Source organism: Komagataeibacter xylinus, from assembly GCF_031081985.1.
In the GTDB taxonomy this organism is placed as follows: domain Bacteria; phylum Pseudomonadota; class Alphaproteobacteria; order Acetobacterales; family Acetobacteraceae; genus Komagataeibacter; species Komagataeibacter xylinus_E.
On the sequence record NZ_JARWSK010000002.1, the window covers coordinates 338,012 to 511,886 of the forward strand.

General features: G+C 63.1%; 161 protein-coding genes, 4 tRNA genes, 1 pseudogene and 2 riboswitches (1 of these 168 only partly in view). Of the genes and pseudogenes, 86 read left to right on the forward strand and 80 right to left on the reverse strand.

Annotation, left to right across the window (positions count from 1 at the left end; genetic code table 11):
- The 4 genes in view from QEG70_RS05370 to mnmE are tightly spaced (at most 12 nt apart) and all read right to left on the reverse strand, a layout consistent with a single transcriptional unit that may run on beyond the window.
- Nucleotides 1–115, reverse strand: partial view of a ParA family protein gene (locus tag QEG70_RS05370; protein WP_308719716.1) — the beginning only. 713 nt of this gene lie to the left of the window's left edge; 115 of the gene's 828 nt are visible here — the first part of the coding sequence; the start codon lies at nucleotides 113–115; its stop codon lies off the left edge, out of view.
- Complete coding sequence (rsmG, locus tag QEG70_RS05375; protein WP_308719717.1) at nucleotides 108–734, reverse strand: 16S rRNA (guanine(527)-N(7))-methyltransferase RsmG; 627 nt, start codon at nucleotides 732–734, stop codon at nucleotides 108–110. The genes QEG70_RS05370 and rsmG overlap by 8 nt, the downstream gene beginning before the upstream one ends.
- A complete protein-coding gene (gene mnmG, locus QEG70_RS05380) occupies nucleotides 734–2,605 on the reverse strand; it encodes a tRNA uridine-5-carboxymethylaminomethyl(34) synthesis enzyme MnmG (protein WP_308719718.1) in 1,872 nt (623 codons plus the stop codon). Before mnmG ends, rsmG begins: the two co-directional genes overlap by 1 nt.
- Nucleotides 2,606–2,617: 12 nt before the next feature.
- Entirely contained in the window at nucleotides 2,618–3,925 is a 1,308-nt protein-coding gene (mnmE, locus tag QEG70_RS05385; RefSeq protein ID WP_308719719.1) for a tRNA uridine-5-carboxymethylaminomethyl(34) synthesis GTPase MnmE, read from the reverse strand.
- 99 nt (nucleotides 3,926–4,024) lie between these two features.
- Between mnmE and QEG70_RS05390 the strand changes: the two genes are divergently transcribed.
- Both QEG70_RS05390 and QEG70_RS05395 read left to right on the forward strand, forming a co-directional pair.
- Nucleotides 4,025–4,477, forward strand: a complete 453-nt coding sequence (locus tag QEG70_RS05390) for a methylated-DNA--[protein]-cysteine S-methyltransferase (RefSeq protein WP_308719866.1) — start codon at nucleotides 4,025–4,027, stop codon at nucleotides 4,475–4,477.
- A 30-nt stretch (nucleotides 4,478–4,507) separates the two neighbouring features.
- Nucleotides 4,508–5,479, forward strand: a complete 972-nt coding sequence (locus QEG70_RS05395; protein WP_308719720.1) for a quinone oxidoreductase family protein — start codon at nucleotides 4,508–4,510, stop codon at nucleotides 5,477–5,479.
- Between the two features lie 141 nt (nucleotides 5,480–5,620).
- On the opposite strand, the gene rho is transcribed toward QEG70_RS05395, so the two are convergent.
- On the reverse strand, nucleotides 5,621–6,931 hold the full coding sequence (gene rho / locus QEG70_RS05400; protein ID WP_061275141.1) for a transcription termination factor Rho: 1,311 nt from the start codon (nucleotides 6,929–6,931) through the stop codon (nucleotides 5,621–5,623).
- Nucleotides 6,932–7,275: 344 nt separating this feature from the next.
- Between rho and QEG70_RS05405 the strand changes: the two genes are divergently transcribed.
- The 3 genes from QEG70_RS05405 (at nucleotide 7,276) to QEG70_RS05415 (ending at nucleotide 10,779) form a co-directional block, all read left to right on the forward strand.
- Nucleotides 7,276–8,058 (forward strand): glycosyltransferase family 2 protein, encoded by a 783-nt coding sequence (locus QEG70_RS05405; RefSeq protein WP_308719867.1) that lies wholly within the window; start codon nucleotides 7,276–7,278, stop codon nucleotides 8,056–8,058.
- Between the two features lie 352 nt (nucleotides 8,059–8,410).
- Nucleotides 8,411–10,162 (forward strand): Hint domain-containing protein, encoded by a 1,752-nt coding sequence (locus tag QEG70_RS05410; RefSeq protein ID WP_308719721.1) that lies wholly within the window; start codon nucleotides 8,411–8,413, stop codon nucleotides 10,160–10,162.
- Nucleotides 10,163–10,209: 47 nt separating this feature from the next.
- The gene (locus tag QEG70_RS05415; RefSeq protein ID WP_308719722.1) at nucleotides 10,210–10,779 is read left to right on the forward strand and encodes a helix-turn-helix domain-containing protein; all 570 of its coding nucleotides are present in this window, start codon (nucleotides 10,210–10,212) and stop codon (nucleotides 10,777–10,779) included.
- Nucleotides 10,780–10,916: 137 nt separating this feature from the next.
- On the opposite strand, the gene QEG70_RS05420 is transcribed toward QEG70_RS05415, so the two are convergent.
- Both QEG70_RS05420 and QEG70_RS05425 read right to left on the reverse strand, forming a co-directional pair.
- The gene (locus QEG70_RS05420) at nucleotides 10,917–12,128 is read right to left on the reverse strand and encodes an outer membrane beta-barrel protein (RefSeq protein WP_308719868.1); all 1,212 of its coding nucleotides are present in this window, start codon (nucleotides 12,126–12,128) and stop codon (nucleotides 10,917–10,919) included.
- A gap of 255 nt (nucleotides 12,129–12,383) precedes the next feature.
- Nucleotides 12,384–13,352: a magnesium transporter CorA family protein gene (locus QEG70_RS05425; RefSeq protein WP_308719723.1), complete on the reverse strand. Its 969-nt coding sequence runs from the start codon at nucleotides 13,350–13,352 to the stop codon at nucleotides 12,384–12,386.
- A gap of 198 nt (nucleotides 13,353–13,550) precedes the next feature.
- On the opposite strand from QEG70_RS05425, the gene trpB reads away from it, so the two are divergent.
- From trpB to QEG70_RS05445, 4 genes are all read left to right on the forward strand, one after another.
- Nucleotides 13,551–14,780 (forward strand): tryptophan synthase subunit beta, encoded by a 1,230-nt coding sequence (trpB, locus tag QEG70_RS05430; RefSeq protein WP_308719724.1) that lies wholly within the window; start codon nucleotides 13,551–13,553, stop codon nucleotides 14,778–14,780.
- A complete protein-coding gene (trpA, locus tag QEG70_RS05435; RefSeq protein WP_308719725.1) occupies nucleotides 14,777–15,613 on the forward strand; it encodes a tryptophan synthase subunit alpha in 837 nt (278 codons plus the stop codon). The genes trpB and trpA overlap by 4 nt, the downstream gene beginning before the upstream one ends.
- Before the next feature lie 217 nt (nucleotides 15,614–15,830).
- On the forward strand, nucleotides 15,831–16,697 hold the full coding sequence (gene accD, locus QEG70_RS05440; protein WP_308719726.1) for an acetyl-CoA carboxylase, carboxyltransferase subunit beta: 867 nt from the start codon (nucleotides 15,831–15,833) through the stop codon (nucleotides 16,695–16,697).
- Nucleotides 16,698–16,715: 18 nt separating this feature from the next.
- The gene (locus QEG70_RS05445; protein WP_308719727.1) at nucleotides 16,716–18,038 is read left to right on the forward strand and encodes a bifunctional folylpolyglutamate synthase/dihydrofolate synthase; all 1,323 of its coding nucleotides are present in this window, start codon (nucleotides 16,716–16,718) and stop codon (nucleotides 18,036–18,038) included.
- 62 nt (nucleotides 18,039–18,100) lie between these two features.
- Here QEG70_RS05445 and QEG70_RS05450 read toward each other — a convergent pair whose 3' ends face one another.
- From QEG70_RS05450 to QEG70_RS05470, 5 genes are all read right to left on the reverse strand, one after another.
- Nucleotides 18,101–19,516 (reverse strand): sugar porter family MFS transporter, encoded by a 1,416-nt coding sequence (locus QEG70_RS05450; protein WP_308719728.1) that lies wholly within the window; start codon nucleotides 19,514–19,516, stop codon nucleotides 18,101–18,103.
- 44 nt (nucleotides 19,517–19,560) lie between these two features.
- Nucleotides 19,561–20,079 carry a hypothetical protein gene (locus tag QEG70_RS05455; RefSeq protein ID WP_308719729.1) on the reverse strand — a complete coding sequence of 173 codons (519 nt, stop codon included), beginning with the start codon at nucleotides 20,077–20,079 and terminating at the stop codon, nucleotides 19,561–19,563.
- Nucleotides 20,080–20,167: 88 nt separating this feature from the next.
- Nucleotides 20,168–20,665 (reverse strand): transcriptional repressor, encoded by a 498-nt coding sequence (locus QEG70_RS05460; RefSeq protein WP_374762550.1) that lies wholly within the window; start codon nucleotides 20,663–20,665, stop codon nucleotides 20,168–20,170.
- 63 nt (nucleotides 20,666–20,728) lie between these two features.
- Nucleotides 20,729–20,860, reverse strand: coding sequence for a hypothetical protein (locus QEG70_RS05465; RefSeq protein ID WP_308719730.1), 132 nt, complete (start codon nucleotides 20,858–20,860; stop codon nucleotides 20,729–20,731).
- 196 nt (nucleotides 20,861–21,056) lie between these two features.
- Nucleotides 21,057–21,542 carry a flavin reductase gene (locus QEG70_RS05470; RefSeq protein WP_308719731.1) on the reverse strand — a complete coding sequence of 162 codons (486 nt, stop codon included), beginning with the start codon at nucleotides 21,540–21,542 and terminating at the stop codon, nucleotides 21,057–21,059.
- Nucleotides 21,543–21,668: 126 nt separating this feature from the next.
- On the opposite strand from QEG70_RS05470, the gene QEG70_RS05475 reads away from it, so the two are divergent.
- The 3 genes from QEG70_RS05475 (at nucleotide 21,669) to QEG70_RS05485 (ending at nucleotide 25,728) form a co-directional block, all read left to right on the forward strand.
- Nucleotides 21,669–22,730, forward strand: coding sequence for an enoyl-CoA hydratase/isomerase family protein (locus tag QEG70_RS05475; RefSeq protein WP_308719732.1), 1,062 nt, complete (start codon nucleotides 21,669–21,671; stop codon nucleotides 22,728–22,730).
- 25 nt (nucleotides 22,731–22,755) lie between these two features.
- Nucleotides 22,756–24,186 carry a protein adenylyltransferase SelO family protein gene (locus tag QEG70_RS05480; protein ID WP_308719733.1) on the forward strand — a complete coding sequence of 477 codons (1,431 nt, stop codon included), beginning with the start codon at nucleotides 22,756–22,758 and terminating at the stop codon, nucleotides 24,184–24,186.
- 63 nt (nucleotides 24,187–24,249) lie between these two features.
- Nucleotides 24,250–25,728 (forward strand): sugar porter family MFS transporter, encoded by a 1,479-nt coding sequence (locus QEG70_RS05485; protein WP_308719734.1) that lies wholly within the window; start codon nucleotides 24,250–24,252, stop codon nucleotides 25,726–25,728.
- Between the two features lie 79 nt (nucleotides 25,729–25,807).
- Here QEG70_RS05485 and QEG70_RS05490 read toward each other — a convergent pair whose 3' ends face one another.
- Nucleotides 25,808–27,787, reverse strand: a complete 1,980-nt coding sequence (locus QEG70_RS05490) for a S9 family peptidase (RefSeq protein ID WP_308719735.1) — start codon at nucleotides 27,785–27,787, stop codon at nucleotides 25,808–25,810.
- 96 nt (nucleotides 27,788–27,883) lie between these two features.
- Between QEG70_RS05490 and QEG70_RS05495 the strand changes: the two genes are divergently transcribed.
- Nucleotides 27,884–28,552: a DedA family protein gene (locus QEG70_RS05495; RefSeq protein WP_308719736.1), complete on the forward strand. Its 669-nt coding sequence runs from the start codon at nucleotides 27,884–27,886 to the stop codon at nucleotides 28,550–28,552.
- The gene (locus QEG70_RS05500) at nucleotides 28,549–29,490 is read left to right on the forward strand and encodes an SDR family oxidoreductase (RefSeq protein WP_308719737.1); all 942 of its coding nucleotides are present in this window, start codon (nucleotides 28,549–28,551) and stop codon (nucleotides 29,488–29,490) included. The genes QEG70_RS05495 and QEG70_RS05500 overlap by 4 nt, the downstream gene beginning before the upstream one ends.
- Here the strand turns inward: QEG70_RS05500 and trmB are convergent, their stop codons facing one another.
- The 6 genes from trmB to QEG70_RS05530 all read right to left on the reverse strand — a co-directional run bounded on the left by trmB (nucleotide 29,491) and on the right by QEG70_RS05530 (nucleotide 36,803).
- Nucleotides 29,491–30,198, reverse strand: coding sequence for a tRNA (guanine(46)-N(7))-methyltransferase TrmB (trmB, locus tag QEG70_RS05505; RefSeq protein WP_308719738.1), 708 nt, complete (start codon nucleotides 30,196–30,198; stop codon nucleotides 29,491–29,493).
- A 161-nt stretch (nucleotides 30,199–30,359) separates the two neighbouring features.
- Nucleotides 30,360–31,547 (reverse strand): methionine adenosyltransferase, encoded by a 1,188-nt coding sequence (metK, locus tag QEG70_RS05510; RefSeq protein ID WP_130730815.1) that lies wholly within the window; start codon nucleotides 31,545–31,547, stop codon nucleotides 30,360–30,362.
- Nucleotides 31,548–31,812: 265 nt separating this feature from the next.
- The gene (gene dapB, locus QEG70_RS05515) at nucleotides 31,813–32,601 is read right to left on the reverse strand and encodes a 4-hydroxy-tetrahydrodipicolinate reductase (RefSeq protein ID WP_308719739.1); all 789 of its coding nucleotides are present in this window, start codon (nucleotides 32,599–32,601) and stop codon (nucleotides 31,813–31,815) included.
- Between the two features lie 183 nt (nucleotides 32,602–32,784).
- Nucleotides 32,785–33,912 (reverse strand): molecular chaperone DnaJ, encoded by a 1,128-nt coding sequence (dnaJ, locus tag QEG70_RS05520; protein WP_308719740.1) that lies wholly within the window; start codon nucleotides 33,910–33,912, stop codon nucleotides 32,785–32,787.
- Between the two features lie 189 nt (nucleotides 33,913–34,101).
- Entirely contained in the window at nucleotides 34,102–36,009 is a 1,908-nt protein-coding gene (gene dnaK / locus QEG70_RS05525; protein ID WP_308719741.1) for a molecular chaperone DnaK, read from the reverse strand.
- Nucleotides 36,010–36,194: 185 nt separating this feature from the next.
- The gene (locus QEG70_RS05530; protein ID WP_308719742.1) at nucleotides 36,195–36,803 is read right to left on the reverse strand and encodes a nucleotide exchange factor GrpE; all 609 of its coding nucleotides are present in this window, start codon (nucleotides 36,801–36,803) and stop codon (nucleotides 36,195–36,197) included.
- A gap of 244 nt (nucleotides 36,804–37,047) precedes the next feature.
- Between QEG70_RS05530 and QEG70_RS05535 the strand changes: the two genes are divergently transcribed.
- Both QEG70_RS05535 and QEG70_RS05540 read left to right on the forward strand, forming a co-directional pair.
- Nucleotides 37,048–37,758, forward strand: a complete 711-nt coding sequence (locus QEG70_RS05535; RefSeq protein ID WP_061275238.1) for a response regulator transcription factor — start codon at nucleotides 37,048–37,050, stop codon at nucleotides 37,756–37,758.
- A 110-nt stretch (nucleotides 37,759–37,868) separates the two neighbouring features.
- On the forward strand, nucleotides 37,869–39,542 hold the full coding sequence (locus QEG70_RS05540) for a stimulus-sensing domain-containing protein (RefSeq protein WP_308719870.1): 1,674 nt from the start codon (nucleotides 37,869–37,871) through the stop codon (nucleotides 39,540–39,542).
- On the opposite strand, the gene pqqE is transcribed toward QEG70_RS05540, so the two are convergent.
- The 5 genes from pqqE to pqqA are packed head-to-tail and all read right to left on the reverse strand — an operon-like array spanning nucleotide 39,523 to nucleotide 42,701.
- Complete coding sequence (pqqE, locus tag QEG70_RS05545) at nucleotides 39,523–40,629, reverse strand: pyrroloquinoline quinone biosynthesis protein PqqE (RefSeq protein ID WP_308719743.1); 1,107 nt, start codon at nucleotides 40,627–40,629, stop codon at nucleotides 39,523–39,525. The two genes, QEG70_RS05540 and pqqE, sit on opposite strands and share 20 nt — an antisense overlap.
- On the reverse strand, nucleotides 40,626–40,907 hold the full coding sequence (gene pqqD, locus QEG70_RS05550; protein ID WP_308719744.1) for a pyrroloquinoline quinone biosynthesis peptide chaperone PqqD: 282 nt from the start codon (nucleotides 40,905–40,907) through the stop codon (nucleotides 40,626–40,628). The genes pqqE and pqqD overlap by 4 nt, the downstream gene beginning before the upstream one ends.
- Nucleotides 40,904–41,641: a pyrroloquinoline-quinone synthase PqqC gene (gene pqqC / locus QEG70_RS05555; protein WP_308719745.1), complete on the reverse strand. Its 738-nt coding sequence runs from the start codon at nucleotides 41,639–41,641 to the stop codon at nucleotides 40,904–40,906. Before pqqC ends, pqqD begins: the two co-directional genes overlap by 4 nt.
- Nucleotides 41,638–42,561, reverse strand: coding sequence for a pyrroloquinoline quinone biosynthesis protein PqqB (pqqB, locus tag QEG70_RS05560; protein ID WP_308719746.1), 924 nt, complete (start codon nucleotides 42,559–42,561; stop codon nucleotides 41,638–41,640). Before pqqB ends, pqqC begins: the two co-directional genes overlap by 4 nt.
- 59 nt (nucleotides 42,562–42,620) lie before the next feature.
- On the reverse strand, nucleotides 42,621–42,701 hold the full coding sequence (pqqA, locus tag QEG70_RS05565) for a pyrroloquinoline quinone precursor peptide PqqA (protein ID WP_010508617.1): 81 nt from the start codon (nucleotides 42,699–42,701) through the stop codon (nucleotides 42,621–42,623).
- 274 nt (nucleotides 42,702–42,975) lie between these two features.
- Between pqqA and QEG70_RS05570 the strand changes: the two genes are divergently transcribed.
- Nucleotides 42,976–44,253: an AI-2E family transporter gene (locus QEG70_RS05570; RefSeq protein ID WP_374762551.1), complete on the forward strand. Its 1,278-nt coding sequence runs from the start codon at nucleotides 42,976–42,978 to the stop codon at nucleotides 44,251–44,253.
- Nucleotides 44,254–44,298: 45 nt separating this feature from the next.
- Here the strand turns inward: QEG70_RS05570 and QEG70_RS05575 are convergent, their stop codons facing one another.
- Nucleotides 44,299–45,069: a Crp/Fnr family transcriptional regulator gene (locus tag QEG70_RS05575; RefSeq protein ID WP_308719747.1), complete on the reverse strand. Its 771-nt coding sequence runs from the start codon at nucleotides 45,067–45,069 to the stop codon at nucleotides 44,299–44,301.
- Nucleotides 45,070–45,278: 209 nt separating this feature from the next.
- Between QEG70_RS05575 and QEG70_RS05580 the strand changes: the two genes are divergently transcribed.
- The 7 genes from QEG70_RS05580 to QEG70_RS05610 all read left to right on the forward strand — a co-directional run bounded on the left by QEG70_RS05580 (nucleotide 45,279) and on the right by QEG70_RS05610 (nucleotide 52,314).
- Entirely contained in the window at nucleotides 45,279–45,764 is a 486-nt protein-coding gene (locus QEG70_RS05580) for a hypothetical protein (protein ID WP_308719748.1), read from the forward strand.
- A gap of 121 nt (nucleotides 45,765–45,885) precedes the next feature.
- On the forward strand, nucleotides 45,886–46,686 hold the full coding sequence (locus QEG70_RS05585; RefSeq protein WP_308719749.1) for an OmpW/AlkL family protein: 801 nt from the start codon (nucleotides 45,886–45,888) through the stop codon (nucleotides 46,684–46,686).
- Between the two features lie 4 nt (nucleotides 46,687–46,690).
- The gene (hemN, locus tag QEG70_RS05590; protein WP_308719750.1) at nucleotides 46,691–48,055 is read left to right on the forward strand and encodes an oxygen-independent coproporphyrinogen III oxidase; all 1,365 of its coding nucleotides are present in this window, start codon (nucleotides 46,691–46,693) and stop codon (nucleotides 48,053–48,055) included.
- Between the two features lie 66 nt (nucleotides 48,056–48,121).
- Entirely contained in the window at nucleotides 48,122–48,763 is a 642-nt protein-coding gene (locus QEG70_RS05595; RefSeq protein WP_308719751.1) for a 2OG-Fe(II) oxygenase, read from the forward strand.
- A 148-nt stretch (nucleotides 48,764–48,911) separates the two neighbouring features.
- Nucleotides 48,912–50,552, forward strand: coding sequence for an electron transfer flavoprotein-ubiquinone oxidoreductase (locus QEG70_RS05600; protein ID WP_308719752.1), 1,641 nt, complete (start codon nucleotides 48,912–48,914; stop codon nucleotides 50,550–50,552).
- 71 nt (nucleotides 50,553–50,623) lie between these two features.
- On the forward strand, nucleotides 50,624–51,373 hold the full coding sequence (locus QEG70_RS05605) for an electron transfer flavoprotein subunit beta/FixA family protein (RefSeq protein WP_308719753.1): 750 nt from the start codon (nucleotides 50,624–50,626) through the stop codon (nucleotides 51,371–51,373).
- A 2-nt stretch (nucleotides 51,374–51,375) separates the two neighbouring features.
- The gene (locus tag QEG70_RS05610; RefSeq protein WP_308719754.1) at nucleotides 51,376–52,314 is read left to right on the forward strand and encodes an electron transfer flavoprotein subunit alpha/FixB family protein; all 939 of its coding nucleotides are present in this window, start codon (nucleotides 51,376–51,378) and stop codon (nucleotides 52,312–52,314) included.
- 74 nt (nucleotides 52,315–52,388) lie between these two features.
- On the opposite strand, the gene QEG70_RS05615 is transcribed toward QEG70_RS05610, so the two are convergent.
- Nucleotides 52,389–52,592, reverse strand: a complete 204-nt coding sequence (locus QEG70_RS05615; protein WP_308719755.1) for a hypothetical protein — start codon at nucleotides 52,590–52,592, stop codon at nucleotides 52,389–52,391.
- Between the two features lie 208 nt (nucleotides 52,593–52,800).
- Nucleotides 52,801–53,436: a hypothetical protein gene (locus tag QEG70_RS05620; protein ID WP_308719756.1), complete on the reverse strand. Its 636-nt coding sequence runs from the start codon at nucleotides 53,434–53,436 to the stop codon at nucleotides 52,801–52,803.
- Between the two features lie 531 nt (nucleotides 53,437–53,967).
- On the opposite strand from QEG70_RS05620, the gene QEG70_RS05625 reads away from it, so the two are divergent.
- Entirely contained in the window at nucleotides 53,968–55,404 is a 1,437-nt protein-coding gene (locus QEG70_RS05625; RefSeq protein WP_308719757.1) for an MATE family efflux transporter, read from the forward strand.
- Nucleotides 55,405–55,430: 26 nt separating this feature from the next.
- On the opposite strand, the gene QEG70_RS05630 is transcribed toward QEG70_RS05625, so the two are convergent.
- The 3 genes from QEG70_RS05630 to QEG70_RS05640 form a co-directional block, all read right to left on the reverse strand.
- Nucleotides 55,431–56,060 carry a dTDP-4-dehydrorhamnose 3,5-epimerase family protein gene (locus QEG70_RS05630; protein ID WP_308719758.1) on the reverse strand — a complete coding sequence of 210 codons (630 nt, stop codon included), beginning with the start codon at nucleotides 56,058–56,060 and terminating at the stop codon, nucleotides 55,431–55,433.
- Nucleotides 56,061–56,375: 315 nt separating this feature from the next.
- Nucleotides 56,376–56,451: transfer RNA gene (locus QEG70_RS05635), tRNA-Ala, on the reverse strand.
- A 97-nt stretch (nucleotides 56,452–56,548) separates the two neighbouring features.
- Entirely contained in the window at nucleotides 56,549–57,148 is a 600-nt protein-coding gene (locus tag QEG70_RS05640) for a Maf family protein (RefSeq protein ID WP_374762552.1), read from the reverse strand.
- Between the two features lie 452 nt (nucleotides 57,149–57,600).
- Here QEG70_RS05640 and hemE point away from each other — a divergent pair, with 452 nt between their 5' ends.
- The 3 genes from hemE to hemJ are packed head-to-tail and all read left to right on the forward strand — an operon-like array spanning nucleotide 57,601 to nucleotide 59,821.
- A complete protein-coding gene (hemE, locus tag QEG70_RS05645; RefSeq protein WP_308719760.1) occupies nucleotides 57,601–58,662 on the forward strand; it encodes a uroporphyrinogen decarboxylase in 1,062 nt (353 codons plus the stop codon).
- Between the two features lie 3 nt (nucleotides 58,663–58,665).
- A complete protein-coding gene (locus QEG70_RS05650) occupies nucleotides 58,666–59,379 on the forward strand; it encodes an HAD family hydrolase (RefSeq protein ID WP_308719761.1) in 714 nt (237 codons plus the stop codon).
- Nucleotides 59,372–59,821 (forward strand): protoporphyrinogen oxidase HemJ, encoded by a 450-nt coding sequence (hemJ, locus tag QEG70_RS05655; RefSeq protein WP_308719762.1) that lies wholly within the window; start codon nucleotides 59,372–59,374, stop codon nucleotides 59,819–59,821. Before QEG70_RS05650 ends, hemJ begins: the two co-directional genes overlap by 8 nt.
- 30 nt (nucleotides 59,822–59,851) lie before the next feature.
- On the opposite strand, the gene QEG70_RS05660 is transcribed toward hemJ, so the two are convergent.
- Together QEG70_RS05660 and QEG70_RS05665 are read right to left on the reverse strand one after the other, a co-directional pair.
- Nucleotides 59,852–60,289, reverse strand: a complete 438-nt coding sequence (locus QEG70_RS05660; RefSeq protein ID WP_308719763.1) for a YjjA family protein — start codon at nucleotides 60,287–60,289, stop codon at nucleotides 59,852–59,854.
- A 92-nt stretch (nucleotides 60,290–60,381) separates the two neighbouring features.
- Nucleotides 60,382–60,702, reverse strand: a complete 321-nt coding sequence (locus tag QEG70_RS05665; protein ID WP_308719764.1) for a YggT family protein — start codon at nucleotides 60,700–60,702, stop codon at nucleotides 60,382–60,384.
- Between the two features lie 145 nt (nucleotides 60,703–60,847).
- Here QEG70_RS05665 and QEG70_RS05670 point away from each other — a divergent pair.
- A tRNA-Ala gene (locus QEG70_RS05670) sits at nucleotides 60,848–60,923 on the forward strand.
- A gap of 53 nt (nucleotides 60,924–60,976) precedes the next feature.
- Here the strand turns inward: QEG70_RS05670 and QEG70_RS05675 are convergent.
- Nucleotides 60,977–61,348 (reverse strand): RidA family protein, encoded by a 372-nt coding sequence (locus QEG70_RS05675; protein WP_308719765.1) that lies wholly within the window; start codon nucleotides 61,346–61,348, stop codon nucleotides 60,977–60,979.
- A 71-nt stretch (nucleotides 61,349–61,419) separates the two neighbouring features.
- Between QEG70_RS05675 and QEG70_RS05680 the strand changes: the two genes are divergently transcribed.
- The 16 genes from QEG70_RS05680 to QEG70_RS05755 all read left to right on the forward strand — a co-directional run bounded on the left by QEG70_RS05680 (nucleotide 61,420) and on the right by QEG70_RS05755 (nucleotide 75,515).
- Entirely contained in the window at nucleotides 61,420–61,863 is a 444-nt protein-coding gene (locus QEG70_RS05680) for an HPr kinase/phosphorylase (RefSeq protein WP_308719766.1), read from the forward strand.
- Nucleotides 61,864–61,997: 134 nt separating this feature from the next.
- Nucleotides 61,998–62,969 carry an RNase adapter RapZ gene (rapZ, locus tag QEG70_RS05685; protein ID WP_308719872.1) on the forward strand — a complete coding sequence of 324 codons (972 nt, stop codon included), beginning with the start codon at nucleotides 61,998–62,000 and terminating at the stop codon, nucleotides 62,967–62,969.
- On the forward strand, nucleotides 62,966–63,427 hold the full coding sequence (locus QEG70_RS05690; protein WP_308719767.1) for a PTS sugar transporter subunit IIA: 462 nt from the start codon (nucleotides 62,966–62,968) through the stop codon (nucleotides 63,425–63,427). Before rapZ ends, QEG70_RS05690 begins: the two co-directional genes overlap by 4 nt.
- Nucleotides 63,417–63,716 (forward strand): HPr family phosphocarrier protein, encoded by a 300-nt coding sequence (locus QEG70_RS05695; protein ID WP_308719768.1) that lies wholly within the window; start codon nucleotides 63,417–63,419, stop codon nucleotides 63,714–63,716. Before QEG70_RS05690 ends, QEG70_RS05695 begins: the two co-directional genes overlap by 11 nt.
- Nucleotides 63,703–65,541, forward strand: coding sequence for a phosphoenolpyruvate--protein phosphotransferase (ptsP, locus tag QEG70_RS05700; protein WP_308719769.1), 1,839 nt, complete (start codon nucleotides 63,703–63,705; stop codon nucleotides 65,539–65,541). The genes QEG70_RS05695 and ptsP overlap by 14 nt, the downstream gene beginning before the upstream one ends.
- Entirely contained in the window at nucleotides 65,534–66,910 is a 1,377-nt protein-coding gene (locus QEG70_RS05705) for an anthranilate synthase component I family protein (RefSeq protein ID WP_308719770.1), read from the forward strand. The genes ptsP and QEG70_RS05705 overlap by 8 nt, the downstream gene beginning before the upstream one ends.
- A complete protein-coding gene (locus QEG70_RS05710; RefSeq protein WP_308719771.1) occupies nucleotides 66,907–67,716 on the forward strand; it encodes an aminotransferase class IV in 810 nt (269 codons plus the stop codon). Before QEG70_RS05705 ends, QEG70_RS05710 begins: the two co-directional genes overlap by 4 nt.
- A 225-nt stretch (nucleotides 67,717–67,941) precedes the next feature.
- Nucleotides 67,942–69,522 (forward strand): bifunctional phosphoribosylaminoimidazolecarboxamide formyltransferase/IMP cyclohydrolase, encoded by a 1,581-nt coding sequence (gene purH / locus QEG70_RS05715; protein ID WP_308719772.1) that lies wholly within the window; start codon nucleotides 67,942–67,944, stop codon nucleotides 69,520–69,522.
- 96 nt (nucleotides 69,523–69,618) lie between these two features.
- The gene (locus tag QEG70_RS05720; protein WP_308719773.1) at nucleotides 69,619–70,386 is read left to right on the forward strand and encodes a hypothetical protein; all 768 of its coding nucleotides are present in this window, start codon (nucleotides 69,619–69,621) and stop codon (nucleotides 70,384–70,386) included.
- A gap of 124 nt (nucleotides 70,387–70,510) precedes the next feature.
- Nucleotides 70,511–70,852, forward strand: coding sequence for an AtpZ/AtpI family protein (locus tag QEG70_RS05725; RefSeq protein ID WP_159261452.1), 342 nt, complete (start codon nucleotides 70,511–70,513; stop codon nucleotides 70,850–70,852).
- Nucleotides 70,853–70,864: 12 nt separating this feature from the next.
- Entirely contained in the window at nucleotides 70,865–71,614 is a 750-nt protein-coding gene (locus tag QEG70_RS05730; protein WP_061275560.1) for a F0F1 ATP synthase subunit A, read from the forward strand.
- A 60-nt stretch (nucleotides 71,615–71,674) separates the two neighbouring features.
- Nucleotides 71,675–71,899, forward strand: a complete 225-nt coding sequence (locus QEG70_RS05735) for an ATP synthase subunit C family protein (RefSeq protein WP_003616715.1) — start codon at nucleotides 71,675–71,677, stop codon at nucleotides 71,897–71,899.
- A gap of 16 nt (nucleotides 71,900–71,915) precedes the next feature.
- Entirely contained in the window at nucleotides 71,916–72,530 is a 615-nt protein-coding gene (locus QEG70_RS05740; protein ID WP_308719774.1) for a F0F1 ATP synthase subunit B family protein, read from the forward strand.
- A gap of 30 nt (nucleotides 72,531–72,560) precedes the next feature.
- Nucleotides 72,561–73,055 carry a F0F1 ATP synthase subunit B family protein gene (locus tag QEG70_RS05745; protein ID WP_308719775.1) on the forward strand — a complete coding sequence of 165 codons (495 nt, stop codon included), beginning with the start codon at nucleotides 72,561–72,563 and terminating at the stop codon, nucleotides 73,053–73,055.
- 21 nt (nucleotides 73,056–73,076) lie between these two features.
- Entirely contained in the window at nucleotides 73,077–73,832 is a 756-nt protein-coding gene (locus tag QEG70_RS05750) for a glycosyltransferase (RefSeq protein WP_308719776.1), read from the forward strand.
- A 12-nt stretch (nucleotides 73,833–73,844) separates the two neighbouring features.
- Nucleotides 73,845–75,515 (forward strand): ArnT family glycosyltransferase, encoded by a 1,671-nt coding sequence (locus QEG70_RS05755; RefSeq protein ID WP_308719777.1) that lies wholly within the window; start codon nucleotides 73,845–73,847, stop codon nucleotides 75,513–75,515.
- Nucleotides 75,516–75,661: 146 nt separating this feature from the next.
- On the opposite strand, the gene QEG70_RS05760 is transcribed toward QEG70_RS05755, so the two are convergent.
- A complete protein-coding gene (locus QEG70_RS05760; RefSeq protein WP_308719778.1) occupies nucleotides 75,662–77,446 on the reverse strand; it encodes a porin family protein in 1,785 nt (594 codons plus the stop codon).
- 480 nt (nucleotides 77,447–77,926) lie between these two features.
- Complete coding sequence (locus tag QEG70_RS05765; protein WP_308719779.1) at nucleotides 77,927–78,166, reverse strand: hypothetical protein; 240 nt, start codon at nucleotides 78,164–78,166, stop codon at nucleotides 77,927–77,929.
- 169 nt (nucleotides 78,167–78,335) lie between these two features.
- Between QEG70_RS05765 and QEG70_RS05770 the strand changes: the two genes are divergently transcribed.
- Nucleotides 78,336–78,845, forward strand: coding sequence for a DUF2721 domain-containing protein (locus QEG70_RS05770; protein WP_374762553.1), 510 nt, complete (start codon nucleotides 78,336–78,338; stop codon nucleotides 78,843–78,845).
- 91 nt (nucleotides 78,846–78,936) lie between these two features.
- On the opposite strand, the gene QEG70_RS05775 is transcribed toward QEG70_RS05770, so the two are convergent.
- The 7 genes from QEG70_RS05775 to QEG70_RS05805 all read right to left on the reverse strand — a co-directional run bounded on the left by QEG70_RS05775 (nucleotide 78,937) and on the right by QEG70_RS05805 (nucleotide 86,468).
- A complete protein-coding gene (locus QEG70_RS05775) occupies nucleotides 78,937–79,875 on the reverse strand; it encodes an ABC transporter substrate-binding protein (RefSeq protein WP_308719780.1) in 939 nt (312 codons plus the stop codon).
- 101 nt (nucleotides 79,876–79,976) lie between these two features.
- Nucleotides 79,977–80,073, reverse strand: a riboswitch (TPP riboswitch).
- A gap of 54 nt (nucleotides 80,074–80,127) precedes the next feature.
- The gene (locus QEG70_RS05780) at nucleotides 80,128–81,339 is read right to left on the reverse strand and encodes a cytochrome b (RefSeq protein WP_308719781.1); all 1,212 of its coding nucleotides are present in this window, start codon (nucleotides 81,337–81,339) and stop codon (nucleotides 80,128–80,130) included.
- A gap of 116 nt (nucleotides 81,340–81,455) precedes the next feature.
- Nucleotides 81,456–81,842, reverse strand: a complete 387-nt coding sequence (locus QEG70_RS05785; RefSeq protein WP_308719782.1) for a hypothetical protein — start codon at nucleotides 81,840–81,842, stop codon at nucleotides 81,456–81,458.
- Between the two features lie 163 nt (nucleotides 81,843–82,005).
- A tRNA-Arg gene (locus QEG70_RS05790) sits at nucleotides 82,006–82,082 on the reverse strand.
- 91 nt (nucleotides 82,083–82,173) lie between these two features.
- Nucleotides 82,174–82,347 carry a hypothetical protein gene (locus tag QEG70_RS05795; RefSeq protein ID WP_308719783.1) on the reverse strand — a complete coding sequence of 58 codons (174 nt, stop codon included), beginning with the start codon at nucleotides 82,345–82,347 and terminating at the stop codon, nucleotides 82,174–82,176.
- Nucleotides 82,295–85,588 (reverse strand): efflux RND transporter permease subunit, encoded by a 3,294-nt coding sequence (locus QEG70_RS05800; RefSeq protein ID WP_308719784.1) that lies wholly within the window; start codon nucleotides 85,586–85,588, stop codon nucleotides 82,295–82,297. Before QEG70_RS05800 ends, QEG70_RS05795 begins: the two co-directional genes overlap by 53 nt.
- Nucleotides 85,589–85,637: 49 nt before the next feature.
- Nucleotides 85,638–86,468: an SDR family NAD(P)-dependent oxidoreductase gene (locus tag QEG70_RS05805; RefSeq protein WP_308719785.1), complete on the reverse strand. Its 831-nt coding sequence runs from the start codon at nucleotides 86,466–86,468 to the stop codon at nucleotides 85,638–85,640.
- 93 nt (nucleotides 86,469–86,561) lie between these two features.
- Between QEG70_RS05805 and gmk the strand changes: the two genes are divergently transcribed.
- The 7 genes from gmk (at nucleotide 86,562) to QEG70_RS05840 (ending at nucleotide 92,876) form a co-directional block, all read left to right on the forward strand.
- Complete coding sequence (gmk, locus tag QEG70_RS05810) at nucleotides 86,562–87,224, forward strand: guanylate kinase (RefSeq protein WP_308719786.1); 663 nt, start codon at nucleotides 86,562–86,564, stop codon at nucleotides 87,222–87,224.
- A 228-nt stretch (nucleotides 87,225–87,452) separates the two neighbouring features.
- The gene (locus QEG70_RS05815; protein ID WP_308719787.1) at nucleotides 87,453–88,691 is read left to right on the forward strand and encodes a multidrug effflux MFS transporter; all 1,239 of its coding nucleotides are present in this window, start codon (nucleotides 87,453–87,455) and stop codon (nucleotides 88,689–88,691) included.
- Nucleotides 88,692–88,812: 121 nt separating this feature from the next.
- On the forward strand, nucleotides 88,813–89,598 hold the full coding sequence (locus QEG70_RS05820) for an MlaE family ABC transporter permease (RefSeq protein WP_061275567.1): 786 nt from the start codon (nucleotides 88,813–88,815) through the stop codon (nucleotides 89,596–89,598).
- A complete protein-coding gene (locus tag QEG70_RS05825; RefSeq protein WP_308719788.1) occupies nucleotides 89,595–90,389 on the forward strand; it encodes an ABC transporter ATP-binding protein in 795 nt (264 codons plus the stop codon). Before QEG70_RS05820 ends, QEG70_RS05825 begins: the two co-directional genes overlap by 4 nt.
- A 161-nt stretch (nucleotides 90,390–90,550) precedes the next feature.
- Nucleotides 90,551–91,957 carry a DNA repair protein RadA gene (gene radA, locus QEG70_RS05830; protein ID WP_308719789.1) on the forward strand — a complete coding sequence of 469 codons (1,407 nt, stop codon included), beginning with the start codon at nucleotides 90,551–90,553 and terminating at the stop codon, nucleotides 91,955–91,957.
- Nucleotides 91,954–92,580 carry an IMPACT family protein gene (locus QEG70_RS05835; protein WP_308719790.1) on the forward strand — a complete coding sequence of 209 codons (627 nt, stop codon included), beginning with the start codon at nucleotides 91,954–91,956 and terminating at the stop codon, nucleotides 92,578–92,580. Before radA ends, QEG70_RS05835 begins: the two co-directional genes overlap by 4 nt.
- Before the next feature lie 59 nt (nucleotides 92,581–92,639).
- Entirely contained in the window at nucleotides 92,640–92,876 is a 237-nt protein-coding gene (locus QEG70_RS05840) for a DUF3297 family protein (RefSeq protein WP_061275528.1), read from the forward strand.
- 144 nt (nucleotides 92,877–93,020) lie between these two features.
- Here QEG70_RS05840 and QEG70_RS05845 read toward each other — a convergent pair whose 3' ends face one another.
- From QEG70_RS05845 to QEG70_RS05875, 7 genes are all read right to left on the reverse strand, one after another.
- On the reverse strand, nucleotides 93,021–95,615 hold the full coding sequence (locus tag QEG70_RS05845) for an MMPL family transporter (RefSeq protein WP_308719791.1): 2,595 nt from the start codon (nucleotides 95,613–95,615) through the stop codon (nucleotides 93,021–93,023).
- Nucleotides 95,616–95,948: 333 nt separating this feature from the next.
- A complete protein-coding gene (locus tag QEG70_RS05850) occupies nucleotides 95,949–96,953 on the reverse strand; it encodes a lysylphosphatidylglycerol synthase domain-containing protein (protein WP_308719792.1) in 1,005 nt (334 codons plus the stop codon).
- Between the two features lie 72 nt (nucleotides 96,954–97,025).
- The gene (gene ribH, locus QEG70_RS05855) at nucleotides 97,026–97,511 is read right to left on the reverse strand and encodes a 6,7-dimethyl-8-ribityllumazine synthase (protein WP_061275522.1); all 486 of its coding nucleotides are present in this window, start codon (nucleotides 97,509–97,511) and stop codon (nucleotides 97,026–97,028) included.
- A gap of 119 nt (nucleotides 97,512–97,630) precedes the next feature.
- On the reverse strand, nucleotides 97,631–98,881 hold the full coding sequence (gene ribB, locus QEG70_RS05860; RefSeq protein WP_308719874.1) for a 3,4-dihydroxy-2-butanone-4-phosphate synthase: 1,251 nt from the start codon (nucleotides 98,879–98,881) through the stop codon (nucleotides 97,631–97,633).
- Nucleotides 98,881–99,498, reverse strand: coding sequence for a riboflavin synthase (locus QEG70_RS05865; RefSeq protein WP_308719793.1), 618 nt, complete (start codon nucleotides 99,496–99,498; stop codon nucleotides 98,881–98,883). The genes ribB and QEG70_RS05865 overlap by 1 nt, the downstream gene beginning before the upstream one ends.
- 9 nt (nucleotides 99,499–99,507) lie before the next feature.
- Nucleotides 99,508–100,506 carry a bifunctional diaminohydroxyphosphoribosylaminopyrimidine deaminase/5-amino-6-(5-phosphoribosylamino)uracil reductase RibD gene (ribD, locus tag QEG70_RS05870; protein WP_308719875.1) on the reverse strand — a complete coding sequence of 333 codons (999 nt, stop codon included), beginning with the start codon at nucleotides 100,504–100,506 and terminating at the stop codon, nucleotides 99,508–99,510.
- Nucleotides 100,507–100,641: 135 nt separating this feature from the next.
- Nucleotides 100,642–100,801: riboswitch (FMN riboswitch) on the reverse strand.
- A gap of 91 nt (nucleotides 100,802–100,892) precedes the next feature.
- The gene (locus tag QEG70_RS05875; protein WP_308719794.1) at nucleotides 100,893–101,789 is read right to left on the reverse strand and encodes an MIP/aquaporin family protein; all 897 of its coding nucleotides are present in this window, start codon (nucleotides 101,787–101,789) and stop codon (nucleotides 100,893–100,895) included.
- Between the two features lie 291 nt (nucleotides 101,790–102,080).
- Between QEG70_RS05875 and QEG70_RS05880 the strand changes: the two genes are divergently transcribed.
- Nucleotides 102,081–103,868 carry a hypothetical protein gene (locus QEG70_RS05880; protein ID WP_308719795.1) on the forward strand — a complete coding sequence of 596 codons (1,788 nt, stop codon included), beginning with the start codon at nucleotides 102,081–102,083 and terminating at the stop codon, nucleotides 103,866–103,868.
- Here the strand turns inward: QEG70_RS05880 and QEG70_RS05885 are convergent.
- Nucleotides 103,840–104,397, reverse strand: a complete 558-nt coding sequence (locus QEG70_RS05885; protein ID WP_308719796.1) for a hypothetical protein — start codon at nucleotides 104,395–104,397, stop codon at nucleotides 103,840–103,842. The two genes, QEG70_RS05880 and QEG70_RS05885, sit on opposite strands and share 29 nt — an antisense overlap.
- Before the next feature lie 268 nt (nucleotides 104,398–104,665).
- Here QEG70_RS05885 and QEG70_RS05890 point away from each other — a divergent pair, with 268 nt between their 5' ends.
- Nucleotides 104,666–104,893 (forward strand): DUF3126 family protein, encoded by a 228-nt coding sequence (locus QEG70_RS05890; RefSeq protein WP_110568538.1) that lies wholly within the window; start codon nucleotides 104,666–104,668, stop codon nucleotides 104,891–104,893.
- A 97-nt stretch (nucleotides 104,894–104,990) separates the two neighbouring features.
- On the opposite strand, the gene QEG70_RS05895 is transcribed toward QEG70_RS05890, so the two are convergent.
- Nucleotides 104,991–105,617 carry a DUF2939 domain-containing protein gene (locus tag QEG70_RS05895; protein WP_308719797.1) on the reverse strand — a complete coding sequence of 209 codons (627 nt, stop codon included), beginning with the start codon at nucleotides 105,615–105,617 and terminating at the stop codon, nucleotides 104,991–104,993.
- A 197-nt stretch (nucleotides 105,618–105,814) separates the two neighbouring features.
- Here QEG70_RS05895 and QEG70_RS05900 point away from each other — a divergent pair, with 197 nt between their 5' ends.
- The 4 genes from QEG70_RS05900 to pyk are packed head-to-tail and all read left to right on the forward strand — an operon-like array spanning nucleotide 105,815 to nucleotide 109,489.
- Nucleotides 105,815–106,639, forward strand: a complete 825-nt coding sequence (locus tag QEG70_RS05900) for a HesA/MoeB/ThiF family protein (protein WP_308719798.1) — start codon at nucleotides 105,815–105,817, stop codon at nucleotides 106,637–106,639.
- On the forward strand, nucleotides 106,636–107,022 hold the full coding sequence (locus tag QEG70_RS05905) for a DsrE family protein (protein ID WP_308719799.1): 387 nt from the start codon (nucleotides 106,636–106,638) through the stop codon (nucleotides 107,020–107,022). Before QEG70_RS05900 ends, QEG70_RS05905 begins: the two co-directional genes overlap by 4 nt.
- A gap of 15 nt (nucleotides 107,023–107,037) precedes the next feature.
- Nucleotides 107,038–108,021 carry an SH3 domain-containing protein gene (locus QEG70_RS05910; RefSeq protein ID WP_308719800.1) on the forward strand — a complete coding sequence of 328 codons (984 nt, stop codon included), beginning with the start codon at nucleotides 107,038–107,040 and terminating at the stop codon, nucleotides 108,019–108,021.
- 28 nt (nucleotides 108,022–108,049) lie between these two features.
- Nucleotides 108,050–109,489 carry a pyruvate kinase gene (pyk, locus tag QEG70_RS05915; protein ID WP_308719801.1) on the forward strand — a complete coding sequence of 480 codons (1,440 nt, stop codon included), beginning with the start codon at nucleotides 108,050–108,052 and terminating at the stop codon, nucleotides 109,487–109,489.
- Nucleotides 109,490–109,595: 106 nt separating this feature from the next.
- On the opposite strand, the gene QEG70_RS05920 is transcribed toward pyk, so the two are convergent.
- Together QEG70_RS05920 and QEG70_RS05925 are read right to left on the reverse strand one after the other, a co-directional pair.
- Nucleotides 109,596–110,498 carry a prephenate dehydrogenase/arogenate dehydrogenase family protein gene (locus QEG70_RS05920; RefSeq protein ID WP_308719802.1) on the reverse strand — a complete coding sequence of 301 codons (903 nt, stop codon included), beginning with the start codon at nucleotides 110,496–110,498 and terminating at the stop codon, nucleotides 109,596–109,598.
- Between the two features lie 44 nt (nucleotides 110,499–110,542).
- Nucleotides 110,543–111,610, reverse strand: coding sequence for a lysylphosphatidylglycerol synthase domain-containing protein (locus QEG70_RS05925; protein ID WP_308719803.1), 1,068 nt, complete (start codon nucleotides 111,608–111,610; stop codon nucleotides 110,543–110,545).
- Between the two features lie 192 nt (nucleotides 111,611–111,802).
- Between QEG70_RS05925 and hpnA the strand changes: the two genes are divergently transcribed.
- From hpnA to QEG70_RS05970, 9 genes are all read left to right on the forward strand, one after another.
- Complete coding sequence (gene hpnA / locus QEG70_RS05930; RefSeq protein ID WP_078525480.1) at nucleotides 111,803–112,798, forward strand: hopanoid-associated sugar epimerase; 996 nt, start codon at nucleotides 111,803–111,805, stop codon at nucleotides 112,796–112,798.
- Between the two features lie 10 nt (nucleotides 112,799–112,808).
- On the forward strand, nucleotides 112,809–114,041 hold the full coding sequence (locus QEG70_RS05935; RefSeq protein WP_308719804.1) for a glycosyltransferase: 1,233 nt from the start codon (nucleotides 112,809–112,811) through the stop codon (nucleotides 114,039–114,041).
- Nucleotides 114,038–114,901 (forward strand): squalene synthase HpnC, encoded by an 864-nt coding sequence (gene hpnC, locus QEG70_RS05940; protein ID WP_308719805.1) that lies wholly within the window; start codon nucleotides 114,038–114,040, stop codon nucleotides 114,899–114,901. Before QEG70_RS05935 ends, hpnC begins: the two co-directional genes overlap by 4 nt.
- Before the next feature lie 85 nt (nucleotides 114,902–114,986).
- Nucleotides 114,987–115,868 (forward strand): presqualene diphosphate synthase HpnD, encoded by an 882-nt coding sequence (gene hpnD, locus QEG70_RS05945; protein WP_308719806.1) that lies wholly within the window; start codon nucleotides 114,987–114,989, stop codon nucleotides 115,866–115,868.
- A gap of 4 nt (nucleotides 115,869–115,872) precedes the next feature.
- The gene (gene hpnE, locus QEG70_RS05950; RefSeq protein WP_308719807.1) at nucleotides 115,873–117,186 is read left to right on the forward strand and encodes a hydroxysqualene dehydroxylase HpnE; all 1,314 of its coding nucleotides are present in this window, start codon (nucleotides 115,873–115,875) and stop codon (nucleotides 117,184–117,186) included.
- A gap of 267 nt (nucleotides 117,187–117,453) precedes the next feature.
- On the forward strand, nucleotides 117,454–118,134 hold the full coding sequence (locus tag QEG70_RS05955) for a phosphorylase family protein (protein WP_308719808.1): 681 nt from the start codon (nucleotides 117,454–117,456) through the stop codon (nucleotides 118,132–118,134).
- Between the two features lie 26 nt (nucleotides 118,135–118,160).
- Nucleotides 118,161–118,367 carry a hypothetical protein gene (locus tag QEG70_RS05960; protein ID WP_308719809.1) on the forward strand — a complete coding sequence of 69 codons (207 nt, stop codon included), beginning with the start codon at nucleotides 118,161–118,163 and terminating at the stop codon, nucleotides 118,365–118,367.
- A gap of 92 nt (nucleotides 118,368–118,459) precedes the next feature.
- Nucleotides 118,460–119,674, forward strand: coding sequence for an acetate/propionate family kinase (locus QEG70_RS05965; protein ID WP_308719810.1), 1,215 nt, complete (start codon nucleotides 118,460–118,462; stop codon nucleotides 119,672–119,674).
- A gap of 38 nt (nucleotides 119,675–119,712) precedes the next feature.
- A complete protein-coding gene (locus tag QEG70_RS05970) occupies nucleotides 119,713–122,082 on the forward strand; it encodes a phosphoketolase family protein (protein WP_308719811.1) in 2,370 nt (789 codons plus the stop codon).
- 176 nt (nucleotides 122,083–122,258) lie between these two features.
- Here the strand turns inward: QEG70_RS05970 and QEG70_RS05975 are convergent, their stop codons facing one another.
- The 4 genes from QEG70_RS05975 to QEG70_RS05990 form a co-directional block, all read right to left on the reverse strand.
- Nucleotides 122,259–123,002 carry an amino acid ABC transporter ATP-binding protein gene (locus QEG70_RS05975; protein WP_308719812.1) on the reverse strand — a complete coding sequence of 248 codons (744 nt, stop codon included), beginning with the start codon at nucleotides 123,000–123,002 and terminating at the stop codon, nucleotides 122,259–122,261.
- The gene (locus QEG70_RS05980; protein WP_308719813.1) at nucleotides 122,992–124,560 is read right to left on the reverse strand and encodes an ABC transporter substrate-binding protein/permease; all 1,569 of its coding nucleotides are present in this window, start codon (nucleotides 124,558–124,560) and stop codon (nucleotides 122,992–122,994) included. Before QEG70_RS05980 ends, QEG70_RS05975 begins: the two co-directional genes overlap by 11 nt.
- Before the next feature lie 50 nt (nucleotides 124,561–124,610).
- A complete protein-coding gene (locus QEG70_RS05985) occupies nucleotides 124,611–125,591 on the reverse strand; it encodes a LysR family transcriptional regulator (protein WP_308719814.1) in 981 nt (326 codons plus the stop codon).
- A 375-nt stretch (nucleotides 125,592–125,966) separates the two neighbouring features.
- Entirely contained in the window at nucleotides 125,967–126,158 is a 192-nt protein-coding gene (locus QEG70_RS05990) for a hypothetical protein (protein ID WP_308719815.1), read from the reverse strand.
- Between QEG70_RS05990 and QEG70_RS05995 the strand changes: the two genes are divergently transcribed.
- The 3 genes from QEG70_RS05995 to QEG70_RS06005 all read left to right on the forward strand — a co-directional run bounded on the left by QEG70_RS05995 (nucleotide 126,157) and on the right by QEG70_RS06005 (nucleotide 131,116).
- Nucleotides 126,157–126,915 (forward strand): class II aldolase/adducin family protein, encoded by a 759-nt coding sequence (locus QEG70_RS05995; RefSeq protein ID WP_308719816.1) that lies wholly within the window; start codon nucleotides 126,157–126,159, stop codon nucleotides 126,913–126,915. The genes QEG70_RS05990 and QEG70_RS05995 overlap by 2 nt on opposite strands.
- Before the next feature lie 254 nt (nucleotides 126,916–127,169).
- Nucleotides 127,170–128,576 (forward strand): 3' terminal RNA ribose 2'-O-methyltransferase Hen1, encoded by a 1,407-nt coding sequence (locus tag QEG70_RS06000; protein WP_308719817.1) that lies wholly within the window; start codon nucleotides 127,170–127,172, stop codon nucleotides 128,574–128,576.
- A complete protein-coding gene (locus QEG70_RS06005) occupies nucleotides 128,573–131,116 on the forward strand; it encodes a polynucleotide kinase-phosphatase (RefSeq protein WP_308719818.1) in 2,544 nt (847 codons plus the stop codon). Before QEG70_RS06000 ends, QEG70_RS06005 begins: the two co-directional genes overlap by 4 nt.
- Before the next feature lie 15 nt (nucleotides 131,117–131,131).
- On the opposite strand, the gene pglX is transcribed toward QEG70_RS06005, so the two are convergent.
- Nucleotides 131,132–134,512 (reverse strand): BREX-1 system adenine-specific DNA-methyltransferase PglX, encoded by a 3,381-nt coding sequence (gene pglX / locus QEG70_RS06010; RefSeq protein WP_308719819.1) that lies wholly within the window; start codon nucleotides 134,510–134,512, stop codon nucleotides 131,132–131,134.
- A gap of 128 nt (nucleotides 134,513–134,640) precedes the next feature.
- A complete protein-coding gene (locus QEG70_RS06015) occupies nucleotides 134,641–135,687 on the reverse strand; it encodes a PDDEXK-like family protein (RefSeq protein WP_308719820.1) in 1,047 nt (348 codons plus the stop codon).
- 437 nt (nucleotides 135,688–136,124) lie between these two features.
- Here QEG70_RS06015 and QEG70_RS06020 point away from each other — a divergent pair, with 437 nt between their 5' ends.
- Nucleotides 136,125–137,228: a Fic family protein gene (locus tag QEG70_RS06020; RefSeq protein WP_308719821.1), complete on the forward strand. Its 1,104-nt coding sequence runs from the start codon at nucleotides 136,125–136,127 to the stop codon at nucleotides 137,226–137,228.
- A gap of 189 nt (nucleotides 137,229–137,417) precedes the next feature.
- On the opposite strand, the gene QEG70_RS06025 is transcribed toward QEG70_RS06020, so the two are convergent.
- The 9 genes and pseudogenes from QEG70_RS06025 to mobC all read right to left on the reverse strand — a co-directional run bounded on the left by QEG70_RS06025 (nucleotide 137,418) and on the right by mobC (nucleotide 148,997).
- On the reverse strand, nucleotides 137,418–139,484 hold the full coding sequence (locus QEG70_RS06025; protein ID WP_308719822.1) for an AIPR family protein: 2,067 nt from the start codon (nucleotides 139,482–139,484) through the stop codon (nucleotides 137,418–137,420).
- A pseudogene (locus tag QEG70_RS06030) lies at nucleotides 139,485–140,462 on the reverse strand (PD-(D/E)XK motif protein).
- Nucleotides 140,449–143,136: a Z1 domain-containing protein gene (locus QEG70_RS06035; protein ID WP_308719823.1), complete on the reverse strand. Its 2,688-nt coding sequence runs from the start codon at nucleotides 143,134–143,136 to the stop codon at nucleotides 140,449–140,451. The pseudogene QEG70_RS06030 and the gene QEG70_RS06035 overlap by 14 nt, the downstream one beginning before the upstream one ends.
- On the reverse strand, nucleotides 143,133–144,608 hold the full coding sequence (locus QEG70_RS06040) for an ATP-binding protein (protein ID WP_308719824.1): 1,476 nt from the start codon (nucleotides 144,606–144,608) through the stop codon (nucleotides 143,133–143,135). The genes QEG70_RS06035 and QEG70_RS06040 overlap by 4 nt, the downstream gene beginning before the upstream one ends.
- Entirely contained in the window at nucleotides 144,608–145,027 is a 420-nt protein-coding gene (locus tag QEG70_RS06045) for a very short patch repair endonuclease (protein ID WP_308719825.1), read from the reverse strand. The genes QEG70_RS06040 and QEG70_RS06045 overlap by 1 nt, the downstream gene beginning before the upstream one ends.
- Nucleotides 145,027–146,649 (reverse strand): DNA cytosine methyltransferase, encoded by a 1,623-nt coding sequence (locus QEG70_RS06050; protein WP_308719826.1) that lies wholly within the window; start codon nucleotides 146,647–146,649, stop codon nucleotides 145,027–145,029. The genes QEG70_RS06045 and QEG70_RS06050 overlap by 1 nt, the downstream gene beginning before the upstream one ends.
- Nucleotides 146,650–146,859: 210 nt before the next feature.
- Nucleotides 146,860–147,393 carry a hypothetical protein gene (locus QEG70_RS06055; protein ID WP_308719827.1) on the reverse strand — a complete coding sequence of 178 codons (534 nt, stop codon included), beginning with the start codon at nucleotides 147,391–147,393 and terminating at the stop codon, nucleotides 146,860–146,862.
- Between the two features lie 162 nt (nucleotides 147,394–147,555).
- On the reverse strand, nucleotides 147,556–148,767 hold the full coding sequence (locus QEG70_RS06060; protein WP_308719828.1) for a hypothetical protein: 1,212 nt from the start codon (nucleotides 148,765–148,767) through the stop codon (nucleotides 147,556–147,558).
- A gap of 32 nt (nucleotides 148,768–148,799) precedes the next feature.
- Nucleotides 148,800–148,997: a plasmid mobilization relaxosome protein MobC gene (gene mobC, locus QEG70_RS16985; protein ID WP_374762555.1), complete on the reverse strand. Its 198-nt coding sequence runs from the start codon at nucleotides 148,995–148,997 to the stop codon at nucleotides 148,800–148,802.
- Here mobC and QEG70_RS06065 point away from each other — a divergent pair.
- Nucleotides 148,920–149,153 carry a hypothetical protein gene (locus QEG70_RS06065; RefSeq protein WP_308719829.1) on the forward strand — a complete coding sequence of 78 codons (234 nt, stop codon included), beginning with the start codon at nucleotides 148,920–148,922 and terminating at the stop codon, nucleotides 149,151–149,153. The two genes, mobC and QEG70_RS06065, sit on opposite strands and share 78 nt — an antisense overlap.
- A gap of 242 nt (nucleotides 149,154–149,395) precedes the next feature.
- On the opposite strand, the gene QEG70_RS06070 is transcribed toward QEG70_RS06065, so the two are convergent.
- From QEG70_RS06070 to QEG70_RS06110, 9 genes are all read right to left on the reverse strand, one after another.
- The gene (locus QEG70_RS06070; RefSeq protein ID WP_308719830.1) at nucleotides 149,396–149,719 is read right to left on the reverse strand and encodes a hypothetical protein; all 324 of its coding nucleotides are present in this window, start codon (nucleotides 149,717–149,719) and stop codon (nucleotides 149,396–149,398) included.
- Entirely contained in the window at nucleotides 149,719–151,281 is a 1,563-nt protein-coding gene (locus QEG70_RS06075) for a site-specific integrase (RefSeq protein ID WP_308719831.1), read from the reverse strand. Before QEG70_RS06075 ends, QEG70_RS06070 begins: the two co-directional genes overlap by 1 nt.
- A 105-nt stretch (nucleotides 151,282–151,386) precedes the next feature.
- Nucleotides 151,387–151,474 (reverse strand) — tRNA-Leu (locus tag QEG70_RS06080).
- Between the two features lie 277 nt (nucleotides 151,475–151,751).
- Nucleotides 151,752–153,278 (reverse strand): efflux transporter outer membrane subunit, encoded by a 1,527-nt coding sequence (locus QEG70_RS06085; RefSeq protein ID WP_308719832.1) that lies wholly within the window; start codon nucleotides 153,276–153,278, stop codon nucleotides 151,752–151,754.
- 15 nt (nucleotides 153,279–153,293) lie between these two features.
- Nucleotides 153,294–154,205, reverse strand: coding sequence for an HlyD family secretion protein (locus QEG70_RS06090; RefSeq protein WP_078525441.1), 912 nt, complete (start codon nucleotides 154,203–154,205; stop codon nucleotides 153,294–153,296).
- 27 nt (nucleotides 154,206–154,232) lie between these two features.
- Nucleotides 154,233–154,427 carry a DUF1656 domain-containing protein gene (locus QEG70_RS06095; RefSeq protein WP_010510087.1) on the reverse strand — a complete coding sequence of 65 codons (195 nt, stop codon included), beginning with the start codon at nucleotides 154,425–154,427 and terminating at the stop codon, nucleotides 154,233–154,235.
- Nucleotides 154,428–154,614: 187 nt separating this feature from the next.
- Nucleotides 154,615–155,094, reverse strand: coding sequence for a MarR family winged helix-turn-helix transcriptional regulator (locus QEG70_RS06100; RefSeq protein WP_308719833.1), 480 nt, complete (start codon nucleotides 155,092–155,094; stop codon nucleotides 154,615–154,617).
- Between the two features lie 181 nt (nucleotides 155,095–155,275).
- Nucleotides 155,276–155,710 carry a hypothetical protein gene (locus QEG70_RS06105; protein WP_308719834.1) on the reverse strand — a complete coding sequence of 145 codons (435 nt, stop codon included), beginning with the start codon at nucleotides 155,708–155,710 and terminating at the stop codon, nucleotides 155,276–155,278.
- A 40-nt stretch (nucleotides 155,711–155,750) separates the two neighbouring features.
- Nucleotides 155,751–156,011 carry a hypothetical protein gene (locus QEG70_RS06110; protein ID WP_308719835.1) on the reverse strand — a complete coding sequence of 87 codons (261 nt, stop codon included), beginning with the start codon at nucleotides 156,009–156,011 and terminating at the stop codon, nucleotides 155,751–155,753.
- Between the two features lie 101 nt (nucleotides 156,012–156,112).
- Here QEG70_RS06110 and QEG70_RS06115 point away from each other — a divergent pair, with 101 nt between their 5' ends.
- From QEG70_RS06115 to QEG70_RS06135, 5 genes are read left to right on the forward strand one after another with little or no spacing between them, the layout of a single operon-like run.
- Nucleotides 156,113–157,225 (forward strand): ABC transporter ATP-binding protein, encoded by a 1,113-nt coding sequence (locus QEG70_RS06115; RefSeq protein WP_308719836.1) that lies wholly within the window; start codon nucleotides 156,113–156,115, stop codon nucleotides 157,223–157,225.
- 44 nt (nucleotides 157,226–157,269) lie between these two features.
- Nucleotides 157,270–158,301 carry an extracellular solute-binding protein gene (locus QEG70_RS06120; RefSeq protein WP_308719837.1) on the forward strand — a complete coding sequence of 344 codons (1,032 nt, stop codon included), beginning with the start codon at nucleotides 157,270–157,272 and terminating at the stop codon, nucleotides 158,299–158,301.
- The gene (locus QEG70_RS06125) at nucleotides 158,280–158,765 is read left to right on the forward strand and encodes a hypothetical protein (RefSeq protein WP_308719838.1); all 486 of its coding nucleotides are present in this window, start codon (nucleotides 158,280–158,282) and stop codon (nucleotides 158,763–158,765) included. Before QEG70_RS06120 ends, QEG70_RS06125 begins: the two co-directional genes overlap by 22 nt.
- A 36-nt stretch (nucleotides 158,766–158,801) precedes the next feature.
- Nucleotides 158,802–159,290 (forward strand): YcgN family cysteine cluster protein, encoded by a 489-nt coding sequence (locus QEG70_RS06130; RefSeq protein WP_172159231.1) that lies wholly within the window; start codon nucleotides 158,802–158,804, stop codon nucleotides 159,288–159,290.
- A complete protein-coding gene (locus QEG70_RS06135; protein ID WP_308719839.1) occupies nucleotides 159,290–160,009 on the forward strand; it encodes a M48 family metallopeptidase in 720 nt (239 codons plus the stop codon). The genes QEG70_RS06130 and QEG70_RS06135 overlap by 1 nt, the downstream gene beginning before the upstream one ends.
- A 97-nt stretch (nucleotides 160,010–160,106) precedes the next feature.
- Here QEG70_RS06135 and QEG70_RS06140 read toward each other — a convergent pair whose 3' ends face one another.
- Both QEG70_RS06140 and QEG70_RS06145 read right to left on the reverse strand, forming a co-directional pair.
- On the reverse strand, nucleotides 160,107–160,910 hold the full coding sequence (locus QEG70_RS06140; RefSeq protein WP_308719840.1) for an NAD kinase: 804 nt from the start codon (nucleotides 160,908–160,910) through the stop codon (nucleotides 160,107–160,109).
- On the reverse strand, nucleotides 160,907–161,758 hold the full coding sequence (locus tag QEG70_RS06145) for a carbon-nitrogen hydrolase family protein (protein WP_308719841.1): 852 nt from the start codon (nucleotides 161,756–161,758) through the stop codon (nucleotides 160,907–160,909). Before QEG70_RS06145 ends, QEG70_RS06140 begins: the two co-directional genes overlap by 4 nt.
- 156 nt (nucleotides 161,759–161,914) lie before the next feature.
- Between QEG70_RS06145 and QEG70_RS06150 the strand changes: the two genes are divergently transcribed.
- Nucleotides 161,915–162,874 carry a cation diffusion facilitator family transporter gene (locus QEG70_RS06150; protein ID WP_172158975.1) on the forward strand — a complete coding sequence of 320 codons (960 nt, stop codon included), beginning with the start codon at nucleotides 161,915–161,917 and terminating at the stop codon, nucleotides 162,872–162,874.
- On the opposite strand, the gene serB is transcribed toward QEG70_RS06150, so the two are convergent.
- Complete coding sequence (gene serB, locus QEG70_RS06155; protein ID WP_308719842.1) at nucleotides 162,864–163,754, reverse strand: phosphoserine phosphatase SerB; 891 nt, start codon at nucleotides 163,752–163,754, stop codon at nucleotides 162,864–162,866. The genes QEG70_RS06150 and serB overlap by 11 nt on opposite strands.
- Before the next feature lie 32 nt (nucleotides 163,755–163,786).
- Here serB and miaA point away from each other — a divergent pair, with 32 nt between their 5' ends.
- From miaA to clpB, 7 genes are all read left to right on the forward strand, one after another.
- Entirely contained in the window at nucleotides 163,787–164,791 is a 1,005-nt protein-coding gene (gene miaA / locus QEG70_RS06160; RefSeq protein ID WP_308719843.1) for a tRNA (adenosine(37)-N6)-dimethylallyltransferase MiaA, read from the forward strand.
- Between the two features lie 72 nt (nucleotides 164,792–164,863).
- Nucleotides 164,864–166,684, forward strand: a complete 1,821-nt coding sequence (ilvB, locus tag QEG70_RS06165; RefSeq protein ID WP_308719844.1) for a biosynthetic-type acetolactate synthase large subunit — start codon at nucleotides 164,864–164,866, stop codon at nucleotides 166,682–166,684.
- Between the two features lie 101 nt (nucleotides 166,685–166,785).
- Nucleotides 166,786–167,301 carry an acetolactate synthase small subunit gene (gene ilvN, locus QEG70_RS06170; RefSeq protein ID WP_308719845.1) on the forward strand — a complete coding sequence of 172 codons (516 nt, stop codon included), beginning with the start codon at nucleotides 166,786–166,788 and terminating at the stop codon, nucleotides 167,299–167,301.
- A gap of 51 nt (nucleotides 167,302–167,352) precedes the next feature.
- Entirely contained in the window at nucleotides 167,353–168,372 is a 1,020-nt protein-coding gene (gene ilvC, locus QEG70_RS06175) for a ketol-acid reductoisomerase (protein ID WP_010515698.1), read from the forward strand.
- A gap of 152 nt (nucleotides 168,373–168,524) precedes the next feature.
- Nucleotides 168,525–169,241, forward strand: a complete 717-nt coding sequence (locus tag QEG70_RS06180) for a fumarylacetoacetate hydrolase family protein (RefSeq protein ID WP_308719876.1) — start codon at nucleotides 168,525–168,527, stop codon at nucleotides 169,239–169,241.
- A gap of 170 nt (nucleotides 169,242–169,411) precedes the next feature.
- Nucleotides 169,412–170,485: an aldo/keto reductase gene (locus QEG70_RS06185; protein ID WP_308719846.1), complete on the forward strand. Its 1,074-nt coding sequence runs from the start codon at nucleotides 169,412–169,414 to the stop codon at nucleotides 170,483–170,485.
- A 418-nt stretch (nucleotides 170,486–170,903) separates the two neighbouring features.
- A complete protein-coding gene (clpB, locus tag QEG70_RS06190) occupies nucleotides 170,904–173,507 on the forward strand; it encodes an ATP-dependent chaperone ClpB (RefSeq protein ID WP_308719847.1) in 2,604 nt (867 codons plus the stop codon).
- Nucleotides 173,508–173,875: the final 368 nt, after the last annotated feature.

The following is a 173,875-nucleotide window of genomic DNA, read 5'->3' on the forward strand; positions in this document are numbered from 1 at the left end:
TCGCCAGCGCTGCCGCCACGTTGATGGCGGTGGTTGTCTTGCCCACGCCGCCCTTCTGGTTGGCCAGCGCGATAATGCGGGGGGAAGACGCGGACCGGCTTCCCGTATCATTCATTGTTATGGTCTCTGACACGCCTGATATCGCTCAATTCTAGAATCACACCATCCGTATTGGTACGGCTTGGAATCCGGGTTGTCGCCATGTGCCAATCGGCACGGGCCATCGTCAATTCTTCCTCTGCGTTGCGTCCTTTCAGAAACAGGCAGACACCATCGGGCCGCAGGAAACGCGTGCCCCAGGCCAGCAGGCGCGACAGGGGCGCGAGTGCCCGTGCCGTCACGACCTGCGCAGGCGGCACATCGGCCGCTTCCAGCCGCTGCGCGCAGACCCGTACCTTCACCCCTGCCACCCGCGCGGCCTCACGCAGGAAGGCGGCCTTGCGCTGGTCGGATTCCACCAGCGTCACGTTCGCATCGGTTGCACACGCAATAACCAGGCCGGGAAAGCCGCCGCCAGAACCCATATCAACCAGATCCACGCCGCCAGGTGGGATCAGGCTGGCAAGTTGCAGGCTGTCACCGATATGGCGTGACCACAGATGCGGCAGGTCATGCGGGGAGACAAGGTTGATGCGCGCATTCCAGCGCAGCAGCAGGTCGGCATAGCACTCCAGCCGTTCGCGTGTTTCACGTGAAACATCGGCCAGCACCGCCACGGAATCACCCTGCGCCATCAGGCCGCGACCTGGCGCTGGCGAATATGCGCGAGCAACGCCACAAGGGCCGAAGGCGTCATGCCCGGAATGCGCTGCGCCGCGCCAAAGGTTACGGGTCGCACGCGGGCAAGGCGCTCCTGCATCTCGCTGCTCAGGCCGCCCACCTGCGCGTAATCGAGGTCAGGCGGCAGGGCGATGCGGCCTTCGGTGGCAAGCTGGCGGATTTCGCGATCCTGCCGGGCAATATAGCCGCTATAGCGGGCCTCGGTCGCCAGATGCCGGGCCACGCGGGGCGGCAGTTCGGCAAACCACGGGGCGATGGTGGCAATCATGCCGGGCGCTGCGTCAGTGGCCAGCACATCAAGCAGCGAGCGCGCACGCCCGTCTGCCGAGACACTGATCCCGGCCTTGCGCAGGAGTTCCGGCGCATAGGTTTCCTGCCCGGCCCGACGGGCGGCTATATCAATGGCGGCCTGATCCGCCTTGAGCCGCGCGGCGCGGGCACTCCCGACACACCCCCATTCCATGCCGCGCGGCGTAAGCCGCAGGTCAGCATTATCAGCCCGCAGCGTCAGCCTGTATTCCGCGCGTGACGTAAACATGCGGTATGGCTCGGACACGCCCTGCGTGGTCAGGTCATCAATCATGACCCCAATATAGGCATCGCCACGCTCCAGCGTTACCCCCGCCTCACCTGCTGCGTGCCGGGCGGCGTTGATGCCCGCGATCAGGCCCTGCGCCCCGGCCTCTTCATAACCCGTCGTGCCATTGACCTGGCCTGCAAGAAACAGGCCGGGCAGGCTTTTGAGTTCCAGCGTAGGAGCGAGTTCGCGCGGGTCGACATAGTCATACTCAACGGCGTAGCCCGGCCGCACGATGCGGCAGTTTTCAAGCCCCGGAATGCTTTGCAGCATTTCAAGCTGCACATGGGCAGGCAGGCTGGTGGAGATGCCATTGGGGTAGACCAGCCCGCCATCGGGGTTGCCGGGCAGGCCTTCGGGTTCGAGGAATATCTGGTGCGAGTCCTTTTGCGCGAACCGCACCACCTTGTCCTCGATGGAGGGGCAGTAACGTGGCCCCCGCCCCGAGATCGCGCCACCATACAGCGCCGAGAGGTGCAGGTTCTCGCGAATGATCTCATGCGTGCGCGGCGTGGTGGCCGTGATGCGACATGAGACCATGGGGTTTGTGATGCCGTCCGTCATGCGGCTGAAGGGTTCGGGTTCGACGTCACCCCGGTCTTCGGGCAGGCTGTCCCAGTCGATGCTGTCGCGCGCGATGCGGGCGGGCGTTCCGGTCTTGAGGCGCCCCATGCGCAGGCCGAGCGCGGCGAGACGTTCGCCCAGCGCATTGGCAGGCCGGTCCCCTACCCTGCCCGCCGGTTCGCTGTCATGCCCAACATGGATGGTGCCGCGCAGGAAGGTGCCGGTAGCCAGCACGACGGCACCGGCGGAAAAGACCCGGCCATCCTCACACACCACGCCGCCCACGCGCCCCTGCGCATCGAGCTGCACGTCGCCCGCAGCGCCCTCCACAATCTCCAGCCCTGCGGTCTGGTCGAGTAGATCCTGTATGGCCTGCCGGTACAGCGTGCGGTCCGCCTGCGCGCGCGGGCCATGCACAGCAGGCCCCTTGGAGCGATTGAGCAGCTTGAAGTGGATGCCCGCCCGGTCGGCGGCAATGCCCATCAGCCCGTCCAGCGCATCGATCTCACGCACCAGATGACCCTTGCCAATGCCGCCGATCGCCGGGTTGCACGACATGATGCCCACCGTATCGCGCCGGTGCGTGAGCAGCAGGGTGCGGGCACCCGTGCGCGCTGCAGCAGCAGCGGCTTCGCACCCCGCATGGCCGCCCCCGACCACAATCACATCATAGGCCCGATCCATCACCCCTTGCTCCTACTTGCCAATACAGAACTGGCCAAACACGGTATCCAGCAGCGCTTCCACATCCACCGCCCCGGTCAGGCGGCCAAGCGCGCGCATGGCCAGCCGCATTTCCTCACCCCGCATTTCCGGCCACGCCAGCGAGAGCGCACACCCGATATGGTGCGCCGTCTCCTCGATCGCGGCGCGATGGCGCGCGCGGGTCAGCGGGGCATTGGCCCGGCCCGCTGTCAGGTCACGGGCTTTTGTGGCCAGCACTGTCCGTAGCACATCCATGCCCGCATGGGTGAGAACACTGATGCCAATTGCCCCTTCAGGTGCCGGGTGCTGGTCGATCTTGTTACAGACCAGCAGGCCACCTTCTTCCAGCCGGGCTGGAAGGGTGCTGCCGGTAAAGACCTGTACCACGCAATCCGCCTGTTTCACGTGAAACAATGAGCGCCGCACGCCCTCGGCTTCAATCTCATCCTCTGTTTCGCGCAATCCGGCGGTATCGACAAGCGTTACGGGCACGTCACCCAGCACGATACGGATCTCGATCGCATCGCGCGTGGTACCGGCACGGGCGGATACAATCGCCGCATCCCGCCCCGCCAGCGCATTGAGCAGACTGGACTTGCCCACATTCGGCTCGCCCACAATGGCGAAGACCAGCCCACGACGCAGCCGTTCCGCCCCTGCCCCGTCGCGCAGGTAGTCTGTCATGGTGGTGTGCAGCGCCGTCAGGCCATCGATCAGGCCCTGCTCCACTTCAGGCGGCAGTTCTTCATCAGGGAAGTCGATCAGCGCTTCCTGATGGGCGAGCAGCGTGCGCAGCCTGTCGGCCCATTGCTGGTACAGGCGGCTCTGCGCGCCATCAACCTGGGCGAGCGCCTGCTGCCGCTGGGCCTCGGTCTCGGCATCGATCAGGTCGGCAATGCCTTCCGCCTGCATGAGGTCGATACGCCCGTTGCCAAAGGCCCGGCGGCTGAACTCGCCCGGCTCGGCGGGGCGCGCGCCAAGGGCTACGAGCGCATCAGCCACGGCATTGATCACGGCGGGGCCAGCATGCAGGTGCAGTTCCGCGCTATCCTCGCCCGTGTAGCTGTCTGGTCCGGGGAACCACAGCACCAGCGCGCGATCAAGCAGCACGGGCGTGGCGCCCTGCCGGTTCCACAACCCGCGCAGAGAGGCCCGGCGGGGTGCCGGCAGGCGACCGCAGAGGCTTTCAAGCATCCGGCCACTCCCCTTCCCGCTCAACCGCATGACAGCGATTGCCGCACGCGACAGGCCGCTGGCCAGCGCGAAAATGACCGGGGGCGAACCATCATTTTCCTGCATTCTTGCCTCCATCAGGTCATCATCATTTTGCCGGTGCCGCGAACGGCGTTATCGTTCACCTCTTTGTCCTGATCAAGGTGACTCATGCCACAACTTTCAATGCATTCGCCACTGGCCCCCCTGACCGTCTCTGCCGAGGACGGGAAGATCGTGGCGCTTGACTGGGGCTGGGGCCGCGACCAGGAAGAAACACCCCTGCTGAATAAAGCCCGCTCCTGGCTGGAAGCCTATTTTGATGGTGAGGTCGCGCTGTGCGATCTGCCACTCGCCCCCTATGGCACACCAGAGCAGCAGGCGGCGTGGCAGTTCATGCTAGGCATTCCCGTAGGCCAGCAGGTTAACTGGCGCGATGCCGCCCACCGGGCAGGCGTATCACCCGAGACCATTCTCAGCGCCTGCGCCGAGAACCCCATCCCCATTTTCATTCCCTGCCACCGCATCGATTTTGCCGATTGCCCGGATTATGACCCCGAAAGCTACCCCGGCGATGAAGGCGCGCGCGACCGGCAGTTCCTGCTTGACCTTGAAACCCTGTCCGCCACCCCGCTTTGACCCCCACATAGCTGAACGGGAGCCACGATCATGAATACCGTCATCCGCGTGCATGACTATGGGGAGCCTGATGTGCTCCGCGTGGAAACGCTGCCTGTCCCGACACCCGGCCCCGGCGAGGTCGTGCTGCGGCAGGAGGCGATTGGTGTCAATTTCATTGATACCTATTTCCGCAGCGGGCTGTACAAATTCCCCTCCCTGCCCGCCATCCCCGGCATGGAGGGGGCTGGCACCATCACGGCGGTGGGTGAAGGCGTAACGGGGCTGGAGGTCGGCATGCGGGTGGCCTACCCCGCAACGCCGGGTGGATACGCCACCCTGCGCACCATCGCGGCAGACCGGGTCGTAGTGCTGCCACCCGATATCACGACCCAGACAGCCGCCGCCATGATGCTGCGCGGGCTGAGCGTGCACATGCTGCTGCGCGAGGTGTACCGCGTGCAGCCGGGCGATGATATTCTGGTCTATGCGGCGGCAGGCGGCGTGGGGCTGCTCATGTGCCAGTGGGCGCGGCATCTGGGCGCGCGCGTGATTGGCGTGGTTTCCACCCCGGAAAAAGCCACACTGGCAAAGGCCAATGGCGCGGCGGATGTCATCATCGGCACCGACAATGTCGTCGAACAGGTCCGCACCCTGACCGAAGGCCGCATGCTGCCCGTGGTGTATGACAGTCTCGGCAAGGCTACGTTCGAGGCCAGCCTGTCCTGCCTCCGGCCACGGGGGCTGATGGTCAGCTACGGCAATGCCACAGGTGCCGTGACGGGGGTGGATGTCGGCACGCTGGCCAGCCACGGCAGCCTGTACCTCACCCGCCCCCTGCTCATGACCTATATTGCCCAGCGCCCAGCCCTTGAGCATGCGGCGCGTGAACTGTTTGCCCTTGTCGAGAAAGGCGTGCTGACGCCGCGCATCGGCCAGTCCTTTGCGCTCAAGGATGCCGCACAGGCGCATATCGCGCTGGAATCGCGCAAGACCACCGGCAGCACCATCCTGCTGCCCTGATAAAAGTTTTTGGGCGCTGGTTTTTTTCAAAAAGGCGGCGTTTCTTTCGAAGCTTTTTGAAAAAAGCTTCACCAAAAATTTCCAATGAAAAAACCCCGGCCTTTCGGCCGGGGTTTTGCTCTGGCACCTGCTGTAATGCGATCAGGTATTCATCGCATCGAAGAAGTCGTGGTTGGTCTTGCTGTATTTCAGCTTGTCGAGCAGGAAGTCCATCGCATCCATCGTGCCCATCGGCGCAAGGATACGGCGCAGCACCCACATCTTGGCCAGATCGGCACGATCAACCAGCAGTTCTTCCTTGCGCGTACCACTCTTGGTGATGTCGATCGCGGGGAAGGTGCGCTTGTCGGCCAGCTTGCGGTCAAGGATCAGTTCCGAGTTGCCGGTGCCCTTGAACTCTTCAAAGATGACCTCGTCCATGCGGCTGCCGGTATCGATCAGGGCGGTGGCGATGATGGTCAGCGATCCCCCTTCCTCAATGTTACGGGCCGCACCGAAGAAGCGCTTGGGGCGCTGGAGCGCATTGGCGTCCACGCCACCGGTCAGCACCTTGCCCGATGAGGGCACGACCGTGTTGTAGGCACGGGCCAGGCGCGTGATGGAATCCAGCAGGATCACCACGTCGCGCTTGTGCTCGACAAGGCGCTTGGCCTTCTCGAGCACCATTTCGGTCACCTGCACATGGCGGGTGGCGGGCTCGTCAAAGGTGGAGGATACCACTTCGCCGCGCACGGAGCGCGCCATGTCGGTCACTTCCTCGGGTCGCTCGTCAATCAGAAGCACGATGAGGAAGACTTCGGGGTGGTTGGCGGAAATGGAAGAGGCGATACTCTGCAGCATCACAGTCTTGCCGGTGCGCGGCGGGGCCACGATCAGCGCGCGCTGCCCCATGCCGATGGGCGAGACAAGGTCGATCACGCGGGAGGTGAAATCGCGGTTCGGGGTCTTGCCCTTCCCCTTGCCGGTGGGCACTGGCGCTTCAGCGCCGCCCACGGCCGAGTTCTCGACTTCCATCTTCAGCCGCCGCTCGGGGTAGAGCGGGGTCAGGTTGTCAAAGTTGATGCGCTGGCGCACCGCCTCGGGCGGCTCGAAATTGATGGCGTTGACCTTGAGCAGCGCAAAATACCGCTCGCCATCGCGCGGGGCGCGGATCTGGCCTTCCACCGTATCACCAGTGCGCAGGCCAAAGCGGCGGACCTGGCTGGGGGAGATGTAGATATCATCCGGCCCCGGCAGGTAATTGGCCTCGGGCGAGCGGAGGAAGCCAAATCCATCGGACAGGATTTCAAGCGTGCCGTCCCCATAGATGGCTTGGTCATTATCGGCCAGCGTCTTGAGGATCGTGAACATCAGCTCCTGCTTGCGAAGAGATGATGCGTTTTCAATATTCAGACTTTCAGCATAAGCCAGAAGGTCTGCTGGAGTTTTGGCCTTGAGTTCGGCGAGTTGCATGCAGGATGTGCCTATAAGTGGGCAGTTCACGGAGGGAAAGAAAAGTCAGCCATCAGAGGGAAAAGGCATGCCGGAACCGGCGCCTGACCATTGTTTTTATCAAACTGTCGATGCTGCTTAACTGATAAGGCAGGAATCCTGACCGCGCAGAAAGCACCCTGTCAGAATTGGCTCAACTATAGGCATTCATGCCCTTTCCGTCAAGCTTTTGCATCACTGCGCCATGAACCGTAGCCCGCGCACTACCGGGCGATGTATGAATTGTTAAGCTTTGATCCGTACAATCCCTCTCCTTTCGGCCTCTTCAGGAGAGACGGATGTCGTTTCGCGCCGCGATCATCACCATGGTTTACAATGAAAATTATTTTCTACCGTTATGGTGTGCGTATTATGGTCGGCAGGTCGGGATGGAAAATCTCTATGTCATCGATCATGGCAGCACCGATGGCTCGACCGATGCCCTGCCGTGCAACAGGCTGCGTATTCCGCGCGACTGTTTTGATGACGGACAGCGGGCTGGCATGATCAGCCGACTGCATGAGTCCCTTCTCTCGTTTTTTGATGTTGTAATCTATGTGGACTGCGATGAATTTCTGGTCCCGCGCACCGACCTGTTTCCATCACTACCGGATTATCTGGAAAAGCGCCGCAATCACACCGTAATCCGTGCCGTGGGCGTTGATGTCTTTCCCGAACGGCCGAACATGCCTGCCATCATCCCCTCCCTGCCGCTACTTGAGCAGCGTTCGTTCGGGTTCATCAACCCGTGGGAATCCAAACCCGTCATATCCTATGTTCCGGTTTCATGGGCACCGGGATTTCATGAATGCGACCAGCCTTCCTATCTCGATCTCGATCTATGGCTGTTTCATATGAAAAACATGGACCTTGATGTCAGCCTCAGGCGACTTGCCCTGACGCGCGCCCTCAACTGGAGCAGGGCATCCGTGCAGAACGGCCAGGGAGCCCATCAACGCTGTAGCGATGAAGAGCTGATCAACAAATTCCATCATCTGATGAATAGTAAAAGGAATATAGATCTGGATTCCCTGCCGATAAACGAAATTCTTTCCAAAGGCCGCACAAGCGATATCTGCAGGATACCGGAACAGTTCATTTCATTTTAAAAAGCCTGCTGCCCGTTCAGGACAATGACCACAGCAGGAATGACCCGGAACGGCAACAGGGCGCGCAACGCGCGACCGGCGTGAAACCCTTACAGCCCCAACAGGGCTGTCACATTAATAGAAGTGTTTGATGACGCCTTTTTGAAAAAAGGCAGCACCCCAAAATTTCTATTGTTTCCTATAAAGAATTTGTTTTCAAACAGTCACTAAGCCCAAATTTCCATATAAATGTTCATACAGTGCTTACAAAAAGAAAGCATAATTATATTTTTAAGTAAATATTATTCATTGGCGCATATTCTGCAAATTCAAAAAGAAAATATTCCGGCCATCCAGATTCAGGAGCACGAATATGTCCGATGTTCTCGGCGTTTATTATGGAACAGGCAACACCGTAACCAAAAGCGGCTCATATACACTGGACCCAGGGGGCCTGCTCGGCATTCTTTCACCTGCGGACATCACCGTCTCCTCGCCAGACGGCAAACCCGTCGATGCGACAATCGACCTCGCGGGCCTGCTTGACCTGCCCGTCACCGCCGCTGCCACTTTTACCGTCACCGCTGAAAAGAATACGGTCGTGACGGTCAGCGCGGGCGCCGTAAACGCGCTAACCACAACCACCCTTGATGCAAACGGGGGCACGGTAGCGCTGGCTGGCGGCCTGCTGAACGCGGCAAGCGGGGTGACAATCAACCTGACAAATGGCGGCACGTTCAACGGGTCTGGCATCATTTCCGCCCTGACGGGCGCTACCATCAACTTTGGCAGCGGCGGCGGCACGCTCAACCTTGCCGGTTCCGACACGGGGCTTGCGCTGCTGTCGGGCGCATCCATCAATAACTTCGGCAGTGGTGATTCCATTATCGTGGAGAATGATGGCACCCCCGCAACGGTAACCGGCGTCAGCTATGATGGCCTGCTTGGCACATCCACCCTCACCTTCTCCAATGGTGATACGCTGGCGCTACAGGGCCAGTATCAGGACACCGACCCGCAGGCCGCCGGTTACGTCTCCACCGTGGCCGATGCGGATGGGGAAGGCACGGTGCTGGTGTGCTTCCTCGCCGGCTCCATGATCCGCACCCCGGACGCTGACATTGCCGTTGAAGACCTGTGCGCGGGCGACACCATCATCGCCATGGTGAATGACACACCCCAGCCCCGTACCATTACATGGGCAGGCAGGGCGCATGCCATGGTTCGCCCTGAATTGCCCGATGATGAAGCGGGTTACCCGGTCCGTATCCTCAAGGATGCCATAAGCGCGGGCGTGCCCTACAAGGACATGCTGATTACGGCGGAGCATTGCCTGTATTTCGAGGGCCGGTTCGTGCCCGCGCGCATGCTCGTCAATAACACGTCCATCTTCTATGATCGCGCGATCACGTCCTACGATTACTACCACATTGAAACGCAGGAACACGCGGTCATCATCGCTGATGGCATGCTGACCGAAAGCTATCTCGATACCGGCAACCGCCGCGCCTTCGTGCAGAAAGACAATGTCGTTTTACTGAGTGGCAGCCGCAACCTGACATGGGCACACGCCGCCGCACCGCTTGACGTATCACCGGGTTTTGTCGAGCCCCTATTCCGCCAGATCGCGGCCCGTGCGGCGGCTTCAGGGCATGCGCCCCAGACACAAGCCGCCACCATGACGGACGAGGCCGACCTGCACCTGCTGACACAAACCGGCGCCATCATCCACAAGATGCGCGAGGCAAACGGATTTGCCTTTTTCATGATCCCGCCGGGGGTGGAGAGCGTGCGCATCATGTCGCGCACCAGCCGCCCATCGGACACGATCGGCCCCTATATCGACGACCGCCGCCAGCTTGGCGTTCTGATCAGGGACATCAAACTGTTTGAAGGCAGCGTGGCCCGTCCCATTACCACCCATCTTGCCAATGAAGCACCCGAAGGCTGGCATGATGGCTGGTACGCGCCAGAAAATGTTCCCTGCCGCTGGACGGACGGGCAGGCCAGCATGTCTCTCGGCACCCGGCACCCCACGCTCATGGGGCTGCTCTGCCTCGAAATCCTTGCAGGCGGCCCCTATGCCATCAGTTCCGCCCCCCAGCCACAGGCCCTGACAGCGTGAAAGAGGATCCCTGCGCCCCTGAACGGGCGCAGGGACCGACCGGTCACATGAATGCACTCTTTACCCTCAAAGCCGGACAGGTCTGGACCGGCGCGCCGCCCCGCCGCGAAATACGTGGCATTGATGAAGTGGGGGAGACGCAGGTCTCGTTTCACAAACAGACCTCAAGGCGCCGTTTCCTGACCTATCAGACCACCACGATCATGGGATTTCGTAAATGGATCCAGCAAAGTCAGGCCGTGTCCAATGATGGGCTGAGTGCTGCGAGCATGCATGGGTTCTCCCCATCGCGTGAAATCGGGCAGCGGATCCAGCTCCTGCGCAAGGCGGCAGGGCTGAGCCAGCAGGATCTGGCCAACATGCTCGGCGTCTCGCGCACCGCCGTCGGGTTCTGGGAAACGGGGCGCCCCAACAGGATCAGCAGGCATGTGCCCCGTATCGCGAAGATTTTTGGTATCAGCGAGGAAGTCTTCCTCAATGGGCAGAATAGCGAAAAAACCCAGATGTCCATTACAAAGGACGAAGAAAACATCATCAACCTCTACAGGGCCCTTTCAATAGATGACAGGCTCCAGGCCATGAAACGCATGGAAATGCTGTACAGGAGGCAAAAATAGTCTTCATGCCGCACGGCAAGAGACTGTTTGAAAATTTGGCTCAGAAAATACGAAGCTTTTTTCCAAAAGCTTCGGAGAACGCCGCCTTTTTGCAAAAAGGCGGCACCCAAAAACGTATATTCTTTCCAGGTCCGGACTTAAAACCCGATAACCGCATCACCACCAAAGGTGAACATGCCGTTATTACGGCCACCATTGAACGGCGTGGTGCTGTTGAGGGCGCGGTCAAAACGGATTTCCGGGCGGATCTGGAACACGCGCACATGATGGCCGAGGTTCGGGCGGTAGCTCATGTTCAGCGTCATTTCGCCATAGGTCGTGCCGTGGCTTGAAGACGACGGACCGGTCATGACCATGCCGCCCGTTCCGGCAATGGCTTCCATATAGGAGTTGTTGCCTATGAAGGTGGCCACCATGGAGTTGTTGTTATCGCGGTAGATTTCGCCGCGGTAGTTGAAGGTCAGGCTGTCATTGACCTTGTAGCTCAAAAAGCTGACAAAACTTTCCGCATCCGCCCCGGCAAACTGCCCCCGGGCTCCGATGCCGCGCACACCTTCATCATGCAGGTAATTGAACTCGGCCGTCAGGGTCAGGCGGTCATTGACCTGATAGGTGGCGTTGATGTCGTTCCAGAAGCGGTTGGTGTGGTCAGCCTCGTAATGGCCAATCAGCTGCCACGAATTCTCCGGTCCCACGCGGCTCAGTTCCACAATCCGCAGCTTGCCATGGGCAAGGTTGTTCAGGTTGAAGCCGAAATAGCCCGCAGGTGCGCTGTTGTTGTCCGATTTGCCAAACGTTGTCTGGTTGCCGGTATCAATGCCGAAAGTCACATCGACCATGGGGGTGACATGCCAGTTGAACATCGCCCCCACATGCTGGAACGGCACGGAATATTCAGATGTATAGGCCAGCGTGTAGAACGCGCGGGAGGCGGGATCGAGTCCTTCCACCCCCATCGGGGCCTGCAGGATGCCCGCCTGCATGTCCAGCCCGCCCTTGGTGACCCAGGGCAGATGTACATCCATATGCGCCTGGGCGGGAATAAGCTGGTAGCGGTCGTTCCACTCCCGGTCACTGACACCGACCAGATGGTAGTAACGGGCATCGGAGCCATACATGGCCTCAAGCGTGAAACCGACCTGGTATTTGTTCACGCTGGAATCAATTGCCTTGTTCAGGGTAAATTCCAACTGGTTGAGCTGCACCTGGTTGGCATGGTCGGCAAAGAAATCACCGAAGTTGTAGCCGGGCTGGGGGCGGGCAGGATTGGCCATGATGCCGCCTTCGATCTGTCCGGTCAGGGTAATGTCGCTCAGCCAGTGCGCAAAACCCGTATCGTGCTTCTTCATCCCCGAGAAGATCTGGACCTGCGCATGGGCACCTGTCGACACGCCAGTCAAAACAGTGGCGATCACCAGAAAACAACCAACCCTGTGGTTCAGTTTCATACGGTTTTCTCCCTTCCCGGCATGACAGACACGGGCAGGAGCCGCTGCGCCTGATAAATCATAAAATTTGTTTTATGCCAATTATTATCCTTCTAAAACCTTGATTCGACTGCCTAATATCAGAGATGCAATTATTTTAAACCGGGTTCGTCATATTTACTGCTTGCCCAGCCAGCCACGCCGCCAGAACCAGAGCAGCGGCAACACCACCGTGGCAGCCATGAGAATCAGGGAATACCAGTAGCCGTATTTCCAGTTGAGTTCGGGAATATCATGGAAATTCATGCCATAGATACCCGCCACCAGCGTGGGCGCGACACCAATGAAGCTGACCACGGTCAGGATCTTCATGCCGTTATTCTGCTCGATACTGATAAAGCCCAGCGTTGCATCCAGCAGGAACTGCACCTTGTTGGCGGTCTGTGACACGAAATCGTTGAGCGAGCGGATATCACGCCCCACCGTGCCCAGCCGCGCCTGCAGCCGCTCGCTCAGGTCATGGCGCTTGCTCTCGCCCAGAAAGATCGAGATCCGCTCAAGCCCAAGCAGGCTGTCGCGCACGGAGGAACTCAGGTCGCCCGACCGCCCCACCCGGCGCAGCATGTTGCGCAGCAGGTTGGCCGCCTGCGCCTGGCTCGGGGTCTCGGACTGAAAGACATCCTTGGACATGCCATCAAGCGACTGGCCCAGGTGCTCCAGAATATCGGCCAGCCGGTCCACAATGGCCTCGAGCAGCATGATCCCCGCCTCGTTGGCGCTGAGCGGCGTGTCCTGCCCCGCCACCTGCCGCGCCACCACGTCAAACGCGCTGAAGCCGGTATAGCGGATGGTCAGGATCCGCTCATGCATGAGTACGAAACCGACAGGAGAGACGAAAAAGTCATCCGGTGTCTTGCGCACCAGCGGCGTGGAGAGATAGACGGCATCCCCTTCCATGAACAGGCGCGATGAACTCTCGATCTCGTCAAGCTGGGCGCGGGTGGGAATGCGCAGGCCCGTAATCCGGGCGGCCAGGGCCTCCTCATCAGTCGTGGGGTCAAGCAGGTCCAGCCATGCCGCACCTGTCGCATCCGCCGCCGTAGTCACGGTGCGGGCCGGTGCGCCGGGATGATGCGCTAGAAACATGGGCTGTCTTTCGTTGGTTCCTGTCGTTGTTCATCCATCATGCCCGAACAAACATGTCAAATCGTGACACGGCGCTACCGGCCTGCGGGGGCTGGTATTTTATCGCCATCCAGTCCAGAACCGCATGACACGGCAGCCCGGGACGGCTGCATGACCAAACCCCTGAGCCACGCACCTATTTCTTGCGGAGTAGAGAAGTTGAGCGCAACAGACACACAGGCAGGCGCCAACAGCCTGCGCAGCGGGCCGGACGGACGCGGCCGTTTTGGCATTTTCGGGGGCCGTTTCGTGGCCGAGACCCTGATGCCGCTCCTGCTGGAACTGGACGCCGCCTACAGGACCGCCCAGGCCGACCCCGAATTCCACCGCGAACTGGATTACTACCTCAAGGATTACGTTGGCCGTCCCAGCCCGCTGTGGCTTGCCCGCCGCATGACCGCGCAGCTTGGTGGCGCAAAGATCTACATGAAGCGCGAGGAGCTGAACCACACCGGCTCGCACAAGCTCAACAACGTCATGGGCCAGATCCTGCTTGCCCGCCGCATGGGCCGCACGCGCATCGTGGCCGAGACAGGGGCGGGCCAGCATGGTGTTGCCACCGCCACCGTGTGCGCGCTGTTCGGCATGAAATGCGCCATCTACATGGGGGCTACCGATGTCGAACGGCAGAAGCCCAACGTGTTCCGTATGCGGCTGCTCGGCGCCGAGGTGGTTCCCGTCACGGCGGGCGCGGGCACGCTCAAGGATGCCATGAACGAGGCCATGCGCGACTGGGTGACCAACGTGCATGACACCTACTTCCTGGTGGGCACCGTGGCAGGCCCGCACCCCTACCCGCAGATGGTGCGTGACTTCCAGTCCGTCATCGGCGTGGAAACCAGGGAGCAGATCATGGCCGCCGAAGGCCGCCTGCCTGACGCCATCGTGGCGGCCATTGGCGGCGGGTCGAACGCCATGGGCATTTTCCACCCCTTCCTCGATGACCCCGAGGTCAGGCTGATCGGCGTCGAGGCCGCAGGCTGCGGGCTGGATAGCGGGCGCACCGCCGCCTCCATCGAGCGTGGCAAACCCGGCGTGCTGCACGGCAACCGCACCTACCTGCTGCAGGATGATGACGGGCAGATCACCGAGGCGCATTCCATCAGCGCAGGGCTGGACTATCCCGGCGTCGGCCCCGAGCACTCATGGCTCAGCGACATCGGCCGCGCGGAATATGTGGGCGCCACCGACCAGGAGGCGCTTGACGCCTTCCAGCTCTGCACCCGCACCGAGGGCATCATCCCCGCGCTGGAAAGTGCGCATGCCATCGCCTACGCCGCCAAGCTCGCGCCCAGCATGGCGAAAGACCAGATCATCGTGGTCAACATCTCCGGCCGGGGGGACAAGGACATCTTCACCGTTGCCGAACACCTGGGAGTGAAACTGTGAGCCGCATCGCCCGCCGCTTCGCCACCCTGCGCACGCAGGGCCGTGGCGCCCTGATCCCTTATGTCGAGGCCTGCGACCCCGATTATGACACGTCGCTCGCCATCCTGCGCGGCATGCCCGCCGCCGGTGCCGACCTGATCGAGGTGGGCGTGCCCTTCTCCGACCCGTCTGCCGATGGCCCGACCATCCAGAAGGCCGCGCTGCGCGGGCTGAAGGGCGGCTCGACCATGAAGCGCGTGCTGGAGATGGTGCGTGCCTTCCGCGCAGGCGATGACGAGACGCCCATCATCCTGATGGGCTACACCAACCCCATCGAGGCCTACGGGCCGGAACGCTTCTGCATGGATGCGAAAGCAGCCGGCGTGGACGGGCTGATCGTGGTCGACATGCCACCCGAGGAAGCCGACCTGCTGGCAGGCCCGGCAGCAGCCAGCGGGCTGGACATCATCCGCCTCGTCGCCCCCACCACGCCTGATGACCGCCTGCCCGTCGTGTTCAATGGCGCGTCGGGCTTTGTGTATTACGTCAGCATCACGGGCGTAACCGGCACACGCACGGCCAGCACCGATGAACTGGCCGCTGCCCTGCCGCGCCTGCGCAAGGCGACCGACCTGCCGATTGCCATCGGCTTTGGCATCCGCACGCCAGAACTCGCAGCCAATGCCGTAAGCGTGGCCGATGCCGCCGTGGTGGCCTCCGCCCTGCTCAACACGCTTGAGGGCACGCTGGATGCGGATGGAAAAGCCACAGCGAAAACCGCGCCCGCCGTGCTCGAGCAGTTGCGTGGGCTGGCTGACGCCGTGCATGCCGTGAGCAAAACTGCCTCAAAATAATTCATTGATAAGAAACAGAAGTTCTTGGGTGCCGCCTTTTTTCAAAAAGGCGGCGTTCTCTCGAAGCTTTTTGAAAAAAGCTTCACCAAAAACTTTTTATGGTTTGCGGGCCATTTCACCGGCGATTTTCCACAACGGTGCCTGCAATGACAATCTGGCCCAATCGTTCATCTGCCTGTATGGAACAGGCCTCCAGAAAGCTTAAGGGAGAGGCAACATGAGCTGGCTGACCGAATATGTGCGCCCCAAGATCCGCGGCCTGCTCAAGCGGGAAGTGCCGGACAATTTGTGGACCAACTGCGAATCATGCGAGCAGATGATCCTGACCAAGGACCTGCGCAAGGCACTGAACGTGTGCCCGCATTGCGGCCACCACATGCGCGCAAGCGTGCCCGAGCGGCTGGAATGGACGTTCGATAACGGGGAATACACCCGCATCGAACTGCCCAAGGTGCCGGTTGACCCGCTCTCCTTCCGTGACCGCAAGCGCTATACCGACCGGCTGAAGGATGAACGCGCCAAGTCCCACCTTGAGGAATCGATGGCCGTGGCCCATGGCCAGATCGGCGGCCATAACGCGGTGGTGGCCGTGATGGCGTTCGAGTTCATTGCAGGCACCATGGGGGCAGCACTTGGCGAGGCTTTCCTGGCAGCCGCCCGCCTGGCCATCCTGCAGCAGTCACCGCTGATCGTGTTCACCGCATCAGGTGGCGCGCGCATGCAGGAGGGCATGATCAGCCTGATGCAGATGCCGCGCACCACGGTGGCCGTGCAGATGCTCAAGGAAGCGGGCCTGCCCTACTTCGTGGTGCTGACCAACCCGACCACGGGTGGCGTATCGGCCTCGTTTGCCATGCTGGGCGATGTGCAGATTGCCGAGCCCAATGCGCTGATCGGCTTCGCGGGCCAGCGCGTGATCGAGGATACGGTGCGCGAGAAGCTGCCCGAAGGCTTCCAGCGCGCGGAATACCTGCTTGAACATGGCATGCTCGACATGGTGGTCAAGCGCGGCGACCTGCGCGAGGTGCTTGGCCGCCTGACAGCGCAGCTCAACTACCGCCACATCGCCCCCCGCGCCGCCTGAAGCCACGGAACCCCGCACATGAAAGCGCCTGCCCTCGGGCCGGAATTCGTGGGCCGCACAGGACAGATACTGGAACGGCTGAACCGGCTGTATCCGGCCCTGATCGACCTGTCGCTCACCCGGCTGGAAACGCTGCTTGCCCGCCTTGGCCACCCCGAGCGCCACATGCCGCCTGTCGTGCATGTGGCGGGCACCAACGGCAAGGGCAGCACCTGCGCCTTCATGCGCGCCGTGGCCGAGGCGGCAGGCTGGCGCGTGCATGTGCTCACCTCGCCCCACCTCGTGCATGTGACCGAGCGCTTCCGCATTGCGGGCCAGATCGTGAGCGAGCACGAACTCGCCGCCGTGCTTGAAGAGATCGAGCAGGTCAACGCAGGCGCGCCCATTACCGTGTTCGAGGTGCTGACGGCGGCAGGCTTCATGCTCAGCGCCCGCCACCCGGCGGATCTGACGATTGTGGAAGTAGGGCTGGGCGGCCGGTTTGACGCCACCAACGTGATCCAGCGCCCGGCCGCCTGCGCCATTACCGCCATCTCGATGGACCACGAAGCCTTCCTCGGCGATACGCTGGCTGCCATTGCGGGCGAGAAGGCTGGCATCATCAAGCACGGCGTACCGGTCGCCACCGGTCGCCAGCCTGCCGAGGTGATGGCGGTCATTGCCCGCACTGCACACGCTCAGGCCGCACCGCTGTGGCGGCGCGACCATGAATGGTTCATCGACCCCGTGGCAGACGGCACTGGCCTGCGCTACCGCGACGCCCACGGCACGCTGGACCTGCCCCCACCCGGCCTGCGCGGCGCCCACCAGATCGACAATGCGGGGCTGGCCATCGCCACCCTGCGGGCCAGTGGCCTGCCCATGCCTGCCAGCGGCTGGGCGGGCATTGCGCAGGCCCGCTGGCCTGCGCGCATGCAGCGCCTGTCGGGCCATCTGGCGGCGTTGCTGCCTTCGGGGTGGGAACTTTGGCTTGATGGCGGCCACAACCCCGGCGCGGGCCACGTGCTGGCGCAGGTGATGGACGAATGGGCGGACCGGCCCACCCATCTGGTCATTGGCATGAAGCAGACCAAGGATGCCACAGGCTTCCTTGCCCCGCTGCTGCCGCGTGCCGCTTCCATCCAGGCCGTGGCGGAGGAAGGCCAGCACTTGGCCCAGCCCGTGGCCGAGATCGTGGCCGCATCAGGCGGCCGCGCCATGGCAGGCCCGACCCTGCACGCCGCCCTGCGCCATCTTGCGGCCAAGGCTGGCCCTGATGCTCCTCCTACCCGCGTCATCATATGCGGCAGCCTGTACCTGGCCGGTGTTGCGCTCCAGCACGATGGCTGGCAACCGGACTGAAAACGGATAAAGCTTCAAGAAAAACGCCGCCTTTTTGAAAAAAGGCGGCGCCCGGAAACTTTCTATTTTTCCTCCGGCAGCGGAGCGCCCTGCCCGATTTCGCGCAGCGGCAGGCCCGCCATCAGGCGCTGCTCGATCTTTTCAAGCGACATGTCCCGCGTCTCGGGAATGAAGCGCCATGTGACCAGCACAAAGAACAGGTTGAAGCCCGCAAACAGCCAGAAGGTCGGGCCATTGCCCATCCACTGCAACAGCGACAGGAAGCTCGCGCCCACGATCATGTTGGCGATCCAGTTGGTGAGCGTGGAGATGGAAATGCCAAGGTCACGCCCCTGCAGCGGCTGCACCTCCGAGCACAGCACCCAGATCAGCGGACCCGCCGACATGGCGAAGCCGGAAATATAGATCAGCAGCATGAACACCGCGATGATCTGCTCCGACTGGTCCAGATGCGGGCGGTTGAGCATGAAGCCAAGGCTACCCATGCCCACGGCCATGATCAGGAAGCCGGTATACAGGATCGGCTTGCGCCCCCAGCGATCGACAAGCCCGATGGCAATAAAGGTGGCCAGCATGTTCACCAGCCCCACCATGGCGGTGCACCACAGCTGCGCGGGGCCGACATAGCCTGCGAGCGCGAAGATCTTGGGGGCGTAGTACATCACCACGTTCACGCCCGCGAGCTGCTGCATGACCTGCAGCGTCATGCCCAGGAAGATGGAGCGGCGGAAATTGCGGTTGTTGCGCAGCAGGCTCCAGCCGCGCTGCTTCTGCTGGAGCTGGCGGCTGATGTTCTGGATCTCCTGCATGGCCACGCTTTTGTCGTTGCGCAGGTCTTCCAGCACTTCCAGCGCTTCCTTGCGGCGGCCACGCATCATGAGCCAGCGCGGGCTGTAGGGCAGGAACAGCACGCCAATCAGGAACAGCACGCCTGGCACGGCGGCCACGGCGAACATGCCGCGCCAGTTGCCCGTATAGCTGAACATGGTGTTGCTGAGAAAGGCGATGAAGATACCCGCCGTGATCATGAGCTGGTAGGTCGAGATCATGGCGCCACGCGCCTGCTCGCTTGCAATCTCGGACAGGTAGAGCGGCGCCGTGAACGCCGCCACCCCGATGGCAAGCCCCATGATGAGCCGCCCTGCAATCATGGACGGGATCGACCACGCCAGCGCACAGGCCAACGAGCCCGCCACGAACACGGCCGCCCCCACCAGCAGCGCATGCTTGCGCCCGATCTGGTGCGACATCCAGCCCCCGCACAGCGAGCCAACGGCAGCACCGCCCATCATGGCGCTGACAATCCATTCCTGCTGCAGGGTGGTGGCGTGGAAGGTGGCGGCGAGCAGGTCGAGCGCACCGGAGATGACCCCGATATCAAGCCCGGCCATGAGGCCTGCAAGTGCCGCGAGGCAGCCAATGATGAGGGTACGCATCCGTGCCGAATCAAATACGGCGGGCGCGGGCTGATTTTCCATTAAAATCCGGTCCTTTTATATTCTTATTGTTGCCGGTGATCACATTATTCCTGCCGCGCGAGGCCGGTCAGGAGAAAGAACGATACACCATATTCGCGCGTCCGGTCGGGATCATGTTCCAGCAGCCTGTCAATGACAAATCGTTTTACCCTAAAAACAACAGGGCTATCCGCTCTATGCCCTGCTTCACAGTCCGATTCCATGACTTCCATCATGTTTGCAAGCCATGGCAGCACGCCCGGGCGTTCAGTCAGCGCCAGGGGCGCGCGGGGCGAGAACAGGAGCGTGCCACGCGCGCGCAGCGTGTCCATCCCGGCGGCAGTGGTGATATGGTAAAGATAGCCATCCGGCCCGTCATCAGGGCGCAGGCTGCGGGCCGACACGACCGTCAGCCCCAGCCCGGCAATATCAAGATAGGTCAGCGCATGCGGGCGGCCCATTGGGGCCGTGGCAAACAGATCAGGCTGCGCGACCGCGGGCGCGGGCGGTGCCGCAGGGGGTACCGTAGGCCGCCTGCGGCGTGGGTGCCGGGGGGCGGTCGGTATGAGCGGCAGTCCTGACATCCTGCCCTTGCGCCCGTGCCCCATGCATCCGCCCCATCAATACCGGCTCACGCCCCCTCAAGGGCCGCGCCTGTCCATTCAACCACCCTCAGCTACACGCGGCGCACACGCCTTCGGCCTCGATGGTGGTCTGCCGCACCGTAAAGCCCCGCGCCTTCGTCACCTCAAGCAGCGCCTTGAGGATATGGGGATCATCGAGTTCGGTCACACGCCCGCACGCACTACAGATCAGGAACTGCGCCGCATGGACATGACCGTGACAGGCATGCCCCGATTCCAGCATATGCCTGCACCCCACGAAGGCCGAAAGCCGCTCGATCTTGTGGATCAGCCCCTGCTCCATCAGAAAATCCAGCGCCCGGTACACCGTGGGCGGCGCCACCGGCTTGCCCCGGCTGGCACGGATCTGCTCAAGCAGTTCATAGGCACCAAGCGGCCGCTCGGCCGCCAGCACCAGGCCAAGCACCAGGCGGCGCATGTCCGTCAGCCTGACCGCGCGCGCGGCGCACAGGCTGGCAGCCTGCTCAAGCAGGGACTCCGTCCCCGCGGGCAGGTCGGTTCCGGCCATCTGTGTCATGCGGGCCACTGCTGTGCTCCTGTGCGGTTGCCGGGGGGGTTCAACCATCCTGCCCCGTATCCCGGCAGGCGGTCAGTCCGGCAGGTGATCCACCCACATGGCCATCAGGACCACGAAAAGGGCAAGTCCCGCATGTATCCAGATCAGTCCGCGCAGCGTCAAGACAGGAACCTGCGGAGCGCGGGCGCGCGGGGTCTGTGCCATGGCATCTGCTCCTTCTGTCGCATTACTGCGCTGTGCATGCGACAAAAGGCTGGATTTTTTCTTAATATGAAGAAGTGCAAGAAGTTTTTGGTGACGCTTTTTTCAAAAATCTTCGAAGAACGCCGCCTTTTTGAAAAAAGGCGGCATCCAGAAACTTTTATTGTTTTTTATTAATGGTTTGTTTTCAAACAGTATTTTATTCGTGCGGCAGCATGTGATAGCTGCGGTTGAAATAGACCAGCCCGCCACGCGGGCTGGAATTGCGCAGGCTTTCCACCGCGCCGAACATGACGCTGTGGGTGCCGACTTCCACAATCCGCTCGATGCGGCAGTCAAGCGACAGCACCGCCTCGTTCAGCACGGGCGCGCCCGTGGTCAGCGTATCCCAGTGCCCGGAGCGGAAGCGCTCGGCCTGCTCGAGCGGGCTTGCGAACACACCCGATATGTCCTGCTGGTCGGCGGCGAGCACATTGATGCACATGGCCGCATCCACCCGAAAACGGTCGCGCACGCGGGAATTGCGGTTGAGGCAGACCAGAACCGTGGGCGGCGTATCGGTTACCGAACACACGGCAGACGCGGTAAAACCCGCCGGGTCTTCCAGTGTTCCCGTCGTGACAACATTCACGGCCGCGCCAAGGCGGGCCATGGCGTTGCGAAAGGTGAGGGCGTCAATCCCCATGGTGCTTGTGCCTTCGGTAACTGTGCATGCCTGTAGTCCGCACGCAGCCGTGACGCCGGACAGCAGCGGAGGTAGCGCATTCTACCCTCGTTGAATACCGCAAAACCACATGAAAGGACGCAATCCGTGCCCCCCGAACCGATCCAGACCACCGTGCAGGGCGCACTCGGCCGCATCACGCTTGCCCGCCCCGAGGCCCTCAACGCCCTGAACCTGAACATGATCGACCACCTTGCCGCCACCATGCATGCGTGGCGTCACGACCCACGGATTGAAACCGTGCTGCTTGACAGCACCAGCCCCCGCGCCTTCTGCGCGGGCGGCGATATCCGCGCCATCCGCGCCCTGTTGAGCGAGCATGGGGTCGAGGCGGCGACACAACCCTTCCGCCACAGCTACCGGCTGGCCTCGATGCTGGCGGGCTACCCCAAGCCGGTTGTCTCGTTCCTTGACGGGATCTGCATGGGCGGCGGCGTGGGGCTTGGCGGACATGTGCGCCACCGCATCGTGACCGAGCGCGCCTGCGTGGCCATGCCCGAGAACGCCATTGCGCTGACGCCGGATGCCGGCGGCTCCTACCTGCTTTCCCGCGCGCCGGGGCTGAGCGGGCTACGCCTTGGCCTGACCGGCGCGCGCATGAACGCCACCATGGCCATTGCCGCAGGCTTTGCTGACCGGCAGGCCCCCTCCGACCAGCTTGAAAACATAAGGCACGCACTCACCCACACGCCCGCGGGGCAGGTGATGGACAGCCTGCCGCCCTGCCCTGCCCTTGATGGCGGCCCGGACACCGCCACCATCGCCCCGGTCTATGACGCGCCGGACGTGGCGACGGTCATGGCGCGGCTCGAGGCGCATCCGGCCCCGTGGGCGCAGGCGGACCTGGCCGCCCTGCGGGGGGCGTGCCCGTTCTCACTGTGCATCACCTTTGCCGCCTATCATGCAGCCCGCGCCCTGCCCGACTTTGACCATGTGCTGGAGCAGGAATTCCAGCTCATCTGCCAGTTGCTCCGCCGCCCTGACTTTGCCGAGGGCGTGCGCGCCCGCCTGATCGACAAGGACAACGCGCCGCGCTGGTCACCGGCCACGCTTGGCGATGTATCGGAGCGCGAAATTGCCTCCTGCCTGCAAAACCATGCATCCTTTTCCCTCGACCTGCCCGTTCTCGATGCGGACCAGGAACAATAAGTTATCACCCGTAAAGTAGATGAAAATGCCATTCTCCGATTGCTACGCCCCCGCCACCCATCACAGCCGCCTCGGCAATGAATTCTATGACGTGGTGCAAGCCGCCACCTTCCCCGCCCATATCCTGCGCTACCGCAATCATGATGTTTCGCCCCGCATCGGCCTTGACGGGCTGACGGATGCGGAATGGATCCGCCATTTCGGTCATTTCGATCCCCTGCCCGGCTCGCTGCCCCGGCCACTCGCCCTGCGCTATCACGGCCATCAGTTCCGGTCGTACAACCCCGACCTTGGCGATGGGCGGGGCTTCCTGTTCGCTCAGCTCATGGACAGCGTGGATGGCCGCCTGCTCGATATCGGCACCAAGGGCAACGGCACCACGCCGTGGTCACGCGGGGGCGACGGGCGGCTGACGCTCAAGGGCGGCGTGCGTGAAATCCTGGCCAGCGAACGGCTTGATGCGATGGGCGTGCGCACCTCGCGCACATTGAGCGTGATCGAAACCGGCGAGGCCCTGCACCGGGGCGACGAACCCTCGCCCACGCGGTCATGCGTGCTGGCGCGGCTCAGCCATTCGCACATCCGCATCGGCACGTTCCAGCGTCTTGTCGCCAATGATGACAAGGCCAGCCTGAAGCACCTCGTGACCTATGTGCTCGAAACCTATTACCCCCACCTTGCCAATGAACCCGACCCGGCGGCAGCACTCTATGATGCCGCCACCACCCGCATGGCCGAGATGACGGCGCAATGGATGACGGCGGGCTTCGTGCACGGGGTGCTCAATACCGATAACATAAACCTGACCGGCGAGAGCTTCGATTACGGCCCGTGGCGGTTCCTGCCCAGTTTCGACCCCCGCTTCACTGCCGCCTATTTCGACCATTCGGGCCTGTATGCCTATGGCCGCCAGCCCGAGGCGATGATGTGGAACGTGGCCCGGCTGGGAGAGTGCCTGATCGCGCTTTCGTCACTTGAGAAAATTCAAAGTATTTTTGATGACTTCTGGGAGAGATATGAAAGATTCCTTGATATTTCTGTATTAAACCGGCTTGGCGTCAATGAAATTTCAAGAAAATCATCGCAACATCTGCGTGAATGTCTGTTCTCATTCATGGAAGAAAGCCAGATTGGGTTTGAATTTCCGTTTTTTGACTGGTATGGTGGCCCCAAGAGCCAGAAACGGGCCGTATCAGGGCCACGTGCATCTTTTTATGCACAGGACAGTTTCCGCCCCGTGCAGGGCGCGCTCATGGAGCATGAGCCCGTGCCCGGCTGTGACCTGTCGCACCCCTATTTCAATGACGGGGCGGCGTGCCTGATGCCGGTCGAAACCGTGGAAGCCCTGTGGCAGCCCATCGCCACGGCCGATGACTGGAACGGCCTGCACGCCACAATGGGGCACATTGCCCGCATGAAGGCCGCGCTATCCATGCCCCACCACGGGGCAGGCTGACCCCGCGGGGGAACCGGGCCGATACGGATGAATTATAACAATAAGGAAGGAAAAGGCACCCGCATGAACACCCAGTCCCCCCCAAACCAGACTACGCAGCAGCCCACCGAACCGTTACCCGATCTGTCGCAGATCGAGATTTCACCCAATGCGCGCAAGACCCTGTGGCTCGCAGCCATCGTGGCCGCAATCTGTGGCGGCCTCTATGGTTACGATACCGGCATCGTATCGGGCGCGCTTTTGCTCATTACGCGTGATTTCCATCTCAGCAGCTTCCTGCAGGAGATGGTGGCCTCCGCCATCCTGGCGGGCGCGGTGCTTGGCTCGCTGCTCACCGGCTGGCTGTCGGAGCATTATGGCCGGCGCAAATCGGTCATGATCGTCACGGCGGTGTTCGTGCTCGGCGCACTGGCCTGCGCGTTTTCGCCCGATGTCTATACGCTCATCGCGGCGCGCGTGTTCCTCGGGCTTGCAGTCGGTGGCTCCACGCAGGTGGTGCCGATGTACATCTCGGAACTCGCCCCCGCGCACAAGCGCGGCCACATGGTCACGATGTTCAACATCGCCATCGGCATCGGCATCTTTGCCGCCAACATCATTGGCTTTGCCGCGCGTGATGCGTGGGGCTGGCGGCCGATGGTGGCCATTGCAGCCATTCCGGCGGCGGGCGTGTTCATCTCCATGTTCTTCCTGCCCAAGAGCCCGCGCTGGGCGGCGGAGCATGAAAGCCTTGATTCCGCCCTTGAGCAGCTCCAGCGCATCCGCACCTCCGAGCGCGAGATCCGCCGCGAGATGCGCCGCATCCACGCCAATGCCAATGAGGAGACCGACCCGCGCGATGTCGGCTGGCGCGGCATCCGCCAGCCCTGGGTGCGCCCCGCACTCGTGGCCGCCCTTGGCGTTGCCTTCTTCACGCAGGCAGGCGGGCTGGAGATGATGATCTACTATGCGCCGACCTTCCTGTCGGATGCAGGCTTTGGCAGTTCATCGGCACTGATGGCCAGCATCGGCATTTCCATCATCTATCTGGTCATGACCGTGCTGGGCTCGAACATTGTTGACCGTATCGGCCGCCGCCGCCTTGTGCTGGTCATGGGGCCGGGCAGCGTGCTGAGCCTGATCGGGCTGGGCATCATGTTCCTGGCCCACCCGCAGCCGGGCAGCATGGGCAGCTGGTTGATCATTGTGTTCATGCTGCTGTTCATGGTGTTCAACGCTGGCGGCATTCAGGTGGTGGGCTGGCTGCTCGGCGCCGAGATGTTCCCGCTTTCCATGCGCGGCAACGCCACCAGCCTGCATTCCGCCATGCTGTGGGGCAGTGACCTGCTGGTCACCAGCACGGCGCTCACGCTGGTCACCAAGATCACGCTGGGCGGCACCATGTGGTTCTATGCCGGGGTAAACCTGCTTTCGGTGCTGTTCGTGTATTTCATGGTGCCTGAAACGCGCGGCGCCTCGCTGGAGGATATCGAGGAGGCGCTGCGTGAAGGCCGCTTCCGCCCCACGCGCGGCAACACCGCGATCGTGGAGGAAGAGGAATAAAGGTTTTTGGGTGCCGCCTTTTTTCAAAAAGGCGGCGTTCTTTAGAAGCTTTCTGAAAAAAGCTTCACCAAAAACTTCCCTAAGCTTTCAGGTCAACCGCAAGGGCAGGGGTCACGGCCAGGCGCAGCACCTGCTGATAGAAGGCCAGTTCCAGCTCCCAGGCCTGCCGTATGGTGGCCTCCTGCCTGAAGCCGTGACCCTCGCCTGCAAATTCATACAAGGCGCAGGGCACGCCCTGCCCACGCAGCGCCGCGACCATGGAGCGGGCCTGCGAGGGCGGCACCACCTTGTCATCCAGCCCCTGCAGGAACAGCACCGGCGCCTTGATGTGGGCCACCTGCGTAATGGGGGAGCGGGCCAGATAGGTCGCTTCATCGGCAGGGTAGGGGCCAACCAGCGTATCAAGATAGCGTGATTCGAACTTGTGGGTATCAGTCGCCAGCGCACGCAGGTCGGTCACGCCATACAGGCTGGTGCCTGCGGCAAACAGGTCCGAGCGCGCCAGCGCCAGCAGCACCGTCAGCCCCCCGGCACTGCTGCCGCGTATGACGATGCGGGCCGGATCCACCAGCTTTTGCTCCGCCAGATGGTGGCAGGCGGCAATGCAGTCATCCACATCCACCACGCCCCACTGGCCCTCGAGCCGCTGACGATAGGCGCGGCCAAAGCCTGTCGAGCCGCCATAATTGATATCGACGACGGCAAAGCCACGGCTGGTCCACCACTGCACCTTGAACGAGAAGGCGGCATTTGCCCGCCCGGTCGGGCCGCCATGCGCCATGACCACCAGTGGCGGCTTCTCACCCGCAGGCCCGCCATAGCGGCTGCTCGCAGGCGCATAGAAAAAGGCCTGCCCCATGCCATCGCCCATGGGCAGCGGAAAGGTGATGGCGCGCGGCAGGGCAATATCGGCGGGGCCAAGCGGCAGGTCGGTAGCCCGGCGCAGCACATGGGGCGGCTGGCCCGCATCGCCAGTCACCACTGCCGCCGCATTGTCGGGCGGCACGTCCAGCCACGCAAAACCGCCGCCTTCCACCGGCACCGGGCACCCGGCGGGGTGGCCAAGGGCCACGGGTGTCGCCACGCCATCACGCAGGCAGGCCATGCGGGCCTCGCCGCCGCTTATGATCATGGCCAGGATTGTGCCATCGGCCAGCAGCACGTAGCTGCGCAGGCCAAAGATCCAGTGCGGCTGGCCAATTTCGGCCTGCATGGGAGCCACCGCCACCGGGGCGGAGGATGTGGTGTCGAAGCGGTAAAGGTTCCACCACCCGCTGCGATCCGACAGGGCCAGCAGGCGGCCCGCCGCATCCCAGCTTGGTTCAATGACCGATTCCGCCTGTCCGTCCTCTCCCGCCAGCGTCCAGGGTGCGGCGAGGCGAGGGGGGTCGCTACCCTCCTGCAGCAAGGTGGCGACACGCAGGCGCGTTGCGTCCCATGGCATGGCGGGATGGTCCCACTCGATCCAGGCCAGATACCGCCCATCGGGCGAGGGCCGGGGCGAGGACAGGAAATCCGGCCCCATCACCAGCGGCGTGCCGCCATTGAAGGCGGGGTCTTCCACCACCGCCATGCAGTCGAACACCACGATGGCGGCGGCGGGCTCGCCCTCTTCCACGCCATGATCCTCACGCACGCAGAACAGGAAGCGGCCATCGGCGCTGAAGGTCAGGTCCGCAAAACGCAGCCCGGCGCCCGCGGCAATGCAGCGTGTCTGGCCGCCTTCCATCAGCCACACGCTGCCATCGCGCCGGTTGCTCAGTGCAATCCGGCCCTGACAGACCGCATATGCCCCGCCGCCATATTCATGCACGCGGGTGCCGACATCAAACGGGGCAGGGGTCATGTCCGCCACAACACCCGCGCGGGCACGCACCAGCACCCGGCGGCCGCCTTCGGCCGGGCGGCCCTCGATCCAGTAAATATCCCGCCCATCGACCCGCACATCGGACAGCGACACCGTCTGCCCTGCCACCAGCGCCGCGCTGACGGGTGAGGGCCATGTGCCGTAAGGTCGTATATCGATGTCCGTCTTGCCGCTGGTGCCGGACTGGGTCATGCTTTCGCTCCTGCCATTTCTGCGTGACAATGGTATCGGGATTGCCCAAACCATGTTTCACGGCCTGTGCCCGTACCCTACATAATCTTCTTATCTGTGACAGGTAGTACGCTGCTTCACCATCTTGAATCCCTTTTCCAGCATTACGGCTATGGCGTGATCGGGATCATCGTCATGCTGGAAAGCATGGGCATTCCGCTCCCGGCGGAAACACTGGTCATCTCCGCCGCCATCTACTGCGCCACCACCCACAGGCTGGACATCAGATGGGTGGCGACAGCCGCCATCGTGGGCGCGATCATGGGCGATAATTGCGGCTACCTGATTGGCAAATGGCTGGGCTACCCGCTGCTCGAGCGCCAGGGCGCGCGGATCGGGCTGACAGCGCGGCGGCTGCAACTCGGGCGCTTCCTGTTCCGCCGGCATGGGGGCATCATTGTATTCCTCGGGCGCTTTATCGCCATCCTGCGGGTCTTTATTGCCCTGCTGGCAGGCGCCAATCATATGGCATGGCCCAAATTCCTCCTGTTCAACGCCATGGGGGGCATATTATGGGCGGGGGGCTATGCCTACGCGGCCTATTACCTGGGCAACAGAATCACGCGCCTGTCTGGCCCGGTGGGCCTGACGGTCGCCATCTGTGGCGGGATCGTGCTGGTGTGTGCCATCATCTTCCTGCGCCGCAACGAGGCACGGCTGACAGCCGAGGCGGAAGCCACCGCCGAGAAAGAAATGAACCAACCCGGAGAACAGGCTGAACCATGAGCAGACACTGGACCATAAAACAGGCCCCCCGCATGGACGGGCGCCTGGCCCTGGTCACGGGTGCGACCGGTGGCCTGGGCTACCAGACCGCCCTTGGCCTGGCACGGCGCGGCGCGCGGGTCATGCTGGCGGGCCGCAACCCCGACAAGGGGCTGGCGGCACTCACGCTCCTGCAGCAGGACGCGCCGGGGGCCAACGCCTCCTTCCGCCTGCTTGATGTCGCCTCCCTTGACTCCATTGCGACCTTCGCCCGTGATCTGGCGGAGGAAACCGATACGCTCGACGTGCTGGTCAACAACGCAGGTGTCATGGGCACGCCCCACCGGCTGGAAACGCGTGATGGGTTCGAATTGCAGTTCGGCACCAATTTCCTTGGCCCCTTCGCGCTCACCGCGCGGCTGCGCCCGCTACTGTGCGCGCCCCGGCATGGCGGGCGGGTGGTGACGGTGGCAAGCCTTGCGGCGCTGACCGGCCAGATCGTGTTTGATGACCTGCAGGCCCGCCGCCGCTACGCGCCGTTCCGCGCCTACCGCCAGAGCAAGCTGGCCGACCTTATTTTAGCGCTGGAGCTTGACCGGCAGGCCCGCACGCATGGCTGGAACCTGCATTCCATCGCAGCCCATCCCGGCTGGTCCATGACCGATATCGCCACCAGCCGCCTCAATACCGAGCAGGGGCTGCATGAGCGCATGACCCGTTTTGGCGCGGTGTGGGCGTTCCGGCTCATGGGGCAGTCAGCCGTCGATGGCGCACTGCCCATCGAATTCGCCGCCATGGCGCCCGAAGCGCGTGATGGCGGTTATTACGGCCCCGGCGGCTGGGGCGAGCGCCGGGGACCGGTGACCGAGGCCTTCGTGCCGCCCGCCGCCCGCGACCTGACCATTGCACGGCGGCTGTGGCAGGCGGCGGAACGGCTGACCGGCACGTCGCTGTCGTAATCAGCGGCGGGTGAAGGTCCAGTACATCGGCTGGCGGCCTGCCTTGAGCGCCTTGGCCTCGTAACGGGTGGGCGCCCAGCCTTCGGGCCGCACGGTGGCGGGGGGGGCGGTATCGAACAGGTCCTGTGCACCCATCACTTCCTCCACCCATGCCTGATAGGTCGGGTCATCGCTGGCCACGCGCCATATGGCGCCGGGGCGCAGCACGCGGGCGACCAGTTTCACCGTCTCGGGGTGAACAAAGCGGCGCTTGGCATGACGCGACTTGGGCCACGGGTCGGGGAACATGAGGAACAGGCGGTCGATTGACTGCGCGGGCAGGCCACGCAGCAGGATGCGTGCATCCTCATCCCACACCCGCAGCATGTCGGGCACGGGGGCGGTGGCCTCCGCGCCATCTTCGGGCACCAGGCGCGAAAGCAGTGAACACAGGCCGTTCTCGAACACCTCGCAGGCAATATAGCCCACGTCGGGGTGGGCTGCGTGCTGGGCCAGCGAATGCTCGCCACCACCAAAGCCCACCTCAACCCAGATCTGCGCCGGCCAGTGGCCAAAACCGGTGGCCGGGTCGGCCATGGCGGCAGCGGGAAAGCGCAGCCGTGGCAGCGTCTGGTCCAGAAGGCGCTGCTGGCGGGGGCGCAGGGTATGGCCGCGCGGGCGCCCGTACAGTCGGTCTGGCGATGGCTTTACATCCACGGAGGCCGTCATCTATCCGAAAATCCTGCTCCTGCTGCCGTAATGCACGGCATGATTGAAAAACGCATCGGGGGCCGCCACGACCCGCTTTTGCAAGCAGCCATGGCAAGCCCCCTTGATACAGAAGTTTCTGGTGCTGCCTTAAGGCTTTACCAGAAAACTTTTATCGTCTTTTAGCGGTTGAACGCGCCACGCAGGGCATCGACCAGATCGGTCTGCTCCCAGGTGAAGTCGTCCTTCGCCGCATCCGGCGTGCGGCCGAAATGGCCGTAGGCGGAGGTCTGGGTGTAGATGGGGCGGTTGAGGCGCAGGTGCTTGCGAATGCCGCGCGGGCTGAGGTCCATGACCTCGCGCAGGACGCGGCCAAGCTTCGCCTCATCAATGTCCTTGCCCGTGCCATCAAGGTCCACATAGACCGAAAGCGGGTGCGAGACGCCAATGGCGTAGGAGATCTGCAGCGTGCAGCGATCGGCAAGACCGGCAGCCACAACGTTCTTGGCCAGGTAGCGGCAGGCATAGGCAGCCGAACGGTCAACCTTCGTGGGGTCCTTGCCCGAGAATGCGCCGCCGCCATGCGGGGCCGCACCACCATAGGTGTCGACAATGATCTTGCGCCCGGTCAGGCCGCAATCGCCATCGGGGCCACCGATCACGAACACGCCGGTGGGGTTGACGTAGAATTCGTCTTCCGGCGGCATCCAGCCCTCGGGCAGCACATCGCGCACGATGCTGCCGAGTTCCTCGCGGATGGTGGCCTGGCTGGCGCCTTCCACATGCTGGGTCGAGATCACGACCGAGGTGGCGCCCACGGGCTTGCCATCGACATAGCGCAGCGTGACCTGGCTCTTGGCATCGGGCTGCAGGGCGGCAGCGCGCGGGTCGCCCGCCTTGCGCAGGTCGCGCACGCGGTGAAGGATGTCATGCGCGTAGAACAGCGGCGCGGGCATGAGGCTTTCGGTCTCGCGGGTGGCGAAGCCGAACATGATGCCCTGGTCGCCTGCGCCTTCGTCCTTCTCGCCCGCGCTGTCAACGCCCACGGCGATGTCGGCGGACTGGGCATGCAGGTAGTATTCCACCTCGGCATTGCGCCATGAGAAACCGGCCTGGTCGTAGCCGATGTCCTTCACCGCATCGCGCGCGCCCTGAATCAGCAGGTCAGGGGTTACGGAAGACGGACCACGCACTTCACCGGCAAGGATGATGCGGTTGGTGGTGACCATCGTTTCACACGCAACGCGGGATTCACCGTCTGCTGTCAGGAATGCATCGAGAACGGTATCACTGATCCGGTCAGCGACCTTGTCGGGATGCCCTTCGGATACTGATTCCGATGTAAACAGAAAATCGCCTTTATTGCGCATGATGGTCCTGTCTGCCTCGTATGGAGTAGAATAACGCCTGCGAAACCGGGCGTACGATCGCATGCGTTTGGCCGAAACCCGCCCAAGCGTCAAGCCATTTCCCTGAATAGCACCCTCCCGCACAGCCTGCGGCACGCGGATGGTCGAAGCACTGTCATGAAAAAGTTTTTGGTGAAGCTTTTTTCAAAAAGCTTCAAAAGACGCCGCCTTTTTGAAAAAAGGCGGCACCCAAACACTTTTATCTTTTATTATCAATAATCTGGAATCAATCGCGCGACAGGCCCAGCACGTCTTCCATGTCATAAAGCCCCGCCTCATGCCCGCGCAGCCAGTGCGCGGCCCGGACCGCGCCCGTGGCGTACACCCTGCGGTCAAACGAGCGATGGGTCAGGCTGATCTGTTCATGGCTGGAGGTGAAAATGACCGAATGCTCGCCCACGATCTGCCCGCCGCGCAGGGCCGCGAAGCCGATCGCGCCATCGGCACGCGGGCCGGTATGGCCATCGCGCCCGCTTTCAATATGGTCTTCCAGCTTTATGCCCCGCCCCTGCGCCACCGCGCGGCCGATGGCCAGCGCCGTGCCTGAAGGGGCATCCACTTTCTGGCGATGATGCATCTCCAGTATTTCGGCATCATATTCGCTGCCGGGCAGCACGGCGCCCATCTGGCGCGCAAGGCGGGTGACCAGCGTGACACCAGGCGAGAAATTGGCCGCCTGCACCACGGCAATGCGGGTCGCGGCCTGATCGACCGCCTGCTGGTCTGCCCCTGACAGGCCGGTCGTGCCCAGCACCCACGCCGTGCCTGCCTTTGCCAGGGCCTGGGCATGGCCCACCACAGTGCTGGCATGGGTGAAGTCGATCACCACATCACATTGCCGCGCCAGATCAGCAATATCGGCATGAACAGGGCAGTCGATCCCCTCAACAGGACGGCCATCGCGCGTCGTGCCACCGGCCAGCACGGCTCCTGCCGCTGGCACTTCCTGCGCCAGAAGGCGACCGACACGGCCATTGAGGCCCGTAATCCCGATCCGCAGGGGCTGCGCGTTCATGCTGTTTTCTCCACCAGTGCCCAGATATGCAAATGGCGGCGCGACCGGGGGATCGCGCCGCCTGAACTCTATCCATGGTGCAGGTTGGGGGGATTCACCATGAATAGTGGATCGACCCTACACCTGACCCATCAGCAATTTCAACCATCTGCACGCCATGGTCGCCATGGCGTGAGAACAGGCTTACAGCTTGCCTTCAAAAAAGTCCTTCACCTTGCTAAAGAAGCCGGTGCTTTCGGGGCTGCCCTTGGCGTGGCCTGCCGCATCGGTCTCGAATTCCTCAAGCAGTTCACGCTGGCGCTTGCTCAGGTGGCGCGGGGTCTCGACCACGACCTGAATATACATGTCGCCCCGCGCGGAAGAGCGCAGCACCGAAAAACCCTTGCCGCGCAGGCGGAAGTGCTCGCCCGTCTGGGTGCCTGCCGGAATCTTGACCTTGGCGCGCGAGCCATCGACCACCGGCACCTCGATCTCGGTGCCAAGGGCGGCCTGCCCCATGCGCACCGGCACGCGGCAATAGATATTGGCGCCATCACGCTGGAAGATGGCATGCGCCTCAACCGACACATGCACATACAGGTCGCCCGCGGGCACGCCCTTGCCGCCTGCCTCGCCCTCGCCGGTGATGCGGATGCGCGTGCCATCCTCGACGCCTGCGGGAATCGAGACCTCGATGGTCCGGTTCTTTTCCACCGTGCCCGCACCATGGCATTCCTTGCACGGGTTGCGGATCAGGCGGCCGGTACCGTGGCAGGTGGGGCAGGGGCGCTCGATGGCAAAAAAGCCCTGCTGCGCACGCACCTTGCCCGCGCCGTGGCACGAGGGGCAGGTTTCGGGCGGCTGATCCTTGTCGGCGGAGCCGGTACCGTCACAGCTTTTGCAGGTGACGCGGGTGGGAATGGTGATTTCCTTCTTCACCCCCGCAAAGGCCTCGGCAAAGGTGATGCTGACCTGCACCTGGATATCAGCACCCGAGCGGCGGCCACCGCGCCTGCCGCCCATCATGTCGCCAAACATCTGCTCGAAGATGTCGCCAAGGCCGCCGCCACCGAAGTCGAAGCCACCCGCGCCCGGGCCACCGCCCTCGAACGCAGCATGGCCAAAGCGGTCATAGGCGGCGCGCTTCTGGTCGTCCTTCAGCACGTCGTAGGCTTCGCTGATTTCCTTGAACTTGTTTTCCGCTTCCGCATCGCCCGGATTGCGGTCGGGATGGTATTTCATGGCCAGCTTGCGATACGCCCGCTTGATCTCGTCGCCATTGGCATCACGCGAAACTTCAAGGGCTGCGTAATAATCTATCTTGGTGGCCATGTCGGTCCTCTAGCAAACGCGGTCGCCCGACCTGTCGCGGCACGATCCTCGCGTTCCATCTGTAATTGTTGGGCAGCATATGAAAAGCGCCCGTCTTCAAAGAAGCACGGGCGCCACCTTGGTGGAAGGGGGCGCGGACCCTAAGGCCCGCACCCCGATTTCCGAAGCCTGTATGACGCCTTGCGCCAATCAGGACTTCTTGGAGTCGTCCACGTCCTCGAAGTCGGCGTCGACAACCTTTTCGTCCTTCGGTGCTGCCCCGCCAGCGGCGGCCCCTGCGGCACCCTCGGTCTGGCCTGCCTTGTGGATGGCCTCGCCAACCTTCATGGCAACCTGCGTCAGGTGGTCGGTCGCGGTCTTCAGCGCCTCGGCATCCGTGCCTTCAAGCGCCTTGCGCACGGCGGCGATCGCGGCTTCCGCCTCGGTCTTTTCAGCAGCCGGGATCTTGTCGCCCCCTTCAGCAAGGGACTTCTCGACCTGATGGGTCAGACCCTCGGCCTGGTTGCGGGCCTCGACCTGCTCCTTCTTGGCCTTGTCGGCCTCGGCATTGGCTTCGGCGTCCTTGACCATCTTGTCGATGTCAGCCTCGGACAGACCACCAGAAGCCTGGATCTTGATCTGCTGCTCCTTGCCGGTCGCCTTGTCCTTGGCCGAGACGGACACGATGCCGTTGGCGTCGATGTCGAACGTCACCTCGATCTGCGGCACGCCACGCGGTGCGGGGGCGATACCGGTCAGGTCGAAGTTGCCCAGCAGCTTGTTGTCAGCCGCCATCTCACGCTCGCCCTGATAGACCTTGATGGTCACGGCGTTCTGGTTGTCTTCCGCGGTCGAGAAGGTCTGGCTCTTCTTGGTCGGGATGGTCGTGTTGCGGTCGATCAGGCGGGTGAACACGCCACCCAGCGTCTCGATGCCCAGCGACAGCGGGGTCACGTCGAGCAGCAGCACGTCCTTCACGTCACCCTGCAGCACCGCACCCTGCACGGCGGCGCCGATGGCGACCACTTCGTCGGGGTTCACGTTGCGGGCGGGTTCCTTGCCGAAGAACTCCTTAACAGCCTCGATCACCTTGGGCATGCGGGTCATGCCGCCCACGAGGATGACTTCGTTGATCTCACCCGACGAGACGGACGCATCCTTCATCGCAGCACGGCAGGGCTCGAGCGTGCGCTGGATCAGGTCATCGACCAGGCTTTCCAGCTTCGCACGGGTCAGCTTGACCACGAGGTGCTTGGGGCCGGACGCATCAGCCGTGATGAACGGCAGGTTGATCTCGGTCTCCTTGGAGGAGGACAGCTCGATCTTCGCCTTTTCCGCCGCTTCCTTCAGGCGCTGCAGGGCCAGCTTGTCCTGACGCAGGTCGATGCCCTGCTCGCGCTTGAACTCGTCGGCCAGGAAACCGATGATGCGGGCATCGAAGTCTTCACCACCAAGGAAGGTGTCACCGTTGGTGGACTTCACCTCGATCACGCCATCGGAGATCTCGAGGATGGACACGTCGAACGTGCCGCCGCCAAGGTCATAGACCGCGATCGTGCCGCCGTCCTTCTTCTGCAGGCCATAGGCCAGGGCAGCAGCGGTCGGCTCGTTGATGATGCGCAGCACTTCAAGGCCCGCGATGCGGCCCGCATCCTTCGTGGCCTGGCGCTGGGCGTCGTTGAAGTAGGCCGGAACGGTGATGACGGCCTGCTTGACCGGCTCGCCGAGATAGGACTCGGCGGTTTCCTTCATCTTGCCCAGGATGAAGGCGGAGATCTGCGCGGGCGCGTATTTCTTGCCCTGGGCCTCAACCCATGCATCGCCATTGTCGCCCTTGACGATCTCGTAGGGGACAAGGCCCTTGTCCTTCGCCACGGTCGGATCGTCATAACGGCGGCCGATCAGGCGCTTGACGGCATACAGCGTGTTGGCGGGGTTGGTGACCGCCTGGCGCTTGGCGGCCTGGCCTACGAGCATTTCACCGTTGTCGGTAAAGGCGACCATCGACGGGGTGGTGCGTGCGCCTTCGCTGTTCTCGATAACCCGCGTCTCGTCGCCTTCACGCACGGCAACGCAGGAATTGGTCGTACCAAGGTCGATACCGATAACCTTGCTCATGTAATCTTCTCCTTTTCAGCGGCCTGTCCGGACCCGAAGCATCGGGACAGACCCTTCTTTTTCAGTATTCAGGCGCGTGGCGCGGACTGTCTTTTTTCACATCCATCCGCACGCCGTTATCATTACCCGATGTAGGCAGCCCATGCGTCGCTTTCAAGAGGATCCAGCCATGCACGGGCGGGATTTCACCCTGCCTGCGCCGGTCCCTTCGATACGACCACCATGGCCGGCTTGAGCAGCCGCCCGTGCAGGGTCCAGGCCGGGGTCCAGGCCTCCATCACGGTATCGGCGGGGTGTTCGTCGCTGTGCTGCTGGCTCATGGCCTGGTGCAGGTTGGCGTCAAAGGGCTTGCCCTTCGCGTCTTCCGCCTTGATGCCGTTGCGCTCGAGAATGCCCATGAACGAACGCTCGGTGCTCTCGATGCCTTCGCGCATGCTGGTCAGCAGACTGTCCTCGCCCTCGGTGGGCTTGGGCAGGCTGGCAAGCGCGCGCTTGAGGTTCTCGGCGGCCTCGACCACATCCTTGGCGAATTTCTGCACGGCGTACTGCCGGGCATCTTCCACTTCGCGCTTGGTGCGGGTGCGCAGGTTCTGCATATCGGCTTCCGCGCGCATCCACTTGTCGCGCATGGCAGCAACTTCGGCTTCAAGCTCGGCTATGCGCGGGTCGGATCCGGCCTCCGCCTCGGGCTGGGGCGCTGCCGCTTCAGGGGCGGGCGCGCCGTGCGCGTCGGAGGGCGTGCCGTCGCCATGGGGGGCGTCGGCAAAGGGGTTGGGGTCTGTGTTCTCGCTCATGCTCTTACAAGTAGGTAACGACTGACCGATGGACAAGGCATTGCGCTCCCGGCAGGCATACCGTTTTTGCGCAACATCCCTGCCGTGAACGGAGCAGCCGGAATGACGTTATCATTCCAGTGGATCCCGGCACCCGCATCCCCTCATGACATGCGGGCGGTTATGACGCTATGCTGCGCGTGCCTGCCAGGCAAGATGCTGGCGGTCATGCCCGGATCGGCGAAGGAGCAAAAAGAGAGCCCCCATGGAGCCAACGAAACAGACGATCGTGCTGGTTGACGATGACAGGAACATCCTGACCTCCGTGCAGATGACACTGGAGGCGGAAGGCTTCATTGTCCGCACCTATACCGATGGGGAGAGTGCGCTGCATGGTCTGTCATCGCGCCCGGCCGACCTGGCGGTGCTCGATATCAAGATGCCGCGCATGGACGGGATGGAACTGCTCCAGCGCCTGCGCGCGCGCTCGCAGCTGCCGGTGATTTTCCTGTCCTCCAAGGATGAGGAGGTGGACCAGCTCATGGGCCTGCGCCTGGGGGCGGATGACTACATCACCAAGCCGTTCTCGCAGCGCCTGCTGCTCGAGCGCATCCGCGCGCTGCTGCGCCGCAACGAGGTCAGCCGCAGCGAGGCGGCGGGCATCAGCCCCACCGGCACCATGGTGCGTGGCGGCCTGTCGCTTGATGAAACCCGCCACCAGTGCCTGTGGCACGGGCGCGACATCCAGCTTACGGTCACCGAGTTCCTGCTCGTCAAGGCGCTGGCCGCCCGCCCCGGCCTGGTCAAGTCGCGCGACCAGCTGATCGATGCGGCCTACGGCGAGAACATCTACGTGGATGACCGCACCATCGACAGCCACATCAAGCGCGTGCGCAAGAAGTTCCGGCAGGTGGATGACGAGTTCAACCAGATCGAGACGCTGTACGGCATCGGCTACCGCTACAAGGAAGAATGACCACGCCGGTGTCCCGTCTCCTTCTGTCAGCACTCCCGCTTGCGCGCCCGCTGCGCCGCCTGCTGCCCCGGCGGTGGAGCGGGGAGCGGCAGAACGCGGTTGCGGAATTCATGGAATACCGCACCCGGCTGGTCTCGCCGCTCATGCGGCGCATCCTGCTGGTCAATACGCTGCCGCTTGGCCTGCTGGCGCTGACGCTGCTCTACCTGACCCAGTTCCAGAACAGCCTGCTCGAGGCCGAGGTCTCGGCCCTGCGCGAGCAGGCGCGCATCTATGCCGGGGCGCTGGGGCAGAGTGCGGTCATCGTGTCGCGCCGCGACGTGACGCTGGCGCCTGACCTTGCCGGCCCGCTGCTGCTGCGCCTGACCGAGCCCAGCCCGAGTGCCCATGCCCGCCTGTTCGCCCCCGATGGGCAGGTCGTGGCCGACAGCCGCGTGGAACAGGCGGGCTTCGGCATCAAGGCCACGCCGTTGCCACCAGCCGAGGAAGACGAGCACGCCGGGCCGCCTCACGCCGGCACATCGATCAATATGGGCGAGCGGCTGTATAACTGGCTTCTGGCGCAGTTGCCCACGCTCTCGGGCGAGCGGATCATGACGCTGGACACGCCGGATTCAGACCCGTCGATCCAGCCCGTCACCCAGCCCGATGGCACGCGGGTGATGGAGATCCCGCCCTATATCCGCCGTAACGCCGACCACCAGCTCATGGTGACCGTGGCCGAGCCGGTCATGCATGCGGGGCAGACCACGGTGGGCATCATCCAGCTCACGCGTGAGGCGCGTGATGTGGACCGCTCGCTGTTTGCGGTGCGCTCGTCCATCCTGTCGCTGTTCCTCATGGCACTGGCGCTGACCATCCTGCTCTCGTGGTATCTGTCGCTCACCATTGCACGCCCGCTGCTGCGGCTGGCCGCCTCGGCCCATACCATGCGCGAATCCTCCGACCGCACCGACATGGTGCCCGAGCGCCTGCTGGCCCGGCGCGACGAGATTGGCGAGGTCGCCCGCGCGTTGCAGGACAGTGCGAGCGCGCTGTGGGCGCGCATGGACGCCATCGAGCGCTTTGCCGCCGATGTCAGCCACGAGATCAAGAACCCGCTCTCCTCCATCCGCTCGGCCATTGAAAGCCTGCTGCGCATCGACGACCCCGAGCGCCAGCGCCGCCTCATGTCGATCATCAATGACGACGTGCGCAGACTCGACCGGCTGATTACCGATATTTCCGATGCCAGCCGCGTGGATGCCGAACTCTCGCGCACCCGCGCCGAGCCGGTGGCCATCGTGCCGCTGCTGTCCGTGCTGGCCGAGATCCATCAGGCCACCCGCCAGCCGGGCCAGCCCTTCATGGCGGTGGCCAGCAGCGGCGACAGTCCGGAGCGCAGGCTGGTGGTGCTGGCGGTGGAGGACCGGCTGGTGCAGGTGCTGCGCAACCTGATCGGCAATGCCATCTCGTTCTCGCCGCCCGATGGCAAGATCCTGCTCAGCGCGGTGCCTGCGGGCGGCATGGTGGAGATTGCGGTCAGCGATGAAGGCCCGGGCATTCCGCAGGCCAAGCTCGACAACATTTTCGACCGCTTTTATTCCGAGCGGCCAAGCAGCGAGAATTTCGGCCAGCATTCCGGCCTGGGCCTGTCGATCAGCAAGCAGATCATCGAGGCCCTGCGCGGCACCATCAGCGCCGAAAACCGCGTCGATGCCGATGGCCACGTGCAGGGCGCCCGCTTCGTGATCTGCCTGCCTCGCGTGGACGTGAAGGGCGAGGTCAGCCGACCTCATCCGTAGCGCGCGCGTAACGCCGGTATCGGAATGGCGGCGGCTCGGCAGGCAGGGTGTCGAGCACGGCCTTGATCCGCTCATGGTCGGGTGCGCGCGAACACACCGGGTCGGTCGCCGCAGCATCACCCGCCAGCGCCAGGGCCTGGCAGCGGCAGCCACCCCAGTCCTTTTCACGCTGGTCGCAGCTCCGGCAGGGCTGGGGCATCCAGTCCGTGCCGCGGAACATGGTAAAAAGCGGGGCCTCGCGCCAGATATGGTCCAGCGTGTCATGCCTTACGTCGGGGAAGGCGACGTTGGGGATGGTCTCCGCCGCATGGCACGGCAGCACCCGGCCCGAGGGCGAGATGTTGATGAACCGCCGCCCCCAGCCGCCCATGCATGGCTTGGGCCGGTCGGCATAGTAATCGGGGGTGACGTAATCGATGGTCAGGCGGCCTTCGTATTTTTTCCGTGCCGCTTCCACCGCCTCGGTGGTCTGCTCAAGCTGGGCGGCGGTGGGCATGAGGGCCTCGCGGTTGGCCAGCCCCCAGCCATAATACTGCGTATGGGCAATCTCGACCCGGCGCGCGCCCATCTGCAGGGCTGCTTCAAGCATCTGCGGCACGCGCTCGGCATTTTCGCGGTAGATGACGAAGTTCAGCGTCAGCGGCATGCCATCGGCTGCAACCAGCCGTGCCGCCTCGATCTTGCGGGCCTGCGCGCCCTTCATGCCGCCTACATGCTCGGCATTTGCCGTGTCGATATCCTGAAACGAAAGCTGGACGTGATCGAGTCCCGCTTCCACCAGCGCCGGGAAGGTCTTTTCGTTAAGCAGCACGCCGGAGGTGATGAGGTTGGTGTAAAGCCCCAGCCCCACGGCATGGCGGATGAGTGCGGGCAGGTCGGGGCGGCTCATCGGCTCGCCGCCGGAAAAATGCACCTGCAGCACCCCCATCTCGGCGGCCTGGTCGAGCACGCTGATCCATTCGGCGGTGGAAAGCTCGTTTTTACGCGGCTCCAGCGCCAGCGGGTTGGAACAGTACGGGCACTGCAACGGGCAGCGATGCGTGAGTTCCGCCAGCAGGCTCATGGGCGAGAGAATGGTTTCGGTCATGCCACCAGCACCTGTCGGGTCATGAGGTCACTGACCATGACATGGACATCGCGCCCGATCACATCAACCGGGGCGGCAAAGCGGCTGGCCAGATCAGCAATGATCTGGCCCAGCGTGCGCGTGCCATCGACCAGCCTGAGCACCTCGGCTGCGATGGGGTCGGGAATGAAGGCCCGCTCCGGCGCCTGGATGATCCAGCGCTCGCGCACGCGGTCATGCTGCAACCGCACCCCGCGCGCGAAGCGGATAACGCTGTCGTCCGTGAGGTCTGCGCTCATGCCGGGTCCGGGCGGAACGCACCGGGCGGAATGCGGCCGGGATTGACGTAGGCATATTCCAGCTCATCAAGCATGGCCCACAGCACGCCGCACTTGAACTTGAGCGCGCCAAGCACCGCCTGCTGCTGCGCGGGCGTGCGGGCATGTTCCTTCACATAACCCAGCGCAAAATCGGAATCACGCGGGGCCTGTGTGAGGCGCGGCTGGAAGTAGGCCAGTGTTTCGGGCGTGATGAAGTCGTAATGGCGCAGCATGCCCGCCACGCGCTCGCTGATGATGGTGGGCGAGAACAGTTCCGTCAGCGACGAGGCAATGGCCTCGAGAATGGACCGGTCCCGCACGAAGGCCACATACGCATCCACCGCAAAGCGGGTGGCGGGCAGCAGCCCTTCAAGCGACTCCACATAGGCGCGGTCCAGCCCCAGCCCGTCGGTCAGCTTGAGCCAGCGCGCGACACCACCGGTGCCCGGTGCATCGCCATCATGGTCCACCAGCCGCCGGCGCCATTCGCGCCGCAGTTCCGCCGTGGGCAGGCGGGCGAGCAGGGTTGCGTCCTTGGCGGGAATGCTGGCCTGATAATAATAGCGGTTCAGCGCCCAGGCCTGCACCTGCGCGCGGTTGAGCCTGCCATCATGCAGTGCGCGGTGGAAAGGGTGCAGGTTGTGGTAGCGTTCCGCCCCGATGGCGCGGAGTGCGGCTTCAAGTTCATCAGGAGAAAGCAGGGGTGCGCTCATGCCGTAATCCTCATCCCGTCATGGGAGATTTCCCACCCTGCGGCCTCGACGGCGGCGCGCTCGGGCGTATCCGCCAGCAGCACAGGGTTGGAATTGTTGATGTGTATGAAAATCCTGCGCTTGATGCCCAGGTCACGCAGGGCGGCGATGGTGCCGTCCATGCCATCCATGGACATGTGGCCCATGCGGCGGCCGGTCTTCTCGCCAAGGCCCGCGCGCACCATCTCGTCATCCACCCACAGCGTGCCGTCAAAGAACACGGCATCCGCCCCGCGCAGGCGCACACGCAGGTTGTCGGTCATGCGCGCGCAGCCGGGCACGAAGCACACGCGGTGATTGCCATCGGAAATCTCGAGGCCGATCGTCTCGCCATTTTCGCATATGGCGGCGGGGTCAGGCCCGGATTCGGCATAAAGCGGCACCTTGCCGGGCACGGCGAAGGGCACGATGGTCAGGCCCGCGGGCTTGCCGTCGGTCAGCTTCAGCGCCAAGGGCTGATCGAGTCCCATCGGTTCACGGGTCACGACCGCGCGGTTCAGGGCTTCAAAAATGGGGTTGGCATCCAGCATGGACAGCACTTCGGGCGTGGCCAGAAGGGTAAAGGGCTGTCGCTCGCGCAGGGTGAGCAGGCCGGTGATGGTATCCACCTCGCCGCCTGTCAGGATCACGCCGGCGATGGGCGTGGAGCGCAGGCCCTCGCTGGGATGCAGCGCCGGGGTCTGGTTGATCTGGGTGCGCAGGTCAGGCGATGCGTTGACCACGAACCAGTTCTTTCCATCTCCGCTGATGGCGATGGAAGCCTGTGTGCGGGGCAGGGCTGCCGGATCGCCGGCCCTGGCCCGCCTGCAACCGGGAGCGTTGGAGTTCCATTGGGGAAATCCACCACCCGCCGCCGCGCCGAGAACGATAATGTCGATCATGGACGCAGAGTGTAAAAGAAAATCGCCGCCTGTGCGAGACAGGCGGCGATGTTTCCATCTTACTTCTTTTCGCCGCAGACGTAGCTGTTGATCTCGGCGCCCAGGGGGACTTCAACGATCTTGGGGGTATTCCAGGCCATGGGACTCTCCATTGATTTGTATGCGAAAGGCAGAAACCTTCGTCTATCGGTTATTTGAGCCCGGTCTCCCGCCACTTTCAAGTCGTGTGTGGGGGCATATGGGGCCTGAAAATTCACGTTAGCGTGTACCATGCCGCCCCCCTGCAATGGTTGCGTAGCGGGAATGTGCCAAAATCCTTGGTCCTGCCTGTCCGATACGGCCATAAGAAGCAGGTACGCGGACACCAGCCCCCGGCCATACGGGCCAAGCCAGCACAAGCCAGGACCTGAACCGATGCCGCCCGAGACACCGCCCCCGCCGCCACCATCCTACGAGCAGGTCCAGCAGCAGCGCGCCATCGAGGTCATGCGCCACAGCCGCATCGACACCCGCACGGCCTGCCTGCTGCTGCTTAGCGTGCTGGCGGTGTTCTATACGCTGTATTTCGCCTCGGCCATCATCCTGCCCATGATCCTGGCGCTGGTGGTCAACCTTCTGCTGTCCTCGCCGCTACGCTTCCTGCACACGCGGCTGCACCTGCCCAAGCCGCTGGCGGCCCTGTGCCTGATCCTGTGCGTGTTTGGCGTGGTGGGGGCGGTGGGCACCGCCATTTCCGTGCCCGCCACGGGGTGGCTCGAGCGCGCGCCCGAGGCGATCAGCACGGTGCAGGACCGCCTCGCCTTCCTGCGCGGGCCGTTCCAACTCCTGACCGGCGCGTCCGACCGGATCCATAATTTCCTCTCCATCGCAGGCGGTCATGCCACCGCGACCGCCACCGACCAGACGACAGCCGACGGGCACGTCATTATCGTGTCCACGCCCGCAGGCGGTGGCGGGGTGGCGGGACTGGACCGCTTTTCCTCCTCCATCCTGCTGGGCACGCAGGCTTTCATGGGCCAGTTCTTTACCATGATCCTGATGCTGTTCTTCCTGCTGGCACAGGGCGACAGCCTGCTCAGGCGCTTTGTCGAGATCATGCCCACCTTTGCCGACAAGCGCCGCACGGTGCAGATCGCCTATCAGATCGAGCGCAATGTGTCGGAATACCTGGCCACCATTACCATCATCAACAGCCTCGTGGGCGTGGTGAACATGGTGCAGTGCTGGCTGCTGGGCATGCCCAACCCGCTGCTGTGGGGGGTCATGGCATTCCTGCTCAACTACATTCCCATTATCGGGCCGATGATGGGCATCATCATCTATTTTCTGGTGGGGCTGTTCGTCTATCCATCGGTGTGGCAGGCGCTGCTGCCCCCGGCCATCTACCTGTGCATTCACCTGACGGAAGGCGAGACCATAACCCCCATGGTGCTGGCGCGGCGCTTTACGCTCAACCCGGTGCTGGTCATGGCGTCACTCATGTTCTGGGACTGGCTGTGGGGCATTTTCGGGGCGTTCCTGTCGGTGCCCCTGCTGGCAGTATTCAAGATCATCTGCGACCATGTGGAGATTCTCACCCCGCTGGGCCACATCGTCGGCGGCCCGGCCCATCCCGCGCCACAAAAGCCGCTCTTTACCGAAATGCCCCCCAGCGCCACGCCGGATGAAGACCCCGACCGGCTGGAAGACTAGGGCATCTTCACCAGTTCGACTGTGTCCATTCAGACCGGACCAGCCCTAGCTGTTGCCTGCGGCCAGAACCTCAAGCTTGGCTGTTGAAACGATGGTAATGGCATAGCCCTTGCCCACCTCGATCATGCCCTGGGCGCGCATCCAGCTCAGCGTGCGGCTGACAGTCTCGATGGTCAGGCCCAGATAGTCGGCAATGTCGCCACGGGTCATGGGGAGGTGCAGCCGGCCACCCGATGGCGGCGGCTGGCCGGGCAGGAGGCCGGCCTGCATCTGGTCAAGCAGGAAGCTCGCCACGCGCTCGCGCGCGGTCTTGCGGCCGAGCAGGAGCATCTGGTTCTGGGCGGCGACAAGTTCGTTGGAGGCTTCTTCAAGCAGGCGGCGCTCGAGCTTGGGGAAATCATCGAGCAGTTCGCTCATCTTCTCACGCGAGAAGCGGCAGACGCGCACCGTATCGATCGCCTCGGCGCCAAAGGCATAATTGTCGGACACGGCAAGGCCGAGAAAATGCCCTGGCGCCGCGAAACCGGTGATCTGGCGCCGTCCGTCGGGCAGGGCCTTGAACAGCTTCACCGTGCCTGATGTCACGTTGAAGAAGTCGGTCGCGGGCGCGCCTTCCTCGATAAAGCCGCGACCGGGGGAAACGATGGTTTCCACCGCGACTTCGGCCAGGCGGGAGATATCGGAAGGTTCGATCACGCTGCAGACGCTGGTGGGGCGAACGCTGCAATTGGTGCAGAAATCCGCCTGCACGCCACCCGACCCGATCACGATACGCCGTGGCCTCGATTCAAACTGACACGAAGGCATATCCGACATGATAATTTCCAATTCACTTTCAGGCGCCCGCGTTCCGGCGCCGAAGTAACCGGACATGCCCTGGCTCCCTAGAAATACAATAAATGCATTCGCCAAGAGCGCCGACTATGGCGGATGGGTTGATGTAAATCAATGCGGCCAACCCAGAAATATAAGGTAAACATGACGGATCATAACAAAAAATTCTTAACCCGAGGAAAATCCGACGCGTGCAGGCCGTCCCCCCGCCCATGGTCAGACGACTGGACCCCGCCGATGTGCCGCTCCTCTATCCGCTTGTGCGCCTGTCCTTTCCACACCTGACGCTGCGCGAATGGGTGCGGATCGGCCGCAGGCTGGCACGCCCCGGCGCGCGGGCGCGGCAGGGCATTCTTGTCGCCCATTATGGCAATGACAGGCCGCCATGCGGCATGGCCACCTTCCGGCGCGGCTTCGACCTGTGCTCGGGCGATACCCTGACATCAGACTACATCATCACCCTGTCCTATACCCGTGCGCAGACCATTATCGACGCGCTGCTCCCCGCCATGGAGACACTGGCACGCGAGTGGGGATGCGACGCCATACGCACCATCACCCATAGTAAACCCGTTGCAAAACCATACAGCCCGGTTCTGAAACTGTGTTCATCCGGCAACATTACCGAAAGAACAGTCAGGCTGGACCATAACACGCAAATAGTTCCGCGCAGTTGATTGATTCATATCAAGGCCGAGTGCTAGGTGGCCGTGATTTCTGCACACATCAAATGAACTTGAATATTCTTAATCCTCTCGCCTGCCTGCCAGCCGGGAAAGAAACTGGGGTCTGCTTACCATGAAGAACATCCGCAAACTCGCCCTGTCGGCAGTGCTCGGCGCCTCGGCGCTGGCCCCCGTGGCAGGCCATGCACAGACGGCGGCGCCCTCCACCTACGTCAATGCCCCGCTGGCAGCACCTGTGGCACCCGCACAGCCGAAGGGCCACTGTGGCATCTTCGAGACCTGTGCGTCGACCAAGATCGGCCTGGGCCGCGGCGACTTCATGGTCCGCCTGTCCGCCGTGGGCGTGCTGCCTGAAGATCGCGACAGCAAGGTGTGGGCGAACGGCGCGGCACTGACTGGTACCCGCGTCAAGACCACCAACCAGGTCATGCCGGAGCTGACGTTCGAATACTTCGTGACCGACAACATCTCGCTGGACCTGATCGCGACCAGCACCCGTCATGAAGTGCAGGCCAATGGCGGTGCCCTGTCCGCGCTGACCGGCGCCAGCAAGACCGATGTCGGCAGCGCCTGGGTTCTGCCCCCCACGGTCACGGTGGCCTGGCATTTCCGCCCGCACAAGCGCCTGAACCCATATGTGGGCGTTGGTGGCACCTTCATGTGGTTCCACAACATGAATGCCAGCGGCGCATTGGGTCTGAGCAAGCTGAACTCCGGCTTTACCGGTGGCCCGTCCATCAACGCCGGTGTGGATTACCAGCTGGTTGGCAACTGGTTCTTCAACTTCGACGTGAAGCAGATGTTCGTGCGCATGCACGCCTGGGCTGAAAACAGCGACGAAAGCCTGAAGGTCAAGGCCCACGACTCTCTGGACCCGACCGTCATTTCCGCCGGTATCGCCTACCGGTTCTAATGGCATGAACGCGGCGGACAGCACCCTGCTTTCGCGCTACGGGGGCAACCTGCCGCGTTATACCAGCTACCCCACCGCAGCCCAGTTCACGGATGCGGTGGGCCCGGACGACAGCCGCGAATGGCTGTCCTCCCTCCCGGCGGACCAGCCGGTTTCCCTTTACCTGCATGTTCCCTTCTGTGACACGCTATGCCGGTTCTGCGGGTGCAATACCGCCGTGCTGCGCAATGCGGATGCAAGGAACGCCTACGCCGCCCTGCTGCACGAGGAACTGCGCCGCATCATTGCCCTGATCGGCCCCGGTCGCCGTATCACGCACCTGCAATGGGGTGGCGGCACGCCCACCACGCTCCCCGCCAGTGCAATGCGCCGCGTGATGGACGCCATCCGCCGCGACTTTGACATCGCCCCCGATGCCGAGATCAGCATCGAGGTCGATCCGCGCCATCTCCCCCCCGAATACCCGGCACTGCTGCATGAACTCGGCTTCAACCGCGCCAGCATGGGCGTGCAGGATCTTGATGCCAGCGTGCAGCAGGCCTGTGGCCGCATCCAGAGCTGGGAGCAGACGCGTGACTGCCTCGATGCGCTGCGTGGGGCGGGTCTCGCTTCCATCAACATCGACCTGATCTACGGCCTGCCCCGGCAGGATACCGAGGGCGTGGCCCGCACGGCGCAGGCCGTGGCCAGCCTGAAACCTGACCGGCTGGCCGTGTTCGGCTACGCCCATGTGCCGTGGAAGCAGAAGCGCCAGGCCCTCATGCCCGTGGGCGAGTTGCCGGGCGCACAGGAGCGCATCAGCCAGCGCGCGGCGATGGACAGCGTGCTGCGCGCGGCCGGTTTCCTGCCTGTGGGGCTTGACCATTACGTCAGCCCCGATGACAGCATGGCCCATGCCCTGAAAGCGGGCAGGCTGCACCGCAATTTTCAGGGCTACACCACCGACAGCGCGCCGGTGCTGATCGGCATTGGGGCCTCGGCCATTTCCTCGCTGCCCGGCGGCATGACGCAGAACGCCGTCTCGGCTGCCGCCTATGCCCGCCTCATGGCCCGCCCCGACACCCTGCCCGTGGCACGCGGCGTGCGCCTGCAGCATGATGACCGTGCCCGCGCCGACATCATCGAGCAGCTCATGTGCGCCATGCAGGTCGATATCGACGCGCTGAGCGCCCGCCACGGCCTGCCTGCCAGTCATTTCGAGCCCGAATACAGCCGCCTTGCCCCCATGGTGGCGGATGGACTGGTCACCCTCACGGGCCATGAAGTGCGCATGACCGAAAAGGGGCGGCCGTTCGTGCGGCATGTCGCCGCACTCTTTGACCGCTACCTCACGGCCCACAGCCGCACCCGCCACGCCAGCGCCCTCTAGCGCCGCCCTTTACCGCTGGGGCGGCAACCCGTGGCCCACACCCCCACAGCCAGCAGCAGACCCTTCATGCAAATCAACTGCGTCACCGCCGCCCTTGCCGCAAGCCCCGTCGTGCCGTGGCCCTATCCGCACTGGCAACTGCATGACGTGCTGCCCGCCGCCATTGCCGCCTCCCTTGTGCAATGGGTGCCCGGCGCGCAGTTCATTGGTGGCGACAGCGGCGGCCAGCGCGCGGGCCGCAACGGGCAGCGGCTGTTCGTCACCCCCGCCCAACGCGCGGCCCATCCCGCACTCGACCAACTCGCCTGCCTGTTCGATGATGCCGCCACGCGCGCGGGCTTTACCCGCCAGTGCAATGCCCGGCTCGACGATGCCGCCCTGCGCCTTGAACTGTGCCTCGACACCGATGGCTTCTGGCTCGAGCCGCATACCGATATCGGCGCCAAGCGGCTGACGCTGCTGATCTCGCTCTCGATGGGTGCCGAGGCAATGGACTGGGGCACCGATATCATGACAGCGGAGGGCACGCCGGTGGCACGCGCCTCGGGGCTGTTCAATTCGGGGCTGCTGTTCATTCCGTCCGCGCAGTCATGGCATGGCTTCGTGCGCAGGCCATTGCACGGCGTGCGGCGCACGCTGATTGTCAATTACGTCAGCCCCGAATGGCGGGCGACGGAGGAACTGGCCCGAAGGCCCTGCGCCGTCTGAATACAGCCCCGCCATGCGGCTGGACGGAACAGAATACGCCCGCAAGGCTTTATTCGCGCACCAATCGGTTCTAGGAAACACTCCTATATAAATGTAACCCCTTTCATCCCATGTCATCCCGGTCATGACGCAAGAGGACAACAGAGGTATGAGCGAGACCCCGCGCGAGACTATGGAATTCGATGTCGTCATCGTAGGTGGCGGCCCGTCTGGCCTGGCCGCAGCCATCCGGCTGCGCCAGGTTGCCCCCGATGCCACCGTGTGCCTGATTGAAAAAGGCAGCGAGATTGGCGCCCATATCCTGTCTGGCGCAGTGATCGAGCCGCGCGCGCTGGCAGAACTCTTGCCGCACTGGCACGAAGAAGGCGCCCCGCTGAACACCCCCGTGACAGAAGAGCAGATGCTCTACCTGACCGAGAACGGCGGCATCGAGATCCCGTTCCTCGACCGCGTGATGCCGCACATGCGCAACCACGGCAACTACATCGTGAGCCTTGGCGACCTGTGCCGCTGGCTGGCGGGCCGCGCGGAAGAGCTTGGCGTGGAAATCTATCCCGGCTTTGCAGGCGCGGAAGTGCTGGTTGATGACAGCGGGCGCGTGGCGGGCGTTGCCACGGGCGACATGGGCGTGGGCCGCGATGGGGAGCCGACCGGCAATTACGCGCCGGGCATGGAACTGCGCGCGAAATACACCCTGTTTGCAGAAGGCTGCCGTGGCTCGCTGACCAAGCAGGTCATGGCGATGTACAACCTGCGCCAAGGCGTTGACCCGCAGACCTACGGGCTGGGCATCAAGGAACTGTGGGAAATCCCGAAAGAGATGCACCGCCCCGGCCTGATCCAGCACAGCTTTGGCTGGCCGCTTGATGACCGGACCTATGGCGGCGCGTGGATGTACCATTTTGGCGACAACCTCGTCTCCTACGGCTTCGTGGTGGGGCTGGACTACCCCAACACATGGCTCTCGCCGTTTGACGAGATGCAGCGCGTAAAGCTGCACCCGTCCTTCCGCCCGTATTTCGAGGGCGCGCGACGCATCGCCTATGGCGCGCGCGCGCTGTCGGAAGGGGGGATCCAGTCCATTCCGCGCCTGACCTTCCCCGGTGGCGCGCTGATTGGCGATACGGCGGGCTTCCTCAACGTGCCCAAGATCAAGGGCACGCACACGGCCATGAAGTCGGGCATGCTGGCCGCCGAGGCCGTGGGCGAGGCGCTGGCCACCAGCCGCGTGGAACCCGGCTCCTATACCCGCCGAATCAAGGATTCCTGGCTGTGGGATGAACTGCGCACGGTGCGCAACATCCGCCCCGCCTTTGCCAAATTCGGCATGAAGGGCGGTGCGCTGTATGCGGGCATCGACGCCATGCTGCTGCGTGGCCGCGCGCCGTGGACGCTGCACACCCGCCACGCCGATAACGAAGTGCTGGAACCGGCCTCGGTCTCGCCGAAAATCAACTACCCCAAGCCCGATGGCAAGATCACCTTCGACCGCCTCTCCTCGGTGTTCCTGTCGGCCACCAACCATGAGGAAGACCAGCCCGTCCACCTCAAGGTGCGCAACATGTCGCTGTGGAAGACGGTGAACTGGAATGTGTTCCGCGCACCTGAAAGCCGCTACTGCCCGGCGGGCGTGTATGAAGTGGCTGATGAAGCCACCGACCCGCACCTGCAGATCAACGCGCAGAACTGCGTGCACTGCAAGACATGCGACATCAAGGACCCGACGCAGAACATCGACTGGGCCACGCCGGAGGGGGCAGGCGGCCCGAACTATCCGGGCGGGATGTAATTGCCCGGCGGGTACGGTATGTATCCGCCACACCGATTGCCCTTATCCGAAGACAGACAGGCAAATATGCAATGAAGGTTCTCGTACCCGTCAAGCGCGTGATTGATTACAACATCAAGCCACGTGTGAAAGCCGATGGCACCGGCGTTGAAACCGCTGGCGTCAAGATGTCCATGAATCCGTTTGACGAGATCGCGGTCGAGGAAGCCGTGCGCCTGAAGGAAAAAGGCGTGGTGAGCGAGATCATCGCCGTCTCCATCGGCGAGGCCAAGGCGCAGGACACGCTGCGCACCGCCATGGCCATGGGTGCCGACCGCTCCATCCTGGTCGAGACCGATGTCGTGACCGAGCCGCTGGCCGTAGCCAAGGTGCTCAAAGCCCTGGTGGAAAAGGAAAAGCCGGAACTCATCATCCTGGGCAAGCAGGCCATTGATGATGACATGAACGCCACCGGCCAGATGCTGGCAGGACTGCTGGACCGCCCGCAGGCCACCTTCGCCTCGAAGGTGGAAGTGGCTGATGGCGCGGTAACCGTCACCCGCGAGATTGATGGCGGGTCGCAGACCGTGAAGCTGGCGCTGCCCGCCATCATCACCGCCGACCTGCGTCTCAACGAGCCGCGCTACGCCTCGCTGCCCAACATCATGAAGGCGCGCAAGAAGCCGATGGAAAAGATCACGCCCGCCGATCTGGGCGTGGACATGACCCCGCGCCTGAGCGTGATCTCGGTGTCAGAACCGCCCGAGCGCAAGGCGGGCGTCAAGCTCGACTCGGCGGCCGAACTGGTTTCGCGCCTGCGTAACGAAGCAAAGGTGATCTGATCATGACCGTTCTCGTTTACCTCGATCATGAAGGCGGCGTGATCCGCCAGGCTTCGCGCTCCGCCATTACGGCTGCTGCCAAACTCGGCGATGTCGATGTGCTGGTCACCGGCCCCGATGCCGCTGCCGCGGCAAAATCGGCTGCCGCCATTCCCGGCGTGAAGAAGGTGTTTGCCGTAACCGACACCACCGGCAACAGCGAACTCGCCGAGCCGGTTGCCGCCCTGCTGGCACAGCTTGCGGGCGGTTACACGCACATCCTCGCGGCCTCTTCCGCCACGGCGAAGAACGTGCTGCCGCGTGCGGCGGCCCTGCTTGATGTGCAGCCGATCCCCGATATCGTCGCCATCAACGATGCCGAGACCTTCGTGCGCCCGATCTATGCGGGCAGCGCGCTGGCCACCGTGAAGTCGGCTGATGCGAAGAAGGTGATCACGGTGCGTGCCTCCGCCTTCGATCCGGCCCCGGCGGAAGGCGGCAGCGCCACCATCGAGGAGATCGCCCTGCCCGCAGGTCCGGGTGGCTCCACCTTTGTCGCCACCGAACTGTCGAAGTCCGAGCGACCGGAACTGGAATCCGCCCGCGTGGTGGTTTCGGGTGGCAACGGCATGCTCAATGAAGAGAACTTCAAGCTGCTCGAGCCGCTGGCCGACCGCCTGGGTGCTGCCATTGGCGCCTCACGCGCGGCGGTGGACAAGGGCTTTGTCTCGAACGAATACCAGGTGGGGCAGACCGGCAAGATCGTGGCGCCGGAACTGTATATCGCCATGGGCATTTCCGGGCAGATCCAGCATCTGGCCGGCATGAAGGACAGCAAGGTCATTGTTGCCATCAACAAGGACCCGGAGGCCCCGATCTTCCAGGTGGCGGATTACGGGATCGTGGGCGACCTGTTCACCATCCTGCCGCAGCTTGAGGCGGAACTCGACAAGGCAGGCTGACCCCTGCGGGCCAGTTGCAAGACATAAAGGGGTGCCGGGCGGTCTGTCCGGCACCCCTTTTTTGTCATGCGGGCCTATTCATTTTCCAGCACGGCATGGGCACGGGCGACCACCGTGTCATATTCCTGCTGGCTCAGCTCGCCACGGTGCAGCATCTCGCTTGCGCGGGCCAGCGCATCACGCGCATGGGTCACGTCGGGTATGGGGTAGCGTCGGCCCGGCAGAGCAAAGGCTGAATCGGGCAGGGCATCGCGTTCGGCCGCCGTCAGTCTGGACATCGGTATTCCTCCCTTAATGCAGGGGTTCCTGCCACGGGCGGGAACCGGCTCCAGCGTAATGGAGCCGCCCCATTCGCCACCAGCGGTAAAAGCGCTGGTCTCCCGCGCAATGATAAAAGTTTTCGGGCTCTGCTTTTTGTCAAAAAAAGCGGCGTTCTTCGAAGCTTTTTGAAAACAGCTTCACCAAAAACTTCTTTTGGCAGAAGGCTTACAGATCCTGCTCGACCTCATGGGCCACGTGATGCCGCCCGTCAGGCGCAATGCCACCGGGCAGGGGCAGCGCAGTCTCGACGGACTGCATCCGTGCCCACAGCATCGGCATGGCCACCACATAGTCACAACCCAGCATGACCACATTGCACACCATGGCGCAGGACACGGTCATGAGCAGCCTGTGCCTTGCGGATATGAGATAGGCGGTGGTCACACACAGGATTTCCAGCCATTCGATGCCAAACAGGAGGGCGCTGCCATACCCCCACTGCCAGTAGGCCCACGCCCCCTGCAGGCTGAGGGTCACGAGCAGGAACACCCCGGTCCTGTGCAGCGGCCGAAGCCGGGAGAGATGCGCGATCAGCCAGTAAGGCAGGCTCATGCACACGGTATCGTCCAGAATATTGTGTCCCAGTGCATAGATGATCTGCCTGCGCAGCACGGATGCCATAAACATTACAACCGCCAGCGGGCCTGACAGGTTTTGCAGGATCTGCTGTCCCTGCGGGCTGCGCAGGTTGTCGAATATGCTGCTGTCGGGTTCAGACAGCCACTCCACCACCCCGAGCAGAACGCCCATGATGCCAATGAGCAGGCAGGAATATCTGAGCGGCAGGGACATGCGGTTCATGAAGGGCGATACTCTGGCGGGTCGGATTGCGCGGCAGGCTGTTACCTTTGCCAGAAATAAACTGATCCGGTCCAATTTTTAACCCGACCTGCCCCCGTTGCTGGGCCTGGTGGGATTGCACGGGCAGGGCACAAAAAAAGACAGGGCCTCCCATAGGGCGACCCTGTCAGTAGAACGTTGATACCGGAGGGTAACACGTCCAGCCCGGCATCATGACCGGATTTTATTGGTTTTTATGGAAGCCAGCGGCTTCGTGTAAGCCCTTATGCCATCCGCCTATTTAAACGTCAACAATAAATATAAATAAAAATACGATTTTACTTTTTTTGCACTGCACAATCAACATGGTTATTTTGCACTGCACAATCAAATTTCATTATATACATAAATAGTAAGACAATTTTCTACCAGGCAGCTTAAACGGGCTGGGCAGGGGGTCTTGTGCCCGGTTTCAATGCCCCGCATCATGGGGCCTGACCATGGCCGCACCGTCCAGCGCCAGGCCCCCATTGCAGCTGACAGGACACCAAAATGGGCGGACAATCCGCAACCCGACCCAACAAAGCCGCATTCTGCACAGGCAGCATCGTCCGCCATGTGGTGGTCATGGCCGGTACGGGTGCCATTGGCCTGATGGCGGTGTTCCTTGTTGACCTGCTGAACCTTTTCTACATTTCATGGCTTGGCGATCCTGCCCTGACGGCGGCCATCGGCTTCTCCGGCGTGATCAGCTTCGTGCAGATCGCGGTCTCCATCGGGCTGTCGATTGGCATCGGAGCCATTACCGGCAGGCTGATCGGCGCGGGCAAGATGGAGCAGGCGCAACGCGTCGCATCCTCCTTCGGCATTGTCATGCTCGGCTTCTGCCTGCTCATCGGGGTGTTCACCGCATGGCTCGCACCGCTGCTGCTGAGCCTGCTCGGGGCACAGGGGGAGGCGGCGCGGCAGGCGGCCAGTTTCCTGCGCATCGTCTCGCCCGGCCTGCCGCTGATCGCAGCCGGCATGGGGTGCTCGGGGCTATTGCGCGCCATCGGGGCTGCGCGCATTTCCATGAACGTGACGCTGATCGGCGCCATGATCTCGGCCCTGGCCGACCCTTTGCTGATCGTGGGCCTGGGGCTGGGGCTGAAGGGGGCGGCGATCAGCACCATTCTCTCGCGCGGGGTCGTGGCGCTGATGGGCTTTCGCTGCGCGCGCCGCCACGGCCTGCTGGCCTGGCCCGTGCGTACCCATGTCGTGGCCGATACAAAGCTGGTGGGGCAGGTGGCCATGCCCGCCATCTTGACCAACCTGGCAACGCCGGTGGGCAGCGTGTTCGTAACGCACGCCATGGCGGGGTTCGGGCTGGCGGCAGTGGCGGGGCAGGCGACCATCGAGCGGATCGTGCCGGTGGCCTTTGCCTTTGTCTTTGCGCTGACGGGATCGGTGGGGCCGATCATGTCGCAAAATCTTGGCGCGGGTAAACTCGGGCGCGTGCGGGCGACACTCGTGGCCTCGCTGTGGCTGGTGGCAGGCTGCGTGGCGCTGACATGGGCCATCCTGTTCCTGAGCCAGAACCTGGTGGTGCGGGTATTTTCAGCGCAGGGCACGGCGGCGATGCTGATCCACCTGTTCTGTAACTGGACCATTGCCGGCTATGTATTCATCGGCATGCTGTTCGTGGCCAATTCCGCGTTCAACAATCTGGGCCATCCGCTGTATTCCACGCTGTTCAACTGGGGGCGGGCGACACTGGGCACCATTCCGTTCGTATGGATGGGCATGCGTTACGGGCCGGGCGGCGTGCAGGTGGGGCAGGTGCTGGGCAGCGTGCTGTTTGGCTCCTGCGCGGTGTTCACCGCTTTTTCCGTGGTGCGGCGCCTGCATCCGGGCGACCAGGCCACGCAGCAGGCCATGCCGGTCATTCCCCCGCCCCAGACCGGCGAAGCAGGCCTGATCGAACTCGACGAACTCGATCACTCGGCCTGATCAGCAGCCCGGAGCCGCCTTGCATGTCAGGCGTAATGGAACCAGTCGATCACGGCGGAAAATGGCGGGGCCGCCGCATCGTGCGCCGATACGATGGCCTGCCCATCGGCTACAGGCCATTCAATGCCCAGTGTTGCGTCGTTCCAGCGCAGGCTGCGCGCGCAGGTGGGGTCGGAGGGGGTGGTGCACTGGCAATACACCTCCGTATGGTCGGCCAACGCGCACCAACCATGCAGGAATCCCGGCGGTATCCAGAACTGGCTGCCGTTTTCGGCATTCAGGGTCACGCCCACCCATTGCCCGAACGTAGGCGAGCCGGTGCGCACATCCACCGCCACACCCCATATCGCCCCGCGCGTGCAGCGCACCAGCCTGCCCTGAGCCTGGGGCGCCACCTGGGCATGAAGTCCCTGCACCATGAACCTGTGCCGCAACAGGCTATGATGATCCTGCGCGAAAGGGCTGCCCCCTCCGATCCGGGCCAGCAGGGCGGCAGGGCAGGTTGCGCTGGAAAAGTCGCCCCCCTCCTGCCGATGGGGCGGGGTGAACAAAAACAGGCCTTCCAGCTTCAGGGCCTCGATCTGCAGAGCAAGCCCCGGCGTGCTGCCTGATGCGGAAAAACCCGGCCCGGCACGGGTCGGGGACTGCGTTCCCATTTTCAGCATGCCCGCATGGTCAGACAATTGGTTGAATGGTGCATCACGGCCCTGCTCGCTATCCGGTCTGATCATTTCATCACTTTGAAATGCAGTTTTAACGCCGCATCGGTTACGAACCGATTAAGAGCGCGTTTTGACATAACTCTTTGATATAAAATAATAAAAGTTTTATGAAGCTGCCTTTCTTTGAAAAAAGACGGCATTCCCTGAAACTTTTTCAGAATTTCAGAACGCATAAAGCCCTCATGCGGAACATGAAGGCACTGACACGGTCATCAATTAATAACGGGTGGGGGTACCAGATAAGGAATCTGGTGGAGCCAAGGGGAGTCGAACCCCTGACCTCCTGAATGCCATTCAGGCGCTCTCCCAACTGAGCTATGGCCCCACTGTTCCAACGGTGCGGGCCATTTTCATGGCCGCCGTGGTCCGGTGACGGGGGTATAACCGCAAGCGCAGACCGATGCAACCCCCCTTTAACCGATTCAGGGCAAGATAATGTCCTGCCCGCGCAGGGCGGCGAGCAGGGGCAGCAGCGGCAGGCCCATGATGGCCGACTGTTCCCCCTCGATGCGGGAGAAAAGCTGGATCCCGCGCCCTTCAAGCCGGTAGCACCCGACACAGGACAGAATCGCCTCGCCCTCGGCCGCCAGATACCATTCAAGAAAGGACTCGCTGAACGTGCGCATATGCAGCACGGGGCAGGCGACATGGTGCCAGACCTCATGGCCATCACGCAGCAGGCACACCGCCGTGTGCAGCACATGCGCCCGGCCACGCAGACGCAGCAGCTGCGCGCGGGCGGTATCGCGGTCATCGGGCTTGTCGAACCATTCCTCCCCGCATGACAGGATCTGGTCCGCGCCAATCACCACCGTGCCCGATGCAACCTCGACCGCGCGGGCCTTGGCGCGGGCCAGTTCAAGGGCTGCGGCACTGGCATCATGCCCGGCGGCATGCATGGCCGTGCGGATGGCGTGTTCATCCACATCCGCTGCCATGAACCGGGCGGAAAGCCCCGCCGATTCCACCAATGTGCGCCGCGCGTCCGAGCGGCTGGCGAGTACTATCGGTGGCGACTCCACCTGTAATGGGGCGGCCTTTAGTACTAAACTGGAGTCGTCTGGCATCGCGCTCTCCGTACTGCGGAAGTGAAACATTTAAATCGGGGCTCTGGAGTACTGGGGTACATGGGGACAGTACTCCAAACAATTCTGCGCCGTACCGAGTACCGTGGACAACGTGTACCCGCCCCATTCCGGTGAGTTGTACACAGGCTTATGTCGGTACATTGAGGATAACTTTCCGACTCCGTAGGAATCCTTGGAGTCGGAAACGGTACACACTGTGGGGAAAACGGGGTACATTTTCGGAAACATGGGTACCCCGTGATCCACAGCACTAAAAGCACATCAAGAAATTTCTTTCTCTTTTCTTTTATTGTTTTGAAAGGGGCGCGCACGTTGCGCCCTGCCCGCTATCCGTCAGCCCGAAAGTACGAGATAGTCCGGCCACAACGAAACAGAACGACGGATCGATGACAGCAACACGCAAACCCCTGCTCGCCACCCTGATGGGAGAGGCGACCTGGCCCCCTCCGGTATGGCTGATGCGGCAGGCGGGCCGGTTCCTGCCGGAATTCCGGGCCTTGCGTGAAAAGGCGGATTTCATAACCCGCTGCATGACCCCCGACATGGCCGTTGAGATCACGCTGCAGCCCATCCGCCGTTTCGGCATGGATGGGGCCATCCTGTTCTCCGATATCCTGATCCTGCCCTGGGCCATGGGCCAGTCACTGGAATTCGTGCCGGGCAGGGGGCCTGTTCTGGGGGCCGTGCGCTCGCAGGCCGATCTTGACCGGCTTGATCCGGGCAGGGTGGCTCAGGCGGTTGAACCGGTCATGCAGACGCTGCGCAGGCTGCGGGCCATTGTCGATGGGCCTGAGGCGATCGGTCCGGCACGGCCGGGCCAGGTAACGCTGATCGGGTTCGCGGGCGCGCCGTTTACGGTGGCGTGCTACATGGTGGAAGGCCATGGCTCGCGTGAGTTCGAGGAAACCCGCAAGCTTGCCTACACCGATCCCGCGTTCTTTGACCGGCTGATCGACCTGCTCACCACATCGACGGCAGATATGCTGTGCGCCCAGATCGAAGCGGGGGCCGAAGCGGTCATGCTGTTCGATAGCTGGTCGGGCCTGCTGCCGCCCTCGCAGTTCCGCAAGCATGTGATTGAACCGGCAAAGCGCATCACCGCCATCATCAATGCCCGCCACCCCGGCGTGCCGGTCATTGGCTTCCCCCGGCTGGCGGGGCTGATGGCGGTTGAATACGGGCGTGAAACCGGCGTGAACGCAATGGCGCTCGATACCGGGGCGGACATGAAGGCCGTGGCCGACAGGGTGCCCGGCACGCTGGTGCTGCAGGGCAATCTCGACCCGATCCGCGTTCTGGCTGGTGGCGAGGGCATGCGCACCGAGGCGCGGGCCACCCGCGATGCCATGAAGGGCCGCCCGCATGTGTTCAACCTTGGCCATGGCGTCATTCCCACAACGCCGCCCGAGCATGTGGGCGACCTGATCAAGACCATCAGGGAGGTCTGAGCCATGCTGCCCTCCGCCCTGCGCCCTGATGGCGCGCTCCGGCTGGTCATTTTCGATTGCGATGGCGTGCTGATCGATAGCGAAGGCCCGTCATGCCGTATGATCGCCCGCACCCTGCGCGACTATGGCACCGAGATCAGCGATGAAGACGCCGTGCGCCGCTTTGCAGGCCATGCCCTGACCGCGCTCAAGCACGAGATCGAGGATGCGGAGGGCATCAGCCTGCCTGCTGACTGGCCCGCCCTGATGCAGCGCAACCTCGTGACCCTCATGCGCAATGAGGCGGAAACCATCGAGGGCGCGCCCGCCATGCTGCGTGGCGTGGCCAGGCTGGGGCTGCCCTACCGCATTGGCTCCAACTCATCGGTAGAGGAAATGGAGGCCAAATTCGGCCGCACCGGGCTTGATGCGCTGATTGCGCCGGCCAACATCCATTCCGCGCGCGACATGGGCCAGCCCAAGCCGGACCCGGCGGTCTATCTGGCGGCGGCAAAGGCGCAGGGCGTGCCACCGGAATGCTGCATCGTGCTGGAAGATACCGATACCGGCGCCCGCGCGGCGAAGGCTGCGGGCATGGGCTGCGTGCTGCTGCGCGCGCCAGACCTGCCCGCGCCCACATGGCCGGGGCTGCTGCGCATCGCGCACCTTGATGAATTCGTGCCGTTGCTCACCCGCATCCTGACCAGCCAGAAACAGGCAGGCCGCGTGCATGGGTAACGCCCTCATCCCCTTCATGCTGTGGTTCAAGGCGTTCCACATCATGTCGTTCATTGCGTGGATGGCGGGGCTGTTCTACCTGCCGCGCCTGTTTGTCTATCACTGCCAGGTCGTGGCCGGTTCAGCGGAATCAGCCCGCTTCAAGGTGATGGAATACAAGCTGCTGCGCTTCATCATGGCGCCTGCCATGATCAGCACCTTCGTGTTTGGCGGCCTGCTTGCCGCCATACCGGGGCTGATCGACTGGCATTCCGGGTGGTGGGTGGTCAAGCTGGCCTGCGTGCTCGCCATGGCGGGCTTTCAGGGGGCATGCGGGCGGTGGCGGCGTGACTTCGCCCATGACCGCAATACGCGGCCCGAACGCTTCTATCGCATGGCCAATGAAGTGCCGACCGTGCTGATGATGGTCATTGTCATCATGGTGGTGGTCCGCCCGTTCTGAACCGAGCAGGCGGACCCTGTCAGCCGAGGATCAGAGCAGGGACTTGCCCTGCTTGAGCACCGCATTGCAGACCTTGGTGGTGACCTTCTGCTTGAGGTTGCCCTTCAGCGAGGCCAGCGAGAAGGTGTTGCCGTTGCCGGTATCCAGAATGCCATTCTGGCCGTTGGAATACTGGCTGCCCGAGGTATCGAGCCCGGCCTTCTGCTTGAGCGAGGACAGCAGGGTGGAGGGGCTGTTGCCCTGCAGGTAGTTGTTCTGCACGCAATAGCTCAGCAGGCCCGTGACGTTGGAAGGGGCCAGCGAGGACACGGAAGGCACGCTCATGCCACTGCCCGACAGCAGGCTCGATGCGTCGCCGCCCAGGCCGCCAAGCCCGCCAAAGCCTTCTGCATGCGCAGGCGCGGTGGAAAGGGCTGCTGCTACGGGGAGAGCGGCGAGAAGCGCCAGGAAACGGTTTGATTTTTTCATGTGAATACTAACTCCTGAAAATGCGGTCCGAGTGAAAAAGCAGGGCCCGTGCCCCCATTATAGGCCGCCCGGCGGCGGCGGGGATAGTCCGCTTACATCGGGGGGGTGAGCAGCATGCCCTCGATCCTGAACAGGATCGGCAGCGCCAGGTACTGGATCAGCAGCAGCAGGACCAGCGGGCTGAAATCCATATTGCCAAAGTTGGGCAGCACGCTGCGGATGGGGCGCAGCACCGGTTCGGTCATGCGGTACAGGAAATTGCCGATATTCCATACGATCTGGTTGCGCTGGTCGAGAATGCCGAAGGCCAGCAGGAAGCTGAACAGGCAGGAAACCAGCACCACATAGGTGTAAAGCTGTATCAGTTCAGCCAGCAGGCTAAAGATTATGGGGATCAACGGGCCAACTTTCATAGGTGACGACACATCGGAATCTAGTGTTGTCAGGGGGCGCATACAACCGCCGTTTACCGCCAGTGCATTGCCTGAAATTATATCATGGCCTCAAATTTGCTCTTGACTTGCCCCTGCTGGCGGTTATCTATCGCGCGAGGATTGTGGGGCTGTAGCTCAGATGGGAGAGCGCCTCGTTCGCAATGAGGAGGTCAGGGGTTCGATTCCCCTCAGCTCCACCACGATCCCCCTCATCATCATGAAAATTGTAGCGCCCGGTTCGGGCTGATGTCCGTCAGGCCTGCGTATCGTTTGCGCTGGCTGCGGCGAGCAGTTCGATCCCGACCAACTGGCCCGGTTGTTCAAACGGCTTGACCAGGCGCAGCGTGGTGGCGGGACAGGTGCGGCCGAACAGGTCGTTGAGCAAGGGAAAACAGGTGGCGAATCCGGCCGTGTCGTGCAGCATGAAGATGATGCGCGTGACGTTCTCCGCCTCCATGCCATGGCTGGCCAGCTGGTCCATGCCCATTGCCAGCGCCTGGCGGACCTGGCCGAACAGTTCAGGAGGGAAGTCACCGGTCTGTGCGTTGATCCCGGTCAGGTGCCGGAGGTGAAGTTCGGGCTGCGGGCGCAACGACGTGTTTTCTTCCATATCTAAAAGAATCATGAAGTCGCCATGTTTTGTCCATAAAAATTTTTCCTTTTCCGAAACAGCGCCCTGTCCGGTAAAGCACGGACATGAACGCTGCGCTTCACATCCATGCCTCCTGTGCCGCGCGCGGTGCGCAGGGCATCATGCTCGTGGGGCCATCGGGGTCGGGCAAGTCCGACCTGCTGCTGCGCCTGATCGATGCGGGCTACGGCCTCGTGGCCGATGACCAGGTCTGCCTGCACGCGGGCTGGGCCAGCCCGCCCCCCGCCCTTGCGGGGTTGCTCGAGGTGCGCGGCATCGGCATCATCCGCATGGCGTGGCAGCCGCGGGTACGGGTGGTGGCGCTTGCAAGGCTTGTGGCGCCCCCCGATTATGCCCCCCGCCTGCCACCGGCCCCCGAACCCGATGCGCTGACCGGCGTGCCCGCGTTCCGCCTCGACCCGGCCCGGCCGTCGGCCGTGGCGCGCGTGGGGCTGATCCTTGACTGCGTGGCCGGACGCAGCCAATTGCTGGATGAAAGACAGATGTGATGCGGCTGCCACTTTCCATGATTGCCCTTTCGGGGGAGAATGGGTTCAGGAAAAGGTTTCGATCCCGCCATGATACAGCGATCTGTCACCCGGCAAATGGCTGAGAGAAGTCAGGGTTTTGCGTGACTGACACCATGCATGAAGACACACCTCTCCCCCGTCGCATCCTGCTTGTGACCGGCCTGTCCGGGGCAGGCAAATCCTCGATTCTGCGCATTCTTGAGGATCTGGGCCACGAGGTGATCGACAATCCGCCGCTCGGCATGCTCGATGAGATCGTGGCCCGCGCCGAACGCCCGGTGGCCATTGGCGTGGATTCGCGCACGCGCGGCTTCGATGCCTCCGCCGTGCTGGCCGCCCTGGCACGGCTGCGTGTCAACCCCGCCCTCAATGCCGAGCTGATCTACGCCACGGCGGAGGAGAGCGTGCTGCTCAGCCGCTATACCGCCACCCGCAGGCGCCACCCGCAGGCCGTGCACGGCACGGTCAAGGAAGGGATCGAGGCCGAGATCCGCCTCACCTCGTCCTTGCGCGAGGCCGCCGATGTGGTGATCGACACCTCCGACCTGCCCCCGCCCGAGCTGCGCCAGCTTGTCGAGGCCCGCTTTGGCGAATGGTCGGCAGGCGGCCTCGACGGGCTGACCGTGGCCCTGATGTCCTTCGCCTTCCCTGCAGGCCTCCCGCGTGAGGCGGACATGGTGTTCGATGCCCGCTTCCTCACCAACCCGTATTACGACCCCACCCTGTCAGCCATGACCGGGCTTGATGCGGATGTGGCGCAGTACGTGGCGAACGACCCCGATTACGCCGAATTCCTTGATCGCATGGCGGGCCTGCTCGAACTCGTGCTGCCGCGCTTCGTGCGCGAGGGCAAGAAATACGCCACCATCGCCATAGGCTGCTCGGGCGGGCGGCATCGTTCTGTCACCCTTGTCGAGGCGCTGGCGCAGCGCCTGGCGCAGCGTGCCGACAGTCCTCACCCCCATGATGCATGGCCCGTCGTGATCATGCACCGTGAACTGGCCCGCCAGGGTCGCAGTAGCTGGCGCTGGGCCAACCGCCCGCGCGGGCTGGCCGAACCAACGGAGCAGGCGGACCCGCAATGATCGGTCTTGTATTCGTGATGCATGGCGTTCTGGGCGAGAGCCTGAAGGCGGAACTCGAACATGTGGTTGGCCCGCAGGCGCAGGCCACGGTGTTCAATGTCACGGCGGCGTCGTTGCCGGGCACCTGCCACGCCGCGTTGCGCGAGGCCATCGACTCGGTCGATAGCGGGCAGGGCGTGATCCTGCTGACCGACATGTTCGGCAGCACGCCATCCAATGTCGCGATTTCCGTGCTGGAGACCAACCGCGTGGAGGTGCTCGCTGGCGTCAACATGCCCATGCTGGTGAAGCTGGCGCAGATGCGCGGCCAGGCGGACATGCAGGATTGCCTGCACGGCGCGGAAGAGGCGGGCAGGCGCTATATTTCGGTTGCATCCCACCTGCCTGCCGCCTGCCTGTCGGGCGTGGGGGCCTGCGCGGGGGAGGCTGCGGACAGCGTGGTGGGCCATGGTGGCTGAACCCGTGGCGCAGGCGGCACCCCGGCGGGCGGATGTGGGCATTGTCAACCAGCGCGGGCTGCATGCGCGGGCGGCGGCCAAATTCGTCACGGTGGCGGAAAAATTCGATGCCACCATCGACGTGACCCATGCGGGCATGACCGTTTCGGGCCATTCCATCATGGGGCTCATGATGCTGGGGGCCGGACGGGGCGAGACAATCGGCATCGCGGCCAGCGGCCCGCAGGCGGCACCGGCCCTTGCGGCCCTCGTGCGGCTGGTCGGGGCCGGGTTTGATGAAGACGACTGAACGCGGCAGTTCCCGTAGCCCCCGTCCCGGTGAGGTGCGGCTGGAAGGGCAGCCCGTTTCATCAGGCGTGGCCATCGGGTATGCCGCCATCGCGCATGACCCCGAACCGCCGCCCATCGATACCGCGCGGCATGACTGCGACCCTGCCCATGAACGCGCCCGCCTGCATGAGGCCATAACCCGCTCCACCGCCCAGCTCCGCCGCCTGCATGACCGGCTGGCCCTGCTGCCGGAAGACGGGCAGGTGGAAATCGGCTCCCTGCTTGAAGTCTATCGCCGCATGCTTGGCCCCTCGCGCCTGCGGCGCGGCATTGAGGCGCGGCTCGGCCACGGCATGCTGGCCGAGGCCGCCGTGCAGCTTGAAACCGAGGCCCTGGCCGCCTTCATGCTCAGCCCCCCCGACCGCCCCGCGCCTGAAGGCGAGGATGCGGTGGCGGCCAGGCGGCGGGCGGGCGAGTTCCGCGAGATCGGGCGCAGGCTGGTGCGCAATCTCAGCGGCACGCCGTATCGGTCGTTTTCCGCCATTCCCGATGGCGCAATCCTTGTGGCCGAGCAGTTGCGTCCTGCCGATGCTGCCCTGATCGACCCCTCGCGCATCGCCGCCGTGGTGACGGAGGAGGGCGGCAGCACCGGGCATACCGCCATCCTGCTGCGCGCGCTGGGCATTCCCGCCGTGCTGGCTGCCCACGGGCTGCTGGCCCGGATCGGGCGGCGCACGCGGCTGGTGGTTGATGGCACGACCGGGCAGGTCATCATTCGGCCATCCACCCGCACGGCGGCGGCGGCCCGGGTGGAGGTGGCGGCCTATGCACGTGAGCGCCAGGCGCTAGGCCGCCTGCGCCGCCTGCCCGCCCGCCTGTCGAGCGGGGAGGTGCTGACATTGCAGGCCAACCTCGAAATCCCGGCTGAACTGCCCATGATCGCGCAGTCGGGGGCCGCGGGCATCGGGCTGCTGCGCAGCGAGTTCCTGTTCATGAATGCCGAGACCCTGCCTGATGAAGCCCGGCAGGAAGCGCTCTACCGCCCTCTTGTCGAGGCCATGTCGGGCGACCCGGTCACGATTCGCGTGGTGGACTGGGGCAGCGAAAAGAACAGCGATGCGCTGACACAGGCGGGCATTGGCACGGGCAGCGATGTCAATCCGGCGCTGGGCCTGCGCGGCATCAGGCTGCTTTTGCGCCATCGCACCCTGCTGGAAACGCAGTTCGCCGCCATTTTGCGCGCGGCCACAGCAGGCCCGGTGCGGGTGCTGCTGCCCATGGTGTCAAGCCCGGCGGAACTGCATGAGGCGCGTGAAACCTATGCCCGCGTGGGGCGCAGGCTGCGGCGCAGGGGGGTGGACATACCCGACCCGCTGCCGCCGCTGGGCATCATGATCGAAACGCCAGCCGCCGCCCTCATGGCCGATGTGCTGGCGCAGGAGGCGGAATTCCTCGCCATCGGTACCAATGACCTGACCATGTACACCCTTGCGGCCGACCGGGCGGCGACGGATGTGGCAGGGCTGTATGACCCGCTGCACCCCGCCGTGCTGCGGCTTGTGCGCCTTGCCGCCGATGCGGGGCTGCGCCAGCGCAGGCCGGTCTCGCTGTGCGGCGAGATGGCCTCCGACCCGGTGGCCGTACCATTGCTGGTGGGGCTGGGGGTGCGGTCGTTTTCCATGCATGCCTCCGCCGTGCCACGCGTCAAGCGCGCGGTGCGGGCGGCGGCGATGGATGACTGCCGCCGCATGGCCTGCCGCGCGCTTGAAGCGGCTGACGGGCCGGAAGTCAGCGCCATGTTGCTGGCTTACGCGGCTACCCTGCGGCACGCTGGCGATGGCTAGCCTCTCCCCCTGCCTGCCCGTGACTTGGCGGGATGTGGATGACGTGCTGGCCGCGTGGGGCGAGCGCCCGGGTTTTGCCTGCCTTGACAGTGGCGGCCCGGTCGGGTTGCGTGCGCGCTGGACCATCATCTGCCGCGACCCTGTTCACTGGATCGAGCAGCGTGATGGCGCGTGCTGGCTGGATGGCACGCAGGTGGCGCACGACCTGCCCCGCCTGCTGCGGCAATGCGTGCCGGGCGGTGGCTGCCCGCCCGGGGTGCCTTTTGCCGGGGGGGCGATCGGCTTTATCGGTTATGGCGCGGGCCAGCGCATGGAAGGCATCGGCACGCGCCATGGGGCAGGCGATGATGGCCCCGAGGCCGCTTTCGGCCTGTATGACCATGCCTTCGTGCTCGATCGTGAGACAGGCCGCGCCTGGCTGGCGGGAACGAACCTTGATGCCGCGCGCATGGCAGTGCTGGCCGCGCAGTGGGCGGCGATTGGTCCGGCAGCCACACCCTCATCCCTGCCCCCGTTGCGCTTTAGGCCCGATCAGGATGGGGCGGCCTATCGCGCCGCCGTAGCGCAGGCCGTGGCCCGGATCGCGGCGGGCGAAGTGTTTCAGGTCAACATCACCGGGCGCATGCGGGCTGCCCGCCCGGCCGGGCTTGCGGCGGTTGATGTCTATCGCACGCTGCGCGTGACCTCGCCTGCGCCATTCGGGGCATTTATGGTGGGGGATGACGGGTTTGCGCTGCTCGGCGCCTCGCCCGAGCGTTTTTTAAGCCTTGATGGGACGGGCCGGGTCAGCACCCGGCCCATAAAGGGCACGGCCCCGCGCGGCGCCACCGCGCAGGATGATGCCCGCCTGGCCCATGCCCTGCGCCGTGACCCCAAGGAGCAGGCCGAGAACCTGATGATCGTTGACCTCATGCGCAACGATATCGGGCGCGTGGCACGGATGGGCAGCGTTGCCGTGCCGGAACTGTTCGTGGTCGAGACATTCGCGCATGTGCATCATCTGGTATCCGAAATAACCGGGCGGCTGGAGCCGGGGCGCGATGCGTGTGACCTGCTGGCCGCCACATTGCCACCCGGCTCGGTAACCGGCGCGCCCAAGCACCGCGCCATGCAGGTGATCGATGCGCTGGAGGCCTCGCCCCGTGGCGCCTATTGCGGCACCGTGGTGCGGATCGGGTGCGATGGCGCAATGGATAGCGCCGTCATCATCCGCACGCTGGTGCTCACGCGTGACCACGTTACGGCGGCGGCAGGGGGCGGCATTACCGTGGAGTCCGATCCGGTGCGCGAATACCGCGAGATGCGGCTCAAGATTGCGGCCCTGCTGGCCCTGTTCGGGCCGCAGGCGGATGAAGGAAACACGCCATGACTGCCCCGGCCCTGCCAGTATGGCTCAATGGTCGCATCATCGATCAGGCCGAGGCCCGCATCGACCCGGCGGACCGGGGGCTGCTGCTCGGCGATGGCCTGTTCGAGACCATGCGCGTGACGGATGGCGTGGTCCGGCGTTTCACGCTTCATATGGAGCGGCTGGCGCACGGCGCGGGCGTGCTCATGCTGCCCCCACCCGACAGAAGCCTGATCGCGCAGGCGGCGGGTGATCTGCTGGCCGCATGCGGGCTGCAAGATGGTTCGCTACGGCTCACGCTCACCCGTGGTTCTGGGCCGCGCGGGCTGCTGCCTCCGCCCGTGGTGCGCCCCACCGTGCTGCTGACCGCAACCGCCAGTCTGCCGCCTGCAACGCCCGTGCGGCTGGTCACGGCCAGCCACCGGCGCGATGAGGAGAGCGTGCTTTCGCGCGTCAAGAGCCTGAACTACCTGCCGTCCATTCTCGCGCGGATGGAGGCGGCGGCCCGGGGGGCGGATGATGCGCTGCTGCTCAACCGGGCGGGGCATGTGGCCGAGACGAGCGCCAGCACGCTTGTCGCCATCATCGGGGGGAAAGCGCTGACGCCCCCGGTGCATGATGGCGCCTTGCCCGGCATCGCCCGTGGCGTGCTGCTGGCGGCAGGATTGCTGCGCGAAGGCCGCCTCAGCCCCGCCATGCTGCGCGGCGCCGGGGCGGTTTTTGCCCTGAACAGCCTGTGCGCGCGTGAGGTGGTGGCGATTGACGGCCACGAACTGCCGCGCCAGCCCGCCTTTCTGGCCCGGCTGGCGGCGTATCTTGATGGCTGAATGATAAAAGTTTTCGGATGCCCGCTTTTTTTAAAAAGGCAGTATTTTTCATGAAGCTTTTTGAAAAAAGCTTCACCAGAAACTTTCTGGTGTTTCACAGGCGGGCTTTTCAAATCGCGCCAGGGAAGCCAGCCATAACATTTCACTTATTGCCCATTCCGGCGCGGTTGGACTAATCCAACCCGCATTGGCTCATTTCCAGCTTGCGTGAAAGGTCACTTGCAGATGACCCCCCCCACCACCGTGCCGGTCCGGCGTGCCCTGATTTCCGTGTCTGACAAGAAGGGGCTGCTTGATCTGGCCCGCGCGCTTGTCGCCCATGGGGCCGAGATCCTTTCCACCGGCGGTTCCGCCCGCGCCCTGCGCGAGGCCGGCATTGCCGTACGCGACGTGTCCGAGCATACCGGCTTTCCGGAAATTCTTGATGGCCGCGTCAAAACGCTGGTGCCGCAGGTGCATGGGGGCATTCTGGGCCGGCGCGACCTGCCCGCCCATGTGCAGCAGATGGAAGAGCACAAGATCGCCCCGATCGACCTCGTGGCCGTCAACCTTTACCCCTTCGAGGCCACCGTGGCCTCTGGCGCGGGGCCGGAGGACTGCATCGAAAACATCGATATCGGCGGCCCCGCCCTGATCCGCGCCGCCGCCAAGAACCACGCCCACGTGGCGATCGTTACCGACCCCGCCCAGTATGGCGAGGTGATCGCGGCACTTGAAAATGGCGGCACGACCCTGGCGCAGCGCACGAAGCTTGCAGGTGCCGCCTATGCCCGCACCGCCGCTTACGATGCCGCCATCGCCGCATGGTTCGCAGGCCAGGAAGGCGAGGTGCTGCCCCCGCGCATGATCCTTGCAGGCGAAAAGCGCGAGAGCCTGCGCTATGGCGAGAACCCGCACCAGAAGGCGGCCTTCTACACCGATGGCTCGACCCGCCCCGGTGTGGCCACGGCCAAACAGATTCAGGGCAAGGCGCTGTCCTACAACAACATCAACGACACCGATGCAGCGTTTGAGGCGGTGGCGGAATTCGATGAACCCGCCGTGGTCATTGTCAAGCACGCCAACCCCTGTGGCGTGGCTGTCGCCCCCACCCAGGCCGAAGCCTGGGACCGCGCCCTGCGCTGCGACCCGGTCTCGGCCTTTGGCGGCATCGTCGCACTCAACCGCACGCTGGAAGCGGAAGCGGCATCGCGCATCGCTGGCATCTTCACCGAGGTGATCGTAGCCCCTGACGCGACTGCCGAAGCGCGCGAGATCCTGTCACGCAAGAAAAACCTTCGCCTGCTGCTGACCGGAGCCCTGCCGGACCCCGCAGCCGGTGGCGTGGTGGTGCGCTCGGTTGCCGGTGGCTTCCTTGCCCAGACGCGTGACAGCGGCCGCATCACGCCCGATGCGCTGAAGGTGGTGACCAAACGCGCGCCCACTTCCGCCGAGATGGCGGACCTCATCTTCGCCTTTCGCGTGGCCAAGCACGTCAAGTCGAACGCCATCGTGTATGTGAAGGACCAGAGCACGGTGGGCATCGGCGCAGGCCAGATGAGCCGGGTTGATTCCGCGCGCATCGCCGCCACCAAGAGTGCCGATGCAGCGAAGGAAGCCGGGATCGACCACCCGCTGACCCAGGGCAGCGTCGTGGCGTCCGATGCGTTCTTCCCGTTTGCCGACGGGCTTGAGGCCGCGATTGCAGCAGGGGCCACCGCCGTGATCCAGCCCGGCGGCTCGATCCGTGATGACGAGGTAATCGCCGCGGCCGACAAGGCGGGCATCGCCATGGTCTTCACAGGTATGCGCCATTTCCGACACTGATCCGTCGTCAAGCCCCCTTGTCTGCGGGGCGGGGATGGAATGAGATGGCACGCCCGGCAGAGTGCCGGTCAAGACAGACGAAAGACGGGTACCCGCATGGACATTCATCGACGTTCCTCCTGCCGCCTGCTCGCGGGCGTGCTTGTTGCTGGCAGCCTGGCGGCGGGTAGTGCCCATGCGGCTGGCAAGACGGGCGCGCAGCCTGCTGCTGCCCCTGCACCAATGCAGGTCGCCCCCGTGTTCGACCTTGCCCCGCTGCCTGTAACCAGCGGGCAACTGGTGCAGTACATCCTCAGTCCGGCAGGACAGATCGCGGGGCTGCTGCTTGCCGATGGCACGCAGGTTTTCTGCCCGCAGGACCTTGGCGAGAACCTGCCCGCCATTGCCCGCCCCGGCGAACAGGTCTCGATCAGCGGGCTCAAGGGCATTGGCCACCCCATCGTGCGTGCCTATGCCGTAACCGGCCCGCGCGGGCAGCGGATTGCCGATGTGCGCCCCTCAAGTGCTCCTGCACCCTATGATTCCCCCTCCATCGGCCCCGACGTGCCGGTGGATGGCATCGTGCTTGCCCCGCTCTATGACATGCAGGGCAAGGTGCAGGGCGCGATCATGCGCGACCACAGCATCGTGTATGTGGGCGAGGCCAATGCCACCCGCCTTGCCGCCTGGCTCAGGCCGGGTGCGAACCTGCACGCCATCGGCATTGGCGTGAGCGGCGAGCGCGGTACCGCCATCAACGCGCGTGAAATCGGGCCGGACGTGAACCAGGCCATCCACATCGAACCCGCCGATGCGCCGCCGCCGGGCGCTTTTCCCGGCAGCGCGGGTTATGACGTGATTCCGGGCAGCGCCACGGCGCAATAAAGATGCGCCGAACGCACGGACGGTAAAAAAGATGCGGGGGGAACCGCTTTGTTTGCCCCCCTTTGCTTGACAGGTTATTGCAGCCCCGTTAGCTACCGCCTGCACCCTCAAGGAGGTGCGAGAAGTGGATAAGGATAACGATCCTTCCGGCGAGTCCTTCAACCGGCGACTGGAAGCGGCCCGCGAGCGCATGAAGCCCCGCAAGGCCGCTGAACGCGATACGGGGGGGACAATGTCCGATCTGGGCCTGGTCATCAGGTCGGGAACGGAACTGGTGTCGGCTCTTGTGGTCGGGGTAGGCATTGGCTGGGGGCTTGACCACTGGCTGGGCACCAAGCCCTGGTTCCTCATCGTCTTCTCGCTTCTTGGCGGTGTGGCAGGTGTACTTAATGTCTGGCGTCTTGTCAGGCCCGATGCCATAAGCACTAAGGCAGACGGGCCGGATGGCGGCTCCGGACGGTTATAGGGAAGAACGAAGTTGGCGGCCGGATCATCTATCGACGCGCTCGGTCAGTTCGAGCTCCATCCAGTTCTGGGTGCATTGGGCGAATCCCTGCGGTTCAGCCAGTCCCCCATGATGATGATTGTCGCCGCCTTGCTGGTTCTGGCGTTCCTGTACGTGGGCATGCGGCCTGCCGCAGTGGTGCCGGGTCGCCTGCAGGCCGCAGCCGAGATGTGCTACGACTTCATCTACAACATGGCGGTCGACACCATCGGCGTGGAGGGCAAGGCCTTCTTCCCCTTCGTGTTCACGCTGTTCTTCTTCATCCTGGCCGGTAACTACCTTGGCCTGTTGCCATTCTCCTTCGCCTTCACCAGCCATATCGCCGTGACCCTGGCGCTGGCGCTGATGGTGTTCTGTCTCTCGATCATCGTATCGCTCAAGGTGCAGGGGGCGAAGTTCTTCGCCCATTTCATGCCCGCAGGCGCGCCCAAGGCGCTGGCCCCGCTGCTGATCCCGATCGAGATCCTTTCTTTTCTTTCGCGTCCCGTGAGCCTGTCGATCCGTCTGTTCGCCAACATGGTGGCGGGTCACGTGATGTTCGATATGTTTGCCGCCTTCACGATCATGCTGGCCGGGCTGGGCTTCTTCGGTGATATCATCGCCGTTGGTCCCGTGGTCATCAATGTCGCGCTGATGGCACTCGAATTGCTGGTTGGTGCCTTGCAGGCCTATGTGTTTGCAATCCTGACCTGCATCTATCTGAGGGAGGCGGTGGCCCACTAACAGGCCGCATCCGCTTCCATCTATTTCAATCCAGAACGTCTGAAACAAGGAAAACAAGACATGGATATCGCAGCAGCCCGTGAAATTGGTGCCGGTATCGCCGTTATCGCCCTCGCTGGCGTTGGCATTGGCCTGGGTAACATCTTCTCTACGCTGGTCAGCAGCATTGCACGCAACCCGTCCGCACGCCCGCACGTGTTCGGCCTTGGCATGCTGGGCTTCGCCCTGACGGAAGCCGTGGCCCTGTATGCGCTGCTGATCGCGTTCCTGATCCTGTTCGTCTGATACGCTGGAGGCGAACATGGCGCGCGCCGTGATGTATAACAACATCCGAAGGGCGAAGTCTTTTGTGGCTTCGTCCGCGCTGGCTCTGCCGCTGATGGCCATGGCAGCCCCTGGCGCGCGCGCCGAGGGCATGCCCCAGCTTGATTTTGGCAATCCTTATGTCATCGGTCAGGTGATATGGGGCGCTGGCATTTTTCTGGTTCTCTACCTGCTGCTGAGCCGTTCGGCCCTGCCCAAGGTGGAGAAGGTTCTCTCGCTGCGTCGTCAGACCATCGAGACCGACCTTGGCATCGCGCACAAGGCCAAGACCCGCGCTGATGAAGCCGTGGCCGACCTGCATGCCGCACGCCGCAAGGCGCTGGCCGATGCACAGGCCAATGTGGACAAGGTTGTCGAGGAGGCCCGTCTGGCCGCCGCCCGGCAGACCGAGGAAATGAACGCACGCCTTGCTGCCGAGATCAGTGATGCCGAGACCCGCATTGCGCAGGCCCGGACACAGGCACTGGCATCCGTGCGCGAAATTTCCACAAACACGGCGGAAACGCTGATCAATCAGTTATCTGGCATTGCCGCCCCGGCCGATTTCGTGACGGCAAAGGTCGGTTCTGCTGCGGCAGCACGTGGTCTCTGACCCGCTGCCCAAGACAGACAGGTCATAATCATGTTTCATGATCCCCGTTTCTGGTCGGCTGTTGCCTTTGTCCTGTTTTTCGTCCTGTTTGGACGTTCACTGTGGAAACCCCTGGTGAGCGCGCTCGACGGGCGGGCAGAGCGCATCCGTGCCGAGCTTGATGAGGCAGCCCGCCTGCGCCGCGAGGCCGAGCAGATGCTGGAGGACGCAACGCGCGACCGCGAGGCGGCACTGGCCGAAGCCAAGGAACTGGTCGAGCACTCCCTGCGTGAAGCCGCGAACATCGCGGAAAAAGCCCGCAAGGACGCCGAGGATATTGCCGCACGGCGCGAGCAGATGGCCAAGGACCGGATTGCATCGGCCGAGCGTTCCGCCCTGCGTGAAGTGCGCGAGACGGCAGTTGACATCGCCATCCAGGCCGCCCGCGAGACGCTGGCTGCCAGCCTGCCTGCGGATGCCGATGGCAAGATCATCGACAAGGCGATCGGCGACCTGCCGGCAGCCCTTTCCCAGCGCGCTGCCTGATTGCCTTTGCAGCCGCCCGCCATGCAGGACAGCGATAACGGGGCGTCTTCACGCCCCGTTTTGTCCATTATCGCCGCCGTACTGAACGAGAGCGGCAATATCCGCCCGCTTTGCCAGGAAATCGCGGCCGTGCTCGACCGCCTGCCCCCGGCTGAAGTCATCTTTGTGGATGATGGCAGCACGGATGGCACGATGGCGGACCTTGAAGCGGTCAGGCGCGATGGCATCCTGCCGCATCTGCGCATTCTCAGCCATGAGGCGGCTTACGGCAAATCCGCCGGGCTGCGCACGGGCATTGAAGCCGCGCGGGGCGAATGGGTCATCGTGCTTGATGGTGATGGGCAGGATAACCCCATCGACTTCATCAACATGCTGGCGCTGTGCCAGAAGGCCAGCGGGCGCGCGCCGCTGGTAGTGGGCGTACGCACCAAGCGGCGCGATACCCTGTCGCGCAGGCTGGCCTCGCGTTTTGCCAATGGCCTGCGTCGCCGCCTGCTTGATGATGGCTGCCCCGATACGGGGGCTTCGCTCAAGGCGTTCCGGCGGGAAGATTTCCTGCCGCTGCCACAATTCGAGGGACTGCACCGTTTCCTGCCTGCCCTGATGGCGCGGCGCGGCGTGCCGCTGGTGTGCATGCCGGTGCATCATCGCAACCGGCTGCATGGTTCCTCCAAATACACCAATCTCAACCGGGCGATTGTTGGCATCCGTGATATACTGGGTGTCATGTGGCTCAATAACCGCGCCAGGATACCGAAACGCGTTACCGAACGCTGAAGGGACCGTGCCATGACGCGCCTGACACTGCGCCACTATGTTTTTGTGGCGCTGTCCGTGTTTGTCCTGTTCCTGCCCGGGCGGGCCTCGCTGCCGCCGCTGGACCGTGATGAACCCCGCTACATGGAAGCCACGGCCCAGATGCTGCATAGCGGCAACTATGTCGATGTGCGCTTTCTCGACCAGCCCCGCTACCTTCAGCCTGCTGGCATTTACTGGCTGGAGGCGGCTGCCGTAAGCCTGACCGGCATGCAGGACCGCCACGCCACGTGGCCTTACCGTATTCCCTCGCTACTGGCCGTAACGGCCGCCGCCGTGCTGACGGCCTGGATCGGCGCTGCGCTGTTCGGCCCGCAATGCGGCCTGCTGGCGGCAGCCCTGCTGGCGGTGTCGGTGCTGATGACAGCCGAAGGCCGCATGGCCACCATTGACACCACCCTGCTGTTGTTCGTGCTGCTGGCGCAATGCGGGCTGCTGCGCGCCTATCTCGACCGCGAGCGCGATCTGGCCACGCCGCTGGCGGCGGCCCTGTTATACTGGATCGCGCTGGGCTGCGGGCTCATGCTCAAGGGGCCGGTGGTGCTCATTCCCGGCTTTGGCACGCCGCTGGCGCTGGCGCTGGTGGAACGGCGCATCGACTGGTGGCGCCGCCTGCGCCCGGCCTGGGGCTGGCTGCTCATGCTGGCCATCGTGCTGCCGTGGTGCATCGCCATCGGGGTCATCAGCCATGGTGATTTCTTCTCGCGCGCGGTGGGGCGCAATTTTCTGGGCAAGGTGGCGAGCGGGCAGGAAACGCATGGCCTGCCGCCGGGCTACCATCTGGCCGTGTTCGCGCTTGCCTTCTGGCCTGGTTCGCTTTTTGCCGCCATGAGCCTGCCTTTTGTGTGGGCGCAGCGTTTTCAGCCGCATGTGCGCTACCTGCTGTGCTGGATCGTGCCGCACTGGCTGGTGTTTGAGGCCATTGCGACCAAACTGCCGCATTATGTGCTGCCGACCTATCCGGCCATTGCCATCCTGACGGCTGCAGCCGTGGTCTCTTTTCCCACGGAGTGGGCATGGCCACGCGCCTTGTGGGTGCGCGGGCTGCTCGCGGCCTATGCGCTGATCTGGTTTACGGTCGGTTCCGTGCTGGCCTTTGCTGGCCCCGTGCTGCTGTGGCGCATGGAAGGCACGCTCTCACCTGCCGCCATGCTGATCCCGGTGGGGGCGCTGCCGGTGCTGGGGCTGTCGGCCTATCTCATATTGCACCGTGAGGTGCTGCGGGCGGTCATGGCGGCGGTTGCCGCGGCGGTCATCATTCATGTCGGCCTGTTTACAACCGTCATCCCGCGCCTGCAGACCATATGGCTCAGCCCGCGCCTTGCCGCCATGGTCGATGACCATCGCCGTTGCGGGCGCGAGAGCATTGTCGCCTCGACATCGGATTCAGAACCCAGCCTTGTCTTTCTGCTTGGTGAAAATACCCGGTTGATCAGCCCCACGGCGGCGGCTGATTTCCTGCAGGAGAACCAGAAATGCGGCATGGTGCTGGTGGGCGCGCGCGAGCTTGCGGCGTTCAGCACCCGCGCGCTGCAAGATGGCCTGAACCTGCATGAACTCGGTCAGCAGACAGGACTGAACTATTCAACCGGTAAGCATCTGGAAATCGGGTTGTATGTAGTGATGCCGTCCCAGGCACCGTAACGGATAAAAGTTTTTGGGTGCCGCCTTTTTTCAAAAAGGCGGCGTTCTTTAAAGCTTTTTGAAAAAAGCCTTACCAAAAACGTTCTAAACGAAAGGCGCTGCGCGGGTTCTGCCCGGCAGCGCCTTTTTGTTTTTTGGGGTGGGGCTCAGAACAGCAGGATCATACCGCCCGAGGCACTGTTGTCGCTTTCCTTGTAGGGGCCGTGGGCGGCGGAACTGGTATGAGCGTATTCGGCCACAAGGTTCAGCCAGTCGGTCATCTTGTAGTAGGCGGCACCCACTTCGGATTCATTGCGGCGCACGAGGTCGGGGTCCTTCTCGCCCGGTGCCAGATAGAGGTTACTGACACCATAGCTGCCCACGAGTTTGAACTTCTTGGTGAAGTTATACATCATCTGGACATAGTAGCCTTCCGATGCGCGCTTGCGGCCATTGCTGGCCACGCCATCGAAGAACAGGCCGGTCGTGCCAAGGCCGCTGCCGCGATAGTAGTAGCCTACGAACTGCGCCGGGCCGTAGGTGAGCTTGGTGCCGATTTCGCCGGCTTCGGCTGTTACGCCAGTCTTCTGGCCCGGATTGACGGCCATGTCTGCCGTGGTTGAGGTGGTCATATTGTAAACACCCCCAATCCCCCCGACACCATTGGCTTCCAGTAGGGCCGTATGCACGGTTGTTGTCCGGCTTTCGGTCAGGTCCTGCTGGTGTTGGGTCAGGAAGCTGGCCCAGATGCGCGCCGTCAGCCCACCGACCTTGAAGTCATACGTCACCTTGCCCTGGATCATGGGCGAGCTGTGCTGCGTGGAGGCTGCCGAATAGGCGTTGCCATTGGCATCCGCGCCCGAGAAATCGAACTCATCAAGCGGCTGCAGGATGCCGATCGTGCCCTGGAAGCCCTTGATGGTGGGCGACTGGTAGGAAATCTGCGGAATCCAGTCGGCATAGACGTAACCCACGCCAATGCGGCCAAGCGAGGTGTTGCCCGGTGCCGAGTTGCTGCCGGTGGAGCCTACGCTGAGCAGCGTCGCGTCATCGAGGATGGCGTCGCCACCAAAGATGCCAAGGTCACGACCGATCTTGAACGTGCCCCATTTCTTGTTGCCCGCCGTCACGTAAACCTGACGAAAATCGATGCCGGCGGTGCCAAGGCCCACCGGGCTGCCGCCGGTATTGGCGTTGAAGGCGCCGTTCTTGGCGTTGTTGATGCCGGGATACATGCCCATCACGGCGGCAAGGTCGATGCCGTTCTGCGTGGTCGAGAGCTTGAGGATCAGGCCTGCAGGCAGCAGGCCGTTACGCAGCGCCGAGGAATCGAACCCGCTCGACCCCGTCGAGACGCCGCCCGCCACCGGCATGCCGCCGGCAGGGCTGTTATAGGTATAGAACCCGTTGATGAAGCCCGAGAGGTTGATGTCGATCGGCCCGGCCTTGAAGGTCAGGCCCTTGCCGGGCACGTATTTTTCCATCCGCACCAGCGACATGCCGCCACCAAGCCCCATGGAATGCTGGGCGGCAAGCCAGGTGGACTCAGCCGAGGCCGCGCTGGCCTGCGCGCTGGCCGCCGCCTGCTGCGCCTGGGCCAGCACATAGTCGGGGTCCATGCCGTTGCCGCCAATCTCGATCTGGCCGGGGGGCTGCACCGTCTGTCCCATCGCGGTGCGCATGGGGGCATGGGCGGCTGTCGTGCCCATGTGGCGCGCGGCGGGCACGTATTGCTGCGTGCGGGCCGCGCTGGTCGCCGCCTCATGCACATGTTGCAGGTGATGGGCGAGCAGGCCACGATATTCACCCTGCGTCAGGCTGCCCTTGGCCTTCAGGATATCGAGAAGTTCACTATAATCGTCAGCCCATGCCTCATCGACGCAGGCAAGCGACGCTCCCCCGCTTGCCATAACAACCACCGCGCCAATACGCGCCAATTTTCCTGCCGACATAGTATTAAACTCCCTATGCGCATTCCTGTTGTATAAAACCCGGCGGGTCAATGGCCCCTGCTGGCCGTGGCAGGGGGCAGGGCAGGGCCGGAAGGTTGCGGGAGCGTGCAGGGACTCCTCCCCACATGGTGGGAGAAACGGAACTTGCAGGACAGGTTCCGTTATGGATTCGTTGGGTAATCTTCCTTTTTTTTTATGCAATATTCAAAAAATGGTCATAACGGAACACATGTGCGTTTTCGCTCTTGTGGTGTGCGACAGGGCAGTACGTCATGGTGCCAGGTGGACTGGAACAGTCCGGTTTTGCAAGGAGCGTAAAGATCCATCAAACAATCGTGTGCGACTTAATTGGTGGTTTCTGTTCAATAAAACGGCATGAGCAGATCGGTTTGGGCCGCAGGAATACACAGTAGATCCTCACAAATCTGTGTTTGTATTTTATTAACTTAATTCTTGACCGTATCTTCCATGCCCGCCGGTTCAGGCCATCAGGGTGCGGGCCTGCCGCCATGCCTGCTCCAGCGCATCGACCATGGTGGGCGCGGGCGTAGTCCATGCCTGCGCGGCCTGTCCGGGCACGTCGAGGCGTGCGCGCCAGCACGCGGCATCAGGCGCATCGGGCAGGCGTTCGATATTGATGCCCCAGGGGGCGGGAATGCGCGCCAGCACGCGGGCCAGTCTTTTCTCGGGTGTCAGTGGCGTTGCGTAATTATGGGACATGGGTGCCTCCTTTTTTCAAAAAGCGTTCCCTACAAACGTCCTGATGATGGCTCGATGTTTGTGGAACAGGCTTTTCAACCAGCCTTCATGGTGCAAGTCTGCCTCTTGACGGAGCAGCGGATAACCCCAAAAAACGCACGGTTGCCCGCAGCCAAGGATATGCCTGCCCGTGTCCCCTTTTCCCGGCCTTGTGCCTGATGAATCTGTTGATGGCGTTGCCCACCTGATCCAGACGGCGCTGACGCCGGTGTTCATGCTGTCAGGCATCGGCACGTTGCTCAACATGTTCAACACGCGGCTTGCCCGCGTCAGCGACCATATCGAGACCGTGCGCGACAAGCTGGAAAATGCCGATGACAAGAAGGGCAGTGAAAGCAGCGCCGTGCTGCTGCGCCGCCTGACCCACCTGCATTACCGCACCCTGCTGCTTGATGCCGCCATCCTGTTTGGCGGGGTCGGCGGGGCTTCGGCCTGCGGGTCGGCCTTTGCGCTTTTTCTGGGCAGCGTGCGCGATTCCGCCATTGCGTGGTGGCTGGTGCTCATGTTTGGCAATGCGCTGGTGTGCACGGTCATTGCGCTGGCCATGTTTCTGGGTGACAGCATCGTTGCGTGGCATGGCCTGCGCGTGACCACCTTCCTGCCGCATAAGCAGGAAATGCTCGAAAGCCAGGTGGACTGAAAACAAAGAAGTTTCTGGGTGCCGCCTTTTTTCAAAAAGGCGGCGTTACCTGAAGCTTCTTGAAAAAGGCTTTACCCAAAACTTTTACCATTCAGGGTGATGCGGGCGTGCTGGAGGGATCCAGCGCATACTGATCCAGCACAATGTCATGCGTCATCAGCCCATGCGCGTGCAGGAAGGCGGCAAAGGCCTCGTAGCGCGGCCGGTTGAGCAGGGCGGGCTGCTTGCACAGGCGTGGCAGCGTGGCCTGCCAGGCCGCGCGGTTGAGCGGCGTGTCGAGTTCCGGGTGGTCATGAATGGCCTGGGCCAGAATGGCGTCGGGGTGGTTGATCAGCGTGTTCGTGCCCTCGGCCAGTGCCTCCATGAAGGCCTTGATCCACGCATCATGCCCATGGGCGCGGGCGGCGAGAAAGATCAGTTCATCGGCGATCGGCACGCCGTGTTCCTCGGGGTAGAAGGCGGAAACCTTTATGCCCTTCTGCTGCAGGTCGAGCAGTTCATAGGTGCGCACCGCACCGATCACGCCATCGACCGCATGGCTGATCAGGGCCTGTTCAAGCTGGAAATTGACATTCACCTGCCTGACATCGCCCAGGCCCAGCCCCACCGAATGCAGCATGGCGTCAAGCGAGGCATCATCCACGCCCGGCATGGAAATGCCGATGGTCCTGCCCTTGAGTTCCGCAAGGTCGTGAATGTTAGCCCCGGTAATCAGCACGTTCAGTGGCGTGTCGATCAGCGTGCCCACGCGCACCAGCGGAATGTTCTGGTCGGCCAGCATGCCAAGCTGCGCCTGATAGGACACGGCAAGGTCAGCCTGCCCTGCCGCCACCAGGCGCGGCGGCGAGCCGGGATCGGCGGGGGCGATGAGTTTGACATCCAGCCCGTGGCGGGCAAACGCCCCGCTGTACTGCGCGGCCAGAAGGCTGGCATGGTCGGCATTGAGGAACCAGTCCAGCACGACCGTGACCGACTGTCCCGCTGCCAGGGCAGGGCGGGCCGTGAGCGTGCAGGCCAAAATGGCCATCATGCCCAGCGCGTGCCTGAAGATGTGCATGATACGGAAAAGCCCCCTGGCCAGCATGGACGTGGAACACGCGGCACGCAGGGAGCGGTCTCATGGCCCCGTGTCGTGGGGCCGTGCTGCCTCCCTTCGCTGGCATGACCCAGATCAGGTTCAACGGGTGTGATCTCAGCCCATCAATAAGGGGCACCCCGGTCAGGCGGCACAGTGTGGGCACGCGCGGCTTGCGTCAAGTCACGGATGCCCGAGCGTGTGGTCTTATGCGCTGTGCTGGCGCATTTCACGCCGCGCGCAAAGCGGCAGCAGCACGAGGAAGTAGCTGAAGTAGTAAAGGGCCGCGATCCGTCCCGCAATCATCCAGCCGCCTTCGGCATGGTGGCGGCCGACCAGCCCCATCAGCACGAAGGCCATGACCAGCCCCGCCATGCCAAGGCGGCAGGCCGGGCGTTCGCGTGCCGAGCGGATGGGCGAGCGGTCAAGCCAGGGCACCACGAACAGGATGAGGATGGAGCCTGCCGCCGCCACCAGCCCGCCGAATTTGGAGGGCACGGATTGCAGCAGCCCGTAAAACGGCAGGAAATACCATTCCGGCTCGATATCGGCCGGCGTGTGCATGGGGTTGGCGGGGCGGTAGTTTTCCGGCTCGCTCAGCAGGTCGGGCCACAGGAAGGCAAGGGCCACGAACACCAGCGCGAACAGCACGAGCCCGGTCAGGTCCTTGGTGGTGTAATAGGGGTGGAAGGGCACGCTCTCTTTCGCGGGCACCGGCCTGCCGGAGGGGTTGTTCGGCCCGCTGACATGCAGTGCCGCCACATGCAGCGCCACCACCGCCACGATGGCAAATGCCATGAGGAAGTGTAGCACGAAGAAGCGGTGGATGAAGATATCCCCCAGCGTGTCGCTGCCTTCCATGATGTGTTCAAGCATGGGGCCGATTCCCGGCACGGCGCCCACCGCCTTGCCCGCCACGTCAGCGCCCCAGTACGACATCTGCCCCCATGGCAGCACGTAGCCTGCAAATGCCGTAATCATGACCATGAGCAGCAGCCCCAGCCCGCTGAGCCACAGGATCTCGCGCGGCTGCTTGTAGGAGCCGTAATACAGTCCCCGGAAGAGGTGGATATAAAGTGCCGCCATGAACAGACTGGCCCCTGTCATGTGCATCGCGCGCAGCATCCACCCGCCGGGGAGCTGGCGCTCGATCATCTCGACCGAGGCGAACGCCCCGTTGGCCGTGGGCGTGTAGTTCATGGCCAGAAAAATGCCGGTGGCCAGCATGAGTACCAGCACCGCGGTCAGGATCGCTCCGAAATTCCACAGCGCGTTGAGGTTCGCGGGCATGAGGAAATCGATATATTCCTTGCGAAACCCGCTGATGACGGGAAGCCTGCGGTCAATCCATGAAAGGACGCCGCCCGATGCAGGCTGCGCAGGCGTGGGGCTATGTTCGGGGAGGCTGGGCCCGCTCATTCTCGGTTCCTGAATTCAGACGACGAAAAAAATCAGCCCCGAGTGTAGCAGCCTGGCGGGGGACGGGCACGCTCTCTTTTGCATCAGGTGGTGGCCCGGCTCTGCCGCGCAGGTCATTACGCGCCCATACCGGCTTTCTGCACGGCCTGCGCACACAGCGCGTGGCGCTGGGGTATGTCGAGATCCGTCAGCCGCGCCCGCTCGGGCGTGCCAGGGTGCAGCACGCCCGCCGTGCCATAGGCGTAATCCATGTTGCCTTTTTCATCGGGCGGCACGGCATGGGTCTTTTCAATCAGCGCGACCAGCAGGGGCGTTGCCTCATCATGCGGGGCAAGCCCGTTGCCGATACAGAAATTGAGGTACCCCGCCAGCCGCGCGCCGGGTGCCTCCGCCAGGATCGCCTGCGGGCTGGGTGCGGGGGTATTCTGCGCCATGGCCACGGGCATGCCCCCCATCAGGCCAAACCCGGTGAGTGCGCCCATCATGACTGAACGGTAGCCCATTGCCTTCATCCTTCATGCCAGAGCGCAGGCATGACCTGCCCTGCGCCACGCCGTAGAACCGCGTGTGGCGGGTGAAGTTGCATGAAGCAAAGACGCAATAACGCAGGCCATCAGGGCTATGAACCCATGCGGCATCAGGTCTGATGATATTTTTTAAGGAAAGTGGCGCACCCGAAAGGACTCGAACCTCTAACCCCCAGATTCGTAGTCTGGTGCTCTATCCAGTTGAGCTACGGGTGCGCTGTGAGGCGGTTTCTAGCCGAGGTGCTTGCACCCCGCAAGCCCCTTTTTTCGCTTTGGGAAAATTTTTTTGGTGGCCTGAAATGCCATCTCAGGAATGACCTGCAATCAGGAAAAAGTTTTTGGTGAAGCTTTTTTCAAAAAGCTTCGAAAGAACGCCGCCTTTTTGAAAAAAGGCGGCACCCAGAAACTTTTGATTTTTAAACAAGCGTTTATCGCCGCATCCGCGCGCGCAGTCGCTGGCCAAGTCGCCGTGTGCCGACACGGATGCGCTCCATGTACAGATAGATGACCGGCGTGGTGTAGAGTGTCAGCAACTGGCTCATCATCAGGCCACCCACCACCGTAATACCCAGCGGGCGGCGCATTTCCATGCCGTAGCCGCTATTGGTGATCAGCGGCACGGCGCCAAGGGCTGCGGCAAGCGAGGTCATGAGAATGGGGCGGAAGCGCTGGATGCACGCATCGCGTATGGCGGGGGCGGGGTCCAGGCCCCGGTCACGCTCGGCATGCAGCGCGAAATCCACGATCAGGATGGCGTTCTTCTTCACGATGCCGACGAGCAGGATCATCCCGATCATGGTGATGAGCGAGAACTCCTGCCCCAGCGCCCACAGGGCAAGCACTGCGCCCACCCCGGCCGAGGGCAGGGTGGACATGATGGTCAGCGGGTGGATGTAGCTTTCATACAATATGCCCAGGGTTACGTAGATCGTGACAAGGGCGGCGATGAAGATCAGCACCTCGTTGATGATGGCGGATTTGAACTGCGCCGCCTGCCCGCTGAAACCCCCGTGGATGGAGGGCGGCACATGCAGGCGGATCATGGTGTCCGCAATGGCGGCGGAGGCATCGCTCAGCGCCATGCCGGGTGCGAGGTCGAAGGAAATGGCCGCCGAGACGAACCCGTCCTGGTGCGAGACGGTGATGGGCGTGACACGCGGCTCGAGGCGCGCCACATCGGAGAGCGGGATCATGGTCTCGGTGCTTGACGAGACAGCCGACCCGTTCGAGGCCCCGGCCCCGCCTGCCAGCCGGTTGGCGATCTGGTTGCGAAAGGATTGCTGGCTGAGCTGCGTGCTGCGGCTGGCCTGCGTAGTGGTCGTCGCGCGCGCGCGCACCGTGTTCGACACCGTGCCCCCGCCCGCACTCCCGCCGGAGGTGGAAATGCGCATGGAACTGAGGATCTCGGGGCTGGTGCGGTACGCATCCGCCACCTCCATTACCACATGATAGGTGGTGAGCGGGGTGGAGATGTTCGATGCCGTGCGCTGGCCAAAGGCGTCATACAGCGTGTTGCTGACCAGTTGCGGCGTAATGAGGTAACGCGCGGCAAGGTCGCGGATGATGTCGGCATGGATGGCGGCACCATTGTTCATGACATCGGTCGTGACATCGCGCATCACCGGGTTCGTGCGCAGCGCAGCCGTCAGGATCGGAGCCCATTTGTACAGGTCATCGGCATTGTCGCTGGTGAGCTGGTAGCGGTAGGCGCCCTCCTTCTGCCGCCCGCCGCCACCGCTGATGTCACCCGCCGAGAACAGCGACATGTCCAGCCCCGGTATGGCGGCGAGGCGGTCATGCACGCGGGCGATCATGTCATCTATGGTGTCGCGGCGCTTCGCGCGGTCGTGCAACTGCGCGAAGGCCTGCCCCTCGATGTTGGTATCACCCGAAAAGGCCACGACTTCCTCCGTGTCCGGGTCGGTCGCGAGCGCGTGGCTTATGGCGCGGATCTTCTCCTTCATGGCGGGGAAGGAGGTGGTCTGGTCCGCGCGGAAGAAGCTCATGACCATGGCCACGTCCTCCTTGGGCAATATGCCCTTGGGCATGAGCACGATCACGCCGATCATCACCGCAAGGCTGGCGGGCAGGGTCAGGGCGGTGAGCACATGGTGGCGCAGTGCTACATCAAGTGTGCGTTCGTAGGCGCGCAGCAGATGCCCGTAGCCCGCCTCCAGCATATCGCCCGCCTGGCGCGGCCACCGGCGCCACCACGGCGCGGCGGGGGGCAGGGGAGCCATCTCGCCCACTTCAAGGAACAGGCTGCACATCATGGGGGTGAGGCTCAGCGCCAGCAGCAGCGATACCGTGACCGTGATGGCCAGCGTCATGGAAAACTCGAAGAACACCTTGCCCGGCGTGCCCGCCAGCAAAAGCAGCGGCAGGAACACCGCAACGAGCGAGACGGTGATGGACAGCACCGTGAACCCGATCTCGCGCGAGCCCTTCAGCGCCGCCTCGCGCCGGTTCAGCCCGGCCTCCATGTGGCGGGCAATGTTTTCGAGCACCACGATGGCGTCATCCACCACGAAACCCGTGGCGATGGTCAGCGCCATGAGCGAGAGGATATCGAGCGAGAAGCCGAACACCGACATCAGCGCCAGCGTGCCCGCCAGCGAGATGGGCACGGTAATGGCCGGGATCAGCGTCGAGCGCAGCGTGCGCAAAAAGACCAGCACAACGCCCACCACCAGCACGACCGAGGCCAGCAGCGTCCATTTGGTATCGGCCAGGGAGGCGCGGATCGTGATCGAGCGGTCCATGACCGGGCTCAGCGTCACCCCGCGCGGCAGGGCGGCGCGCAGGGCGGGGATTCGGGCCTTGATGTCATCGGTCACGCGGATGACATTGGCCCCTGCGCGCGGGCGGATGATGGCCATGACCGCCTGGTGCCCGTTGAGGTAGCCGATCTGGCGTTCGTTCTCCACGCCGTTGCGCACGGTGGCGACATCGCTCAGCCGCACGGGGCGGGTGTCGCGGTAGCCGATCACGAGGTCGCGGTACTCGGCGGCGGTGCGGGCCTGGTCATTGGTGGCCAGCATGGTGCGCGTGGTGTCGTTTTCGATGATGCCCTTGGGCGTGTTGGCATTGGCCGAGGCCAGCGCCGAGCGGATATCCTCGAACCCCAGCCCGTATTTGAACAGGGGCCACGGGTTGATGTCCACCCGCACGGCGGGCGCGGAACTGCCCGCGATCTCGACCCACCCCACGCCCTGCACCTGCGCAAGCAGGGGCTGCAGGCGCGTCTTGGCAATGTCGTACAGCGCCGATACCGGCTGTGTGTCCGAGGTGAGGGCCAGGATCAGGATCGGGTTGTCGGAGGGGTTGGCCTTCCAGTACTGCGGCTGGGACTGCAGGGTTGCGGGCATGTCGGCGCGGGCGGCGCGCAGGGCTGCCTCCACATCATTGGCGGCGGCGTCGATATTGGTCGATTCATCGAATATGAGCAGGATGAAGGCGCTGTCCTGGCTTGAATCCGATTCAATCGAACTCACCCCCGCCACCTGCCCCAGCCTGCGCTCGAGCGGCGTGGTGACGGATGTGGCCATCTGCTGTGGCGAGGCGCCGGGCTGGGTTGCCATGACATAGATGACCGGCACCGCGATGTTGGGCAGGTCGCCCACCGGCAGCAGCCGGTAGGCGAACACGCCCGAAAGCAGGATGGCCAGCGCCATGAGCGTGGTCGCCACCGGGCGCAGGATGAAGACGCGGCACAGGTTCACGGCAGGCTTCCGTTGTCCGTGGCCGTCCTGCTGCTTCGGGGGGTTTTGTTCATGAAGACGGGGCGGCGTCCGGCGTCAGCCCGGTTTCGGGCATGGTGCCTGCCTGACCTGCGGGCTGGCGGAAGTAGTAATGCTCGGCAATGGAGATGGGCAGCAGGTCCATGAAGCGCGAACCCGCCGCCAGCCACCACGGGAAGGCGATGCGCCGCCTGCCGCGCGCAATGCCGGACAGGATGGCGCGCACGGCATCGCCTGTCTGGGTCAGGCCGGGCATGTGAAAATTGTTCTGCGCTGTCATGGGCGTGGCCACGAACCCGCAGCTCACGCTGGTCATGACAATGCCCGCGCGCTTCATGTTCGCTCCCGTCGCCACCATGAAGCGGTCCACCGCCGCCTTGGAGGCACAATAGGACGGCGTGCCGGGAAACGACACCAGCCCCGCCACCGAGGCCATGGCGCAGATGCGCCCGCGCACCCCGTCCACCCCGCGTGGCTGGCCGCGCATGACATGCAGCGCGGGCAGCACCGTGTTCAGCACGCCATCGACATTGGTGTCGAACATGCGGCGGATCTGGGCATCAGGCTCATAGGGCGCATCCGCCCCGCCCCGGGTCGAGGCGGTAATGCCCGCCCCCGCGAAGACGAGGTCGAGCGTGCCGGCTTTGGTGATCCATTCTTCCATGCCGGCCGCGTCGCGCACGTCCTGCACTTTCACGCGGGCATCCGCCCCGCGCGCGATGCAGGCGGTGGCCACGGCCTCGAGGTTGCGGGCATTGCGCCCGCCAAGGTGCAGCGTGCGGCCAGGGCGTGCGAGGGCGAGGGCAAGACCGCGCCCGATTCCGGACGAGGCGCCTGTTATGAGTATCGAATCCTGTTTCATATTCGCAGAATACATACACCCTGTTAGAACTGCGCTACCCCGTTTGCCTACCCGGCCTGCATTTGCACAGGACCGCCGACCCAGGAGAGCCGCATGAGCCAGCCCGCCACCCCCACCCGCCCAACCCCCGTGGCGCCGGTCAGGCGCAGGGGGGTCTGCCTGGTCATTTCCGCCCCGTCGGGTGCGGGCAAGTCCACCATTGCCAACGCCCTGCGCGCCTCCGAGCCGCAGCTGCTGCACTCTGTCTCGGTCACCACGCGCCAGCCCCGTCCCGGCGAGAGCGATGGCGTGCACTACCATTTTCGCAGCATGGACGAATTCAACCGCATGGCCGAGACAGGCGAGATGCTGGAATGGGCCACCGTGTTCGGCCGTGGCTACGGCACGCCGCGCGCGCCGGTCGAGCAGGCGCTGGCCGATGGGCGCGACATGGTGTTCGACATTGACTGGCAGGGCCACCGCCAGATCCGTGAGGCGCTGCCCGATGACGTGATCAGCCTGTTCGTGCTGCCGCCCTCGATCGAGGAACTCGAGCGCCGCCTCAACGGCCGCGCATCTGACGAGGCCGACGAGATCGCGCGCCGCATGCAGGCCGCGCGTGACGAAATTTCGCACTGGAACGAATTCGATCACGTTATCATCAATTCCGACCTCGATCAGGCCATTGCCGAGGCCCGCGCCGTGCTCGTCGCAGCCCGCCTCGAGCGCCACCGCCAGGTGGGGCTGATCGATCTCGTGGCCAGTTTTGGCGTGTAAGCACGCGCTTCATCGCGGGGCGTGAGGGATAAAGTTTCGGTGCGCCGTCTTTTTCAGGGAAGGCGGCGTTATCGAAGCTTTTTGGAAAAAAGCTTCACCAAAAACTTTTTCAGCCCTCAATGCATGTGTTGCATGCAGCCACACCGCATGGACAACCCGCCTGAAATACGGGGATATGCATCGGCGCCGCCGTCGCGCGCCGTTGTGTTTCTTCCACCGTGGATTCCCATGCCTGCCCGTAGCCGCCCCGCCCCCGTCATGCCGTTCTGGATGATTGCCCTGCTCGGGCTGCTTACGGCCATCGGGCCGCTGGCGACCGATATGTACCTGCCCGCCTTCCCGGTCATGGATCGTGAACTCGTGGGCGTGCACGCGGGCAGCAGCCAGGTCACGCTGGCCGCGTGGTTTGCGGGGCTGGCGGCAGGGCAGTTCAGCATGGGGCCCATCTCCGACCGGCTGGGCCGCAGGGTGCCGCTGCTGGGCGGGCTTGTGTTCTTCATCATCGGCTCGGTGGGGTGTGCGCTTGCCGGGAGCTTCGGGCTGTTCTGCCTGTGCCGGTTCATCGCAGCCCTTGGCGGGGCGGCCTGCGCGGTCATTCCGCGCGCCATCGTGCGTGACGTGGCCACGGGGGCGGTGGGCGCGCGCATCATGTCGCAGCTCATGCTCGTGTTTGGCGTCATGCCCATCCTGGCCCCCTCGCTGGGCAGTCTCGTGCTCTCGTTCGGGCACTGGCGCTGGATTTTCTGGATCGCGGTGGGCTATGGCGCGCTGGGTCTGGTCACGGTCATTGCAAGCCTGCCCGACACCATGCCGCCCGAGCGGCGCATCGCGTTCTCGCCCACCGGCATGATCAGCCGCTATGCAGGGCTGGTGCGCGAGCCGGTGTTCATGTCGAGCGCGCTGATCAACAGTTTCTCCTCCTTTGTCATGTTCGCCTACATCACCTCCGCGCCGATGGTGTTCGAGCACCTGCTGGGCTTTACGCCGGGGCAGTTTGGCGTGTTCTTCGGGCTTAATGCCGGGGTGTTCATCGCCTGTGCCCAGATCAACGGGCGGCTGGTGCATCATATCGATCTCTCGCGCCTGCTTGACTGCGGCATCGGGGCCATCGTGATTGCTGCTTCCGCCTGCCTCGCCCTGTCGCTGGCAGGGATTGCGGGGCCTGCGCACCCGCTGCTGGTATGCGTGCTGGTGGGCTGCATTACCGGCAGCCTCGGCTTTATCGGGCCGAACGCCACGGTGCTGGCCTTTACCCATCATGGCCACCAGGCGGGCAGCGCCTCGGCGCTGATGGGCACAATCCAGTTCGCGCTTGCCGCAGGCAGTGGCTTCATTCTGGGCCATGTCGCCTTTCGTAGCCCCACGCCGCTGGCGGTGGTGGTGATGGCGGGCGTGTGCTGCACGGTGGCGTGCAATATCTGGCGGCATGCCAGCGCGCGCCGGGCACAGGCGACACCCGCGGCCTGAAGTAGCCCGGCGGGTCATGCGCTTTCGCTTTGACGTGGGTGGCCTGCCGCGCTACGGCAGGGACAGGCTTGGCCGCGCCTGCCGTGTGGCCGGGCCGTTATCCTTATGCGCGGGAGGCATGGTGAACGGCATTCTCGATTTTGTTGCCGGGCTGGGCAGGGCCGTTCTGGACATGGTGCGCATGGCCGGCAAGGTGGCGCTGTTCGGGGCCGTGGCGCTGTCGCATGTTGTCCGCCCGCCGTTTTACTGGCGCACGCTGTGGGGGTCGCTGGTCGAGATCGGGTATTTCTCGCTGCCCGTGGTGGCGTTGACCGCCCTGTTCTCGGGGGGCGTGATCGCGCTGCAATCCTATACCGGCTTTGCCCAGTACCATGCCCAGAACGCCATTGCGGGCATCGTTATCCTTGCGGTTACGCGCGAACTCGGGCCGGTGCTGGCGGGGTTGATGGTGGCGGGCCGCGTGGGGGCGGCCATGTCGGCCGAGATCGGCACCATGCGCGTGACCGACCAGATCGACGCGCTGACCACGCTCTCCACCAACCCCATGAAATACCTCGTCACGCCAAGGCTGGTGGCGGGCACGCTGGCGCTGCCCTTCCTGGTGCTGATTGCCGACATACTGGGCGTGCTGGGCGGGTTTACCGTATGCGTGATGAAGCTGGACTTCTCGGCTTCGGCCTATATCGCGGCCACCATCGCCTCGCTCAAGGTGATGGATGTGACGGTGGGGCTGGTCAAGGCGGCGATCTTCGGCTTCCTGATCACGCTCATGGGCTGCTACCACGGCTATCATAGCCGTGGCGGGGCCGAGGGCGTGGGGGCAGCGACCACGGCGGCCGTGGTGGCGGCATCAATCCTGCTGCTGACCTTCGATTACCTGCTGACGGATGTGTTCTTCTCGCAATGACCGAACCGACTCCCAAGATCCGCATTCGCGGCCTGAAAAAGGCGTTTGGCCCCAAGGTGGTGCTCGATGGGGTGGACCTTGATGTCATGGGTGGCACGTCGTTCGTGGTCATTGGCGGCTCGGGCACCGGCAAGTCGGTGCTGCTGCGCTGCATCCTCGGCCTGATCACGCCCGATGCCGGTTCCATCGAGATTGATGGCGTGGACGTGACCACGCTCACGCCGCGCCAGCGCGAACCCTACATGGCGCGGATCGGCATGCTGTTCCAGAACGGCGCGCTGTTTGACAGCCTGAGCGTGTGGGAAAACGTGACCTTCGGCCTCACCGCCGCCGCCCGCATGGGCCACGGCCCGCGCCTGACCCGCGCGCAGTCACGCGCACGGGCGGGCGAACTGCTTGAGCAGGTGGGCATGGACCCGGCCGTGGGCGCGCTGTCGCCCGCCGAACTGTCAGGCGGCATGCAAAAGCGCGTGGGGCTGGCCCGCGCCATTGCCGCACGCCCCGAGATCCTGTTCTTTGATGAGCCGACCACCGGCCTCGACCCCATCATGGGCGCGGTGATTGACGGGCTGATTGCCGATTGCGTGCGCAAGCTCGGCTCCACCGCCATCGCCATTACGCACGACATGGCCTCCGCCCAGCGCATCGGGGACAGGGTGGGCATGCTCTATGAAGGCAGGCTGATCTGGCAGGGCCTGCCTTCCACCCTGTTTGATAGCGGCAACCCGGTGGTGGACCAGTTCACCCACGGCCGCCGCGAGGGGCCGATCAAGGTGGATGTAGGGAAATAACTGAAAAGACAGAAGTTTTTGGGTGCCGCCTTTTTTTAGAAAGGCGGCGTTCTTCTGAGGCTTTTTGAAAAAAGCTTCACCAGAAACTTTTCCCCGTTTGGCGAGGCGGCCGGTCGTTCCATATATGATATACACGATCTGTTCTTGTCCAAGGAGCCATCATGGCGCGTCGGCCCGCTAACCGTTTTGTCTGCCAGTCCTGCGGGGCGGTCTTTCCCAAATGGTCGGGAAGGTGCGACGCCTGTGGTGCCTGGAACAGCATTGTCGAGGAGACGGTCGAGCCTACCGCCACCGGCGGCACCAACGCGCGCAGGCGCACTGGCACGCGCATCAACCTTGTTGGCCTTGCGGGCGATACGCCGCCGCCCCCACGCATTGAAACGCATATCGGCGAGCTTGACCGCGTGCTTGGCGGCGGGCTGGTGCCGGCCTCGGTGGTGCTGGTGGGCGGTGATCCCGGCATCGGCAAGTCCACGCTTCTGCTGCAGGGCGCATGCGCCCTGGCGCGGGCCGGGCGCAAGGTGATGTATATCTCGGGTGAGGAAGCGGTGGACCAGATCCGCCTGCGTGCGCGCAGGCTGGGGCTGGAAGCGCCCACGTTGGAACTCGCCGCCGCCATCAACGTGGCCGATATCGTGGCAACGCTTGAGGCGGAGAAGGATCTGGCGCTGGTCGTGATCGACTCGATCCAGACCATGTGGATGGAAACGGTGGAGAGCGCGCCCGGCACAGTCAGCCAGGTGCGGGCCTGCGCGTTCGAGCTTATCCGGCTGGCCAAGCAGCGTGGCTTCAGCCTGATCCTGGTGGGGCATGTGACCAAGGAAGGGGCGCTGGCAGGCCCGCGCGTGCTTGAGCACATGGTTGACGCGGTGATGTATTTCGAGGGCGATCGCGGCCACCAGTTCCGCATTTTGCGGGCCGCCAAGAACCGCTTTGGCGCGACTGACGAAATTGGCGTGTTCGCCATGACCGATCAGGGGCTGGAGGAAGTGCCCAACCCCTCCGCCCTGTTCCTGGCCGAGCGGCGGGGGCATATCGCTGGTTCCGCCGTATTTGCGGGCATGGAGGGCACGCGCCCCGTGCTGCTCGAGGTGCAGGCGCTGCTTTCCCCCAAGGCGGGCGATGGCGGTGCGCGCCGTGCCGTGGTGGGGTGGGAGACGGGGCGGCTGAACATGCTGCTCGCCGTGCTTGAGGCCCGCTGCGGCATCAAGCTCAACGCCATGGACGTGCATCTCAACATCGCGGGCGGGTTGCGCGTGGGCGAGCCTGCGGCTGACATGGCGGTGGCCGCTGCCCTTGTTTCCGCCGCCACCGGCCAGCCCACCAGCGCGGGTTCGGTATATTTTGGCGAGGTCGGGCTGTCTGGTGAGGTGCGTCAGGTCTCGCAGCCCGATACGCGGCTCAAGGAGGCGCACAAGCTGGGTTTCGAGCAGGCGTTCCTGCCGCGTCGCATCGCGCGCGGCAACCGCAAGCCTTCCGCCCCCGACGGGCTGGGCCTGCATGAAATCGGGCATCTGGGCGATCTGGTCAGCCTGTTCACGGGCGCGATGGAGGAGGCGGAGGCGTGAGCACGCCTGAACGCTTCATGCTCGCAGCACCCGCCATGCTGGAGCGCGAGGTGAAAAAGAGCATCTTTCTCGCTCAGGCCGCACCCGTCGCGACCCCTGCCGAGGCCATGGAATTCATTGCCTCCGTCAGTGATCCCGATGCCACCCATAACTGCTGGGCCTATCTGATTGGCCAGACCTATCGCAGCGATGACGCGGGCGAGCCGGGCGGCACGGCGGGCCGCCCCATCCTGCAGGTGATCGAGGGGCAGGGTTTTGACCGCACCGTGGTGGTGGTCACGCGCTGGTTTGGCGGCACCAAGCTGGGTGCTGGCGGGCTTGTGCGCGCCTATGGCGGCACGGCGGCGGAATGTTTGCGCATAGCGCCCCGCGTGCCGATTGTGGAGATGGTGGGCCTGACCTTTGGCTGCGGTTTTTCCGAGCACGCATTGCTGCGTGCACGCCTTGAGGCGATGGACTGCCAGATCATGGCCGAGGAATTTAGTGCCGGGGGCGTTGGCCTGCACATAACCGTGCCCGCAGCCCGTGAGGCGGAGGTGCGCACGCGCATTACCGACATAACCCGCGGGCAGGCTACCATCCGCGCAGTGGAGGAAGATGACGCGGAGGGTGTTGGAGCGTAACCGCATTGGCGCTATGTCAGACAGCGTTTCACGTTCAGCATACGGAAAAAAGACCAGTCATGACCGATACCCCACCCGATCGCCTGTCCGTCAACCCGACCAGCCCCTTTTATGACGAAGCCCTGCTTGAGCGTGGCATTGGCGTGCGCTTCAAGGGCATCGAGAAGAACAATGTTGAGGAATACTGCATCAGCGAAGGTTGGGTGCGCCTGGCCGTGGGCCGTGGTACTGACCGCTTCGGCAACCCCATGACCATGAAGGTGACGGGGCCGGTCGAGGTCTGGTTCAAATCCTGAAGATAAAAGTTTTTGGGTGCCGCCTTTTTTCAAAAAGGCGGCGTTCTTCCGAAGCTTTTTGAAAAAAGCTTCACCAAAAACTTCTGCATTAAAAAAGGCCGCACCCCGACGGGGATGCGGCCTTTTTGTTGTTTCCCTACCGGGTCATTCCTTGTCAATCGCGCGCTTGGGCAGCAGGGCGGGCACGAAGATCAGGGTCGCGATCAGCGTGCAGGCCAGGGAGAGCAGCAGCAGCCGGCCCATGCTGGCCGTGCCCGGATGGTGCGAGGCCGCGAGCGAGCCGAACGCCGTGCCTGTGGTCAGCGCCGAGAACAGCACCGCGCGCGCCGTGGGGCTGGACAGCGGCGATTTGATGCCCGCCCGCCAGTTCATGACGAAATAGATGTTGAACGACACGCCCACGCCAAGCAGCAGGGGGAGTGCGATGATGTTGGCGAAGTTGAGCTGCTCGGGCACCACGATGATCAGGATGACCGTCATCAGCGCGGACAGCAGCAGCGGGGCGAGCACCAGCGCCGTATCAAGCAGCTTGCGCAGCGCCACGGCCAGGATGATGGCGATCATGACAATGGCCGCCCCGGCCGCGGTTACAAAGGCATGCACCATGGTGGCGGCACTCTGCACGATGTCGATGGCCGAACCCGCCGCCGTGGGGGCGATCTTCTGTATCTCGCCCACATATCGGTGCAGCGCGCGGTTGCCCTGCATGTCATGGCTGGGGTGGACCTCGACGAGTGCGCGCCCGTCAGGCAGCAGGTAGTCACGCGCAAGCTGCTGCGGCACGTCGCTGATGCCCACTTCCTTAACCTGCAGCATGTCGCGCAGCATATTCAGCTGCATGGGCAGAAAGCGCACCAGCGCCTCGTTGGTGGCCAGCACGCGGGCATCATCGGCCTTCGCCAGTTGCGCCAGTGCTGACTGGATGCGGCGCAGCGGGTCGTTGGCGGGCAGCTTGTCCAGCACGCCACCAAGGTCGCCTGCCGTCTTGGCGGCGGCAGCGCGCAGGGCATCGGCATCGGGCGCGGGCCTGGGGTTGGGCACGATCAGGGTGGGCAGCAGGATGTTGGCCGCATCCTGGATCAGTGGCAGCTTGGTCTTCTGGTCGGCTGGCACCATCGAGCCGAGCCACAGCGCGTCATGCACCAGCGGCAGGCCCGAGAGCTGGTCCGACATGGCGGCCGCCTGCTTGAGGTCGGGCATCAGCACATCGACCGTATAGGGCGAATACTGCGGCTCTGACATGAGCATGCCCAGCGTGACCATGCCCTCGGATTTGGGGTTCTTGGTATGCAGCGGGTCGGCATCGAAGGTCAGGCGCGGCACCAGTGCCAGCCCCACCAGCGCCACCACCACGAAGCCCGCAAGGATGGGCTTGCGATGGTGGCGGATGGCGGTGTCGATGGGCCGCGCGAAGGCAAAGCCGATCGTGCCATGCCCCGCCGTGGGGCGGAACAGCCGCAACAGGGCGGGCAGCAGCGTGAGCGTGCAGACAAAGGCGAACACCATGCCGAAACCGGCAATCAGCCCCAGTTGCGCAACCCCCACGAAGGCGGTGGGCGTAAAGGCCAGGAACCCCGCCGATGTGGCCATGGCGGCAACGAGGATCTGGTGGCCGGTCTCGTTGCCGGTCTGCTCGAGGGCTGCGGGCAGGCTGAGGGCCGTGCCATCAGGGTTGGCCTGCGCGCGGAAGCGGACCGAGAACTGGATGGCGAAGTCCACCGCAATGCCTACGAACAGGATGGCGAACGCCACCGAGATCAGGTTGAGCTTGCCCACCACGATGGCGGCAAACCCGGTGGTGAGCAGCAGCCCCGATACCAGCGTGATGATGATGGGCACGATGATGCGCCACGTATGCACCGCCAGGATCAGCCACAGCGTGACCAGCACCAGCGAGCCGAGCAGGCCCGCCACCATGCCTTCGGCCACGGTGGCGAATTCCTCATCCGCGATCTGGGTATCACCCGTTATGTGCACATGCGCCCGCCCGCTCTTGACGAAGGGCAGGTCGCTGGCTGCAGCCCGGATGGCGTCAGATGCCGCGCCGCCGGGCTGGAAGGAATCATAATCCAGCTTGGGCTGGGTCACGACAAACTGGAACTTGCCGCCAAGGTCGGCCAGGTCGCCCGCCAGCAGCCGCTCCCATGAAAGGGGTTCGGGCGTGCCATCGACCGAATGCTGCAACGTGGTGGCGAAGCCATCAAGGGCGGCATGGAAGTTGCCAAGATCGGCCTGCCCCTGCGCCACGCCCAGCGCAATCAGGTTGAGCGCGCTGAACAGCCCGCGCCCCGAAGGGTCGGCCGCAAGCTCGCTGAGGAAGGGCTGGGCGGTGATGGTGGTGTTGAGCACGCGCTCGAGCGCCTTGGGGTCAAGGAACATCAGCCCGTTGCGCACCAGATACGGATCGGTCTGGGGCGTGGTGACGTAATTGAAGTGCTCATGGTCGCCGCGCAGTTTTGCCGCAAGGCCGAGCGCTGTCTGCTGTGCCTCCTCGGGCAGGGCCGCGTCGATCACGGCCACGAGCTGGTCCTGCTTTTGCGGGAACAGGCGGCCCATTTCATCCGAGCGCTTTTTCCAGTCCAGCGAGGACGAGAACATCAGGTCCGTATCGGTGGTGACGCCAAGCAGCGCATAGCTGGCATAGGTCGCGCCAGCAATCAGCACGGCAAATGCCAGCACGACAGCAATGGCATGGCGGGAACACAAAGCGACAAGACGCCCAAGCGGTACCGATAGCATGACGAGTATTCAGCCCTTCAGAAACCTGACCCGATGCCGCATGAACGCGGCAGCCGGTGAAGAGGTACGGTTTGGCCCATGATGCGGTGCCGATGCAAGGTGGTTCTTTACCGCCGTAGGCTTATGCTGGCGGCGCAGATGCCACCGCAGCTTACGGTGCCCGAAAAGCCTGCCCACGGAAAAACTGGCAAATCATAAAGAAGTTTTTGGTAAATCTTTTTTCAAAAAGCTTTGAAAGACGCAGCTTTGGTGAAAGGAGATGGCGATCAGACCCGTCTGTTTTTCATCAATTATTTGCCGGGTAACACTCTTTTACAAAATCGCCCTGCCCGGTCAGGACTGATGGGGCAGGCGCATGTCCTTGGCTGGATCGGGACGGACCCAGCGTATTTCCATGACCTGCCACGCCACAAGCGAGGGCAGGCCCCAGGCGATCTCGCGCAGGCGCTTGATGAGCGAGAGCGCAATCCCCTCCTGCGGGGAAAGGCCCAGCAGCCCGCCAATCAGGATATACCCGCCCTCCGACACGCCAAGCGCGCCCGGCACGGCGAACCCGGCCGATTTTGCGGCCTGCCCCACGCTTTCGATCACGAAACTGTCAGCGAGCGAAAGCGGGTGGCCCATCGCCGCGAGCACCACAAAAACCTCGAACGTGCCAAGCGACCACCCCAGCAGTTGCAGCGCCCCCGCGCGCAGCGAGTTCTCGCGCGTGCGGTACAGGGTCAGGATCTGCGCATGCAGGCCACGGATGTCATCCACCCCGTCCCACCCCAGATGGGCGGCAATGCGCACCAGCAGCTTTTCCACCAGCGCAATGGCGCCCAGGTACTGGCTGCCAAAGAATACGGCGCCCAGCAGCAGGGCCGCGGCAGCACTTTCCATCAGTTCATCAGTCACGGGCGAGCGGTTGACGAGGCAGAACAGCACGCCAAGCCCGATGAGCGTAAAGGTGACCTGACTGAGCAGTTCGATGGTCAGGTCGCATATGGTCGAGGCTGCGGCCTGCTTTATGCCCGTATCATCACGCCGGGCGAGCAGGCGGGTGGTGATGACCTCGCCGCCCACCTGGGCTACGGGCAGCAGGTTGTTGATGCCCTCGCGCGCGCAGCGCAGGGCAAAGAAATCGGCAAAGGCCAGCTTTGGCCGCCCGGTCTGGGCCAGAAGGCGCCATGCCTGCGCCGAGACGCAGACCTGGGTTGCATGGAAAATGATGATGGCAGGAATGCTCCACCCTCCGGCCGCGACCAGCCCGAGGATGTCATGCAGGCCGAAACGCCCGAGCATCCAGATCGTAAGACCGACACCGAATGCCCCGGCGAGGAAGGTAAGCTGCCGCATCCGCCATCCCTGTCACCCAAAACAGGACCGCAGAAAGGCTGTTTTCAGCCATTCATGTGGCCCGATCCTACTTTAACAGCCTCTGATTTTCTGAAGCAATGCGAGACTTTCAACACAGGCGGCAACGGCTTCGCGGCCCTTGTTGTGCACGTCATCACGCGAGCGCACGATGGCCTGCTCATCGGTGTAGGTGGTGAGCACGCCAAAGGCGATCGGCACATCCGTGTTCAGCGCTGCCTGTTGCAGGCCAACCGCCGCCCCAAGGCTGATGAACTCGAAATGCGCAGTATCCCCCTTCACCACGCAGCCGAGGCATACCACACCATCATAACGCCCGGTTTTGGCCAGGGTCTGCGCGATGAGCGGCAGTTCATATGCGCCGGGTGCATACATAACATCTTCATCACGCATGGAGATGGCGTGTTCCTTCAGCCATGCCAGCGCGCCGTCGCGCAGGCCATGGGTCACCTCTTCATTGAAGCGGCTGACCACGATGGCAAGGCGCGGCGGATGGGCGAAGCTGAGTTCAACCGTGGTGGAGGGGATGTTGGTGCTCATATCCGGCGTTGTCCGTTTTTATTGTGAGATAAAGTGATAAAAGTTTTCGGGTGCCGCCTTTTTTCAAAAAGGCGGCGTTTTTCGAAGCTTTTTTCAAAAAGCTTCACCAAGAACTTCTGTCAGTCTGCATCCGCTGTCGCAGGTTCGCACAGGGCATGGCCCATCCGGGTGCGCTTGGCTTCCAGATAGGCGCGGTTGAAGGGGTTGGGCGCAATGGCCAGCGCAATGCGCCTGCGCACGTCAAAGCCGTGGCGTTGCAGGGCATGCACCTTGTCGGGGTTGTTGGTCAGCAGGTCGAGGCGGCTCACGCCGAGCGCGCGCAGGATGTCAGATGCCGCCTGCCAGTCGCGCGCATCGGTCTCGAAGCCAAGGCGGTGGTTGGCGTCCACCGTATCCAGCCCTTCATCCTGCAGCGCGTAGGCGCGGATCTTGTTGGCCAGGCCAATGCCACGCCCTTCATGCCCGCGCACATAGACCAGCACGCCGGACTCGGCTGCGCCAATCTGCTCGAGCGCGCCCTGTAGCTGCGCGCCGCAATCGCAGCGCAGCGAGCCCAGCGCATCGCCCGTCACGCATTCCGAATGCAGCCGCACCAGCGGCACGCTGCCGGGCCTTCCGGGTTCGCCCTTGACCATGGCCACATGCTCCGTGCCATCAGGCGCGCGGAAGGCGTGGATCATCATGTCCGGCCCGCCAAAGCGGCTGGGCAGGCGGGCGCGGGCGACCTGCTCGATGGCGGGCTTTTCTTCCGTCCCTGCCGCGATCGGGTTGTCTTTCAGCCATTTCGCCAGTTCGGCGATGGAAAGGATCTGCAACCCGTGGCGCTTTGCGTAGGGGCGCAGGTCGTCCATGCGGGCCATGGTGCCGTCCTCGTTCATGATCTCGCAGATCACGGCGGCCGGGATCAGCCCGGCCATGCGGGCAAGGTCCACCGAGGCCTCGGTGTGGCCGGGGCGGGCCACCGTGCCGCCGGGCACCGCGCGCAGCGGGAAGATGTGGCCGGGCGAGACGAGATCCTCCGGCTTCGCATCCGGCGCTGCCGCCACCAGCACGGTCTCGGCGCGGTCGGCGGCGGAAATGCCGGTGGTCACGCCCTCGCGTGCCTCGATGGATACGGTAAACGCCGTGCCGCGCGGGCAGGTGTTCACCTGCGTCATCATGGGCAGGTTGAGCTGCGTGATGCGCTCGGGCGACATGGGCATGCACACCAGCCCGCGCGCGTGGGTGACCATGAAGTTCATGGCGTCCGGCGTGACCAGTTCGGCGGCCATGACCAGGTCGCCCTCGTTCTCGCGGTCCTCGTCATCCACAAGGATGATCATCCCGCCCCGGCGGATGGTTTCCACGGCCTGCGCCAGTGCCGGGGGCATCAACGATACTGACATACGCTCTCCACATATTTAGCAATGACATCGACTTCGATGTTCACGGCGTCGCCTGGCTTCAGGCTGCCAAGGGTGGTGTGTTCCCACGTGTGGGGGATGATCATGAGCGCGATGCGGAATGCGTCTGCATCGCAGCCATCCTCGCCCGGTGCGCCCACTTCGTTCAGGGTCAGGCTGATGCCATCGATGGTGATGGAGCCTTTCTCGACCAGGTAGCGGCGCAGCCGGGCGGGAATGATGAAGGTGATGTGCCGCGCCTCGCCTTCCGCGCGCACGGCCAGCAGGCGGCCCGTGCCATCGACATGGCCCTGCACGATATGGCCCGAAAGCCGCGTTGCAGGTGTAACCGCGCGTTCAAGGTTGACGGTGTGCCCGGCCTCGATGCGGCCCAGCGCCGTGCGGTCCAGTGTCTCGGAACTGATGAAGAAGGTGGCCGTGCCGTTTGCATCAAAGGAGGTCACGGTCAGGCACACGCCATTGACGGCAATGCTCTCGCCAAGGGCAAGGTCGGTGATGCCGGTTTCCACCGTTATGTCCAGATCCCGGTCAAGCCGCCGCGCGGCGCTGACCTGTCCCTGGTGCTCGATAATGCCAGAAAACATGCTTGTTCCTTATGCGGCGGCAAGTTCGGGGAAGAGGCGCAGCGGCGTTGCGTCGCCTTCGCGCACGCGCACGGCGTAGTGGTCCGTGCCATCGGGGCCTGCGGTTATGCTCAGCCAGTCATGCCACAGCCCGCGGGTGTCGATTTCGGCCAGCAGTTTCGGGCCGGCTTCCACCATCGCCCACGTCACGCCCGCCTGGCCGAGCATGTCGGGCAGGCCGGCGATGTCGGTGCAGACCTTTACGGTAAAGCCCCGGTTGCGGGCTGCGGTCAGGTAGGCTTCATCCACCTCGCCCGCGCGGGTGCAGATGGCGAGGATGCGCGGCGCACGATCCGGGTGGTCGGGCACGCGGCGCACGTCGAGGCCGGGGCGGTCGGCGTTTATGGTGCCGGTGGCGGTAATGACCGCATCGGTCGCGCGGCGCAGGCGGTGCGCAAGGTCGAGCGAGGCGCTGGAGGTGAAGGTGGTGCGGCCTGCAGGCGGCACCATGGCGCCATGGGCATCAAGCGCCTGCTTGACCGTGATCCACGGCTGGCCGGTGCGCATGAAATGCGTGAAGGGCGCGAGCAGGCTGCGGCACAGGGCCTGCATGGCAGCCTGCGCGCCGGTTGGCTGGAGCACATGCACGTCGCAGCCGCGCTGGCGCAGCGTGTCGGCCCCGCCGCCTTCCACATGCGGGTTGGGGTCGCGCACGCCAATCCATACGGTGCGGATGGGCGTTGCGAGGAGGGCGAGCGAGCAGGGCCCGGTGCGCCCGGTGTGGTTGCATGGCTCGAGGGTGACCACCGCCGTGTGCGCACGCGCCAGCAGGCCGCGCTCGCGGCACTGGTTGATGGCCTGCACCTCGGCATGCGGCGTGCCTGCGCGGTGGTGGCCGCCGGTGGCGAGGATATGGCCTTCGCTGTCAAGGATGGCGCAGCCCACGGGCGGGTTGGGGGCGGTAGCACCCACATGGCGCGCAGCTTCATCCACCGCCGCGCGAAAGGCGCGGGCAATGGCAGGCGGCAGGGCGGTGGCCTGCGTGGCGGGGGTGTGGGAACCCTGTGGCAACGCGTCCAAAACACAGTACTCCATCCATCTGGACGGACCCAGGGCGCGTAAAACCACATGCCTGCCTTCCATGCGGGAAAGCAGGGCCATAGTTTCCGTTCTCTCTCATCCGGACTGTAACCGTCGGTTCCGGAGTTGCACCGGATCTGCTTGACCCCGCCCGCTTTCGCGGCCGGGCGCTCGCGGACTTATGGTCCTGCATGCAGGACCAATTACCGCCGGTGGGGAATTTCGCCCCGCCCTGAGAACGCCTGATAAACCGGGGCGACGCCCCGATTCGTATTCAGTGACACCAATAGTGGGAACAATTTACGCCGATTGCAACCCATCCCCCATGCGGGGAACTATAATGTGTCCTGTCCATGGTCAGGCCTGTGGCGGCCGGGATGGAACAGCGAGGGGATGCGGCCATGATGGCCGAAATTGACCAGCCGCGCCTCTTCCACCTCGATGCGGCCAAGCAGGCGCGAGCGGATGATGGCGATGGCCAGCGCCGCCCCCATGAATGGCCCGAGTGCATAGATCCAGAAAGACTGCCACTGTCCTGCAACCAGCGCCGGGCCAAAGCTGCGCGCAAGGTTGGAACTGTTGCCCGACAGCCAGGCCGAAATGGGGTTGCACGCCAGGAAAAACAGCCCGCCCGCCCACGGCGTGAGCCATTTCAGCGTGGGGTGGGCGGCAAGGGCGCAGATCATCAGCACCAGCAGCACGGTCAGCACCAGTTCCGTCACCAGTGGCCACAGCACCGATACATGCGGGAAGGGAATGGTGGCGGCATAGGCCGAGGCCTGCGCCATCTGCCCCCATACCGGCAGGACATGGCCCAGCCCCGCGAGCAGTGCCGTGGCCAGGCAGGCGCCGGTCATCTGGGCGGCGATGTAGCCGCACAGGTCGATCACGCCCAGCCGGCCCGCAAGGCTGAACGCCAGCGAGACCGAGGGGCTGACATGCGCCCCGCTCACCCGCCCGAACGGCGTGAACGCCGCCACCGTGCCCGACAGGCCAAAGAACAGCCCGCACAAAGCGGTCTGCACCAGCGGGTGGGGTGCCAGGGCGCGGCCGATGGGCGTATAGGGCGTGGTCAGCACCGTAACCGACACGATCCCGCAGAGCATGAGCACCGTTGTCGCCACCATCTCGCATGCATACAGCTTCCAGTGCAGCGGATGGTCGGGGTGGGGTGCGCCGGCAAGGGGCCGGTCCTCCTGCGGTGGGGAGCCGGTCTGCCGGGGTGCGGTCATGTCGTGTTACTCCCTTCGTGGCACATGTAGAGGCCTTGAATTAAAGCAGGGAATGGTGTGGAATAAAGGAAATCATGCGAATATAAGCCGTGCATGAGAATAGTTAATGCATAGCAGTTGAATGTTTTTTCTATAATAAGATGCGCCATCCCTCCTGTATCCCCTCAGGCATCAGGTGTGGATAAGGGTTTTATCAATCATATGTTCAGGGGCAGACGCGCCAGGCTGATGGATTGCTGTTGGAAAGAAGGCCGCTGTTCGTGTCGGGCCGACAGGGCGGGCAGGCCCCGCATGGTGCTTGGCGGGCTGATGGCCGTGCTTGGCGGTATCGCGGCCCCTGTCGCCGCCCGGGCCGATGACATGGCCGAAATCCGCGCCATCCATGCCGAGATGCAGCGCCTTGAGGCCAAGGTGCAGCAGCTTGAGGCCCGTCATGGCATGGCAGCGGGCAACGCCCATGTGCTGGCGGGGCGCACGCTGCGCTCGGGCCCGCGCTCGAATGCCAGCAGCACGTCGGTCACCAACCCGTCGGGCCAGATCTCGGCCATGCCCGACCTGTCACGGCTGACCATCGGCGGCCCCGCCCTGTCGGATGACGCGCAGGCGGCGGCAGCGGCTGAAAACACCATGACCGAATCCATCGTGCCCAGCCAGCCCAAGCTCGACCTTGATTCCTCCAGCCCGCTGGCCATTACCCAGACCGGGGTGGACAGCCTGCCCCCCATCTTCCGCATTGGCGGGGTTTCGGTCAGGCTTGGCGGCTTCATCGATTTCTCGAACATCTATCGCAGCAAGAACCTGACCAGCGGCCCGGCCACAAGCTGGGGCAGCTTTCCCTATGCCAACAGCCCCAACGCCCATACCGGCGAGTACCGTCCCTCCGCCCAGCTGACCCGCCTGAGCGTGCTGCTGCAGGGCTCGCCCACCAAGGACGAGACGCTGTCAGGCTATATCGAGACCGATTTTGGCGGGGCCGCGGGCACCGCCAACAGCTACCAGACCAACAGCTACACGCCGCGTATCCGCCAGGCGTACATGACCTACAGCAACACCAAATGGGGCTTCCATGTGCTGGCGGGGCAGGCATGGAGCCTGACCACGGGCTATACGCAGGGCCTGCTGTCGCGCCATGAGCAGCTACCGCCGGTGGTCGATAACAACCAGATCCCCGGCATCGTGTTCACCCGCGTGCCACAGATCCGCTTCATCAAGGATTTCGGGCGCAAGTGGTGGCTCGGGCTTTCGCTTGAGGCGCCGCAGGTGGCCTATGCGGCATCAGGCAGCGCGGGCGACCACCCGATGATGACCGGCACGGATGATGACACCCTCGCCTCATCGGGCACCACGCTGCTCTATAACAATGCGGGCTCGGGCATGCTCAACCCCAATGCCAAATACAGCATGGACGTGGCCCCTGACATCGTGCTCAAGGGCGCGCTCGACACCAAGCCCGCCCATTACGAGGTTTACGGCCTCGCGCGCTGGTTCAAGGCGATGGGGCAGGCGCCTGGCGGCCCGATCCGCGAGCATGTGTCCTTTGCCGGTGGCGTGGGCGGCGACGTGACGGTGCATGTCATTCCACGCTACCTGCAGTTTACCGGCAACGTGCTGGCAGGCGAGGGGATTGGCCGCTATGGCCCCGCCATGCTGCCTGATGCCACCTTCAAGGCCAATGGCTCGCCCGCCCCCATCCCCGAGATTATCGGCAGCATGGGGCTGATCGGCCACCCGACCTCAAACCTGCTGGTCTATCTGTATGGCGGCGTGGAGAGCGCGGGCAGGCGGACCTATACCGGCAGCGATGGCTATGAATACGGCTATGGCGTGAACGACCTGGCGCTGAGCAGTTGCAACGTGGAGCTGATTACCGGCGGCAGTTGCGATGCCCAGACCCACACCATTGCCGACCTGACCGTGGGCGGCTGGTGGCATGTGCTGCAAGGTGGCTATGGCGCGGTCATGACCGGCGTGCAGTACACCTACCTGCGCAAATTCGCCTATAAGGGCGGTGATGGGGCAAGCCCCACCACGGGCGGCAACACCATTTACGTCACGTTCCGCTATCTGCCTTTCCAGTAGTCGCGCTGGTGGCTGAAAGGGCGGCCTGGCAGTCGGCGGCCTGACGGGTGAGGTGGATGTCATGCACGTCGCTGACCGCGCGGATGCTGCTCGCGCGCCAGTGTGCGGTCATGCCATGGGGCGTGCACAAGGCGCCCGCGCCAAGCAGCGGCCCGTTGCCCGGATCAACCACCGCCAGCACGGCGCGCGGGTTGCGCGGCAGGGCCAGGCGCAGGGCCGTGCGCAGGCGTGCCGCTGTCTGGTCATCGGTGTGGGTGATCAGTTCGGGCACCAGCTCGATCCAGCCCGACCAGCCCGCGGTCACGGCGCGGCGCAGTTGTGGCCAGGCCTTGTGCTCATCAAGCGTTTTTATGGTGGCGTCCGCCCCGTCTTCATGCAGCTCGCGGGCAAGGGCGCGTGCGCTCAGGCCCATTCCGGCCTCGGTGGGGGCACCTGCGGGGGGCAGGCTTGCGGCAAGTGCTGTCAGCCCAATGGTGGGGGCGAGCAAGGCGACAAGCAGCATCAGCCGGGGAAAAGTGCTTGGGCGCATTGTCTTTGTTCTCCCTTCTTACTGGTGTTGCGTTATGGTGAGGAAACACCGCAATCGTGGCGCGCGCGGGGCATGGATGGGGAAAATCATGGGCACGCCGGTTGCAGGGGTGGGCACATGTGCTTATAGCCTGCGGCCATGCCCGCCTGTGTCACGGGGCAGCCGCGCGATCCTGACCGGACCTGCCACGCGCGTTGACCAAAGGGGCGGACAAGGCCCTGCATTGTTGTTTCTGGCGGGTCTCGCCATTGTGGAGAACAGACGTTTCATGGGTGCCATGTCCTCTTCCGAACTTTCGCGTCTTCAGGTCTGCCTGCGCCGTCTGCTGGGCTCGCCGGGGCTTACCGTCAATGCGCCGCCGCGTGCCGGGCTGTCGGTTGAACTCGCGGTCAATGGCGAAGTGGTGGGCACCGTCCATCGCGATGAAGACGAGGGCGAAGTGTCCTACGCCATCCACATGACCGTGCTGGAAGAAGACCTCCCCCCCGCAAAGTAAGCGCCGGAAATACCAAGAAGTTTTTGGTGAAGCTTTTTTCAGGAAGCTTCAGCAACCCTGGCCCGTCATTGCGGCCCTGGCGTGCGGCCTGACCGGCCTAGGGCTGCGTCAGCGGTGCGGGCACGGGGCCTGCCGATGCCTCGACAAGTGGCGGGGCAGGGTGCGTGGGCAGGTCGATTCGGTGGATTTTCCACTGAAAGGCATGAATGCGCATCTGCAGCCGCAGCGGGGTCTCGTTTTCATGGCCGGGCATGAGAACGCTCGCCTCGAACACGCCCGGATGGGTGAAATGCGCATGCACGCGCCACAGCAGGCCCAGCATCGTGCCCGCTGTTGCGGGCTGCTGCTCATGCGGCATCAGGTGATCGACCAGCATGCCCAGCTTGTCGGGGCGCACTTCCTCGTCAATCGCGTTGGATGCGGCGGATGAGGCGAAGGATGACCCGAAGGCCGGCAGTTCATCATCGGCCACGGGCGGCCCGATCAGGTCATCGACCACCTGTGTCTTGAGTCCGTTGCGCACCGATTCCCATTTGAGGCAGGTGTTGAGGCTGCCCATGTCATGGGTGCGGATGGCCGATGTGATGGACCATAATGTAAAAAAGGGTGACGCCGCGTACAGCGTGGTGGCGGCGGCCAGCGTGCCCGCGCATACCCACCGCGCCTGCTGGCGGCGCAGGGTGGACAGGTTGGCGGGAATTTCCATGCGGGAAAGATAAGACATTGATTTATACTCCCCCAAAATGGTTTCACCTTGCCCTTGAGCTTATACTGCAAACATATCGGGCATGCATTGGTTTCATGATTGCGTGACATAATTTTCACGTAATCGTGATCGAAAGCCTGTCTCTCCCGGCTGCGCCGGGGTGGGGCAGGGTGTATCCGCCATGGGTGCGGCAACGGGCGGGGCAGGAGAGAGGAATGAATTTTTCCGACGAAGAGATCCAGCGCTACGCGCGCCACATCCTCCTGCCCGAGGTGGGCGGCACGGGGCAGGAAGCGTTGAAAAACGCCAGTGTTCTGGTCATTGGCGCGGGCGGGCTGGGCTCGCCCGTGGCCCTTTACCTGGCTGCGGCAGGCGTGGGCCGCATCGGGCTGGTCGATGATGACGTGGTGGAACTGTCGAACCTGCAACGTCAGATCGCGCATGTGACCGACCGGGTCGGCCAGCCCAAGGTCGAGTCGGCAGCATGCGCCATGCGCGCGATCAATCCGGGAACACAGGTGGATTGTCATAACGTGCGGCTCGCGGCTGACAACGCCCGCGCCTTGGTGCGCGGTTACGACCTGGTGTGCGATGGCAGCGACAATTTTGCCACTCGCTACCTCGTGGCCGATGCCTGCGCGCTGGAAGGGCGCACGCTCATTTCCGCCGCCGTGCTGCGTTTTGAGGGGCAGCTTTCCACCTTCCGCCCTGGCGGGCCGTGCTATCGCTGCCTCTACCCTGCCGCCCCGCCCGCGGGCACCGTGCCGTCATGCGCCGAGGCAGGCGTGTTCGGCGCCGTGACCGGGGTCATGGGCACGCTTCAGGCCACCGAGGCGCTGAAGGAAATCCTCGGTATTGGCGAGAGCCTGTCCGGTCGCCTGCTGGTATGGGATGCGCTGGCCATGCGCTTTCACACCATCACCCTGCCGCCCGATCCTGCCTGCGCCCTGTGTGGCGCGCACCCCACCATTCATGACCTCTCGGCCCATCATTCTCCGGCACCCGCTTTGTGCAGCGTGCCCGAGGGGGCTGCACCATGATGCGCGATGACGGGGCGCTGGCCATCCTGCTCTATGATGGCGCCTATGCCCGTGCCCATTACGCCTTTGTGGTGGCGGCAGGCGCGCTGGCCATTGGCCGCCCGGTCACCCTCTTTGCGGCGGGGCGGGGCGTGCATGCGCTGGCGCGCGACTGGCGCGGCCTGCATGATGCGGCGGATGATGCGGGCGTGCGCGCGCGGGGGGTCGCGGGCATGGACACGCTGCGCGAAGCCGTGATGGAACTTGATGCGACGCTCATGGTGTGCGAGGCCGCGCTGAAGCTGTGCGATCTTGCGCCCGGGTTGCTGCTCGATGGCGTGCAGGTGGCCGGTATTCCCACCTTTCTCGAAGCCGCCCGGGGGCGGCAGATCATAACCCTTTAAGGATTGAAGAACACGATGGCGCAGTGCGTGCGGCATGAATTCCTTGCGCGGGCGGCCAGCAGCTCCCCGTCGCGTGGCACCCGGCGGTGGGGGTATCTGGCGGCCTGCGTGGCCGTTCTGGCCATTGAGGCGGGGCCGGTACGGGCCGCGATGGCGGCGGGCCACCATCACGCCCACGCGGCGACGGACAAGGCTGCCAGCAGTCTTGGCCATGCCCATGTGCATGGTGCCAAGGCCGCAAAAACGGCGGAAAAAAAGGCTGAGAAAACCGCGCATGCGGCAGGCCACCATCACCATGCGGCAGCGGTGGCCGCCGGTGTGGGGGCAGGCGCCGTGGCAGGAGCAGGGGTTGCGGCCAGTGCCGCCCATCCGCCCGCCGCCCCGCCGCCCGCAGCCGCGCCTGATGCATCAGCACTCGCGCCTGTTGACAACACCAAGGGCAGCGTGACCGGCCTGCCCCTGCCGCGCTTTGCCGCCTTCCGCGCCGATGAGGTCAACCTGCGCACCGGGCCGGGGCAGCGCTACCCCATTGACTGGGTGTACCACCGTCGGGGCCTGCCGGTAAAAATCGAGCGCGAGTTCGATGTGTGGCGCCTTGTCGAGGATTCGGACGGGCAGAAGGGCTGGGTCCATCAGGCAACCCTGGTGGGAACCCGCACGTTTGTCATACCGGGACTGCCCCCCCAGGGTGATGCCCAGCAGGCGGGCCAGCCCACCGCCAAGGAAACCGACGTGATTGGCCGGGCCGATACCCGCATCGTGGGCCATGTGATGGATGTGGCCGATGCGGCGGACATCAAGGGCGCGGTCATGCTGCATGCGGATGCCAACACGTCATCCGCCGTGGTGGCCGTGCTGCGCCCCGGCGTGGTGGGCACGCTGCGCCAGTGCCAGGAGGGCACGCCGTGGTGCAAGGTCTCGGTCAAGCAGTACAGTGGCTGGATCGAGCGCAGCGCCATGTGGGGGCTGTTGCCGCAGGAGGTCATAGCCCCCTCCTGAAAAATGACGTGAACAGGCGGAGAAAAAAATGCCGGATACACCCTATCGTGCCATGCGCCGGACCAAGATCGTCTCGACCCTCGGCCCGGCCACGACCGACCATGCCACAATCCGCGCGCTGGCCGTGGCGGGGGTGGATGTCTTCCGGCTCAATTTCTCCCACGGCACGCACGAGGATCACGCCGCCCGCCACGCGGTCATTCGGGATGTGGAGGCCGAGCTTGGCCGCCCCATCGGCATCCTGGCCGATGTGCAGGGCCCCAAGCTGCGGGTGGGCACTTTTGCCAATGGAAGGGTGCAGCTGACACCGGGCGCGCCCTTTCGGCTCGACCTCGACGGGGCGCCCGGCAACGAAACGCGCGTGAGCCTGCCCCACCCCGAAATCATCGCGGCAGCGCAGGAGGGCAGCACGCTGCTGCTTGATGATGGCAAGCTGGCGCTGCGCGTGTGCGAGCGTGGCCCCGACTTCCTCCTGACCGAAGTGGTGGTCGGCGGCCCGCTATCCGACCACAAGGGCGTGAACGTGCCCGATGTGGTGCTACCCATTCCCGCCCTGACCGACAAGGACCGGGTGGACATGGCCTTCGCACTTGATCTGGGCATTGAATATGTCGGCCTGTCGTTCGTGCAGCGGCCCGAGGATGTGCGTGAGGCCCGTGCGCTGGCCGATGGCCGGGCCTGGATCATGACCAAGCTCGAGAAGCCGCAGGCGATGGACAACCTGCACGAGATCATCACCCTGTCGGATGCGGTGATGGTGGCGCGTGGCGACCTTGGGGTGGAACTGCCGCCCGAGCGCGTGCCGCTGGCGCAAAAGCGCATCATCCGCATGGCCCGCCAGCTTGGCCGCCCCGTGGTGGTGGCGACCCAGATGCTCGAGAGCATGATCCACGCGCCTACCCCCACCCGCGCCGAAGCCTCCGACGTGGCGACGGCGGTGTTCGATGGTGCCGATGCGGTCATGCTCTCGGCCGAGACGGCGGTAGGCTCTTACCCGCGCGAGGCGGTGGCGATCATGGACCGCATCGTGCGCCGGGTTGAGGAGGATGAAGTCTGGCGCCGCCAGATGGAAACCTCCAGCCCCGAGCCGGACCACGCCATTGCGGGCGCGATTGCCGCGGCCACCCGGCAGGTGGCGGCCACGGTTGATGCCGCCGCCATCGTGGCCTTCACCCTGTCGGGCCGCACGGCGCTGCGCATTGCGCGCGAGCGGCCTTCCTGCCCCATTCTTGGCCTGGCCCCCAATGACGAGATTGCCCGCAGGCTGGCGGTGGCGTGGGGCGTGCAGGCGATCTCGGTCGGGCAGGAAACCCCGGTCCATACCGTCGAGAGCGTGGTGGACCAGGCGCTGGCCGTGGCAAAGGGCGATGGCTATGGCACGGCTGGCGATGCGGTGGTGATCGTGGCGGGGCTGCCTTTCGGGGTGGCGGGCAGCACCAATACGCTGCGCGTGGCTACGCTGACCTGAACAGAAGTTTTTGGGTGCCGCCTTTTTGAAAAAAGGCGGCGTCCTTTAGAAGCTTTTTGGAAAAAGCTTCACCAAAAACTTTTATCTTTTTATTATCAAAGGGTTTTCAGGCCTGCCGGTTCTCGATCAGGCTGCGGCGGATGGCGCGTCCGCGCTGGATGCGGCTGACAATCACATCCTCATTACCGGTGCGGATGGCCTGGCCCATGGCCTGCGCATCGGCAATGAAGCGGTCGAGCATGTCGAGCAGCGCCTCGCGGTTGTTCAGAAAGATGTCGCGCCACATCGTGGGGTCCGATGCCGCAATGCGCGTGAAGTCACGAAAGCCCGAGGCCGCGAAATCCAGCACTTCCGAGCGCGTTTCATCGGCCAGGTCATCCGCCGTGCCGCAAATGGTAAAGGCCAGCAGGTGCGGCAGGTGGCTGACAATGGCGCAGACCCGGTCATGGTGCTCCACCGTCATGTCGCGCACGCGGGCGCCCATCATCTCCCACAGGGTCGTGACGCGGGCGAGGGCTGATTCTGGCGTGCCCACGGGCGGCGTGAGCAGGCACCACCGGTCCTCGAACAGTGTGGCGAAACCGGCATCGGGGCCGGAGAACTCCGTGCCCGCCATCGGGTGCGCGGGCACAAAGGCAATATCGGGATAGGCCGCCAGCAGAGGGGCCATGGCCTCCATCACCGTCACCTTGACCGAGCCGACCTCACTAAGGATCGCGCCCTTTTTCATGGCGGGCAGCACCTGGGCCGCCACCATGGCGATCGCGCCCACCGGCACGCAGATGATCACGCAATCCGCATCACGCACGGCTGCTGCCGGGTCGGCCTCGACTGCATCGGCAATGCCTAGCTCCACCACGCGGGCACGCACGGCAGGGCTGATGTCGCACGCAACCAGCCTGCGCGCGATGCGCCGGTCCTCATGCGCGCGGCGCAGGATGGAGGAGCCAATCAGGCCGGGGCCGATAATGACCAGCGTATCGAACAGGGGGGCGGGCTTGTCCGTCATGGGGCGGTCTGTCTGGCTATGGGGTGTGACAAAAGGGGGCGCGGTCAGTCCTGCGGGGGCTTGGCAGGCTCGCGCGCGGGCACGGTGGCGGTGGCTTCTTCCGGCTGCGCGGGGGCCTTGTGGCGCAGGGCGCGCATTTCCATGGCCTGCCACAACAGCAGCATGGGAATGCCGATGACCAGTTCCCGCCCGCGCCGCAGCAGCGACAGGCCGAGCGAGATGGAAGGTGCAATGCCAAAGGCCGAGCCAAGGGTGATGTAGGCCGCCTCCTGCACGCCAAGGCCCGCGGGCACGAGGAACGAGACGGACATGATGCCACATGCAACGCCCTCGATCGCAACCGCGCCCCCAAAGCTCAGATGTGCGCCGAGGAAGTAGTAGGCCACCCAGATCGTGGCGGCACTGCCCAGCCAGCCCACGTAATGCAGCAGCGCGCCCTCCATGATGCGGCGCGGATGCGACCAGATGGCGTCGAAACGCTCCTGTATGCTGTCAGCGCTGCTCAGCATCGCGTCCTGCCACTGGGCGGCCATGTTGTGGCCGAGCATTTTGCCCGCGCGCTTGAGCAGGTCGCCACCCCGGCGCTGGGTATAGACAAAGCCTGCAATGCCCATGGTCAGCAGCACGAGGCCGATGATGACCGGGCGCGCGAACGGGCTGGACTGCTGGTGGGCCACGAGGCACAGCACGGCGGTCAGGATGAACAGGATCTGGCCCATCACCTCGGTGGTGATGTCGACAAGGTTGGCGCAGGCCGCCTCGCTGCCATCGACCGGGCGGCCCTTGCCGCGCCGCGCGAACAGGTCGCTCGAGCAGGTGGCGCGGATGCCCAGCACCATGCCGCCAAGCTGCGAAAACGGCAGGCACGACGCGGCGGCATCGCGGATCATGCGCGACACCACCAGTTGCACGAAGGGAATGTCCCGGCAAGCCGCGTGCCAGGCAAGACCCAGTATTGCGTCGACTGCAAGCTGTGCCACCACGGTCGCCATGAACCCGACTGCCCCGATGGAGACGATGGCCTTCATCACCGATCCGGCCCCGAACCAGGCGGTGCAGCCAGTCAGCAGGGCCAGGCCGAGGAGGGCCAGCAGGATTGTGAGCTTTCTCAAAAAAGATCCGTCTTGGTCTGTTGGCGTCAGGACACCGGGAAAATTGATGCCGCCGTGGCTGGTTTTGCCTGACTTACACTACAGCAGGGTCTGGCGCCACCGGGAGGTGTCGGGATAAATGGAACGCCCGCCGGTTGCGAGTCCGTATCGCAATCGTGAATTCTGTCCCCTGACGGAGTGATCGTTCAGACCATGACTGCCCCAACCCTTGTAACCGGTGCGACCGGTTTTGTCGGCTCGGCCGTTGCCCGCAATCTGGTGGAGCGTGGCCACACGCTCAGGCTCATGGTGCGCAAAGGCAGCGACCTGACCAACCTGCGCGATCTGCCCGCCGAGCTGGTGGAAGGCGATCTATCCACCCCCGAAAGCTTTGATGCGGCCGTGAAGGGGTGCCGCTACGTGTTCCATGTCGCGGCGGATTACCGGCTGTGGGTGCCCGACCCGGTGCCGATGATGGTGGCCAACGTGGAGGGCACGCGTAGCCTGATGCTGGCGGCGCAGAAGGCGGGGGTCGAGCGGATCGTGTACTGCTCCTCGGTCGCGGCGCTGGGGCTGATTGGCGATGGCACCATCTCCGATGAGGAAACGCCGGTGCATGAACATGGCGTGATCGGCATCTACAAGCGCTCCAAATACCGCGCCGAGCAGGAAGTGCTGCGCCTGGTGCATGAGCGCGCGCTGCCTGCCGTGATCGTGAACCCCTCCACGCCCGTCGGCCCGCGCGACATCAAGCCCACGCCCACCGGGCAGATGATTCTCGACTGCGCGGCGGGCCGCATGCCCGCCTATGTCGATACTGGCGTGAACATCGTACATGTGGATGATGTGGCCGAGGGCCATGCCCTCGCACTCGAGCGCGGGCGCATTGGTGAGAAATACATCCTGGGCGGGCAGAACTACCTGCTGCGCGACCTGTTCGCCATGACTGCCGAGATCGCGGGCGTGGCGCCGCCGCGCATCAGCCTGCCGCAGGCGGTGATCTGGCCGGTGGCGGTGGCGAGTGAATGGCTGTCGCGTGCCTTTGGCATTGCGCCCCGCGTCACGCGCGAGATGCTGGCCATGTCGCACAAGAAGATGTTCTTCTCGTCGGACAAGGCGATCCGTGAACTCGGCTACGCCCCGCGCCCCGCGCGTGAGGCAGTGACGGACGCGATCGACTGGTTCCGCCAGCACGGCATGCTGGATTGAGCAGCCTGTCATGCTTGTGCTTCCCCTTTCCATTCTGACACTTGTCATCTGGCTCGGGCTTATTTTCTGTCATGGCCGCTTCTGGCAGGCGGGGCCGGTGCTTGCTCCCGTTTCAGGCCAGCAGCTTGATGCCGCTACCTGCCCCGATGTGTGCGTGGTGGTGCCCGCGCGTGACGAGGCGGCATCGGTCGCGGCGTGCATCGGCTCGCTGCTGGCACAGGATTATCCCGGCACGCTTCGCGTCGTGCTGGTTGATGACAACAGCACCGATGGCACCGGGCGGCTGGCGCGCGCGGTGCCCGACCCGCACCGGCGGCTGAGCGTGGTGACCGGCAAGGCGCGGCCTGCAGGGTGGAGCGGCAAGCTGTGGGCCGTGGCCCAGGGTGTGGCGCGCGCGCGTGAACTCGCCCCTGATTCCAGCGGTTTCGTGCTGCTGACCGATGCCGACATCACCCACGACCCGCGCCATGTCTCGACCCTGGTGGCCAAGGCGCAGGCAGATGGGCTCGATCAGGTATCGGAGATGGTGGAGCTCAACTGCGCCAGCCCCGCCGAGCGCATGCTGGTGCCGGCCTTCGTTTTCTTTTTTGCCCTGCTCTATCCGTTTGCCAGCGTGAACAACCCGCGCAGCAGGGTGGCGGGGGCAGCAGGCGGCACGGTGCTGGTGCGCTGGAGCGCTTTGGCGCGCATTGGCGGCATCGAGAGCCTGCGCGGCGCGCTGATCGATGACTGCACGCTGGCCGCCCACGTCAAGCATAGCGGGGGGCGGATCTATCTGGGCCATAGCTGCCTGGCGCGCTCCATCCGGCCCTATCCGCACCCGTCCGACATCTGGCGCATGGTGGCGCGCACGGCCTATGTGCAGCTTGGCTATTCGCCGCTCCTGCTCGTGGGCACCGTGCTGGGCATGGTGCTGGTATGGATGCTGCCGCTCCAGCTTGCGCTGTTCACCCACGGGCTGCCCTGCGCGCTTGGCGCGGGCGCATGGGTGCTGTCCATGGCATCCTACACGCCCACGCTGCGCCGGTTTGGCCAGTCACCTGCCTGGGCGGTGTTGCTGCCGGTCATTGCGGGGTTCTATACGCTGGCCACCATCGGCTCGGCGCTCGACCACCATCGGGGGCGGGGCGTGGTCTGGAAAAGTCGCGCCTATACCGAACCCGATGGCGCGATCTCGACACATATGCGCGGCGAGGGTACTGCTACGGTAATGAACCGCACCATGGGGGATGACGTAGGGTGAACACGGATGAGCAGGATGTATGGGGCAGCGCGGATGTCTCGTCGGGCAAGGATGCCGGGGATGAAAACTTTCCCGTAGGTTCCCTGCTGATCAGCCGCAGGCTGCGCCCGCATGTGCATGCCTATTATGATTTCGCCCGCGTGATCGATGATATCGTCGATACCGACCAGCTTGATGCACCCGCCAAGATCGCCCGCCTCGACGCGATGGAGGAGGTGGTGCTCGGCAAGCGCCTCGCCCCCCACCGCGCTGATGCCCAGACGGCGGTGCGCATGGGCCAGACGCTGCGCGAGACAGGCGTGCCCGCCACCACGGCGACCGACCTGATCGTGGCGTTCCGGCAGGATGCGGTGAAGAACCGCTACGATTCGTGGGAGGAACTGGAGGAATACTGCCGCTATTCCGCCAACCCCGTGGGTCGCTTCCTGCTTGAACTGCATGGTGAGGATGCGGGCACGTTCGGCCCGTCGGATGCGCTGTGCACGGCGTTGCAGGTGCTCAACCACCTGCAGGACTGCGCCGATGACCTGCGCAATCTCGACCGTTGCTACCTGCCGCGCCCGTGGCTTGCGCAGGCGGGGGCCAGCATTGATGACCTGCGTGGCCGCCACGCCAGCCCCGGCCTGCGCCGGGTGTTCAACCAGTTGCTTGACCGGGTGGATGAACTCAACCGCCGCGCCTCCCTGCTGCCCGGCCTGATCCGTGATAGGCGCATGCGCATGGAGGCGGCCGTGATCGTGGGGCTGTCAAAGCGGCTGGCCACGCGGCTGCGCGGGGAAGACCCGGTGGCGGGCCGGGTCAAGCTGTCACGCGGGGATGTGCTCGCAGCCCTTGCGGGGGCGGTGCGAACGCTGGTCTGATCAGGCGTGATTTTGTCCTTGGGGGTGATTGCCGCTAAGAACAGGCGCAACTGTTAATTCGTAAAAGTGAACGGAACACGCGGGAATGGGTTTTTTGCGCGCGCGGCATGATGAGGCGCCGGTATTGGGCTGTGATGCTGCCGACCTCGCCGAGGTCGAGCAGATCGTGGTGCGGTCGGGCACGTCCTTTGGCAAGGGCATGCGTATCCTGCCGCCCGACCGGCGATATGGCATGTATGCCGTCTATGCCTTCTGCCGCCTTGTCGATGACGTGGCCGATGACGAGGGCGAGGCGGAGGACAAGAGCCGCAGGCTCGAGGAATGGCGCGCCCGCATAGCCCGGCTCTACGGCGGTGAGGCGCGCGATGGCATCGACCGCGTGCTCATGGCCACCATCCGCCGTTTCGACCTGCGCCAGCAGGACTTCAATGACGTGATCGACGGCATGGAGATGGATGCGCGCGGTCCCGTCGTCGCCCCCGACGAGGCGACATTCGACCAGTATTGCGACCGCGTGGCCTCCGCCGTGGGGCGGCTTTCGGTGCGGGTGTTTGGCGATTCCTCGCCCGCGGCCGACCAGGTGGCCTATCATCTGGGCCGCGCGTTGCAGATCACCAACATCCTGCGCGACGTGGCCGAGGATGCCCGCCTTGGCCGCCTCTACCTGCCGCGTGACCTGCTTGAGCGTTTTGACATCACGCCAAAGCCATCGGCGGTGGTGCATGCCTCCCGGCTCGAGCAGGTGGGGCGCATTCTGGCGGCGCGTGCGCATGACCATTTCCGTGCGGCGGCAGCCGCCATGGCGCAGTGCGACCGCACGGCCATGCGGCCCGCGCGGCTGATGGGGGCGACCTATGCCGCCATTCTTGGCGCGCAGGAGCGGCAGGGCTGGGGTACGCCAGAAAAGCGCGTGTCGCTCTCACGTCCGCGCAAGGTGCTGATCGCGCTGCGCGCGCTGGCGGGCTGAGGCCATGGCGGGGCATGTCCATATCATTGGCGGGGGCCTTGCCGGCCTGTCCGCCGCAGTCGAACTGGCGGGTGGCAGCGAGCAGGTCACGGTGTACGAGGCCGGACCTGCCTGTGGCGGGCGGGCGCGCTCGTATCATGACCGGCATCTCGACTGCCGCATCGACAATGGCAACCACCTGCTGCTGTCGGGCAACCCGGCGGTTTACCGCTATCTGGGCCTGATCGGGGCGCAGGATACGCTGGTGGGGCCGAAGCACCCGGTCTTTCCGTTCATTGACCTGGCCGACCGGCTGCGCTGGACGCTTGGCCTCTCGCGTGGGCGGGTGCCGCTATGGGTGCTGTCAAAGCGCAGGCGCGTGCCGGGCATGCGGCTGGCCGAACTGCGTGGCCTGCTGGCGCTGATGGAGGCCACGCCCGACATGGTGGTGGCGGACTGCCTGCCTGCGGGCAGCCTCTCGCGCCGCCTGCTCGAGCCATTCGCCATATCGGTGCTCAACACCATGCCCGATACCGGCAGCGCCGCCCTGCTTGGCGCCGTGGTGAAGGAAAGCCTGGCCCGTGGCGGGCGCAACTGCCTGCCGCGTTTCCCCGCCATTGGCCTTTCGGAAAGTTTTGTGGACCCCGCCCTTGCCCATCTGGCCGTGCTCAGGGCGCGGGTGCGCACGGGCAGCCGGGTCAGCGGGGTGGAATTCACTCGCGGCGGCCCGGTTACGGCGCTGCTGCTGGGTGCGGAACGCATTGAAATCAGCCCCGATGATACGGTCATCATGGCCGTGCCCGCCCCGGTGGCCTCCGGCCTGCTGGCGGACCTGCCGGGGTTTGGTGCGCCGGACGCGTTCGAGGCGATCCTGAACGTGCATTTCCTGCTGCCGCAGGCCCCGGTGCTGACCGGTGGGCTGGCGCAGGCGCATTTTATCGGGGTTGTGGGGGGCATCAGTGAGTGGGTGTTTGCCAAGGACCGCATCCTGTCGGTCACGGTCAGCGCCGCCAACCGCTATGCCGACCGTGATCTGGATGAACTGGCCCCGCTGATCTGGAACGAGGTGCGCGCCGCCATCGATCCGGCGGCCACGGCGCCGCTGCCGGTGGCCATGCCGCCGCTGCGCATCGTGCGGGAAAAGCGGGCCACCTTTGCCGCAACGCCCGCGCAGGATCGCCTGCGCCCCGGCACGCACACCATGGTGCCCAACCTGTTGCTGGCAGGGGACTGGACCGCCACGGGCCTGCCCGCCACCATCGAGGGCGCGATCCGCTCGGGCGCTGCGGCAGCGCGCGCGGTGCATGCCCGCAAGGGCACGCCGGGCCGACCGGGATGAGGCGCGATATATGTGCGACCGGCCTGCGCCGCCCGCACGCGGGCCGCGACGTATAATGGCCATGACGGCCAGGGCGGTGTTGTCCCTCTTTCCCGCACGGAGCGGGGGAAAGAGGGGCGGCCATCTTACGGCACGATTGGCTTCAGCCGGGTGTTGGTGTGATCAGGGTTTGTGGTCGTGTCGTGTACTGCCGGGGCAGGTCGCGCGTCGCGTGCAGGCTGGCTGGGCCGACCATGGCTTGTGATAATGGCAGGGAGATCCATCAATATGTCCGGTAGCGCAGCAGTTTCTCCGTTTTCCCGGTTGGGCATCGTGGTGGGCATGGAGGCGGAAGCCGCCCTCATCCGTCCCTTCCTGCCCCATGCCCGTTTTGGCCTGAGTGGCGCGACCCTGTCTGGCGCGCGGCAGGCGGTGCTTGACCTGCTTGAGGGCGGTGTGGACGCGCTGCTCTCCTTCGGGCTGGCGGCGGGGCTTGACCCGGCGCTTCAGCCCGGTGCCGTGGTCGTGCCGCATAACGTGCTGGTCAATGGCGAGCGCCTGCCCGTGGCCCCCGCGCTGCTGGCATGGCTGGGGAGCGAACGGGCGGATGTGGTGGGCGGTGACCTGCTGCATAGCGATGTGATCGTGACCGCTGCCGCCCGCAAGATGGCGCTGTACCGGGAGACGGGCTGCGTGGCGCTGGACATGGAAAGCGGCGTGGTGGCGGAAATGGCCGCTGCCCGCAAGGTGCCCTTCGCCGTGTTGCGCGTGGTGTGCGACCCCGCGGACCGCACCCTGCCGCCTGCCGCCGTGGTGGCGCTGCGGCCTGATGGCAGCCTTGCGGTGGGTGCACTGGCCCGCAGCATCATGTGCAACCCGTTCCAGATTCCGGCCCTGATCCAGGTGGGGCGTGATGCGGGGCTTGCGCGCACGGCGGCCAAGGCCGTTCTGTCCCGGCGCTTTGGCTGACACGGCCTGCCGGGAAAAAGTTTTTGGTGAAGCTTTTTTCAAAAAGCTTTGAAGAATGCAGCCTTTTTGAAAACAGGCTGCACCCGGAAACTTTTATGGCCTTTTATCCGGCGTCTTTCCCTGATTCTGCTTCGGTCAGGAAAAACTTTTACCTTCCTTGGCCATTGGGCCTCCTGCGTGGCGCGCAGGCGCCATGTGGCGCGATGGCTGTTCTCGTGCCTGCTTTGGGTTAGGCTGGGTGCGGCCAATTGATTCGCATCAATGTCAGGCCCGGCAGATAGGCGTGACATGCTGCCGGTTCTTGGCAAGCAGCAGGGAGAGAGGCATGACACGGGCGGTGCTCGCACTCAACGCAGGTTCATCCAGCCTGAAATTTGCCCTCTTCGCCATTGAAAAAGGCGAGACGGCGGCCGCACCAAGCCATCGCATCGCCTCGGGCGAGCTTGAGGGAATCGGCAGCCACCCCCATTTTGTCGCCCATGATGCGACCGGTCGCGTGCTGGTGGATGAAACATGGGCCCCCACCGCCGATGGCGCGAATCTCGACAAGGCCCATCTCGGTCCCATGGCCACCCTCATGGAATGGGTGGGCAAACAGCTTGGCAACGTGGACCTCATGGCCGTGGGGCACCGGGTGGTGCATGGCGGGCCTGACTTCATCGCCCCCGTGCGCATTACGCCCGATGTGCTGGCGCGGCTCGCGGCGCTGACGCCGTTTGCCCCCCTGCACCAGCCCGGCAGCCTCGCCCCCATCCGTGCGCTGCTGGCCCAATATCCCGACCTGCCGCAGGTGGCGTGTTTCGATACCGGCTTTCACCATACCTTGCCTGCCGTGGCGCAGGCGCAGGCCCTGCCGCGTGACTATGCGGCGCGCGGCGTGCGGCGCTACGGGTTTCATGGCCTGTCATATGAATATATCGCCTCCGCCCTGCGCGCGCGCGCGCCGCATCTGGCCAACGGGCGCACGCTTGTCGCCCATATTGGCAGCGGTGGCAGCCTGTGCGCGCTCCAGGCCGGGCGCAGCATTGACACCACCATGGGCTTTTCGGTGCTGGACGGGCTGGTCATGGGCACAAGGTGCGGGCATCTCGACCCCGGCGTGATCCTGTACATGCTCAAGGAAGAAGGGCTGGGGCCAGCCGAGATCGAGAACATCCTCTATCACCGCTCCGGCCTGCTCGGCGTATCCGGCGTTTCGGCCGATATGCGCGACCTGCACACCAAGGCGGGCGTCAGCGCCGAGGTGACACAGGCGCTCGACCTGTTTGTCTACCGCTTTGCCCAGCAGGCGGGTGGCATGATGGCGGCGCTGCAGGGGCTGGACGGGCTGGTGTTCACCGCAGGCATTGGCGAGCATGACGCCATCATCCGCGCTGCCGTATGCGCGCGGATGGGCTGGGCGGGCATCAAACTCGATGCGGCGGCCAATGCCGCGCACCACGAAATCATCAGCACGCCCGATAGCGCCGTGGAGGTGCGGGTGATCCCCACCGACGAGGAAACGACAATCCGCCGCCACGTGCTGATATGTCTGGGCTGAGCGCCGGGCAGGACTGGACCATTCTGGAAGGAACGGAAATGAGTGAAACCCCATCCGCAACCCCGCTTTCCACAGCGGATGTCGCGCTGTTCAACAAATGGTGGCACGCAGCCAACTACCTGTCGATTGCCCAGATCTACCTGCTGGCCAATCCGCTGCTGCGCGAGCCGCTCAAGCTCGAGCACACCAAGCCGCGCCTGCTGGGGCACTGGGGCACCACGCCGGGGCTGAACTTCCTGTACCTGCACCTCAACCGCATCATCCGCGAACAGGATCGCAGCATCCTGTTCGTGGCAGGCCCGGGCCACGGGGCGCCCGGCGTGGTGGCCAGCACCTACCTTGAAGGCACGTACAGCGAATACTTCCCCGAAGTGACGCAGGATGCGGACGGGCTGGCCCGGCTGGTCAAGCAGTTCTCCTTCCCCGGTGGCATTCCCAGTCACGCAGCGCCCACCACGCCGGGTTCGATCAACGAAGGCGGCGAACTGGGCTATTCGCTCTCGCACGCCTATGGCGCGGCGTTCGACAACCCCGATCTGGTCGTGGCCTGCGTGGTGGGCGATGGCGAGGCCGAGACCGGGCCGATGGCCACGTCATGGCACAGCAACAAGTTCCTTGACCCCAAGACCGATGGCGCGGTGCTGCCGATCCTGCACCTCAATGGCTACAAGATCGCCAACCCCACGGTGCTGGCCCGCATCTCGCCCGATGAACTGGTGAGCCTGTTCAAGGGCTACGGCTATGAGCCGATCGTGGTGGAAGGCCACGACCCGGACATCATGCACCAGAAGATGGCCGTGGCGATGGACACGGCCTTTGCGAAGATTGCCCAGATCCAGAAAGCCGCGCGCGAAAAGAACGACACCACGCGCCCGGCCTGGCCCATGATCATCATGCGCACCCCCAAGGGCTGGACCTGCCCCAAGACGGTGGACGGCCTGCGCACGGAGGGGTACTGGCGCGCCCATCAGGTGCCCATTACCGACATGACCAACCCCGCCCACCTCAAGCTGCTCGATGAATGGCTGCACAGCTACAAGCCGGAAGAGCTGTTTGACGAAAACGGCACCCTGATGCCCGAAATCGCAGCCCTTGCCCCCAAGGGCGAGCTGCGTATGAGTGCGAACCCGCACGCCAATGGCGGCCTGCTGCGCCGCGACCTGCGCCTGCCGGATGTGACGGATTATGCCGTAACGGTGGAATCGCCCGGTCATGCGCTGGGCGAGGGCACGCGCGTGCTGGGCACGTGGCTGCGCGATGTGATGAAGGAAAACCTGCCCGCGCGTAACTTCCGCGTGCTGGCGCCGGATGAAAACAACTCCAACCGCCTCAACGCGGTGCTGGACGTGACCAACCGCGCCTGGAATGCCGAGACCTTCGATTACGATGACCATCTGGGCGTTGATGGCCATGTGATGGAAATCCTGAGCGAGCATACCTGCCAGGGCTGGCTGGAAGGCTACCTGCTGACCGGGCGGCACGGCTTCCTGTCGTGTTATGAGGCGTTCATCCACATTGTGGATTCCATGGTCAACCAGCATGCCAAGTGGATCAAGCAGGCGGATGAGGTTGCATGGCGTGCGCCCATCGCATCGCTGAACTACCTGCTCACCTCGCATGTGTGGCGGCAGGACCATAACGGCTTCAGCCACCAGGACCCCGGCTTCATTGACCATGTGCTGAACAAGAAGGCCAAGACGGTGCGGGTGTTCCTGCCGCCTGATGCCAACACCCTGCTGTGCACGGCCAGGGCCTGCCTTGAAAGCCGCGACCGGGTGAACGTGATCGTGGCGGGCAAGCAGCCCGAGCCGCAATGGCTGGACATGGACTCCGCCATCGCGCACTGCGCCAAGGGCATTGGCATCTGGGAATGGGCCAGCAACGACAAGGGCGGCGAGCCCGATGTGGTCATGGCCTGCGCAGGCGACGTGCCGACCATCGAAACGCTGGCGGCCGTGCAGTTGCTCAACAAGCACCTGCCGGACCTCAAGATACGCGTCATCAACGTGGTGGACCTGCTTACGCTTGAATCGCGCAGCCAGCACCCTGACGGGCTGGAAGATTATGTGTTCGACAGCCTGTTCACCACCGACAAGCCGGTCATCTTCGCCTTCCACGGCTATCCGGCGCTGATCCACAAGCTGATCTACAAGCGCACCAACTGCCGCAACTTCCATGTGCATGGCTACCGCGAGGAAGGCTCCACCACCACGCCGTTCGACATGACGGTGCGCAACAACCTCGACCGCTTCCACTTGGTGCAGAACGTGATCCGTCGCGTGCCGGGCCTGGCCGAAAAGGCGGCCTACGCCAACGAGGCGATCAGCGACAAGCTGGTCGAGCACACGCGCTATGTGGCGCAGTATGGGCAGGACCTGCCCGAAATCAGGAACTGGCGCTGGTCATAAGACCTGTCCAGTCGTTATGGGAAAGGGAGCCGCAAGGCTCCTTTTTTCATGGGGCTTGAAAAGCCAATACGGGGAGAATTCCTGAATGATAAAAGTTTTTGGGTGCCGCCTTTTTTCAAAAAGGCGGCGTTCTTGAAAGCTTTTTGAAAAAAGCTTCACCAAAAACTTTTATTATTTCAGCCAATCATCTGGTTCAGGAAGTCCCGTGCCCGGGTTGTCTGCGGGTTGGTAAAGAACTGTTCGGGTGGCGTGATTTCCATGATCTGGCCCTGATCCATGAATACGATCCGATCGGCAACATGGCGCGCAAAGCGCATTTCATGCGTGACGCACAGCGTGGTGATGCCCTGTGCTGCAAGGTCGTTCATGATCGTGGCCACGCCGGACACGGCTTCGGGGTCGAGGGCGGCGGTCGGTTCGTCAAACAGCATGATCTCGGGCTGCATGCACAGCGCGCGCGCAATGGCCACGCGCTGCTGCTGCCCGCCAGAAAGCTGGATGGGGTATTTGCCCGCCTGCCCGGCAATATTGACCTGCTGCAAAAAGCGCATGGCCAGCGCTTCCGCCTGCGCGCGCGGCATTTTGCGCACAAGGCGCGGGGCCAGCGTGCAGTTGTCGAGCACGCAGAGATGCGGGAACAGGTTATAGTCCTGAAATACCAGCCCCACGAGGGCGCGCAGCCGGGTCAGGTCGGTCCTTGCGGTAATGGGCTGGCCATTGATGTGCAGCGAGCCGCTGTCATGGGATTCGATGCGGTTGAGGCAGCGGATCAGCGTTGACTTGCCCGAGCCCGATGGCCCGAGCACCACCACCTTCTCGCCGCGCTTCACGTCAAGGCTGATGCGGTCAAGGGCGATGAAATCCTTGTACAGCCTGCTCAGGTTGCGGATCGACAGCACGGTGTCTGGTTCAGGATGCATGCGTGCCTGCCCCGTACTGGTCAGCCCATGCAAAACGGCGCTCGACGCGTTTTTGCACCAGCAGGAAAAAGAAGACCATGGCCAGATAGTAAACCAGCGCCGCAGCATAATACTCGGTAAATTCAAATGTGCGCGCAACCTGAATCTGGGTAACCGCCAGCAGTTCCTGCACGGAAATGACAGAGGCCAGCGAGGTGGTCTTGAGCAGGCTGATGAACGCGTTGATGGTAGGCGGCAGGGCGATGCGCAGCGCCTGCGGAAAGATGACATGGCGATAGACCTGCCCGCGTGACAGGCCCAGCGCATCGCCTGCCAGCGCCTGGGCGGGGTCGATTGCCGCGAGTGCCGCGCGGTTGATTTCAACCTGATAGGCGGATTCATTGATTGAAAGCGCCAGCCATGTGGCCAGGAAGGGCGTGAACCATGCCTCGCGGAAAAACGGCAGGAACTGCGGCAGCGCGTTCCAGATGAACAGCAGTTGCAGCAGGGTCGGTGCGCCGCGAAAGAGGGCGACATACGCCGTGACCCCTGTTCTGAGCAAGGACTCCCGTCCGTTCAGCACCAGCGCCATGGGGATCGAGATGATGATGGCGGTCAGATGTGACAGTACGGCCACGGCCAGCGTGATGAAGGCCCCGCGCATGAAGGCGGCTGAAGTCAGGGCGCCAAAAAAAGTGCCCCAGCGAAAGGCCGGAGCGGGCGCGCTGCCGCCCAGTGCCTGCGTGGCATCGGGCGTTATGGCCCATTTTTGCGCAATCGCGGCCATCTGCCCGTTATCGCGCAGGATGGCAATGGCGTGTTCGAGCAGCGCCCTGTCATGCGCATCCTTGCGGATGTAAAGCGCGAAATGCCGGTATTCGGGGTAAGGGGGCGTAAAGATCACGCCCACCCTGCCGTGCAACTGTTCGCGCCGGTAGGCTAGTTCCACATCCTGACTGGCCAGCGCGAAGGCGCGCCCGATCAGCACCTGCTGCACCACCTCTTCCTCGGTGGGGTATTGCTGTATGATCATCGGTGCGTGGCCTGCCGCCACCAGCGCCGCGTTTTCCTGTGCCAGGCGCGCGCTGTAGCTGGTGCCGGCCTGCACGGCCACTTTCCGGCCCGACAGTTCCGCCATGCCGCCCAGCGGGCGGGTACCCGCGCGTGCCACGATGACCAGCGCCGTATCCTGATAGGCCACGGCATCAAAGTTGCGTTCACGTTGCGGCAGTTGGATGATGCCACTCGCCACCAGCCCGCAGCGTCCTGCCGCAAGGCTGGGGAACAGGCCGGTAAAATCCATGGTCGTGATGGCCAGCGTCACATGCCAGTAGGCCGCCAGAGCGTGGGCGATATCCATGTCGATGCCGTCCACCGCCTTCATGTCGGTGCCGTTTACGAATGTCATGGGGGGCAGGGTAGGGTTGGTGCAGACCGTCAGCGTGCCATCATGGATGAAGCCGGGCAGGCGCGGCGTATCCGCCCGTGCCAGGTTGCCGCCCGCCAGCATGCAGGCAAGGGCGGCTACGGCAATGCGGGCGGCGCACAGGCGTCTGAACCGTGCCATCAGAGACGTCATGCGGTGTGCTCCTCGCGCGCGGCGGGTGGGGGAATGAATGGGGGCTGCCTTCAGCAGGCCGCCTCCAGGATGGCGCGGAACGTCTCGTGCATGAGGTTTGTTTCGGGGTTGGGGCGGGCCAGGAAATAGAAACTGGTTTCAAGTTGCAGGCCGTCAAGCACGATGCGGCGCAGCAGCCCGTCATGTACAAGGGGCAGGGCAAAGGGTTCAGGCAGGAAGCCAAGGTAATTGCCTGACAGGATCAGCAGGGCGCGTGAATCAACATTTTCCGCCGCCGCCGCGAAGTTCAGGTGCGGGCGCAGCCTGTCCCACATGGGCGAGGTGGCGGCACCTGACACCGTAATCATGCGCTGCTCGGCCAGAATGGCGGGCGTGATCTCGCTTTCGGGCAGGTTGAACAGGGGGTGGCGCCTGCCGCAGAACAGGTGCAGTTGCTCATGAAACAGGGCGGTGGTCTGCACATCGGGCGCGTGGCGCGGGTTGAGGGTAATGCCGGCGCAGGCCTGCCCGTTCAGCACGGCAAATTCCACCTCCCGCGTTGAGGTGGAGCGGATATCCATGAACACCGCCGGGTAGCGGGTGGTAAAGGTTTCAATGGCGCGCACCAGCGCCGTTTCACCATGAATCTGGATATTGTCGGGCACGTAAAGGCAAAAGCGCCCCGTCAATGTGCCGCTGGCCTCGTTTATGCGTTGCTGGAAGTGCGTGATATCTGCAAACAGGGTCTCGGTTGCCTCCAGCACCAGGCGGCCTTCCGCCGTCAGGGCAAACCCGCTGCGCCCGCGCGTGCACAGCCGCAGGCCAAGCCGGTTTTCAAGGGCTGCGATGTCGATGCTGATGGAGGACTTGCTCTTGCCCAATGCCACTTCGGCTGCGGCAAAACCACCATGCTCGGCCACGGTGCGGAACACGCGCAACTGCCGCAAATCCACCTCGGCCACCTGCCCGTGAAACCCATCCGCCTTGCGGCGCGTGGCTGGAGCGCGCGGGGCAGCGGCCTTGGGGGGCAAGGGGGCAGGGTGTCGTGTCATGCAAAACCGATCCACCAAATATAAGGCATGAATGCACTGCTTTCCTGCAGGGGTGTTACTGCGTTGCGAAGCCTGTCTGGTCTGTTATCGTCATTATCCATAAACCGTAATGATTGGAGAGGAAAGCGTTTCCGCCTGTCATGAACTGGCAGTTATGAAAGAGTATATATATGGGGAAATTTAAATAATAAGAAATTTATTGGCGAATATTATGCAAAATAATTTATAAAAATGACAGTTTTTCAGGAAAAATAGTGGTTGAGAACGGTCTGTCTTCCCGCCGATATGTTAATTAAAAATGTGTTCACAAAAAGTTTTTGCAAAATATGAAACATTAACATATTGCAATGATAAAGTTTTTTGGTGAAGATTTTTTCAGCAAGCCTTCACAATATGCCCCGAAAAACCTTTCGTTTTCATCAGCAGCGTTTTCCAGGCGCGCCCTGCAATCTGGCTGAAGCTTACTTTAAGGAATTCATGTTTACGCGCGGCTGGCAGTAGGTAATCGTCGCGCCATGCCCCGGAAGGGGCAGCATGCCTGCACAGGAAGGAATATTCAGCAATCATGTCTTCCCTTTCGCCCGCGCCCGCAACGGCCCCGACCGAAAAGACCATGCGTGAGGATCTTGCTGCAGCGTACCGGCTCATGGCGCTGTTTGGCATGACCGACCTTGTCTATACCCATCTTTCGGTCCGGCTGCCGGGTCGCGCGCATGCCTATCTGGTCAATCCCTTCGGCTTCCTGTTCGAGGAGATTACCGCAAGCTCCCTGGTGGTGGTCGATGCCGATGGGCTGCCCCGGCAGGACACGTCATGGCCGATCAACCCGGCGGGGTTTGTCATCCATTCCGCCATCCATTGCAGCAGGCCCGATGCCGCCTGCGTCATGCACACGCACACGCTTGCGGGCATGGTGGTGGCGTCGCAGGAGCAGGGCATCCTGCCGCTGAACCAGATCAACATGGAGTTCTATGGCCGCGTTGGCTTCCACGCCTATGAGGGGATTGCCGCTGATGACAACCTGAGCGAACGCGAGCGCCTCGTGCGCGATCTGGGCACGCGCAATGCGCTGATCCTGCAAAACCATGGATTGCTCACCGTGGGCGGCACCATCGCGCAGGCGTTCTACCGCATGTACTACCTTGAGCAGTCCTGCCGCATCCAGATTGCGGCGCAGTCCACGGGCGTGAAGCTGCATATCCCCTCCGAGGCGCAGATCCTGCGCGCGCGGGGGCAGTTTGAGGATGACCCCGACGAAGGCCGCCTGATCTGGCAGGCGCTGCGGCGCAAGCTTGACCGCGAACAGCCCGATTACCGGGACTGACACCCCAGAAGGGCAGGCATGGGGTGGCGTTTGCCTGAAGCTTTATGTTTTGCCTGGTGCCGTGCGGAATGGTTTTGGGAAAGATGCGTTTGTAATACTTATAATGGCTGTATTTCATCAGCCGTATTTCTGATAAATACCTGAAACCCTTGTCCAGCAATGAAATGTTGCATTAAGTATGGCCCCATCGTGCCTGTGCGTGGGGCAAGGGCGCTACGCCGCCCTGCGCATGCGCGCGCCCGTAACTGGAGTCCATGATGCTTCTGAGCCTTTCCACCACCCATGTGCCCGCGACGGATCTGGGTTTTCTCCTCATGAAGCATCCCGACAACGTGCATCAACTCCAACTCTCGATGGGGCGGGCGTCGCTTTTCTATCCGCAGGCGGATGAAGCGCGCTGCACGGCGGCCATCATGGTCGAGATCGACCCCATCGACCTTGTGCGCGGGCGCGGCCACGCCACGGGCCAGCAGGACAGTTACGTCAATGACCGGCCCTATGCCGCCTCGTCGCTGCTGATGACCGCCATGCGCCGCCTGCTCGGCACCGCCCTGTCGGGTCGTTCGCGCATGCGCCAAGACCTGGCTGATAGCGATATTCCGCTTGAGGTCACCATCACCCCGCTGCCGGTGCGCGGGCCTGCGGACCTTGCCGCCCGCCTGTTCACGCCGCTGGGCTACGAGGTCAGCACCACGCCCGTCGTGCTCGATCCCGCCCACCCGGAATGGGGTAATAGCCCCTACGTCACCTTTACGCTCAGGGGCAGGGTGCGGCTGTCCACCCTTTTGCGGCAGCTTTTCCTGCTGGTGCCGGTGCTTGATAACAGCAAGCATTATTACGTGGGCGAGGACGAGGTGGAAAAGCTCCTGCGCGAGGGCGCGGGCTGGCTTGATGCCCACCCCGAGCGCGACCTGATCATCCGCCGTGCCCTCAAGGGGTTCCGCCCGCTCGTGGCGCGTGCGCAGGCGGAACTCAGCGCGCCCGATGCGTCCGCCCCGGCCGATGCCGATGCGCCGGACACGCCAGAATGGCAGCTTGAGGCGCCCCTGCGCCTGCAGGATGTCCGCATTGCCCACGTGGTCGAGACCCTGCGCCGCCTGCATGCGCACAGCGTGCTCGATTGCGGCTGTGGTGAGGGCGACCTGTTGCGCGCCCTGCTTGCCGTGCCCGATTTCAGCCGCATCGTGGGCATGGATGTCGCCCCGCATGTGCTGGCCCGCGCGGCGCAGCGGCTGCGGCTCGATGACATGCCTGAACTCAGGCGCAGGCGCATCACCCTCATGCAGGGCGCGCTGACCTATCGTGACAGACGCATGCAGGGATTTGATGCCGCCTGCGTGGTTGAAGTGATCGAGCATATGGATGTCGAGCGCCTGCCCGCCTTCGAGCAGGTGCTGTTTGGCCAGGCCCGTCCCGGCATTGTCATCGTGACCACGCCTAACAGGGACTATAACGCCCTGTTCCCCAATCTGCCCGCCCACGCCATGCGCCACCCCGACCATCGTTTTGAATGGGACCGCGCCACCTTCAGCCGCTGGGCGCGCGATGTGGCGCAGGCCTATGGCTACACCGTGGCGTTCGAGGGCATTGGCCCGGTTGACCCCACCCACGGCACGCCCACGCAGATGGCGCTCTTTACGCAGGCAGGACACGAGTCATGAAGATCGAGATACCGGAATTCGCGCTGGTCCTGCTGGTCGGCGCCTCGGGCACGGGCAAGTCCAGCTTTGCCGCACGGCATTTCAGGCCCACGGAAGTCATTTCATCGGATGCGATGCGGGGTTGGGTCTGTGATGATGAAAGCGATCAGGCCGCAACGCCCGATGCCTTTGCCATGCTGCATGCGCTCGCCCGCACCCGGCTCAAGAACCGCCGCCTTACGGTCATTGACGCCACCAACGTGCAGCCTGCCGCGCGCAAGAGCCTGGTGGCCCTGGCGCGTGAGGCGCATGCGCTGGTGGTGGCGATCGTGTTGGACCTGCCCGAGGCCGTGGCCGTGGCGCGTAACGCAGGCCGCGCGGGGCGCGACATCAGCGCAGGCGTGGTGAGCCGCCAGATGCGTGACCTCCATCGCGGCCTGCGCGGCATGCGTAGCGAGGGCATACGCTACACCCATGTGCTGCACACGGCGGCGGAGGTCGATGCCGTCACCATCACCCGTACCCGCCTGTGGACCGACCGGCGCGAGGACACAGGCCCGTTTGACATCATTGGTGACGTGCATGGCTGCGCCGATGAACTGCAGGAACTGCTGCAAAAACTCGGCTACACCATAACCTGGCAGGACAAGGCGGTGCAGGTCACGCCGCCCGCGGGCCGCCGCGCGGTTTTTGTGGGCGATCTGGTCGATCGTGGCCCCAACACGCCCGATGTGCTGCGCATCGTGCGCGCCATGGTCGAGGCGGGCCACGCGCTGGCGGTGGTGGGCAACCATGATGACAAGCTCAAGCGCTACCTGTCGGGCAAGGCAGTCAAGCGCACCCATGGCCTGGCCGAGACCATAGAACAGCTCGAGGCCGAACCGCCCGCTTTCGTGGCCAGCCTGCGCCCGTGGCTTGATGGGCTGATCAGCCATTACGTGCTTGATGAAGGCCGGCTGGTCGTGGCCCATGCGGGCATCAGGGAGGACATGCAGGGCCGTGCCTCGGGTGCCGTGCGCGCTTTTTGCATGTATGGCGAGACCACGGGCGAGATCGACAGTTTCGGCCTGCCCGTGCGCTATGACTGGGCAGCCGATTACAGGGGGCAGGCCAAGGTGGTGTATGGTCACACCCCGGTCATGGAGGCGCAGTGGCATAACGGCACGCTGTGCATCGATACTGGTTGCTGCTTTGGCGGCAGGCTCACGGCTCTGCGCTACCCGGAGATGGAACTCGTGGCCGTGCAGGCGCGCGAGACCTATGCCGAGCCGCTGCGCCCGCTTGGCGGCCCCGCCACGCCCGAGGCCCCGCCCCCTGCCACCATGCCCGACGTGGCCGATGTGCTGGGCCGGCAGGCGGTCAAGACGCATGACCTCGGCACCATCGTCATCGCGCCTGACAATGCCGCCGCCGCGCTGGAGGTCATGAGCCGCTTTGCGGTGGACCCGCGCTGGCTCATTCACCTGCCGCCCACCATGTCCCCGCCCGAGACCAGCGCCATGGAGGGCTGGCTGGAACGCCCGGAGGAGGCGCTGGCCTATTACCGCAAGAACGGCGTGAGCTCGGTGATGGTGGAGGAAAAACACATGGGTTCGCGCGCGCTGGTGGTGCTGGCGCGCAACCCTGATGTTGCGGCCCGCCGCTTTGGCGTAAGCGACGGCGCGCGCGGCATCGTGGTCACCCGCACCGGCCGCCGCCTGTTTGATGACCCCGCCATCGAGGCCGCCGTGCTGCACCAGATGGATGCCGCCATGACCATCGCCGGCCTGTGGGATGAGCTGGCAACCGACTGGGTGCTGTGGGATGTCGAGGCCATGCCGTGGAACATGAAGGCGGCAGGGCTGGTGCATGCGCAGTTCGCCCCGGTAGGGGCTGCCGCCATTGCCAGCCTGTCAGCTGCGGAACAGGCACTCGCGGCAGCACGCGCGCGCGGCGTGGCGGTGGATGACCTGCAGGCCACGACTGCCGTGCGGCTGGAGGATGCCTTTCGCTACCGCGATGCCTATAACCGCTATGTCACCCCGTTCGAGGGGCTGGCCAGTGTCAGGATCGCGCCGTTCCACCTGCTGGCATCGGAGGGGTATGTGCATGCCGACCGTGACCATGCATGGCATATGCAGCGCGCTCACAGGCTGGCCGAAGCAGGCGGCCCGCTGGTTATGGCCACGCGCCACCGGCTCGTTGACCTCAATGACCCCGAACAGTGCGCCGCCGCCATTGCGTGGTGGGAGGACCTGACCGAAGCGGGCGGCGAAGGGATGGTGGTCAAGCCGCTGGATTTCCTGACACGGGGCAGGCGTGGCCTGATCCAGCCCGCCATCAAGTGCCGGGGGCGCGATTACCTGCGCATCATCTACGGGACGGATTATGACCGCCCCGAACATCTCGCGCGGCTGAAAGGGCGCAACCTGGGCCAGAAACGTTCCATGGCCATTCGCGAATTTGCGCTGGGGCTGGAGGCCCTGCGCCGGTTCGTGGCGCATGCACCCCTGTCGCAGGTGCATCAGTGCGTGTTTGGCGTGCTGGCCATGGAAAGCGAGCCGGTGGATTCGCGCCTGTAAACGTTCGGGGTGAATTCAGTCAGGCATGCCCCTGATCGGTTTCAGCGCCCCGGCAAACAGTCGGTAATTGCGCCTGACGCCCTCATCGAGATCAAGGGCGATCCTGCGCTGCGCCAGCGGATGGAGCACGCCATCCGCCCACGCGCGCAGGGCCTTGATCCGTGCGGCTAGCGCCCGGCTTTCCTTTTGCGCTCTGATGCGCTGACCGGGCGGTGTGCCTGCATCCTTGGCCTGTGTGCGCAGCCGGGCCTGTTCGTGCTCCAGCCGCGTGATGAACTTGCGCAGGGATGCCAGCACGGTGGAGACGGTATCTTGCTGGTAGCGGAGCATGTAGACCAGCGCGTTGAAGTGCCCATCAGGGCTGGAAAACATCCAGTAAACAGGGCGCTTTTTGTAGCGTTTCACATGATCATCAAAGAAATCCCTGATGAACCACCGGCGCAGATCCTTGCCGAGTACGCGTTCAATGAAGGCAAGGTTTTCCTGAAACTGGGCCGCGCCAAAAGTCACGCGCAGGAATTCGCAGACGCGGGTTACGATATCATCGCCCGGCCCCTCTTCTGCCAGCACGGGAATGATGTTGTCACGCACCGGGGCAAGACGGGGTCGGGGCACGCGGGCGAAATACGCATCAGGCCCCTCGCCCTGCCGGGCAAGGATGAGGCCGGGGGCATCAAGGCTGTAGCGCCCGAACAGGCAGCCCACGGCATAGTGCAGCAATTCGGCCACCGTATCCGCGCGCAGGCGGGCTTCGCCATCACGCGCCCGGGGGCCATAGCGATAGGCGGGATTGCAGGTGAGCGTGATCTCCCTGACCGGCACATCGGGTGTCAGTTCATCGTGCAATCCATAGGCGTTGATGAAGAGGCGGTTATTGTCTTCCTCCAGGCGTTGCAGGGTGTCCGTCATGCCCTGCCAGCGCGCGCGCAGGCGGGTATAGGCGCGGGCGAGCGTATCGCCCGGGCAGGCGGCTGACAGTAGCGGCAGGGTGGTGAAGTCCCATGATGTTTCGTGCCCGTCCCAGTCGCATTTGCCAATCTGCACGGCGGCCTGCACGATGGCCTGTATGGCCTTGACGTCGATCTGTGCGGGCAGCGGGATGGAGGCGACGTTATTGACCTGAAAATTCAGGGTCGGATTCAGGACCTGAAGAAACAGGCTGGCCGTTTTTGCGCATAGGGCGCCCGTATAGAGGCTGATCTGGTCAGGTGCGTCAGGGAACAGGGAGCAGCCTGCCATGTCAAAGATGAAACCTGCCGGCTGCTGGCGCACGCCAAAATAGGTTGATGACAGGAAAGACCAACTGACCGAAGGGCTGAAATACCGTTGTCTTGCGCGCGGATAGGCCCGGCCCGAGGCCACGATGTCGCGCCCATCATCCTGCCAGTTCACCACGTAATCCGCATTGCCGTACCATTTGCGGAATTCCCCGCCCTTGGCATAGGGGAACCATGTGCAGCCTGACTGCCGGGCTGCGGCGGGGGAGGCCGCATCCGTCAGGAACCGGCTGCGGTCCACTTCATGCCATGCCCGGACAAAGCGCGCATTCTCGCCCGTGGTCATGCCGCATACGGCGGCGGCCGATGCCCCGACCAATGGAAAGCGGACAAAGCACTGCCTTAGGGAGTCCGATAACCAGTACGCAATCGGCTGGCCCGGCACATGTTTGAAATCTGCCGCTGAAGCCTGATGGCGCCACCCGCATTCCGGATGATGGATCGCCTCGCGCAACCGGGCGTCCTTTTCGGCCTCCGATGCGCCCTCGACAAGGCGGATGAAGGTGCCTTCGTACTGCGCATCACGGGTATTCCCGATCACGAATGCCGTGGTGGAAACCACAGCCCCGCCGATGCTGTCAAACGCCCGCTCGCCCAGATGCGCCATGGACAGGAGCGTGGTCTCGGCCAGCAGCCGGGCGCGTAGCTTTTCATAGGAGGTGAGGAACATCCATGACTGCATGGTGATCATGGCCATCAGCCCATGTTGCCTGGTCAGGCCCAGCGCGCGCTCCATGAACACGGCAAAAAGATCGGACCGGCTAAGGGGATGGTTGGCCTTGATGAAGGCAGCCAGTGCCGCGTTCATGCCTTTCGCCCCCATATAGGGCGGATTGGCCACGGTTACGTGGTAGCGGGGTGCAAGTGCCTCGGCCATGCGCAGTGCGGACAGGGCACGGGCCAGTACATCCGTCACGCGCGGGTCGGCACTACCCTTATATGCCGTAAGGCGGCGGCGTGTGCGGGGCATATCGCATGGCGCGGGCACGATCAGTGCACCCAGATTGCGTGCCTGTTTGAACTGCCCCAGCAGCGTGCGTAGGCCGGGCGTGAACAGGTCATGCCCGGCCACGGCAGCGATCTCCGCCATCTCGGCGGCCGTGAAGGTGACATTGCGCAGCACGACAATATCAGGCCGTGCCTGCAGGCGCAGGAACTGCTGCCGCCCCAGCCGTGTGGCAGCCTTCATCAACAGCGCGAAGGCCGCAAGCGCTGCCGCCTGCGCGTCGATTTCGAGCCCGGTCAGATTATGTGCCAGGATCAGGCTCGGGATCTGCTGCGGGGCGTAGCCTGCCTCGGCATAGATTTCATACAGCAGGTCAAAGCTGTAGGTCAGCATATGGCCTGCGCCACAGGCGGGATCGCACAGGCGCAGATCCTCGGGGCGGTCCACTTGCGCGAAGTCTGCTTCAGGCGTGGGAGGCGCGATATAATATGCCATCTTCGCCGCCAGTTTTGATTGCGGATGATTGCGCAGCCACAGCCGCCCCAGCGAATTTTCCACGAGGTAACGCACGATCCAGTGCGGGGTAAAAAGCTGCGTTGCCGCGGGAATATGCTCGGGTGCGATCCGGATGTTCTGTTTCAGCCCGGCAAAGACCGCATCCTTCTTTGCCGAGATATGGAACTGGTACAGCCACCCGATGATCTCGACATGCTGGCAGGCCGCTTGGGTCATTACCGCGCACAGGCGGGCAAGAAAGCCATCGGGCGCGAGCAGGTCAGCAGGCATGAGGAAATCGGTGTCATCCCCAGCCATTGCAAACAGGAAAGGCATGCGGCCGTGCCAGTCATGGCAGGTCTGGAGTATGCGCTGCCGGCAGGCTTCTTCCTGCCCGTCATGGGCGGCGGAGGGGGCAACGGGGGGCGAGACGACAGGCGGGGCGGTCAGACCCATCACATCCATGAAGCGCAGCGCCGTGAAGCGGTTGAACCAGGTGCAGGCCGCCTGTTCGATAACCGCCTCGCGGTTGTGCGCAATGGCGGCCTTCAGCGCTGTAATCGCCTCGGAAGGGGCACTGGCTTCCTCGGCAAGCACCCTGTCGAGCTGGGTCGTGACCTGATCGATCATCCACAGGCGTGATGTCCGGGCGAAGCGTCTGAGCGCGTTGATATCCATCAGGCAAGCGCTTTCCCGCCGCCGCCCGTCCCGGCCTGTAGGGTCGTTTTCATGTCATGGAGGTAGCACACCACGCCGTGTTTTCGAGGCCGGTTGTGCCCATGACGGCACATGCCCCCTGCAGGGCCTCATGCATTGGCGTGCGTCAGGTCGCGGCGGGCCTGATCAAGCATTTTCATCACTTCACGCAGGAAGGCGACCGTTGCGTTGAAATTAAGGAGGCTGTTTTCATCGAGTTTGATCCATTCATGGCCTGTGCCAACGCATGCGGCGGTCATGGAGCGGCCATTCCCGCGCCTTGCGGGGCGCTTGATGGTGATGCCCGTCTGCTTGCTGGCAATTTCAAGTGTTTTGAGCCACCGGTCTCTGGCGGATGCACAGACGGCAGAGGGATGCTTCGTATGCCAGCAGCCCAGTCTCAGAACGAGTGACTCCTGTTCGATCTGCAGATAGGTTTCCCAGTCGGACCAGACGCCATAATGCCACCACGCGCCCATAAAGCCGCCACGAGGATTGGCAACATATCCCCATCTGAGATCGGGAAAGACCTGTTGCAAAGCCAGAAAAAAGCCTTCCCATGCCTGGCTGGGCCATTGGGCAACAGGGAGTGTAAGGAAGCTTTGGGTTTTTTCTTCACGACATTTCAGTGAAGATAAAAAATCATCAATAATGTTGTTTTCTAGACCTTCTGCTGTTATTTTTTGTAAAACAGATAAAAATTCATGTCTTAGAAACAGACTATAGCCAGATTCCTCTGCTTTTTTATAATTGGACTGGTTTCCTGTCTTGCAGAAGATGGGAAGAATGGTTCGCTGTGGATAATGTTTGTGCAGGATTGCACGATAACGTTCTAGTTGATCGCCATGCTCGCAGGTGTCGGTCTTGTCCTCAATGAGCAAAACAAGATTTTTACCCACTTCAGCAATCACATCGATTGAATAAAACTGCTTTTTGACATGGACTGTCGTGCCTGAAACGGGCGGTTGGTTGCTGTGTTGCAGCAGGGTATTGAGGAAGGTTAATCCCGCCGCGTGCATGGCGGGGTTTTTGCCCTCATTGTTGCTGTCGGCCCAGCTTAATAACCAGCATATAAAGGCATCCTGCGATAGTTCAGATGTCGCCCAATAAAATAGATTTGTATTGTTTGTCATAGGAATAAATACTTCTTCGATCATAAGAAAAATTTTATCAATGATTTGGTTTCAAATGGATTTTAGAAGAAGACCATTATTTTGAAAAAAGCGGTATCTTAAAAAACTGTGCTATTTTACGTATCTGTGGTGCGAACTGCGGGACTCGAACCTACTCGCAACATTTTCTGGATGTTGGGAGTGTCTCCATTTCGGCAGAAAACTGCGGATATGATGCTCTTCTGAGTGAACAATATGGAGAACAGGATTGGAGAAAAGATGAGGTCCGTCAAGGCTTCTGTTACGCTGGCCATGTTGAAAGAAAGATGCGCAACGGACCGTTGTGTTATCGTCCCGGGATACTGCGGGTTACTCCGGGTTTATATGTGAGACAATCCGACATGCCGGATGATTGATAGATTCGGCTTCTATCAATCGCAAAAACCCGGTAATATGATCGATAGAATATTGGGATATCGATCATGCGTTGGAACTGGCAGCGTCCGGATTGGCCGCATTTTCAGTTTGAGAAAAATCGCTTGCGAGACGCTGAGGCGCAGTTCCTGAAAGGTTCCGGCGTCGTTATTGGTGCCATGCAGCATCTGGACAAAGACGCCAATCAGCAACTCGTCGTGCAGCTTATGTCGCAAGAAATGGTTGAGAGTTCCGCCATAGAGGGCGAAATTCTTGATCGGGCCAGTGTGCAGTCGTCGATCGCCCGACAGTTAGGTTTTGCCGCAGACAGGCGGCGTTCTACGCCAGCGGAAGCTGGGGCTGCTGAGTTGATGGCAGATCTCTATCGTCATTATGCGGCTCCTTTAACAGACCAAAGCCTGTTCGACTGGCATGCCATGCTGATGAATGGTCGGCGTGATCTGGACGTCATTGGCGGGTATCGGATGCATGCTGAAGCAATGCAGATTATTTCCGGCCCTATCCATGCACCGCACATCCATTTTGAGGCCCCGCCATCTCAGCGTGTACCAGCGGAGATGGCGCAGTTTATTGACTGGTTTAACAGGACAGCCCTAAGCGGGTCTGAAATCTTACCTGCTATAGAGCGTGCTGCGATTGCGCATTTGTGGTTTGAGACCATTCATCCCTTCGAAGATGGGAATGGCCGTATTGGACGGGCCATTGCTGAAAAAGCATTGGCGCAAAGTCTTGAGACCCCGACGCTCATGGCCTTGGCTGCGACTATCAATGCACACAAGAAAACCTATTACCTCGAACTCCACCGAGCCAGTGAAACCAATCAGGTCGATGACTGGATGGGCTGGTTTGGGAATATTGTGCTGGAAGCACAGTCCCGAACGCTTCAGAACATTCGGTTCCTGATTGAGAAAACGCGGTTCCTGGATCGCTTACGTGGAAAACTGAACGCACGACAGGAAAAGGCTCTTCTGCGGATGTTGGCAGAAGGCTCCGATGGCTTCCAAGGCGGCTTGAGTGCGCAGAACTATCGCTCTATCACAGGAGCAACGTCTGCAACGACAACGCGCGATCTCGCCGATCTTGTGGCGCTTGCTGCTCTCAATCGGACGGGAGAAAACCGGTATACCCGCTATTTTCTTTCCCTCGGGTAAACATGTCATTTGTGGTTCAGTAACAGGAAAATGTTCAAGGTGGAGGGTTCTAAAAACCCTCTTTTGGGGGCAATTTAAAAGCATGACCTGTTGATATTATTGCGGGTGAAAAAGCCTGAATGGGGCTTTTTAGAGCCCCCCACTTACGACTGCGTTGACACTGACGTTGTCTGGGATTGCTGAGTGTCGTCAATCGAAGGCAACGCCTTCTCCGCGCGCCTTTTTTATGGTGTCGAGCAGCACGATGCACTGCCTGTCGGTGGGAATCTTCATCGGTAGCTGCATGGCAATCTTCAAAACACCGATCTCCTTCGGCGTCAGCAGGCGTTTCGAGGCCAAGGTATCGTGGATTACGATCCATTTCGAAGCTGGGATCGCAAAAACCTTCGCCTGCGCTGCGATGCCGTCGTCCACCTTCTGGGTGTTTCGAGCAGTCCGCGTTTCAGACAGACGATCTTCGCGGGACAAACATTCGCCGTCGAACTCATCTGGCAAGAGAGCGGCAAACTCGTCCATATTTTCCAGCATCCGCGTCCAGCAGGCCTCACGCTTGGCCCATTCTGAAATGTTCGAAATGCCTTGCATCGGGCGTAGGAGGTCATCGTTCACGCGGGAAGCCACAACCGCGATTGTGCTTTCAAGGACAGGACTTATCGCCTGCGCATTCCAGACCCGCTGAAAATCGAGACTTTTTTCTTGGCGTCTTGTCAGTTGACTGAGGACAGCCAGTGTATAGGAAACAATATTGGCACGATAGCCGTTATTATACCAAGGCTGCGCTGACACAATCCGTTCGGTGGCACGAAATATAATCCCTCGCGCAACGGCGCGTTTGAAGTAAGTTTCGTTGAAACTGTCCGACGACTTGTCCCATTCCTTGCCGATCCGGGCAGCGTAACGGGCGAAGTTCTTTTCGGCTCCCAAGTTCACGTATCGCGGATGCTCATCCCAGACGTTCTCGAATTTTGCAATATCCGTTTTGGTCAGCATCTGTGGCTTCGGATTTTCCGCCTTGAACCGCCTCTGCTCGGCAAGGGTAAGTTTGGCCTGCGCGTCCGCATACTGACCACGGGCGCGTTCATAAAACCATTTGGTTTCCCGCTGTGCACCTTTGCCCGCAGGTGCCCATAGGCGCCGGGAAAACTCCTCCATACGAATATGATACGCATGGTTTGAAAAGAAATCCGCAGCCTGAACTCGATTCTGGGTATTAGCATATTCGGAAATACGGGGAACGATCTTCTCGCTTTCCTCGTTGTCAATCACCGATAGCTTCATCTGCACGAATATCTGCGTAAGGTCGACTTTGTCCTTCTTATGGGTGTGGAACAGCGATGCGGTGGTCTGACCGCCATTCACAATCTGAAGATCAGTTATCCTGGTAATCTGGAGGCCGTCGCTGGTCCGTTTCGTTTCAACCCCTTGGGCTGTGGCCGTGATGCCGTTGTTGTAGGCGAAGAACATACCCGGCTCGGTCATGATGGTCGTGCGGATACCTTTGTTGACCTTTGCTCTGGCCTGAAGAAACGTGCGGACGTTCTGCTCCAGCAGCCTCGCACCGAACTTCTCGTATATTGCCGAAAGAATCGGTCCTGGCATGACAACAAGATAGGACTGATAGGCATCTGCCCCCAGATGGGCGGGGAGGCAGGATATGCCGGTTCCGAACATAGCCTCGAAGTCCAGATCCAGCACCTCTTTGTGGCTGCGGGAACTGCGCTGGCGATGCAGGCGGGAGATATCCCAGATGTGAAAGCTGGTTGCGATACCGGCTGTCTCGGCATCCGGCAGCGCCTGAATCCGATCGCTCAATGTGCGCTCGGAAACGAGAATAAGATTGAGATGGCGGATCAATGACTTCCTGTCCGCGATCTGCCTTGCAAGGCCATATTCTGGCGACGTGATTTCTAGATTAGCCGCCAGATTCTTCCGCAGGCTAGCATCGAAAAATTTAACCACCCGCTTAAACGCGGCATCAACATCGGTGCGGGTAAGTGATGCCAACTCGGTGCGGCTGTCAAAATCTGCAACGAAAAGGTTCAGGCCGCCTTCGTCGTTGAACCAGTATCCGTCGATACGCATCCCGCGCTGCGCCCGAAAGTGTGCGAACTCGAAGCCTTCCGTGAACCCTGTTTCTGTCAGCTCACGGGATACAACTTCCATGAACTCGGCCAGCAGGAAGCTGCCGTTCGCCTCCGCCCCAGCCAGCAAATCCTGACGGAAATCATGGAAGAACTCTTCGTCGGTCGTTTCCAATCAGGGCCTCCCGAACATGTCGGCTTCATCGCAGGAGAACGGTGCTATCGTCTCCAGCATGATATCGTAGGAAACCCTAGTGATGCCCGGCGGCAGCTCCGAGCGGATCAGGCGGGGAAATCCATCGGTCACGCGGTATCCCTGAAGGCCGCTCACAACAAAGCGTGGAGCATCGTATTCTACGAGCGGCATATACCCCGTGCCTGCCAGTTTGTCGGTGAACTGTTCGATGGCATCGGCATCCGCAAGCTCACTGTCGATCAGCTCGACAATGCCGTTCAGAGATAATGCCTGGCTCGCATCGGGTTGGCTGGTCAGGCGCTAGGTCAGGAGAAACAATTCGTCGGCAAGCGATTCCAGTTGGTCCTCGGACGAGATACGGACCGTGCTGCGCTCCCGACCGGAAAGCGATTTCACTTCGATGGCCCGGTTGCCGAAAATGAAGTCCTGATGGGAGTCATCCGGGCCGCACCACGCATCGACTGCCTCAGGCTGTGGCAGCGTGTCCTGATAGAGAAGGCGCAGAATGTGTAGTTCGCCGAACAGGCCACGAACCTCCTCGGGCGAGAGCAGGCGGGCGTTCCGCCCTGCCAGAAACGCCTTCCAGCGCCGCAGATGAGCAAGCGCGACAGCCAGTGCCGTCGCCGGGTCCGGAACCTCCCGGAGACTGCCGATAAGCGTTTCACACAGGCCAAGGAACAGGTCAGTGTCGATATGGCGGGCAAGTGTCAGGATAAACCGCTGCTGACCGACACCGTCGCCGTTCCGAAGATCGACACTGATGCCGTGCAGGGAAACCACATCACGGCGGAACTGCGCCGTATAATCGCCGTTCAGCTCGATAATCAGCAGACACTGCGCTCCGGCATCGCGGCCCCAGAACACGGGAACCCCATTTGTTCCCGCGACGCGCAGAACACTGAGATCGGCCGCTGGTGTCGGAATGGCGTCCCACGGCGCGGACCTACTCATCGTCATAGTCCTCGTCCGCGTCCGGATCGTCGTCCATCGAACCGTACATCTCTTCCATCCAGACCTTGTTGGCGATCACCTCGATCTCGTAGTCGGCTCCGTACAGACCGTCCGGGAAGCTCAGCCCCCATGCGGGAACCCTGTATCCGGCAAATTTAGGATTTTCGGTCGGCTCCAGAACATGGATCATCAGCAATGGTTTTTTTCGGACCATGCGATAGTGAACGTCAGAGGGTTTTTTCTTTTTGGACTCCGTGTCCTCGGACGCCAGCTTCTTGGCTTCGGCAATCTGATCATCCGTCAGGCCAAGTTTTTCGTCGCCGCGACTGGCGACACGGTATCCTGAAACCTGCCATTTATCGGAAGTGGCATCCTCTGCAGCCGTCCGATCCTGTGCGCCAAGGCGATATGCCGCCGGGTTGCCAGGGCCTTTCGAGATAAGCAGCACGTCAGCCTTGGGGAATTTAGGCGCGATTTTGAGCAGGTATTCAATCGCGTCGGCTTTTCGCTTTCGTGCCGATTTATGTGTCTTGAACCGCAACAGAAACTCATCGATTTTCCCAACATCAACGTTAGGAATGAACCATCCTTTTTCGGTCGGCTTTACTGTGCCGCCGAAACCGTCGCGCCAGTATTCCTCAATCAGCTTCTCGTTGTCCTCATTGATCTTAGTCTCAGGGTCGAGAGGAAGCAGCCAGCTTTCCTGAAGTGTGCCGGTCAGATTCTGGTTGAGAACGACCTTTTCACCACTGCGCATCTTGTTGGCAGCAGTCACCATCAGGCTGTCCGGGTGAGACTTCACATAAAGGCCGAAATCCCTAGGACTCATTTCGGCCTGACGCATTCGCGTGATCTGCTGACGCAGTTCCTCGGATGCCAGTGCGATATGCTTGTACCAGTTGATCGAGTCACTCGGCAGCCAGACGCGGCAGACATCCTCGTAGCCAGGTCGATAGCCGAACCAGCGCCCCATCTGCATCAGCGTATCGTACATCTTGGTGTTGCGGTGCATATAGCTGATTGTCAGACCTTCAATCGTCAGGCCGCGTGACAGGCTGAGACCTCCGATGGCGATTGCGGTTAGGCCGATGCCATCCTTCTCGTATTTCGTGAAGTCGAGAACCTCATCGCTCTTGCTGTTGACCACATAAGTCCGCAGGTTTTCGAACACGCCCCATAGAGCCGCTTTCACTTCATCCCAAGTGTAGTTTCGGCCGCCAAATTCGTTGGCGGCGAACTCAGCGTCGAACGCGGCACGCAGACGGGCCATGTGTTCGTTTTTCGATGATGCGGCTTCAGGCATCATGTAATTGGCCTTCACGGCCTCCCGCATCCGGTCAAGGCGCAGACCGATGAAGCTCCACACTTCCTTCTGAACGGATACGAACCGGGACACGTTGACCAGCATGGAGCAGTGTTTCCGCTCCTGACCTCTGAGGTTGCGGATGGCCCGCGCCACAATGAACTGATCCAGCGCTCGATAAAGGCTGGGTGGTAGCTCCGCAACCGGCGATCCGTTCTTATGAGTTAGGGGGAGATATTCTTCGCAATCGGTGATCTGTCGGAGGATTGCACTGCTACTTTCGTCGTTTAGGAGCACCTTTCCCGGCCCGAAATAAGTTGTGGGCGCGTCCAGAGAATAAATAAAGTCTTTTGGAAAGAGTTCCTCGTAAGCCTTTTCATCAAAGGCGTCGGGGTCAATGAATATATTGGCGAACGGCGTGGCCGTATATCCGACGTAACAGTTCTTCGTAAATAGGCGCAGGATTTTTCTGATCCACGCATTGGTGACGGTCGGATTGATGTCCGGCTTGTTGGTGTTGATTGATGCGTTGTCAGCCTCGTCGTCGATGACCAGCATTGGGACATCGCCAATTCGGTCGCGCCCCTCGGCGTTCAGCTCTCGCAGCCAGATGTACAGAGCTTCGAGCGTCTTTACATTTTTCTTGATGACGATGATGACGGGCTTTTTGAAATCGTTAAGCTGCGCGCCGCTTTTATCGGCAGTCTGTTTGTTGAAATCGGAGAGGATATTGGTGAGTGTCACCGGATTAGGGTAGTTTTTGTCCAGTCCGACCCCGATACTCACACGATCTGCCGGATCGCTTTTGCGTCCAACAAACCCTTCATCGACGCGCTGCTGGGTCTGCTTGCGCAGATTGTTGTGGATGCCTGCGATAACGATAATGAATTTGTATCCAGCATCAGCTGCTTTGGCGATCACCCCCATGTAATTTGCTGTCTTACCAGACTGCACATGGCCGATGACAAGCCCGCGTCGACTCCAAGCTCCTTCGCTCGTCGGGTCTTGAAGGAGGCCGAGAATTTTTGAACCGTCACCGTTCAGGAGAGTGTTTACAACGGTAGGCTTCCAGCCTTGGCTGCGCAGATAGCCACCATAGGCGTCTGCATAGGTCGTCTCGATTTCGCGCTTGTGAATCCAGTCCTCGTCGTGTGCAGCATCGACATCGATCAGTGACACGCCCGCGTTCATGCGCGATGGAATTGCAGTCTCGGCTTCAGTGACTATGTTCTGAAGATCACCGGAGTAGCCGAGCAGTGGCGCGAGGAGAGTGGCTTTGGCCGCGATCTCATCGCGTGATGGCAGACCATTCTGATCATCAAACGCACCGATCAGCGCAGCCAGAATAACTTTCTCTTTGTCGCTCTGCGTACTCAAGAAAATTCCTCCTGAATATAATTCTCAACTATCTCTTCGTGATCGTCAAATAGTCGCGTTGATCTGACAATATCCCTGAATGCGTCCGCATTCCCCTGCCTGTCGCTCCAGAGAGCGTGTCTGAGGTCGTCAAGGCGCTCTTTCACGTCATCGACCTGCGGCATCTGGCTCACGTCGCGGGGATGAGTCGAATAATCTGAATAAATCATCTCGACGGGCAGCGATGCTGAAACTGCTTTCAGCAGAAGATCGAGGTGACGCACACCTTCGCCGTCAAGTTTCTCGTATAGGCGTTGGGCCAGCGGATGCGTCCCGTTCAGAGCATACCGAATGCCGGTCTTGTCGGCATATCGCTCCCACAGCGGGGCGATGACCTCATGGAAAAGCTTCTGGCCGCGTCCCCGGTGAACGGTTGTGCTTGCACCTGAGACTCGGGCGATAATCTGCCGAAGGCGTTCCCGTACTGGCAGTGGGGGACGGGATCGAGACTTCTTGATGTCGATGGTCCATGCCTCATCAAGGCTGTTCGGAAAGTCGATCTGAACACGCGCCAGCTTGGTCGCTTCTCCCTTCGGTATCAGCCGGAACCAGTCACCCCATGCCATCAGCCTGCCGTTGCGGTAGATATAGGCTCCCTGATTGGAGATGAAGGCGCTGCGGCTCTGATAGAAGTCGTATTCGCGGGCTGTCAGGTTTGAGTGGTGCGGTAGGATGTAAGATTGTAGATGCACCGCTGCCGATCCGATCCGAACGATCTCTTCTGGAAGGTGTCTAGTGTGGGTGTTTTTGCGGCAGAAGGGATCAAAGGCTTCGACGGAATGTCCATTCACGCTGATCGTGATACGGCTCCGCCCCCGGATTTCACCGGCGAGGAAACGGTGGAAGACGAGCGCCAAATGCTTCTCTAAAACGTCCAGTTTCTCGTTGACGATCTCATCTCGTCGGTTGCCGGTTTCATCCTCCAGCAGGCGATCCATTTCCCGCCAGATGACCGCGGTGCCGTGTGCGCCAAGCTGGCTCACATAGGGAAGAGCATCAATATCCTTCTCGTCGAGAATGCTTAGAATCCAGTCATCCGTCTCATCGATGACGTCGAGGTTCCATTCAGCCCCGGACAGGCTGTCATCCTTTGCGCTCACGACGGTCAGGGACCGGCATTGAGAGAAAGAAGCGGTTTTAAGACCAAGCCCGAACCGGCCCAAGTCGTTGGGGGATCGCTCTGTGCGAGGGTTCATGGCTCCGTGCCGCATAGCCGCCAAAAGCTCGGCTGCGTCCATGCCGCGTCCGTCATCCAGAATGACGAGGACCGGCTGTAGACCTGATGGTTCACAGAAAATATCAATTTTCGATGCGTCGGCGGAGATGCTGTTGTCAATCAGATCTGCCACCGCTGCTTCAAGCGAGTAGCCCAGATCGCGCATTGAGGCTGAGAGGCAGGCCGCACTTGGCGGCAGACGTTCAGGTCTTGCCATCAGGTTGCCTTTCGTATCTCGTTGGAGAGCTGCTGCACGAGCCGGTCGGCATTAGCTTTCAGCTCGCATTCCCAGACGGTGATGACGGTCCAGCCCGCCGCCTCAAGTGCGGCCTTGTTCCGTTTGTCCCTTGCTACGTTCCCATCGAACTTCGCCTGCCAGAATTCGGTTCTGGTAGCGGGTTTGGTCGCATTCCGGCATCCTTCATGCCGGTGCCAGAAACAGCCATGAACAAAGATGACGGTGTGGTATTTTGGAAGAACGATATCGGGCTTGCCGGGCAGCTCTTTAGCATGAAGCCGGAACCGAAAGCCAACACGATGCAGCAGCGATCGGAGCCGCATTTCAGGGCCGGTGTCACGTCCCCTGATTCGCGACATGTTCCAGCTTCGACGCTCAGCCGAAATCGTGTCCGCCATCAGCGGCCATCCGGTACGGCGTAAAGGACTTCGGCGACGATATCTGCAATCTGTCTGGCGAGCTGCGGTGGCACGGCGTTGCCGACCTGATGATATTGCTCTGTGCGCGGCCCTGCGAAAAAATAATTGTCCGGGAATGTCTGGAGCCGCGCTGCTTCGCGTACCGTCAGGCTGCGACACTGAGCCGGATCATAATGGATGAAGTAATGGCCATCCTTCGAGATGTGGGATGTGATGGTCGTCGAAACATGGTCTGCGAGTTGCACCCGGAACCTGTCCGAAAACATCTTGCCCGAGCGACCTTCCTCGACATTCTTATGATCGGGGAGCAGACTCGTCGGGAAATCGGCCAGCTTCGGGCTGCGTCCGGTTTTTTCCGCAAATGTTGCAGCATAAAGATAGCGACGGAGGTCGGATGCCATATGGCTTCTCGCTTGATGTGCTGTCAGCACAGACAGCCTGCTGTCGTAGAGGCTTCGCAACACATTATGCGCAGGTTTGCGCATAATGTATCGGGATGACGACATCGCGCGGGGGAAACTAACCTTGGTCAGATTGCGGGAATCCAGCGCTTTCTCAATATCGCCAGCATAGACTGTGCCATTGAGTTGACGTCGGACGTTCATGGTTGAGATAGCCTGAAGCTCATTGAGCCAAGCAGTGGGGCTGTCTTTCGTCTTTGAGAGCCCGCTGCGTATGGGAGGTAGCGACCCTATCGTCTCCTGAACGGTGGGTGCAATCATCTTTTTGAGCGATCCCGGACGGACTTTCAGGTCGCCGCGAATGCCGACAATGAACATTCGGTGCCGCGCCTGCGGGATGCCATATTCTTCGGCGCGGATCACGAAGAGGCGCGGGTCCACATCTCCTTCCGCCATATCCTGCTCGGTAAGCGAATAAAGCTTATAGGAGAGATCGTCCGGCGCTCCGGGAATAGCGGTTCCGGGATGTGAAAGATCGCGAACGATCCGGGTGATCGCCGACGTGCCATCGATGGTCGCGGAAAGCAGTCCCTTTACATTCTCCATAACGAACACCGGCGGCCGGTGATCGACTATGATCTGGAGGTATTCCAAGTACAGGGTGTGCCGCTCATCTTCTGCAAAGTCTTTGCGGCCCATCATGCGGGAACGTCCGACCAGCGAATATGCTTGGCATGGCGGTCCTCCGACGAGTGCCCATCGGCGGCTCGAGCCAATGCGGTTGCGGATGATCTTCTTCACCTCAGTGCGGGATTCCGGCCCAAGCGAAATCCGCAACGCCGATGAAGCCGCATGGGCATGAGCCTCGGGATGGAGACGATACATCTCCTCGCAGGTCATTCCACCTTTGAGAAAGGTGTAATATTCATCTGGCGCTTCTCCCTCCCGGAACTGACGGACGAAATGGCGGAGAAGCAGCGTTTGGTGCGAAAATATGTCTCTCTCGATGGAAACTACGCTCTTGAAGCAGGGCCTGCCTTTCTCATTCGAGCTGAGGGAGAAGCCTTCGCCGAGGCCGCCGGGACCTGCAAATACATCGACTATGGGGAACGCTGCGCCCAGCCACGACAGGCAGAGCTGACCCGTAATGCTATCAGTTCGTGCTGGAAAATCTTCGACGATAGGGTCAACTGCAAGCATGTCTACGGTCACTCCTCGGTTCTTTTGAGTATTGCACCAGAGGTAAGTGATAGGCGCTGAAACTCTTCTATGCTTACGGAGACAGACCTGCCGTGCTTTTCCACTTGGACAGGTTTCGCTTTGGCCTGGTCGAGCAGCATCCTGAAACTGTTTTTGGTGTCCTTTGCGGACATGGTTTGCATGTAATCTGTTCCTCAAACATGAACCATTTTAGTGGCTCGGGACGTCCTGGCAACTAAGTTTTGATACTGCCTCAGATTTTCCGTTTCCCTGTGGGACCACATGGTGTGCGCAATCTGACCGATCGACATCAGCACGATGATCGGACGGCAGAGAGGCCGGAATAGCTCCGTCGTAGTCGTAAAAGCGATCCAGCTCCTTCAGAGCCATCTGGAACCGCCCCTGCCGTTTCAAATCCCTGACCGCAAAGCGGATGCTCTCGGGGAGCTGACGCGGAAGCCGGGCCAGCCGCTCAAGCCGGGCAACGGTCTGCCGAGCCTGCTCACAGTCCGGGGCGCGGTCCGCATGCCACCGGGCAATGACGTGAGCCCGTCTGTGCTCGGCCTCCCGGCAGCGATCCCTGATCCAGACGCGACGGGTTTTCTCATCCAGCAGGGTTTTTAGCAGTTCACGCCTGCCTTGCAGATAATCCTGCCCTGCCGCTTCCCGGTCTATGGGAACCGGAATCTGAAGTGGGTCAGGCTTCTGGCTGCTCAGTCCCAGATGATACAGGATGAACTGCACGAGATAGCGCAGGATCTCGGCCAGTTGGGCCAGCGCCTGGCGGTACTGTGCCTCCGCCTCAGATATCCTGCTCTTCCGGGAGAACAGGCCTTTCCGGGCTTCCAGCTCATCCAGTCTTTGTCGTGCCCGGGCAACGGCCTGGTTGGCGTGCTTCAGTTTGACTCAGCCTTCTCTCATCATCCTCAGGATGCAGTCTGTTTGGATATCGAGAGGACTTTCCGGACCGTAGCGCCGTTCCAGTGGATGTCGGGCATTCAGGACAGTTCGGGCAGCCTGCATCTCCTGTTTCCAGTCTTGCAGATAGATCTGGAACCCCTTGCTGAACTGTTTGGGATGCCCAGGGGAGCCGATGGACGGCAGGCGCTTTCGGAGAGCGTCCACTTCTCTCTGTGCATGGTCGTGGAGCCTGTGCCGGTCCAGTACAGACAGTGGAGCTGGCGGAGCCCAGATCAGGTCTTCGTTTTCCCGTTTCCGCTCCTCCCGCTGCTGGTGCAGGGTTTCGCGTCGTTCCAGGCGTTTGACGACTGGTCGAAGATCCACAGGGGATGGTTTGGAAGCCTCTTCTTCCAGCAGAAGACGGAAATCTTTCATGCGGACTTTCGCCAACCGTGTGAATGACCCGATCAGCATGCCATCGTCTGTCTCTATGACATGCGCCTCCCGTCGCCGGTCCGTGCGGTCTCCCGGTCGCATGCGCCAGTTCTTTGTTTTCAGGAAGCGGCGGAATGTTTTCAGGTCATTCCCGGACTTCTCCCAGAACGCCATGATCTCGCGTCTGGCCGCAGCCAGATCGAAGTCCTGCCGTTCGGTCATCCGCCGGGCCTGCGATGTGTAAGCGGAGACCGGACGTGCGAAATTTTCTTCCGGAACCAAGGAAGCAATCCTGTCCGCTGCCTCAGGATTTCCAGCCTCTCTCAGAGCCTTCGCGATCGCTTTATCGTGGCGGCCGGAGACGAGGTCATGGCCCAGCCGCAGTTCTTCCAGGCGAGCAATTTTTTCCAGGCGCTGCCATGTAAACCTGCTGCTGAGAACATGATCGTCCTGCCATTCAGGAAGAAGCAGGTGGCCATGTGTGCCGCCATCCTTTTGATGGATGACCAGTGTCAGGCGGTCGGGGTCAGCGCCCAGTTCCCGACAGATCTGGTTGGCGAAGTGGGTCAGTTGCCCATCACTCATGTGTTCGGACGGATTGAAGGCGATATGACGCAGGCCGTAGCGGATGTTTTCCCGCCGTGCTTCCTTCATCCAGTCTTTCAGCAGGTAGTCGCTGCCGAACAGAATGCGAATGGCTTCATTCTTCGGGCCAGACAGGACATGTCGTGAAACGGCCTGATGCCCACTCCTGGTTTTGATCCGGCTTTCCTGCACAATCATGGCGTCGCACCTGTGAAGACCTGATCACCGGTTCAGTGCATCACAGGAACGGAAGCAGATCGAAGCCGACGGGGCCGACCGGAACGCAGGCTACGCAGAAGGATGTCGGTCCGATCTTTGAGGCGGTCGATGTCCTGCAACGTGTCCTGGCAATGAACAGCCTCACCGAGATGAGCAGCATGAGCCAGCTGGTTCAGGTTGTTACCGATGCGCCCCAGCTCGCCCCGCAACTTCCGGATCTCGATATCGACGGCTCCACCATGACGATGGAACAGAACCGCATCCTGGAGCAGAGTGCGGACCCAGTCCGCCGTTGTGGCATGGCCAAGAAACCGGGCGGTCTTGTTCCAGCGTTCAAGCGCGTCAGGGGATGCCCGGACAGATAAACGGGAGGAGCGAACAGAAGATAAGGATCGAAAATCTGGCATGGCAGGACGTCCTGGTCTGTGGGGGTCAACGGGTGAAGCATTCCCCCTTGCCAGCTGGCGAATGGTTACCCTTGGGTAGCCGTTCGACACTGCTGGCTCAGGACAAGAAGGCCTCACAGAACAGGATAGCAATTCAAGAACCGGATTTCAGAATACACCAGAAGAAAAGTGTATCTATTGAGATTTTTTATCGAATATTCTTATTGTTCCTTCCGGATATGATGAAATCGCGTCTCGGCCACTTCCCACGGAATGCTGATTTTTGTAAAAGGACGGATTTTTAGGAGACTGTATTGTTGTCTCTTCTGATAATAATGTCCGGAGCCCTTTGCGAGCCATCCACCGATGCCCTGTGCCGCGAGAGCATGAGCAGCGCGGGAAATCTCTTCGTCGGTGGGGGGGCTGTGACGTCCGAGCAGAACGTGTCGGCCGTCTTCTACGAGAATGAGCCAGTCCTGAAATTCTGGTTTAGGAGGAGAGGGCTTCATGGCTGGAAACTCGGCTCCGTTGTAGGGGAACGGCATCAGATGTGTCCTCCAGGAGACGGCAGGCTGAAGCCCGGGTACTGAATGGCTTCGACCGTTCTTTGCAGGTTGGTGAGATCAATGCCACTGAGATATGTCGTGGCGCCCTGGCTCTTGTGGCTGGATTCATGACCCAGCAGGGCATCAATCCAGAGTTCGCGGATATCGCTGTCCTGATTTCTCAGAAGCGTCGAGACGGTATGACGGAAGCCATGGAATGTGACGGCAGGGGGGAGGCCCATCATCATCTTGTAGCGAGAGAACGCCCGGCTGAAATCGGCTCCGCGAGACCCATCCTGTGAAGCCTTCAGGTCAGGGAATAGGTATTTCTCCTCCGCTTTTCGGAATGTCAGGAGGCCCCAGTCCCGCAAAGCGGAATGAATGGGAACAAGACGCTCTCCCGCTTCGGTCTTGGGGGACCAGTTGTCTTCAGGATGTGCACAGATACGGAAGCAGGGAAAACCCTCCACGTCCTGGATATCCTCATTGCGCAGGTTGCAGATTTCTCCAAGACGCATGCCGCTATAGGCGGCGACCATCGTAATGCCCATGAAGATCTCTGCCGGAATGCTGCAAGCGGGCCATGGCGTCCGGGCCAGTTTGTTCATTTCTTCCTGCGTCCATGCTCGTCGGGGTGTGCGCTTGCTCAGGTTGAAGTCCCAGCCGCGCCAGGGGTTCTCTTTCGCCATGTTCCTGCGCACAAGGTCACCCCACAGGGATGACGCGCACATGAAGTGGTTCTTGACGGTTTTCGCGCTGAGTGTCGGAAGGTCCTGTGAGGCGGCCCTGTCGATTTCTTCCTGAAGGGACAGGGTTCTGTTTTTGCCATGGGATGCCGGGAGCGAAAACAGGACATCCCGGAAATTGCCTGCGACCTCGCCATCAATCTGGCAGAGGGGAAGATCGCCAAAAGCGTCCATGAAAAGGGTGACAGTTCGCGAGGTGGCCCGCTGTGTCTCTGGGCTCTTGGCTGGTTTGCTGTTTAGAAACCGTTTCAGGGCGGCAGACAGCAGGACAGGTGGTTTCGTCTTTGATGGTGGTGTGGCGGGGACGGTTCCGGGTGTTTCGGAGGGCGTCGCCTCTGGCTGAGGAGCCGGGATAACGGGAGCGGATCGGGCGGTCGTGCTCTCGATGGCCTTGGTCAAGGTGCTGACAAGCGTGTCATGGAGCCGTCTGATTTCGGTTTCCAGAATCTTTTTCTCGGCCTGGGTCGTCCGCGTTTCCTGTACTGCTTGATAGGCCAGCGCTGTCAGCTCTGTCTGCTGCTTGAGGGCAATCGCGATGACTTCCTCGAGGTTTTCCTGATAATGTTTGACGTCGCGGGCATGGTTCAGGACACTCTTGTAATACTGGGCCTTTCCAGCCATTTCGGCCGCTTCGACAGAGGCTTTCTGGATAAGCTTCTGCTGGGCGAGCATGTCGCGATAATCATCCATCAGCGCATAGGCAAGCTCTTCATTCGTTCGCAGCCCGCGTTCGCGTATGTAGGCGATCAGACGTGGGTTGGTAATGGACGCATCCGGGAATGAGGAAACCTTGGGAGGCGTCTGTGAAGGGCTCACGCTGCGAAGGCTCCGGAAAAGATCGGTGGTCTGGGCGTGCAGGTCTGCCGCACGGCGTCTGGCTTCTATCTTGCCTGCGGTTCCCAATGAAATCAGAGAGTTATGTGGTGCGAGCTGCGGGACTCGAACCCGCACGCCCAGTTACAGGCGCAAGATTTTAAGTCTCGTGCGTCTACCATTCCGCCAAGCTCGCATATGCCACCCTGTTTAGCATATACAGGGCATAGCACAATCATCAGTCCTGATTTTATTGAATTGAAGTGTTGCTGCTCTATTCATAAATCGTGGCAGTCTGGGTCAGTTTATAAAGACCAGCCCATGTAATGCGCAGGGCATCAGGTCGGTCAAAAAGCGTAATGCGTTCTTCGAAGCTTTTTTAAAAAAGCTTCACCAAAAACTTTCCTATGATTTCTTTCCCGTCAGTGGTGCACAACCTGCCGCGCCACCAGGGCGGGGCAGGCCGAACCGCATTACTGCTGGAAGGCGCGCGCCAGCATGTTCTGCTTTTCAAGCGACACAGGCAGGGTGGTATTGGTAAGCGCAATGCCCTGCCAGCCCGCGCCGAGTGCGGTGTAAAGGTTGATCGCATCCTGCAGGCGCTCCAGCCGGGCCATGGCTTCGGCATTCTGGGCGTTCAGCGTGGTGCGCTCGGTTGTCAGCACTTCCAGGAAGCCGACAAGACCTGCCGCATACAGCTTGCGGGCGCGTTCGCTGGCCAGGGCGCTGTCTTCCGCAGCCTTGGCCAGCAGTTCGGTGTGTTCCTCATCATCATGCCAGGCGGCCATCGCATCCTCGACTTCCTTGAAGCCGTTCAGCACGGACTGCCGGTAGGCCAGGCGGCTTGCCTCCGCCGCAGCCTGCGCCATGCGGATCTGCGAGGTGTATTTGCCGCCATGCATCAGGGGCAGCGAGGCCATCATCAGGAACTGCCAGCTCATGCCCCCCATCTGGAACACCTGGTACAGCGCCGATGCGTTGGGGTTGAAGTTCAGCGGAATGGTGAAGTTGGGGTAAAGCTGGGCCACCGCCACGCCAATGCGCGCCGTGGCTTCGGCATAGGTGCGCTCGGCCTTGCGGATGTCGGGACGGTTGGCAATGACCATGGAGGGCAGCGTGGCGGGGAATTCCGGCACCGGCGGCAGCGGCTTGGCCACTTTCAGTTCCAGCTCCGACGTGCCCGGCATCTGGCCCATCAGCACGTCGATGGCATGGGTGATCTGGGAGATATGGGTCTTGAGCGGTTCGCGCGCGGCGGTCTGGGAATCCAGCTCCGCCTTGGCCTGCGCGATCTGCATGGTGTTGCCCACGCCTTCAAGGTACAGCCGGTTGGTCAGGTCATAGGCATCCTGCGCCACATGGATGTTGTTGTTGGCAATTTCCAGCCGCAACTGCTGGTCGCGCAGCATCATGTAATCGCCCGCAAGCTCCGACAGCATCATGACCATGACGCCACGACGGTCCTCGATCGATTCCTCGACCGCGCGGTTCTCGGCTTCCACCCCACGGCGGATGCGGCCGAATACGTCGATCTGCCAGCTTGCGCTGAACCCGTAGCCCAGATACGCGGCCTGGGGCTGGTTGGCGGAACCTGCCGCTGAGCCGGGGCGCAGCGGCCAGTTATCGATATTGACCGAATAGCGCACATTACCGGCCGAGGCCTGCGTATCGACCTGCGGATACCACTGCGATGCCTGCACATCGCGGATGGCGCGCTCGGCCATGATCCGCTGGCCCGCCACCTGCAGGTTGTAGTTGCCTGCAATGGCCTTGTCGATCAGCTTGTCGAGTTCAGGATCCTTGAAGAGGTGCCACCACTCCTTGAGTTCCTTGTTGGTGTCCTCGATTTCCTCGGGGGTGGCGGTATGCTCGTCCTCGGTGAACTTGGCGGGAAGTTTCATCCGGTCCGGCTGGTAGCGCGGCCCCACCGTGCAACCGGCCAGGAAGATGGCCGATGTCAGGAACAGGCCGGTCCTGCGGGTAACTGAAGTGATGTTCATGATCGTGCCCGCGCCTTACAGGTGGTCTTGCAGCCATGTCGTCAGGCGGCCGCGCTGCGTGCGGGCCTGCGGGCCGACGCTGATCGTGGCCGTCATGCCGGCGGCGAGTGTCACGCTGTCGGGCACATGGTCAAGGTGGATACGGACCGGGATACGCTGTGCAAGCCGCACCCATGTGAAGATCGGGCTGACATCCTGCAGGCCAAGCCCGTCGGGGCGGCCGTTCTGGTCATTGATACCGCGTGCGATGCTGACCACGTGGCCGGGAATGATGTCCTTGTAGCCCATGAGCTTGACGCGGGCCTCGTCGCCCACATGCACGCCCCACATCTTGGTTTCCTCGAAGTAGCCGTTGACCCAGTAGGAGTCGGCGTCGATCACGGCCAGCCGGGCATGCCCCTCGGTCACGTAATCACCGATCCGCAGGTTGAGGTTGGTGATGTTGCCGTTGACGGGCGAATACAGGATGGAGCGCTGCAGGTTCAGCTTGGCCAGGTCAAGGGCGGCGCGCGCCGCATCGACCGAGGCGATCTGGGTGGCCACGTTCGAGTTGAATACTTCCTGCTCTTCCGCCGAGACAATGCCGCCAAGGCCCATGCGGCGGCGGGCGTCGTTCTGCTTGAGCTTGAGGTCTTCAAGCGCGCCATCGAGCCGGGCCTGCGCCTCGCGGATGGCAAGGCGGAAGCGCACGGGGTCAAGCACGAACAGAGGGTCGCCGCGATGGACGTACTGGTTGTCCACCACCGGCAGTTGCACCACCGTGCCCGATACTTCCGGCGCCACGTCAACGACATAGACGCGGACGCGGCCGTCACGCGTCCAGGGGGCAATCATGTAGGTGTCCCATAAAGTGATGCCCATGACGACGGCCATCGTCACGACCGCCAGGGTCAGGACCACACGGATCAGGGTGCGCAGGAGAGGCATGGGGATTCTCGAACCTTCTTGGGACAGTCAGATGTACAGGATCATCAGGCACAGGACGCAAGTGTATAGCGCGACCTCGAACAGGGCGAGATGCCAGAACCATTTCATTATGCCGCACCACCACAGCAGCGAGCGCAACAGCATGGTGACAGGCAGCGCAGCGACGGCATAGACGACAATCGGTGCCATGAAGACACCGAAGAGGTTGAATTCGCTCAGCATCAGGCGGTTCTCATTCCGAACGGTCCCGTTGAAGGAGAAGCAGGCAGCGACACCCGGTGACAGACTCCGCGCCGCTGTGCCGCTATCTGTAGCCGACACGGCGGCGGGAAGAAACCGTCAATGGTGCCACAATGCAGGGACACGCCCCCGGCATGGGGTGGAAAAAGGGGGGGAGAGGGCAGGGGCATCACCGCATTGCCACCGTCTGGGGGGGGAGGGCGGGTTTTTTATGCAGGTTGGCTTCGATCCGCTCGAAAACCGAATAGCAGGCCAGCAGTTCCGGTGAGGAAATGCCATGCAGCAGGCGGCTCGACACGGCTTCCACCGCGTGGCGCACCTGGCGTGCCGTGCGTTCGCCTTTTTCCGTCAGGCTGACGAGTTTCGAGCGTTTATCTTCATGGTCGGGGGAACGGAACACGAGGTCGCGGCGTTCGAGTACATCAAGCAGGCGGGCGACAGATGGGGCTTCGATTTCAAGCACGCGCACGAGGTCTGTCTGGCGCACGGGGGGCGGCAGCAGGCCAAGATACAGGACGGGGCGCCATGTCGCTTCGGTCAGGCCATATTCGCGCAGGTCGTGATCGACCTGCCGGCGCCACGCAGCACCAAGCCGGGCGAGGCGGCGACCGAACGACAGTTCCTTCTTGTTGCGCTCCAGATCGGGCATCGGGCTCCGCCAGCAGGAACATACAGATATTAAGCATGCAAACCATTTGCGTGCTTAGTATGTCCGGAAGCTGCACGTTTCCAGAAAACGCCAATGTGAGCCAATGCAATTTCAGCATGGATACTATCTGGCAATGACGTGGATCATTGCCAGATAGTTCGTGTGCGGCGGTCTGCTGGCGTTATTTGCCGCGACCGGACAGGCTGCGCAGCAGCCCCCATATTGCCCGGAAGGTATGGCGCGTGAGCGGACCCGCCACCGTGGTGGCCACGGCGGACAGCGCCACGGTCTGCCGCAGTTCGTTCAGGGCGTGCTCGCGTGCGAATCGTACGCGGATTTCCTCTGGCGTCATGTAGGAGCGGCGGCCCATCACCAGGCCCATGAGCACCACGAGCACATCGGCCGCGAAGACCATGGCCGCAGCGCCAAGGGCGCTGAAGCCCAGGGTCTGGTAACAGAAGGCCCATAGCAGCCCATGGCCTGAAATGACGGCAAAGAAGGCAAATATCGCTGCCACAACCAGGAACGCGGCCTGACGACCAAGACGGATCGCCATCAGTTTACGTAGGGTCAGTTCCCCTTCAATGATGGTTTTACCGATTTCGCCTATTCTCATGATGCTCGCATGTCCTCTGGTTACGGCAGGCTAGAATGCCTTATTTCGTTGCGCGGCCAAGAAAATAGCCGATCACCGAGAAAATGGCGATAGCCACAAACGAACGAGCGCGTGAGCCGCCTTTTTTGGGAGCATGCTCTTCCAGGCTTTCACGGGCCTGGCCCGCCAGCTTCTCGGCCTTGCCCGCAACTTCATGCAGCGCCTGCTTGCCATGCGTGTGCAGCAGGGTCTCGATGTGGCTTTTCAGGGCCTGCAGGTCTTCGTGGGTCACGTTCTTGATGGTGTCCGTGGTCTTGCTCATTGTCGTTTCCTTTTTAGGGCGGGTGAAGCGGATAATCCTCTGGCAAGGAGGTAACCATTGCTTATAACGCTTTATCCCCCCAGTCAGGTTTCTGTTATCGCATGTCTCCTTTCTCCATACGGCTGGTTGCCAACGCGCTGGCCGCTTCTCCCGGCGCGTCGGGCCTGTCCTTTTCGGCGGCGACCGGGGCGTGCCTGGCCATTGTCAATGAGCAGGCGGCCTGCCTGAGCGCGGTTGCCGACCTGCTGGCAGGCCATGTGCCAGCAGGGGCCGGGCAGCTCATGATCGATGGCGTGGATGTCACGGCCCTCCCGCCCGAGGGCCGCCCATGCACGCTGGTTGGCTGGCGTGACCCTTTGTTCGCGCATATGAGCGTGCAGGCCAATCTTGCCTTCGGGCTGCGGGCGCGGGGCATGGAGTCGCACGCGGCGATGGCGCGGGTGCGCGGCGTGCAGGCCCTGCTCGGGCTTGACGGGCTGGAGCAGGCCCGCCCGGCAACGCTCACCCCCGAGCAGGCGCTGCGCGTCATGCTGGGCCGCGCCCTGGTGTTCGAGCCGCCCGTGCTGGTGCTTGAAGATGTTTTTGCGCCGCTGCCTGCCGCCAGTCGCCGCGCCATGCGTCGCCTCGTCGCCCGCCTTGTCCGCGCGCGCGGGCTGTGCGTGGTGTTGCTGACCCGCGCGCGTGAGGATGCCCTGCTGCTTGGCGATACGATCGCCTGCATGCACGGCATGGAGGTGCTGCAGGTGGGCACGGCGCGCGACCTGTTTGAGCGCCCCGCCTGTGACCGCGTGGCCACCGAATTTGGCGATGCCAATGCTCTGACCGTGCGCGTGGCCAGCGTGGAGGATGACGTGGCGCTGGCTCACCTGCCCGGCGGCCTGCCGGTCGAGGCCATGGCCATGCCCGGCGTTGCGCCGGACCAGCTGGCCACCTTGTGCATCCGCCCCGACCGGGTGGCCGTGATGTTTCCCTCCCGCCCCGGCATGACGGGGGCCGACCCTGACGAGCCACCCCTGCTCGCGGCCACGCTGACCGACATGCGCCAGATGGGTGACCATGTGCTGCTGCGCCTGCGGCTGGAAAACGGGGCCGAACTGCTCGTGCGCCGCCCCCCCACTGCCGCCCTGCAACGCGTGGCGCCGGGGCAGGCGGCAGTGCTGGCGTGGCAGCCCGCGCAGGCAATGGCCTTTCCGTTCCGGGGTGAAATGGGGTAGCGTCCGCCATCTTCCGTCCCCGCCCGAAAGGCTGTTTCCCGCCCGTGTTCCAGATTGTGCCCCGTCGTTTCCTCAGCGCCATCCTGCTCGGCCTGCTCGCTGCCGTGATCGCCCTGCCCCTGCCGTGGGCGGGCGTGCAGGCGGCCGCCCGCATCCACCACGCCCCCGCGCTGGTGGTGGCCAGCACGGAGCCACAGCTCGGTCCGGCGCAGGATGCCGCGTTTTTCCAGCCTTTCAGGCAGGCCACGGGGCAGTCCGTTACGCGCAGGGCCTGGACGGGCGCCCTGCCGGACCTCGAGTCCCACGGTGTGCAGGCCGGGGGGAGTGCCAGCGCGTGGTCGATGGTTTTTGCCGAGGATACCACCATCCGCGCCGCCTGCATGCAGGGCCTTGTGGTGCATCTGGCAGGCAGCGCCACCAACCCTGATGGCTGCGGCGCGCCGGGGCTGGCAACACAGGTCGTGGTGGCATGGGACCAGACATGGCGTGACAGCGCGCCGCGCTGGAGTGATTTCTGGGATATCGTGCGCTTTCCGGGCAAGCGTGGCCTGCGGCGCGACCCGCGCACCACCCTCGAGATCGCGCTGCTGGCCGATGGCGTGCCGCCCGCCCAGGTTTATGGCCAGCTTTCCACGCCGCAGGGCGTTGACCGCGCCTTTCGCAAACTCAGCCAGCTACGTCCTTATATAACGTGGTGGTCCACCCCCAATGAGGCGGCAAGCCTCCTGTCACGCAAGCAGGTGCTCATGGGCAGCGCGCCGCTTGAGGCCGTAAACGGCGTCGCCGCGCGTGGGGAGCCGGTGCGGATTGGCGTCAATGCCGACATGGCGCTGTCCTATGACCTGTCATGGGCGGTGGTGGCGGGGCAGTCCGCCGAGCGGCTGGGCAAGTCGCGCGACCTGCTGCATTTCATTGTCCAGCCAGACCGGCAGGGCGCTTTTGTGGCAGCAGCACCCGCAGGGCCGTCCGGCTCAGGCCATCCGGCGGCCCTGCTGCCCGTTGATGTGCAGTTCTGGCAGGTGAATTACGCGCCGCTGTCCCGGCGGTTCGCGCTATGGCTGCGCAAGGCGGGCTGATGCTGCCCCGCCTTGCCACCCACCCGCTCGGCGCCCTGGTGGCCGATGGATGCGGCACCGCGCTGGGGCTTGGGCTGGCCTGCATACTGGTGCTGGGCGCGCAGGCCCTTATGCATCGGGCCTGGCCCGCGCGGTGCGTGGTGCTGCGTGGCCTCATGCTGGCGCTTACGCTGCCGGGGCTGGCGCTGGCGCTGCTGTGGCCGGGCCTTGCGGGCCAAGGTGGCGGCATGGGGAGCGTGGCGCAGGGAGCGTTTGTGGCGCCCGCGGCCCTGTGGCCGCTGCTGCGCGTGCTTGATGCCGTGCCGCCCGGCCTGTCGCGCACGGCGCGCGGGCTTGGCGCCGGGGCGCAGGCACGGCTGCGCCTGCTGTGGCTGCCCCTGCTGGCGGCCCCGGTGGCGGGGGTGGGTATGTTCTGCGCGGTGATGACCGTGCTGTGCGCCATGGCGGCGGCGGCACTGCAATGAAGAAAATATACGGATGCGATATGGCAGGACGACATCATGACCGATGAGACCCCTCCTTTCTGGGAGACGACGCCGCTGGCGCAGATGACCCGCGCGCAGTGGGAATCGCTGTGCGATGGCTGCGGGCGGTGCTGCCTGCACAAGCTGCGCGAGGACGAGACGGACGAGGTGCTGTTTACCGATGTTGCCTGCCGCCTGCTCGACACCACCACCTGCCTGTGCACCGATTACGCCCACCGCCACCGCCGGGTGCAGGACTGCATCAGCCTGACGGCGGAAATGCTGGCCGATATCGACTGGCTGCCGCCTACCTGCGGTTACGTGCTGGTGCGCGATGGCGAGCCGCTGCCCTGGTGGCACCCGCTGGTGTCCGGCACGCACGAGACGGTGCATGAGGCGGGCATATCGGTCAGTGGCCGGGTCATCAGCGAGCGCCGCGCGGGCCTGCTGGAGGACCACATCATCGACTGGCCCGGCGAGGCCCCGAAGGATGCATTCTGCCGCACCCGCCCGCGCGGGCGCTGATGGCGCAGGGCGCGGAACCGGAAGACGGGCTGGAACTCGTGCCCATCGCATCGGGGTCGGTTCCGGTGCGCTGGCGTGTCTCGGCGCGGGCGCGGCGGATTTCCATGCGCATCGACCCCGTGGCGGGGCATGTGGTCATGACCCTGCCGCGCGCGGCGCGCAGGACGGATGGGCTGGCCCTGCTGCGCGCCCATTCCGGCTGGGTTGCCGCCGGCCTTGCACGCCTGCCGCCTGCCGCCGAACTGCGCCATGGCGGCCATGTGCTGCTTGATGGCCAGAGCCGTGAAATCGTGCACTGCCCCGAGGCCCGGCGCGGCGTGTGGCTGGAAGAAGGCCGCCTGCATGTGAGCGGTGCGGCCGCGTTCATCTCCCGGCGCGTCATGGCCTATCTGCGCGCGCAGGCGCAGGTGCTGCTGCCCGCGCGGCTGCGCCTTCAGGCCGAGGCCAGCGGCCTGCGCCCCAGCCAGCTCAGGCTGCGCGATACGAAAAGCCGCTGGGGCAGTTGCTCATCCGATGGCAGCATCATGCTGTGCTGGCGGCTGGTCATGGCGCCTCAGGAGGTGCAGCATTACATCATCGCCCATGAACTCGCCCATTTGCGGCACATGAATCACGGCCCGGATTTCTGGCTGCTGGTCGATCAGCTTACGCCCCACCGCCGCCAGGCCGAGAAATGGCTGCGGGCCAATGGCGCAAGCCTGCACCGGCTGGTTGGGTAAAAGGGAACGGATCAAAGTTTTTGGGTGCCGCCTTTTTTCAAAAAGGCGGTGTTCTTTCGAAGCTTTTTGCAAAAAGCTTCACCAAAAACTTTTGTTTTCAGGCCGTAAACTGCTCGGCGATGATCCGTTCCGAAAGGCTCTGCCCGGGGTCGAACAGCACGGTGGTGTGCAGTTCGCGCGCCTCGCTGATCTCGACGGAGATCACATCGCGCACCTCGGTAAAATCCGCCACGGCGGCGACGGGGCGCTTGTCGGTTTCCAGAATGTCAAAGCGCACCCGCGCGGTGGAGGGCAGCAGCGCCCCACGCCACCGGCGCGGGCGGAAGGCGCTGATGGGGGTGAGCGGCAGCAGGTTGGCCGAGAGCGGCACGATCGGCCCGTGGGCCGAGAGGTTGTAGGCGGTCGAGCCTGCGGGGGTCGAGATCAGCACGCCATCGCAGATCAGCTCGGGCAGGCGCACGCGCCCGTCCACCCCGATGCGGATCTTGGCCGCCTGGCGTGTCTGGCGGAACAGGAACACGTCATTGAGGGCGAGGGCATGCACGCACTGGCCATCCATGGTGGTGGCCTGCATGCGCAGCGGGTGCAGGATGGCCACCTGGGCTGCGGCCAGCCGGGTGGGCAGGTCATCAGGCACGGCAGGGTTCATCAGGAAGCCCACCGTGCCGCAGTTGATGCCGTAAACCGGCAGCGTGCGCCCAAGGGTGGTGTGCAACGTCTCCAGCATGAAGCCATCACCGCCAAGGCAGATCAGGGCATCCGCCTCCTCGGGCGGGCACTGGCCGTACTGGTCCACCAGCCGCTTGCGCCATATCTCGGCGCTCTCGTTGGGGGCGGCGGCGAAGCAGAGTTTCGTGGGAATGTACCCATCGGCCCAGCCGGGGTACGACATGTCGGTCATGGAGTGTGGATGGACAGGCGGTGATGCGCCATGACCGGCATGCGCGCGCGCGTGCTGTCAATCACGCCGCGCTCGATGCGCGCGGTGCTCCAGCCCGGTCCGTCCGAGACCTGCGCCACGATGGTGCCCCACGGGTCGATGATCATGGAATGGCCATAGGTGCGGCGCGGCTGGCCAGCGGCATCGGTGTGGGTGCCGGTGGTGCCGCAGGCCACCATCCAGCACTGGGTCTCGATGGCGCGGGCGCGCAGCAGCGTCTCCCAATGGGCCAGACCGGTCTCGACGGTAAAGGCAGCAGGCACCAGCAGCACGTTGGCGCCACGCGCGCGCAGCGCATGGAACAGCGCGGGGAAGCGGATGTCGTAGCAGATGGCAAGCCCGGCGGTGAGATCGGGGGAAAGCGGGGCGGTGACAATGTCGGAGCCGGGCTCGTAGGTATCGCTCTCGCGGTAGCCCTCGCCGCCGGGGGTGGTCACGTCAAACAGGTGGATCTTGCGGTAGCGCGCGACTTCGTTGCCCTGCGGGTTGAACACAAGGGCGGTGTTGAACAGCTTCTCCCCATGCCGCTCGCCAATCGAGCCGCCATGCACGCTCACGCCATGCGCGCGCGCAATGCCGGACAGGAAGCGGTACAGCGGCCCGGCCTCGCCCGTGCCATCGGGGGCAGGCAGCACTTCGGCTGCGGCGAATTTCATGTCGTTCGTGCCGCCAAGGCAGCTCCACATCTCGGGCAGCACCACGAGGTCGGGCTTGTCGGCGGTGATGGCGGCGGTGATGAGGGCGCGGGCGGTGTCGATATTCTCGGGCGCGGAGGCGCCAGGCGCCATCTGGATGACGGTGGTGCGCATCTGGGCTGGTACTCCGTAGGCAGTGCCGCGTGACCATAGGACAGGCGGCCCGCCCCTAGCAACCGGCACGCTGGCCTGCCGCACTGTTAAGCTGCCGCACTGTTAAAAGGGGGCGTGGCGCGATAGGATGGCCTCTGGTTCAATATTGAAAAATCAATGGCACATTCCTCATCTTCCCGAACGGTCATCTTTGCAGCGCTTGGCGGCAACCTGCTGGTGGCGGCCACCAAGTTTGGCGCGGCCTTCCTGACCGGCAGCGCCTCCATGCTCAGCGAGGCCATCCATTCCCTGATCGATACCGGCAACCAGGGCCTGCTGCTCGTGGGCATGAAGCGCGCGACCCGCCCGGCCACGGCCACGCACCCGTTCGGCTACGGGCTGGAGCTGTATTTCTGGACCTTCGTGGTGGCGCTGCTCATCTTTGGCCTCGGCGCCGGGGTGTCACTGTATGAGGGGATCATCCACATCATCCACCCGCAGCCGGTGGCGCATGTGCTGGTCAATTACGCCGTGCTGGTGGCGAGCATCGTGTTTGAAGGCTCGGTGTGGCTGATGGCGCTGCGGGCCTTCCGCAAGGAGGGCAAGGGCCGGCGCGGCTGGGTGGAAGCCGTGCAGATGAGCAAGGACCCCACCGTGTTCACCGTCCTGTTCGAGGATACGGCGGCGCTGAGCGGGCTGTTCGTGGCGCTTTTGGGCAATGTGCTGGCCGAGTGGCTGGACATGCCGGTGCTTGATGGCGTGGCGTCGATCATCATCGCCTTCATCCTTGCGGTCACGGCGACCTTCCTCGCGCGCGAATCCCAGTCGCTGCTGACGGGTGAGGGCGTTGCGCCGGAAGTGCTGCGCGCGCTGCGCACCATGGCGCTCGGCGCGGACGGGGTGGAGCGGCTGAACGAGATCCGCTCCATGCATTTCGGCCCGCGCGACGTGCTGGTGGTAATCAGCCTCGATTTTCGCAATGACATGACGGCGGGGCAGGTCGAGATCGTGGTCAGCACGCTCGAGCGCCAGATCAAGCAGGCCTACCCCGAGGTCACGCGCGTGTTCATCGAGGCGCAGGACAGCCGTGGCCAGCCCGCCGCCACTGCTGCCCGCGGCACGGCCGTCACGCCGTGACGAATTCCGCCGCCCGGTAGCCCTGCGCGAAGAGCAGGCTGCGCAGCGTGGTGGCGTTGACCTGGTTGCTGATCTCGCGCCGCACGGCAGGCTTGGCGTGGAAGGCGATGCCCAGCCCCGCCACCCGCAGCATGGCCAGGTCGTTCGCGCCATCGCCCGTGGCCAGCGCATCTTCCACGTTCACGCCCTGAGCCGCGACAAGACGCCGCAGGTGCGCAAGTTTGGCATCCGGGCCTAAAATGGGCTGGCCCACCGCGCCGGTCAGGCTGTCGCCTTCGGTGAGCAGGGTATTGGCATGGTTTTCATCAAAGCCGCACAGACCGGCCACCCGGCTGGTAAAGAACGTGAACCCGCCAGACACCAGCGCCGTGCGCGCCCCGTTGGCCCCCATGGTGCGTACCAGTTCGGCAGCCCCCGTGTTGAGCCTGACGTCCTTCCACGCTTTTTCCAGCAAGGTCACGGGCAGGCCGCGCAGCAGGGCCACGCGCTCGCGCAGGGCGGCCTCGAATTCGATCTCGCCATTCATGGAGCGGCGCGTGATCTCGGCAATCTTCTCGCCAATGCCGGCATGGGCGGCGATGTCGTCCAGCGTTTCGCAACTGACAATGGTGCTGTCCATGTCGGCCACCAGCACGCGCTTGCGGCGGTTGCCAGCGGGCGTTACCAGCACGTCGATATGGGCCTTGGCGAACATGTCGCGCAGGGCCGCGATGTTGGGGGCCGTGCAGGCCATCTCGACCGCTTCGCCTTCCGACAGGGTCACGGGGGTGGCAGCGCCAGCAAGGTCGCGCGCGGCTTTGATATCGACCGCTGTGAGCGATGTGGCGTCACGGTTGGCCACCAGTACAAGGGTATGGGCGTGGGAAGGGGAATCAGCCATGGGGTCCGGGGTCAGTGAAAAAGGATGAAACAATGACACGCCCCCCCTCAGGGCAGGCGCGCGTGGCGCTAATCGTGGCGGGTCCGACCTGTTCGGGCAAGTCCGCACTCGCGCTGGCGCTGGCGCGGCATGTGGGCGGCACCATCATCAACACCGATTCGATGCAGGTCTACCGCGACCTGCGTATTCTCACCGCCCGCCCCACCATGGCGGAGGAAGCCTGCGTGCCCCATGCGCTGTATGGCGTGCTGCCCGCTTCGCGTAATGGCTCGGTGGCGTGGTGGCGCGAACAGGCGCTGGCGGCGGCGGAGCGCGCGTGGGATGCCGGGCGTGTGCCGATATTCTGTGGTGGCACGGGCATGTATTTCCGCGCGCTGACCGATGGGCTGGCTGATATTCCCCAGCCGCCCCCCACCATCCGCGAACGTGCGCGTGGCCTGCTGGCCGAACTTGGCGCCCCCGCCCTGCATGCCCGCCTGCAGCAGCTTGACCCCGAAACCGCCGCCACCCTGCGCCCCAATGATGGCCAGCGCCTGGCCCGTGCGTGGGAGGTGCATGCCGCCACCGGTCATGGCATGGCGTGGTGGCGGCGGGAGGCCGTGCTGCCCGGGCTTGATGCCCGCTTCATTGCCGTAAGGCTGCACCCCGCGCGTGACGGGCTGCGCGCGGCCATTGCCCGGCGCTTTCATGCCATGCTCGGGCAGGGTGCCATGGCGGAGGTGGAAGCCCTGCTGGCACAAAACCTGCCGCCCGACCTGCCCGCCATGCGGGCCCATGGCGTGCCCGAACTTGCCGCGGTGCTGCGTAGCGAGATGACGCTAGCGGATGCGGCGGCGCGCGCCATTACGCTGACCGGGCAATATACCAAGCGGCAGGCCACATGGTTTGCCCATCACCCGTGTGCTGCCCCGGCGGACACGTTTTTATATGAAAAACGATTCGAAAAAGACAAAACCGCGCAACAAATGGAAAGCGAAGACGATAAAATCATTTCTTTTGTTATTAAACGCATTGACGCGGGCCAAGGCTTTCCGTAAACCCGGCCCGGGATTTCGCCTGATCAGGGCTGGCCAGATTGTTCTGGCCACCAGTGGCGAAGGAGCAGGACCATGAACACAGCATCGCACCAGACCGACCTGAAGCCTCACGCAGCGGGCACGGATACATCCGTGCTCAGCGGTGCGGAGGTGCTTCTGCGCGTGCTGGCCGAGCAGGGGGTCGAGGTCATTTTCGGCTATCCCGGTGGCGCGGTTTTGCCGATTTATGATGCCATTTTCCGCCAGGATGCGATTCGCCACGTTCTGGTCCGCCACGAGCAGGCCGCCGTGCATGCGGCGGAAGCCTATGCCCGCTCGACCGGCAAGGTGGGCGTGGTGCTCGTCACCAGCGGGCCGGGTGCGACCAACACCGTGACCGGCCTGCTCGATGCCATGCTGGATTCGATTCCGGTGGTCTGCTTCTCGGGCCAGGTCGGCGTGCCGCTGATCGGCACCGATGCCTTCCAGGAGGCGGACACGACCGGCATCACCCGCCCGGCCACCAAATACAACTACCTCATCCGCCGCGCGGAAGACGTGGCCCCCTGCGTGCATGAAGCCTTTCATATCGCGCGCAGCGGCCGCCCCGGCCCGGTGCTCGTCGACCTGCCCAAGAACCTGATGGTCGGCCCCGCACCCTATAGCGAGGCCCCGCGCGTGCCGCATCCGTCCTACCGCCCGCAGACCGAGCCGGGCCGCGACGTGATTGCCCGCGCCGTGGCCGCCATGAAGGGCGCGCGCCGCCCGCTGTTCTATACGGGTGGCGGCATCATCAATGCCGGGCCGGAGGCATCGGCCGCCCTGCGCAAGCTGGTGGAAAAAACGGGCTTTCCGTGCACCTCCACGCTGATGGGGCTGGGGTCGATGCCCGCGGGCGACCGGCGTTTCCTGGGCATGCTGGGCATGCACGGTACGTACGAAGCCAACATGGCCACCCATGGCTGCGACGTGCTGATCGCGCTGGGTTCGCGCTTCGATGATCGCGTGACCGGCAGGCTCGATGCGTTCTCGCCCGGCTCGTTCAAGATCCATGCCGATATCGACCCCAGCCAGATCAACAAGATCGTGCAGGTTGACGTGGGCATCGTGGGGGATGCGCGGCGCGTGGCCGAGATGATGCTCGAAGAGTGGGAGTGCACGCCCGCCAATACCCGCCAGCCCATCGACATGGCGCAGTGGTGGCACCAGATCAACGAATGGCGCAAGACCGACAGCCTCGGCTTCGTGCAGGACAAGGCACCCGAGGCGATCATCCGCCCGCAATACGCCATCCGCCGCCTGCATGAACTCGCCACCGCCACCGGGCGCGACACCTATGTCTCGACCGAGGTGGGGCAGCACCAGATGTGGGCCGCCCAGCATTTCGGCTTTGACAAACCCAATCGCTGGCTGACCTCGGGCGGGCTGGGCACCATGGGCTACGGCCTGCCTGCCGCCGTGGGCGCGCAGATCGCCCACCCCGATGCGCTGGTGATCGACATCGCGGGTGAAGCCTCGACGCTGATGAACATCCAGGAACTGTCCACCATCGCGCAGTACCGCCTGCCGGTTAAGGTGTTCATCCTCAACAACCAGTATATGGGCATGGTGCGCCAGTGGCAGGAACTGCTGCATGACTCGCGCTATTCCGAGAGCTACAGCGCAGCACTGCCCGATTTCGTGAAGCTTGCGGAAAGCTTCCATGGCAAGGGGCTGCGCGCGACCTGCGTGGGCGAGCTTGATGGCGTGATTGCCGAGATGCTGGCCCATCCCGGCCCGGTGGTGGCGGACATATGCGTGGCGCAGGATGAAAACTGCTATCCCATGATCCCCTCGGGGGCGGCGCATAACCAGATGCTGCTTGGCCCCGATCAGGATGACGAGATCAGCGCCGAAGGCCGCATGCTGGTCTGATCTTGCGCCTGCCTGCGGCGGTTGTGCCGCAGGCTTCTCTGTCCTTTCCTGCCGCTCCTGCTCCCGCAGGGCGGCGCCCCAAGCAGTCAGGAAACACCATCATGACCACGCAGCAGGAGAGCCCGGTCTCTGCGGTCATTTCCATTCAGGTCGAGAACGAGAGCGGCGCGCTCGCCCGCGTGATCGGCCTGTTCTCAGGTCGTGGATACAATATCGAGAGCCTGACCGTGGCCGCGGTGGATGAAGCCCGCCGCCAGTCGCGCATCAATATCGTCACCACCGCGACCCCGCATGTGCTGGCCCAGATCCGCGCGCAGGTGGAGCGGCTGGTGCCGGTATACCGCGTGGCGGTCATGACCGGGCGCGAGCCGCACGTGGCGCGCGAGATGGCGCTCGTCAAGGTCATTGCCAGCGGCGAGCGCCGGGCCGACGCGCTGCGCATTGCGCAGGCCTTTCGCGCCCACCCGGTTGATGCCTCGGCCACCTCGTTCGTCTTTGAGCTGACCGGCGCGTCCGACAAGCTTGATGCCTTCATCGACCTCATGCGTCCCCTTGGCCTGGCCGAGGTGTCGCGCACGGGTATCGCCGCCATCGCCCGTGGGGCGGCAATCCTGTAAGGGTCGCGTTTTTTACTTCATCCGTTTTTTCATTCCCCAAGGAGCAAGACCATGCGCGTCTATTATGATCGCGATGCCGACGTGAACCTGATCAAGAGCAAGAAGGTTGCCATCATCGGCTACGGCAGCCAGGGCCATGCCCATGCCAACAACCTGAAAGATTCCGGCGTGACCGACATCGTTGTCGGCCTGCGCCCCGAATCAAAGGCCGTTGCCAAGGCTGAGGCCGCTGGCTTCAAGGTCATGACCCCCGCCGATGCCGCCAAGTGGGCCGACGTGGTGATGGTGCTGACGCCTGATGAAGGCCAGGGCGCGCTGTACAAGGAATCGCTGGAAAAGAACCTCAAGCAGGGTGCCGCACTCGCCTTCGCCCATGGTCTGGCCATTCACTTCCGCATTATCGAGGCGCGTCCCGACCTCGATGTGTTCCTGATCGCACCCAAGGGCCCTGGCCACACCGTGCGCTCGGAATACCAGAAGGGTGGCGGCGTGCCGTCGCTGGTGGCCGTGGCGCAGAACGCCTCGGGCAACGCGCTTGAAATCGCGCTGTCCTATGCTTCCGCCAATGGCGGTGGCCGTGCGGGCATCATCGAGACCACCTTCAAGGAAGAGGTCGAGACCGACCTGTTCGGTGAGCAGGCCGTGCTGTGCGGTGGCCTGGTCGAGCTGATCCGCGCTGGCTTCGAGACGCTGGTTGAAGCCGGTTACGCGCCGGAAATGGCCTATTTCGAGTGCCTGCACGAAATGAAGCTGATTGTTGACCTGATCTATGAAGGCGGCATCGCGAACATGAACTACTCCATCTCCAACACCGCGGAGTATGGTGAATACGTGTCCGGCCCGCGCGTGATCACGCCGGAAACCAAGGTCGAGATGAAGAAGATCCTGACCGACATCCAGGACGGCACCTTCGTGCGCAACTTCATCCTGGAAAACCAGTCCGGCAACATCGGCTTCAAGGCCACCCGTGCCCGCAACAACGAGCACCAGATCGAGAAAGTGGGCGAGAAGCTGCGCGCCATGATGTCGTGGATCGGCAAGAACAAGCTGGTCGACAAGGCCCGCAACTGATCTGTGCAAAATAGCGGGGGCGCTGTGTCGCCACCGTATTTTCAGCGCCAGCCGGAGTGTTCCGGCTGGCGTTTTTTTTATGTCCGCTTTCATGGGGCGGCCCCGCATTTGCCGTGACACGACCGGGCACGGGTGCCACCATGCGCGCCGATATGAACAGCCAGGAGCGCCGTATCGTGACGGATTACGTAATTCCCCCCTACACCCTTCCTGTCGTGCCGGTGGAGGGGAGTGCGGGCGTCTTTCCTGTCAGGCGGATATGGTGCGTGGGGCAGAACTATGCCGCCCATGCGCGCGAGATGGGCAGCAACCCCGAGCGCTCCGAACCCTTCTTCTTTGCCAAGCCCGGTGATGCGGTGGTGCCCGGCGGCGGGTTGCTGCCGTTTCCCGTCAGCACGGCCGACCTGCATCATGAGGTGGAGCTTGTCGCCGCCATCGGGCGCGAAGGGGCTGACATTGAGGTGGAGAAGGCACTTTCGCATGTCTATGGTTACGCGGTCGGGCTGGACATGACCCGGCGCGACCTGCAGGCCGCCGCCAAGAAGGCGGGCCGCCCGTGGGCGCTGGCCAAGGGGTTTGACCAGTCCTGTCCCATTTCCGCCATCGTGCCCGCCGCGCGTATTGGCCACCCCGAAAGCGGGGCCATTGCCCTGAGCATCAATGGCGAGCAGCGCCAGAAAGGCGACCTGGTGGAGATGATCTGGTCCGTGCCCGAAATCATCGCCTGCCTCAGCCGTTTTGTCACCCTCGCGCCCGGCGACCTGATCATGACCGGCACCCCCTCGGGCGTGGGGCCGGTCAAGCGGGGTGATGTGCTGCATGCCACCTGTGCCGGGGTGGGCGAACTGAACGTGACCTATACCGGCTGAAGCCTGCCGTATGTGGCCCCTGTCATCATAAAGGTTTCTGGATACCGCCTTTTTTCAGGAAGGCGGCCGTCTTTTCAAAGCTTTTTGAAAAAAGCTTCACCAAAAACTTTTCATTATTGGCGTAATGCCACGTGGCAGGCGTTTTACAGACATTCAGGGAAGGAAAAGAGATGCAATACCGCCAGCTTGGCCGCTCGGGCCTCAGGATTTCAGCCTTTACGCTGGGCACCATGACCTTTGGCGGCAAGGGTGACTTCGCCAAGACCGGCGACACCGACCTTGCCGGTGCCCGCCGCCAGCTTGACCTGTGCATCGAGGCCGGGATCAACATGTTCGATACGGCGGATATCTATTCAGCGGGCGTGTCGGAGGAAATTCTGGGTGCCGCGCTCAAGGGCCGTAGCGATGACATCATGGTCACCACCAAAGCCCGCTTTACCATGGGCACGGGCGCCAATGATGCCGGGCTGTCGCGCTATCACCTCATCCGCGCGTGCGAGGCCAGCCTCAGGCGGCTGGGGCGTGATCATATCGACCTGTATTACCTGCATGAATGGGATGGCCAGACCCCGCTTGATGAAACGCTCGAAGCGCTCGATACCCTGACCCGCGCGGGCAAGATCCGTTATACCGGGGTGTCCAACTTCTCGGCATGGCACCTGATGAAGGCGCTGTCGGTTGCCGAGCGTGACCGGCTGATCGCCCCCGTGGCCCAGCAGATCTACTACTCGCTCCAGGCGCGCGAGGCGGAATATGAACTGCTGCCGCTTTCGCTCGATCAGGGCATTGGCGTGCAGGTCTGGAGCCCCATGGCCGGGGGGCTGCTTTCGGGCAAGTATCGCCGCGGCAAGCCGCAGCCCGCAGGCACGCGCCAGATCGAGAAATGGGGCGAGCCGCCGGTTCATGACATTGAAAAACTCTATGACGTGGTGGAAGTGCTCGTAAGCATTGCCGAGGCCCGCAACATCTCGGCAGCCCAGGTAGCACTGGCCTGGGTGGCGCAGCGGCCTGCCATTACCTCCATCGTCATCGGCGCGCGCACCGAGGCGCAGCTTGTCGATAACCTCAAGGCCGCTGATCTTGTGCTGAGCGCTGAAGAAATCAGCCGCCTTGATGAAGCAAGCGCGCCGCCGCTGCTCTATCCCTACTGGCATCAGGCCAGCAATGCGTCCGATCGCCTCTCGGCCGCCGACCTGCTGCTGCTTGGCCCGGCGGTGGCGGCCAGGGCTGGTAAGCCAGAATAATAAACATAAGTTTCCGGGTGCCGCCTTTTTTCAAGAAGGCGGCGTTTCCCTGAAGCTTTTTGAAGAAAGCTTCACCAAAAACTTCTTGGTTATTGATAATTTTTTGCGGGATCAGATTTGCATCCTGCATCAATCGTCCATGACCAGTGCAGGGCTTCTCCATAACCCTTCGGACGAATGGCCGTTACGCCGATAAGGCACGGCAAGCTTGATCTGGATCAAGGTTGCGGACCCTGCGCCAATGGTCAGCTAACCCCATGATCAGACACGGCCTGGAAGCACGGAAACTGGCAGCCGGCATCTTGTAATAACATCGGCTGGACCCCATCTGGATTCCAGCGCCTTGCCGTTGCCTGTTGAGGGACGGCGCAAAGGCAGAACCATCATTGTCGCCTGATTGAAAGGGACGAAGAAACATATGAACATCGAGAAATTCACGGAACGCTCGCGCGGTTTCCTGCAGGCTGCCCAGACCATCGCCATGCGCGACTACAACCAGCAGCTTACGCCCGAGCACCTGCTCAAGGCCCTGCTGGATGATGATCAGGGTGCCGCGTCTTCCCTGATCCGCGCCGCAGGCGGTGACGTGCCCGCCATTACCAGCGCCAACGAGGCCGCTTTGGCCAAACTGCCAAAGGTGCAGGGCAGCGGCGCAGGCCAGCCCAGCGCCACGGGTGAACTGGTGCGCGTGCTTGATGCAGCCGAACAGGCGGCGCAGAAGGCGGGCGATGGTTTTGTGGCGCAGGACCGCCTGCTCGCCGCCATCGCCGCATCCGAAACGCCTGCCGGTCAGGCCCTGCGTGCAGGCGGTGCCACTCCCCAGGCGCTGGAAAAAGCCATTGCCACCATCCGCAAGGGACGCACCGTGGATAGCGAAAACGCCGAAGCCAATTTTGACGCGCTGAAGAAATATGCCCGTGATGTGACCGAGGTTGCCCTGCAGGGCAAGCTTGACCCGGTCATTGGCCGTGATGAGGAAATCCGCCGCGCCATTCAGGTGCTGGCGCGCCGCAGCAAGAACAACCCGGTCCTGATCGGTGAGCCGGGCGTGGGCAAGACCGCCATTGTCGAAGGGCTGGCCCAGCGTATCGTCAATGGCGACGTGCCCGAGGCGCTCAAGAACAAGAAGCTGCTCTCGCTCGACATGGGCGCGCTGGTTGCGGGTGCCAAGTTCCGTGGCGAGTTCGAGGAACGCCTGAAAGCCGTGCTCAAGGAAATCGAGTCCGCCGAGGGCCAGATCATCCTGTTCATTGATGAGATGCACACCCTTGTGGGCGCAGGCCGCAGCGATGGCGCGATGGATGCCTCCAACCTCATCAAGCCCGAACTTGCCCGTGGCGTGCTGCACTGCATCGGCGCCACCACGCTGGATGAATACCGCAAGTATATCGAAAAGGACGCGGCCCTCGCCCGGCGCTTCCAGCCGGTTTATGTGGGTGAGCCGACGGTGGCCGATACCATCTCCATCCTGCGCGGCATCAAGGAGAAATACGAACTCCATCACGGTATCCGTATTTCCGATGGCGCGCTGGTGGCGGCGGCAACCCTGTCCAACCGCTACATCACCGACCGCTTCCTGCCTGACAAGGCGATTGACCTTGTTGATGAGGCCGCAAGCCGCCTGCGCATGCAGATCGACAGCAAGCCCGAGGAACTCGATGAACTCGACCGCCGCCTGATCCAGCTCAAGATCGAGCGCGAAGCCATCCGCAAGGAAGACGACGCGGCGAGCAAGGAGCGTCTGGTCAAGCTGGAAGCCGAACTGTCGGAACTGCAGGAAAAATCCGATGCGCTGACCGCCGCCTGGCATGCCGAAAAGGACCGCGTGAACGCGGTGCAGAAGCTGCAGGAGGAAATGGATCAGATCCGCTCGGATATCGAGATCGCCCAGCGCAAGGGTGACCTCGCCCGGGCATCGGAGCTGATGTACAGCCGCCTGCCGCAGCTTCAGGCCCAGATTGCCAAGGCGCAGGAAGAGGCTGACCAGATCAGCAAGGGCGATGGCATGGTCAGCGATACCGTGACCGATCAGGGTATCGCCGCCGTGGTCTCGCGCTGGACCGGCGTGCCGGTGGACCGCATGCTCGAAGGCGAGCGCGCCAAGCTGCTGCGCATGGAAGATGAACTGCGCAAGAGCGTGGTGGGGCAGGAGCCTGCGCTCAGGGCGGTGTCCAACGCCGTGCGCCGCGCGCGTGCCGGGTTGCAGGACCCCAACCGCCCCATCGGCTCGTTCCTGTTCCTCGGCCCGACGGGCGTGGGCAAGACCGAGCTGTGCAAGGCACTGGCCCGCTTCCTGTTCGATGACGAGAAGGCCCTGTTGCGTATCGACATGAGCGAGTTCATGGAGAAGCATGCCGTCTCGCGGCTCGTCGGTGCGCCTCCCGGCTATGTTGGCTATGAGGAAGGCGGCGTGCTGACCGAGGCCGTCCGCCGCAGGCCCTATCAGGTCATCCTGTTCGATGAGGTCGAGAAGGCGCATGAGGATGTGTTCAACATCCTGCTGCAGGTGCTCGATGACGGTCGCCTGACCGATGGGCAGGGGCGTACGGTTGACTTCCGCAACACCCTGATCGTGCTGACCAGCAACCTTGGCTCTGAAGTGCTGGCCCATCTGCCTGATGGTGAATCGGTTGATAGCGTGCGGCCCGAGGTCATGCAGGTGGTGCGCAACCACTTCCGGCCCGAGTTCCTCAACCGCCTGGACGAGATCATCCTGTTCTCCCGCCTGCAGAAGGCGGATATGGGCAAGATCGTGGAAATCCAGATCGGTCGCCTGCGCAAGCTTCTGGCTGACCGCAACATCACGCTCCGTCTCGACAAGGGGGGTGAGACCTGGTTGGCCAATGAGGGCTACGACCCGGTCTATGGTGCGCGTCCGCTCAAGCGCGTGATCCAGCGCGCCCTGCAGAACCCGCTTGCGGGCCTGCTGCTTGAAGGCACCATTCATGACGGTGAAACCGTGACCGTTGATGCGAAGGATGACCACCTGACCATCAATGGCACCGAGGTCGAGGCCGACTGATACCGGCGCACGGCACCGGATTTGGGGAAAGGAGGGGCTTGCCCCTCCTTTTTTCATATAATTTTCACTTTGCGTGCATTTTTTTTGGTGCGGTTTGTGAATGTTATGTGTGTTTTATGGCTGAATACCGTGTGTTTTTCGGGTTTTTGGCATAGCGTTGACAGGGGGGGCTAATATCCGTAAAAGCCCCTTCACCGGACGGCGATGCTGCTCCGGCGGTTCTTTGACAAGAGAATAGAGAGAGTATCTGGAAGGGATATGCTGGCGGCGCGATTGTTGTCTTTAGGGATGATGATTGGCGGTCTGGACTGGGTGAGACTGGTCTAGGTAGCTTGGCGTATCTTTTTAGGAATATGCGTTGAGTGTTT

Coding starts and splice junctions, on each gene's coding strand:
- rsmG (WP_308719717.1), bottom strand. CDS start 734: ATGGCGCAGGGTGATTCCGTGGCGGTGCTGGCCGATGTTTCACGTGAA.
- mnmG (WP_308719718.1), bottom strand. CDS start 2,605: ATGGATCGGGCCTATGATGTGATTGTGGTCGGGGGCGGCCATGCGGGG.
- mnmE (WP_308719719.1), bottom strand. CDS start 3,925: ATGCAGGAAAATGATGGTTCGCCCCCGGTCATTTTCGCGCTGGCCAGC.
- QEG70_RS05390 (WP_308719866.1), top strand. CDS start 4,025: ATGCATTCGCCACTGGCCCCCCTGACCGTCTCTGCCGAGGACGGGAAG.
- QEG70_RS05395 (WP_308719720.1), top strand. CDS start 4,508: ATGAATACCGTCATCCGCGTGCATGACTATGGGGAGCCTGATGTGCTC.
- rho (WP_061275141.1), bottom strand. CDS start 6,931: ATGCAACTCGCCGAACTCAAGGCCAAAACTCCAGCAGACCTTCTGGCT.
- QEG70_RS05405 (WP_308719867.1), top strand. CDS start 7,276: ATGGTTTACAATGAAAATTATTTTCTACCGTTATGGTGTGCGTATTAT.
- QEG70_RS05410 (WP_308719721.1), top strand. CDS start 8,411: ATGTCCGATGTTCTCGGCGTTTATTATGGAACAGGCAACACCGTAACC.
- QEG70_RS05415 (WP_308719722.1), top strand. CDS start 10,210: ATGAATGCACTCTTTACCCTCAAAGCCGGACAGGTCTGGACCGGCGCG.
- QEG70_RS05420 (WP_308719868.1), bottom strand. CDS start 12,128: ATGAAGAAGCACGATACGGGTTTTGCGCACTGGCTGAGCGACATTACC.
- QEG70_RS05425 (WP_308719723.1), bottom strand. CDS start 13,352: ATGTTTCTAGCGCATCATCCCGGCGCACCGGCCCGCACCGTGACTACG.
- accD (WP_308719726.1), top strand. CDS start 15,831: ATGAGCTGGCTGACCGAATATGTGCGCCCCAAGATCCGCGGCCTGCTC.
- QEG70_RS05445 (WP_308719727.1), top strand. CDS start 16,716: ATGAAAGCGCCTGCCCTCGGGCCGGAATTCGTGGGCCGCACAGGACAG.
- QEG70_RS05450 (WP_308719728.1), bottom strand. CDS start 19,516: ATGGAAAATCAGCCCGCGCCCGCCGTATTTGATTCGGCACGGATGCGT.
- QEG70_RS05455 (WP_308719729.1), bottom strand. CDS start 20,079: ATGTCAGGACTGCCGCTCATACCGACCGCCCCCCGGCACCCACGCCGC.
- QEG70_RS05465 (WP_308719730.1), bottom strand. CDS start 20,860: ATGGCACAGACCCCGCGCGCCCGCGCTCCGCAGGTTCCTGTCTTGACG.
- QEG70_RS05470 (WP_308719731.1), bottom strand. CDS start 21,542: ATGGGGATTGACGCCCTCACCTTTCGCAACGCCATGGCCCGCCTTGGC.
- QEG70_RS05480 (WP_308719733.1), top strand. CDS start 22,756: ATGCCATTCTCCGATTGCTACGCCCCCGCCACCCATCACAGCCGCCTC.
- QEG70_RS05485 (WP_308719734.1), top strand. CDS start 24,250: ATGAACACCCAGTCCCCCCCAAACCAGACTACGCAGCAGCCCACCGAA.
- QEG70_RS05490 (WP_308719735.1), bottom strand. CDS start 27,787: ATGACCCAGTCCGGCACCAGCGGCAAGACGGACATCGATATACGACCT.
- QEG70_RS05500 (WP_308719737.1), top strand. CDS start 28,549: ATGAGCAGACACTGGACCATAAAACAGGCCCCCCGCATGGACGGGCGC.
- trmB (WP_308719738.1), bottom strand. CDS start 30,198: ATGACGGCCTCCGTGGATGTAAAGCCATCGCCAGACCGACTGTACGGG.
- metK (WP_130730815.1), bottom strand. CDS start 31,547: ATGCGCAATAAAGGCGATTTTCTGTTTACATCGGAATCAGTATCCGAA.
- dapB (WP_308719739.1), bottom strand. CDS start 32,601: ATGAACGCGCAGCCCCTGCGGATCGGGATTACGGGCCTCAATGGCCGT.
- dnaJ (WP_308719740.1), bottom strand. CDS start 33,912: ATGGCCACCAAGATAGATTATTACGCAGCCCTTGAAGTTTCGCGTGAT.
- dnaK (WP_308719741.1), bottom strand. CDS start 36,009: ATGAGCAAGGTTATCGGTATCGACCTTGGTACGACCAATTCCTGCGTT.
- QEG70_RS05530 (WP_308719742.1), bottom strand. CDS start 36,803: ATGAGCGAGAACACAGACCCCAACCCCTTTGCCGACGCCCCCCATGGC.
- QEG70_RS05535 (WP_061275238.1), top strand. CDS start 37,048: ATGGAGCCAACGAAACAGACGATCGTGCTGGTTGACGATGACAGGAAC.
- QEG70_RS05540 (WP_308719870.1), top strand. CDS start 37,869: ATGGAATACCGCACCCGGCTGGTCTCGCCGCTCATGCGGCGCATCCTG.
- pqqE (WP_308719743.1), bottom strand. CDS start 40,629: ATGACCGAAACCATTCTCTCGCCCATGAGCCTGCTGGCGGAACTCACG.
- pqqD (WP_308719744.1), bottom strand. CDS start 40,907: ATGAGCGCAGACCTCACGGACGACAGCGTTATCCGCTTCGCGCGCGGG.
- pqqC (WP_308719745.1), bottom strand. CDS start 41,641: ATGAGCGCACCCCTGCTTTCTCCTGATGAACTTGAAGCCGCACTCCGC.
- pqqB (WP_308719746.1), bottom strand. CDS start 42,561: ATGATCGACATTATCGTTCTCGGCGCGGCGGCGGGTGGTGGATTTCCC.
- pqqA (WP_010508617.1), bottom strand. CDS start 42,701: ATGGCCTGGAATACCCCCAAGATCGTTGAAGTCCCCCTGGGCGCCGAG.
- QEG70_RS05570 (WP_374762551.1), top strand. CDS start 42,976: ATGCCGCCCGAGACACCGCCCCCGCCGCCACCATCCTACGAGCAGGTC.
- QEG70_RS05575 (WP_308719747.1), bottom strand. CDS start 45,069: ATGTCGGATATGCCTTCGTGTCAGTTTGAATCGAGGCCACGGCGTATC.
- QEG70_RS05585 (WP_308719749.1), top strand. CDS start 45,886: ATGAAGAACATCCGCAAACTCGCCCTGTCGGCAGTGCTCGGCGCCTCG.
- hemN (WP_308719750.1), top strand. CDS start 46,691: ATGAACGCGGCGGACAGCACCCTGCTTTCGCGCTACGGGGGCAACCTG.
- QEG70_RS05595 (WP_308719751.1), top strand. CDS start 48,122: ATGCAAATCAACTGCGTCACCGCCGCCCTTGCCGCAAGCCCCGTCGTG.
- QEG70_RS05600 (WP_308719752.1), top strand. CDS start 48,912: ATGAGCGAGACCCCGCGCGAGACTATGGAATTCGATGTCGTCATCGTA.
- QEG70_RS05605 (WP_308719753.1), top strand. CDS start 50,624: ATGAAGGTTCTCGTACCCGTCAAGCGCGTGATTGATTACAACATCAAG.
- QEG70_RS05610 (WP_308719754.1), top strand. CDS start 51,376: ATGACCGTTCTCGTTTACCTCGATCATGAAGGCGGCGTGATCCGCCAG.
- QEG70_RS05615 (WP_308719755.1), bottom strand. CDS start 52,592: ATGTCCAGACTGACGGCGGCCGAACGCGATGCCCTGCCCGATTCAGCC.
- QEG70_RS05620 (WP_308719756.1), bottom strand. CDS start 53,436: ATGAACCGCATGTCCCTGCCGCTCAGATATTCCTGCCTGCTCATTGGC.
- QEG70_RS05625 (WP_308719757.1), top strand. CDS start 53,968: ATGGGCGGACAATCCGCAACCCGACCCAACAAAGCCGCATTCTGCACA.
- QEG70_RS05630 (WP_308719758.1), bottom strand. CDS start 56,060: ATGGGAACGCAGTCCCCGACCCGTGCCGGGCCGGGTTTTTCCGCATCA.
- hemE (WP_308719760.1), top strand. CDS start 57,601: ATGACAGCAACACGCAAACCCCTGCTCGCCACCCTGATGGGAGAGGCG.
- QEG70_RS05650 (WP_308719761.1), top strand. CDS start 58,666: ATGCTGCCCTCCGCCCTGCGCCCTGATGGCGCGCTCCGGCTGGTCATT.
- hemJ (WP_308719762.1), top strand. CDS start 59,372: ATGGGTAACGCCCTCATCCCCTTCATGCTGTGGTTCAAGGCGTTCCAC.
- QEG70_RS05660 (WP_308719763.1), bottom strand. CDS start 60,289: ATGAAAAAATCAAACCGTTTCCTGGCGCTTCTCGCCGCTCTCCCCGTA.
- QEG70_RS05665 (WP_308719764.1), bottom strand. CDS start 60,702: ATGAAAGTTGGCCCGTTGATCCCCATAATCTTTAGCCTGCTGGCTGAA.
- QEG70_RS05675 (WP_308719765.1), bottom strand. CDS start 61,348: ATGATTCTTTTAGATATGGAAGAAAACACGTCGTTGCGCCCGCAGCCC.
- QEG70_RS05680 (WP_308719766.1), top strand. CDS start 61,420: ATGAACGCTGCGCTTCACATCCATGCCTCCTGTGCCGCGCGCGGTGCG.
- rapZ (WP_308719872.1), top strand. CDS start 61,998: ATGCATGAAGACACACCTCTCCCCCGTCGCATCCTGCTTGTGACCGGC.
- QEG70_RS05690 (WP_308719767.1), top strand. CDS start 62,966: ATGATCGGTCTTGTATTCGTGATGCATGGCGTTCTGGGCGAGAGCCTG.
- QEG70_RS05695 (WP_308719768.1), top strand. CDS start 63,417: ATGGTGGCTGAACCCGTGGCGCAGGCGGCACCCCGGCGGGCGGATGTG.
- ptsP (WP_308719769.1), top strand. CDS start 63,703: ATGAAGACGACTGAACGCGGCAGTTCCCGTAGCCCCCGTCCCGGTGAG.
- QEG70_RS05705 (WP_308719770.1), top strand. CDS start 65,534: ATGGCTAGCCTCTCCCCCTGCCTGCCCGTGACTTGGCGGGATGTGGAT.
- QEG70_RS05710 (WP_308719771.1), top strand. CDS start 66,907: ATGACTGCCCCGGCCCTGCCAGTATGGCTCAATGGTCGCATCATCGAT.
- purH (WP_308719772.1), top strand. CDS start 67,942: ATGACCCCCCCCACCACCGTGCCGGTCCGGCGTGCCCTGATTTCCGTG.
- QEG70_RS05720 (WP_308719773.1), top strand. CDS start 69,619: ATGGACATTCATCGACGTTCCTCCTGCCGCCTGCTCGCGGGCGTGCTT.
- QEG70_RS05735 (WP_003616715.1), top strand. CDS start 71,675: ATGGATATCGCAGCAGCCCGTGAAATTGGTGCCGGTATCGCCGTTATC.
- QEG70_RS05740 (WP_308719774.1), top strand. CDS start 71,916: ATGGCGCGCGCCGTGATGTATAACAACATCCGAAGGGCGAAGTCTTTT.
- QEG70_RS05745 (WP_308719775.1), top strand. CDS start 72,561: ATGTTTCATGATCCCCGTTTCTGGTCGGCTGTTGCCTTTGTCCTGTTT.
- QEG70_RS05750 (WP_308719776.1), top strand. CDS start 73,077: ATGCAGGACAGCGATAACGGGGCGTCTTCACGCCCCGTTTTGTCCATT.
- QEG70_RS05755 (WP_308719777.1), top strand. CDS start 73,845: ATGACGCGCCTGACACTGCGCCACTATGTTTTTGTGGCGCTGTCCGTG.
- QEG70_RS05760 (WP_308719778.1), bottom strand. CDS start 77,446: ATGTCGGCAGGAAAATTGGCGCGTATTGGCGCGGTGGTTGTTATGGCA.
- QEG70_RS05765 (WP_308719779.1), bottom strand. CDS start 78,166: ATGTCCCATAATTACGCAACGCCACTGACACCCGAGAAAAGACTGGCC.
- QEG70_RS05775 (WP_308719780.1), bottom strand. CDS start 79,875: ATGATGGCCATTTTGGCCTGCACGCTCACGGCCCGCCCTGCCCTGGCA.
- QEG70_RS05780 (WP_308719781.1), bottom strand. CDS start 81,339: ATGAGCGGGCCCAGCCTCCCCGAACATAGCCCCACGCCTGCGCAGCCT.
- QEG70_RS05785 (WP_308719782.1), bottom strand. CDS start 81,842: ATGGGCTACCGTTCAGTCATGATGGGCGCACTCACCGGGTTTGGCCTG.
- QEG70_RS05805 (WP_308719785.1), bottom strand. CDS start 86,468: ATGAAACAGGATTCGATACTCATAACAGGCGCCTCGTCCGGAATCGGG.
- gmk (WP_308719786.1), top strand. CDS start 86,562: ATGAGCCAGCCCGCCACCCCCACCCGCCCAACCCCCGTGGCGCCGGTC.
- QEG70_RS05815 (WP_308719787.1), top strand. CDS start 87,453: ATGCCTGCCCGTAGCCGCCCCGCCCCCGTCATGCCGTTCTGGATGATT.
- QEG70_RS05825 (WP_308719788.1), top strand. CDS start 89,595: ATGACCGAACCGACTCCCAAGATCCGCATTCGCGGCCTGAAAAAGGCG.
- radA (WP_308719789.1), top strand. CDS start 90,551: ATGGCGCGTCGGCCCGCTAACCGTTTTGTCTGCCAGTCCTGCGGGGCG.
- QEG70_RS05840 (WP_061275528.1), top strand. CDS start 92,640: ATGACCGATACCCCACCCGATCGCCTGTCCGTCAACCCGACCAGCCCC.
- QEG70_RS05845 (WP_308719791.1), bottom strand. CDS start 95,615: ATGCTATCGGTACCGCTTGGGCGTCTTGTCGCTTTGTGTTCCCGCCAT.
- QEG70_RS05850 (WP_308719792.1), bottom strand. CDS start 96,953: ATGCGGCAGCTTACCTTCCTCGCCGGGGCATTCGGTGTCGGTCTTACG.
- ribH (WP_061275522.1), bottom strand. CDS start 97,511: ATGAGCACCAACATCCCCTCCACCACGGTTGAACTCAGCTTCGCCCAT.
- ribB (WP_308719874.1), bottom strand. CDS start 98,881: ATGCCCCCGGCACTGGCGCAGGCCGTGGAAACCATCCGCCGGGGCGGG.
- QEG70_RS05865 (WP_308719793.1), bottom strand. CDS start 99,498: ATGTTTTCTGGCATTATCGAGCACCAGGGACAGGTCAGCGCCGCGCGG.
- QEG70_RS05875 (WP_308719794.1), bottom strand. CDS start 101,789: ATGACCGCACCCCGGCAGACCGGCTCCCCACCGCAGGAGGACCGGCCC.
- QEG70_RS05880 (WP_308719795.1), top strand. CDS start 102,081: ATGGTGCTTGGCGGGCTGATGGCCGTGCTTGGCGGTATCGCGGCCCCT.
- QEG70_RS05885 (WP_308719796.1), bottom strand. CDS start 104,397: ATGCGCCCAAGCACTTTTCCCCGGCTGATGCTGCTTGTCGCCTTGCTC.
- QEG70_RS05890 (WP_110568538.1), top strand. CDS start 104,666: ATGGGTGCCATGTCCTCTTCCGAACTTTCGCGTCTTCAGGTCTGCCTG.
- QEG70_RS05895 (WP_308719797.1), bottom strand. CDS start 105,617: ATGTCTTATCTTTCCCGCATGGAAATTCCCGCCAACCTGTCCACCCTG.
- QEG70_RS05900 (WP_308719798.1), top strand. CDS start 105,815: ATGAATTTTTCCGACGAAGAGATCCAGCGCTACGCGCGCCACATCCTC.
- QEG70_RS05905 (WP_308719799.1), top strand. CDS start 106,636: ATGATGCGCGATGACGGGGCGCTGGCCATCCTGCTCTATGATGGCGCC.
- QEG70_RS05910 (WP_308719800.1), top strand. CDS start 107,038: ATGGCGCAGTGCGTGCGGCATGAATTCCTTGCGCGGGCGGCCAGCAGC.
- pyk (WP_308719801.1), top strand. CDS start 108,050: ATGCCGGATACACCCTATCGTGCCATGCGCCGGACCAAGATCGTCTCG.
- QEG70_RS05920 (WP_308719802.1), bottom strand. CDS start 110,498: ATGACGGACAAGCCCGCCCCCCTGTTCGATACGCTGGTCATTATCGGC.
- hpnA (WP_078525480.1), top strand. CDS start 111,803: ATGACTGCCCCAACCCTTGTAACCGGTGCGACCGGTTTTGTCGGCTCG.
- QEG70_RS05935 (WP_308719804.1), top strand. CDS start 112,809: ATGCTTGTGCTTCCCCTTTCCATTCTGACACTTGTCATCTGGCTCGGG.
- hpnD (WP_308719806.1), top strand. CDS start 114,987: ATGGGTTTTTTGCGCGCGCGGCATGATGAGGCGCCGGTATTGGGCTGT.
- hpnE (WP_308719807.1), top strand. CDS start 115,873: ATGGCGGGGCATGTCCATATCATTGGCGGGGGCCTTGCCGGCCTGTCC.
- QEG70_RS05955 (WP_308719808.1), top strand. CDS start 117,454: ATGTCCGGTAGCGCAGCAGTTTCTCCGTTTTCCCGGTTGGGCATCGTG.
- QEG70_RS05965 (WP_308719810.1), top strand. CDS start 118,460: ATGACACGGGCGGTGCTCGCACTCAACGCAGGTTCATCCAGCCTGAAA.
- QEG70_RS05970 (WP_308719811.1), top strand. CDS start 119,713: ATGAGTGAAACCCCATCCGCAACCCCGCTTTCCACAGCGGATGTCGCG.
- QEG70_RS05975 (WP_308719812.1), bottom strand. CDS start 123,002: ATGCATCCTGAACCAGACACCGTGCTGTCGATCCGCAACCTGAGCAGG.
- QEG70_RS05980 (WP_308719813.1), bottom strand. CDS start 124,560: ATGACGTCTCTGATGGCACGGTTCAGACGCCTGTGCGCCGCCCGCATT.
- QEG70_RS05985 (WP_308719814.1), bottom strand. CDS start 125,591: ATGACACGACACCCTGCCCCCTTGCCCCCCAAGGCCGCTGCCCCGCGC.
- QEG70_RS05995 (WP_308719816.1), top strand. CDS start 126,157: ATGTCTTCCCTTTCGCCCGCGCCCGCAACGGCCCCGACCGAAAAGACC.
- QEG70_RS05990 (WP_308719815.1), bottom strand. CDS start 126,158: ATGATTGCTGAATATTCCTTCCTGTGCAGGCATGCTGCCCCTTCCGGG.
- QEG70_RS06000 (WP_308719817.1), top strand. CDS start 127,170: ATGATGCTTCTGAGCCTTTCCACCACCCATGTGCCCGCGACGGATCTG.
- QEG70_RS06005 (WP_308719818.1), top strand. CDS start 128,573: ATGAAGATCGAGATACCGGAATTCGCGCTGGTCCTGCTGGTCGGCGCC.
- pglX (WP_308719819.1), bottom strand. CDS start 134,512: ATGGATATCAACGCGCTCAGACGCTTCGCCCGGACATCACGCCTGTGG.
- QEG70_RS06015 (WP_308719820.1), bottom strand. CDS start 135,687: ATGATCGAAGAAGTATTTATTCCTATGACAAACAATACAAATCTATTT.
- QEG70_RS06020 (WP_308719821.1), top strand. CDS start 136,125: ATGCGTTGGAACTGGCAGCGTCCGGATTGGCCGCATTTTCAGTTTGAG.
- QEG70_RS06040 (WP_308719824.1), bottom strand. CDS start 144,608: ATGGCAAGACCTGAACGTCTGCCGCCAAGTGCGGCCTGCCTCTCAGCC.
- QEG70_RS06045 (WP_308719825.1), bottom strand. CDS start 145,027: ATGGCGGACACGATTTCGGCTGAGCGTCGAAGCTGGAACATGTCGCGA.
- QEG70_RS06050 (WP_308719826.1), bottom strand. CDS start 146,649: ATGCTTGCAGTTGACCCTATCGTCGAAGATTTTCCAGCACGAACTGAT.
- QEG70_RS06060 (WP_308719828.1), bottom strand. CDS start 148,767: ATGATTGTGCAGGAAAGCCGGATCAAAACCAGGAGTGGGCATCAGGCC.
- QEG70_RS06065 (WP_308719829.1), top strand. CDS start 148,920: ATGAACAGCCTCACCGAGATGAGCAGCATGAGCCAGCTGGTTCAGGTT.
- QEG70_RS06070 (WP_308719830.1), bottom strand. CDS start 149,719: ATGCCGTTCCCCTACAACGGAGCCGAGTTTCCAGCCATGAAGCCCTCT.
- QEG70_RS06085 (WP_308719832.1), bottom strand. CDS start 153,278: ATGAACATCACTTCAGTTACCCGCAGGACCGGCCTGTTCCTGACATCG.
- QEG70_RS06090 (WP_078525441.1), bottom strand. CDS start 154,205: ATGCCTCTCCTGCGCACCCTGATCCGTGTGGTCCTGACCCTGGCGGTC.
- QEG70_RS06095 (WP_010510087.1), bottom strand. CDS start 154,427: ATGCTGAGCGAATTCAACCTCTTCGGTGTCTTCATGGCACCGATTGTC.
- QEG70_RS06100 (WP_308719833.1), bottom strand. CDS start 155,094: ATGCCCGATCTGGAGCGCAACAAGAAGGAACTGTCGTTCGGTCGCCGC.
- QEG70_RS06105 (WP_308719834.1), bottom strand. CDS start 155,710: ATGAGAATAGGCGAAATCGGTAAAACCATCATTGAAGGGGAACTGACC.
- QEG70_RS06110 (WP_308719835.1), bottom strand. CDS start 156,011: ATGAGCAAGACCACGGACACCATCAAGAACGTGACCCACGAAGACCTG.
- QEG70_RS06115 (WP_308719836.1), top strand. CDS start 156,113: ATGTCTCCTTTCTCCATACGGCTGGTTGCCAACGCGCTGGCCGCTTCT.
- QEG70_RS06125 (WP_308719838.1), top strand. CDS start 158,280: ATGGCTGCGCAAGGCGGGCTGATGCTGCCCCGCCTTGCCACCCACCCG.
- QEG70_RS06130 (WP_172159231.1), top strand. CDS start 158,802: ATGACCGATGAGACCCCTCCTTTCTGGGAGACGACGCCGCTGGCGCAG.
- QEG70_RS06135 (WP_308719839.1), top strand. CDS start 159,290: ATGGCGCAGGGCGCGGAACCGGAAGACGGGCTGGAACTCGTGCCCATC.
- QEG70_RS06140 (WP_308719840.1), bottom strand. CDS start 160,910: ATGACCGACATGTCGTACCCCGGCTGGGCCGATGGGTACATTCCCACG.
- QEG70_RS06145 (WP_308719841.1), bottom strand. CDS start 161,758: ATGCGCACCACCGTCATCCAGATGGCGCCTGGCGCCTCCGCGCCCGAG.
- QEG70_RS06150 (WP_172158975.1), top strand. CDS start 161,915: ATGGCACATTCCTCATCTTCCCGAACGGTCATCTTTGCAGCGCTTGGC.
- serB (WP_308719842.1), bottom strand. CDS start 163,754: ATGGCTGATTCCCCTTCCCACGCCCATACCCTTGTACTGGTGGCCAAC.
- miaA (WP_308719843.1), top strand. CDS start 163,787: ATGACACGCCCCCCCTCAGGGCAGGCGCGCGTGGCGCTAATCGTGGCG.
- ilvB (WP_308719844.1), top strand. CDS start 164,864: ATGAACACAGCATCGCACCAGACCGACCTGAAGCCTCACGCAGCGGGC.
- ilvN (WP_308719845.1), top strand. CDS start 166,786: ATGACCACGCAGCAGGAGAGCCCGGTCTCTGCGGTCATTTCCATTCAG.
- ilvC (WP_010515698.1), top strand. CDS start 167,353: ATGCGCGTCTATTATGATCGCGATGCCGACGTGAACCTGATCAAGAGC.
- QEG70_RS06180 (WP_308719876.1), top strand. CDS start 168,525: ATGAACAGCCAGGAGCGCCGTATCGTGACGGATTACGTAATTCCCCCC.
- QEG70_RS06185 (WP_308719846.1), top strand. CDS start 169,412: ATGCAATACCGCCAGCTTGGCCGCTCGGGCCTCAGGATTTCAGCCTTT.
- clpB (WP_308719847.1), top strand. CDS start 170,904: ATGAACATCGAGAAATTCACGGAACGCTCGCGCGGTTTCCTGCAGGCT.